At 32.5% G+C, this 200,689-nt stretch carries 186 protein-coding genes and 2 tRNA genes; 47 read left to right on the top strand and 141 right to left on the bottom strand.

Features of this window, described 5'->3' with window-relative positions:
- Positions 1-162 precede the first annotated feature (162 nt).
- The 9 genes from EG814_RS13445 to EG814_RS13405 form a co-directional block, all read right to left on the bottom strand.
- Entirely contained in the window at positions 163-1,089 is a 927-nt protein-coding gene (locus EG814_RS13445; RefSeq protein ID WP_125722423.1) for a magnesium transporter CorA family protein, read from the bottom strand.
- A 439-nt stretch (positions 1,090-1,528) separates the two neighbouring features.
- Positions 1,529-2,416: a bifunctional 5,10-methylenetetrahydrofolate dehydrogenase/5,10-methenyltetrahydrofolate cyclohydrolase gene (locus tag EG814_RS13440; protein ID WP_125722422.1), complete on the bottom strand. Its 888-nt coding sequence runs from the start codon at positions 2,414-2,416 to the stop codon at positions 1,529-1,531.
- Between the two features lie 129 nt (positions 2,417-2,545).
- Positions 2,546-3,907 (bottom strand): signal recognition particle protein, encoded by a 1,362-nt coding sequence (gene ffh / locus EG814_RS13435; protein WP_125722421.1) that lies wholly within the window; start codon positions 3,905-3,907, stop codon positions 2,546-2,548.
- A 532-nt stretch (positions 3,908-4,439) separates the two neighbouring features.
- Complete coding sequence (locus EG814_RS13430; RefSeq protein ID WP_125722420.1) at positions 4,440-6,122, bottom strand: MBOAT family O-acyltransferase; 1,683 nt, start codon at positions 6,120-6,122, stop codon at positions 4,440-4,442.
- 1 nt (position 6,123) lies between these two features.
- Complete coding sequence (locus EG814_RS13425) at positions 6,124-7,452, bottom strand: GDSL-type esterase/lipase family protein (RefSeq protein ID WP_235830973.1); 1,329 nt, start codon at positions 7,450-7,452, stop codon at positions 6,124-6,126.
- 89 nt (positions 7,453-7,541) lie between these two features.
- Positions 7,542-9,023, bottom strand: a complete 1,482-nt coding sequence (locus tag EG814_RS13420; protein ID WP_125722418.1) for an SGNH/GDSL hydrolase family protein — start codon at positions 9,021-9,023, stop codon at positions 7,542-7,544.
- Between the two features lie 224 nt (positions 9,024-9,247).
- Positions 9,248-10,906, bottom strand: coding sequence for a T9SS type A sorting domain-containing protein (locus EG814_RS13415; RefSeq protein WP_125722417.1), 1,659 nt, complete (start codon positions 10,904-10,906; stop codon positions 9,248-9,250).
- Positions 10,907-10,974: 68 nt separating this feature from the next.
- Complete coding sequence (locus EG814_RS13410; RefSeq protein WP_125722416.1) at positions 10,975-11,565, bottom strand: HmuY family protein; 591 nt, start codon at positions 11,563-11,565, stop codon at positions 10,975-10,977.
- A gap of 27 nt (positions 11,566-11,592) precedes the next feature.
- On the bottom strand, positions 11,593-13,659 hold the full coding sequence (locus EG814_RS13405) for a TonB-dependent receptor plug domain-containing protein (protein WP_125722415.1): 2,067 nt from the start codon (positions 13,657-13,659) through the stop codon (positions 11,593-11,595).
- 105 nt (positions 13,660-13,764) lie between these two features.
- On the opposite strand from EG814_RS13405, the gene EG814_RS13400 reads away from it, so the two are divergent.
- Entirely contained in the window at positions 13,765-14,667 is a 903-nt protein-coding gene (locus tag EG814_RS13400; RefSeq protein ID WP_125722414.1) for a DUF6607 family protein, read from the top strand.
- A gap of 123 nt (positions 14,668-14,790) precedes the next feature.
- Here the strand turns inward: EG814_RS13400 and EG814_RS13395 are convergent, their stop codons facing one another.
- From EG814_RS13395 to argS, 3 genes are all read right to left on the bottom strand, one after another.
- Positions 14,791-16,179 carry a SusD/RagB family nutrient-binding outer membrane lipoprotein gene (locus tag EG814_RS13395; RefSeq protein ID WP_125722413.1) on the bottom strand — a complete coding sequence of 463 codons (1,389 nt, stop codon included), beginning with the start codon at positions 16,177-16,179 and terminating at the stop codon, positions 14,791-14,793.
- A 16-nt stretch (positions 16,180-16,195) separates the two neighbouring features.
- Positions 16,196-19,264 carry a SusC/RagA family TonB-linked outer membrane protein gene (locus EG814_RS13390; protein WP_125722412.1) on the bottom strand — a complete coding sequence of 1,023 codons (3,069 nt, stop codon included), beginning with the start codon at positions 19,262-19,264 and terminating at the stop codon, positions 16,196-16,198.
- A gap of 423 nt (positions 19,265-19,687) precedes the next feature.
- On the bottom strand, positions 19,688-21,466 hold the full coding sequence (gene argS / locus EG814_RS13385) for an arginine--tRNA ligase (protein ID WP_125722411.1): 1,779 nt from the start codon (positions 21,464-21,466) through the stop codon (positions 19,688-19,690).
- 332 nt (positions 21,467-21,798) lie between these two features.
- On the opposite strand from argS, the gene EG814_RS13380 reads away from it, so the two are divergent.
- Entirely contained in the window at positions 21,799-24,219 is a 2,421-nt protein-coding gene (locus tag EG814_RS13380) for a TonB-dependent receptor domain-containing protein (RefSeq protein ID WP_125722410.1), read from the top strand.
- Positions 24,220-24,315: 96 nt separating this feature from the next.
- Here the strand turns inward: EG814_RS13380 and EG814_RS13375 are convergent, their stop codons facing one another.
- Positions 24,316-24,987 (bottom strand): copper homeostasis protein CutC, encoded by a 672-nt coding sequence (locus EG814_RS13375; RefSeq protein ID WP_125722409.1) that lies wholly within the window; start codon positions 24,985-24,987, stop codon positions 24,316-24,318.
- Positions 24,988-25,189: 202 nt separating this feature from the next.
- Entirely contained in the window at positions 25,190-26,197 is a 1,008-nt protein-coding gene (locus EG814_RS13370; protein WP_125722408.1) for a 3-oxoacyl-ACP synthase III family protein, read from the bottom strand.
- 262 nt (positions 26,198-26,459) lie between these two features.
- On the opposite strand from EG814_RS13370, the gene EG814_RS13365 reads away from it, so the two are divergent.
- Positions 26,460-28,871 (top strand): S9 family peptidase, encoded by a 2,412-nt coding sequence (locus tag EG814_RS13365; RefSeq protein WP_125722407.1) that lies wholly within the window; start codon positions 26,460-26,462, stop codon positions 28,869-28,871.
- 55 nt (positions 28,872-28,926) lie between these two features.
- Here the strand turns inward: EG814_RS13365 and EG814_RS13360 are convergent, their stop codons facing one another.
- The 3 genes from EG814_RS13360 to EG814_RS13350 all read right to left on the bottom strand — a co-directional run bounded on the left by EG814_RS13360 (position 28,927) and on the right by EG814_RS13350 (position 31,195).
- Positions 28,927-29,877, bottom strand: coding sequence for an ABC transporter ATP-binding protein (locus EG814_RS13360; RefSeq protein ID WP_125722406.1), 951 nt, complete (start codon positions 29,875-29,877; stop codon positions 28,927-28,929).
- A gap of 105 nt (positions 29,878-29,982) precedes the next feature.
- Positions 29,983-30,678 (bottom strand): OmpA family protein, encoded by a 696-nt coding sequence (locus EG814_RS13355; protein ID WP_125722405.1) that lies wholly within the window; start codon positions 30,676-30,678, stop codon positions 29,983-29,985.
- A gap of 19 nt (positions 30,679-30,697) precedes the next feature.
- Positions 30,698-31,195, bottom strand: coding sequence for a lipocalin family protein (locus EG814_RS13350; protein WP_125722404.1), 498 nt, complete (start codon positions 31,193-31,195; stop codon positions 30,698-30,700).
- Positions 31,196-31,398: 203 nt separating this feature from the next.
- Here EG814_RS13350 and htpG point away from each other — a divergent pair, with 203 nt between their 5' ends.
- From htpG to EG814_RS13330, 4 genes are all read left to right on the top strand, one after another.
- The gene (htpG, locus tag EG814_RS13345) at positions 31,399-33,279 is read left to right on the top strand and encodes a molecular chaperone HtpG (RefSeq protein WP_125722403.1); all 1,881 of its coding nucleotides are present in this window, start codon (positions 31,399-31,401) and stop codon (positions 33,277-33,279) included.
- A gap of 164 nt (positions 33,280-33,443) precedes the next feature.
- On the top strand, positions 33,444-34,709 hold the full coding sequence (locus EG814_RS13340) for a patatin-like phospholipase family protein (RefSeq protein ID WP_125722402.1): 1,266 nt from the start codon (positions 33,444-33,446) through the stop codon (positions 34,707-34,709).
- 147 nt (positions 34,710-34,856) lie between these two features.
- Entirely contained in the window at positions 34,857-35,693 is an 837-nt protein-coding gene (locus EG814_RS13335; protein WP_125722401.1) for a hypothetical protein, read from the top strand.
- Positions 35,694-35,825: 132 nt separating this feature from the next.
- Entirely contained in the window at positions 35,826-36,563 is a 738-nt protein-coding gene (locus EG814_RS13330) for a DUF4369 domain-containing protein (RefSeq protein WP_125722400.1), read from the top strand.
- 259 nt (positions 36,564-36,822) lie between these two features.
- Here the strand turns inward: EG814_RS13330 and EG814_RS13325 are convergent.
- The 7 genes from EG814_RS13325 to idi all read right to left on the bottom strand — a co-directional run bounded on the left by EG814_RS13325 (position 36,823) and on the right by idi (position 39,929).
- Positions 36,823-36,896, bottom strand: a tRNA-Thr gene (locus EG814_RS13325).
- A gap of 112 nt (positions 36,897-37,008) precedes the next feature.
- Positions 37,009-37,082, bottom strand: a tRNA-Thr gene (locus EG814_RS13320).
- Between the two features lie 76 nt (positions 37,083-37,158).
- Positions 37,159-37,425: a hypothetical protein gene (locus EG814_RS13315; RefSeq protein WP_125722399.1), complete on the bottom strand. Its 267-nt coding sequence runs from the start codon at positions 37,423-37,425 to the stop codon at positions 37,159-37,161.
- Positions 37,426-37,482: 57 nt separating this feature from the next.
- Positions 37,483-38,451 (bottom strand): type I phosphomannose isomerase catalytic subunit, encoded by a 969-nt coding sequence (locus EG814_RS13310; RefSeq protein ID WP_125722398.1) that lies wholly within the window; start codon positions 38,449-38,451, stop codon positions 37,483-37,485.
- 56 nt (positions 38,452-38,507) lie between these two features.
- Positions 38,508-38,966, bottom strand: coding sequence for a peroxiredoxin (locus EG814_RS13305; protein ID WP_125722397.1), 459 nt, complete (start codon positions 38,964-38,966; stop codon positions 38,508-38,510).
- 3 nt (positions 38,967-38,969) lie between these two features.
- Positions 38,970-39,380 carry a 6-carboxytetrahydropterin synthase gene (locus tag EG814_RS13300; protein ID WP_111285162.1) on the bottom strand — a complete coding sequence of 137 codons (411 nt, stop codon included), beginning with the start codon at positions 39,378-39,380 and terminating at the stop codon, positions 38,970-38,972.
- A gap of 21 nt (positions 39,381-39,401) precedes the next feature.
- Complete coding sequence (gene idi, locus EG814_RS13295; RefSeq protein ID WP_125722396.1) at positions 39,402-39,929, bottom strand: isopentenyl-diphosphate Delta-isomerase; 528 nt, start codon at positions 39,927-39,929, stop codon at positions 39,402-39,404.
- Between the two features lie 285 nt (positions 39,930-40,214).
- On the opposite strand from idi, the gene msrB reads away from it, so the two are divergent.
- From msrB to EG814_RS13270, 5 genes are all read left to right on the top strand, one after another.
- Positions 40,215-40,769, top strand: a complete 555-nt coding sequence (gene msrB / locus EG814_RS13290; protein ID WP_125722395.1) for a peptide-methionine (R)-S-oxide reductase MsrB — start codon at positions 40,215-40,217, stop codon at positions 40,767-40,769.
- 192 nt (positions 40,770-40,961) lie between these two features.
- On the top strand, positions 40,962-41,567 hold the full coding sequence (gene msrA, locus EG814_RS13285) for a peptide-methionine (S)-S-oxide reductase MsrA (protein WP_125722394.1): 606 nt from the start codon (positions 40,962-40,964) through the stop codon (positions 41,565-41,567).
- A gap of 170 nt (positions 41,568-41,737) precedes the next feature.
- Positions 41,738-42,190 (top strand): carboxymuconolactone decarboxylase family protein, encoded by a 453-nt coding sequence (locus EG814_RS13280; protein WP_125722393.1) that lies wholly within the window; start codon positions 41,738-41,740, stop codon positions 42,188-42,190.
- Between the two features lie 82 nt (positions 42,191-42,272).
- Positions 42,273-42,608 carry a YciI family protein gene (locus EG814_RS13275; RefSeq protein ID WP_125722392.1) on the top strand — a complete coding sequence of 112 codons (336 nt, stop codon included), beginning with the start codon at positions 42,273-42,275 and terminating at the stop codon, positions 42,606-42,608.
- Between the two features lie 61 nt (positions 42,609-42,669).
- Complete coding sequence (locus EG814_RS13270) at positions 42,670-43,914, top strand: RNA polymerase sigma factor (protein WP_125722431.1); 1,245 nt, start codon at positions 42,670-42,672, stop codon at positions 43,912-43,914.
- A gap of 53 nt (positions 43,915-43,967) precedes the next feature.
- On the opposite strand, the gene EG814_RS13265 is transcribed toward EG814_RS13270, so the two are convergent.
- Positions 43,968-44,405 carry an META domain-containing protein gene (locus EG814_RS13265; protein WP_125722391.1) on the bottom strand — a complete coding sequence of 146 codons (438 nt, stop codon included), beginning with the start codon at positions 44,403-44,405 and terminating at the stop codon, positions 43,968-43,970.
- Between the two features lie 258 nt (positions 44,406-44,663).
- On the opposite strand from EG814_RS13265, the gene EG814_RS13260 reads away from it, so the two are divergent.
- Positions 44,664-46,076, top strand: a complete 1,413-nt coding sequence (locus EG814_RS13260; protein ID WP_125722390.1) for an aminopeptidase P N-terminal domain-containing protein — start codon at positions 44,664-44,666, stop codon at positions 46,074-46,076.
- A gap of 290 nt (positions 46,077-46,366) precedes the next feature.
- Positions 46,367-47,326 carry a quinone oxidoreductase family protein gene (locus tag EG814_RS13255; protein WP_125722389.1) on the top strand — a complete coding sequence of 320 codons (960 nt, stop codon included), beginning with the start codon at positions 46,367-46,369 and terminating at the stop codon, positions 47,324-47,326.
- 115 nt (positions 47,327-47,441) lie between these two features.
- Here the strand turns inward: EG814_RS13255 and EG814_RS13250 are convergent, their stop codons facing one another.
- The 3 genes from EG814_RS13250 to EG814_RS13240 all read right to left on the bottom strand — a co-directional run bounded on the left by EG814_RS13250 (position 47,442) and on the right by EG814_RS13240 (position 50,870).
- A complete protein-coding gene (locus tag EG814_RS13250; RefSeq protein WP_125722388.1) occupies positions 47,442-48,527 on the bottom strand; it encodes a DUF6630 family protein in 1,086 nt (361 codons plus the stop codon).
- Between the two features lie 8 nt (positions 48,528-48,535).
- The gene (locus EG814_RS13245; RefSeq protein WP_125722387.1) at positions 48,536-49,237 is read right to left on the bottom strand and encodes an SMI1/KNR4 family protein; all 702 of its coding nucleotides are present in this window, start codon (positions 49,235-49,237) and stop codon (positions 48,536-48,538) included.
- Between the two features lie 73 nt (positions 49,238-49,310).
- Positions 49,311-50,870, bottom strand: a complete 1,560-nt coding sequence (locus tag EG814_RS13240; protein ID WP_125722386.1) for an NAD(P)/FAD-dependent oxidoreductase — start codon at positions 50,868-50,870, stop codon at positions 49,311-49,313.
- A 360-nt stretch (positions 50,871-51,230) separates the two neighbouring features.
- Between EG814_RS13240 and EG814_RS13235 the strand changes: the two genes are divergently transcribed.
- Positions 51,231-51,473 carry a hypothetical protein gene (locus EG814_RS13235; protein WP_125722385.1) on the top strand — a complete coding sequence of 81 codons (243 nt, stop codon included), beginning with the start codon at positions 51,231-51,233 and terminating at the stop codon, positions 51,471-51,473.
- A gap of 99 nt (positions 51,474-51,572) precedes the next feature.
- Here EG814_RS13235 and recQ read toward each other — a convergent pair whose 3' ends face one another.
- Complete coding sequence (gene recQ / locus EG814_RS13230; RefSeq protein WP_125722384.1) at positions 51,573-53,768, bottom strand: DNA helicase RecQ; 2,196 nt, start codon at positions 53,766-53,768, stop codon at positions 51,573-51,575.
- An 86-nt stretch (positions 53,769-53,854) separates the two neighbouring features.
- Here recQ and EG814_RS13225 point away from each other — a divergent pair, with 86 nt between their 5' ends.
- The 4 genes from EG814_RS13225 (at position 53,855) to lptB (ending at position 56,809) form a co-directional block, all read left to right on the top strand.
- A complete protein-coding gene (locus tag EG814_RS13225) occupies positions 53,855-54,820 on the top strand; it encodes a KpsF/GutQ family sugar-phosphate isomerase (RefSeq protein WP_164515325.1) in 966 nt (321 codons plus the stop codon).
- Positions 54,820-55,635, top strand: a complete 816-nt coding sequence (gene tatC / locus EG814_RS13220) for a twin-arginine translocase subunit TatC (RefSeq protein WP_125722383.1) — start codon at positions 54,820-54,822, stop codon at positions 55,633-55,635. The genes EG814_RS13225 and tatC overlap by 1 nt, the downstream gene beginning before the upstream one ends.
- The gene (locus EG814_RS13215; protein WP_091496500.1) at positions 55,628-55,978 is read left to right on the top strand and encodes a carboxymuconolactone decarboxylase family protein; all 351 of its coding nucleotides are present in this window, start codon (positions 55,628-55,630) and stop codon (positions 55,976-55,978) included. The genes tatC and EG814_RS13215 overlap by 8 nt, the downstream gene beginning before the upstream one ends.
- A gap of 90 nt (positions 55,979-56,068) precedes the next feature.
- Positions 56,069-56,809 (top strand): LPS export ABC transporter ATP-binding protein, encoded by a 741-nt coding sequence (gene lptB, locus EG814_RS13210; protein WP_026982881.1) that lies wholly within the window; start codon positions 56,069-56,071, stop codon positions 56,807-56,809.
- A 123-nt stretch (positions 56,810-56,932) separates the two neighbouring features.
- Here lptB and EG814_RS13205 read toward each other — a convergent pair whose 3' ends face one another.
- A complete protein-coding gene (locus EG814_RS13205) occupies positions 56,933-57,787 on the bottom strand; it encodes a glycoside hydrolase family 25 protein (RefSeq protein WP_125722382.1) in 855 nt (284 codons plus the stop codon).
- Positions 57,788-57,796: 9 nt separating this feature from the next.
- Positions 57,797-58,531, bottom strand: coding sequence for a CDP-alcohol phosphatidyltransferase family protein (locus tag EG814_RS13200; RefSeq protein WP_125722381.1), 735 nt, complete (start codon positions 58,529-58,531; stop codon positions 57,797-57,799).
- A 190-nt stretch (positions 58,532-58,721) separates the two neighbouring features.
- Here EG814_RS13200 and EG814_RS13195 point away from each other — a divergent pair, with 190 nt between their 5' ends.
- Both EG814_RS13195 and EG814_RS13190 read left to right on the top strand, forming a co-directional pair.
- Positions 58,722-59,789, top strand: coding sequence for a putative type IX sorting system protein PorV2 (locus EG814_RS13195; RefSeq protein ID WP_449404212.1), 1,068 nt, complete (start codon positions 58,722-58,724; stop codon positions 59,787-59,789).
- A 36-nt stretch (positions 59,790-59,825) separates the two neighbouring features.
- The gene (locus tag EG814_RS13190; protein ID WP_125722380.1) at positions 59,826-60,962 is read left to right on the top strand and encodes a lipoprotein N-acyltransferase Lnb domain-containing protein; all 1,137 of its coding nucleotides are present in this window, start codon (positions 59,826-59,828) and stop codon (positions 60,960-60,962) included.
- A gap of 4 nt (positions 60,963-60,966) precedes the next feature.
- Here the strand turns inward: EG814_RS13190 and EG814_RS13185 are convergent, their stop codons facing one another.
- The 59 genes from EG814_RS13185 to EG814_RS12895 all read right to left on the bottom strand — a co-directional run bounded on the left by EG814_RS13185 (position 60,967) and on the right by EG814_RS12895 (position 125,024).
- A complete protein-coding gene (locus tag EG814_RS13185; protein WP_125722379.1) occupies positions 60,967-62,361 on the bottom strand; it encodes an exopolysaccharide biosynthesis polyprenyl glycosylphosphotransferase in 1,395 nt (464 codons plus the stop codon).
- Between the two features lie 58 nt (positions 62,362-62,419).
- Positions 62,420-63,769 carry an O-antigen ligase family protein gene (locus tag EG814_RS13180; protein WP_125722378.1) on the bottom strand — a complete coding sequence of 450 codons (1,350 nt, stop codon included), beginning with the start codon at positions 63,767-63,769 and terminating at the stop codon, positions 62,420-62,422.
- A 4-nt stretch (positions 63,770-63,773) separates the two neighbouring features.
- Entirely contained in the window at positions 63,774-64,844 is a 1,071-nt protein-coding gene (locus EG814_RS13175) for a glycosyltransferase (protein WP_125722377.1), read from the bottom strand.
- Positions 64,841-65,959 carry a glycosyltransferase family 4 protein gene (locus tag EG814_RS13170; RefSeq protein WP_125722376.1) on the bottom strand — a complete coding sequence of 373 codons (1,119 nt, stop codon included), beginning with the start codon at positions 65,957-65,959 and terminating at the stop codon, positions 64,841-64,843. The genes EG814_RS13175 and EG814_RS13170 overlap by 4 nt, the downstream gene beginning before the upstream one ends.
- Positions 65,959-67,053, bottom strand: coding sequence for a glycosyltransferase family 4 protein (locus tag EG814_RS13165; RefSeq protein WP_125722375.1), 1,095 nt, complete (start codon positions 67,051-67,053; stop codon positions 65,959-65,961). The genes EG814_RS13170 and EG814_RS13165 overlap by 1 nt, the downstream gene beginning before the upstream one ends.
- A 29-nt stretch (positions 67,054-67,082) precedes the next feature.
- Positions 67,083-68,177 carry a glycosyltransferase family 4 protein gene (locus tag EG814_RS13160; protein ID WP_125722374.1) on the bottom strand — a complete coding sequence of 365 codons (1,095 nt, stop codon included), beginning with the start codon at positions 68,175-68,177 and terminating at the stop codon, positions 67,083-67,085.
- A gap of 64 nt (positions 68,178-68,241) precedes the next feature.
- Positions 68,242-69,393, bottom strand: a complete 1,152-nt coding sequence (locus EG814_RS13155; protein ID WP_125722373.1) for a glycosyltransferase family 4 protein — start codon at positions 69,391-69,393, stop codon at positions 68,242-68,244.
- Positions 69,393-70,775 (bottom strand): MGDG synthase family glycosyltransferase, encoded by a 1,383-nt coding sequence (locus EG814_RS13150; RefSeq protein ID WP_125722372.1) that lies wholly within the window; start codon positions 70,773-70,775, stop codon positions 69,393-69,395. Before EG814_RS13150 ends, EG814_RS13155 begins: the two co-directional genes overlap by 1 nt.
- Positions 70,772-71,662 (bottom strand): hypothetical protein, encoded by an 891-nt coding sequence (locus tag EG814_RS13145; RefSeq protein WP_125722371.1) that lies wholly within the window; start codon positions 71,660-71,662, stop codon positions 70,772-70,774. The genes EG814_RS13150 and EG814_RS13145 overlap by 4 nt, the downstream gene beginning before the upstream one ends.
- Positions 71,662-73,095 (bottom strand): MBOAT family O-acyltransferase, encoded by a 1,434-nt coding sequence (locus tag EG814_RS13140; protein ID WP_125722370.1) that lies wholly within the window; start codon positions 73,093-73,095, stop codon positions 71,662-71,664. The genes EG814_RS13145 and EG814_RS13140 overlap by 1 nt, the downstream gene beginning before the upstream one ends.
- 33 nt (positions 73,096-73,128) lie before the next feature.
- Positions 73,129-74,262, bottom strand: a complete 1,134-nt coding sequence (gene neuC, locus EG814_RS13135) for a UDP-N-acetylglucosamine 2-epimerase (RefSeq protein ID WP_125722369.1) — start codon at positions 74,260-74,262, stop codon at positions 73,129-73,131.
- A complete protein-coding gene (gene neuB, locus EG814_RS13130; RefSeq protein WP_125722368.1) occupies positions 74,255-75,295 on the bottom strand; it encodes an N-acetylneuraminate synthase in 1,041 nt (346 codons plus the stop codon). Before neuB ends, neuC begins: the two co-directional genes overlap by 8 nt.
- 24 nt (positions 75,296-75,319) lie before the next feature.
- The gene (locus tag EG814_RS13125) at positions 75,320-75,982 is read right to left on the bottom strand and encodes an acylneuraminate cytidylyltransferase family protein (RefSeq protein ID WP_125722367.1); all 663 of its coding nucleotides are present in this window, start codon (positions 75,980-75,982) and stop codon (positions 75,320-75,322) included.
- On the bottom strand, positions 75,979-77,088 hold the full coding sequence (locus EG814_RS13120) for a glycosyltransferase family 4 protein (RefSeq protein WP_125722366.1): 1,110 nt from the start codon (positions 77,086-77,088) through the stop codon (positions 75,979-75,981). Before EG814_RS13120 ends, EG814_RS13125 begins: the two co-directional genes overlap by 4 nt.
- Positions 77,088-78,113, bottom strand: coding sequence for a glycosyltransferase family A protein (locus EG814_RS13115; protein WP_125722365.1), 1,026 nt, complete (start codon positions 78,111-78,113; stop codon positions 77,088-77,090). Before EG814_RS13115 ends, EG814_RS13120 begins: the two co-directional genes overlap by 1 nt.
- Positions 78,114-78,183: 70 nt before the next feature.
- Positions 78,184-79,053, bottom strand: a complete 870-nt coding sequence (locus EG814_RS13110) for a glycosyltransferase family 2 protein (RefSeq protein WP_125722364.1) — start codon at positions 79,051-79,053, stop codon at positions 78,184-78,186.
- On the bottom strand, positions 79,050-79,904 hold the full coding sequence (locus EG814_RS13105; RefSeq protein ID WP_125722363.1) for a glycosyltransferase family 2 protein: 855 nt from the start codon (positions 79,902-79,904) through the stop codon (positions 79,050-79,052). The genes EG814_RS13110 and EG814_RS13105 overlap by 4 nt, the downstream gene beginning before the upstream one ends.
- 20 nt (positions 79,905-79,924) lie before the next feature.
- Entirely contained in the window at positions 79,925-80,755 is an 831-nt protein-coding gene (locus tag EG814_RS13100; protein WP_125722362.1) for a glycosyltransferase family 2 protein, read from the bottom strand.
- An 18-nt stretch (positions 80,756-80,773) separates the two neighbouring features.
- Positions 80,774-81,727, bottom strand: a complete 954-nt coding sequence (locus EG814_RS13095; RefSeq protein ID WP_125722361.1) for a hypothetical protein — start codon at positions 81,725-81,727, stop codon at positions 80,774-80,776.
- An 86-nt stretch (positions 81,728-81,813) separates the two neighbouring features.
- Entirely contained in the window at positions 81,814-82,788 is a 975-nt protein-coding gene (locus EG814_RS13090; RefSeq protein ID WP_125722360.1) for a glycosyltransferase, read from the bottom strand.
- 59 nt (positions 82,789-82,847) lie between these two features.
- Complete coding sequence (locus EG814_RS13085; RefSeq protein ID WP_125722359.1) at positions 82,848-83,651, bottom strand: glycosyltransferase family 32 protein; 804 nt, start codon at positions 83,649-83,651, stop codon at positions 82,848-82,850.
- Positions 83,641-84,585 carry a glycosyltransferase family 2 protein gene (locus tag EG814_RS13080; protein ID WP_125722358.1) on the bottom strand — a complete coding sequence of 315 codons (945 nt, stop codon included), beginning with the start codon at positions 84,583-84,585 and terminating at the stop codon, positions 83,641-83,643. The genes EG814_RS13085 and EG814_RS13080 overlap by 11 nt, the downstream gene beginning before the upstream one ends.
- Positions 84,582-85,481 (bottom strand): glycosyltransferase, encoded by a 900-nt coding sequence (locus tag EG814_RS13075; RefSeq protein ID WP_125722357.1) that lies wholly within the window; start codon positions 85,479-85,481, stop codon positions 84,582-84,584. Before EG814_RS13075 ends, EG814_RS13080 begins: the two co-directional genes overlap by 4 nt.
- Positions 85,482-86,288 carry a class I SAM-dependent methyltransferase gene (locus tag EG814_RS13070; protein WP_125722356.1) on the bottom strand — a complete coding sequence of 269 codons (807 nt, stop codon included), beginning with the start codon at positions 86,286-86,288 and terminating at the stop codon, positions 85,482-85,484.
- A gap of 15 nt (positions 86,289-86,303) precedes the next feature.
- Positions 86,304-87,593: an ABC transporter ATP-binding protein gene (locus tag EG814_RS13065; protein ID WP_125722355.1), complete on the bottom strand. Its 1,290-nt coding sequence runs from the start codon at positions 87,591-87,593 to the stop codon at positions 86,304-86,306.
- 53 nt (positions 87,594-87,646) lie between these two features.
- Complete coding sequence (locus EG814_RS13060; protein WP_125722354.1) at positions 87,647-88,510, bottom strand: ABC transporter permease; 864 nt, start codon at positions 88,508-88,510, stop codon at positions 87,647-87,649.
- A 132-nt stretch (positions 88,511-88,642) separates the two neighbouring features.
- Positions 88,643-90,610, bottom strand: coding sequence for a polysaccharide biosynthesis protein (locus EG814_RS13055; protein ID WP_125722353.1), 1,968 nt, complete (start codon positions 90,608-90,610; stop codon positions 88,643-88,645).
- An 86-nt stretch (positions 90,611-90,696) separates the two neighbouring features.
- Positions 90,697-91,581 carry a glucose-1-phosphate thymidylyltransferase RfbA gene (gene rfbA, locus EG814_RS13050; protein WP_125722352.1) on the bottom strand — a complete coding sequence of 295 codons (885 nt, stop codon included), beginning with the start codon at positions 91,579-91,581 and terminating at the stop codon, positions 90,697-90,699.
- A 47-nt stretch (positions 91,582-91,628) separates the two neighbouring features.
- Positions 91,629-92,474 carry a dTDP-4-dehydrorhamnose reductase gene (rfbD, locus tag EG814_RS13045; protein ID WP_125722351.1) on the bottom strand — a complete coding sequence of 282 codons (846 nt, stop codon included), beginning with the start codon at positions 92,472-92,474 and terminating at the stop codon, positions 91,629-91,631.
- The gene (gene rfbC / locus EG814_RS13040; RefSeq protein ID WP_125722350.1) at positions 92,474-93,022 is read right to left on the bottom strand and encodes a dTDP-4-dehydrorhamnose 3,5-epimerase; all 549 of its coding nucleotides are present in this window, start codon (positions 93,020-93,022) and stop codon (positions 92,474-92,476) included. Before rfbC ends, rfbD begins: the two co-directional genes overlap by 1 nt.
- Positions 93,019-94,164, bottom strand: coding sequence for a DegT/DnrJ/EryC1/StrS family aminotransferase (locus tag EG814_RS13035; RefSeq protein WP_125722349.1), 1,146 nt, complete (start codon positions 94,162-94,164; stop codon positions 93,019-93,021). Before EG814_RS13035 ends, rfbC begins: the two co-directional genes overlap by 4 nt.
- The gene (locus EG814_RS13030; RefSeq protein WP_125722348.1) at positions 94,157-94,582 is read right to left on the bottom strand and encodes a cupin domain-containing protein; all 426 of its coding nucleotides are present in this window, start codon (positions 94,580-94,582) and stop codon (positions 94,157-94,159) included. The genes EG814_RS13035 and EG814_RS13030 overlap by 8 nt, the downstream gene beginning before the upstream one ends.
- Positions 94,579-95,544: an MraY family glycosyltransferase gene (locus tag EG814_RS13025; protein WP_125722347.1), complete on the bottom strand. Its 966-nt coding sequence runs from the start codon at positions 95,542-95,544 to the stop codon at positions 94,579-94,581. Before EG814_RS13025 ends, EG814_RS13030 begins: the two co-directional genes overlap by 4 nt.
- Positions 95,545-95,557: 13 nt before the next feature.
- Positions 95,558-96,490 carry a GDP-L-fucose synthase family protein gene (locus EG814_RS13020; protein WP_125722346.1) on the bottom strand — a complete coding sequence of 311 codons (933 nt, stop codon included), beginning with the start codon at positions 96,488-96,490 and terminating at the stop codon, positions 95,558-95,560.
- Between the two features lie 38 nt (positions 96,491-96,528).
- Positions 96,529-97,614 carry a GDP-mannose 4,6-dehydratase gene (gmd, locus tag EG814_RS13015; protein ID WP_125722345.1) on the bottom strand — a complete coding sequence of 362 codons (1,086 nt, stop codon included), beginning with the start codon at positions 97,612-97,614 and terminating at the stop codon, positions 96,529-96,531.
- Positions 97,615-97,711: 97 nt separating this feature from the next.
- A complete protein-coding gene (locus EG814_RS13010) occupies positions 97,712-98,608 on the bottom strand; it encodes an NAD-dependent epimerase/dehydratase family protein (protein WP_206430310.1) in 897 nt (298 codons plus the stop codon).
- A gap of 2 nt (positions 98,609-98,610) precedes the next feature.
- Positions 98,611-99,456, bottom strand: coding sequence for a glycosyltransferase (locus EG814_RS13005; protein ID WP_125722343.1), 846 nt, complete (start codon positions 99,454-99,456; stop codon positions 98,611-98,613).
- The gene (locus tag EG814_RS13000; protein WP_206430309.1) at positions 99,453-100,241 is read right to left on the bottom strand and encodes a glycosyltransferase family 2 protein; all 789 of its coding nucleotides are present in this window, start codon (positions 100,239-100,241) and stop codon (positions 99,453-99,455) included. The genes EG814_RS13005 and EG814_RS13000 overlap by 4 nt, the downstream gene beginning before the upstream one ends.
- Positions 100,242-100,294: 53 nt before the next feature.
- Entirely contained in the window at positions 100,295-101,407 is a 1,113-nt protein-coding gene (locus tag EG814_RS12995) for a glycosyltransferase family protein (protein WP_125722342.1), read from the bottom strand.
- 40 nt (positions 101,408-101,447) lie between these two features.
- Positions 101,448-102,536, bottom strand: a complete 1,089-nt coding sequence (locus EG814_RS12990) for an EpsG family protein (RefSeq protein ID WP_164515323.1) — start codon at positions 102,534-102,536, stop codon at positions 101,448-101,450.
- A 167-nt stretch (positions 102,537-102,703) separates the two neighbouring features.
- Entirely contained in the window at positions 102,704-103,828 is a 1,125-nt protein-coding gene (gene wecB / locus EG814_RS12985) for a non-hydrolyzing UDP-N-acetylglucosamine 2-epimerase (protein ID WP_125722427.1), read from the bottom strand.
- The gene (locus EG814_RS12980) at positions 103,825-104,904 is read right to left on the bottom strand and encodes a glycosyltransferase WbsX family protein (protein WP_125722340.1); all 1,080 of its coding nucleotides are present in this window, start codon (positions 104,902-104,904) and stop codon (positions 103,825-103,827) included. Before EG814_RS12980 ends, wecB begins: the two co-directional genes overlap by 4 nt.
- A gap of 3 nt (positions 104,905-104,907) precedes the next feature.
- Positions 104,908-105,540, bottom strand: coding sequence for an acyltransferase (locus EG814_RS21260; protein ID WP_125722339.1), 633 nt, complete (start codon positions 105,538-105,540; stop codon positions 104,908-104,910).
- Positions 105,537-106,694 (bottom strand): glycosyltransferase family 4 protein, encoded by a 1,158-nt coding sequence (locus EG814_RS12970; protein WP_125722338.1) that lies wholly within the window; start codon positions 106,692-106,694, stop codon positions 105,537-105,539. Before EG814_RS12970 ends, EG814_RS21260 begins: the two co-directional genes overlap by 4 nt.
- Positions 106,695-106,701: 7 nt before the next feature.
- Positions 106,702-107,820 carry a polysaccharide pyruvyl transferase family protein gene (locus tag EG814_RS12965; RefSeq protein WP_125722337.1) on the bottom strand — a complete coding sequence of 373 codons (1,119 nt, stop codon included), beginning with the start codon at positions 107,818-107,820 and terminating at the stop codon, positions 106,702-106,704.
- Positions 107,821-108,828 carry a nitroreductase family protein gene (locus EG814_RS12960; protein ID WP_125722336.1) on the bottom strand — a complete coding sequence of 336 codons (1,008 nt, stop codon included), beginning with the start codon at positions 108,826-108,828 and terminating at the stop codon, positions 107,821-107,823.
- Entirely contained in the window at positions 108,825-110,369 is a 1,545-nt protein-coding gene (locus tag EG814_RS12955; RefSeq protein WP_125722335.1) for an MATE family efflux transporter, read from the bottom strand. Before EG814_RS12955 ends, EG814_RS12960 begins: the two co-directional genes overlap by 4 nt.
- 51 nt (positions 110,370-110,420) lie before the next feature.
- Complete coding sequence (locus EG814_RS12950) at positions 110,421-111,494, bottom strand: GumC domain-containing protein (RefSeq protein ID WP_317133048.1); 1,074 nt, start codon at positions 111,492-111,494, stop codon at positions 110,421-110,423.
- Positions 111,495-111,500: 6 nt separating this feature from the next.
- Positions 111,501-113,924 (bottom strand): SLBB domain-containing protein, encoded by a 2,424-nt coding sequence (locus EG814_RS12945; RefSeq protein WP_125722334.1) that lies wholly within the window; start codon positions 113,922-113,924, stop codon positions 111,501-111,503.
- Between the two features lie 35 nt (positions 113,925-113,959).
- Positions 113,960-115,006, bottom strand: a complete 1,047-nt coding sequence (gene rfbB, locus EG814_RS12940) for a dTDP-glucose 4,6-dehydratase (RefSeq protein ID WP_125722333.1) — start codon at positions 115,004-115,006, stop codon at positions 113,960-113,962.
- 15 nt (positions 115,007-115,021) lie between these two features.
- Positions 115,022-116,029, bottom strand: a complete 1,008-nt coding sequence (locus tag EG814_RS12935; RefSeq protein ID WP_125722332.1) for a mannose-1-phosphate guanylyltransferase — start codon at positions 116,027-116,029, stop codon at positions 115,022-115,024.
- Positions 116,030-116,058: 29 nt separating this feature from the next.
- Complete coding sequence (locus tag EG814_RS12930; protein WP_125722331.1) at positions 116,059-117,348, bottom strand: nucleotide sugar dehydrogenase; 1,290 nt, start codon at positions 117,346-117,348, stop codon at positions 116,059-116,061.
- Positions 117,349-117,631: 283 nt separating this feature from the next.
- Positions 117,632-118,096, bottom strand: coding sequence for a UpxY family transcription antiterminator (locus tag EG814_RS12925; RefSeq protein WP_125722330.1), 465 nt, complete (start codon positions 118,094-118,096; stop codon positions 117,632-117,634).
- A gap of 36 nt (positions 118,097-118,132) precedes the next feature.
- Complete coding sequence (locus tag EG814_RS12920; protein ID WP_125722329.1) at positions 118,133-119,524, bottom strand: UDP-glucose 6-dehydrogenase; 1,392 nt, start codon at positions 119,522-119,524, stop codon at positions 118,133-118,135.
- 27 nt (positions 119,525-119,551) lie between these two features.
- The gene (locus EG814_RS12915; RefSeq protein WP_125722328.1) at positions 119,552-120,535 is read right to left on the bottom strand and encodes an SDR family oxidoreductase; all 984 of its coding nucleotides are present in this window, start codon (positions 120,533-120,535) and stop codon (positions 119,552-119,554) included.
- Between the two features lie 10 nt (positions 120,536-120,545).
- Entirely contained in the window at positions 120,546-122,993 is a 2,448-nt protein-coding gene (locus EG814_RS12910) for a polysaccharide biosynthesis tyrosine autokinase (RefSeq protein WP_125722327.1), read from the bottom strand.
- A 13-nt stretch (positions 122,994-123,006) separates the two neighbouring features.
- Positions 123,007-123,798 carry a polysaccharide biosynthesis/export family protein gene (locus tag EG814_RS12905; RefSeq protein ID WP_125722326.1) on the bottom strand — a complete coding sequence of 264 codons (792 nt, stop codon included), beginning with the start codon at positions 123,796-123,798 and terminating at the stop codon, positions 123,007-123,009.
- A 68-nt stretch (positions 123,799-123,866) separates the two neighbouring features.
- Positions 123,867-124,487 (bottom strand): recombination mediator RecR, encoded by a 621-nt coding sequence (gene recR, locus EG814_RS12900; protein ID WP_125722325.1) that lies wholly within the window; start codon positions 124,485-124,487, stop codon positions 123,867-123,869.
- Between the two features lie 171 nt (positions 124,488-124,658).
- Positions 124,659-125,024, bottom strand: coding sequence for a CoA-binding protein (locus EG814_RS12895; RefSeq protein WP_125722324.1), 366 nt, complete (start codon positions 125,022-125,024; stop codon positions 124,659-124,661).
- Between the two features lie 151 nt (positions 125,025-125,175).
- On the opposite strand from EG814_RS12895, the gene EG814_RS12890 reads away from it, so the two are divergent.
- Positions 125,176-125,802, top strand: a complete 627-nt coding sequence (locus EG814_RS12890) for a MarC family NAAT transporter (RefSeq protein ID WP_125722323.1) — start codon at positions 125,176-125,178, stop codon at positions 125,800-125,802.
- A gap of 84 nt (positions 125,803-125,886) precedes the next feature.
- On the opposite strand, the gene ctlX is transcribed toward EG814_RS12890, so the two are convergent.
- The 37 genes from ctlX to rpsL all read right to left on the bottom strand — a co-directional run bounded on the left by ctlX (position 125,887) and on the right by rpsL (position 149,467).
- Positions 125,887-126,822, bottom strand: coding sequence for a citrulline utilization hydrolase CtlX (gene ctlX, locus EG814_RS12885; protein WP_125722322.1), 936 nt, complete (start codon positions 126,820-126,822; stop codon positions 125,887-125,889).
- Between the two features lie 72 nt (positions 126,823-126,894).
- Complete coding sequence (locus EG814_RS12880; protein WP_125722321.1) at positions 126,895-127,809, bottom strand: dimethylarginine dimethylaminohydrolase family protein; 915 nt, start codon at positions 127,807-127,809, stop codon at positions 126,895-126,897.
- 62 nt (positions 127,810-127,871) lie between these two features.
- The gene (locus EG814_RS12875) at positions 127,872-129,149 is read right to left on the bottom strand and encodes a citrate synthase (protein WP_125722320.1); all 1,278 of its coding nucleotides are present in this window, start codon (positions 129,147-129,149) and stop codon (positions 127,872-127,874) included.
- A 154-nt stretch (positions 129,150-129,303) separates the two neighbouring features.
- The gene (gene eno, locus EG814_RS12870) at positions 129,304-130,596 is read right to left on the bottom strand and encodes a phosphopyruvate hydratase (protein WP_095931491.1); all 1,293 of its coding nucleotides are present in this window, start codon (positions 130,594-130,596) and stop codon (positions 129,304-129,306) included.
- A gap of 111 nt (positions 130,597-130,707) precedes the next feature.
- Positions 130,708-131,817: a glutamine-hydrolyzing carbamoyl-phosphate synthase small subunit gene (carA, locus tag EG814_RS12865; protein ID WP_125722319.1), complete on the bottom strand. Its 1,110-nt coding sequence runs from the start codon at positions 131,815-131,817 to the stop codon at positions 130,708-130,710.
- Between the two features lie 241 nt (positions 131,818-132,058).
- Entirely contained in the window at positions 132,059-132,550 is a 492-nt protein-coding gene (gene rplQ / locus EG814_RS12860) for a 50S ribosomal protein L17 (RefSeq protein ID WP_125722318.1), read from the bottom strand.
- A 63-nt stretch (positions 132,551-132,613) separates the two neighbouring features.
- Positions 132,614-133,606, bottom strand: coding sequence for a DNA-directed RNA polymerase subunit alpha (locus EG814_RS12855; RefSeq protein WP_008464329.1), 993 nt, complete (start codon positions 133,604-133,606; stop codon positions 132,614-132,616).
- Positions 133,607-133,627: 21 nt separating this feature from the next.
- A complete protein-coding gene (gene rpsD, locus EG814_RS12850; protein ID WP_008464326.1) occupies positions 133,628-134,233 on the bottom strand; it encodes a 30S ribosomal protein S4 in 606 nt (201 codons plus the stop codon).
- Positions 134,234-134,325: 92 nt separating this feature from the next.
- A complete protein-coding gene (gene rpsK, locus EG814_RS12845; protein ID WP_026727866.1) occupies positions 134,326-134,709 on the bottom strand; it encodes a 30S ribosomal protein S11 in 384 nt (127 codons plus the stop codon).
- Positions 134,710-134,717: 8 nt separating this feature from the next.
- Positions 134,718-135,092 (bottom strand): 30S ribosomal protein S13, encoded by a 375-nt coding sequence (gene rpsM / locus EG814_RS12840; protein ID WP_008464322.1) that lies wholly within the window; start codon positions 135,090-135,092, stop codon positions 134,718-134,720.
- A 2-nt stretch (positions 135,093-135,094) separates the two neighbouring features.
- Complete coding sequence (gene ykgO, locus EG814_RS12835; RefSeq protein WP_002987490.1) at positions 135,095-135,211, bottom strand: type B 50S ribosomal protein L36; 117 nt, start codon at positions 135,209-135,211, stop codon at positions 135,095-135,097.
- A gap of 12 nt (positions 135,212-135,223) precedes the next feature.
- Complete coding sequence (gene infA, locus EG814_RS12830) at positions 135,224-135,439, bottom strand: translation initiation factor IF-1 (RefSeq protein WP_007136545.1); 216 nt, start codon at positions 135,437-135,439, stop codon at positions 135,224-135,226.
- A gap of 7 nt (positions 135,440-135,446) precedes the next feature.
- Positions 135,447-136,793 carry a preprotein translocase subunit SecY gene (gene secY, locus EG814_RS12825; protein WP_125722317.1) on the bottom strand — a complete coding sequence of 449 codons (1,347 nt, stop codon included), beginning with the start codon at positions 136,791-136,793 and terminating at the stop codon, positions 135,447-135,449.
- Positions 136,794-136,806: 13 nt separating this feature from the next.
- A complete protein-coding gene (gene rplO / locus EG814_RS12820; RefSeq protein WP_095931496.1) occupies positions 136,807-137,259 on the bottom strand; it encodes a 50S ribosomal protein L15 in 453 nt (150 codons plus the stop codon).
- 11 nt (positions 137,260-137,270) lie between these two features.
- The gene (gene rpmD / locus EG814_RS12815; protein WP_008464315.1) at positions 137,271-137,453 is read right to left on the bottom strand and encodes a 50S ribosomal protein L30; all 183 of its coding nucleotides are present in this window, start codon (positions 137,451-137,453) and stop codon (positions 137,271-137,273) included.
- A gap of 10 nt (positions 137,454-137,463) precedes the next feature.
- Positions 137,464-137,988 carry a 30S ribosomal protein S5 gene (gene rpsE / locus EG814_RS12810; protein ID WP_085949269.1) on the bottom strand — a complete coding sequence of 175 codons (525 nt, stop codon included), beginning with the start codon at positions 137,986-137,988 and terminating at the stop codon, positions 137,464-137,466.
- A gap of 3 nt (positions 137,989-137,991) precedes the next feature.
- The gene (gene rplR / locus EG814_RS12805) at positions 137,992-138,342 is read right to left on the bottom strand and encodes a 50S ribosomal protein L18 (protein WP_109190655.1); all 351 of its coding nucleotides are present in this window, start codon (positions 138,340-138,342) and stop codon (positions 137,992-137,994) included.
- Between the two features lie 11 nt (positions 138,343-138,353).
- Positions 138,354-138,896 carry a 50S ribosomal protein L6 gene (gene rplF, locus EG814_RS12800; RefSeq protein WP_125722316.1) on the bottom strand — a complete coding sequence of 181 codons (543 nt, stop codon included), beginning with the start codon at positions 138,894-138,896 and terminating at the stop codon, positions 138,354-138,356.
- Between the two features lie 19 nt (positions 138,897-138,915).
- Positions 138,916-139,314 carry a 30S ribosomal protein S8 gene (gene rpsH / locus EG814_RS12795; protein ID WP_008464306.1) on the bottom strand — a complete coding sequence of 133 codons (399 nt, stop codon included), beginning with the start codon at positions 139,312-139,314 and terminating at the stop codon, positions 138,916-138,918.
- A gap of 78 nt (positions 139,315-139,392) precedes the next feature.
- Complete coding sequence (rpsN, locus tag EG814_RS12790; RefSeq protein WP_008464305.1) at positions 139,393-139,662, bottom strand: 30S ribosomal protein S14; 270 nt, start codon at positions 139,660-139,662, stop codon at positions 139,393-139,395.
- 3 nt (positions 139,663-139,665) lie between these two features.
- Entirely contained in the window at positions 139,666-140,217 is a 552-nt protein-coding gene (gene rplE, locus EG814_RS12785) for a 50S ribosomal protein L5 (RefSeq protein WP_017495015.1), read from the bottom strand.
- A 2-nt stretch (positions 140,218-140,219) separates the two neighbouring features.
- Complete coding sequence (rplX, locus tag EG814_RS12780; RefSeq protein ID WP_026727873.1) at positions 140,220-140,534, bottom strand: 50S ribosomal protein L24; 315 nt, start codon at positions 140,532-140,534, stop codon at positions 140,220-140,222.
- Between the two features lie 12 nt (positions 140,535-140,546).
- Positions 140,547-140,915: a 50S ribosomal protein L14 gene (rplN, locus tag EG814_RS12775; protein WP_007803649.1), complete on the bottom strand. Its 369-nt coding sequence runs from the start codon at positions 140,913-140,915 to the stop codon at positions 140,547-140,549.
- A gap of 2 nt (positions 140,916-140,917) precedes the next feature.
- Positions 140,918-141,178: a 30S ribosomal protein S17 gene (gene rpsQ, locus EG814_RS12770; protein WP_007803646.1), complete on the bottom strand. Its 261-nt coding sequence runs from the start codon at positions 141,176-141,178 to the stop codon at positions 140,918-140,920.
- 17 nt (positions 141,179-141,195) lie between these two features.
- On the bottom strand, positions 141,196-141,387 hold the full coding sequence (rpmC, locus tag EG814_RS12765; RefSeq protein ID WP_008464297.1) for a 50S ribosomal protein L29: 192 nt from the start codon (positions 141,385-141,387) through the stop codon (positions 141,196-141,198).
- A gap of 12 nt (positions 141,388-141,399) precedes the next feature.
- Positions 141,400-141,825: a 50S ribosomal protein L16 gene (gene rplP, locus EG814_RS12760; protein ID WP_008464295.1), complete on the bottom strand. Its 426-nt coding sequence runs from the start codon at positions 141,823-141,825 to the stop codon at positions 141,400-141,402.
- Positions 141,826-141,844: 19 nt separating this feature from the next.
- The gene (gene rpsC / locus EG814_RS12755) at positions 141,845-142,603 is read right to left on the bottom strand and encodes a 30S ribosomal protein S3 (RefSeq protein ID WP_008464292.1); all 759 of its coding nucleotides are present in this window, start codon (positions 142,601-142,603) and stop codon (positions 141,845-141,847) included.
- A gap of 5 nt (positions 142,604-142,608) precedes the next feature.
- Positions 142,609-143,022: a 50S ribosomal protein L22 gene (rplV, locus tag EG814_RS12750; protein WP_007803631.1), complete on the bottom strand. Its 414-nt coding sequence runs from the start codon at positions 143,020-143,022 to the stop codon at positions 142,609-142,611.
- 8 nt (positions 143,023-143,030) lie between these two features.
- Complete coding sequence (gene rpsS / locus EG814_RS12745; protein ID WP_008464288.1) at positions 143,031-143,309, bottom strand: 30S ribosomal protein S19; 279 nt, start codon at positions 143,307-143,309, stop codon at positions 143,031-143,033.
- Between the two features lie 6 nt (positions 143,310-143,315).
- The gene (gene rplB / locus EG814_RS12740; RefSeq protein ID WP_008464287.1) at positions 143,316-144,140 is read right to left on the bottom strand and encodes a 50S ribosomal protein L2; all 825 of its coding nucleotides are present in this window, start codon (positions 144,138-144,140) and stop codon (positions 143,316-143,318) included.
- Between the two features lie 9 nt (positions 144,141-144,149).
- Positions 144,150-144,440, bottom strand: coding sequence for a 50S ribosomal protein L23 (gene rplW / locus EG814_RS12735; protein WP_008464286.1), 291 nt, complete (start codon positions 144,438-144,440; stop codon positions 144,150-144,152).
- 7 nt (positions 144,441-144,447) lie between these two features.
- Entirely contained in the window at positions 144,448-145,077 is a 630-nt protein-coding gene (gene rplD, locus EG814_RS12730; RefSeq protein WP_125722315.1) for a 50S ribosomal protein L4, read from the bottom strand.
- A complete protein-coding gene (gene rplC, locus EG814_RS12725) occupies positions 145,077-145,694 on the bottom strand; it encodes a 50S ribosomal protein L3 (protein WP_008464284.1) in 618 nt (205 codons plus the stop codon). The genes rplD and rplC overlap by 1 nt, the downstream gene beginning before the upstream one ends.
- Positions 145,695-146,098: 404 nt before the next feature.
- The gene (gene rpsJ, locus EG814_RS12720) at positions 146,099-146,404 is read right to left on the bottom strand and encodes a 30S ribosomal protein S10 (protein WP_007803605.1); all 306 of its coding nucleotides are present in this window, start codon (positions 146,402-146,404) and stop codon (positions 146,099-146,101) included.
- A gap of 10 nt (positions 146,405-146,414) precedes the next feature.
- Positions 146,415-148,571: an elongation factor G gene (fusA, locus tag EG814_RS12715; RefSeq protein ID WP_111364460.1), complete on the bottom strand. Its 2,157-nt coding sequence runs from the start codon at positions 148,569-148,571 to the stop codon at positions 146,415-146,417.
- Between the two features lie 11 nt (positions 148,572-148,582).
- Complete coding sequence (rpsG, locus tag EG814_RS12710) at positions 148,583-149,059, bottom strand: 30S ribosomal protein S7 (protein ID WP_026727879.1); 477 nt, start codon at positions 149,057-149,059, stop codon at positions 148,583-148,585.
- Positions 149,060-149,083: 24 nt separating this feature from the next.
- The gene (rpsL, locus tag EG814_RS12705) at positions 149,084-149,467 is read right to left on the bottom strand and encodes a 30S ribosomal protein S12 (protein ID WP_007136570.1); all 384 of its coding nucleotides are present in this window, start codon (positions 149,465-149,467) and stop codon (positions 149,084-149,086) included.
- 779 nt (positions 149,468-150,246) lie between these two features.
- Here rpsL and EG814_RS12700 point away from each other — a divergent pair.
- The 5 genes from EG814_RS12700 to EG814_RS12680 all read left to right on the top strand — a co-directional run bounded on the left by EG814_RS12700 (position 150,247) and on the right by EG814_RS12680 (position 157,819).
- Positions 150,247-151,350 carry a BamA/TamA family outer membrane protein gene (locus EG814_RS12700; RefSeq protein ID WP_235830971.1) on the top strand — a complete coding sequence of 368 codons (1,104 nt, stop codon included), beginning with the start codon at positions 150,247-150,249 and terminating at the stop codon, positions 151,348-151,350.
- An 84-nt stretch (positions 151,351-151,434) separates the two neighbouring features.
- On the top strand, positions 151,435-154,560 hold the full coding sequence (locus EG814_RS12695) for a SusC/RagA family TonB-linked outer membrane protein (protein WP_125722314.1): 3,126 nt from the start codon (positions 151,435-151,437) through the stop codon (positions 154,558-154,560).
- Between the two features lie 11 nt (positions 154,561-154,571).
- Positions 154,572-156,146 (top strand): SusD/RagB family nutrient-binding outer membrane lipoprotein, encoded by a 1,575-nt coding sequence (locus EG814_RS12690; protein ID WP_125722313.1) that lies wholly within the window; start codon positions 154,572-154,574, stop codon positions 156,144-156,146.
- 87 nt (positions 156,147-156,233) lie between these two features.
- Positions 156,234-156,968 (top strand): 23S rRNA (guanosine(2251)-2'-O)-methyltransferase RlmB, encoded by a 735-nt coding sequence (gene rlmB, locus EG814_RS12685; protein WP_125722312.1) that lies wholly within the window; start codon positions 156,234-156,236, stop codon positions 156,966-156,968.
- 47 nt (positions 156,969-157,015) lie between these two features.
- A complete protein-coding gene (locus tag EG814_RS12680; protein WP_125722311.1) occupies positions 157,016-157,819 on the top strand; it encodes a DUF2490 domain-containing protein in 804 nt (267 codons plus the stop codon).
- 1 nt (position 157,820) lies between these two features.
- Here the strand turns inward: EG814_RS12680 and EG814_RS12675 are convergent, their stop codons facing one another.
- Together EG814_RS12675 and EG814_RS12670 are read right to left on the bottom strand one after the other, a co-directional pair.
- The gene (locus EG814_RS12675; protein WP_235830970.1) at positions 157,821-158,324 is read right to left on the bottom strand and encodes a hypothetical protein; all 504 of its coding nucleotides are present in this window, start codon (positions 158,322-158,324) and stop codon (positions 157,821-157,823) included.
- A 57-nt stretch (positions 158,325-158,381) separates the two neighbouring features.
- The gene (locus EG814_RS12670) at positions 158,382-159,149 is read right to left on the bottom strand and encodes a rhomboid family intramembrane serine protease (RefSeq protein ID WP_125722310.1); all 768 of its coding nucleotides are present in this window, start codon (positions 159,147-159,149) and stop codon (positions 158,382-158,384) included.
- Between the two features lie 173 nt (positions 159,150-159,322).
- On the opposite strand from EG814_RS12670, the gene EG814_RS12665 reads away from it, so the two are divergent.
- Positions 159,323-160,600, top strand: a complete 1,278-nt coding sequence (locus EG814_RS12665) for a replication-associated recombination protein A (protein ID WP_125722309.1) — start codon at positions 159,323-159,325, stop codon at positions 160,598-160,600.
- A 14-nt stretch (positions 160,601-160,614) separates the two neighbouring features.
- On the opposite strand, the gene EG814_RS12660 is transcribed toward EG814_RS12665, so the two are convergent.
- The 3 genes from EG814_RS12660 to radC are packed head-to-tail and all read right to left on the bottom strand — an operon-like array spanning position 160,615 to position 162,791.
- On the bottom strand, positions 160,615-161,409 hold the full coding sequence (locus EG814_RS12660) for a hypothetical protein (RefSeq protein WP_125722308.1): 795 nt from the start codon (positions 161,407-161,409) through the stop codon (positions 160,615-160,617).
- Between the two features lie 2 nt (positions 161,410-161,411).
- Complete coding sequence (locus EG814_RS12655) at positions 161,412-162,098, bottom strand: YjjG family noncanonical pyrimidine nucleotidase (RefSeq protein ID WP_125722307.1); 687 nt, start codon at positions 162,096-162,098, stop codon at positions 161,412-161,414.
- A gap of 3 nt (positions 162,099-162,101) precedes the next feature.
- Positions 162,102-162,791, bottom strand: coding sequence for a RadC family protein (radC, locus tag EG814_RS12650; protein WP_125722306.1), 690 nt, complete (start codon positions 162,789-162,791; stop codon positions 162,102-162,104).
- Between the two features lie 106 nt (positions 162,792-162,897).
- Between radC and EG814_RS12645 the strand changes: the two genes are divergently transcribed.
- The gene (locus EG814_RS12645; RefSeq protein WP_125722305.1) at positions 162,898-163,524 is read left to right on the top strand and encodes a DUF1287 domain-containing protein; all 627 of its coding nucleotides are present in this window, start codon (positions 162,898-162,900) and stop codon (positions 163,522-163,524) included.
- Between the two features lie 111 nt (positions 163,525-163,635).
- On the opposite strand, the gene EG814_RS12640 is transcribed toward EG814_RS12645, so the two are convergent.
- The gene (locus tag EG814_RS12640; RefSeq protein WP_125722304.1) at positions 163,636-164,991 is read right to left on the bottom strand and encodes a UDP-N-acetylmuramate--L-alanine ligase; all 1,356 of its coding nucleotides are present in this window, start codon (positions 164,989-164,991) and stop codon (positions 163,636-163,638) included.
- Between the two features lie 71 nt (positions 164,992-165,062).
- Positions 165,063-165,749, bottom strand: a complete 687-nt coding sequence (locus EG814_RS12635; RefSeq protein WP_125722303.1) for a tetratricopeptide repeat protein — start codon at positions 165,747-165,749, stop codon at positions 165,063-165,065.
- Positions 165,750-165,891: 142 nt separating this feature from the next.
- Between EG814_RS12635 and EG814_RS12630 the strand changes: the two genes are divergently transcribed.
- The gene (locus EG814_RS12630; RefSeq protein WP_125722302.1) at positions 165,892-172,182 is read left to right on the top strand and encodes an alpha-2-macroglobulin family protein; all 6,291 of its coding nucleotides are present in this window, start codon (positions 165,892-165,894) and stop codon (positions 172,180-172,182) included.
- A gap of 676 nt (positions 172,183-172,858) precedes the next feature.
- On the opposite strand, the gene EG814_RS12625 is transcribed toward EG814_RS12630, so the two are convergent.
- Positions 172,859-175,003: a S46 family peptidase gene (locus EG814_RS12625; protein WP_125722301.1), complete on the bottom strand. Its 2,145-nt coding sequence runs from the start codon at positions 175,001-175,003 to the stop codon at positions 172,859-172,861.
- Between the two features lie 302 nt (positions 175,004-175,305).
- On the opposite strand from EG814_RS12625, the gene EG814_RS12620 reads away from it, so the two are divergent.
- Entirely contained in the window at positions 175,306-175,836 is a 531-nt protein-coding gene (locus EG814_RS12620; protein WP_125722300.1) for an outer membrane beta-barrel protein, read from the top strand.
- A 117-nt stretch (positions 175,837-175,953) separates the two neighbouring features.
- Here the strand turns inward: EG814_RS12620 and obgE are convergent, their stop codons facing one another.
- From obgE to hpt, 4 genes are all read right to left on the bottom strand, one after another.
- On the bottom strand, positions 175,954-176,955 hold the full coding sequence (obgE, locus tag EG814_RS12615; RefSeq protein ID WP_125722299.1) for a GTPase ObgE: 1,002 nt from the start codon (positions 176,953-176,955) through the stop codon (positions 175,954-175,956).
- A gap of 106 nt (positions 176,956-177,061) precedes the next feature.
- Positions 177,062-178,336, bottom strand: coding sequence for a hemolysin family protein (locus tag EG814_RS12610; protein ID WP_125722298.1), 1,275 nt, complete (start codon positions 178,334-178,336; stop codon positions 177,062-177,064).
- A gap of 98 nt (positions 178,337-178,434) precedes the next feature.
- Positions 178,435-179,007, bottom strand: a complete 573-nt coding sequence (locus EG814_RS12605) for an adenylate kinase (protein WP_057114947.1) — start codon at positions 179,005-179,007, stop codon at positions 178,435-178,437.
- Between the two features lie 64 nt (positions 179,008-179,071).
- The gene (gene hpt, locus EG814_RS12600) at positions 179,072-179,602 is read right to left on the bottom strand and encodes a hypoxanthine phosphoribosyltransferase (RefSeq protein WP_125722297.1); all 531 of its coding nucleotides are present in this window, start codon (positions 179,600-179,602) and stop codon (positions 179,072-179,074) included.
- A 186-nt stretch (positions 179,603-179,788) separates the two neighbouring features.
- On the opposite strand from hpt, the gene EG814_RS12595 reads away from it, so the two are divergent.
- The 10 genes from EG814_RS12595 to EG814_RS12550 all read left to right on the top strand — a co-directional run bounded on the left by EG814_RS12595 (position 179,789) and on the right by EG814_RS12550 (position 190,873).
- Positions 179,789-181,063 carry a PQQ-dependent sugar dehydrogenase gene (locus tag EG814_RS12595; protein ID WP_125722296.1) on the top strand — a complete coding sequence of 425 codons (1,275 nt, stop codon included), beginning with the start codon at positions 179,789-179,791 and terminating at the stop codon, positions 181,061-181,063.
- A 402-nt stretch (positions 181,064-181,465) separates the two neighbouring features.
- Entirely contained in the window at positions 181,466-183,568 is a 2,103-nt protein-coding gene (locus tag EG814_RS12590) for a TonB-dependent receptor (RefSeq protein ID WP_125722295.1), read from the top strand.
- Between the two features lie 23 nt (positions 183,569-183,591).
- Positions 183,592-184,143, top strand: a complete 552-nt coding sequence (locus EG814_RS12585) for a hypothetical protein (protein ID WP_125722294.1) — start codon at positions 183,592-183,594, stop codon at positions 184,141-184,143.
- Positions 184,144-184,427: 284 nt separating this feature from the next.
- On the top strand, positions 184,428-185,585 hold the full coding sequence (locus EG814_RS12580) for a 5-(carboxyamino)imidazole ribonucleotide synthase (RefSeq protein WP_125722293.1): 1,158 nt from the start codon (positions 184,428-184,430) through the stop codon (positions 185,583-185,585).
- 96 nt (positions 185,586-185,681) lie between these two features.
- Entirely contained in the window at positions 185,682-186,182 is a 501-nt protein-coding gene (gene purE / locus EG814_RS12575; protein WP_262700345.1) for a 5-(carboxyamino)imidazole ribonucleotide mutase, read from the top strand.
- A 152-nt stretch (positions 186,183-186,334) separates the two neighbouring features.
- Positions 186,335-186,562 (top strand): hypothetical protein, encoded by a 228-nt coding sequence (locus EG814_RS12570; RefSeq protein ID WP_125722291.1) that lies wholly within the window; start codon positions 186,335-186,337, stop codon positions 186,560-186,562.
- Positions 186,563-186,850: a type II toxin-antitoxin system RelE/ParE family toxin gene (locus EG814_RS12565; protein WP_125722290.1), complete on the top strand. Its 288-nt coding sequence runs from the start codon at positions 186,563-186,565 to the stop codon at positions 186,848-186,850. It abuts the gene before it with no gap.
- A 103-nt stretch (positions 186,851-186,953) separates the two neighbouring features.
- On the top strand, positions 186,954-188,981 hold the full coding sequence (locus tag EG814_RS12560; RefSeq protein ID WP_125722289.1) for a M3 family metallopeptidase: 2,028 nt from the start codon (positions 186,954-186,956) through the stop codon (positions 188,979-188,981).
- A gap of 153 nt (positions 188,982-189,134) precedes the next feature.
- On the top strand, positions 189,135-189,794 hold the full coding sequence (locus tag EG814_RS12555) for a SanA/YdcF family protein (protein WP_125722288.1): 660 nt from the start codon (positions 189,135-189,137) through the stop codon (positions 189,792-189,794).
- Positions 189,795-189,811: 17 nt separating this feature from the next.
- The gene (locus EG814_RS12550) at positions 189,812-190,873 is read left to right on the top strand and encodes a hypothetical protein (protein WP_125722287.1); all 1,062 of its coding nucleotides are present in this window, start codon (positions 189,812-189,814) and stop codon (positions 190,871-190,873) included.
- Positions 190,874-191,001: 128 nt separating this feature from the next.
- On the opposite strand, the gene EG814_RS12545 is transcribed toward EG814_RS12550, so the two are convergent.
- The gene (locus EG814_RS12545; RefSeq protein WP_125722286.1) at positions 191,002-192,264 is read right to left on the bottom strand and encodes a cation:proton antiporter; all 1,263 of its coding nucleotides are present in this window, start codon (positions 192,262-192,264) and stop codon (positions 191,002-191,004) included.
- 138 nt (positions 192,265-192,402) lie between these two features.
- On the opposite strand from EG814_RS12545, the gene EG814_RS12540 reads away from it, so the two are divergent.
- The 5 genes from EG814_RS12540 to EG814_RS12520 all read left to right on the top strand — a co-directional run bounded on the left by EG814_RS12540 (position 192,403) and on the right by EG814_RS12520 (position 196,310).
- Positions 192,403-192,906, top strand: a complete 504-nt coding sequence (locus EG814_RS12540) for a GbsR/MarR family transcriptional regulator (protein ID WP_125722285.1) — start codon at positions 192,403-192,405, stop codon at positions 192,904-192,906.
- 61 nt (positions 192,907-192,967) lie between these two features.
- Positions 192,968-193,705, top strand: coding sequence for a YqjF family protein (locus EG814_RS12535; RefSeq protein WP_125722284.1), 738 nt, complete (start codon positions 192,968-192,970; stop codon positions 193,703-193,705).
- 30 nt (positions 193,706-193,735) lie between these two features.
- Positions 193,736-194,554, top strand: coding sequence for a thiol-disulfide oxidoreductase DCC family protein (locus tag EG814_RS12530; protein ID WP_125722283.1), 819 nt, complete (start codon positions 193,736-193,738; stop codon positions 194,552-194,554).
- Positions 194,555-194,623: 69 nt separating this feature from the next.
- Entirely contained in the window at positions 194,624-195,529 is a 906-nt protein-coding gene (locus EG814_RS12525; protein WP_125722282.1) for a TIGR01777 family oxidoreductase, read from the top strand.
- 325 nt (positions 195,530-195,854) lie between these two features.
- Positions 195,855-196,310 (top strand): SRPBCC family protein, encoded by a 456-nt coding sequence (locus tag EG814_RS12520; RefSeq protein WP_125722281.1) that lies wholly within the window; start codon positions 195,855-195,857, stop codon positions 196,308-196,310.
- A 299-nt stretch (positions 196,311-196,609) separates the two neighbouring features.
- Here the strand turns inward: EG814_RS12520 and EG814_RS12515 are convergent, their stop codons facing one another.
- Positions 196,610-197,422 carry a UbiA prenyltransferase family protein gene (locus tag EG814_RS12515; protein WP_125722280.1) on the bottom strand — a complete coding sequence of 271 codons (813 nt, stop codon included), beginning with the start codon at positions 197,420-197,422 and terminating at the stop codon, positions 196,610-196,612.
- Positions 197,423-197,620: 198 nt separating this feature from the next.
- On the opposite strand from EG814_RS12515, the gene gcvP reads away from it, so the two are divergent.
- The gene (gene gcvP, locus EG814_RS12510) at positions 197,621-200,470 is read left to right on the top strand and encodes an aminomethyl-transferring glycine dehydrogenase (protein WP_125722279.1); all 2,850 of its coding nucleotides are present in this window, start codon (positions 197,621-197,623) and stop codon (positions 200,468-200,470) included.
- The last annotated feature ends 219 nt before the right edge of the window (positions 200,471-200,689 follow it).

Below are 200,689 nucleotides of genomic sequence, written 5' to 3'. Positions count from 1 at the left end.
TAGCTACCGAAGTAGCGCGGATAGCCCGACCCCGATGCGTTGAGAGGGCGTATAAAGACAAAGTATGTTTGCCCTCTCGACGCATCGGGGGCACGCCCAGATTATAAAAACAAAAGTCCATTTCTAGATGAACGGAATTTTTAGAATATTTTTAATTTGTATTTAAAACCATTTTCTGCGTTTGAATAACATAACGCCGCCAACGGAAAGGAATATCGAAACGAAAAGCAAAATCCAGATGCCGTATTTGCTTTCTTCTAGACCGTTTGGCACGTTCATTCCGTACAAACTGGCAATTAGGGTTGGAATCATTAAAATGATGGAAATCGAGGTCATCTGCTTCATAATATTATTCATATTATTGGAGATTACAGAGGCGTATGCGTCCATCATTCCGGTTAAGATGTTGCTATAGATATTGGCGGTGTCTTGCGCCTGATTTAATTCGATTTCGACGTCTTCTAGCAATTCTGGATCATAACTGGCTTTGTGTGCTTTTAGATTTTTGATTCTTTGGAATAAAACGTCATTGGCTTTTAATGAAGTAATGAAGAATACGAAACATTTTTCGATTTGAAGTAAGGCTTGCAATTCTTCGTTTTTGATTGATTTTTCTAAATTGTCTTCGGCAAGTTTGATCATTTGATTGATTTGTTTTAGATATTTCAAATACCAAACGCTTGAAGACAAAAGCAGTCTTAGAACTAAATTGAAATTGTCTTCGATTTCGATGTTTTTGCGTCTTGAATATTGCACAAAATCGGCTATGATTTCTGTTTTATAAAAACTGATTGTCACGCAGATATCATCTTTAAAAATGATTCCGAGCGGTGCGGTTTGAAAAGGGAGTTTGACATCACTGCTTTTTATCGGAATACGCATGATGATTAAAGTCCAGCCGTGTTCGATTTCGATACGGGGTCTTTCGTCAATATCTTCGATGTCGTTGTAAAATGCTTCAGGAATCTGAAGTTCTTCTAGTAAATATTTTTTATCTGTTTCTGTAGGCGATTCGATGTGAATCCAGCAATTTGAAATCCATTTTTGAATTTCTACCAATCCGTTATTGTTTGTGTAAAAGGCTTTCATTTCAAAATACTACGTGTTTATTGCAGCATCTTGAAATTTCAATTGCTGCTTTTAATTAAATACTAACGAATCATAATCGTCCATTGTGGAGAAGTGTTTTTTAAAGTGTTGCAAAAGTATCCTTTATTTTTAGAAGGAAAAAGTTTATGGCATTAATAATATATTAAAATGGTCTACGCAAAATTTTTAAACACATAGAAAGTATTCAGTGTTCAGCTTTTAGTGTTCAGTGTAAATAGAGATCCTTGAAAATGCGAATAATTTTAACGGCAAAGTGCGCAAAGATTTTTATTTAGGAAAGCCCCTAAAAATAGAAAGTTCGCAAAGCTTTATTGATTTAGCTTTGCGAACTTATATTTATGAAAAAACTTAAATTTAAAAATCTTTGCGAATCTTACGGTTAATTAGACTTTACAGTATATGTTTTTTATGCAAAAAATTATTGACTTCTTGCACTTCTCATTTTTCTTGCTAAAAGAGTGTTTTTCAAAAGCATTGCAATGGTCATTGGTCCTACTCCACCTGGAACTGGCGTAATGAATGCTGCTTTTTTACTAACTCCGTCAAAATCTACGTCACCTTTAATAACATATCCTTTTGGGTTTGATGCGTCGTCTACACGTGTAATTCCAACGTCGATAACGGTTACGCCATCTTTTACCATATCTGCTTTTAAGAATTCTGGAACTCCTAAAGCAGTGATAATGATATCGGCGTTTTTAGTGAATTCTGCTAAATCTTTAGTACGGCTATGAGTCAAGGTAACAGTTGAGTCTCCAGGATTTCCTTTACGGCTCATTAAAATACTCATCGGACGACCTACGATGTGGCTTCTTCCGATAACTACGGTATGTTTTCCTGCAGTTTCTACTTTGTAACGCTCTAACAATTCCATAATTCCGAATGGTGTTGCCGGAATAAAGCTTTCCATTTCAAGCGCCATTCTACCAAAATTCGTTGGGTGGAATCCATCAACGTCTTTATCTGGATCGATTGCTAATAAGATTTTTTGCTCATCGATATGTTTTGGCAAAGGCAATTGAACGATGTATCCGTCTAAGTTATCATCTTCGTTTAGCTCTTTGATTTTTGCTAAAAGCTCATCTTCTGTAATGGTTTCTGGTAAAGAAACTAAAGTTGAATCAAATCCGATTTCCTGACATGATTTTACTTTACTTCCTACGTAAGTTAAACTTGCTCCATTATTTCCCACTAAAACTGCTGCCAAATGAGGTACTTTTTCTCCGGCTGCTTTTATAGATTGAACTTCGGCTGCAATTTCGTTTTTAATGTCGTTAGATGTTTTTTTACCGTCTAGTAGCTGCATTGTTGTTTTGTTTCAAGTTTAATGTTTCATGTTTCACGTTAAATGCGAAACTTAATATTTATTGAATTAAAAAAGTTTCAAATTTCTGTTTCATAACTTGAAACCCGAAACTTGAAACTTTTATTATTTTTATTTTGGCATTCCCGGCATTCCACCTGGCATTCCTTTCATACCGCCCATCATCTTCATTAAGTTTTTTCCGCCTGGGCCTTGCATCATCTTCATCATTTTACTCATTTGGTCAAACTGCTTCATAAGCTGATTTACCTGCTCGACTTTTGTGCCCGAACCTTTTGCGATTCTGGCTTTTCTCTTTACGTCGATTAAGGCTGGTTTGCTTCTTTCTGCTGGTGTCATCGAGTAGATAATCGCTTCGATATGTTTGAAAGCATCGTCTTCGATCTCAACATCTTTCATGGCTTTTGAAGCACCTGGTATCATTCCAACCAAGTCTTTCATATTACCCATTTTCTTCACTTGCTGAATCTGAGTTAAGAAATCGTCAAAACCAAATTCGTTTTTAGCGATTTTCTTTTGAAGTTTTCTAGCTTCTTCTTCGTCAAATTGTTCTTGAGCTCTCTCAACAAGAGACACAACGTCTCCCATTCCTAAGATACGCTCAGCCATACGTTCTGGATAGAAAACATCAATTGCTTCCATTTTCTCTCCAGTACCAACAAATTTAATTGGTTTGTTTACGATTGATTTGATCGAAAGTGCTGCTCCACCACGAGTATCACCGTCTAACTTAGTTAAAATAACTCCGTCAAAGTTTAAGATATCGTTGAATGCTTTTGCTGTATTTACAGCATCTTGTCCTGTCATAGAATCGACAACGAACAATGTTTCTTGTGGCTGAATTGCTTTGTGTACGCGAGCAATTTCGTCCATCATTTCCTGATCTACTGCCAAACGTCCTGCTGTATCGACAATTACAACATTGAATCCGTTTGCTTTAGCATGTTTGATTGCGTTTTGAGCAATTTCTACAGGATTTTTATTTTCTGGTTCTGAGTAAACCTCAACACCTATTTGGTCTCCAACAACATGCAACTGATTGATCGCCGCTGGACGGTAGATATCACACGCTACAAGAAGTGGTTTTTTATTCTTCTTTGTTTTTAAGAAATTTGCTAGTTTCCCAGAGAAAGTCGTTTTACCAGAACCTTGAAGTCCAGACATTAAAATTACTGTCGGATTTCCTGAAAGATTTACTCCTGCAACATCTCCTCCCATTAATTCGGTAAGTTCGTCTTTTACTAACTTCACCAATAATTGTCCTGGCTGAAGTGTCGTTAATACATCCTGACCAATTGCTTTTTCTTTTACTTTGGCTGTAAAATCTTTAGCAATTTTAAAGTTAACGTCGGCATCAAGTAAAGCACGACGAACTTCTTTTAAGGTATCGGCTACGTTTACTTCTGTAATTTTACCGTGTCCTTTTAATATATGGAACGCTTTATCTAACTTATCACTTAAATTATCAAACATATCATTTTCTTTATATGAAGTGCAAAGATAATCTAATTAGATATTTCAGGCAATTTATTTTTTCTAAGGTTCATAGTTGCAAAGGCACAAAGGTGCGAAGTTTTTTTTTGCCACGAATTGCACTAATTTTTCGAATTATTTTTGCGTCAGATTTTTGTTTTGTCATGAAGAGGCTCAAAGTTTTTCTTCTAATACTTAAATCGCGCAAAGATGCAGAGGCGCAAAGTTTATTTCACGCAGATTTTTAAAGATTAAAGCTGATACCGCAGATTTCGATTTAAAAAATCAAAATTAAATCTGCCGAATCTGCAGGAAACTAAAAAACTTTTCTAAAATAAAAATCGCGCAAAGACGCAGAGGCGCAAAGTTTATTTCACGCAGATTTAAAATGATTTAAGCAGATAACGCAGATTTCTATTTCAAAAATCAAAAATTAATCTACTGAATCTGCTGAATCTGCGGGAAACAAAAAAGTCGCAAAGAATAGAAAAACTTTGCGACTTCGCGACTTTGCGAGATTAATTTGTTTAGCTTAGAACTGAAAATAGATAAATGGCTGTGATCCTGCAACGGCCGTTGCGTAAACTATCCAGTAAACAAATCCTAAGATTATTGCTTTTATTAGTAAAGGTGTTTTGTCAAAAACAGATTTCATTCCGTTTGTAAATGTTTCTGGTAAGAAATGCCAAACGTAACCGAAAAGCATTAAGCCGAATACATTTTTATATCCTAAAACAATTGTTTTCCAAAGTTCTGGTTCGAATGTTAACTGACCAATATTGTTGATTACTTGCAATGCTGTTTCGAAATCTCTTGCGCGGAAAAATATCCAACAGAAAACCACAAAATGGAATGTGATTAGGATAGAAAAAAATCGCCACAAGAAGTTTGGTCTTTTGTCTTTTTTTGATGTAAAAAATTCCATAAAAATTTTATGAACTGCCAAAGCTAATCCGTGCAATGCACCCCAAACTATAAACTGCGCTCCTGCTCCGTGCCATAAACCGCCCAAAAGCATTGTAGTAAACAAGTTGAAATTGGTTACCAAAGTTTGTTTTATTTTGCTTGAAAGCAAAAATGACAAAGAGAAAACTAAAATACTGCTTCCTGCAATGATAAGCGGAATTATACTTTCATTGTAACAAGACATTCCCCAAAGTAATAATCCGAAAAAGAATAAACTTGGAAATAAATATCCTGCGAAAGATCCCGATCTGTTTCCTCCAATCGAAATGTATAAAAAGTCTTTTAACCAAGTCGAAAGTGAAATATGCCATCTTCTCCAGAAATCGGTTATCGAAGTTGATTTATACGGCGTTCTAAAGTTGGCTGGTAATTTAAAACCTAACAATAATGCAATACCAATTGCCATATCTGAATATCCAGAAAAATCGCAATAAATCTGAATGGCATATCCGTAAGAAGCCATTAAGTTTTCAAAGGAAGTATAGCTCAGCGGCGTATCAAAAACACGATCAACGAAGTTTACTGAAATATAATTTGAGATTACAGTTTTCTTAATTAATCCGCCAATAATCAAAAACAAAGCATTGTTTACATCTTGCTTCGTCAGGTTTAATTTTTGATAAATCTGTGGCAGGAAATCTTTTGCACGAACAATTGGTCCAGCAACTAACTGCGGGAAAAAGGAAACGAAAAACAAATACTCTATATAATTTTTTGTTGGTTTAATTTCTTCTCTATAAATCTCAATAATATAACTCATTGATTGGAACGTATAGAACGAAATTCCAACAGGCAAGAAAACATTATGAAGTGCAAAATTTCCACTAAACATATCATTGTATGTCACAATCAGGAAATTCATGTATTTGAAATAGCCCAAAAGCGCCAAATTCAAAATCACACTTATCACCAGATATAGTTTTTTTACTCCATCCCGGCTTTCTTTATAAATAATCTGGCTCAATCCGTAATCTACTACCGATGAAAGCAATAGCAGCAAAAAGTAAATTCCGCTTGATTTATAATAAAAGAAAAGGGAGAAGAGAATAACATACGTTAATCTCAAATAAAATGTTTTGCGTAAAAAACCATACACAAAATAGAACACTAAAAATAAACCTAAGAATAGACCGGTATTAAATAAAAGCTTTTCGTCGGGATCGTAAACAAACCAACTCTTAACTTGTTCTATTGTAATGGCACCAAAGTTTTGAATAAACCAATTATTAATGCTCTCTATTGTTGTCAACTTAATTCTTTAATTTAAAATTATCATATGATTTTAAAACCGCCTGAGCAAACAATTTCCCTTGTTTCTCATATCCTTTTTTGGAATAATGAACCCAATCCGGGCCTATTAATCCCTGCACTTTTAATTGTTTGATTCCACTCATTCCGCCAAACTCTTCGTACAAATCCCAAACCGAAAAATCATCTTTTTGAGCAATATCAATAATTTGTCTTGAGTACTGGTTAATATAAATATTTGGTTTTCTTCTCAGCAAAGATGGTGGAGGGGTCATTACAATTATCGGTGCATTTATTTTTTGCGCTCTTATATTGCTAATAAATTCTCGCAATTCATTAATATATTTTTCTGCGTTTAAGTGATCGTAGCTTTCATTTGTTCCTAATGAAAAGACCAGCAAATCTGGGTGCAATGACTTTAGTTGTTCAAAGAATAATGGATACTTGTTATAATCAGAATATTTTGCGCCGTTTACTCCAATGCCACTATAAATAACTCCTGGTGCATCTTTTTCTAAAACAATTCCGCTTAGTTCGTAATCCTCCGCTTCTTTATTCGGAATCAAGAAAATTCGGCTTAAAGCATTATCCGAATTATAATAATGAGAATACGAGTCGGACTCTATCGCTAACGGAACAAATTCTGACATTGAAACAGTCTTTGCTCTGGTTTCGTTTGTTGCTATTTTTAATGTTCGCCCTGCTCTAATATTGTTAGATTTTAAGCGATTATCTCTTTTAATTTCGGCAATCGAAACATTGTATTTGTCTGCAATTGTACCTAGAACTTCGCCTTTTTTAATTTTGTGTATTATAACTCTTCTTTCTGTTGTCTGAATAGAATTGATTTTTGACGAAACGGCCAAATCGAACATTTTCTGATTTTGAGGCGTAATAATTTTAATGGTATTGAATTTATAAGCCGGATCTTTTACATTCATCTCTACTACAAATCCGCCAGTATCTCTCCAAAGCCCAATTCCGCATAAACCAACCGGATTATTTTTAACGGGAAGAATGTTTCTATAGCTTTCCCAAGTTCTGTTAGATTTAAAACGTTCATTGTAAGAGCCGTTTGTTCTAGCCAATTGATACGGAAATACTAAACCGCGTCCTGCATTTCCAAATTTTTGCTGCAGTTTTTTTCTGACTTCATTGGTCATTAAATCTCCTTGGATATGCGAATCTCCAATATGTACTATATTGATTTTTTGATTTTTATGATCTTCATTTTCTTCTAGCTTCTCAAAAAAATCGCTCAGTACTTTTGCATTATAAAGCTGTCCATCAGAAGGAGCTTCAATTGCTACAGAATCTGCTTTTTGAATCATACTTTTGGGTATTGGATGTTCGTCTGTTTTTGGCGTTTTTTCATTTGTTGCAAAAAAAAGACAACAAAAGAAAAAAATAAGTTTATTTATCATACACTGTCTTTTGTTACCGAAACGGAATCGGGTCTGGCTTTTTTAACTGGTTTTGGCTTAGTCCCTTCAGCATCTCTTTTTTGTCTGAGCACTTTATATTCTTCGTAACCTTTATTTAATTGTCCGTAAAGCAAATTACCAATTGCTTTTGCGCCGCGCTGATTAAAGTGCGTGTAATCCTTATTTGCTTTTGCAGGAGTTTCGTCAACCCATTTAATCATAGAACCGTCTCCTCCCATCAAAGTATATAAATTCACAAAACCAGCGTGCGTTTCAAGTGCATAGTGTTTTTGTGCTTTCATTAACGGTACCACGGCAGAATCGGTTTTCATTTCCAAATCATATTTTGTCGATTTATCTGCAGTTGAAACAATTAAAATTGAAACTCCAGGGAAAGATTCTTTGATTTTATTTACGGTCTTGGTCATTCCTTTTTCATACCAAGAATAATTTTTTGTTCCGTAATTTAAAACGTTGGTTCCATAGTGCAGGATAATCAGGTCATATTTCAAAGAATTATTAAAAGCTCTCATCACATCTGCATTGAACATAGAAATCGGAAGTCCCGAGTTTCCTCTCTGCGAGAAATTATCGACGTGAACTCCTGATCCGTTATCAAAATTAAATCCGTAGATCGGAATAGAATCGGCTTGCACAAAATTTGCTTTAAAGGCTTTTACACTTCCAGATGAAACCTTTAAGGTGTTGACTAAATTATTTGGGGAAAGACTTTTCTTAAGAGTATCTTTTCCTATAATGAAATTCACTTTTCCAACTTTAGATGAACGTCCATAAAATAAGGTTGCATTGTCTAAAGAGGTAGAGTATTTGCTAAGTCCTGCTTCGTACTGAACCCAAGTTAAATTGGCTTTATCATTTGCAAAAAACACATGTCCGTTAATCCCAAAAGGACTTGTTGGTTTTTTTACATTTAAGTAAGACTGCGTTTTCCAGTTTTTAGAATAAGTTGATTTTACAGAACCCCTTGAGGCTGCAGATTCTGAAGTGATAGGAACAAAGCCAACACCTTTCCCTCCAAAACGTTCTTGATAATTGGTACGAACGTCCTGAACGATTAAATCTCCATCGGTCATAGAATCTCCGTAATAAGCGATTCTAACCTTGCTTTGAGGATTTTTTTCTAGCTGATACAATTTCTCATAGAAAGAAATCAGGTATTGATATCCTTTGTAATTTTCGAATGTTTCGGCAGGAAACTCTATTCCTTCTTCAGTTTGATCAAAAACAATTTTCTGTTTATTAAGTGCTCTTTCGTTTGCCGCAACACTATCGTCATCTATTGCAACTGAATCTTCAGCAACAGATTCTAAAAGCAAACTGTCAATTAATATATTTTTAGAATCTAACTTACTCTCCGAAAATATTTTGTCTGGAAGGATTTGTTTAAATCCAATAAAAGCAACCAGTGCCAAAGCAACGATCGCAAAAGACTGAAAAAAATAAGATTTTGTATTCACTTAATAATTATAAAAATATGAAGGACTGCATTCAAAAATTAAACCAATTAAATAATGGTTAATTTATTGCAACAGAATTTGTGCAAAGATAGAATAACATTTTATTTCTATTTCATTTTAACAGGAAAGTAGAACAAAAAAAAGAGGTTAGAAAATCTAACCTCTTGAATCAAAAAAAAAATAAAAAAAACAAAGCTAATGATTAACTAAATTTTTAGTGTTGTTTAATTGAACATTAGTTTACCAGATTTAACTTCTTTATTCTCTGAAAGAATTTTATAGAAGTAAAGTCCTTTTTGATAGTTTGAAGGAATTTTCCAATTTACTACTTGATTTGGCGTTACTTTTCCTTTATAAACTGATTTTTCATTTCCTAACTTTTCAGAATACAATACAATTTCAATGTCTTTATCTGTAGTGAAATTGGTTGCGAAGTTTATTGATTCTGATGTTGGGTTTGGGTATACAACCAAGTCAACAATTGTGGATTCATTACTTGTTATCACTCTTTTCGCAGAAACACCATACAAACTTATAGTATTACTATTTGAAGTTTTTATTGATCTCACTTGTCTAAACAATTTTGCAAATGGATCAGTCCGTAGTATACTAATCGCTCGAGAATACGACCCCAAATTTAAATCTTTAGTAGTTTCATCAAAGAAAATAGGATCTTCTTGACTAACCAAAACCCAAGAATACCTATAATCTCCTCCCCCCCCTGTAGGTTTGCTACCAGTAACTTGATAACCATTTATTACGATAGTATTATTTTCTATATTTGATATTGGTAAAGAAAGAGTTGGTACAAAAACCTGATTACTACCTTTTGATTGCCTTCCTGAAGTCACAGATCTAGTAATAATTAAATTTGGATACCAATTTAAATAATTATATATATCTTCTGTAAGTTCCAAGTTTTGTCCAGTCTCAGGAAACACATAAGGTTCTTCTCCCCCCCATAACATCCATGAATACCTATATGAGCCAGTTCCTCCAGTTGGCAAGCTCCCTTTAACAAGAGAACCCTCTCGTGTAATAACATTATTTTTTAATTCTGGGGCAGGAATTACCGTTATAGTAACTAAATTGCTTGCTCTTGTGCCATCACTAGTAGTCACTCCATGAATATGAAGTTTATTTGTAGTAAACCTTTTAAAATATGTATTTTTATTAAGTATCCCTGGATGATAATCTTTACCTGTAGCTCCTTCAATAGGAATTAACTGAGAATCAAGCGTAGAAGTAGTACTTGATCTCCATTGATAAGCAACTAATTCATGATTTTTAAAATTCTCTCTAGCATCACCTCCAACAAGCAATTGCGCAGTACTACCTTCATTTATTGTTTGATTTTCAACTACTGTGTTCCATGCTGGCCGAGGATTTGTTGGATTTGTTGGATTTGTTGGATTTGTTGGATTTGTTGGATTTGTTGGATTTGTTGGAGAAACCGTCTTTGTAATAGTTTTATCAGAACTCTTAAATATATCATTAGAACTACTTTTATATTCCGCATACAAAAATCCTCCTGAAGCATCAAACTCACTAGCGTTTAAAGTTACTGTAATTGGTTTTGTAACTTTCAGCGCTCCTAAAAAAGAAACTACTGTAGCACTCCCTCCATTTGCAATAACTGGTGACAAAGCTACATTTCTTTTATAATAAATTGTCAAATCTCCTGTTGGTGCATTGTCACTTTGCATCACTGATGATGTGATGTCAACCGACAAAACAACACTCAATGTCGAAACATTTGCTCCAAAATTAATTGATGTAGCGAGCGCACCATTCACAGTCATATATGGAATTGATATCTTAAACTGTCCATAAGATAAAAGCGAAAAAAAACCAAGAATCAATCCAAAAATAAACTTTTTCATTTTAATATCAATTATTTGATTAAAAAAAAACCTTGAATAAAATTTATCCAAGGCTAATAATTTTGCTATTAAAAAGTAGTAGTGCTGTTTGCTTGATATGCGAAATTAAAAGTATAAAACGAAGATGCTGATTCTAAACTTGGAGTTGCTGGCGCATCTTTATAATAGCTTAAGATTTCAAATTTTGCATATTTACCATCATGTGTTTTTACAACAAATACTTTTCCTGCAATTGGAGATATAATATGAGTTGTCATATTATAACTATACCATCCATTTCCGCTTCCCGTAGGAATTGCATAAGCAGCAGTTCCATCCTGAGCAAAGGTAGATGCTGCAGGGAATAACGTTACGTTAGCAAACGTGCTCGAAACAATACTAACTGCACCAGAACCCGTTCTGTTTGGTTCTGTGTCAGCTTTTTTAACTCCACCATTTACCAGAATAGTAGTTTTACTAAAAGCAATATCCCAATTATCGTTTGTTACTACTTTATTTTCTGAAAAGCTAAACTTTGTAAATGTTGTTGCCGATGCATCAAGATTAGAAACTTTTGTAGTCACAACTGGAATTACTTCATTATTATCATCGTCACTGCTACAAGAAGCTGTAAAAATAAATAATGCTAAAAGAGAAAGTTTTAAGAATTTTGTTTTCATTTTTGTAAAGGTTTAAATAAATATTGATTAAAAAGTATATTGAATTCGTCCAAAAAATTGTCTACCGGCCAGATTACTAATTTGACTAGGATCTGTAAAATCAAACAAATTATTTGCTCCTGCTTGCAGCATAAATTTGTCTCCGATATATTTTGAAATTGATAGATTTGTTAAGAAATAATCATCTACAAATGTGTCATATTTGTCAAGTATTTGGTTACCGTTGGTATCAAATAATCCGTATTTACTTCTGTAAAAAACACGTAGATTAATGTCGGTTTTTATTTTAGGAATTGTGTACGCAAACTTAACATTTGCGGTATGTTTTGATCTGTTATATAGTCCAAAGTAGTCCGATTTTTTAATTTGAATTGTTTGTAAATCAGAGCTTCTGATGTATTGATAATCTTCGAAATTATCCAAAACAGATTTATCTTTTGCTGTTAAATACTGATAACCAAATGAAACTGAGAATTCTTTTGTAAAATCATAAGTTGAGTTAAACTCTAAACCATAAGTAAAAATTTTACTTATATTAAAATAACTGAAGACATTCTGACCATTACTTTTTTGAGCCACAACACGAGTATCTATTAAATTCTCTATTGAATTATAGAAAGCATTTACATCTAATCTTAGTTTGTTTTTTTTATAAAAAGTTCCAAGATTAATGTTTATTGAACTTTCTGGCTTCAGCGGTTCAATAAAATTCACTCCATCTACTCTTGACAAAAGTTGTCCTTGTTCTTCAAGTTGATTTAAACGGTCTTCGGCAACATTGTATCCCATGACAGTATATCCAACTGAAGGATTTGTAAAATCAAAATACAACTGGCGAAAATCTGGTGCTTTATATCCATAACCTACAGAAGATTTCAGCGAAAAATTTTCATTAACTTTATAGTTTACAGCTAATTTTGGACTAAACTGCGAAGCGTATTCACTATGATTATCATATCTAAATCCAGCAAGCAAATTCCATTTTTCTGTAGGATTATAATCATATTGGAGGTAAATATATTGTGAATTAAAATTGACACTTTTTTCAAAATAAGTTCTGTCTAAAGTCTCATAATTTAATCCTACTCCTCCTGTTAGTTTATCATTTCCCAATGAGAGTGTTGTTCTAATCTCTGGTCTAATTAACCACTGATTATAATAGGCGCTTTCAAAAAGAATATTATTTTGATCATTTAAAAACGAATCGTTTTTATAATTTGTAGTGTAAAATTCATATTCAGAATACAGTTTTGAATTCCATTTATGTTCAAATTTAATCTGCGAATTCCATTCTTTCTCCTTTGCATCACCTTTATAATTTTCAGAATTAATAATTGCGACGTTATCCATTTTCATATCATAAAAACGGTTATTCACAATTAGCTTTAGATTCTCCGAAAAATCATAATAGATCTTAGGCTGAATAGTAAAATTATAAAATGGCTCTACATTTTTTAATGCTATACTTTTATCTAAATCATAACCATCTGTAGAATAAAAATTAGCAAAAAGATTCGCGGCGAATTTCTTCTTTTTCCACAATAAATTAGTATTTGCGTCACTAGTATTAAAAGTTGCATAACGATAAGAAAGGCTTCCTGAAAACATATCCTTTTTCGGTCTTTTCGTGATTACATTTATTACTCCTCCCATTGCTTCAGAGCCGTACAATGCAGAAGAAGCTCCTTTAACAATTTCGATTCTTTCAATATTTCCCACAGAAACCCTTGACAAGTCCAACACACCCGCACTTCTTCCTACAAGAGGTACTCCATCAATCAAAATCATGGTATAAGCAGCATCCAATCCCTGCATCTGAATTCCTTCAAAACCACTTTCATCTGGAATTAAAATAATACCGGTTTGTTCACTTAAAATCTCATTTAATCTTGTAACCCCAGACTTCATAATAGCTTCAGATGTTATAACTGTCATAGGCAAAGGCAATGACGAAAGAACTCTTTCTGTTCTAGTTGCAGTAGTTACTTTAACTTCCGATAATTCATTTGTTTTAACACTATCTTTTTTAACCTCCTGAGAAAAAGAGATTTGAAAAAACAATGCAACAGTAAAAAAAGTAATTTTAAAATTCATTATTTTTATTCAATCTTAATAATCGGTGCAAATATATGATTATTTTTAATTGTTCTAAATTAAATTTATATATTTGCGAAAAATTTAAAAACAAAACATTAAGTTATGATTTCAAAAAGCCTTTTTATGTCAGCCGCTTTGGCTTTAATATGTGGTCTTGGATTTAGTCAGGACAAAAAACAACAAGACATTAAATCAATTAAATCGATGTGTGGTTGTTACGAGGTAAAGTTTAATTTCACAGAAACTTTTTCTTATCCAAAAGATACTCTTACTTACAAACCTTCTCTGACAAAACATGAATCTGCTTTAGAATGGGTAGAATTAATAGAAGACACTCCTAACAAAATATCAATGCAGCATTTACTAATTGTAAGTGATGATATGATTATCAAGCACTGGAGACAAGATTGGCTATACGAAAACACAGATTTATATAGTTTCGATAAAGGAAATTCTTGGAAATATAAAAAATTAGATAAAAAAGCCGTAAAAGGCCAGTGGACTCAAAAAGTATATCAGGTAGATGATAGTCCGAGATATGAAGGTTCTTCGACTTGGGTACATGTTGATGGAAAAGATTACTGGGCAAACGTAGCAGATGCACCACTTCCAAGAAGAGAACAAACTAAACGTAACGATTACAATGTTTTGAAAAGAAGAAACATCCACGAAATAACTTCTACAGGATGGAATCATGAGCAAGACAATGACAAATTGGTTCGTGACGATGCTGGAAAAGATGTATTGTTGGCTCAAGAAAAAGGATTCGATGTTTATACTAAAGTTCCAGACATTAAATGTCAGGCTGCTCAAAAATGGTGGGTTGCGAACAATGCTTTATGGAAAAATGTTCGTGACAAATGGCAGACTCTTTTTGACAGACATAAAGATTTAAACCTAGAAGCTAAAGTTGAAAGAAAAGCACTTTACTCTTTATTATTTGATTTAAAACCAGATACTGCAAAAGCAGAAACAGATAAAATCATTGACAAATTTGTTAAATAATTAGAATTAGTTGTTATGAAAAAGCCGGAAGTTTTGAAACTTCCGGCTTTTTTGTTTATTTAATTACTGAGGCACAGACAAAACTGTAAACAATTTACTTATTAATTAAAATTGTTACAATCATTATTTATCCCACCATAAATGAGTCGTTACATTACTAACAACAGTAGCATTCGGGTTATATTGCCTTTCATCTGATGGTATAGGAAGTCTTACTGGAATAAGTTTCGTATTAGAATTTTGATTTGGAACTAACGCAGGAAATCCAGTTCTTCTATAATCATTGTAAGGCTCCATAGTTAAGAAGAGAGCAATATATTTTTGCTTAATAATTGACTCTAAGCTAACTAATGAAGTTGTTAAACTTAAGAAATTTGGTGATGCAGCATTTCCTGTAATTTTTAGAACTGAAGCCGCTACAGCATCCCCAAATGCTTGCTTTGCATCTTGCCCTAATCTAAACCTAGCTTCTGCTTCAATAAATTTAGCTTCTGCGTACGTCACTATTCCAATAGCCGATGCAGGACTTGCAAAAGCAGAACCAATGTAAGAAGAAGATACCGTATCAATATCCTCAGGCTCATTACCAACATAAGTTGGCAATAAAGGAGATTTTGGAGTACTAAGCGCAATTGTAAAAGGCAGTCTCGGATCGTTATCATCTTTTAAAGAGTTTACAAAATAAGCGCCAGTTTTTAAATAGTTTTGACGACTTTTACCAAAAGCATACCATTGATTAAGCCCGTTTGAAGTTCCTGTAAAAAAAGTATTTGCATCATCTGCATTGGAACTTATTCCAGATTTACTAATAAAATCTAATGCTTTTTGAGCAGAATTTGAGTCCACTTCAGTTAATCTCAATGCAAATCGTGCTTTTAAAACGTATGCAATCTGAATCCATTTTTTAGTATCACCATTAAAAATATAATCATCATTTCCTGGAACTGAATTATTACTTAAAACTGGTTTTTCTAGATTTACAATAGCATCATCTAAAATCATCTGCAGCCTTGAATAAATCTCCTGTTGCGTATTATATTTTGGATTTTTAACTCCCTCATTTGCTCTGAAAGCTTCATCATAAGGAACATCCCCCCATAAATCTGTTGCATAACTTAAATTAACAGCTGTTAATATTTGGCCAATACCATTGTAATAAGGGTGTGAAGTTGCAAAATCACGGTTTAACAAATAACCGTTCATTAAAGTTGTGCTATACAAAGTATTCCATTCATTGTTTACATCCTGTTCAGAAACTATGTAACGTTGAATATCTCCTAACTGACCAACACTGGTACCAGCAAGATGCTGATCAAAAATATTTGATATTCTAATTAATCCTGTTGTATGTGTCGAAAAAGTAGAAACTTCCATTCCTGCCAATAATAAACTAGGAGTAGTTACTATAGGTGAATTAGGATTTTCATTAAAGTTGTCTAATTCAGATTGGCAGCCCACCAGCATACCAAAACCTATGGCTACCAGAACTACACTTTTAATATATTTTTTCATTTCTGTTATTTTAAATTTAAAAACCTACTTTAAGACTCATTATAAATGATTTACTTCCCGGATTATTAAAATAATCTAATCCATTAATTCTTGAACCCGCACCAGTCAAACTAGTCTCTGGATCAACACCTTTATAATTTGTATTTAGCCATAAATTTCTTCCTGTAAAAGATAATTGTGCAGAGTTAAAAACACTTAGTTTCTTCACATTAAAATCATAGCTTAAGGTTACGTCACGCAGTCTAATCCAATTAACATCTGTTATTGCTTCTTCTGCAGCACCTCCACCGTCACCTAAATATTTTTGGTAATAATTTTTTGCAGTAATAGCAATATCATTTGGAGTACCATCTTGTTTAACACCTTCAACAATATAAGTGTGTTCTCTATCTGCAGAGGCTTGAGATACACCAAAATTATGTAATCTTGCCAATGTTCCATTGTAAACAGCTCCTCCATGTCTAAAATCTAAAAGACCTGATACTGTAACTCTCTTATATGAAAAGGTATTTCTTATTCCGCCTGTCCAATTAGGTGCAGAATTACCGAGATTTCCAATTTCGCTTTGCAATAATGGCAAACCATCTGTTCCAATTATTTTCTGTCCATTGGCATTTCGTTGCCATTTTGTACCATAAAAACTTCCCAATGGCTGTCCTTTAACAGCATAATAACCAATTGATCCAAAAGCTGTCTCAATACTAATTTCATCTAGATTTCCAGAAATATCTGTGACTTTGTTCTCATTTTTAGCCCAATTCAAATTAATATTCCATTGAAAAGGATTGCGCTTTTCAAAAACATTGTAACCTAATTCTACTTCAATCCCTTTATTTACAAGCTCTGCTGCATTTTGGTAAACAACAGCAAAACCACTTGATTGTGGCAATGGCACATCTATTAATAAATCTTTAGAGGTTTTATAGTATAGATTAATATCAAATGTCAGACGGTTTTCAAAAAATTTAGTATTTAAACCAACTTCATGACCTAAAACCCTTTCCGGTTTTAATTGTTGATTCCCTAATCGCCCAGAAACTGCCATTCCATTAATTCCATTATACGGAAAACTTAATCCATCCGTAAATCCATCCGTCATAAAGGGCTGAGAATATGTGCTAATTGTTCTATAAGGAGCTGGTGCAATACCCACTTCACCATACGCATAAGTTACTTTAGCAAAAGTAGTCCATTCTGGCAAGGTAAAAGAATTTGATAACACCCAAGAAGCAGATGCAGCTGGGAATATAGCACTGTTTGCATCTGTACCATAAGTTGAAGACCATTCTTTTCTAACAGAACCTGTTATAAATAACTGATTTTTAATATCAAATTCTAATTGTCCAAAAATTGCTCTCGACATAATATTACTTTCTTCATTCGAAGTATATAGCTGAGTTGCGTTTGATAAATTATAAACTCCTCTTACAGCAAGTTCTTTACCTCTTGAAAAAACATCTGAATTTTGCGATGAACGTAAATTAAGACCTGCAGTATAATTTATCTTCAACCATTCCGATTTTAATGGCAACAAACCATTTGCTAAAAGATCACCATAAAATTGCTTATTGTTAATATTGTTGAAAGCCACTTCTCCTATTCCTGCTAGATTATCACCATTAGAAGAAATAGCATAGATCTGCTTGCGGTAGTCCGAGTATGCGTCTATTCCTCCTTTTACTGTCAAAGACAACCATGTAGCAGGGGTGTAGGTTAGAAACATATTTCCAAAAACTCTATTCACATCGCTCGTTGCAGGGTTTTCATTTACAGTAAAATATGGGTTATCATATGAAGAAATGTAGTTTAAATTATTTCCTTCACTATCCATATAATTCCTTAAATCATAATTTCCTACAGAACGCATTAAGCTTAGCATAACACCCGAAGAATTACTTCCGTTCTGAGCTAAGGTATTAGTGGTGTGCGTATATTGTAAACTTCCTCCTGTTTTCCATTCGTTACTTAACTTTAGATCTCCTACTACTCTAAGTGTATTTCGTTTCAATCCTGTTTCTGGAATCATTCCCGTTTGAGTAACATTTCCATAGGAAGCTCTATAAGTAGCTTTCTCATCTCCGCCATAAAAAGACAAGTTGTTTGTAAAAGTTAATCCTTCTTTAAAAAAGTTGCCAACATTATCATACATTGGTACTCCTAACTGTTCAGCGGAAGGCCCCCAACTTTGCGGTGTGTTTGAATTAATTGATGTTGCAGTATTACTTGTACCTTGAACATATTTCGATTGTCTTGCTGGCAGCTGACTTACTTTATCAATAGCAAGTGAAGTGGTATAATCTATACCAAGTCCTTTTCCAGCTTTACCCTTTTTAGTTGTATAAATTATAACCCCATTTCCAGCACGTTCTCCATAAAGAGCTGCAGCAGCAGGCCCTTTAAGAACAGATACATTTTCAATGTCTTCTGGATTAATATCTAGAGCTCTATTAGAATTATTAATACCTGAAAGATTTGCATTAAACGGATTATCACCTGCTGATGTTTGGCTAGTACTATTATCAATAGGAACTCCATCTACAACAATTAAAGGATCTGAGCTTCCTAGTATTGTATTTACCCCTCTAATAATAATTTTACTTGATGCACCTGGAGTACCGCCTGTACCAATAACCTGAACTCCGGCTGCTTTTCCTGCTAATGCTTGAAGAACATTCTGTTCTCCCGATTTTGTTATTTCATCAGAATTAATTTTTGAAACTGCATATCCCAAAGATTTTTCAGATCGTTTAATCCCTAATGCAGTAACCACAACACTTTCCAGTTCTTGTGCTCCAGCATCTGTCATTTTTACGTTAATTACAGATGAATTTGCTGCAATTTCTTTAGTATTCATTCCTATATAAGTAAACACTAGCACTTGATTTGATGATGCTTTAATTACATATTTTCCATCAAAATCGGTTTGTGTCCCCAATTTAGTTCCTTTAACTAATACACTGACACCCGGCAAAGGTATTCCCGCATTATCTGAAACCACTCCTGCAATTATTTTCTCCTGAGCAATACTTGACTGTAAAATCAGAACAAAAAAAAGCATCATAAATCCTTTTAATTTTTGTTTCATTATTTTTTGTTTTTAATTTGAGGGCGAACTTAAAAAATTTAAATAATTTTAACAAGAATACATTTACTTTTAACATAAATATATGAAATATTTATACTACAAATAAAATGATGATACAATTAGTGAATAAAATTATTTTAGGAAAGAAAAAACAAATAGAATATGCAATAAGAACAAAAACCATCTATAATAGACGGTTTTTTATTCTGCTCATTTTTACTAAAAGGGTTACTAATTCAAAATAGTTAAAAACGAATAGTAGAATTGACTTAATAATCTATTACCTGCATCGTAATTTCCACAGAAGCCAAGGCAAAATTAACTGGAAATTTTATCTCAAAAAGATCACTAAAGCCAAAAAAACAATAAAAAAAGCCAATAGTTTTACAACTATTGGCTTCTGTTTCTTTATGAATTAAATTCTTACATTCTCTCTGGAACTTCAATTCCTAATAAATCCAATGCAGATTTTATAACTTCGGCAACTTTTTGAGAAAGCTGCACTCTGAATATTTTTTTGGTCAAATCAACTTCACCCAAAATATGTACTGACTGGTAAAAAGAGTTGTATTCTTTTACTAAATCGTAGGTATAATTGGCAATTAATGCTGGACTATGATTGTGAGCGGCATTTTGAATTATTTCTGGAAAAAGTTCGATTTGTTTTACCAGTTCTTTTTCTTTTTCATGCAATTCTTCTATTTCAATTTTAGTACTAAAATCAAAATCTGCTTTTCTTATGATCGATCTAATTCTGGCATACGTATACTGAATAAATGGTCCTGTATTTCCAGCAAAATCTACAGATTCTTCGGGATTGAATAAAATACGCTTCTTAGGATCTACTTTTAAGATATAATATTTTAAAGCTCCAAGACCAATTGTTTTATACAATTTTGCTTTTTCTTCAGCAGAATAACTATCTAGTTTTCCTAAATCTTCTGAAATTTGTTTTGCTGTTGCAGTCATATCGTGCATTAAATCATCTGCATCTACAACAGTTCCTTCACGGCTTTTCATTTTTCCTGACGGTAGATCTACCATTCCGTATGATAAATGATACAGATTTGAAGCCCAATCAAAACCTAATTTTTTTAGAATTAGAAACAAAACTTTAAAGTGATAATCCTGCTCATTTCCAACAGTATAAACCATACCGCCAACATCTGGCATATCCTTAACACGCTGAATTGCTGTCCCGATATCCTGTGTCATATAAACTGCTGTTCCATCTGAACGTAATACGATTTTACGATCAAGGCCTTCATCAGTTAAATCAATCCAAACAGAACCGTCTGGATCTTTTTCAAAAACACCTTTATCTAGACCAACCTGAACAACATCTTTCCCTAATAAATAAGTGTTGCTTTCGTAATAGTATTTATCAAAATTAACTCCCAGATTAGTGTAAGTCGTTGCAAAACCTTCATAAACCCATTCGTTCATTTTTTTCCAAAGCGAAATCACTTCTTCATCTCCTGCTTCCCATTTCTTAAGCATATCCTGAGCTTCGATAATAATCGGAGCCTGTTTTTTTGCTTCTTCTTCAGTTTTACCAGATTCAATCAATCCGTTAATTTCGTTTTTGTATGCTTTATCAAATTCTACATAATATTTACCAACTAGTTTATCTCCTTTTAAACCAGAAGTTTCAGGCGTTTCTCCGTTTCCGAATTTCTCCCAAGCTAACATCGATTTACAAATATGGATTCCTCTATCGTTGATAATTTGTGTTTTGTATACTTTTTTACCAGAAGCCTTTAAAATTTCAGCAACAGAATAACCTAACAAATTGTTACGAACGTGGCCTAAGTGCAAAGGTTTATTTGTGTTTGGAGAAGAGTATTCCACCATTACTGCCTTTTCAGCAGGATTAGGCTCTACAAATCCAAATTGTTTTTGATCTCTTATTCCATTAAAGAAATTCACATAATAACTGTCTGATATAACAATATTCAAGAAACCAGAAACTACATTAAAGCGAGCCACTTCTGAAACATTTTCAACCAGATAAGTTCCAATTTTATTTCCCAGTTCTGCTGGATTACTTTTAATCACTTTCAGTAAAGGAAAAATCACCATTGTGATATCGCCTTCAAACTCTTTTCTAGTAGTTTGAAACTCGATTTTATCAACAGTAACATCAAATAATGCTTGTAATGCTTTTTGTATAGAAGGTGTAAGAATTTGTTGTAATGACATGTAAACTTATTTTAAAGTGAGCAAAGATACTGCTTATTCATCAATTAGAGAAAATCAAAAACATATTAAATTCAAGAAATGAATTTTGATTTGACAAAAAAGCACCTTTTTTAATTGTTAAAATTATCAAAAAACCAAAAGCCTAATCTCTTACAAAACAGCTAATGAGAAAAAATTTTCTTTTTTTTATTTAATTTCTTGTAACATATCAAATGTAAAAGAGTCTTACATAGTGACTTCAATTTTTGTTGATGTCACGAAAAAAGAAAAAAAAGAAAACTAACAAAACGAAATCATCATCAATCAAATCAAAAATAATCAGTAAAAAAATCATGAAATTAAAATTCTTTCTGTTTGCATTATTGGGGATAATCGCAACAGCACAAGCTCAGAATACTGGTAGTATTTCTGGAAAAATTACAGAAAAGTCTAATAATGCGCCGATTTCTTATGCCACAGTTTCGCTAAAAGAAAATGGAAAAGTAATTTCTGGAGTAAATACAGACGACAATGGAGACTTTTCTTTTAAAAATATTACTTTAAAAAGCTACACTATCGAAATTCAATACATTGGATTTCGAAAATATATTGGTTCTGTACTTTTGAGCGATAACAAAAAAACGGCAACTGTTAATGTTTCTCTAGAAGAAGAAGCAACGCAACTAAAAGGTGTAAATATAGTTGCAGAACGCTCGACAATTGAACAAAAAATTGATAGAAAAGTAGTAAACGTTGGAAAAGATTTAACTACCGCTGGGGCTTCGGCATCGGATATTATGAACAATATTCCGTCTGTAAATGTAGATCAGGATGGAAAACTTTCGCTGCGCGGAAATGATAACGTTCGTGTATTAATTGACGGACGCCCTACAAACATTGACCCTGCTCAGTTGCTGAAACAGATTCCATCAACTTCTATTAAAAAAATTGAGCTTATTACCAATCCTAGTGCGAAGTATAATCCAGAAGGAATGTCTGGAATCATCAACATTATTTTGCATAAAAATGCCAATACAGGTTTTAACGGATCTTACAGCGGAGGTATTACTTTTGGTAAAACAGCAAAATACAATCAGTCTTTAGATTTAAACTATAAAACCGGAAAAGTAAATTTCTTTGGTAATGTAGGACAGAATTTTGGAACCTATCAAAATGATGGTTTTATTCAAAGATTTGATCAAGATATTACTCAAAAAATTGATGTCTTGAATGACAATGAATCGTACTTATATAAAATTGGAATGGATTATTTAATTGATGATCATAACACTTTATCTATTTATACCAACCAAAACAGATCTGATGGTAAAGGTTTTGTAGATACTGATATTGATTACAATAATGTAACTAATTCTGATATTTCTAATATTTTTCAAAAATCAAAATATTGGGGACCAGATCAAGTTGGAACCTACAATTTGGCCTACAAGCACATTTTCAAAAAAGAAGGCCATACTTTAGATTTTGAAGCCAATTATAGTGATAATAAAGAAACGCAACATGCTTCTTTTGATACTCAAACGACCAATACTGATAACACTTCTTCAGATATTGCATACAATGATTTTCTAAAAGGAACTAGAAAATTAAGCACTATAAATGTTGATTATGTTAATCCGTTAAACGAAAAAACAACTCTTGAAGCTGGAGCAGAAGCCAGAATTACAAGAACAGGCAACGATTATACAACAGGAAACCCTTTACTTCCTGCTGAAGACCAAACGTCTCATTATACTTATGATACAGACATTTACTCTGCTTATGTAACATTTGGACAAAAATTCAAAAAATTCAGTTATCAAGTAGGTGCTCGTTTTGAAAGTTATAAAGCTAAAGCTAACTTAAATTACGGACAAACTACATTTGATGATGATTATATTACCTTATATCCATCTGCTTATCTAACGTACAACTTAAACGAGAAAAATACTTTACAATTAAGTTATAGCCGTCGTGTAGACCGTCCGAGTTTAGAGCAGACAAAACCTATTCGTGAATTTGCCACTCCGTTGGTTACTTCATTAGGAAATCCAGAATTAAGACCTCAGTTTACAAATTCTGTAGAACTAAATTATACTAAAACTCTTGAAAAAGGAAGTTTTACAGCTGGCGTTTTTGTGAGAAGTATCAACGATCAGATCAGTAGAATCTTATATCCTGATCCTGCAGACCCTAATAAAGAAAAACAGATTATGACGTTTACAAACTACGATCATAATACGGCTTACGGATTTGAACTTTCGTTCAATTATAAAATTACAAAATGGTGGGATATTCAGCCTTCTATTGATTTCTCAAGTATTAATCAGCAAGGTATTGTGTTCTTATACGACCCAGCGACTAATACAAGTAACCCAATCGATCGTAAAATTACAGTTGCTGCTTTCAACGGACGTATGAACTCTAATTTTAAAGTAAATAAACGTTTAAGTTTCTTAGCATTCGGATTCTATAGAGGTGCTACAAACGGACTTCAAAACAATAGTCACGAAATGTATAAAATGGATATTGGTACACGTTATACATTGTTAGATAACAAAATGAATTTAAGTGTTCGTTTTAATGATGTCTTCAATACTATGAAATATGCCTTTGACACGATGTATCCTTATCCGCAAGCGGGTCAGTTTAAATGGGAAAGCCAAACGGTATATGTTGGTCTGACTTACAACTTTGGAGGCGGAAAAATCAAAAATTTACAGCGTAAACAAAGAGATGATAACACTAATAAAGGTGGCGGTGGAATGTTTTAATTCTCTTTTTAAAAGATTTTTTAATATTTTGAATAATTTCTTGTAGAAAAAAAGTCTGGAGTATGCCAACTCCAGACTTTTTTTATTTTTATGCAATTATAAAAAATTACGCAATTCTTTTATTTCTTCCGGATTTGCCGTTTCAGAATCGTCTGTCACTGCAGATGAATGGTAAAAAGTCAAATCTAATTTTTCTTGCAGCAATTTGATATTAGAAGATCGAAGACCTCCGCCGGGCATAATTTCTATTCGATCTCCCGCCAATTCTTGAAGTCTTGCTAAAGCTAAAATTCCTTCTTCGACATTTACTCCTTGACCAGAAGTCAAAATTGTTTTGAAACCGCAGTCGATAACTGATTCAAGAGATTTTTCTGGATTTTTAACTATATCAAAAGCGCGATGAAATGTACAAGAAAGCGGATGCGCCAAATGCACTAATTCTTTATTCTGCTTTTTATTTATTTTTCCATCATCTTTTAAGATTCCAAAAACAAAACCGTCAACACCTAATTTTTTATATTGCTTGATATCTTGTTTCATTTCTGTTAGCTCTTCATCAGAATAAACAAAATCGCCACCTCGAGGCCTAATAATAACATGCATTTTTATATTTAGACTTTCGCGAACTTTTAATACCAAAATCGAGTTTGGCGTAGTTCCTCCCAATTTCATGTTTTCACAAAGTTCAATTCTGTCCGCGCCATTTTCTTGAGCGATTAATGCCGATTCGTAGTTAAAACAAGCTATTTCGAGTTGATTTTTTTTCATTTAATAATTTAATTTCTTTGATTTGTCATTCTGAGGAACGAAGAATCTCACTAGAAATTCGACAATGTTATAGAACTTGTGTGATTCTTCGTTCCTCAGAATGACAAAAATTTTGCAATTTAATTTCCAACACTAAATTATAAAAAAACCTGCTCCAAATAAGAAACAGGTTTTAAAAAAAATATAATGTAAGATGATTATTTTACCATTTAATAATTGCACTTGCCCAAGTAAATCCACTTCCGAAGGCTGCTAGAACTACAGTATCTCCAGATTTGATTTTTCCTTGTTCCCAAGCTTCAGTTAAAGCAATCGGAATAGACGCTGCTGTTGTATTTCCGTATTTCTGAATATTGTTATGAACTTGGTCATCCGTCAATTTAAATTTATTTTGAATGAATTGCGAAATTCTCAAATTTGCCTGATGCGGAATCAGCATATCAATATCCGAAACTTGCAATCCATTTGCTTCCAAACCTTCATTGATTACTTCTGCAAAACGAACTACAGCATTTTTAAATACAAATTGTCCATTCATATAAGGATAATAACTTTCATCGTTCGGATCATTATCTGCAATAATGTCTGTTACCCAACGCGCTCCCATTCCTGGTGCTTGTAGAGCCAATTCTTCTGCGTGTTCTCCTTCTGAATGCAAATGTGTAGATAAAATTCCCTTTGTTACATCTTCTTCACGACTTAAAACTGCTGCTCCTGCTCCATCTCCGAAAATTACAGAAACCCCACGTCCACGTGTTGTCATATCCAATCCAGTTGAGTGAACTTCAGAACCAATCACCAAAATGTTTTTATACATTCCGGTTTTAATATATTGGTCTGCAACAGAAATTGCATAAACAAAACCAGAACATTGATTTCTTACGTCTAATGCTCCAACTGTCCTTAAACCTAAATCTCTTTGAACCAAAACACCTGGTCCTGGAAAATAATAATCTGGACTTAATGTAGCAAAAACTACAAAATCAATATCTTCTTTGGCAACGCCAGAACGCTCGATTGCAATTTTAGCTGCTTTTACTCCCATTGAAGTAGTAGTGTCTTCTCCACGAATAATGTGTCTTCTTTCCTGAATTCCAGTTCTTTCCTGAATCCATTCATCATTCGTATCCATTATCTTAGACAAATCATCGTTAGTCACCACATTAGAAGGAACATAATATCCTAAACCAGCTATTTTTGAATGATACATAATCTATTATTATTTATTAAAAAATTGGATTGCAAATTTACGCATACTTTAAAATATACGTACACAAAATACTATTTTTTTCGTAATTGGCAATTTATTATATTTTAATTATACAGCTTATAAGAATCATTTACTTTCTGAAAAGGCAATTTTATACTGTAATTACTGAAAAAAGTTAAAAATTAAAGATTGAGATGTAACAAGACAAAAGTAAATTAGACAAACATTTGAATACCATTTACAAACCAAAAAAATTCAAACTATGAAATTAAAGGTTACGCTTTTCTTACTTTTAAATATAAGTTTCTGCTCTTTTGCTCAGGAGAACTTAACTTATCAAAAACCGTCTAAATCTATTTTAGATCTTGCAGATTATCAAAGAGCTCCTTCGGTATCTATGGATACAAAAAAAGAAAACATGCTCTTACTTTATCGAAATACTTATAAAACCTTAGACGACCTAAATCAGGAAGAAGTTCGTTTAGCGGGTTTACGAATAAATCCCATTACTAATATTTCGAGCACAGTAACGTATGTAACGAATCTCAAATTACGAAAAATAAACGGAAAAGAAGAAATTCAAGTAAAAGGTCTTCCGGAAAATCCGAAAATTACAAATATTCTCTGGTCGCCAAATGACAAAAAAATTCTGTTTTCTCACACTACAAATTCGGGAGTACAACTTTGGGTTTTAGATGTAGCAACAGCAGGGGCGGTAAAACTTACAGAAGCAACAGTAAATGCTAATCTGGGAAATCCATTTAACTGGTTTTCTGACAGTGAAACGATTTTGGTAAAAATGCTTCCTAAAAACAGACCTGCACTTTTAGATTCAAAAAAAGATTTACCTACAGGCCCAATTATTTCAAACACTTCAGGAGAAAAATCGCAAAATAGAACTTATCCTGACATGTTGAAAAACAAAAATGATGAAGCTAATTTTGAAACCAGCATAACTTCTGAATTGTATAAAGTCAAATTAAATGGTGACGCAGTATTATTTAAAGACGCCGCTATGTTTGCCGGAGAAAGAATATCTCCTGATGGCAATTATATTATGTTAACCACTATTCACAAACCATTTTCTTATGTAGTTCCTTTAAACAGATTTCCTTCTAAAACTATTGTTTATGATTTAAACGGAAGAGAAATCAAAACCGTAAATGACGTTTCTCTTAACGAGATTATGCCAAAAGGTTTTATGGCTGTTCGCAAAGGGAAAAGAGAAATGGCCTGGAGAAATGACAAACCTGCAACATTATCTTACGTGGTTGCTCTAGACGAAGGAGATCCTGCAAATAAAGTTGAATTTAGAGACGAAATCTTTCTTTGGGATGCGCCTTTTGATAAAGAAGCTTCTTCTTTAGTTAAAACACCTCAACGTTTCAGCGACATTATTTGGGGAACTGAAGAAGTTGCAGTTCTTTCAGACGAATGGTACGACACGAGAAATAGTAAAACTTATTTAATAAATCCGTCAAAAACCGGTCAGCAACTTAAATTAATTACCGACAGAAATTCTCAGGATGTTTATTCAGATCCAGGAATTTTTGAAACAAGAAAAAATGCTTATAACAAATATGTTTTGGCTATTGAAAAAAATAATCTTTACAGAATTGGCGATGGCTACACCAAAGAAGGCCAATTTCCTTTTGTGGATGAATTTAATCTGGAAACTTTAAAATCAAAACGCATTTATACTTCTTCTTATAAAGATAAAAAAGAGGATATTATAGAAATTGAAGATTTTAAAACAGGAAAAGTTCTGGTTCAGATTCAGTCTAAAACAGAATATCCTAATTATTATTTCAGAAACATTAAAAAACAAAACAGCTTAATTCCGATAACCTATTTTAAAAATCCATTTGAAAGTATAAAAGATGTGAGCAAAGAAGTTATCAAATACAAACGTAAAGATGGCTTGGAACTTTCTGGAACTTTATATCTTCCTGCTGGTTATGATAAAACGAAAAAAGAAAAATTGCCACTATTGATCTGGGCTTATCCTGCAGAATATAAAGATAGAAACAGCGCTTCTCAATCGACTCAAAACTCAAACGAATTTACATTTCCATATTACGGATCGTTTGTATATTGGGTTACAAAAGGCTATGTGGTTTTAGACGATGCTGCATTTCCAATTATTGGTGAAGGAACTACAGAACCAAACGACAACTTCGTTTCGCAATTAGTTGATAATGCCGCTGCGGCGATTGATGCCGTTGATGCTTTAGGTTATATTAATCGTAAAAAGGTTGCTGTTGGAGGACATTCGTATGGAGCCTTTATGACGGCTAACTTATTAACGCATTCTAATCTTTTTGCGTGCGGAATTGCAAGAAGCGGTGCTTACAACAGAACTCTTACTCCATTCGGATTTCAGTCTGAACAAAGAAACTATTGGGAAGCTCCAGAGGTGTACAATACCATGTCACCTTTTATGAATGCAGAAAAAATGAAAACCCCAATGCTATTAGTTCACGGAGAAGCAGATAACAATCCTGGAACTTTTACTTTGCAGACAGAACGTTATTTTCAGGCTTTAAAAGGATTGGGAGCACCTGCCAGAATGGTCATTCTGCCAAAAGAATCCCATGGCTATGTAGCCAAAGAAAATATTCTTCATTTACTTTGGGAACAGGATCAGTTTTTAGAAAAATATCTAAAAAATTAATTTTCAATAATTCCAAAAAAGAAACCCGATAAAATTAATTATCGGGTTTCTTTTTTTATAAATAATTTAATGCCAAAAACACTTCTTGCTCAATCGGTAAATCGATCTCGCTTTCAAAGAAAATCAGTTGCCTCTTATAAACTGTTTCAATCAGATAATGGCTTCCTCTAAAATAGGTTCTTCTAATTTTTACCATTAGTTTTGATTCCGAAACCATTTTAAATTGATGCGGATAAACTAGTGTTTTATGAGTTTCATCTGCATACGATAGTAATAAATGAGTAGGTATTTCATTAACTTCTCCAAACAAAGAAGCCACATATTTAATTTTTGGATCCTCATATATTTTTGATGGATCGTCTTTTATCAGTACTTCTCCATGCCTCATTACGATGGCTTGATCTGCAAAAGACAAGGCATCTGTACTATCATGTGTTGCAATAATACAAGTAATACCTTTTTGTTTTAAGTAACGGAATAAATTACGGCGCAGTGCATTTTTTCTGAAAGCATCAATTTGACTGAATGGCTCATCCAATAAAATCACTTCAGGTTCTAAAGCCAAAACTCTTACCAAAGCTACTCTCTGCTGCTGCCCTCCACTTAAAAATTTTGTCTTAACATTAGAGAACTGATCCATTTCTACCATTTCTAATAATTCCTGAACACGCAGCTTTTTCATGTTTGCAAAACCATTTGATAGAAACTTACCTACATTCTCTGCAACGGTTTCATAAGGAGACAAATCAAAATCTTGAGCCAAGTATTTCATATATGGCATTCCGGGAATCAAATTAAATTTTGGCCCCAAAACTGGTTTATCTTCATAAAAAATTTTCCCTTCGTCCAGATCATATAATCCATATATAAGCTTGAGAAGCGTACTTTTTCCGCAGCCACTCTCTCCAATAATGGCAATATTCTGGCCTTTTTCAATAGAAAAAGAAATGTTTTTTATAACGGGGTTTTCGGTGTACGAAAAAGATATATTTTGTATGTCGAGCATGAGTTGTAATATGAGACGTCAAATTTACAATGTTTAATTTCTAAAGTCAAAAAAAAGCTGCTTCAATTATGAAACAGCTTTTTTTATATTTTATTTTATCTGAAATTATTTTCCAGCTTCCGCTTTTGCGTCATTTACCATTTTATCGTTTGCTGTAATTGAGAATTCAACACGACGGTTTTGCGCTCTTCCTTCTGGAGTATCATTTGTTGCAATTGGATCTGCAATTCCTAAACCTGAAGTTTTGAAACGGCTTGATTTTAATCCTTTTGAAACCAAATAAGCTTGCACAGAAGCAGCTCTTTGTCCAGAAAGTGTCAAGTTATATTCTGGTTTTCCAGTATTATCTGTGTAACCAAAAATTTGAATATCTGTATCTCCGTAGTCATTAAATACAGGAACTAATTTATCTAAATTTGCTTTTGCTTGAGAAGTCAAAGTTGACTTATTGGTATCAAAACGCACCGCATTTTCATTTAATGTCAAGTGAATTCCTTCTCCAACTCTTTCTACAGAAGCGCCTGGTAATGCCTGATCGATTTCACGGGCTTGCTTATCCATTTTGTTTCCAATTAAAGCTCCAGTTCCACCACCTACAGCAGCTCCGATTGCAGCTCCTAAAGCAGCGTTTCCGCCTTTTCCTAAATTGTTACCCAAAATACCACCAATTACACCACCAGCAACTACACCAATTCCGGCTCCTTTTTGTGTATTATTTGCGTTTTTCACTGAATCACAGCTAGCAAAAAAACTAGCAATAACCATTAAACTACTTAAACCTAAAACCGTTATCTTTCTCATTTTTTATATCTTTAAAATATTAATTAGCTCTTTGAAATTGATAAGTCACATCTTTTACTTGACCTCCAACATTGATATTATCGATTAACTGAAATGAACTTTCAGTTACACCTGAAACTTTAAGCAAATAGCCATCTCTTACTTTTTTTGCTTTTTCGCCTGCATCAAGAATTTTTAACACAAATAAACCTTGATTGTTGATACTCCATACAATTGGAGAAGAAAATGCAGTACAGCTAGGAGAAGTTAAAGCCATTGTTCCTTTGTTATTATTAGAAACAAAGCTCCAAGTACTTCCAATAAAACATTTTGAATCTGCCAAATCAAAAGAATTTACTTTAATATAATCAGAACCTGGATAAGAAACATTGGTAAGCACCCAATTTCCTTTTAACGCCACTTGAGTCGATTTGTCAAGTTTGGTAGAAAGCGTTGTGTCTGTTGAAGCTGTCGACGAAGCTGATTTACACGCGAAAAACATCACGGCAATCAAACATATAAAAATACTCTTCTTCATTTTTACAATTTTTTATAGATTAATATTTTGCTTTTTAACAATTATTGTACCACAAATATACGACTGGTTGTGTTATTTTTTGTTTTACAATCTATTTATTTTCTTTCAAAATTAACATTTCAGACATTTTGTCACCCATAATAAAATTGGTATTTTATTTGAACAAGTGAAAATCATCAAATTAAATCAAAAAATTAAAAAATATGGCAACAGGTAAAATTAATGTTTCAGTAGAAAACATTTTTCCCTTAATTAAAAAGTTCTTATACAGCGACCACGAAATTTTCTTGCGCGAGCTTGTTTCTAATGGTACTGATGCTACTTTAAAATTAAAACATCTTATTAGTATTGGCGAAGCTAAAGTAGAATACGGCAACCCGATTATTGAGGTAAAAGTGGACAAAGAAGGTAAAAAAATCCACATTATAGATCAAGGTTTAGGTATGACTGCTGATGAAGTTGAAAAATACATTAATCAGGTCGCTTTTTCTGGTGCTGAGGAATTTTTGGACAAATACAAAGATTCTGCAAAAGATTCTGGAATTATCGGGCATTTTGGTCTTGGTTTCTATTCTGCTTTTATGGTAGCTGAAAAAGTTGAAATCATTACAAAATCATACAAAGATGAGCCAGCTGCACATTGGACATGTGACGGAAGTCCAGAGTTTACGTTAGAACCTGCTGACAAAACTTCACGCGGAACTGAAATCATTCTTCACATTGCAGAAGACTCTCTTGAGTTCTTAGACGATTCTAAAATTAGCGGTTTATTGAATAAGTATAACAAGTTTATGCCTATTCCAATTAAATTTGGAACAAGAACTGAAACGCTTCCAAAACCAGAAGATGCTCCAGAAGATTACGTTAATGAAACTGTTGAAACTGACAATATCATTAACAACCCAAATCCAGCATGGACCAAACAGCCTTCTGAATTGTCTGATGAAGATTACAAAAACTTCTACAGAGAATTGTATCCAATGCAATTTGAAGATCCGTTATTCAACATTCATTTAAATGTAGATTATCCGTTTAACTTAACTGGTATTTTGTATTTCCCTAAATTGGGTTCAGACATGCAGATCCAGAAAGACAAAATTCAGCTGTATCAAAACCAAGTTTACGTTACCGATAACGTGGAAGGAATTGTTCCTGAATTCTTGACAATGCTTAAAGGTGTAATTGATTCTCCGGATATTCCACTAAATGTTTCTCGTTCTGGTTTACAGGCAGATGGAGCAGTTAAGAAAATCTCAAACTACATTACTCGTAAAGTAGCAGATAAATTAAAAGCTTTATTTAACGAAAACCGTGCAGATTTTGAAGCAAAATGGAACGATATTAAAATCGTTTTAGAATACGGAATGCTTTCTGAAGATAAATTCTACGAAAAAGCAGGCGCATTTGTTTTATACCCAACGGTAGATGACAAATACTATACTTTAGAAGAATTAAAAGAGAATTTAAAAGAAAAACAAACCGACAAAGACGGTAAACTGGTTGTTCTTTATGCAGGAAACAAAGACGCACAGCACTCATACATTGAGGCAGCAAAAGATAAAGGTTACGAAGTATTGCTTTTAGATTCTCCGATTATCTCACATTTAATTCAGAAAATCGAAAATGACAACACCGACCTAACTTTTGTACGTGTTGACTCTGACCATATTGACAACTTAATTAAAAAAGAAGAAAATGCTATTTCTAAATTATCTGATGACGAAAAAGCAGCTTTAAAAACTTCTTTAGAGGCTTATATTCCAAAAGCATACTCTGTTCAATTGGAAGCTATGGACTCTCAGGCAGCCCCATTTATTATTACGCAACCAGAATTTATGCGTAGAATGAAAGAAATGAGCCAAACTGGCGGCGGAATGTTCGGAATGGGCAACATGCCAGAAATGTACAATTTGGTTGTGAATACAAATTCTGATTTGGCTTCAAGCATTTTAAACACTGAAGACAAAACGCACCAAGAACATTTAGTAAAACAAGCTTTAGATTTAGCTAAATTGTCTCAAAACCTATTGAAAGGTGAAGCGCTTACTGCTTTTGTAAAAAGAAGTTTTGAAATGATTAAATAAGCATTCGAAAATATATTTTTAAAATCCTGCAAATTAAGTTTTGCAGGATTTTTTTTTAGCCTAAAATCACCCTTCAAAAAAGGGGCATTCTCCCCTTTTCTCCAACACATTCTTTAGATAATTTTGATTACCAACAAATTAACTCAATCAAAATTCTAGAAATCATGGATAAAAGAAAGTTTACAGAAAATGGAGAAATTCTAGCAATTATTAAAGATTTAAAAGAACAGATAAAAGACAAAAAATTCTCTGACATAATAGACAACAATAATTGCCAATATGTCGATCTTGTACAGGAAGGTGGCGGTGTGCTCGGAATTGCTTTGGTCGGTTATGTTTATGTTTTAGAAAAAATGGGAATTCGTTTTTTAAGTCTGGCAGGAACCTCAGCGGGAAGTATTAACACGATGCTGATGGCGGCCGCAGGAACATGCGACATAGAAAAATCGGAATGGATTCTGGACTGTTTATGCAACAAAAATTTATATGATTTTGTTGATGGCGATCATGATGCCCGCGAATTTATTGATGCTTTGCTCAGTGATGCCGGAAATCTAAAATTAATAATGAAAGGCTGTCAGGTAGTGGATAATTTTAAAGATGATTTAGGGTTAAATCCTGGAAATAATTTCCATCAATGGATGACCAATCTACTTTCGCAAAAAGGAATAAAAAATTATGCCGATTTGAAAGCTTTAAGAGAAAAAGGAATTTCGGATAAAAACAAATTATATCGAGTAAATCGTTTAAACCAAGGCGACAAAGAAGAATATACGCGAGTAGACCATTGGAGCCAAATGGCCATAATTACAGCAGATATTACTACCGAAAGCAAAATTGTTTTCCCAAAAATGATTGACTTATTTTACTCTAACCCAGACGTTCAGAATCCAGCTGATTTTGTTCGAGCTTCGATGTCGATTCCGTTATTCTTTACACCTTTTAAAATAAAAAACATCCCAACAGGAGTCGATGCTTGGAATAAATGGAATGATGCAACCTGCCTGAGAACATCTGTACCATCAGAAGTTATGTTTATGGATGGCGGCATTATCTCAAACTTTCCAATTGACATTTTTCACGAGAATATGAATGTACCCGCATCTCCCACTTTTGGCATCAAACTGGGTTACGACAAAAGTGAAATCAATAAAAATGAAAAATTCTCTAACTTAATTAGCTCTTTGTTTGACACTGCCCGTTATGGCTACGATTCTGAATTTCTGCAAAAAAATCCAGACTTTAAAAACTTAATTGGATACATTGACACCGGAAGCCATAATTGGCTCAACTTTAATCTGACAGACGATGCAAAAATTGACCTTTTTATTAGAGGCGCTCAAAATGCTGCCGATTTCTTAAACCGATTTAATTGGGAAGAATATAAAAAAATTAGAAAAGCCAAAAGCAATTATTACAAATCGGTTTAAATCTTTTCTTAGAATCCCTATCATAATTTTTACTTCAAAAAAACGTTATATATCCTGTAAAATACCATTACAGGATTTTTTAATTGTAATTCGTTTTTTTTATTACATTTGACTGCCTTATTAATCTAATCCAAAACAAAGAACCTTATGAAAAAAACCACCATTTTACTAACAACTATTTGTGCTACAGCACTTTTGTATGTTTCTTGTTCAAGCGACAATAACGAACAAACCGTTTCGACAGACTTAACAAGCATTGGAGCTTCAGTTGCGATCGATGCTTCTAACGGAATGGATCTTAACACCGGCCTTTTAATCAGCACAAATACCTCAACTACCGGAAAAACTACAGAAACACCACCTCCTTTAATTTGCGCAACTGTTACAGTTTCTACTCCAAGCGGTGAAGATTATCCTAAAGTCTTTTTAGCAGATTTTGGAACAGCAGGATGCAAAGACGGAAACAACCTTACAAGAAAAGGACAATTAAAAGTAACGCTTTCTGGACCCATTACTGAAACAGGAAGCAAAATGACAATTGAAAGAATTAATTATTCCATAAACGACCTCAAACTAGAAGGAACTATTGAATACACTAACACAACAACTACTCCTACTGTACCGCAATGGACTAGAAAAGTGAGCAACGGAAAACTAACCGATTTGCAAGGAGGGGTTTATACCAATTCTGGAACTTATACTACTAAACAAATTGCAGGCGTGGACACTCCATTTGTTTTAACTGACAATGTTTACGAAATAACAGAAGGTACACATACAGTAACAACATCAACTGACGGAACACTTACTTTGACTGTAAAAGAACCTATAACTAAAAAATATTCTTGTTTGTTTGCTTCTAAAGGCCAATTGAAAGTTCAAGGTGGCATTTTAAACGGCGGAATAGATTATGGAAACAACGAATGCGACGAAACCTATACTTATACACATGAGAATGGCTCTACTTTCATTTTGAGAATGTAAGACCTTTTCCTGCACTACTTTAAAATCCCAATTTAGAAATAGATTGGGATTTATTTTTTTTATAAAAATAAAACATCCACCTCTATACATTTAAACTATTTTCTTTATTTTGCACCAAAATCTCAAAAACCAATGAAAAAAACATTAATTGCTTTTGTTACTCTTGCAGTCTTAGCATCTTGCGGCAAAAAAGAAGCTGCTGCTGATAATTTACACATCACAGGAAACATTAAAGGCTTAAAAACCGGAACATTATATATCCAACGATTTGTTGACACTTCTCTTGTTGCTATTGACAGCATTAAAATTGACGGAAATCCAACTTTTGAAAGAGACATCAAATTAGAATCTCCTGAAATGCTTTATTTATTTCTAGATCGAGGTGTGACAAATTCTTTAGATAACAACATTTTGTTTTTTGCTGAACCAGGAAACATCAATATAGAAACCAATCTAGACAACTTTATTGCAAACGCAAAAATTACGGGTTCCAAAAATCAGGAATTATACGAAGAATACAAAAAAGTAAATTCTCGTTTTATTGACGAAAATCTGTCAATGGTCGAAGCAAGATTTAAAGCTTTAAAAAGACAAGACCAAAAAGCTGTAGATAGTATTGAAGCGAAACAACAAACAAACATCAAAAGAAGATATTTATACGCTACAAACTTTGCTATAAACAATAAAGATCACGAAGTAGCACCTTATATTGCTCTAGCCGAAATTTACGATATCAACACTAAATTTTTAGATACGATTCAAAAATCGATGACTCCAAAAGTAGCAAAATCACTTTACGGAAAGAAACTAACAAAATATGTAGCTGATATTAAAAAAGAAGAACAAAAAGCTCCAGCAGCCGCAGAATAAATCAAGAAACGTCCTGAAAATTCAGGGCGTTTTTTTATAATTTTTTAAAAGAAAATAAGGCTTATATAGCAATAAAAAACGAAGAAGAACACAAAAGCTCATCAACACCATGTTCTTTTCAAAAACTGCTTATTTAAGCCAATTAAAAAACCTTTCAAAAACTTATTTAAGCCTGAAACTTCTACAAAGAGATCAGTTGGAATTTGGAATTTACTTTTTAGGCATAAAAAAAACCACCACATTTCTGTGATGGTTTTTGAGCCGATAGAGGGACTCGAACCCACGACCTGCTGATTACAAATCAGCTGCTCTAGCCAGCTGAGCTACATCGGCCTATTTTGCGAGTGCAAAGATAGAAATGTTTTTTAATATTCCAAAAAAAAATTTCGCACCACTCTCTATTTAAACAAAAAAACCATTCGCCGACGCGAATGGTTTCCGTTTGAGCCGATAGAGGGACTCGAACCCACGACCTGCTGATTACAAATCAGCTGCTCTAGCCAGCTGAGCTACATCGGCCTCATTACGGGTGCAAATATAAAGCGGATTTTCAATTCTCCAAAATAAAATTGCACTTTTTTACACTTTTTTTCGCTTATAGTGCGTTGATTTTTTCAATCAATTGATTAGCAGTTTGTTCTAATTCAACATTGATTTGTTTAAAATGTGCTTTTTTATTTTCAACGTTTTTAGCGTTCACTTTTGTAATCAAAGTATCAAATGCAGCAATAGCTTCATCGACTAAAGCATTCGTTTCTGGAGTTGGATTTCCTGTTGTTGACATCTCAAACAAATAAACTGCCTCAATAATATCTCCTAATACGAAGTTGATGTCTTTCTTTAAATTCTTAACGTTTGCCATTTTTCTTTTTATTTTAATTTGCGTCTGCAAAAGTACATATTATCTTTAAATTTAATGCTAAGAAATGTAAATTTCTAAAATTGAAGCGTTTCCGCTTAAGCTAAATGCATTTATCGCAGCTGGAACCAAAACGGTATCACCTTTTTTATAAGCTTGTTTGAATCCGTCATATTCAATTTCGAAATTACCTTCAATACACATATATACTGTAAATGTTTCTCCAGTTTTAGCCACTTCTAATTTATTTTCTAACGGAAGGAAATTAGTTGTAAAATAAGGACAATCTACTATTGTATTTGACGTATTAGTTTTTGTCTCATATTTTTTCTGTGTATCTACTTTATTATAGTTAATGGCATCTAATGCAAGATCTACGTGCAATTCTCTTTTATTTCCTTGTGCGTCTACACGATCAAAATCGTATAATCTATAGGTAATATCAGAAGTTTGTTGAATTTCTGCAACCACCAAACCTGCACCAATGGCATGAACAGTTCCTGTTTCTAAAAAGAAAACATCTCCAGGTTTTGCTTTTACATCATCTAGAATAGAAACCAAAGTATTATCGTGCAAATGTTTTAAATATTCTTCTTTATTTGAATCTTCTTTAAAACCCACAATAATTCTAGAGTCTGCATCGGCTTGTGTTACGTACCACATTTCGGTTTTCCCGAATGAATTATGACGTTCCTTTGCTAATTTATCATTTGGGTGAACTTGAATAGAAAGATCTTCTCTTGCATCAAGATATTTAAAAAGCAACGGAAATTGTTTTCCAAATCTTTCATAAACCTTAGTTCCTAAAATAGCATCTGGTGTTTCATCAATCAGATCCATTAAAGATTTTCCTTTCAGAATTCCATTTGCAACCACACTTACATCGCCTTGTACAGTAGACAATTCCCAGCTTTCGCCAGTGATATTAGAAGCGATTGGCTTGTTCAGAATTGTTTTTAGTTTTTCTCCTCCCCAGATTCTTTCTTTCAAAATCGGTTCAAATTGCAAAGGGTATAAATTTTTACTCATGTTTTTAGGCTAATATATTTGTTTAATTAATTCTAATCTGATACTATTTTGGTAATTTACAATACTAATTCTTTAACAATATCTAAGGCTCTCGGTATGTGTTTTGCCGCATTTGCGCTGTCAAATATCGAAATCACCAAACCATTTTTATCAATTATATAAGTAACGCGTCCAGGCAAAAGTCCTAAAAGGCTATTGCGAACACCAAAAAGTTTTCTTAACCTTTTATCTTGATCAGAAAGCAAAATAAAAGGTAATTTATGTTTAGCAGCAAATTTATGATGTGACTTTACACTATCGCTGCTAATACCAATTACCTCAGCTCCCAGATCTTTAAAATCTTCATATTGGTCCCGAAAACTGCAAGCTTCAGTTGTACAGCCTGGCGTATTATCTTTTGGATAAAAGTAAATCACCAAGGGCTTTCTTCCTAAAACGCTTTGGCTTTCAAAAAGTTCTCCATTGTTGTCTTTCGCAGTAAAATTCGGAACTATATCTCCTATTTTTAATGACATTTTTTATTCTCCTTTATAAGTTACAAAATTTCGGTCCGTTTCATTCAGCACAACTTCAAGATCAAAGTCAGTGTGAATTCGCTGTCTAATTTTATTCCATATCACAACTGCAATATTTTCTGCAGTTGGATTCAAATCTGCAAATTCTGGAACATCCAGATTCAGATTTTTGTGATCAAACGGAATTTCTACTTCTTCTCGTATAATGTCCGCTAATACTTTCACATCTAAAACAAAACCAGTTTCGGGGTCAATCTTTCCTGTAACACTTACTGTTAAACCATAATTATGACCATGAAAGTTAGGATTATTGCATTTTCCAAAAACGGCGTCGTTTTTTTCAAATGACCAATCCTTTCGATGTAGTCGATGCGCAGCATTAAAATGTGCTTTTCTTGATATGGTTACTCTCATTTATGCTTCTGGTTAGTTTGGCTATAATTTATGGTCTTCGAGATAATGATCAAATTCATCAAAAATGATCTTAAACCACACGGTATAAATTTCGGGCTGTTTTTCAATATCTGCTTTAACCTCTTCAATACTCATCCATTTCCAGTCTTCTACTTCATCAGGATTTATATTGGGTTCATCACTATAATAACCAATCATAACATGATCCAGTTCATGCTCTGTTAAGCCGTTATCAAAAGGCGCTTTGTAAATAAAATGAAACAGCTCTTTTAATTCTGCTTTAAAACCCATTTCTTCAAATAAACGTCGGCTTCCTGCTTCGATATTGGTTTCACCCTCACGCTGATGACTGCAGCAAGTGTTTGTCCAAAGCAAAGGAGAATGGTATTTATGATGAGCACGCTGCTGCAGCATAATTTCGTTTTTACTATTTAAAATAAAAACCGAAAATGCACGGTGCAAAAGCGCTTTTTCATGTGCTTCTAATTTTGGCATTAAGCCAATCTGTTCATCGTTTTGATTAACTAGGATTACGTTTTCTTCTGTCATAAGGAAACAAAAATACGAAAAAAGAAATGGCTTAAAAATGCTAATTAAGATTGTCAAAAGCTAAGCTTCAGACTAAATTTCTATTTTACTGATTTACAATACTCTATTTTACGCTAAAAATTAAAAGCTGTTAAAATTAAGACATAAAAACTACATTGTGCTCTTTTACGTAACTAATAAAAAGTTAAAACACACTTAAAAAAATCTCAATAATAACTCGGACTGTAATTTGAAGCTAAATCTCGACGTATCTTTGAAATTCAGACTACTAGCACCCAAGAATTTATGAAATCTAAAAATTTAATTTTCAGTCTTTGTTTTTTAATTCCGCTTTTTGTTTTACAAGCCTGCGGACAAAACACCAAAAAACAGCCTGCAAAAACTACCGTTATGGAAAACAAAATCAGTAAACCCGAAAATCCTTATTATTCTAATACAGATACCACAAAACTAAACGTAAGCAATGTCGAATGGAAGAAGGTTTTACCCGCAGATGTTTATGCGGTAATGCGTGAAGCTGACACCGAAAGACCTTTTACAGGAAAATATTGGAATACGGACGAAAAAGGAACTTATTACTGCGCTTCGTGCGGAAACTTGCTGTTTAGATCGACAGCTAAATTTTCGAGCAGCTGCGGATGGCCAAGTTTTTTTGAACAGGAAAACAAAAAAAGCATTGTTTTTAAAGAAGATAATTCTATTGGAATGGAAAGAATCGAAACACTTTGCGGCCGCTGCGGCGGACATTTAGGTCACATTTTTGACGATGGCCCAGAACCAACAGGAAAACGATACTGCATGAACTCTATTGCTCTTGATTTTATTCCTGATTCTAAATAAATATTTACTGTTAAGCTTGTCAAGTTTAAAAATTTTAAAACACATAGAAACATAGAATTATAAAATCCTTAATAGAAAAACCTAAAGAAACTCGTTTCTCACACATAGAACTATGTGAATTTAGTCAAGTGAAACGCCTTTATCAAGATTCCAAAAAGCTATGTCTCTATGTGTTTAAACAAAAATCTCATTATGAAAAATATACTTTTAATATTCTTTTTTGCGCTTTCGCTGAATGGATTTTCACAAAGCAAGAAATCAAATCTTGAAACGATTACGCTTGGCGGAGGCTGTTATTGGTGCGTTGAAGCTGTTTACGAACAACTAGACGGTGTAAAATCTGTAGTTTCTGGGTTTTCTGGAGGAAAAATTGCTAATCCAACTTACGAACAAGTCTGCACAGGAACAACCGGTCATGCTGAAGTGGTTCAGATTATTTACGACAAAACCGTAACAAATATTAACGAAATCTTCAAAGTCTTTTTTACCGTTCACGATCCGACAACTTTAAATCGTCAGGGTGCAGATGTCGGAACGCAATACCGTTCGGTAATTTTCTACAAAAACGAAGAACAGAAAAAAGCTGTACAAAGCATTATTGCCGAACTAAACAAAGCCAAAGTTTACAACAACCCAATTGTGACAAAAGTGGAACCTTTTAAAGTTTTTTACAAAGCCGAAGATTATCATCAGAATTATTATGCGAATAATAAAAACCAGCCGTATTGTAAAATGGTAATTCAGCCGAAACTGGAAAAATTCGAAAAGGTTTTTAAAGACAAAATGAAAAAGAAATAATAAATAGTAATGCATCACTATAAACCGTCCACAAAAAATGGGCGGTTTTTTTATTCGCTAAAGGCTTATAAACATTGAGATCTTAAAATTATTTTATTTTTTTCAGATTTTTGTCCAATACTCAAAGTTCGATTGTTATTAGAGTATAAATATTTAAAAAATTATACATCATGGAAGCTAGATTAAATTTATTCGAACAAGGTCAAAAAGCAGTTAGTACATTATTTGGAATTACTGGTTATTTGAAAAAAGCAACAATCGAAAAATCTCTTATTGAATTGGTAGATTTCAGAGTTTCTCAAATAAACAGTTGCGCTTATTGTTTAGACATGCATTCTAAAGAAGCAATTGCAAATGGCGAAACTACACAGCGTTTATTCGGATTAAGTGCTTGGAGAGAAACTCCTTATTTTACACAGAGAGAAAGAGTCGCTCTTGCTTTCGCGGAAGCAGTAAATGCCTGCGAAGTTTCTGACGAAATTTATGAAATTGCAAAAGCTGAATTTACAGAACAGGAATTAGTAGATCTTACTCTTGCTATTGCAACAATCAATGCTTGGAATCGTCTTAATATTACTTTTGCTAATACTCCAGGAACTTACAGAGTGGGTCAGTTTGGATAAATGATAATTGGTTTTTATTTTCTAAAAACAATTAACTTTATATAACATAAAAAGCAAATTAATCTTTATAAAACATATCGAAATGAATGAGTTTTTATTGATTTTCAGAAGAGATTTTATAACTAAAGAAGAACAGCCGTCTCCAGAAGAATTGCAACAGCATTTGCAGCAATGGCAAAACTGGTTCGGAAGCCTTGCTGCTCAGGATAAACTGGCAAGACCTTTACAGCGTTGGGACGGTCAAGGAAAACTGGTAAACTCGAAAGGAGTTACAAACGGACCTTTTGTCGAAATTAAAGAATCTATCGGCGGATTAATCATTATCAAAGCAAAAGATTATGACGAAGCTGCCGAAATTGCACAAGGATGTCCAGTTTTGAATTTTGGCGGAAATGTCGAAATCAGAATGGCTGTTTAATTTTGAAGTAATTAATATCAAAATGCCTTTGTATCTTTACTTAGGCATTTTGCTTTATAGTATGGAGAACAAAGAAATTATCCCTAATTTATTTAGAACAGAATATCAAAAAATAGTTTCGGTACTCTGCAGCTTATTTGGCATTCAGTATATCGAAATTGCCGAAGATATTGTTAGCGATACTTTTCTCACTGCTGCCGAAACTTGGTCTATAAAAGGCACTCCAGAAAACCCAACTGCCTGGCTGTATACGGTTGCCAAAAACAAAACTAAAAATTACCTGAAAAGAAACACTATTTTTGAAACCAAAATAGTTAGCGAAATCAAACACAATGCACCGCTCCAAAACCCTGAAGTTGACATCGATTTATCGGATCAAAATATTGCAGATAGCCAGCTCGCGATGATTTTTACGGTTTGTAATCCGAGTAATTCTGAAGAAGCTCAAATTGCATTGGCTCTTAATTTATTGTGCGGTTTTGGAATAAGCGAAATTGCCGATGCTTTTTTATCTAATAAGGAGGTTATTTATAAAAGAATTAACCGCGCCAAAGAGAAACTGAAAGAAGAAAACATTAAGATCCAAAACCCGAATCTTTCTGAAATACAAGACCGAATGTCTACGGTTTTAAAAACTATTTATCTACTCTTTTCTGAAGGTTATTATTCTATTTCTCAAAATACGACTTTACGAAAAGATTTTTGTACAGAAGCCATGCGCCTTACCTATTTGCTGATTCAAAATAAAAACACGAATCTACCTGAAACCAATGCTTTAATGGCATTAATGTGTTTTCATTCTTCAAGATTCGAAGCTAGAACCGGCTTAAACGGAGAAATTATTTTATACGAAGACCAAAATGAATCACTTTGGAATCAGGAATTGATAGACCGAGGAACTTATTTCTTAAGTAAATCATCAACTGGAAATACGCTTTCAAAATATCATCTCGAAGCTGGAATTGCTTATTGGCATACCAATAAAAATGATACAATTGAAAAATGGCAAAACATTCTCGAATTGTACAATAATCTAATTATTTTAGAATATTCTCCAATTGTAGCTTTAAATAGAACGTATGCTTTATCTAAAGTAGAAGGCAATGAAGAAGCCATTCGCGAAGCCGAAAAATTAAACCTGACCGATAATCATTTTTACTATTCCTTACTTGGAAATCTCTACCTACAAGTTGATTCTAAAAAGGCATTAAATCATTTTGAAAATGCTTTAAATCTTGCTAAAACAGATTCTGATAAAAATATCATTAGCAAAAACATGCAAAAAATAAATAATCTTACCGAATAAAAAAAGCAGATGAAACCAATCATCTGCTTTTGTTTTTTTTTCTTATTACAAAACTATTGTTTAGCTACTTTTTTAAATCTCATCATTGGCACATCGCCTTGAATTAAGTTTAATTTTCCGTCTTTGTCAATTTCATAGCTAGTAATTTTTTTCATCTGTTGTAAAAACTGCTGCTCTCCGCCACCATCACAAAACATGAGTGTTGCAGGGCCCGGCTCTCCAAAAGTCAATAAATTTGAATTTAAAGTGTAAGGAGCTCTGTAACCATTACAACCGTTATTACCATATACTTGTTTTTCTTTCTGGTCAAAAGTAATTTGCGGTTTTTTATTCGGATACAATCCTTCAAAAGCAATTCTTGGTCCAGAAATGTATTCTAATTCCCAAGTTGTGCCAAATAGATCGTCAGCATTCCCAGCACTTTTTGATGCTTTGCATGAAGCAAAAAATAATGCTAAAATTGAAAGAACTGCAAGTGTGTATTTTTTCATAAAAATATATTTTTAAAGATTTATAATTTGTTTTTGAAGATTAAAATAATTCTATAAAAATTCTTTTCTCAATATTCATGCCTAGTTAGCCGTCTTATACAAATTTAGATTCCTCCCTAAATCTATATTGCTGTCTCTAAGTTACTGTATTTTTATTAAACTTTTCGAAATCAAAGATTTAATTTCAAGCACATGATTTCATTTTTTTTGTAATTTGCATCAATCAAAAAACCAAAATCATCAACAAAAAACCAAAAAATGAAACAATTCCTATTTTTGTTTGTATTTGCATTGACAGCACCGTTTGTTCATTCGCAAGAAAACCTTCCAACAGATTATCTACCAAAAGAATTCCACCAAGGACGCCGTGAAGCATTTAGAGCTTTAATGCCTGCCAATTCGGTTGCTGTTGTTTTCTCCTATCCAGAAAGAGTGTTTTCTAGAGACATCGATTACATTTATCACGCAAATCCTGATATGTATTATCTAACCGGATATAAAGAGCCAGATGCTGTATTATTGATTTTTAAAGAAGCGCAGGGAACTGAAAAATACAATGAAGTTCTTTTTGTTAGAGAAAAAAACGCAGCTCACGAAATGTGGACAGGAAGACGCTTAGGAATTGAAGGCGCTAAAGCTAAACTTGGGTTTACAACAGTTTATAACGGAAAAGATTTTAAAGATTTTGCTATCGATTTCAAAAAATTCGACAAACTAATCTATGACAAAATTCCAACAGATGTTCGTAATGATCAAAGCGGATTTGATCTTTTTGGATTACTTGAGACTTTCAAAAAAAAGGCATCAATAAACACAGACGACAAAGCACCGCTTGAATCTTTTATGGATATTACGAGCTCGCTTAGAGAAATCAAAACTCCAGAAGAACTGGTTTTGATGCGTAAATCAGTCAAACTTTCTTGTGTCGCCCATAACGAAGTTATGAAAGCGGTAGGCCCAGATATGAGTGAAAACGAAGCTGACGGAATCCATAGTTATATCCACAAACATTATGGAGCTGAAGCTGAAGGTTACGCACCAATTATAGGCGCTGGAGCAAACGGATGCATATTGCATTACTGGGAAAATAACGCCACAAAAATTGACAATCAATTATTATTAATGGATGTTGGATCTGAATATCACGGCTATTCTGCAGATGTGACCAGAACAATTCCGGCCAACGGAAAATTTACCGAAGAGCAAAAAGCCATTTATCAAATTGTTTACGACGCGCAGGAAGCTGTTTTTAAAATCTGCAAAGCAGGAACTCCCCTTATCGCTCTTAATGAAACCGCTAAAGATGTTATAGCAAAAGGTTTAATCAAATTAGGAATTATTACAGATCCGAAAGATGTAAAATTGTATTATCCTCATGGATGTTCACACTTTCTGGGCCTGGATGTTCATGACAAAGGAACTTTTAAAGGACCAAACACTCTTATAAAAGAAAATATGATTCTAACTGTTGAGCCTGGAATTTACATTCCGGCAAACAGCAAATGTGATAAAAAATGGTGGAATATCGGGGTTCGTATCGAAGACGATATTTTAATGCTTAAAGATTCTTATGAAAACCTTTCTATAGATTCTCCTAGAAAATGGCAGGATATTGAAGCTTTAGCCAAACAAAAAAGCACTTTTAATGACATGAAGTTTCCTAAAATATAGGTTTTTATTAAAGGTTCAAAGGTTCAGAGTGACAGAGGTACAAAGTCTATTGCTAAAAAAACGTTCTGAGGTTTTGAGTTTTTTCTGTACAGGCGCACTGCAGTGCGTCTACGCAACGAATTTCTGCAATAGATTAGACGGCACTGCAATGCGTCTCCACGATAATCTGCATGTAAAAGAAATCTCTTTAATCCAAATAATCTGTGGCGAAAAAAAACACAAAGCCTCTATTAAAATTTGATAGAGGCTTTTACTTTTTACCGAACTTTACATTTTAAAATTATTAAAAAATGAAAGCACTTACTTTTTCCACTTTTGGAAATTCTGATGTTTTAGAATATATAGAAATACCAAACCCTGTTTTAAAAAATGACGAAATTTTAATCGAAATGAAAGCCATCGGATTAAATTTTGCTGATGTTTACCGACGAAAAGGAAATTATCATTTAAAAGGAAATCCGCCTTTTATTGCGGGTTATGAAGGCGCAGGAATTGTGGTTGATGCCAATAATCACTCAGAATATAAAGTTGGCGATCGTGTGGCTTTTGCCGACGCTCCGTTTGCCAATGCAGAATTGGTAGCGGTAAATGTAAATCACATTATTCCGTTGTCTGAAAGTATTTCTTTTGAAACTGCTGCTTCTGTTTTGCTTCAAGGTTTAACCGCTCATTATCTCGCTACAGACAGTCACAAAACTGCAAAAGGAGAAACTGTTTTAATACACGCAGTTGCTGGCGGCGTTGGACAAATACTTACGCAGATCAGCAAACTTTTGGGCGCCACTGTTATTGGCTTAACCTCATCGCCAGAAAAAGCAAAAATCGGATTCGAACAAGGCGCAGATCATGTTTTTCTTTATAATGACGATTGGAAATCGGAAGTTTTTAAGATTCTTCCCAATGGTGTTGATGTGATTTATGATAGTATTGGAAGTACTTTAAAAGAAAGCTTTGAAGTAACAAAAGAATGCGGACAAGTGGTTTTCTTCGGAATGGCAGGCGGCGATCCTGAACCTGTAGACCCGAGAATGTTGATGGACGGTTCTAAAACTTTAACTGGAGGAGATTTGTGGAGTTATTTGAATTCTAAAGAAGAAAGAATTAAAAGAGCAACGCAATTGTTCAGTTGGATCACAGAAGGAAAAATCAAACTTTCAGAACCGACTTCATTCAAATTATCAGAAGGAAAACTGGCGCATGATTATCTGGAAAGCAGAAAAAGCACTGGAAAAATCATATTGATTCCTTAAAAATCTTTTCGCCACGACTCGAGCGATAGCGAACAGGCGAAGCAATTCACGAATTTTTATTTTCAAATCTATACGCAAAGTTTTTTAAATAAATTCGTGAATTCGTGGCTAACTCTCACAATTGGTTAATTTCAATTTTAGTCAATTCTGATAATTCTAAGATTCTTTCTACTTCATCTTTGTTGGCGACAAAAAACAAATAATTATCTCCAAACGTTTCATAGGTCAATAATTCCAGATTTGATTTTTCTAACTCTGACTGAATGTACGGAAACAAATCATGACTATAGGTTTCTTCGGGATAATCGAAAGTAAAATCTTGGCCAATTAATTCAGAAATAAAATATTCGGCATCTTCTGGATCAAATTTCCAATCGCTGTTCCAAGCATTAATACTTTCGAAAAAAGCAAAATGACCTTCAACAGTATCGTGATATTCTTCAGCTTGTTTTTGATAGTTTTTAAAAAGCTTTTGAGCTTCTTTTTTCAGTTCTTTATCTTCTATATTTCCTCTTGAAACCAGTTTTATAAATTCCTGAAAAGTTTCTTCTGTCGCTTCTTCGTTCCCTAATAAATCTTCATTTGAAGGAAGTTCGACCGTTTTTGGAATTTCAATATTTAAATACTGGCAAATTCCCTGCAAAACCAATTTGAAATCTCGAACTCCGATTGCTTCGCTTTCATTCTTCGGATTATTTACATCTATAACTTCACTCTCCAATAATCCTTTCGTATAATCGAAAAAATGTCTTCCAGAATACAGCATTTTAAAATCGTTTATTTCTAAACTATTGGTACAGCAAAAAAAGATAACGAAGTTTTTTATCGAACGTTTAAAGAACTTTTTCTCTTCTGGAGTTGGCTCAGAATAAAACTGAATATGTATAAAATCATATTCTAAACCTTCTTGCATCATTTCATCAGTCAAAACTCCAATATTCATTTTTTTATAAAGCTCATTTAAGACTTCATAAGCGTTATTAAAGCCTGCTTTTTTAATTTCTGCATTTCCTTCTTCATGATCCAACGAACCCGGAAAGTAATATAAATTTACGAGTACATCTTCTTGAATTCCTTTCATTTTAAATTCAATACTTGACTGTTCCTTATATAAATACGAGTAAATAGGTTCAATAATATCAAAGGAAATTATCGATTTTGGATTGTTGTTTCTATTAAATAAATTGGAGAAAAAGCTCATGAGAAATATTAATCATTAGAATATTTAAAACTCTGATTCATTTTATCAAAAGGAATAACTTCGTTGACAATCGATTCCAGTTCATGATCTGTCAATAATCCTCTCGCCGATTCTACTATTTTTGGAGAAACGTTGATTTCATAATCTACAATTTCTCGTTTTAGAATAGCCGATAAAATTTCGTTTTGGCGATCGGTAAGATATTTTTTGTGCGATTTAAATACCGATTCGATATCGTTTCTAAATTCTTCATCGGTCAGTTCATTGTATACATCTTGTTTTGACATATCAATCAACAAAACTTTGAAGATAAAATCCTGAAGGTTTTTAGCCAGATAATTAACCTCATTCATATCATGCCAAACGTATACAATTGGTACATCTCCATTATTTTCTTCGTTTAAGAAAAAACAATAATGATCGCCGCCGCCACTTTTAGCAAACGGAATAAACTTAAATTCTGGATTAATATTTCGATAATCTTCGGGATCTTGAAGTTCTTCGATTTCTTCTGCAACAGATTTTAAATTCAGCGATTCAAAATCATACGAATGCAAAAGCAAAGGCGGATTGTCTTTTAAAGTAGGATAGATATCCGTATACCAATTTGGTCCATATTCTCCAACATCTAGCATACCATCGGCATCTAATTGTTTGTATAGGAGAGGATATTCAAATTGGTATTTTTTTTCGATTTCTTGTATGGTCATCTTTGGGGAATATTCTATTAAAATCAGAATACTAAGATAACAATCTTTACTGGACCAAAAAACCTGAAGCCAATTATTTCAAGGATTCCGCAATCATCAAGGCACATTTTTCGCCATCAATTGCAGCAGAAATAATTCCGCCGGCATAACCTGCACCTTCTCCGCAAGGATACAAACCTTTGATTTGTAAATGTTCGTAAGTCATCGGATCTCTCGGAATTCTAACTGGCGATGAAGTTCTACTTTCTGGCGCATGCAAAATCGCTTCGTTGGTTAAATAACCGCGCATAGATTTTCCAAAATCCTGAAATCCCTGACGCATAATCTGAGTTAAAAAACCTGGAAAAACCTGTCCTAATTCAACCGAAGTTGTTCCGGGAACATAAGAAGTTTTCGGAATATCTGCTGAAACTTTGCTTTTTGTAAAATCGATCATTCGTTGAGCTGGAACTTTTTGAGTCTCTCCCGCCAAATGCCACGCTTTTTGTTCGATGCTTTTTTGAAATTCCATTCCTGCCAAAGCTCCGAATTTAGCAAAAGGCTTAAAATCTTCTAATTTCAATTCGACTACAATTCCAGAATTTGCTGTTGACTGATCACGTTTTGAAGGCGACCAACCGTTGGTAACCACTTCTCCCGGACTTGTAGCACAAGGCGCAATTACACCTCCCGGACACATACAGAACGAATACATTCCGCGTCCGTTGACTTGTTTTACAATTGAATAGGGCGCTGGCGGCAAATGTTCTCCGCGGAAATCACAGCTATATTGAATGCTGTCAATTAATTCCTGAGCATGTTCTGCACGAACTCCCAAAGCAAAAGGTTTTGCTTCTATTAAAATTTTCTTTTTATCTAATAATTCAAAAATATCACGCGCCGAATGTCCTGTTGCTAAAATCAGTTTGTTGGCGTGAATTTTATCTCCGTTCTGCGTTACGATTCCCTCAACTTCATTATTCTTAATTAAAATATCATCTACACGGGTTTCGAATAAAACCTGACCTCCAAATTCCCTAATTTTATTTCTGATGTCTTCAATAATTTTAGGAAGTTTATTGGTACCAATATGCGGATGTGCTTCTACCAAAATATCTTCTGAAGCTCCAAAAGCCACTAAAAGCTCTAAAATTCTCGTAACGTCTCCACGTTTTTTAGAACGCGTATATAACTTTCCGTCAGAATACGTTCCTGCTCCTCCTTCGCCAAAACAATAATTCGAATCTTCGTTTACAATATGCTCACGATTGATTGCTTTTAAATCACGGCGGCGGCCACGAACGTCTTTTCCTCGTTCTAAAACAATCGGTTTTAGACCTAATTCGATTAATTGCAAAGCAGCAAAAAGTCCGGCTGGACCTGCTCCAACCACAATTACTTCTTGCGAATTGGAAACATCCTTATATATAGGTAGATCAATTTTGGTTTCTTGGAAAGGTTCGTCTTTTAAATAAATAAGAACTTTCAAATTGATTTTAATCGCTTTTTGACGTGCGTCGATAGAGCGTTTTAAAATCGAAACGTGCTGAATTTCTTGTACAGAAACTTTGATTTGCTTAGACAAATGGTCTTTTAGCAATGATTCGTTTGCAGCAATTTCTGGTGTAACTTGAAGTAAAAGTTCTTTAGGCATTTTTGTTTTTTTATTCTATTAGCTTTTCTTTCTATGAAAAGAACATGCAAAAGTACTATTTTGAAATGAGATTTTATATTCAGTCTAAAATTTGCACCTTGATTTTATCATTTTAAAATCTTTATTATTTATTTTTTAGCCACAGATTATTTGGATTAAAAAGATTTATTTTACATAAAGCATATCGTAGAGACGCACCGAAGTGCGTCTACACAACGATTATTCGTAATACATTAACGCAACGAATATTTACAGTACGTTAGACGCACTGCGGTGCGTCTCTACATAGAACCTCCGCACCTTTTTTCAAATAGTCTTTGTACCTTTGCAACTTAGAACCTTAGCACCTTAAAAAAAAAAATGTCTAGAAAAATAAAACTAATTTGGGATTTCCGCGGGCCGGCTTCTGCTAAAACAGCCGAACATCACGAAATTCATTTGAAAGAATATATTGTTATCGAAAAACTTCCTTTAAATATTACGGGTTTTAATATTGTAAACGATATGCATGCAACAGCATTTATGGTAGTAACCGATGAAAATATGATTCAAGTAAGAGATGCTTTGAAACCGCATCGAGGGGAAGTTTATAGTGGTCAGTAATCAGTTTTTTAGTGTTCAGTAAAACTCCTAAATAAAATAGTCAGTTTTTTAGTTTGCAGAGAATACTGAACACTAAAAAACTGACCACTGAATACTTTATTAATTCGCGACCTCGCTAATAAACTTAATACGCATTAAACGCAATTCGTCAATATCGTAATCGCCATCAAATTCTTTAAGGGCATCTTCGATTTTATCCGATTCTGATTCCATGAAGTAATCGTGAATTTCTTCCTGCTGATCGTCATCTAAAATATCGTCTAGCCAGTATTTGATATTTAGTTTTGTACCAGAATACACAATCTGTTCCATTTCTTTGATCAGCGCATCCATCGTTAGTCCTTTGGCGGAGGCGATATCATTCAACGAAAGTTTTCTGTCAATATTCTGAATGATATATAATTTGTTGGCAGAATTTACTCCCGTAGATTTTACTACTAAATCGTCTGGACGAATAATATCATTATCTTCTACATAACGGCTAATTAACGCAACAAATTCGCTTCCGTATTTTTTAGCCTTTCCTTCACCAACACCATGAATATTATATAATTCTTGTATCGTTATCGGATATTTTAAAGCCATATCTTCAATCGACGGATCTTGAAAAACTACGAATGGCGGAACTCCTAATTTTTTAGCCACCTTTTTACGAAGTTCACGAAGCATTCCTGTCAAGACTTCGTCTGCAGTTCCAGAAGATTTTCCACCAGTTACAATTGTTTCGTCGTCTGCTTCTGTGTATTCATGATCTTCAGACATCATAAACGAAACTGGATTTTTGATAAAATCTAATCCTTCTTGAGTAATTTTAATAATACCGTATGTCTCAATATCTTTTGACAATAGTCCAGTTACTAAAACCTGTCTTAACAATGCCATCCAATATTTTTCGTCGTGGTCTGAACCAGAACCAAAATAAGGCTGCGTATCGGTTTTATGTGCTTTAATCACAGCATTAATTCGCCCAATTAAAGTAAAGACAATTTCTTTTGATTTGTAAATGTGTTTGGTATCGCGAACAATTTCAAGCAGTTTAACCACTTGCTCTTTCGCTTCCACTTTATGTTTCGGGTTGCGAACGTTGTCGTCCATATCGGCACCTTCTCCGTTTTCGCTGTCAAATTCTTCACCAAAATAATGCAACAAGAATTTTCTACGCGACATCGAAGTTTCGGCGTAAGCCACAACTTCCTGTAAAAGTGCAAAACCAATTTCTTGTTCGGCAACTGGTTTTCCAGACATAAATTTCTCTAGCTTTTCTACATCCTTATAAGAGTAGTAAGCCAAACAATGCCCTTCTCCTCCGTCACGTCCTGCACGACCTGTTTCTTGATAATAGCTTTCTAGTGATTTTGGAATATCGTGGTGAATTACAAAACGAACGTCTGGTTTATCAATTCCCATTCCGAATGCGATTGTTGCCACCACCACATCTACGTCTTCCATCAAGAACATATCTTGATGTTTGGCACGAGTTTTAGCATCTAAACCTGCATGATACGGAACAGCACTAATTCCATTTACTTGTAAAACTTCGGCAATCGATTCTACTTTTTTACGGCTTAAGCAGTAAATAATTCCAGATTTGCCTTTATGCTGTTTGATAAATCGAATAATATCCGACTCAATATTTTTCGTTTTTGTGCGAACTTCATAATATAAGTTCGGCCTGTTGAATGATGCTTTAAAAGTATTGGCATCAGACATATCAAGGTTTTTCAGGATGTCTTCCTGAACTTTTGGGGTTGCTGTCGCGGTAAGACCAATAATTGGCACTTTACCCAATTGCTTAATTATATTTCTCAGATTTCTGTACTCTGGCCTAAAGTCATGACCCCATTCAGAGATACAGTGCGCTTCATCAATGGCTACAAAAGAAATTGGAACACTTTGTAAAAAAGCCACATATTCTTCCTTTGTTAATGATTCTGGGGCGACATACAAAAGTTTGGTCAATCCAGAAGTGATATCTTTCTTAACCTGAGCAATTTCCGTTTTAGTTAAAGAGGAATTTAATACATGTGCAATTCCATTTTCAGACGAAAGGCTTCTAATTGCATCAACCTGATTTTTCATCAAAGCAATTAAAGGAGAAACAACTATTGCTGTTCCTTCTTGAATTAAAGCCGGTAATTGGTAACAAAGAGACTTTCCACCACCGGTCGGCATAATTACGAATGTATTGGTTTTACCTAAAATACTCGTAATGACTTGCTCCTGCAAGCCTTTAAATTGGCTAAAGCCGAAATACTTCTTTAATTCTTTATGTATTTCAATTTCATTTGAATTCATTCTCTATATTAACTGTATTTTGTATAAATTTGCAACACATAAAGATACAACTTTCTTTTATACATACAAATTTTAAATATTCTGTTTTGATCACAAAAGAAAATATATTGGCGATTGCCAAGAAAACAATACTCTCTGAAAGTGAAGCAATTACAAAACTAATTGATTTTTTGGACGAAAATTTTTACGAAGCTGTCCAACACATATACAAAACTAAAGGCCGTTTAATCGTAACTGGAATTGGAAAAAGTGCGATCATTGCGCAAAAAATGGTGGCAACCTTTAACTCAACCGGAACTCCTTCTATGTTTTTGCATGCGGCAGAAGCAATCCATGGCGATTTAGGAATGATACAAAATGATGATGTCATTATCTGTATTTCTAAAAGCGGAAACAGTCCTGAAATTAAAGTTTTGGTTCCTTTATTAAAAAGATTCGGAAACACTTTAATTGCGATTACAGGAAATGTAACTTCTTTTTTAGCAAAAGGTTCAGATTATATTTTAAACACTACCGTTACTGTAGAAGCTTGCCCAATTAATCTAGCACCAACAAACAGCACTACAGCACAACTTGTTATGGGAGACGCTCTTGCGGTTTGTTTAATGGAAATGCGCGATTTTAAACCTGAGGATTTTGCCGTATATCATCCAGGCGGCGCATTAGGCAAAAAACTATTGTTACGTGTGAAAGACATGATCGAGCATTCCTTAAAACCAAGTGTTACGCCAGATACATCAATTAAAAAAGCAATTTTCGAAATTTCCGAAAAACGATTGGGTGTAACGGCAGTTATCGAAGACAATAAAATTATCGGAATTATTACGGATGGAGACATCCGAAGAATGCTAAACGACGTAGATACTATTGCAGACTTAACTGCGCGGGATATTATGTCTAAAAATCCTAAAGTAGTTTCTTCAGAAACTATGGCGGTTGACGCATTAAATATTTTAGAAGATTTCTCTATTACACAGCTTATCGTTGCAGATAATGGAGAATACAAAGGAGTTTTACATTTACATGACATTTTAAAAGAAGGAATCGTATAATGGCAAAGAAAAATCTTGGCGAGATGTCATTTTTGGATCATCTTGAAGAACTTAGATGGTTATTAGTTAGAAGCACAATTGCAGTTATCATAATGGGAATTGTGACTTATTTTTTTAGTGATTATTTATTTGACGAAATAATACTAGCACCTACAAAACCTTCATTTTTTACCTATGTATGGTTTTGCGACCTATCTCATCAATTAGGATTTGCCGACAGCATTTGTATTACAGAATTGAATTTTATAATTCAAAATACAGAAATGGAAGGTCAGGTCAATATCTTTGTTTGGATGTGTATTTTAGTCGGATTTATCACGAGTTTCCCTTATATTCTTTATGAAGTATGGAAATTTATAAGTCCTGCGCTGTATGAGAAAGAGCGTAAAAATGCTAAGCTTTTTATTTTCTCTTCTTCATTGCTTTTCTTTTTAGGAGTAATATTTGGCTACTATGTTGTAATTCCAATGTCTGTAAACTTTGTCGCTACTTTCTCTGTGAGTAAAGTAGTGGTCAATCAGTTTACCATAGAGTCTTATATGGGAATGGTTAAAACGAGCGTTCTGGCAAGCGGATTGTTCTTTGAGCTTCCAATTATTATCTACTTCTTAACCAAATTAGGACTTGTAACTCCTGAATTTTTAAGAAAATATTGGAAATATGCTGTTGTAATTATTCTAATTGTTGCCGCAATCGTAACACCACCAGATGTTGTAAGTCAGACTATTGTAGCTATACCAATGCTTATTATCTACGAGGTAAGTATTCTGATTTCGAAAATTGTTTATAGAAATAAATTGAAAGAAAATGTCTGATATAGTTCAAGAATTTAACGACTATCGTTCTAAAATGAACGAAAAACTGCTTGCTGACAATAATAAAATTGTAAAGCGAATTTTTAATCTTGACACCAATGCTTATGCAGAAGGCGCTCTTGATGTAAAGACAAAAGAACTTTTAGGTCTTGTTGCTTCGACTGTTTTAAGATGTGACGACTGTGTAAAATACCATTTAGAAACGAGTTATAAAGAAGGTGTTTCTAAAGAAGAAATGATGGAAGCAATGGGAATCGCAACTCTTGTTGGCGGAACAATTGTAATTCCTCATTTACGAAGAGCTTACGAATTCTGGGAAGCTCTTGAAGAAGCCGGGAAATAAATAATTGTTAATACGTTTAACTGTTGAATCGTTTATTTGTTAATTTGCAACGAATAAACGATTTATCGATTAAACGATTAAACTTAAAAAATGAAGCTAAGAGCCGATAATTTAATAAAAACATACAAAGGACGAAGTGTTGTAAAAGGAATTTCTGTTGAAGTAAATCAAGGAGAAATCGTAGGGCTTTTGGGTCCAAATGGAGCTGGAAAAACAACGTCTTTTTACATGATTGTAGGATTGGTAAAACCAAATCAAGGAAACATTTATCTTGACGATTTGAATATTACCGATTACCCAATGTACAAACGTGCACAGCAAGGAATTGGTTATTTGGCCCAAGAAGCTTCTGTTTTTAGAAAATTAAGCATCGAAGACAATATTTTAAGCGTTCTGCAATTGACTAAACTTTCTAAAGAAGAGCAAATCGCTAAAATGGAAAGTTTAATTGAAGAATTCAGTTTGGAGCATATTCGTACCAACCGAGGCGATTTACTTTCTGGAGGTGAGCGCCGTCGTACAGAGATTGCGCGCGCATTGGCAACCGATCCAAAATTTATTTTATTGGATGAGCCTTTTGCGGGAGTTGACCCTGTTGCGGTTGAGGATATTCAAAGAATTGTGGCGCAGTTAAAAAATAAAAACATCGGAATCTTAATTACCGATCACAACGTTCAGGAAACATTAGCGATTACCGATAAAACCTACTTAATGTTCGAAGGAGGAATCCTTAAAGCAGGAATTCCAGAAGAATTGGTAGAAGACGAAATGGTTCGTCGCGTTTACCTTGGACAAAACTTCGAGCTTCGTAAGAAGAAATTAGAGTTCTAATTTTAGTGAGCAGTGGTCAGTTTTTTAGTATTCAGTTTAAAACTAATTGAGAATTAAAAAACTGAATGCTGTCAACTTTCAAACAGTCAATAAAACTGATCACTAAAAAACTGACCACTGACCTTACTCTACAGTTATAAAATGCAATTGTTCTAAATCGCCGTTATAAATATTAACATCAACGCGATGTTCGATTCCTGGTAAAGAAGCTTTTTCTGTAAACTGCCAAAACAGCCAATCGTCTTCAATTTTTTCTCTGTAGAAATTATAATTGGCAATCCAGAAAAGATAATCGCTAAATTCTTCTTTCAAAAAATCCGAATAATATCTTTCTCCAGAATAAATAATCGGACGAACTTGATAATGTTTTTCTACTTTATTTAACCAGCGTTTTAATCCCACTTTAAGACTATCTAAAGACTGATTTTTAGGCAATTTTTCGATATCTAAAACCGGAGGCAAATCTCCTTTTTGCAGTTTTACTGTTTTGATAAAAAGATCGGCTTGTTCGATCGAATTTTCGTTTGGACGATAATAGTGGTAAGCGCCACGCATGATTTTATTTTCTTTTGCGCCTTCCCAGTTTCTTTTAAATTGTCTGTCAACACGATCATTCCCCGCTGTTGCACGAATAAAAACAAATTGAACAGGGTATTTTTCATCCAAGATTTCGACTTCTTCCCAGTCGACTTTACCTTGAAATTCAGAAACGTCAATTCCTATTACTTTTCCTTTATGATTTTCAAGAACCCGAATATTTCGTACATCAGAAAGATGCTTATCAACCTCATCTTCCTCTAGAACTTTTTCTGTTCTAAAACCTAAATAATAGGCAAGTCCTTTGCGATAATGATAAATGATCCCAATGAATAGAAGTCCGAAAAAAATCAATAAAATTGAACGAAAAACTTTGCTCAAGAAAGATCTCCCAGCGGGTTTTCTTGAATATGTTTTACGATAAGTGGTCTTTCTTGCCATTAAACAAAATTACTTTTTCAGAAACAGATTATTGATAATTGACAACAACACGTAAAAAGTAATAATCAACGGAATCGCAGTGTATTGAAGCAAAATAACCATTAGCACCGAAATAATCAAAAACACAATTTGAAGTGCATTTTCTTTAAAACTGAACTTTTTAATTTTTAAAGAAAATAATGGAATTTCAGCATTTAAAATATAAGCACTGCACAATGTTATAATCAACAAAACCCATTGGTTGGTTAAAATTTCCAGAATCATCAAAGAATCTGAAAACGAAATTACCAAAGGAAGGCTTAAAATAAATAAGGCATTTGCCGGTGTTGGCAGTCCAATAAAAGAATCTGTCTGGCGCGTATCAATATTGAAATTAGCCAAACGATAGCACGATCCTAAAGTAATGATAAACCCTAAAAAAGGAATTGCTGAATGTGTTCCTAATTCATGCGCGCTATTGGTAAACATGCTGTACATAACATATCCAGGAGTTACTCCACTTGTTACCATATCTGCCAAAGAATCCAACTGCAATCCAAGTGGACTTGAAACTTTAAATAATCTGGCAAAAAAGCCATCGAAGAAATCAAAAAAGATTCCCAAGCAAACCATATAAAAAGCCATTTCATAATATTTTGTTGGGTCAGAAGAGTTGATAGCTTTAGACACATAAACAATTGCAACGCAACCGCAAAAAAGATTGATTAATGTAATTAGGTTTGGAATGTGCTTTTTGATATTCATAGCTTAAAATTTTGATATGGCAGAGAACAAATTTAGTATAATAACTCTATGGATTACGAGTTTTTTCAATAGTTTTTTATTTCTAAATTCGACTTTCGGAATATTTAGGCAAAGGGACTTATTAGATGAGTAAAATATTATATTTTTGATAAAAATTTAAAACAGGCCTCGATCTGCAAAAACATACACGTTGAAGAAATATTTAGTGTTTTTATTCTTTTGGAGTTGTACTTTTCAGTATGCACAAACCGTTCGAAAATATTCGAATGAATTTATGAATATTGGAGTCGATGCCGCCGCTCTTGGAATGGCGAGTGCCGTTACTGCTTCTACAACTGATGTAAATTCTGTTTACTGGAATCCCGCAGGCTTGACGCATCTAGAAGATCATCAAATTTCTTTAATGCACGCCAGTTACTTTGCCAATATTGCGCAATACGATTATATTGGCTACGCAAGCCCGATTGACGAGAGAAGTGCTTGGGGAATTTCGATGATTCGTTTCGGAGTAGACGATATTATGGACACCACGCAATTAATCGACAGTCAAGGAAACATTGATTACAATAGAATCAGGCTGTTTTCTACAGCAGATTATGGTTTTACATTTTCTTATGCTAGAGAACTTCCCATCGAAGGATTTCAATATGGCGTTAATGCAAAAGTGATTCGAAGAGTAATTGGAAAATTTGCCAATTCGTGGGGATTTGGATTTGATGTCGGACTTCAGTTTGAAAGAAATGACTGGAAATTCGGTTTAATGCTTCGCGATATTACCACAACTTATAATGTTTGGAATATTGATGAAGAAGAATACGAAAAAATCGCCAATGCAATTCCGGGAGAGAATAATGAATTGCCAGAAAGCACAGAAATAACGCTGCCAAAAGCGCAATTGGGAGTTTCAAAAAGATTTGATTTTCATAATGAATGCAGTCTTGTAACTGCCGCAAATTTGAATATGCGTTTTGAACAGACAAACGATATCATTTCATCAAAAGTAGTAAGTATAGACCCAGCTCTAGGGTTTGAATTTGGCTATACCGATTTGGTTTTCGTTAGAGCTGGCGCAGGAAATTTTCAGAATGTGATGCAGTTGGATAATACCGAAAAAATAAATTTTCAACCTAATATTGGTTTAGGCTTTAGGTATAAAGGCATACAAATTGATTACGCTCTAACCGATTTAGGAAATCAAAGCACAGCATTGTATTCTAATATTTTTTCCTTGAAAGTAGATTTAGGTATCTTTAGATAATAATTTAAAACCATAAAGCATTTAAAATTTTAAATCATGAAAACTGTCATGTTCAAAAAAGCACTTTTTATTTTACTATTCTTATCCAGTTTTATTGGTTTCAGTCAAAGTTTGGCTTTATCTAAAGATGCTAGAATAAGTATTTTGACCTGCGGATTGGGCAACGAAACTTATTCTTATTTTGGACATACCGCTGTTCGAGTTTCTGACCCTGTGAATGCTATTGATCTAGTTTACAATTATGGCGCTTTTGACTTTAGAACTCCCAATTTTGTAGCAAAATTTGCAAAAGGAGATTTACAGTATTTTATCATTACACATCCATTTTCTGATTTTATAAATGATTATACAACCGAGAAAAGAAGTGTTTACGAACAAGAACTTCAAATTCCGCTAGCTACAAAACAAAAAATATTTGACAACTTAAACAAAGCTCTTTTTTCTGAAGAACGCTACTACACCTACAAATTTATAGATAGAAATTGCACTTCGATGGTTGTAGATGTAATCAACAAATCGATCGGTGAAAATGTGATTACGAAAAAAGGCGACACTACCATTTCTTACCGCTCTGTTTTGTTTCCTTACTTTAATGGACATTTTTATGACCAGTTAGGCACTAGCATTATTTTTGGCACTAAAGTAGATCAATCGGCAGATAGAATTTTTCTGCCATTTGAGTTAAAAGACAGTGTAGAGAAAATTAAATTTCACAATCAGCCTTTGGTCTCGTCTACTAAAACTTTGATCGAATTTGCCAAAGAAACCCCTAAATCATGGTGGAATAATATTTACAGCTATATTATTATTTTACTGCTTGTAATTTTTGCCAAAAATAAAATTGTTGACAATATTTATTTTTTAATTCTAGGATTAATGGGGATCTTTTTTGTTACAATGGGATTTTATTCCTTCCACCAAGAATTGGCAATGAATTATAATGTTCTATTATTCAGTCCGCTTTTATTGGTTTTAATTTTGTTTTCCATCTTTAAAAACAAATTATGGACTTATAGATTTTCGCTAATCAACTTTGTACTTTTAGTAATTTACTTTTTATTTTTGATTAACAAAGCGCATTTTTTTATCACTTTACCATTAATCATTACAAGCGGAGTGGTTTTAGTACGAACAGCAATTCGTAACAAAAAACCAATCCCGATTATAATCTAAAATATTATTGTCCTCTGTAAAATAGAACCGTAGTAATGGTTTTGAAAGTAATACTCAAGTCAAGAAAAACACTTCTGTGTTTGATGTAGTAGAGATCGTATTGAAGTTTAATCAAACTTTCGTCTATTGATTCTCCGTACGAATAATTGACTTGCGCCCAGCCCGTAAGTCCAGGTTTAATTACATGACGCGTTTCGTAAAAAGGCATTACGGCTGCAATTTCTTCAACAAAAAAAGGACGTTCGGGTCTTGGACCGATTATGCCCATATCTCCCTTTAAAACATTAATAAACTGAGGAAATTCGTCAATTCTAGTTTTCCTCATAAATTTTCCAAAGGGAGTAATTCTTTTATCATTCTGAGCAGCAAAAACAGCACCATTGCTTTCTGAATTCTCTGTCATTGTTCTAAACTTATAAATTTCGAAAATCACTCCGTTTTTCCCTACTCTTTCCTGCGTATAAAAAAGACTTCCTTTGTTTGCGAAAATATTACACAGAAAAATTATTGGAATAAAAACTAGTGAAATTAAGAGACCTACAATTGAAAGTAAGATTTCTATAAGTCTGGTAAAAAACAAATAGAGTTTATTGTTATTGCTTCTGCTAAAAGGGAAAAACCTATAAAAGTCTCTTTCTATATAATGAACAGGAATTCGCTGTGTTTTACTTTCATAAACTTGTGTGTATTCACGTATAATATTTCCTGTTTCTAACAAATGAAGCAATTGCTGATATAAATCGGGAGTAATACCATCTGTTTTTTGTGAAGCGATAATAATTTCTGAAACATTATGTGCAGATACAAAATGCTCTAAATCTTCCTTTTTTACTTCGTTTACATAATGAAAATCTAAGTTTTCATCTATCACAGAGTCAGAGTTTACAAAACCAATAATTTTGTAATGCGGATCAACGTTTTCGAGCCCTAAAACTAATTCTTCAACTTCGTTTTGATTACAAATTAACACCACATTTTGCGAAAAACGATGAGAAGCCAGAAAATAACAGTAAAACAAACGCCATAATAACAGTGTAATTAATATTGTAAAATAAAATATTAATATGATTAACCTTTGTTTTGGAAGTACTGGCGATAATATTGGTGTAAATAAATAAGCTAAAACAGTTGCTGTAGCAGTAAAAACAACATTCTGCAGAATCTGAAGATGGTTACTTGCAACCTGCAAATTATAGATCTCGAAAATTACTCCAAAAATGTAAAGATAGCTTAATAGTACAAGAATGCTTAATGAGCTATTGACATCAAAATCAAAATAATTATAGTCGAATAGTAAGCTTAATAAATATAAAGCAGATAAAATAAAAACGGCATCGAAAGAAAGAAGCAATATTCTTCTTTCTGAAATTTCGAAATGCATTTTCTTTTTTGATGACATTATTTTTCAGTTTGTTAGGGGCTTAAACTTGAGGGCAAATGTATTATAAAAAATGAATCTAGTTAATAGCGTCTTCTGTTTTTTCTGGAATTTTAATTTGGATAGACAGCAAGCATAGTGCATACACAAAAGCAGGTGCCGCAATTCTTAGTGCCGCATGATTGATTGTAAGAAGCCAAAAGAGAAAAAAAGAGAAAAAATAAAGGTGCTGTCTATTATTTATATAGAGAGTGAATGGCACTAAAAGTAAAATAAGAAAACTAAATATACCAAACAAACCATGCTCACTGAGTAAACGAGAAATTTCGTTATGAGCGGCTACAGCTTGCCCTAAAGTTTCTTTTCTATTCTCTTTTCCCATCCCTACTCCAATACCCAAAACAGGGTTGTCTAAAAACAATTTCAAGTCTGTATCAATAACAGCTTCTCTACCCCCTAGCCGATCTTTTTTCTCTCTTCCTCTACCATCTTGATTCGCATATCTTTTTTCAATCATTCCATTGGTTTGTAATGATGTATATGAAAATATACCTGCTCCAAGAATGCCTGCAAATAAAAATACTAAAAGAATTTTCCTTTTACCCCTATTGTTTGAAAAAGAAAAAAGCATAAGAAAAAAGAAAAAAATCATTAAAACTCCAGTAATTACACCTCCCCGTGAAAAAGTTGCAATAGCACGATAACTTACAAATACAAGTATTCCAAAATTTATAATTATTTCTTTCTTTGATTTTGAAAAAAGAATCAATTGTGAAAAAAAAATGAACATCCCAAGTCCCAAAATCGTTGATACTTGGTTAGGTCCAAATCCTCCTGAAGTTTCAAAATTAGACTGAGTACCTGTAACCACATCTTTTACACTAGGATTATATAAAAACAAATATATAACCGTTGAGATAATCGGCATACCTAGTGCTAGCAAGACATTCTGTAGTTGCGAAAACAGCAATCTCTTTTTATACATATAGATAGAGGCAATTGCTAGACATAATGATCCCGACAAGTTAAAGACTATCGCTTTTTTAATATCAAAATTGACATCTTCAACAGAAGATACAACTAGAGCTCCAGGAATTAATAAAAACAAAAAAACAACATATAAGAATGATCTCATTGAAAAATTGCTATAGAACATTCCTATAATCATAAAAAATATAACGAGAAATTTTACATACTCGTTATTAAAATTTCCCCCTGTCATTCTCAGAAAAACCTCAGCTCCTACTAAATATGCGGATACAAAAATTACTTCATTATTTTTATTCTGATTTCGAATAACAATTGAAAGACCTAAGACAGGTATTAAGAGTGCATAAATTTTAGATAAAAAAGGAGCAACAAAAATAACCAGCCCTATGACTACATGCAACAAAACAAGGACTAGATATGATAATGATTTTTTTTGCATCTTTTTATTTTCTATATAACCTTACTAATTTTTCAATCACCATTTCTTCTGAATAATTTTTATTAACATTTTGCATTAAATTTTCTGCAAGTCTGTTTCTAAACGGTTTGTTTTCTATGATCTTAGTTAATTTCTTTTTAATTTCTGATTCCTTTAAAGGATCAAATAATACCCCACTTACCTCATCATCAATAATTTCTGAACAATAACCCGCATTCGTTGATGCAACAGGCAACCTTGCTAAAGCATATTCAAGCAGAGTAACTGGAAACCCTTCATCTGTAGAAGCCAAAACACCTATAGAAGCTTGCGATAAAATATATTGAATATCATTTCTATTTCCGTACAAATGTATATGATTTTCTAAAGAATTTGCCTTTATAAAATCCTTTAAAATTTGAGAATAATTATCTAGATAATCTTTACCTATTAAATGCAAAGTCCAGTCTAAATCTTTTAATTTCAAATCATAAAAAGCGTTAAGAATAGCAATATGATTTTTAGGTTTTTTAAGATTGGCTAAAAAAACTATACGCTTATTTTCTGTTCCTTTTAAAACTGTTACTTTTTGAATTTTGTCTTTAAACAATGCAAAATTTGGAATAAAAAAGATTTTTTTACACAACAGATTTTTTTCACTCCACTCTTTCAATTGCATATTGACCACAAAAATGGAAGAAAAAAAGAAGGAGCAAAAAATTAAAGCTAGGTTTTCTTTTCTTGATTGCGTGGATCTCGGTCCATAATGATCATGCCAAATAATCTTAATTTTTGGCAGAATCAATTTTGTTAAAACTGCAGTAAAAAAAGAAGAGCTGTGAGCATGGACAATGCTAACTTTATTTTTTACTATGAAATTTCGTAATCTAAAAATAGCGCCAAAATCAATTGTCTTTTTTTTATCTAAAAATAGATAAGAAACATTGCTATTTAATTGATTACGTAGTTGACCTTCCTTTCTGGTTGCTATTAGAGCTGAAAATTCTATTTTGTTTACTAAAGCGTTTGCATAACTTATGGCTATTCTTTCGGCTCCTCCTGCCTCTAGAGAATCTATTAATTGGAGAATTCTCATTTTACAATCATTTTTTCAATCTCACGTTCAAATTGATCGACTGTAAAGTTCTGTGACCATTCTAAAGCTTGTTCGCTCATTTGTGTAAATAAGTTTTGATCAGAAAAAACACCATCAATTTGGGCTAAATCTTTCTCTAATTCCATTTCTAATAAAATCCCTCTTTTTCCATAATCTATCATAAAAGGAACACATGAAACTTTAGTCACAATCGGAACACATCCCCAAAACATTCCTTCAGCCACAGCTTTTGGCCAACCTTCACTTCTAGAAGGCAAAATAACAAAATGACTTTCTTTGTAAAATTGCTTTACTGTTTCTTTATTTTGATTACCATGCAAGCAAACCAAACTTTCAAGCTGGTTATTTTTTATATAAGTTTCTAAATTTGTTCGTTCAATTCCTTCACCGAAAATATGAAGCAAAGCATTTTTTCCATTTTTCTTTAATTGCTCAATAATTCTTACCGCATACATTGGATTTTTTCCAGAAACTAAACTTCCCACAAAAATAAAAGTCGCTTCTAACTTTATGCAGCTTTTTGAAAGATTTTCTTTTTCATATTCAGAATAAGTCGCCGTAAAAAAAGGCTTAATATTTTTGGATTGATTTTCCCATTCTCCATAAACCAGAACCTGCATATTTCTAGATAAAAATGTATTATTCAGAATCCATTTTTGTAAACGATATGTCAAAGGTTGTTTACTTTTTGGATCCCAATTTCCAGCATACTTGGCTGTCTTTTTCTTAGAAGGAAATAATATTTGAACCATACACCCAAGCAGTCCCATATTTCCTGGACATCTTAAATGGATATGATCCGCTTTTCTCATCGCTTGAAAAATGTTCCAAAAGATACTAGGCAATTTAAAAAGTGCCTTAAAACTATTTCCTGCATTTACAAAATTGAAATCTGGAACTTTATAAAAATTAATTTTATGAAATTTATATGGTGATTGTAATGAATTAATTTTTGATTCTGAAAGTGGAGCAACTATAATTACCTCGTCGACATATTGCAACCAAATATTCATCTCGAGAATGTAGGGACTATAACCGAAATACTGGTTTTCTTCTTTAATATGAATAACATTAGTGATAATGGCGAACTTCATTATAAAATTTTTGAAATGGATTTGTAATAACTTTCCAAACTAAATAACTCTAAATAAGTTGCTCTTGCACTGTTACTCATTTCTTCATAATTGAATTCTTTCTTTTCTATTTGATTAAACAGTGAAATCATTGAATTTATCGTTGAATCAAATTTAAAACACTCTCTTCCATCTAATAAATAATTAGATAAGCCTGTGGTATTAGAAATCAATAATGGAGTACCATTCATCATCGCTTCTATGCCTACCATATTAAAGGCATCAAATTTTGAAGGAATTATAGCAAAATGACTCTTATTCAAATATCCATCAATTTCATTATATGGTAAATTTCCCAAAAAACTGATTGACTCTAAACCAGATATTAACTGGGCCACTTCCTTAGACTTAGACCCACTTCCAGCAATATTCAAAACGATTTTACTTCTACAGTTTTTAGATTTATATTCAATAAATGCGTTAATCATATCTAAAACACCTTTAGAATTCTCTAATCTTCCTAAATATGAAATGACAATAGTGTTTTCTATATTTTTATCTTTTGTTACAAATCTATCCATCATAGGATTTAGAACAACTATACCTTTATTAACGTTATGAAAAGACTTTAAATCCATTTTTGCAAATTCAGATGGACATACTATTAAATCGCAAAATAATTTATAGAACAATCTCTTCCTAAAAAACAGTAAGCTTTGAATGCTTTTTTTTTTATTGCTATCTATTAAAATTTGATTTGTTAAAGTATGATAATAAGCCAAAGTTTTTACTTTTCCAACTGACAATAATTTAGAAAACAAAATAGAAATATTATTTCCTACAAAATGCCCAATTACGATTTCAGGTTTATATCTTAGATAAATTTTAGCAAACCAAAAGATGTCAGCAAATGAAGTAGGCCTTCTTTCTGTAGCCCACGAACAAATAATTATTTCTCCTTTTTTCTTTTTTATTATTTGAGTTTCTTTAAAAAATGGTCTATGCGATATAAAAACAACTCTATTACCTACATCTGCTAAATGATGAGCTAAATGATAACTCATAGCCGCAAAAGAATTTTCGGTATAATTATGTGCAATTAAAATTGTTCTCACTTCTTAGATTTTTTATTAAAATTTTAAAGTCATTTCTTTTTACTCAAAACTTCCAAAACTAAATCGTTCCACTGAGTCATAACCCTTTTTTTGGAAAAAACAGCCAATTTAATTTTCTGGTTTTCAATAAAGTTTTCTCTAAGCAACTCATCATTAATAAGCAATTCTAATTTTTCGGCAAAAGCTGTTTTATCATTCAATGGCACAATAAAACCATCTTTCCCATCAGTTATAATGCTTTTCGGTCCATGTGGCGAATCATAAGAAACAATAGGTAACTTTGCATTTATAGCTTCCAACAAAACCATCGGAAAAGCTTCGGTAGCAGAAACCAAGGCAAATATGCTCGCTTCTTGCATTTTACTTATTATCTCTGTTGTTGATGGAAATATTTTGAAGCTTTGTTGCAAACCCATTGCATGAATCTTTTCTTCCAAAGCTTTTGTTATCCCAGCTCCATAAAAATGAACCTCCCATTGATCATATTTTGAAGCAATTATAGACCAGATATCTACTAAATGATCAAACTGCTTTTCTTTTGATATTCTGCCAGCCGTAATTATAATATTTTTTTTATCTTGTCTAGAATAATTGTAATCTGAACTGTAAATAAAATTAGGTATTACTGCGATATTATTCAGCGGATAATAATCGATTTCGTTTTCATTTAGCACTACAAATTTTTCGTATCTGTTAACAATTAGGCTTTTCCAAATCCAAGCTTTTTTATTATGCACAAAACCAGATCCATGAATCTCATGGATTTTGGGAACTCCAGTCTTAACAAAAGGAACTGCTAACATATCTACTCCTATCATATTTGTAAATAGAACATCAATCTTTTCTGATTCTATTATTTTTTTGAGTTTAAGAAAAAACTTAAATCCTTGAGGTATGTTTTTTATGTATTGCTTGACCCCTCCGCTTAATTTGGCAGGCATACTAAGATTGTAACGTTTACATTTCGGATTTATGTCGTAAAAAAAAGGACCCTCTATTTCATTTTTAGTTATCAAAACAACTTCATAACCAAACATTTCAATCCATGAATTAATTTTTTCAGCTGTAATTCTTTGAACTCCTCCAACATTTGACATTCTATAAACTAGTATTCCGATTTTCATTTTAAGATTATTTCCTATTTAAAATTAATTTTTGTTCTCAAAAAAGCATTTCAGATAATGATAATTATTTAAAAAACTTATTTTTATAGACACTGATGTTTTGATAGACAATTTCTTCAAGCTTATACTTTTTTAGTACAAATTCTCTAGCATTGCAACACATTTTTTTTACTTCTTGCTTATTAGAAAATACCCAAATAATTTTCTCTGCAATATTTTTCGGATTGTGCGGATCACACAATAGTCCCGTAATAAAATCTTCGATTGCTTCAGGTCCAGGGCCGTATTTTGTAAAAATAACTGCTTTCTCCATGGCCATGGCTTCTGGCGCTACCAAACCTTGCGTTTCCATATGTGACGGAAAAACGCATACAGAAGCTTCTGAATATACTTTCGGAATATCGCTGTAAGAAACTGCTCCATTAAAATGAATATCTTCTCCTAGCTTACCTAATTGCGATATTTCGTCTTCTTTTAACATCTCGATATAAGAACTTCCATCTGGAAAAAACCAATCTCTACCATAAATTTCAAGAGTTGCATCTGGAAATTCTTTTTTTACATATGGAAAAGATTGAATCAATTGGCGCACACCTTTCTTTTCGCAAACTGTACCAGCAAAAACAATTCTATGTTTATATTCTTTTTCGGTTACTTTGGGTTTAAAAAACTCCGTATCTATAGGATTACTTATATAAGCTATAGGTTTATTATTAAAACTTAGATATTTCTCCGTATGATTTTTTACATAATGCGAAACAGCAATAAACGCATCACTTTTCTTAAATGACCTTTTTTCCTGAAATCCCTTCCATTCATTAATCTTTCTTTTTTCACTTTCGGCAAAAAAGTGATGTCCTCCGTGAAGTCTAATAATATATTTTATGCCTTTTATTTTAGAAACAAACGCAAGCCCAAGTTCTGAAGATTCAACAATCTGAATAGGATTCTCTTGGTGAATTTCTCGAAGTTTTGAATTGATCGCCTCAGAATTGAAATACCAAGATAATCCTTTTGTTTTATTTGGTTTTAATCGATAAACATTTACACCTTCAATATTTTGAGTTTCTGTTTCTGGAGTATAATTAATTCCGACAACTGAAACTTTAATTCCATTTCTGACCAATGCAACAGAAAGTGTTTTAACAAAACTACCAATCCCGCCATGCGGGAATCCTTCTTTTGGAAATTCATTTGTTAAGAAACAGATGTGCATTATAAATTGATATTAATAACATTTTGAATTTTCTTGGAAGAATTCTTATAGTCTTCCAATATAAGGTCTTTCCATTCTAGCATACTTTCACTGCATTTTTTTTGCAAAGTAATTTTATTAACTATTTCCTCTTTACTATTTAACCAAATAACAGCTTTTGCATCTTGCATACTTCTAAAATGTTGATAGTTATAAATTGTTTTTACAGACCAATCATTTACTGTTTTATTTTCTTGATCATAGTTAATAAATATACACGGTTTATTAAACATCGCAAAATCGAACGCCATTGTTGAGCCAACATTAACTACTATATCTGAATAAAAAGCAGTACTAACTAATAATTTGACATCATCAATTGATGGATATACTAAATTCCATTCTTTTGATTTGGTGAAATACCACAGTGGGGGAGCTTCCTTGATTAAATCCTTATATTGTTTTAATACTTTATCAAATCTGCCCGAAAAATCTACGGGACATCTTCTTAATAAGATTTGATATTCATGTTGCAAATCCGCTTTGGTAATTTCCTCCGCAATATCTTTTAAATAATATGGATCATCAGGAGATGTTTTAGTATCATCTCCTGAGAAACATATAATTTTTTTATTAGGATCTAAATCATATCTTTTATAAAAAACTTCTTTATTAATTATATTATCCGAGTCTTGATAAAATTCAAACTGAGGAGTTCCTGTTACATAAATTTGCTGTGGAGCTATTTCTGGATAATAGAGATTCAGTTCATTTTTCATGTAATCTGACCAAACCAAATAGTTGTCTGCTCGTAAAGCCATACGTGCTTTTGGTAAATTATCCCACGAATAAATAACGGTTGCTGTCGGAATATTCAAATCAGCAGCGGCACTAAATACTGTTGCTGCTTTTAATGCTCTTTGATGTGAACAAAAAACAATTGAAGGTTTCGTTTCGCTTAAAATATCTTTAACCTCACTGTAAAAAATATTTTGGCGAATAGCTTTTTGATATTTTTTCTCGAGTTTTAAAATACTAGAATAATTTTTAAAATGAGGAGCTAAAAACTGAATAAATTTGTAAAAACTCTTTTTAGCAAATGACTTTTGATTCCAATTCCAATTGGTTAATAATGTTGGATTACCAACTTTGGAATCATTATAGTACAATCTTGAAAGGCATATTAATTCGCGTAGAAATTTTTCCTTAAAAGATTCTCTATAATCTGGAATTACAATGTCTTTATTAATTAAAGTATTTTCTTCAATTCCCTTGATAGTTTCTGAATCGAAATTATGAAAAAGAACTAGCTCTCCTTTAAAATCTTTAAATACATCTGAATAAAGATAATTCCTAATACCAACACCGTCTGGAAACAATAATAAAACTTTACCTCTTTTCATTCTATTTTCTTGCAAAAAAAATCTTTTAATATTCTTGTAGTAAAAATTTTAGCCCCAGCATCGTTCATATGTCCGCAAGATGAAAAATATTTATTTTCTACAACTACACCCTCGTAATTATGAATCTCCGGATAAGCTTTTTTTACTTTATCAAAATAGTTCATTCCTTCGACATTCTCACACATTGGAGTCATAACTGCAATAAAATTAATGTTGTGACTTTTGCAAAGGCTTTTTATTTCTTCGTAATATTTATTGTGTGGCAACGGATTTAAATTGACAATATTATTTTTCATATTGCCGTTTTTATGTTTTTGTAGCGGATAATATCCTAAATTATCTATAGTATTTGTTTTTTCGTTTGAAGCAATTTTATAGACTTCTCGAAAACCAATTTTACCATCATATTTTATGTATCTATAAAATGGGATATAGTACAACTCGTTAAAATTTTTCTGCGAGGCAAAATGTTGCTTTATTACTTCAGAATTATGAATAAATGGTAAAAATTTTGCAGAAACTCCATCCGATTCTTGATCATTAGAAAGATTTAAATCGGCTTCAAGAATGATGTTTTTTATTTCGTATTTTCTCTCCAGCATTAATTTCAGCATCAACGATGCTTCAAATAAATGTCCTCCGCTCATTCCGTAATTAAATGTTTTTAATCCTTTGTCTTCAAACATTTGAGCCACAAAATGATTATTTGCTCTTGAAGATCCTAGAATAACAACATCGTATTGCTGCGATTTTGAATTAAAAACTTTCTCGATTTTTCCTCTTTCGTTAGATTGCATAAAGACATACGTGTAGATTCCGTCTAAAAGAAACGCTATGAGCATTGTTATTAAAACAATCGTTGCTGTATAGATTAAAAATTTCTTCATTAAAATTGAAAGTATATAAATTCTTTATAATCTGAAAAAGTTCCAAAAGCAATTATTACTAAAATAGCTAAGGCAGTTTTTAAAATGCTCATTTTTCCTGAAATGGGTTCTATTTTTGAACGACTGTTCCACTCTATCAAAACAAATACGCCAATCATCAATAACAATTCATAACTATAACGTTCGTTATCGAGATACTGAAAACTAAAATCCTTGCTTGTTATAATTCGCTTAAGATATAAAACCGCATCTGTTATTGTTCTTGCCCTAAAAAAGACCCATGCGATACAAGTCAATAAGAATGTGTATAATATGCTGGCAAATACCTTGACCGAATCAAAATTGAGTTTCAATTGAATGGCATCCATATTATTACGATTACTGTTTGATAAAAGTAACGGCAAGAAATAAACCGCATTTATGAATCCCCAAGCTATATAAGTCCAGTTTGCTCCGTGCCAAAAACCACTAACTACAAAAATTATAAATGTGTTTCTGATTTTCATCCAAAGTCCGCCTTTGCTTCCGCCCAGAGGAATATACAAATAATCTCTAAACCACGAAGAAAGGGAAATATGCCAACGGCGCCAAAACTCAGCTATATCTCGCGAAAAATAGGGATAATTGAAGTTTCGCAATAAGTCCAAACCAAATAGTTTTGAAACTCCTAAAGCAATATCTGAATATCCCGAAAAATCTCCATAAATCTGAAAAGCAAAATAAATAGCCCCCACGATAAGTGAGAATGAGTTCATTGAAGTATAATTATCAAAAATAGCATTTGCATAAGGCGCACACGTATCTGCAATAACTACTTTTTTGACTAATCCCCAAATAATTTGGTAGACGCCTTCTTTGCCTGTTTGATAATTGAATTCTCTTTTAACTTTTACCTGTGGCAATAAATGAGTCGCGCGCTCTATTGGTCCGGCTACTAAAAGGGGAAAGTAACTTACAAATAAGGAATAATCCACAAAATTATATTCGGCTTTTATTCTCTTAAAATAAATATCAATTACATATGAAAGTCCGTGAAAAGTATAAAATGAAATTCCGACTGGGAGAATAACATTCAGTAAAATTGGACTTGCTTTAAAACCTGAAGAAGTGAATAGCTCAGCAAATGAAGAGGCAAAGAAATTATAATATTTAAATACTCCTAAAAATCCTAGATTAACTATAATGCTGAGCCAAAACCAAAAGTTTCGGCTTTTTTGAGATTTCCCTTTTTCAATTTGAATTCCAGTATAATAATCTAAGAAAGTCGAAAAAACCAGTAGGAATAAAAATCTCCAATCCCAACAAGAGTAAAAATAATAACTCGCAACAATTAGCAATGCATTTTGTGTGCTTTTGTTTTTGTTAAAAACAAACCAATACAGAAAGAAAACGATTGGTAGAAAAATAGCAAATGCTATAGAATTAAAAAACATAAATATTTTTAGGTGGTATTGATAAAGTCAGAATTATATATCTCTAAATTGTTTTTGATGATTGAGCTGCCAAATATCGTTTTTCTTTAATGATTGCAAAAATAATTCGTTACTGTTTCCTGATCCAAAATCATTATTTGAAACATTAATTTTATGAAAATCAATTTTTGAAAGTGCATCATTTATACTTTCTTTCGAATAATCAACATTCATAATATCTGCATGAATAGCTCTATTTTGCTGGCGCGTTCCTATATTTATAATTGGAATTCCGTAATAGGGAGCTTCGCGAATTCCGGCACTGCTATTTCCTATTATAAACTGACTATTTTTTAATAATGTCAAAAAATATTCAAATCTAAGTGAAGGAAAAACCCTAAATCTGTTATTTTTTTCTAATCTTTCAAATTCATCCAAAATATATTGACTTCCTAAATCATTATTTGGAAAAATAACAACATAATTATGATCGTCATTTAATAAACAATCCACAAAATCGATCGCATATTTTTTCATCGAAGCAAACTCTGTCGTTACGGGATGAAACATTACAATTGCGTATTGATCAAATTGAATTTCATAATATTTTTTTGCCGTTTCTAAAGAAGGTAGATTTCCCGAAAACATAATATCGATATCTGGAGAACCTATTGTAAATATAGATTCTTTTACCTCTCCCATTTGAATCAGCCTTTTTGCTGCTTCTTTATTAGAAACAAAATGGATATGGCTCAACTTACTTACGCTATGACGAATGAGCTCATCAACTGTTCCAGAAATTTCACCTCCTTCAATATGAGCTACTAGAATATTATTTAAAGAACCGACTATTGCACCCGCCAAAGTTTCAACTCGGTCACCATGTACAACAATCATATCTGGGTTTATTTCTTTACAATAATTAGAAAGTCCTTCAATGGTTTTTGCCAGCGTCAAATCCATTGTGCTTTCATGGGTATGATTTTCGAAGGTAAATACATTTTTAAAGTTGCAACGCTCAATTTCTATCAGAGTATATCCATATACTTCCTGAAGATGCATTCCGGTTACGAAAATAAAAACCTCAAATTCATTCTCTCTTTCAAGTGTTTGAATTAATGATTTTATTTTTCCAAAATCTGCACGCGTTCCAGTTAGAAAAAGGATTTTTCTAGAAAAGTTACTCAAAATCAGTAAAATCTAATTGTTCGTCATTTTCAATATCTCTTAATGCTGTTTTACCAATCAATGCATTAAAATTTTCTGCAAAAATCTTACCTGTGCCTGGTCTTTTTACCCAAATATTTTCTTTTGATAAAACTTCTCCTTTTTTAATTGGAGTAATAGAGCAAACTGTTGCAAAAGCGAAATCAATAGTTACTTGCTCTTCGTCGGCTGGTTTTTTTGTACCGCCTCTCATTAAGGCAATTTCTGCACTTGAAACTATTAATTCTTTACAGGCTTTCTCATCCATACTGCAAACAATATCTGGTCCTTGTCTCTGCATATGATCTGTAAAATGTCTTTCTAAAATGCTAGCACCAAGAGCAACTGCACCTAAACAAGCATTATTATTTAAAGTATGATCACTTAATCCAAACACTTTATCAGGAAAAGCTTGGTGCAGTTCCGTCATTGCTCCAAAACGCACTAAGTGAATCGGGGTTGGATAAAGATTAGTTGTATGTAATAACGCAACAGGAACATTATGTTTATCAAAAATAGCAACTGCTTTTTGAACGCTCTCAATAGTATTCATACCTGTACTAAGAATTACAGGTTTTCCAAAAGAGGCAATGTGTTCCAATAAAGGATAATTATTACACTCCCCTGAACCAATTTTATAAGCTGGAATATCAAACTTTTTTAATCTTTCTGCTGCTGCTCTAGAAAAAGGAGTAGAAATAAAAATCATTCCTTTACTCTCAACATAATTCTTTAATTCAAATTCTTCCTCTTCATTTAAAGAACATCTTTCCATAATTTCATAGATCGAAACATCTGCATTTCCAGGAATAACTTTTTTAGCTGCTCCAGACATTTCATCTTCTACAATATGGGTTTGGTGCTTTACAATCTCAACTCCTGCTCTTTGAGCTGCATCGACCATTTCTTTGGCTACTTGTAAAGATCCTTCGTGATTAATTCCGATTTCGGCGATTACTAATGGTGGAAAATCTGGTCCTACTTTTCGGCCCGCAATTTCTATATATGGATTCATCAATTTATTAGATTTGGGATTTTATTATTTCTTTTGATATAGATATCTCGCATAATCTAAATCGTCTAGAGTATCAATATCAACTTGTGCAAAAATATGATTTACTTCGAATGGTAATGCATTTTCTGAAATAATTATACTATTCAATATCAGAGTCTTTTTTGTAATATAAAGAAGTCCGTTCTCAAAGTAAAGTGGCTCTAAATCTTGACTTCTCTGCCCAAAAGAATAATTGAATGGTGTAAATTTATCATCGTTAATTTTTCCAAACTTTTGGTGATTTCTTGAAACTGTGAATAAACTGTCTTTGTTTTCTATTTGAAATTTTTCAAAAGCTTCCTGCAATAAATTTTCAGGACGTAGCGGATTTGTCGGTTGCAATAAAACTACATTTTCAATCTCATCAGAATCTATATTTTCTAAAACATGTTTTAAAGCTGAAACAGTTGGCTCCAAATCTCCCGAAATAGATTCTGGCCGATCTATAACTTTTGCTCCAAATTGTAATGCAATTTGTTTGATTTCGTTATTATCTGTCGAAACATACACCTCATCAATTATCTCTTTATTTTCTTTTGTATAAATAATTGAATGTGCAATTAGTGGCAAATCGTCCAATAACTGAATGTTTTTTTTGGGTATCCTTTTAGAACCTCCTCTTGCAGGAATTATGGCAATTGTTTTCATTGATTGAGCCTGTTTTTTGCATTAATTATAATCTCATTGATCCCTAAATTCCATTTTTCTTTAGTATATAAATATTCTGGAATAGAATCAAACTTTAATGGCTTTTCTATAAATTCAACGATGGCTTCTTCCCAAATTAACGGGAAATTTGGAGCTTCGATCAATTTGCCAAATCTTCCATTCCCCATAACTTCAGATACCCCACCTACATTTGAAGCAATGCAATAACAACCCGAATGAAGTGCTTCAGTTAAGCTTAGCGGAAAACCTTCTTGACATAAAGAAGAGAATAAATAGCAATCTGCACATTGAAGGTATATTGCCAGATCATCATTCTTAATTTTACCTAAGAACTTAACTCCTTCTTGTTCCGGTTTAGATTCGCAGCCTATAATCCATAATTCAATATTTTTATATTTCATTGCTACACTTTTCCATGCTTCGAGTATGATGTGCAATCCCTTTTTTGGTCGATCTTGCGAGCACCACACAAAAATCTTTTTATTCTTTACGCCAAATTTTTCTTTTAACTCATCTTTTGTTGAGTTATCAACTTTAAAGAATTTCTTATTATCGATTCCGTTATGTAAAATCGAAACTTTAACTGGGAAAGATGTATAGTATTCTTTGTGAGCTAAGTACGATTTATAAGTTAAAAGAATCATCTCATCTATTGATTCAAAAAAAGTATTAGCTCTTTGATTGTCAAAAAAAGGCGGATAACTATGGTAAAAAAACTGGATATAACAATTATCGCGAATTTTTCTCTTCTTCAAAAAATGCACAATATGTTCAACTATATAAAAATTATCTACAATTTGAATAATAAACTTTTCTTCATTGTTTACAATTTTATCCAAAGCAATTGTATAGGATAGATATCTTTTTTTTGTGAACTTTCTAAACAATTTTGTTATGAAGTTATTTTTCACAAAACTATATTCTACATTACTAAAAATACTTTTGGGTGGCTCGCAAATAATGTAGTCAATCTGATTGTATTGCGAGTCAATATAGTTTTTATATAAAGTTGTCCAGCTACCTATATATGAATAAGGCAAGGCTACTTGAGAAATCAAAATTACTTTTACATTTTTATAATTCATTACAAAGAATATTTTTTTACTTCCTCATTTGAAAGTCCCTTAAGTTTTAAAGCAAAACGCCATATTCTCTTTTGCAAAATAATTCTGGAGAATAATTGATATTTTAAAAGAAAGGAAATTCTTGAAGATTGAATTGGGCGTAAAAAATTACTTTCAAGACAATCAGTCTCATCTGGCTGTATAGTTTCTAGCGTAGTTTTCATCCAGCTTTCTTCAACATTTCCTAAATGATATGCGAAATTATCTGCTGTAGAAAGTCTCCACATTCCTTTCTTTACCACTGGATAATCTAATATATCTGTTTCACTGCCTCCGCCTAGCATGAAATGTGAATACTTTAAATTGTTTTCTTCAAATACTTCTTTACGATACGTTGTAACAAAATGTCCTGCTCCCACAACAGCTTTAAAATTCTTATTGATAACTGTAAGATATTTACTTAAATGTATATCATTATACATTTCATTATTACCTATACTTTTTGCAAACATCTCTAATGCTTGTGGATTTTTAACTTTTGAAAAATAAAGCGATTTTGAAAAAAATAAATCAAACCAAATATTTGCAGTAAAATTTTTCAAAGATTTCGAAGAAGGTGTTGGACAAACTGCACCGGTTTTTGGGAATTTTTCAAAAACTTTATATGTCTCATTTTGCCAATTATTTAAAAATAAAACATCACAATCTGCAACGGTAACAAAAGAAAAATCGTGACCAGAAATACCTTTTAAAACTGCATTAAGTTTACCTATATTATCTGTATGAATTATTTCTTGGATCGTTCCTTTTCGGTGCAATTCAGCTAGGTAGTCAACTACATCAGCTCCGCTCCCATTGTTAACTAAAGTTATAAATGTTTTGGAATGGGATGTCCTTAACAACGATTCCAAGCAATATTTTAGAATCTGAAAACTATCCTTAAAATATCCTTCCTTATTTGGAATGTAAACAGGAATAATTACCTGATGAAAAAAATCAATTGGTTGCTGAGCTCTATCTTTATTTGGGTTATAACCTACTCGCATAGTATTAGAATTTTGATCAGGTTTTAAATGAAATTTAAAATTTTAATTAGTGTCATTATAAACAAAATGGTCATTCCTTCAACATATTTTGCAAACAATAAACTGGTCGAAAATAAAACTTGAATTTATTAATAATGAAAGGTTTTGATGGATATAGATTATTGTGTTTATTTTTAGCAGTGTTGAGCAATTTCATAGCTATAAGATGCAGTGTAATAGGATTTTTGATAGACATGTTCTTAAAATTTAAAAACATTTTTTTTTCAATTCCTATATATTTTTCGTGCTGTGTAGATAATCTGCCATTATGTTTATATTCTCTATAAAATGCCAATGGTTCATTAATATAATGCACTTTATGCCTGAAAAACATACGTTGATAAAAATCAACATCTTCACCAACTTTAATTCGTTCATCAAACAGTAAATCGGGTTGAAAAACTTCTTTTCTAATTAATGGTGTTGGTGATTTAACTACCCAAACTCCAAGCGCATTCCAAAAAACATATCCTGAACGTTTATGTATTTTATTGTCAGATGCTCCATAATATTTTCCATTGGCTTTTCCATTTTCATCAACTACTGCCACCGAACTATGAACACAATCTACGAAAGGTTTTTCTAGTAATATTTTCACTTGCTTTTCTATTTTTGAAGTTTCCCAAAAATCATCATCATCAAGAAAAGCAATATATTCTCCTTTAGCAAGCTTGATTCCATAATTTCTTGCAGAAGACAAACCTCCATTTTCCTTGTAATAGTATTTACAATTCGAAAAATTGGTGCAAATTGATTCTGCGTAATTGATATTGGAGCCATCATCTACTACTATTATTTCAATATTTGCATAAGATTGTTCAGCTACTGACCTAATCGCAGTTTCAATATAATCTTTACGGTTAAAAGTTGGTATTACAACTGTGACCAAAGGAGCAATCATTTTATTTTAAATATTCGTTTAATCATTCTTACCGGAAACAAAATTACCATTCCAATTTTATACTCTAATGATTTTTTATATTTGATTTCATTACGTTTATGACGTTGAGCTAGGTCTGTCCAAAAATCAATCACTTCACTAAAATGACTCCTATATAAATCCTGATGTTTTTTATAGATATAACTTAGGTTAGATTCTCTATAGTACAATTTAGATTTTAAATCAACTGAATTTCTAGTTTTTTTTCTATAGTTAAATAACAATTCCGGAATCACATATATGTCCCATTGCTTTTTTGTCATCCTAATCCAAAACTCCCAATCTTCAAATCCATTGGTCATTTCTTCGTCATAGCCATCAATATCTTGCCACGCTTCTTTTCGGATTAAAGCAAATGAAACACTATTGTTATCAAATAAAAAATCTTTTAAGTTTCCTCCTTTGGGATAATGATGATAAATCACTTCGTGATTTTCTATAAACATATTACAATAACTTGAAACAGCTCCAATAACAGAATTTTCATTTAAAATCTTAACTGCTTTTTGTAAAAAAGATATTTCGAACGTATCATCAGCATCAATCATTAATACATAATTTCCCTTAGCTGCCGCAAAGCCAGCATTTCTAGCAGAGCTCGGACCTTTATTATTTTGCGTTATTACTTTAATCCTATCATTAATTAAAGTCGATAAAAGTTGTTTTGTAGATTCATTAGAACCATCGTCAACAATTACAATTTCAAAATTTTGAAAAGTCTGGCATAATACAGATTGAATTGTTTCTTGTATATAATCTTCGTCATTAAAACAAGGGATTACTACACTAACAATAGGCCTTTCATCGATCATTTTATTTTAAGAAATTTAATTTAGCTCAATATTTTTTTTAGCTTTTCTTTAGAAAACAGCATAATATATGTTCGTAAAACCAACGACATTAGCTTTTTCCCTAAGATCGATTTCTCTATCTCTTTTAACATTTTAAAACGATTTGAATTTACGAATTCCCTACTTTGAATTAAATCTTCATAATCCCTAACAAACCCATTAAAATATTCTTTCATTACTAAATTTCGCTCTTCAGAATAATCTTCTATTGAACTTATTCCATCTAAATAGAATGTCGAAAGAGTCTCCTCAACCTTTAAGTAGGTACAATCAAACTTAAATAAGGCTAAGAGAAAAAATTTCCAATCAGAAACTATTCTTAGATTTTCATCATAGAGCCCTACTACATTAAATAATTCTTTCTTTATAAAAGTTGATGGGTGCGGTAATGAACTTATGTATAGATGGGAAAAAGGCAAATTTGATGGTGCCTTAGCAATTTTAGAAACACCATTATTGACCATTTGCAAATTGAAACAAATTAAATCTTTTTCAACTAAATAAATATTATTTAATTCGAGAATCCTTTCATTGAAGAAATGATCCCCACTATTTAAGAAAAGTAAATATTCACCTTTGGCGACACTGATCCCTTTATTCATGGCATTGTAAATTCCAGAATCTTTTTCACTTAACCAGAAATCTATAAATTCACTTTCTGATTCCAAAAAATCTTTACTTCCGTCAGTGCTTCCTCCATCAATAACTATATATTCAAACTCTTGCCAAGTTTGTTTTTTTACACTTGTTACTGTTGCCATTAGGCCTCCCAAATTGTTATAGTTAATTGTAATAATAGAAATTTTGTACATCACATTTTTTTTAACATTCTACCAATAGCAGCCTCCTTCGACATGTTTAAAATTTTCCGGTCTTTCCTCAGGCGATGGTCTAATCCAATAATCATTAAAAGACTCATGCTCCCATCTTTTTCCTTTAATGCCAAATAAAATCTGTGTTGCTCCTCCTAAATGCACACTCTTCTTTCCTATCTTCTTAATATAACTAGCTAATGGAAACCCGTAAGCACCACAGCCTATTATAGCAACTTCAAAATCAATTTTTTCAATTTCCCTTTTCATAAATTCCAAGGCTTCAAACCAACTTTCAAATCCAGTAACCAAACTATTACCTGCAAAAGATACCACTGGCTTATATGTTATCAATTTAAAATCTGGTAATACATCTATATTATCAAATAAAAATTCCCGACGACTATATTGTGATTTTATACTAACTTCAAAAGGATGTATCACCAAAACTTTTTTCCCTTTCAAAACCTTACTCCATGGATTTTCATGGTGATACGGCTCCAAATCACCTAATCCTACTGTTCTAACATGTGCAAGTTCTTTTTCAAATATTTTCTCCTTATGCAACCAAGATCCTAAAATATCCAAATCCTTCATGCTGTCTAACATTAATTTGGAAAATTTTTTTAAACTAGCTTCATCAGTAGGAAAAAAACCTGCATTATTTTGCATACAATATTCTACATTCGTTTCTCTTCCTATTAAATCAATATCTCCCTTAATATATTCAAAACTTCTACTGATCAAAGATTTTTCTAGTTTCCTAATATACTCTAAACAATCAAGTTCAACACTTCCAAACCTAGCAATCATACAAGGTTTATCAAACTCCAAAGATTCTCTTATAATATCTGAAGCTTGTTGATAAGAATATTGTGGAAGAATTTGAAAAACTTTCAATTGCTTTCCAAAAATTTTGATTTTTAATTTCCTTATAAAAGTTAGTGCCTGTAATACAAACTTTTTTTCCATGACTATAGCATTATCTTAACAACCTTAAGCTTTAACAAAATCATTGTTTTTTTGGGCCATTAATTATTAGTTCCTAATGAACTTTATTAATTCTGTTTTTCATTTTGAAGAAAAGCTTTTCTTGAATTTAAAATCTCTTTAGTTGGTTTATGAAATGTTATAGAGGTTTTATTTAAAATTTCTAAAAGACAAGCAATTTTTACACGGTTTTTTTCCAATAAAAATATCATCAAAAAAGATACTATTTTCAAGAAAGACATTCTTTTTCTTTTCAATACATTTATTATAAAATTATACTGATTTAAAGTAGTATGCGATTGCGAAAAACCTTGATTTAATTTTTTATTGTATTCAACTGTTAAACGAAATGCTTCAATAAAGTGCTTAAAAATTAAATGCTCATTATAATATAAAGATTTACTCACTATTAAATACCATTTACATATTTCAGAATCATCGCCAGCTTGAATATCTGGTCCCTTTCTCCCCGTTAAAGATCCTTTAAAACCTGCATTATATAATGACAGGATTTCATCTTTTCTAACTACCATTCCAGAACCCCATACATAACCCCTGTTACTTACGTCGCTACTTTCTATAGCTTGTACTCCTACAGCATAATCTCCCTGATAAGTTGTAAACCAATCAGGAAATTCCACAGAACTAACAGCGATACCTTTACCTCCCAAAACCCCAACTTCCGTATGCTCTTGCATAAAATCAAAAGCAATTTGCAGATAATTTTCTTCTAGCCAATTGTCATCATCACAAAAGACAATTAGCCCTCCTTTTGCACAATTAACCCCTTTTTTTCGTGCATGAGATAAACCGGCCACTGGTTCTGAAATTGCATTCAATTCAGCCTTTGAATTCAGATCTTTCCAAATTTTTAGAGCAGTTTCAGATGTATTATCACTAGAATTATTATCTATAAGTAAAATTTCGTAATTAATATCTTGCCTCAGTTTTTGCTTAGCTAAATGTTCTAAAGTTGGCTGTAATCGATTAGCACTATTATAGCAACATAATAAAACGGTAATATGATATTTTGCAGGTTCCATTTAATGAAATGATAATCTTAATATTTTAATTTCTGTAATTTAAAATTTAGTTCAGAATATTATTTTGCTAATGACTCTTTAATCGCCGACAAAGCTTTTCTAAAATATTTGAAATTTAAGTTTTTAAAAATCCCTTTTTTATAGATAATTTTGAAGCCTTCTCTGTACTCTCCATTTCTTAAAAACTTAAATTCATTGTATACAATCCAGGATCCAACCCATAAATGAACGCCACAGCTTTCTTCTTGAATATACATTTTATAATTTAAAACATCTTTTTTTTCTGCAAAAGGAAATGGATAAAATGTACTTATGGGATAAACAACAATAGCGTTATATGAGATTTTTTTGACAAAAGAATCGCTAAAGCCAAATCTAGATTTAAACAATTTAGTAACCATAATTGTATTCACATTTTCATGCCAATCTACTCCTTCATCTATATTAATAAAATCGTAACAATGAAGAAATTCTTTTATAAATTCATTATTTCTCAAGGCTCCTATGATTGCCGTACCAATAATTACTTTATCTTCTGCACCAAAAAAACATTCATTATTAAGAAAATCATTAAGAGAACTTAATAGCATCATGTCTGTGTCTAAATAAATTCCCCCATTATCATAGAGTACCTTTAGTCTAATATAATCTGCTATAAAAGCCCATTTTTCTAATCGATATGCCTCTTTTACAAAAGGATGACTTAAATCAGAATTTTTCTCGTTCCATTCTATAATTTCATAATCTGGTAAATGTTTTTTCCAAGATTTAATACAATCCCTCACCAATTTTGGTTTTCTTTTTTTACCATACCAACAGTAGTGAATGATCTTAGGAATTACATTTATTTTTTCAGTTTCCATCAGTTATGATTTTTACTAAATGTTTTCTAAAAATGTAATTCACGAGTGTATTAAATAGATCTTTAAATTTCTTAAATCTGAATTGCAATGAGATTAGTTTTATTAAGAACCATAGCCTGTTTTTATCTTCTTTTACTGTTGCTTCTTTCAAAAATACTTTATGTCTTTCTAAAACAAAGTTTCTAACTTGAACATTCCTTGTTAAAGATTTTGAAAGTAGTTTTAATTGTTTATTTCGGGCTAAACATTCCGATTTAAATTCTTCAATATTGAAATGCTCAATTTGTTTCGATAAAGAATGGCTATGAAATCTATATCCAAAAACTGGTAAATCCAAAAATTTAATATTTATATTTTGGGAAATCATTCTTAGATTAAAATCCCAATCGTCCAAATATCTAATTCGCTCATCAAACAATTCTTTTTGTTTTTCTAAAAAACTTCTTCTCCAAATTGGGCCGGAAACATAAAATGTAATATTTCCTATGAAATAATCCTTTAAAACATTTCCTGATGATAATATTGTATTTTCAAATAGTTTTAATCCAGATAAAGAATCAAATATTTCACATTTTGCAATAACACAATCAACACCATCATTAAAATTTTTAAGTCTTAAATCTACAGCGTTTTCAAATAAGATATCATCGCTGTCAAACCAGTTTATAAAAGCTCCTTTGCTTTTTTCAAATCCATAATTTCTACATGAATTGGGGCCTTTCGTTTTATCTTGTGGTCTAACATAATATCGAAATCGATTGTCTGATTCAAGAAATTTTTGCAAAACTTCTTTTGTATTATCACTTGAACTATCATCAACTATTATACATTCCCAGTTTTGATAAGTTTGGGCAATTATAGAGTTTAATGTTTCGCTAATTAAGTGTGCTCTATTGTAAGTTGGAATTATTATTGAAACTAAAGGATTTGTCATTTCTTAATTGAAATTAAAATTCTCCTAACAAGTTTAAAAAAAGAAACTGTTTTAAAATTAACGCTGTATTTGCGTGATAAAAGGAACCATTCCCCTGCAGTTAATTTTCTCTTTTTCTTTATAAGAATCTCATATTCCATTAATAATTCTAATGCTTGGTGTCTAGAAAACGTACCAAGTTTCTCTTTGATGAGTTTTTTATAAAACTGTATTGTTGCAAGATCTTTTAACTCCTGATTACTGTTCATTCCTGACAAACTAAATTGTGAAAAACCAATACCTATTACACTTTCATTAATTGTAAATATTGGTTTCCCTTCAGAAAATTCTAGCCAAGCCCAATCATCACTATGCCAAGCTAGAGGGAAATCATAAAAGCTTTTCCTATTATAGCTTGATCTTTTAAATACATATTCAGACAAAGAACTTCTTGTTAAGCCTTTAAATCTTCTAAAATAAGAATGTGACGCTTTTTCCCAAATAGGATGTGAGTAAACTTCTGAAACTTCCATTTTTTTATAATTTTGAGAAACTGTTGCAAATCGAATTACATTGCTACTTTCTTTGAACTTATTGAAGTTCTTATAGAATTCTTCTACAACATTATTGCCTAATACATCATCATCTCCTAAAATCATAATCCATTCCTCATTTGATGATAATTCGATGCAACGTTTCCACTGTTTTGTCAATGAATCTTTTCCAAAATTGGTCTCAAACTTATGATAATCATAGTCAAACTGTCCTTTAAATTTTTCTAATACTCCAATTGGATCTTCAATACTATTATCATTTCCGATATAGACTTTAAATCTCTTATCAGTTTGATTAGCTAAAGATTGTAATGTTTGTTCAAAAAATGATAACTTATAAAATGGGATAATTATAGCCAACATTTATTTAAATCTCCTCTTTAAAGCTTTAAATGGAATTAATATAAAGTGTCCTAACTTATACGAGTTACTATTTCTCATCTTAGATATTATATCTATTTCATGTATCTTATCGCCATTAAAAATAGTTTTTTTTTGTTCTACAAAATTTGTATCGGAAGCAATTATTATAAGATAAAGCGGTTTAATAAATTCGTTTTTTATTGTTGAATAATTTCCTGAAAACACATTCACTTCCATTTGATTACTTTCATCTTGAATACTAGATATACCTCCACAATACACTTGTGTCAATAATTGCATCTTATGAAAATGCCTTAATACTAATTCCTTAAAATCATTTTTATATAATTCTTTTATATGAAATTTGTTATTAAAGTTTCTGTCATCAGAATAATGCAATTTATCAGGAGTTGAAATAATTAGTATTCCATCTTTTCTTAAAACTCTTTTCACTTCTAACATCATTTCTTCGTGTTTATCATGATGCTCTAAGGTTTCAAAACTTACAACAACATCAACACTGTTGCTTTCAAGAGGTATTTTATCTGCACTACCAACTCTAAACTCTAAATTCTCTTCGTTATATTTTAGTTTTGCTTTACCTATTGTGTCATCATCTATATCAACACCGTAAACAAATGAGGCATCTTTACTCATTAAATTAGAGCCATATCCTTCTCCACAGGCTATATCTAGAACTACTTTATTCGTTATGTAATCACTTACGATCGCATATCTATGCAAATGTTCAATTGCATCTCTTGTTAATATAAAGGTTTCTAATCTTTCCCCAGTCCAATTTTTCATCTTTAATTTATCTCTTTATTTCCAATTTAATAGTGGACGAACAATACCTGGAAATCCTCCTGAATAGTTTCCTCTAACAGTATTAGTACTAACCTCATCAATAATATTAAAACTAACTACTTCTAATTCATGAAATTCAACATGAAAGGGATTATATCTCATTATTGCAAAGCTGCATGAGTAACTTCCTTCTGCTAAAAGGTTGCCAGGAATAACTACTGCCTTTTTATATATTCCTTCCAAAAGAGGTTTTTTTAATGTCTCTGACTCTTTATCATGCGAACTTAATATGTGAATATTTTCTACATTGAATAAATTAAATCCGTGTGTAAACAATTCTCCTTTTTTTAAAATTTCATATGTGAACTCGATAGTTATATCTTCAAAAATACTATGATTTAAAGAGACCTGCCCTTTCTTATCGAGAACTTTTACTTCAATTAATTGTATGAAATCTGCTTTTGGAATTTTCACATTTGCTTTCTCCCAAATTCGATGTGCTGTTGAATTCTCATTTTCAAGATATTTCTGCATACAATTATCGATACTTCCTTCAAAAACAACCTTTCCATATTCCAAAACAATTCCTCTTGTACATAGACTTTTTACAGCTGCCATATTATGACTTACAAAAAGAACAGTCCTCCCCTCACCTTTAGAAATATCCTGCATCTTCCCAATAGCTTTTTTCTGAAACTCAGCATCTCCAACAGCTAGCACTTCATCGATAACCAAAATTTCAGGCTCTAAAAATGCCGCAACTGCAAAAGCCAATCGAACTGTCATTCCAGAACTATATCTTTTTACTGGCGTATCTATATAACGTTCACAGCCGGAAAATTCTATAATTTCATTAAGCTTGGAGGAAATTTCTTTTTTGGTCATACCGAGAATTGCCCCATTCAAAAAAATATTCTCACGCCCCGTCATTTCACCATTAAAACCTGTACCAACTTCGAGAAGGGACGCAATACGCCCTCGAGATTTTATACTTCCAGTTGTTGGTGCAGTAACTTTAGACAATATTTTCAAAAGTGTTGATTTTCCTGCTCCATTTTTGCCAATAATGCCAAGAACTTCTCCCCTTTTCACTTCGAAGCTTATATCTTTTATGGCCCAAACATATTCTGATGTCCCTTTTGTGGAACGATCATTAGTATCTCCAATTTTTAAATAAGGGTTTTCTTTTCCGCGTATTTCGTGCCACCATCTGTTTAAATCATGACTTAATGTACCAGTTCCAACTTTCCCTAAACGATATTGTTTAGAGATATTCTCAACTTTTAAAATGATATCTTTTTCCAACTATAATATAAATTATAAACTTTAAAATAAACCCTAATTATAATTATTTAGAGTTAAACTGTATCGATAAAACTTTTCTCAGTTTTATTAAAGACCAAAACACCAATAAAAAAGACTAACATTGTTATTGCAAATGTGTATACCAACCCTAGAATTGATATTTCACCAATACCTAAGAGCAAGAAACGGGCTGTCTCAATGATATATGCTAAGGGGTTAAATTCAACTATCCATCCATATTCTGGCAGTTTTGCTTTAATTAATTGCATTGGATACATAACAGCTGATAAATACATCAGTAATTGAATACCAAAACCAACCAAATAACTAAAATCCCTATATTTTGTAACCATCGAAGAAATCAACATTCCTAATCCAAGTCCTAGAATTCCCATAATAGCAATTAAAAATGGAAAAAAAATGACATAAGCACTAAAGCTCAAGTCATAACCTTTTAAATAATAAAAAATATAAAATGAAATAAAAATAATGAATTGAATTCCGAACTTTAATAAATTAGAAAATACTACTGAAAGTGGAGTGATAATACGTGGAAAATAAACTTTACCAAATATTCCTGCATTAGCTTTAAAAGTATCTGAAGTGCCATTTAAACAAGCTGTAAAATAGTTCCAAACAGTAATTCCAGCTAGATTAAATAAAAATGGAGGAATTGTTCCTGTTTCAATTCCTGCCATATTATTGAATACGATTGTAAATGTAATTGCTGTAAATAAAGGCTGTATTAAATACCAAAGAGGGCCTAAAACAGTTTGCTTATAAACTGTAACTATATCTCTTTTTACAAAGAGCATTAATAAATCTCTATATTGCCAAATTTCTTTAAAATTAAGCGATAAAAATTTATTCTTGGGTGTTATTTCAAACAGCCAGTCATTTGTGTTTTTAGAATCCATTTTAAAAGAGCTTAAAAATCTTAATTTAAAATATTAACAAGATTTTTAACATTTTATAATTTGTGTAAAAAATGTAAAAAGGCGTTTAAAAAACACCTTTTTATTATATATTAAATATAGAAATATCGTACATTATTTATCTAAAACTTCAAACGTTGAATTCATACTTTTGAATTCTGGAACAATTTTTTTCATTTTAGCAACAATATCATCATTTTCATAAAAATCAGCGATACCAATTAATTCATCAACATCAATATGAAGATTCTCATACTCATCTTGAATTTCTTGCGCAATCATAATTTTATTATGGTATGTTGGAAGAGTCTTTGATGTATCATTTAGCAATTCTTCGTAAAGTTTTTCTCCAGGTCTTAAACCAACAATTTTAATTTTAATCTCTTTATCTGGTATAAAGCCTGCAAGTTTAATCATTTTTCGAGCTAAATCAATAATTCGAACCGGTTTTCCCATGTCGAATATATAAATTTCACCACCATTGCCCATTGCTCCAGCTTCTAATACAAGCTGACAAGCTTCTGGAATTGTCATGAAATAACGGATAATGTCTTGGTGCGTAATTGTTACTGGTCCGCCCTCTGCAATTTGCTTTGTAAATAATGGAACAACAGATCCGTTTGAACCTAAAACATTTCCAAAACGCGTAGTTATAAATTTCGTACCACCTTCTACGTTTTCTTTTTGATTTTTTAAAAATAAAGACTGTACATACTTTTCTGCAATACGCTTACTGGCACCCATTACATTACTTGGATTTACCGCCTTATCTGTAGAAACCATTACAAATTTCTTTACATGATATTTACAGGCTAAATCGGCAAGATTTTTAGTTCCTTTAATATTGGTTTGAATCGCTTGTGAAGGATTCTCTTCCATCAAAGGAACATGCTTATAAGCAGCTGCATGAAAAACAACATGCGGATTGTAATTTTTAAAAACTTTCTCAAGTGCTTTTTTACTTCGTACATCTGCGATCACTGCTACAATTTTGGTGCTAGAATTCAAAGCTTGAGTCTCTAAGCATAAATTATGCAAAGGAGTTTCTGCGTGATCTAAAACAATAACATTTTTAGGATTAAAGTTTAAAACTTGTCTAACAATTTCACTTCCAATTGATCCTGCAGCTCCTGTAATTAAAATTGTCTTATCTTTTAATTGCTTCGAAATTGACCTACTATCTAGGACTATAGGCTTTCTTTCTAATAAATCCTCAATTTGAATATTCTTTACTTTCTGGGAAATCTCTTTTTGATTTTCCCAATCTGAAATTAACGGTACAGTATATACTCTGTAATTAAACTCCAAGCATTGATCAACAATAATAAGTTGTTCTTCTTTAGTTAAACTTTTATCTGCAATAATAACGCCTTCAGCGGCAACTGATCGCATTAGTGCTGGGAGTTTTTTTCTCAAAATCAAAATTGGCAAATCTAACATACGTTTAGACGCATTTTGATTATTCTTATCAACAAAACCAACTATCTTAAAACGAGAGGGGCTTTCAAATTTTAATGCATTTGCTACAGAAATTGCATTGGCATCTGTTCCATAAATTACTGTTCTAATTAATTTGCTAGTCGCTTTTTCCGAAAAATACATTTCAAATGTCTGTTTTACAACGACACGATACAGAAATAATCCACAAAAGGACAAAACCAAATTAATAAAAAGAGCCGTATTCAAAAAAGCCTTATGCCCAGTATATAGCTCATATACTAAATTTATAAATAAGAAAAACACTAGCACAGACATCTGAGAGAACAATAATTTTATTGCATCTATATATGATGAATGCCTAATGATACCTGAATATGTTCTAAAAAGCCAGAAAAAAAACACATTGGCCATAATTAACCCTGTAACAAAGTAAAAATTATGAGAGGTAATAACATATCCTATTGCCGTACCTTCAAATAGCAAATAGGTAAGACAAAACGAAAAGACCAAAACCATTACATCTATAGCTACAATAATCCATCTAGGCAAATAACTTAGATTATTGATATTTGCCCGAAGATTTCTTGGCGAAAAAGTCTTATATAACAGAGAGGTTATATTATTTGGCTTGTCTGTATTCAATTTTGTTTTTTTTATGTACCTGTAATTGTTTTTTTTTATACAAAAATACAAATTAAAGGTTTTATATAATTAGTTAAAGATACAAATTAAATTTTAACACTTTTTTTCTTTTGTTTTAAAAAGTCAATTAAGTATGTCCCATATCCCGATTTTAAAAGAGGTTGCGCTAATATCTCCAGCTGTTCATCATCAATAAAACCTTGTCTCCATGCAATTTCTTCAATACAGCCAACCTTTAGTCCTTGTCTTTCTTCTATTACCTGAACAAATTGTCCTGCTTGCATTAAACTATTAAATGTTCCTGTATCCAACCAGGCAGTACCTCTACTTAATATTCCAACCTTCAATTTTCCTTTTTCAAGATAGACTTTATTAACATCTGTAATTTCGTATTCGCCTCTCGCACTTGGCTTAATATTTTTTGCAATTTCTACAACAGAATTGTCATAAAAATACAAGCCTGGAACGGCATAATTAGATTTTGGCTCTACAGGTTTTTCTTCAATTGAAATTGCATTTTTGTTTTCATCAAATTCAACAACTCCATATCTTTCCGGATCTGAAACATGATAAGCAAAAACAACACCTCCATCAGGATTGGCATTATCTTTTAAAAGTTGTTGCATGTTTGTTCCAAAAAAGATGTTATCTCCTAGTACCAATGCTACTTTATCTTTGCCTATAAAATCTTCACCAATTACAAAAGCTTGAGCTAATCCGTTTGGATTTGGTTGCTCTGCATAACTAAATTTACAGCCTACTGCACTTCCATCTCCTAAAAGTTTTTTGAAATGAGGCAAATCATGAGGAGTTGAGATTATCAAAATTTCATTAATACCTGCCATCATCAGAGTTGACAATGGGTAATAAATCATTGGTTTATCATAAACAGGCATTAATTGCTTGCTTACTGCTAACGTTAACGGATGCAATCTTGTGCCTGAACCTCCAGCTAAAACAATTCCTTTCATAATCTTATTTTTAGGTTTCTAATTTCAAAAATTCTGATCTTAGATTTTTAAATGAACATTTTTTTTAAACTTTCCTTGTAATATGGAACATTTAAATTATATATTTTTTTTACTTTCGACTTACTTAATAATGAATAACTGGGACGTTTTGCCGGAGTTGGATATGCAGATGATGGAATTCCTCCTACTTTACAACTGTAATTCCCAAGTTCTTTAATACTTATTGCAAATTCGTACCAGCTAATTTCGCCTTCATTCGAATAATTATAAATTCCAGGAATCCAATTTGAAGAATTAACAATATCAATCATTGCTTGTGCTAAATCAGCTGCATAAGTTGGGGAGCCAATCTGATCATTTACAACGTTTATTTCTTCTCTTTCTTGCATTAAACGCTGCATTGTTTTTACAAAATTATTTCCAAATTTACTATAAACCCAAGAAGTTCTTATAATAATCGAATCAGGATTTTGCTCCATGCATACAGCTTCTCCTGCCAATTTACTTTCACCATAAACATTTATAGGATTTGTTAATGCTTCTTCATCTAATGCAACAGAAGAAGTCCCATCAAAAACGTAATCTGTAGAAATATGGATTAACTTAATATTATTTTCTGAAGCAAATTTTGCAATTATTTCTACTGCCAAAGAATTGACTGTAAAAGCCAAATCTTTTTCTGTCTCAGCTTTATCAACCGCAGTGTATGCGCCACAGTTTAAAATCACGTCTGCTTGTGTTTCATTTAATTGAATAGGTAATTGATCTAAGTTATCTAAAGTAATTTTTGATCTATCAGCAAAAACCCATTCATATTGTGGGTAGTTTGATGACAAAACTGAAAGTTCTGATCCTAATTGCCCATTTGACCCTGTTACAAGAATTTTTTTCATTAAAATAAACTATTACAATTTTCAATAAAAGGCAGAATCTGATCTTTTTCTGACACAATTGCATCCTCTAAATTCATACCCCAGTCAATATTCAGAGACGGATCGTCATATTTTACACCTCCCTCAGAAGATTTATTATAAAACTGATCACATTTATACATTACTGAAGCCGTTTCACTTATAACCGAAAACCCATGAGCAAAACCTTGGGGAACAAGTAGCTGCTTTTTATTTTCTGCCGATAATAAAATACTAAATGCTTTCCCATAAGTTGGTGAATCTTTTCTTAAATCTACGGCAACATCTATAATTTCGCCCTCTAAAACACGTACTAATTTCGTTTGTGCAAAAGGAGGATTTTGATAATGTAAGCCCCTCAAGGTTCCATACTTGGAAAATGACTGATTGTCCTGAACAAAATCAATATTAATTCCTAATTCTTCAAATTTAGCTTTGCTATAAGATTCGAAAAAATAGCCTCTTTCATCTCCAAAGACTGTTGGCTCTACTATTACTAAATCTTTTATAAATGTTTTTTCAATTTTCATTTTACAATAATTCTTTTATTTTTATTAAAAAAAGTTGTTACAACGTTTTTTATTTTGTCCCTATCTTCTTCTGTAAGATTTGAACCAGATGGCAAACAAAGTCCTTTTTCAAACTTCTCTTCTGCTATATTATTTCCATAGTAAGGATAGCTCTCAAAAATTGGCTGCAAGTGCATCGGTTTCCAAACTGGTCTAGTTTCAATGTTTGCATCTTCAAAAGCTTGCAACAAATTATTTTTGACTTCGTTAGATTTCAATAATATTATATTTAACCAATAATTTGAAAAATAATCTTCGCTATTTACTTCAAAAAGTTCAACTTCTTCAATAGTTGAAAATAGTTCTCGATAAAATAAATGATTATTTATTCTTGAATCGATTTTCTCTCTAAGTATTTTCATTTGTCCTAAACCAATGCCTGCACAAATATTACTCATTCTATAGTTATAACCAATTTCACTATGCTGATAATGAATTGCATCATCTTTAGACTGTGTCGAATAGAAAATTGCTTTTTCTTTTAAAGCTTTTGAATTAGAAATTAAAGCTCCACCGCTTGAAGTAGTAATTATTTTATTCCCATTGAATGACAATATTCCAAATTCGCCAAATCCACCACATTTTTTTCCTTTGTAACAACTTCCCAACGCTTCAGCGCTATCTTCAACAACTGGAATATCGTAACGATCAGCAATGGCATGAATCTCATCTACTTTATAAGGCATGCCATACAAGTGAACTGCTATTATTGCCTTTGGTTTTCGCCCTTTTTTAATTCTATCTTTTATTGCAATTTCAAGATTATCAGGACATATGTTCCAAGTATCGGGCTCACTATCAATAAAAACAGGTATTGCTCCTTGATATAAAATTGGATTAGCTGATGCCGAAAATGTTAAGCTCTGACAGATTACCTCGTCACCGTGCTGAACTCCCAATAGAACTAATGAAAGATGAATAGCAGATGTACCAGAATTTAATGCCGCAACAAAGGAATTATTCTCAAAATAATTCTCAAGTTTTTCTTCAAACTCATTTACATTTGGCCCTCCTGAAGTAATCCAGTTAGATTTTAATGCTTTCTCGATATATTCTCCCTCGAGACCACTTTGCTGCGATAAGGATAAATAAATCCTACCCATTTAATTTCCAATAATCAGCGGGATATCTCGCATCATCTTCTTTTACATTTGATAATGGTAAAGTAGAAAATGATATTAATTTCGAGTTTTTCTCTAATGACTCTACTGCATTTGCATAACCTGCAGGAATATGAACTATCTTACTATCGAATTCATTAACCAATACTGTTTCAATATTTAAATCTTTTGAAGGATTTTCCCAGTTATCAATTTTTATAAAATGAATTTTAAAAGAACCGCTTACACAATAAAAATTCTTTGCGTCCAATTTGTGTCCTTGCCACGCTCTAACAGGATTTTCTTCTGAATTTGTTATGATATAAAATCTTTCGATAACATCAAAATTAAAATCATTAACATATGAAATAGTACCGCGATGATCTGAAAAATTTCCTCCTTGAATTACCTCTGGACTCATATTTCTAGTTTTAATTTACTTTTATTTATTAAGTAAAATTTTAATGAATAAACTAAAAGTAACGGAAAAATTATTATAGCAAATAATAAGTAATCATTTACTTTTTGATAAAGCAATATTACTAAAATAGAAATTCCAATCTGTGCTAATGCGTAATACAGTGAAACTAATCTATGCTGTATTTTGTATTCGTTGCTTAAGATCTGATAAAAATGTAAACGATGTGCTTCAAAAATATTTTGCCTTAAATAGAGCCTATGTAAAATCGTGCAAACGGCATCAACACCGTAAATAGCCAAAAATAAAAGCCAAATAATCGAATTTGTATTTAAAATTAATTTTAGAACTAAATAAATAATCCAGAAAGCAATCGCAATACTGCCCACATCGCCTGCAAAACATTTGGCTTTTTTTCTATAATTAAAAAATAAAAAGACAAGACTTGCAATCATTCCATATTTTATGAAGCTTCCATCTGTAAACAATTGAATTTTGGCATTAACATATAATAAAGATCCAAGCACAACTAAAGTATAAAGTCCAGTTATCCCATTAATACCGTCCATGAAATTATAAGCGTTTATTAATCCTATTGCAAGTACATAAGATATAATAACTCCCCAAATTGGCATAAGTGTAAACAAGTTGAGATCTAAGAAAATTAATGTTATTGCAAGAAAATGAATCGAAATTCTAATCTTGTTAGAAAGACTTTGAATATCATCCCAAAAACTTACTAAACTAACTAATGTAATTCCTGTAAAGAAAAAATAATTAGATTCTATATTTTGCATAAAATATAATAAAGAAGAAAACCAAAAAATAATTCCTCCTCCTCGTAAAGTCACTTCAGTATGAGAACTTCTTTGATTCGGTTTGTCGATAATGTTAAAACGATCTGCTACTTTGAAGTAAAGAAGCATTAAGATCATTAAAATTAACAGTAGTACTGTATATTGCATTCTTATTTAAATTTTAATCCCAATTAGAGTATTTGATTTCATCGTAAACTTTTTGAATTCCTTCTTCTAAAGTTATCCTTGCTTTCCAACCAAGAGCAATTAATTTAGACACATCCATCAACTTGCGTGGAGTTCCATCTGGCTTAGAAGCATCGTTTAAAATTTCACCTTCAAATCCCACAATTTTTTTCACTAAAATTGCTAAATCCAAAATCGAAATATCTTGACCAACGCCAATATTTATAAAACCTGAATCATCATAATTTTCCATCAAAAACAAACAGGCCTCAGCTAAATCATCTACATGCAAAAATTCTCTTTTAGGCCTTCCGGTTCCCCAAATAGTTATTGAAGTATCTCCGTTATGTTTAGCGGTAATAAATTTTCGAAGCATTGCTGGAAGGACATGCGAGTTATTCAAATCATAGTTATCATTAGACCCATACAAATTAGTAGGCATTACTGATATAAAATTACATCCAAATTGATCTCTATAAGCATCACACATTTTGATTCCTGCAATTTTGGCAATTGCATAAGGTTCATTAGTAGGTTCCAATTCTCCTGTAAGCATGTATTCTTCTTTTAAAGGCTGAGGCGCCAATTTAGGATAAATGCATGAAGATCCAAGAAACATAAGCTTCTTAACTTTATTTAAATAAGAATGGTGAATTACATTATTTTGTATCATCAAATTCTCATAAATAAAATCTCCTCTAAAAGCATTATTTGCAATGATACCACCAACTTTTGCCGCAGCTAGAAAAACATAATCTGGTTTTTCCTTTTCGAAAAAATCTGCAACCGCTTGTTGGTTCTTTAAATCAAGTTCTGAGGAAGTTTTTAAAATAAAATTGGTAAATCCTTGGGCTTTTAATCTTCTTAAAATAGCTGATCCTACCATACCCCGATGACCAGCTACAAATATTTTATCATTTAACTGCATAAATATAATTTCTCGATTACCATGACAAATACCTTTATCTAATTCTCTCTTTGTACATATTTTAGATCACTTGTAACCATTTCACGAACCAAATCAGCTAAACTATATTTTGGGATCCAACCCAATTTTGTTCTTGCTTTTGTTGAATCTCCAACTAACAAATCAACTTCTGTTGGACGGAAGTATTGTGGGTCAACGGCAATAATCTGTTTACCCAGTTCAATTTGATATGCAGGATTATTACATGCAATCAAATATCCCTTTTCATTTACTCCTTCTCCTCTAAATTCAATATCAATTCCTACCTCTGCAAATGCCATTATAATAAAATCACGAACATAAGTCGTTTGTCCCATAGCAATTACATAATCTTCAGGAGAACCTTGCTGTAAAATAAGCCACATTGCTTCTACATAATCTTTAGCATGTCCCCAATCTCTTTGGGCATCTAAATTTCCTAAATATAAACAATCTTGTTTTCCTAATGCAATAGCTGCTACGGCCATAGTTATTTTGCGAGTTACAAAAGTTTCTCCTCTACGTGGTGATTCATGATTGAATAAAATTCCATTACAAGCATACATATCATATGCCTCCCTATAGTTTTTTAAAATCCAAAAACTATAAATTTTAGCTACTCCGTAGGGCGAACGAGGGTAAAAAGGTGAGTGTTCGTCATAAAAACCATTTTCGTTTTTATTTTCTGGTAACCCGCCATATAGTTCAGATGTTGAGGCTTGATAGACTCGGGTTTTCTTTACTAAACCCAATATACGTATTGCTTCTAAAATTCTTAATGTCCCTATACCATCTACATTTGCGACATACTCTGGCGAATCGAAGGAAACCTTTACATGGCTCATCGCACCCAAATTATAGATTTCGTGAGGCTGAACTTCTTGAATGATCCTAATAATATTTGTTGAGTCCGTAAGATCGCCATAGTGTAGCTTAAAGTTTACATGTGTTTCATGTTGATCTTGATAGATATGATCTATTCTTTGTGTATTGAAAGAAGATGCTCTTCTTTTTACACCATGAACCATATATCCTTTTTCTAATAATAATTCTGCCAAATATGATCCATCTTGACCTGTAATTCCTGTTATTAGTGCTATTTTCATAAATTATTAAAAGAGTACCTTACTTAATATTTACTTGAAAATTTGATTTGACAATATATTATTGAAATTGAATACTTTTTAGCTTGCTATAAATTGATTATTTGACAAAGCTTTTGATTGTCTTTTCAAGTCCATCTTTTGTTGTAGTAGGCAATTTTTCGATTCCAATTGCCATTTTTATCTTCTGATTTGAAACTCTATAATTCTCAGTTAATTTTTGAATAGTTTCAGAATTTAATGGTAGCTTAATAATATCACCAATTTTTGCAATCCCATTTATCAAAGGTTTAGGAATAGAAATATTTAAATTGGTTTTATTCAAAACTACTGATATAATCTTTACAAGCTCATTTGTAGAAAGTACATCATCGTCCGAAAAATTATACACTCCTGATTTTATCTCTTTATTTTGAAGAATTTCCTTAATCATAAAATTAAGATTATCAATTCCTAGAAATGATCTTTCATTTTGAAATGCACCTAATGGATAAGGAACTCTTTTTTTTACGACATTATAAAGCAAATTTAAGTTTCCTTTATTTCCAGGGCCATGAATCATACAAGGTCTAATAATAAAAACTCTTTTGCCCTCCGGAATTTTATTTGATAAAATATATTCTTCTGCCTTAAGTTTAGATTGTCCATAAGGAGTCTTAGGATTAGCCATAACATCTTCCACTAAGATATTTTCAACTGTATCAGCGACTGCTTTCACACTACTAAAATAAATGAAATCCCTAATATCACTCTCTAAGAAGGTTTCAAATAATTCTTTTGTTAAATCTGTGTTAATCTCAAAATACTCAGACGCATTACTTATATTTTTTGTGTCATGTGCTTTTCCTGCAAGGTGAATAATTGCATCACCATTAAAATTTCTTTTCCAAGTTGAATTACGCAATGTTATGCTAACAATATCAAAAGAATTATAAGATAGATAATTCGCTAAGTTTTTACCTACAAAACCTGAAGCACCAGTTATGAGAATTTTCATAATTAATTATTATTTCTTAAAACTTTAAAATAAATTAATTTATAAAGGCTAAATGGTAAAACTCGTAGAGGAATCTTAAAACAAACAACTTTAAAGAATTCAGAATAACTGAAAAATCCCAAATTTAGAAACTTCCTATACAATTTCATTTCATTTTTTGCATAATCAAGTCCCCATCTTCTTTTAATTGCTTTTGAACGGTCAGCACCTAATCTAAACCATAAAAGACTGTCATTGACATTTCCAAATTTAAACCCTTCTAAATATGCACGAACGAAAAAATCATAATCCTCTGGGAAAATTTGAACATCATAACCATTTAAAACAGAATAAACCTCTTTACGGAATAAAATTGTTGGATGCGAGAATGGGCTTCTTAATTTCATAAAATTGACCATTTCATTATGTTCAAGAGGAACTTTTCTTATAGAAACTATATCATTAATATCATTTCCAAATTCAATTATTTGAGAACCTACTATATCCAAATTTTCTTTTACAATAAATTCAATTTGTTTCTCAAACCTGTTTTTAAAACATATATCATCAGAATCCATTCTTGCAACAAACTCATATGAAGCTTGACAAATACCAATATTTAAAGCATTTGCCAACCCTTTATTTTGTTGTAATCTAATAATCTTAAAAATTTCATTAGTTTCATATTGGCGTAATAAATTTTCAATCTCTATACTAACAGCCCCGTCAACAACAACTATAATTTCCGATGGAAGATAACTTTGTTCTAAAAGACTGTCAATTGCATCTTCAAAAAATGAAACATTATCATTTTTATAAACAGACATTACAACGCTAATTTTATGTTGTTTTATCACTTTTAAATTCAATTTAAATATTTATGCTCCATATTATTAATAAATTTTCTTTTAATTTTAATCGAAATTATTCTTTTTAATACTTGCGAAAAAAGCTCTAGTCGATATCTAATTTTGAAAATTATTGTGTTTTTGCTTTTCCCTTGAGAAAAGGACGAGTTTTCATAATGCCTTCTATATTTAACTAATTTATCATCTATAAATTTTACAGTTCCAAATCTTTCCGATAAAATTCCTATCCAATTGTCATGTAATATCATTTTTTTTGGAAATGGCAATGCTAAATCTAAGACAGCTTTGTTAAAAGCCATACAGCAACCATGATAAAGAGGTTTACTGATATTTAAAAATAGACCTCGGGGCAAATTAATATTATTATTAAAAAAGGAGTCTGAAATCATTACATTCTTTTCATCAAATATTGAACAGTCACTCATTACAGTCGAATATTGTTTTAAATAAGGCAACATTATATCAAGCTTATTTTCGACCCAAATATCATCTTGATCTGCCAAAAAGATAAAATCTCCCGAAGAAGATTTTAATGCATTTTCAAAATTTGATGAAACTAGGTAATGTGCATATATATTTTTTCTGGAATCTTTATTTTGTTTATGATTTAATAAAATAATTCTTTCATCATTAAAAGACTCTATAATATTTATAGTCTGATCTGACGAACCATCGTCAGATATTATTAATTCATCATTATTTCCTAACTGATCTAAAATAGATGAAATCTGACTTTTTATATACTTTTCTCCATTGTAAGAAGCCATACAAACGCTTACTTTCATATTCATATTTTTTAAAGGTGTCCTAGTTTTTTTTAATTTAAAAAATACTTTAATTATGTCATACTATCTTTTATTAGATTATAACGCACCTCCCAGGTATTATTAAGAGCAAATTCTTTATTCTCTGAATCAGTTTTTTTCACTGTTAACTTGTTGTTAATTATCTGGTTAATACAATTATAAAGTTCTTCCTTACCATTATATAGATAAATATATTCCGTAAACAATTCTGATTCAGAATATCTAGTTGCAATAACAGGCTTAGACATATAGATATACTCATAAATTTTAACAGGATTAACCGATCTTATCAATTCATTTAATTTAAAAGGCATTATTAATCCTGAGACATTTTCCATTAATTTAAACATATCGGCTCTGTCCACGGTTCCAAAATAATGTAAACGATCATGTTTTGGTATTTGCACATCACTTGGTCCTAATAATAAAAATGAAACCTCCCCATTCTTTTTTAACACATGAAGAATTGACTCAAAATCAAACCAAGATGAAATAGCCCCAACATACATAAAGGAATTATTGATAGAACTAATTGCATCAAAAATATCTTTTCGCTTTATTTCTGTAGAATGATTAGGGATTCCAATTGCATTATTTACTACAATAACATTTCTATTAATTCCTGTTCTTTTTAAAACCTTATTTTTTAAATATTCTGAAGAACAAAATACAATGTCAGCTCTTTGCATAATATTTTTTTCCATATGCATTGCTTCTTTAAAAATAACTGGATTGTTCTTAACATCAGCAAATTCTAATTCGTCATCCATACAATCGTAAATCAGTCTAACATTTGAAGGCAAAATTTTATAAATCAAATTATACATTGCCCAACTGGTTACCCACACAGAGTCGTACCTTTTTAATGAAGGCAATTGCATTCTAATAAGAATATCATTTATTTTTATTAAAAACTTAAGGTGTTTTAAAACTGGTATTCTTTGAAAAGGAAAAATAAAAAAAGAGGAAATCGACATTCCATTATTTTTTTCATTTATTAGATTACTTTTTGATACTTTCAATGGTTTTTTATAAACAACATTTAAATCAAAATCTTTATTTAAATATTCTGCAAAAAAATGAGGCCTTTGTTTTATCCATCCCCATGGAACATGCATTATATACAATATTCTAGGTTTTTCCATTAATTTTTAATACTACAATTACTAAATTTATATTAAATTTTTACTCAAGACTCTTAAAATCTGAATTTTTATTATTATAACTTTCTCGTTGTTCTAATGTTAAATTAGTATCTAAAAAAAACATATAGTTTGTATATGGTATATATCTTGAATCTTTAATTAAATAACTTACACAAGGAATAATACTTATAATTGATACGAATAAGAGGTAAAAAACTCTGGAACGAAGATCAAAAGCATAATAAATAATTCCAATAGCAGCTACATAAAATACTGTTATATATAATTGAAATCTTCCAAACACCGTAATTGTTAAACCTAATCTAAATAGGATTGCTGATAATATAGAAAACATAAAAATTAATTTTCCATTCTCCTGAATTTCGATTCTTTTCCTCCCTAAAATAATCAAAATAAATATGAGAGTATGCACAATTAATCCCATTGACAATAATTTCCCTTCTGCATTAACGTTATCTGCCGCGTACCCTTCAATCTTAGCGCCAACAATTGGTACTGATGAAAACAAAAAATTCACAATTGAAAAAATCAAATCTTTACTTAGCAGTATAATGTTTGTAACAATATAAAAAAAAACAATATTATTAGTTTTATAGCTTTTATTTGCAAAATAATAAAGTATCAGCATTATTACAGCTGAGACATGAAATGACATAGCTAACAAAGTCATAAATAAATATGGAATAAATCTTCGCTCTCTTAAATATTTTAAAGAGCGTAAAAAAATTGCAATTGCAATAAAATTTCTTAGTGGATTATCTATAAACAAAAAAAATGCATACCATGATATATAAAACAATAATGATAAATAAAATGTATTTTTGGGACAATAAAATTTTAGAGAACTTATAACTACAATATAAACTAAAATTTTTGTAAAAATTAGAAACGGAAAAAAAGCAATTCCAAGGCTTTTAAACAGCTTTATATAGAAAACAAATCCAGGTTCAAAAAACAAGAATAAATAGGATTTATCTTCATCTGTACTTGCTTCGTATAAGTTTTCATATGTGGGCCAATCAGAACCTGTTGTATAGCCAAAACATAAAAAAAAACATAAAAGAAGCAGAAAGAATACTGTTAGCTTCTGCTCTTTTTCTTTAATCACAAATAAAAAGATACAACAAAATAAAAAAAAAAGGTAATAAAACATTAAAATAATTTGATAAACATATTATAAAATCGAAGCAATATTAAGTTAAACTAAAATATTATTAACCTATAATTTTATTATTTTGTAATAAAGTACAAATAAATTTTCTAGAATTAAAAAAATCAATTAGAACTTAGTTTGAGTAAAATTTCAAAGACTTCTCTAGATGTTTCCCCATTCCCATATGGGTTGTGCGCGGTACTCATTTGATTATATAAATCCTTATTCATTAGCAATTTTTTCGTATGATGAATAATTTCCGCTGTATCAGTTCCTACTAATATTACTGTTCCTGCATTTAGTGCCTCTGGACGCTCCGTTGTATTTCTCATAACTAATACTGGTTTTCCTAAACTTGGTGCCTCTTCTTGAACTCCACCACTATCAGTAATAATCAATTTTGATTTTTTCATCAACCAAACGAAAGCTGGATAATTTAAAGGAGATATTAATTTAACATTTTCAATGTCCTTCAGCACATTATTAACTGGTTTTTGAACATTTGGATTAAGATGAACTGGGTAAAAAATTTGGACATCTTGTTCCAATGCTATTTGTTTAATTGCGTTACATATATTAATAAATCCTTCTCCAAAATTTTCTCTTCTATGTCCCGTAACCAATATTAAATCTTTAGTAGGATCAACAATAGATTTCAGGAATTCTATTTGTTCATCATTAATTTCTTCTACTTTGTCTTTAGCATAAAGGAGAGCGTCTATGACAGTATTTCCTGTTACAAAAATAAAATCAGGATCAACATTTTCTTTTAAAAGGTTTAACTTCGATTGTTCTGTTGGTGCAAAATGTATATCCGCCAAGCGTCCTGTAATCTGGCGATTCATTTCTTCAGGAAACGGTGACAATCTATTATTCGTTCGTAAACCTGCTTCAATATGACAAACTTTCGCTCCGAAATAAAAACTAGCTAAAGCCGCTGCACTTGAGGTGGTAGTATCACCATGAACTAAAACATAATCAGGAATAAAATCATCTAAAACAGGTTTCATTGAAGAAATTACATCCGCAGTAAGAGTAAATAAATTTTGTCCTGGTTTCATTAAATTTAAATCGTAATCAGGTGTAATTTCAAAAAAATCCAAAACCTGATCTAACATTTCACGATGTTGTGCCGTTACACAAACTTTAGTATCAAAAATATCTTCATACTTTTTAAATTCTTTTACTAATGGTGCCATTTTTATAGCTTCTGGTCTCGTTCCAAAAACAATTAAAACTCTTTTTATTTGCATAACACTTCTTTTAATGCTTCTAAATATTTCTTACCATACTTCAAATCAGGCTCCATATGATTTCCTTCAGCCCACTCATTCCATGATTTCAGAAATATAACCTTATTCTCTTTACTCTTTTTTCGTACTGATTCAACACTTTTAGCTACGTGTTTTTTAAAAAGTTCTGGATTAGAATTATGAAGAATTGAAGCTTCTTTATTACTTCTCGGAGAATGATCCCAATTAGGAAATATTGCAGGAAATACATTTTCTTGTACATCTTCTGGTCCATTAAAATATTTCATTGCTTCTTCATACAAATATACTCTTGGTAATCCTAAAACAATATTTAAAAGTTTTTGTTTTAATCTTTGATAAAAACCTCTACCAAATTTAGCATAATCATGAAGTCTGATAACATTAACAGAATCAAAACCCCAGCTAAAAATAGTTTCCATTTCAGAAACTTCTGTCGTATGCCCAACAAAATGAATGCCTTTCAGTCCATTTTCTAATGCTAATCGACGCCAAACATCAATAAAAGTTTTAACTTCTTCATTTCCCAATGATTTATAAATCATAAACAATGGTTTATCTTCAATAGTTATATATCTTTTATCTTTAAATGCAGGAAGCACTTCGTAGAAATGAGCAATATAGTCTTTATTACCTGGATATTGCTGTTCAATTAAAACATTTCGATTTTTTAATCCATGTGCAAATCCTTTCCACGTTTCGTTTGCCCAAGCTAAACAAAAAGGAAAATCAGGCTCGCCAGATACCACAACCTCATTAAATGGACGTTCTATTAATCTTTTACCGTTTCCAAACCAATAATGCCAATAACAAAATCCTTCAACACCATATTCTCTAGCCATATCTGCTTGAGCTTTACGTGTTTCTGGAACTCGTAAATCATAATATCCTAAATCTGCAGGTATTCGTGGTTGATAATGCCCTTTAAAAAGAGACTTTGCTTTGCCTACATTTGTCCATTCAGTAAAACCTTTACCCCACCATTCGTCATTTTCAGGAATTGGATGATACTGAGGTAAATAAAACGCTATAACTCTTGCTTCTTTAATCATTATTTATTTAATTTCTCTAATTACACGTGCAGGATTTCCTGCTGCTACACAATTTTTTGGAATTGATTTTGTTACTACTGCATTTGCACCAATAATACAATTTTCTCCTATTGTTACGTTTGGTAAAACTACCACTCCCTCGCCTAGCCAAACATTATCTTCAATAATTACCGATCCTTTACTATACAATTTTCTCTGGGCTGGGGCAAGTATTAAAGATTTTTCTGTTATTTCTCCATGAGAGTGATCTGTTATATAAACTTTGCTAGCTATTAAAACATTATCACCTATTACAATTTTATTAATAGCACCTATGTGACAATCTTTTTGAATAGAAACATTATTTCCTATTTCTATGCAAGGAGTAAATTTTTCTCCTAAGAAAGAGTCAAGCGCATCTAAACGCAACCTTTGGTCACAACCAAAATTCATCCCTACACTTATAAATTCCCCTCCTTCTAAATATAGTGGAGATGAAACAAAAAATCCTTTACCCGATTTTTTAAATTCATTTCTAATCCAAATAGAATATAATACATTATACGTGCGATTTAAACCTTTAAAAAGATTTGGAGAAAATACATAATGAAAAAAAAACAGAATCTTCTCTACAAATACTCTAATTAGTCTTTTCATTTATTATTACTTTTATTTAAAATTTCATTATAAAATTTGAAAATTTGATTTCCATTTTCTTCCTTAGAATAAAGAGATAAAGCTTTTTCTTGTGCTTTTTTAATTATTGGGAAATAACTTTCAATTCCATTAAACACAAGTGTTTTCAAAGCAATTGTTAAATCTTCAGAATCATTGTATAAAATTCCAAGATTATCATTTTTTAATATTTCTTGGGTGCCTCCAGAGTCATGTCCAATTATTAAGCAACCATTAAACATAGCTTCAACCGTTATAAATCCAAAACCCTCGAAACGAGAAGGAACTATTAAAGCAGTTGCTTTAGCCATTAGATCATTAACATCGCTTCTGAATCCCAAAAAATGAATCTTCTCAGAAAGTCCTTCTTTATTAATAATATCATCTAATTCTTTTTTATAATTCGTTGCTACATCTCCAGCAAGATAAAGATCAAAATCATAATTTAGTTTACAAAATTTTATATAAGCCTTAATTAATACACCAACTCCTTTTGCTTCTTCAACACGTCCAACAAACAAAAAATAGTTGTTTTTATTTGACTCAAACCTAAAATCATTACTTCTCATAACTCCATCGTAAATAACCTTCGCATTATTATTCATAGAATAATGTTCATAGATCTGTTTGGTAACTGCTATTGGAAAATTTTCTAATGATTGAAGTTTTCTTTTAAATCCTCTCATTGAAAAAATCGGACGCATATTAAAAAACAAATCCTGATACTCTCTAATATGCCAAACATGAGGTATGTTTAGTTTCCTTGCAACATAAAATCCTAAATGATCTGGTCCTATATTGGTGTGAATAATTACTGGATTAGTTTTTTTTACCAAAGAGCTTAATTTAAAAGCCGCTATAGCATTGATAATACAATCACGTATTAAACGAGGAAAAAAAAGCATATAATCTCTAAATGAATTCAATTCAGGATAAATTGAAAAAACATGTGGAATTATAACATAGGGGATCTTTCTAAAATCCAAATCAGAACATATCCCTCCATCAAAAGCCGTAACTACAGTAGGACAAACCCCCATCTCAATTATTTCATCAAGTACGTTTAGTAATGCCTTATTTGCTCCATACGGTACAGTATGGTTTATTAAGTATAAAACTTTAATTTTCGTCTCCATTATTAATTTAACAATTATTCAAATTTGTTAAAATATAATTTTCTGAATGCAATTTTAATCTTTGCAAGTTTAAACTAACAACCTCATAATTAATTTTATCATTAGTATTAGGCAAATTAGTATGAGATAAAAGCCTTTCGGATATATTTAAATTATCTAATAAGGTCTGAACTCGTCCAGAATTTTTACCCATTCCAAGAGCATAGAATTCTTTCTCAAATATTAATGAAAATGCGACACCATGAAAAGAAGTTGAAACTACAATCTCTGCATTAGCTATCAAATCTATAAAATCATTTGGATTAGCAGTTTGATAATATCTTTTTTCAAATAAAAGAGGCTCAACTCTTCCTCTTACTTCAATTATTTTATAACCGTAATGAGCACTTAGTTTATCTACGAATTCGATTGCTTCCTCAGACGGAGTCAATTGGTAAAAAAATATGTATTTTTCCTTTTTCTTTGGCAGCTCCGAAGAATTGTTCAAGCTTAACCATTGCTTCTTTGTCAAAAGAAAAACTGGATCCAATACTAAAGATACTTTTTCTTCAATTACTTCTTCAACCAATTCTTTTAACTCTTCTTCTCTAACAGAAATGGCATCAAAATTTTTTAGCATTTTAGCCAAATATATTTTATCCTGATCGTCTACGTTAATTATCCCCATACTTGCTGCGTAAGTTATTTTCTTACTGGCATTTATCGGATAAAATCCAAAAAAGACATCACTAAAACCTTTAAAAAGTGGATAATTTGAACGTCTCCAAATTTGATCACTACCGTATATTACTAAATCATAATTTATATCTTTCATACTGCTCTCCGTAGGATAAGCTACTTTAGATGATAAGTTAAAATTTTGTTTCATAAATTTCTTATAGCCATATGCTCTCTGTAATATTCTTCTAAGACCTATCATCAATATTACAATTGATTTGATCTTACCTAAAGAACTTATAGACTTAAAATAAGGAATTAGTTTATAATCCTGCGCATGATACTCTGGCCAATAATCTATCATGTTTACCTCATGGCCTTGTGATCTAACATAAGATTGTAGAGCATAGGCTTGAAGCAAAGCCCCATAATTGTGGGCACGTTGATACGTTAATATTCCAACTTTCATTTAAATAACTTTTATAATATTTTTGTATTTATCTTTATGAGATGTCACTAATTTAAAATTATCTGGAATTCCTCCGCATGCTATCATCAATATAACAGTTTCGGATTCTTTAATCTCGAAAATTTCTCTCAACTTTAAATCTTGTTCTGGAGAAGCACACCAATTAAGTGGGCAAGCTCCTATTTGATAGTAATGAAGGGCATAAAGCAAGTTCATTGCATAAATCCCACCATTAACATAAACATCGTTTCTTTCATTCATGCTTAAATACCCGCCTAATTCAGCCGTTAAAACAATTACCTTGTCACTCAAATGTCCAAACCCACGATTACCATTTTGGACTTCTAAAGCTTTTTTAATAAGTTCTTTTTCTTGCAACACATAGACTCTAGAAGGCTGTCTATTACATGCCGATGGTGCATTTTGCGCTAATGAAACAGCTTTTTCTATATCCTCTATTTTAACACTTCCTTCAAACATTCTAAGACTTTTTCTATTCGAAGAAAACTTTTCAAAAGAACTATAAGTATGCTCTAAATAGGATTCTTTTGTCATTGAAATCTGCTCTGAAGGTTCCAAATCTTCTTCTTTCAACAATAATTTATCTATTAGATCTATTAAATCATCTTCTAAATCAAATTTCTCATTTCTATGAACAGATTTATATTCAGCAATAACCCTAAGTGCATATTTGAATTGTTCTCTATCAGTTCCAAACAAATTTTTAAATAAAATACAATGGTTTACCAAATCAATTAACACATTTTTACCAAAACCCAATCGCATATTAGTCATAGCGAGACCTTTCTCGATAGCATGATACTCTACTATTATTTGTCCAAGTAACTTTTCTGGATTATTCCATTTAGTTAAAACGTTTGAATGCTTAAGAAATCTATCCGAATCGTACTTATAAAATCGATTACTAATCTTAGTAAATTTTAAAATTTTAACCTTGTTTAGTACTACTTCTGGCATCAACCTCTTAACAAGCTCTTTTACATTCATTTTTGATAATTTAAAATTTTATTTTTAAAAAAAGATATTACTATTTTTTTTTCCAATTTTGTAAGTCCTAATAAATAAATATTAATTAAAACACTTGTTAATGATACTAATCCAATTGTAATGAATCTAAGAAAACTTTCATTCATGTTAAGTACAATAAGTAAAGGGCTTATAATGGATATAATAGTTATTAATAAAATAACTTTAATAACATCGTTAAAAAATGTATTTACAGGAAAATCAACCATTCCTTTTAATAAATATAATCGTAAAAACAAACAAACTATAGAAATAAAAATGGAAACAAACATTGTACTTTCAGCTAAAAAACCCATTTTTAACAATACAAAAGAAATCGGTAGATTTAGTAGCATTACTCCACCAACTAATGATTGATATAATCTTATTCGTCCAGTTGCTTGTGCTAAAGTTTGTAGTGAATACGAAAAAGAATCTATCAGTGCACAAATAATAACTAACCTAGTAAAGACGACTACATTATCTGGCACTATTTTAAGCCATAATTTCAAAACAAAATTAGTTTCGAATAAAACTGGCATAGACAAAGTAAAAATAAGGAAAAATGAATATTTCGAACTTTGAAAAACTAAAGAAAGCATTTCTTTAATTTCGCCTTTTGAATAATATTTTATAATTTGTGGATTAACAGCAGTAGTAAATCCCATTACAAATTGATTTACAGAAGAACTGACTTGATAAGCTATACCTCTTGCGGTATTAACAATTGGCCCAAAGAAAATATTTAGCAAAATATTAATCCCTTGATTATTAAGAACCCCTGCAACCGCTCCAAAAAGATTCCAACTAAAATAAGATGTAAGGGTTTTAAACAAACTTTGATCCCAAAGAAGTTTAAATTTTATATTTTTATATTTTTTTTTACAAATGAAAAAATAAATTGCACTAGTAATACATGTAGTTGCAAAAACAAGAAATGCATATAATTTAAGCTTATCAATAGAAAACAAAAACAACAAATAGACTACCAATAATTTAAAAATCACTTCAACAATGCTCACATATGCATATGTGCCCATATCTTCATGAGCTATAATCAATGCATTAAACGGAACAGTAAATATTGTTACTAAAAATGATAAAATTGAAAATTGATATATCCAATTTGCTGCAATAATTCTATCAGGCGGAATGACCATTTGTGAATTTAAAAACCATAACCCAACTGTCTCTCCCAAAAATAAAATAATTAGCGCAATAATTATATAAATAATTATTGTCATACTAAATGTTATTGTTAATTGGGGTATATCATTTCTGCCTAAATCAAATGAAAAAAAACGTTGAGATGCTGTTGCCATACTATTACTCAAAAACGAAAACATCACCACAATTCCTCCAACAACATTATAAATACCATAATCCACTACACCTAAAGTATTCAATATTACTCTCACTGTATATAGTGATACAAACATTGTTAGCATCATCCTAAAATACAGCAAAAGAGTATTTTTAGCAATTCTTTTATTATTATTATTATTATTATTTAAATTTTCCATTAAAACTTACAAAGAATGCAAATTAAGATTATCATTCTTTAAACATTATTATCATTTAAACTGTTGTTTAAAAAATTCTTTAAAAAAAAGTAGAAGCATCACTAAAAAACCACCTATTACGCCACCCAAAAAAAGGCCTTTTGCTTTGCCAAAACGTTCTTTAGCTAAGGGCAATATTGGAGAGTCGATAATTTGAATTAAAGGTGTCTCTTTACGTAAAGTAACTTTTGCCAATTCACTCTGTTTAACTAATTCCGTTAAAATAGCGGTATTTGCTCTTACATCTACTTCTCTCTTTGCAGATGGAGCCCGTTTCACATTTAGTGCGGGATTCAAATTAAAAGTATCGTCATTTGCTATCGCAACGCCAGTAATCGCACCATTAAGTTCATTTCTAATAGAATCAACTTGATGTTCTAAAACTGCCATATTTGTTCTGGCTTTTTTACTTTTAGTATTTATATAAAAACTAGATACCTGCTTTACTAGTGCTTCTGTAAAATATTTAGCAAACAATTCATCAGTAGAAGACATATCAATATTGATAATTGTAGACTTTTTCTCTTTCACTCCAATCTCTAAATTATTCAAAGATAAATCCTTGTAAATTAATCCTAAAATACTATCATGAACTCTCGTGAAATATTTACGTTCACCATTTGGTAAGAACTCTATACTTTTTAATTTAGAATTTTCTTGCCAACGCTTTCTCCATTTTTTATTTTGAATATACATCTCTGCTAATGAAATAAATTTTCCCTTAACATCTACTGGAGTTAATAAAGTCTGCTCAACCATGCTACGCGACTTAAACAATTCTGTCAAATTAGCTCCAGAAAAAACACTCCCTCCACTTCCTCCGATGTCTAACCCAATACTACTAGCCAAACCCAATGCACCGCTTAAACCAGACGTTGATTTATCATCTTCTATCGCAAATGTTAAGGTCGCTGTATAAATAGGCTTTTTTATAAACGAAAATGACAATCCCAAAAGAGCACCAACAATACCTCCCAAAACAATTATTTTCCATTTTAAAAGAAAATAATTATACCACTCTCTAAATTTATTAAGCATTTCTTTTAAAGAAATTTCACCCTCAATTGAATTTTTATTATCGATCAAAATATTCTATTTAAATGCTGTAACAATTAATAATGCTAGACTCGTTATTACACTACCTATGCTAACCCACTCTCCAGTAGTCATTTTTTTTGTCTCTGGTTTTTCAGGAACAACAATCTGAGAATCAGGCTCTACCGTAGGATAAGAACGAAAAAAAAGAAAAGACTTAGTAATATCAGCCTTACCATTAGGATAGATAATATATGCTTTCTTTTTCCATCCTTTATTGTCAATTCCTCCAACAGAGTTAATATAATATTTGAATCCCTTTCCTTTTCTATAAGGTATTTCTGATGTCAATAATACATTTCCAGTAACCTTTACTCCTTCATTATACACTGCAACTTCTATTTCATCACCAGGAAATAATGTAACATTTGAGAAGTGATTTTTATCCTTTACTATTTTCTCCCAATTAATTGGAATAGTAGAGAATTTCAACTCTTCTTCTAACTTTTTTGTTAATTTTTCTTTTAAAGTATCATTTTTTGATAAATTCAAATCAACACTTTTTAATTGCTCTATTTGATCTTGCTTAATTGGTCTAAGAATTTTCATTCCTTCTAAATTAGCGACAGATGTAAGCCCACCAGCTCTCATTACAACATTATAAACAGTTTCTTTTTTATTTGCTAAAACATACTTTCCAGGATATACAACAGCACCTTTTATAACTACCATTTCTGGTTTTTCATAAACTGCAATTCTACGGATGTTAACTACATCAAAAGGTTTGAGAATAAAATTTTTAGCTTGCTCATTGTTATCTGTAGTAATTTCAAATTGAACCAACTCAATACGTTTTGGATCTGAATCATCTATTTGATCTGATTTTATCATTCTAGCAATTTCTACTCTTTTAGATGCAGAACCTGTCAAACCACCAACCTGAACAATTAAATCATTTAGAGTTAAATTTTCTAAATAATCATAAACTCCAGGATTTTTTACTTCTCCGTCAATGGTAACTTTATATTCTTCTCTAAAATCCAAAATAGAATAAACAGTTACTATATCTTCTCTTTTCAATTCAATATCTGCACTTAAATCTCCAGACAATGCATTAGTCAAATCAACATTAACAATCTCTGTAGTTAAATCAGCTTTTAAACGAACTATTCTCGCCCTTTTACTGTATGCATCTTCTTTTAACCCTTCAGCTCTTGCTATAAGATCAGATACACGCATTCCTTCCATAAAAGAGTAATAATCAGGTCTAAAAACAGCACCTTCTATTTTTATTCTATTTTCAAAGCGGTTTAAAATTTTTGTAATTCTAAAAACATCTCCCGACTGTGGAAAATAAGAATTGTACTCACTTTCATTTATATCATGAACTTTAAATTCTTTACCAGTTTTCTGTAATACATTTACAGAAGCCGTATAAGCAAATTCATTAAAACCCGATGCAAAATTTAACAAATCTGAAAAAGTCTCTCCCTTTTTCATTTCAAAAATACCTGGACGTTTTACTTCACCTTCCATGGTAACACGTTGACTATATGCTGGAATTCTAATGACATCATTTTCTTTCAAATTAACATTATCAGATTGATCTCCCTTAACTAAGAATCTATATATGTCAACATTCTTGTATACTTTATTATTTCTAATTAATTCTATGTTTCTATAGCTTCCATTCTTTCCAGGACCGCCAGCTAAATGCAAAGCATTGTAAACGGTAGCCAGAGAAGAAATTGAATAATTTCCAGGCTGTTTACCTCCAACAATTGTTACTTTGATTGTCCTTATTTGGCTTAGACTAACGCTTACCTGAGATTGCCCAGAACGAACAGTGCTATATACTTTTGCAATCGCAGCTTTTATTTTTTGATTGGCTGCTTCAATAGACATTCCAGATACCGAAATCTGTCCTACATATTCAATCGAAATTTTACCTTCAACACTTACCGGTAGGGACGCATTATATTCTTGAACACCATAAACACTTACTTGTAGTTCATCGCCAGGTCCTAGAATATAATTCATAGGTGTTGCCATCTTTAAATCTGGTTCAAAATTTAAAGTTGGATTATCAAATAATTCCGAACCAAAAATTAAAACATTTGCAGAATCTTTGACTTTTTCATTATTAATTTTGTCCTGTTTTCTTCCATATTCAGATTTGCTTTCCGTAATTTTCGGTTTATCTGCATTTTTACTCGTTTTTGAACTATATTCGTTAAGGCGAATCTTTAATTTATCATACTCCGTCTGACTCATTCCTTTCGATAGTGCCATTGGTTCAACTTGTTCTATTGTAGCATTATTACTTTTAAGCTGAGCACTAATTTTAGCCAAGTCATCATCAGATAAATAATCAACTTTAATTGTACTTAAGTCTTTACTTTTTAGAATATCTTGAGCTGTTACTTTATAAGAAAACAGAAAAGTAAAAAACAGAATAAGAACGTATATTATTTTTTTCATGTTGATTTCATTTAATCTTAATCAAATAAGTTTATTTAAGAATATTGTTTTTTGTAGTAATCTTTATAAGCTCCTGAAGTAACATTTTGTAACCATTCTTCATTATTTAGGTACCAATTAATTGTTCTTTCCAAGCCCTCTTCAAAAGTTACAGAAGGATTCCATCCAAGCTCTCTATTTATTTTAGAAGCATCAATAGCATATCTCAAATCATGACCCGGTCTATCTTTCACATAAGTAATCAATTCTTTAGAGGTCCCTTCTTCTCTACCTAATTTTTCATCCATAATCTGGCATAATAATTTTACCAAATCTATATTCTTCCATTCATTGAATCCTCCAATATTATATGTTTCATGATTTTTCCCCTCATGAAAAACTAAATCTATTGCGGCAGCGTGATCCTCAACAAATAACCAATCTCTTGTATAATTTCCATCGCCGTAAACAGGTAGAGGCTTATTATTTATAATGTTATTAATAAATAAAGGAATTAACTTTTCTGGAAAATGATAAGATCCATAATTATTAGAACAATTTGTTAATACATATGGTAACCCATAAGTTTCACCATAAGCTCTTACAAAATGGTCTGAACTGGCTTTTGATGCAGAATATGGTGAATTTGGATCATATGGAGTAGTTTCCGTAAAAAGTCCTTCACTTCCTAATGATCCATAAACTTCATCAGTACTGATATGATAAAAGCGCTTGCCTTCAAAATTATTTTTCCATTGACTCTTGACTGCATTTAACAAATTCATTGTCCCAATTACATTTGTCTTCACAAATGCTAATGGATCTTCGATCGAACGATCTACATGAGATTCTGCAGCCAAATGTAAAACTCCATCGAAATTATGCATTGAAAACAACTCATTTACAAATATTTCATCTACAATATCACCTTTAATAAAATTATAGTTAGAGTTATTTTCAATGTCTTTAATATTCTCTAAATTTCCAGCATATGTCAAGGCATCTAAATTGTAAACTTGATAATCTGGATATTTATTCACAAAACGTCTAACCACATGAGAACCAATAAATCCAGCACCGCCAGTTATTAGAATTTTTTTCATTTGAAATGCTTTATATTAATTTAATAAATTTGAATTTTGTCTTTCTAATTCGTTATATATATCTTTTACATCTTGCGAATCTTCTTTCTGTAAAATTAAATTCGCATTTTCTGTATAAACAAAAATGGTGTTTTTTAAACCTAAAAAGGTTGTATGTTTATCACATCCTATAACCATATTACCTTTAGAATCAATAGGATGCCCCTTCGATATTAAGTAATCATATACTGATTCAAATGATCCCAAATCCGACCATGAAAATGAAGCAGGTACTACCTTAATCTTTTTACTTCTTTCCATTACGGCGTAATCTATACTTATAGAAGGAATTTCCATCGATAAATCTAAATCTAAAAATCCGGCTTTATTTGCTTCCCAAACGGCTTTAGATTTTTCGTAAACATCTGGCTGAAACTTTTTTAATTCTTCTAAAAGAACATTTGCTTTAAAACAAAACATTCCGCTATTCCATAAGAAATTGCCTTTTGCAATAAATTCTTTTGCTGTTGTTTCATTAGGTTTTTCTCTGAAAGAAATAACATTGTCTCCTCTTGCTTCGATATAACCGTATCCTGTTTCGGGTTTTGTTGGTATAACACCAAATGTAACAATAAATCCTTCATTTGCTTTTTCAACAGCTTCAGATATTGCCTGATTATAATTATCCATCTGATCTATAATATGGTCTGATGGAGTAATAATTAAAATATCATCTGGATTTGAGGCAAAAGCAGCAAAAGCAATTGCAGCAGCCGTATTTCTTGGTGTTGCTTCAATAATATTTATATATGATGTATTAGTTTTATCCATTACATGACCACTCAATTGATGATTATCAACATTTCCTACCACCATTACTTTATTAGCTAAATGACTATTTCTCTCAACAGTCATTTCAAATAAAGATTTTCCATCAAATATTTCGAGATATTGTTTAGGGCGACTTTTACGAGAAAGAGGCCATAATCTACTTCCAACTCCCCCCGTTAAAATTACATGTATGATAGATTTATCTGAACTCATATATTTTAAATAAAAAATGAATTTTAAAACTAAAGCCTATTGTCTGCTAAAGATCCTAAAACTCCTTTTACATCGTAAATTAAACTTTTGTCTTTTTGTAAACTTGAAAAATTAATATTCAGAAATTCCGAATGTGCTACACCTAATACTAAAGCATCAAATTTTTCTACAGGTAAAACGTTAACTGTTTCTAATCCATATTCCTTTTTTACTTCTTCAGTACTAACTAAAGGATCAAAAACAGTTACTGTTATGCCGTAATCTTTTAGAGCTTTTATCACATCGACAATTTTAGTATTTCGCACGTCTGGGCAATTCTCTTTGAAAGTAATCCCAAGCATTAATAATTTGGCTCCATTTACAGAAATGCCTTTTTTTATCATTAACTTCACTATTTGCGAAGCAACGTATTCACCCATGCTATCGTTTAAACGTCTTCCAGCTAAAATTATTTCAGGATGGTAACCAAATTCCTGTGCTCTTTGTGCTAAATAATAAGGATCTACGCCAATACAATGTCCTCCAACAAGCCCTGGCTTAAAAGGTAAAAAATTCCATTTTGTTGCTGCTGCTGTTAAGACTTCTTGTGTATCAATATTCATTAAATTGAATATCTTCGCTAACTCATTAACAAAAGCAATGTTAATATCTCGCTGGGAATTCTCAATTACTTTAGCTGCTTCTGCAACTTTTATTGAAGGCGCAAGATGTGTTCCTGCTGTAATTACGGATTTATATAACGAATCTACTTTTAAACCAATTTCAGGAGTTGAACCTGAAGTAACTTTCAAGATTTTCTCAACTGTATGTTCTTTATCTCCAGGATTGATTCTTTCAGGAGAATACCCTGCAAAAAAATCTTCATTAAAATTTAATCCTGAAACACGTTCTAGAACTGGTACACATTGTTCTTCCGTTACCCCTGGGTATACTGTCGATTCGTAAATAACGATATCTCCTTTTTTTAAAACTTTACCAACAGTTTCACTTGATTTATATAATGGAGTTAAGTCTGGTCTGTTATTTTTATCTACTGGTGTTGGAACTGTAACAATGTAATAGTTACAATCCTCAATTTCCTTTAAAGAAGTAGTACAGAACAATCCGTTTTCTTCATTAGAATTTTCGATTAAAACTTTTTTTAAAACCTCATTTTCAACTTCTAAAGTTGTATCAATTCCTGACTTTAAGGAATTTACTCTAGATTCGTTTATATCAAATCCTACTACTGGGTATTTTGTAGCAAATAATCGAGCTAATGGCAATCCTACATAACCTAAACCAATAACTGCAATTTTCACTTTTTTTTCCAACTTCATAATTTTTTAATTTATTTCTGGTCATTAAAACTCACGGCTTCGCCGTTCTCAGTCACAAAACTCTGACTCAGATACCTAAATTAATCATTTTCGGCAAATATAGCATAATAAGTCTAGTAATTCAATACGGTTTCCCGTAATTCTTACAAAACGATTATGCTGTTTAAACACAAACTTTTACAACAACCTACTAATCAGAGTGTAAATAAATACACATTAAAAAAACAGAAGAAAAAATCTTTAAAAAAACTTTCTCTTCTGTTTTATTGCTTGATTTTTAGTCTCATTTGTACTTTATCTTCAGGACACATCCTAATGCTTCTAAGACTAGTATATAATAGTTATTTGAAACTTCCTGAACTATGGCACTCTGATTACTAAATGCACCTGAATCTAATTTAATTCTATCTCCTACTTGAATAGAAGAAACTGATATATCGCAAATATTTGCAGCGTTAAGGCTTTTCTTTATAATTTCAATTTCCTGATCTTTCACAATTGCTGGCTTTCCTAACCAAAATAGATAGCGGACAACTCCAGCAACCTGAAATACTTGATTTCGCTCTGAATCTGATAACTGAACAAAAACATAAGAATTAAAAAGAGGCATTTCAACTTTCTTTTTACGATCTGACCATTGTTTTGTCTGAGTAATTAAAGGACAATAACATTCTATTCCCAGTCCATTAAGTTTATCTGCTACTTTTTTTTCCCACTTGGGTTTTGTATATACCACGTACCAATTCATTCTCTTTCATTTATCTTTACAAATACAAAACTATCTTTATGATCCAATACCGTTATAAACGAATCCAATTGATTCTAATTGTTTAGCATCTAAAATATTTCTTCCATCAAAAATAAAGGCTGGTTTATGCATTGAATCATAGATTTTCTTCCAATCGTACGTTGTAAATTCATCCCACTCTGTTAAAATGGCAATCGCATGTGCATCTTTACATGCCTCATATGCATTCTCAAAAACGTTTAAAGATTTTAGGTTTTCCTCTTTTGTTCGCGTTTCTAAATAATCCATATCGCTTAGCATTTTATTTTTAGAAACTTTTGGATCATAAACAGAGATTTTAGCTTGTTCATTTATTAAATCATCAGCAACATAAATTGCAGCAGACTCTCTGGTATCGTTTGTATCTTTTTTAAACGCCCAACCTAAGAATGCGATTTTTTTATCTGCTACTGTATTATATAATGTTTGAACAATTTTATTCGAGAATCTTCTTTTTTGATGATCGTTCATAATAATAACCTGTTCCCAATAATCTGAAACTTCATCCAACCCATATGATTTTGCTATATACACCAAATTCAGAATATCCTTTTGAAAACAAGAACCTCCAAATCCAACAGAAGCTTTCAAGAATTTAGGTCCAATTCTACTATCCATACCAATAGCTTTAGCTACTTCATTTACATCAGCGCCTGTTTTTTCACAAAGTTCTGACATTGCATTTATTGAAGAAATACGTTGTGCCAAAAATGCATTTGCTGTAAGCTTAGACAGTTCTGATGACCAGACATTAGTTGTCAAAATTTGATTTTTACTTACCCAATTTGCATACACTTCTACTAATGAATTAATAGCCTCTTCACCTTCTGGGGTTGTATCTCCGCCAATTAATATTCTATCTGGATTTAACAAATCTGTTACCGCCGTCCCTTCTGCTAAAAACTCTGGGTTTGATAAGATTTGAAATTGAACTCCATTACCGGTGTTGTCTAAAATACTTTTAATCGCTTCGGCAGTACGAACTGGCAAAGTAGATTTTTCAACTACAATTTTATTTTGTTTTGCAACTCGTGCAATCTGCCTTGCACACAACTCGATATATTTTAAATCAGCAGCCATTCCTTTCCCTTTTCCATAAGTTTTAGTTGGCGTATTTACAGAAATAAATATCATTTGCGCTTCGTCTATTGCGTTATCAACATCTGTAGAAAAAAATAGATTTCTTCCTCTTGCTTCTGCCACAATTTCAGAAAGACCAGGCTCATAGATTGGAATTTTTTCAGGATCTGGATTATTCCAATCTGCAATTCTTTGTTCATTTAAATCAACAACTGTAACCTGAATGTGCGGACATTTTTGAGCGATAACAGCCATTGTAGGTCCTCCAACATATCCTGCACCAATGCAGCAAATTTTTGTAATTTTCATTTGATCTATATTATCTTGATCTTAATTTTATTTTAAATTATTCCAATACCATTCAACAGCTTCTTTTAATCCTTCTTTCAGAGAATATTTTGGATTATAACCTAGATTTTTCTTTGCTTTTTCTATACTTGCCAGCGAATGTGGTATATCTCCAGCCCTATTTTCTCCATATATGACTGGAACATCTTTTATTTTTGAATCAAATTCAGATAGATATTCTTTTAAATATTTAACTAAATCATTTAATGTGTTTCTATCGCCAAATGCAGTATTATAAATCGTATTAATTGCCTCAGGATTCTGGCAAGTCATTGCCAATTCATTCATCTGAATCACATTATCTATATATGTAAAATCACGAGAATAATTTCCGTCACCATTGATTATCGGACTTTCATGATTCATGAACTGCTTTACAAACTTTGGAATTACAGCTGCGTAAGCTCCATTAGGGTCTTGTTTTCTTCCAAAAACATTAAAATAACGAAGCCCAATTGTTTCTAATCCATATGTCTTACTAAAAATTTCAGCATACAGTTCATTTACATATTTAGTAATTGCATAAGGAGACAATGGTTTTCCTATAACATCTTCAACCTTTGGCAATCCTTGAGAATCTCCATAAGTCGAAGAACTTGCTGCATATACAAATCGTTTTACTTTGGCATCGCGTGCCGCTGTAAGCATATTTAAAAAACCAGAAACATTTACATCATTTGTCGTAATTGGATCTTTTATCGAACGAGGAACAGAGCCAAGGGCAGCTTGATGTAAAACATAATCCACTCCTTCAACCGCTAAATTGCAATCAACTAAATTTCGAATATCTCCTTCGATTAATTTAAAATCGGAATTGTCTAAAAAATCTTTCAAATTATGACGATGACCCGTAGAAAAATTATCAAGACAAACTACTTTATAACCTAAAGCCAAAAAATACTCAGTCAAATTTGAACCAATAAATCCAGCTCCTCCCGTAATTAAAATTGTATTTTTTATTTTACTTTCCATTTCTCAAAGTTTAGCTTTTTCTAATTCGATTTAAAAATGTCTTCCAGAATCCATCTTTAACTTCTTCTTCGTGATAACCATTCGAATATGCTCCGTAACCATATCCGTATCCGTAACCACTTCCATATTTGGCTTTATTTTCATAACCATTCAATACAATACTCACATTGCTTAACTCTCCACGCTTAAGTCTGGTATTTAACAACGTTATCATATCTTTCTTAGTATAATTTTGTCTTACAATGTACAGAGTTACATCTGCAAACTGAACCAATTCTAAGGAATCTGCCACTAAACCAACTGGTGGAGTATCTAAAATTATATAATCATATTTCTGCTTCAGTTCGTCAATCAATTCTTTCATTGCATCACTTAAAATTAACTCTGACGGATTGGGAGGAATTGGCCCTGAAAGTATTACATCCAAATTTGGAATTGGAGTCGAATTCGTAATTTCTTCTAAAGTATTTTGCCTTATTAAATAATTTACAACTCCCAATGATGATTGTATTTGAAATTCATCAGCTAATCTTGGTTTTCTTAAATCCAATCCAACAATTACTGTTTTCTTTTCGCTTAATGCAAAAACTGTAGCTATGTTTATAGAGCAGAATGTTTTCCCTTCTCCACTAATTGATGAAGTAATCATTAAGGTTTTTGAACCGCTAACTTGCTGTTTTTTATATAAAAACTGAAGTGAAGAGCGTATTCCTCTAAATGACTCAGAAAGTGCTGATTTTGGTTTTTCGAAAACCGCCATACTGCCTGAATCTTTATTAAGACCTACTACACCAAGCAATGGGATTTGAGTCAATTTACTAATATCTTCACTATTCTGAATTGAATTATTAATGAAGAAAATCACTAAGACAAACAATAACGGAATTAAAATACCTAAAAATAAAGCCATTATGTAATTTACAGAAGTCTTAGGCCCTATTAAACCATCACCGATATCTTTTGCTGGGTCAATAAAGTGGATATCTGATAAGTTAGATGCTCTAACTATTTCAGCCTCATTCCTCTTTTGAAGAAATTCTGTATAAATATTATCATTTAAATCGTATTTCCTTTTGATTTTCAACAATTCTTGCTGTTCTGCTGGTAGCTTTTTAACAGTACTTTCTGCCTGGCCAATTTTTGCATTTACCAAAGATAAGTCATACAGCAATGAAGCTTTTGCAGTTAGAATATTCTCTTGGAGAACATTTTTTACTGCTGCCATCTGATTATCAAAATCTTTAAATATTTTTTCACTCTTTACCGCATAAGCCATCTCAGATCTTTGTGTAGAAAGTGCAATAAGTTTGGAAACGCTCGCGACAATATTAGGATCCTCAATTCCTGCAACTGAAGGTGCTGGCAATCTTGAATAATCTGTACTGCTATTTAAATAAGATTTTAAAGAATTGTAGTAGGCTATTTTTCTAGTTAATTGATCTTTTTGAATATCAAAATCCATTATCTTTTCTGAAACCTTAGCTCCCCCATCTTCAATTTCGTAAATATTTTTATCTTTTTGAAAAGATTTTAATTCATTACCGGTTTGCTTAAGCTGAGATTCCATAGCCACTAGTGTACTATCAATAAATCTAATGGTATTTGTCGCAAATTGGTTTTTGCCATCCAATTGTATTTTAATAAGCATTTTTACAGTAGAATTCAAATAATCAACCATTCTTGATTTATTTGTTCCCTGCATTGATAAAGTCAGTAATGACCCGCCGCCTTTTCCTGTATCTACATTTACACCTCTATATCTAGACACAGTTCCGTCAAAATCGTTAAATTTGACAAAATACTCTTTCCCTTTGTAAAAACCCGGATTATCTGTTATTTGCAGTTTCCAATTTAAGAATGGCAAATTAACACGTTCGCCTACTTTGTACTTTTTAATAAAATTTACAGGTTGTACTGACGTATTGCTATAAGAATTATTACTGTAAGTAATGAGCGAAACAGAATTATTTTCGAATGGAATTTGAATTTGATATTCGTTTTCACTTAAAAACTTTATGCTGATTAATGTACTTACAAGCTGTCCTTTTGTCTTGTCAATATCAATATAAAATGGCACAGCTCCATAAGAATCTATCAGATTATATTTTCCTTGCTCTAAATAATCAATATAGAATTGAAGTTTATCAACAACCAACTCATTATGAGATCTAGATTGGAGAATTGTAGAAATACCATTTACCTGATCTGAAATTCCTCCCCAATTGAAGACTAAACTTGTATTAGATGTAAAAAAAGGATTGCTTTCTTCTTTTATAGAAATCATGGTCTGCATTCCGTAAATTTTTTCTTTACGAATATTAATCTGGTAAGCAATTGTAAATGCAATAATTAAACTTGCAAGAAACCATTTCCAGTAACTTGCAATTTTCAACAGAAATCCTTTAAAATCAAAATGTGAATGATTTTCAAAAATGGAAAAATCTTTAATGTCTAACATTTTTAAAATCTGTTTATTTTATAATTAGATAAACTGTTGTAGCCAATGACAGCAAAGTGATTATTGTAGATATAGACTGTATTCCTGTCTGTCCTGTTCCCCATGTTTTTTGTTTCAATGGCTTTACGTAGATATAATCATTTGGCTGTAAATAATAATAAGGTGATTTCATTACGTTGACATCAGTTAGATCAATATTGTGCATTTGAACCCCAGTAGGTGATTGACGAATTACCGTTACCTCTTTTCTATTACCAACTGTAGTAATATCCCCTGCATTTGCAACAGCTTCTAAAATGGTTACATTATCTTTAAATAATGTTTTTGTTCCAGTACTTCCAACTTCTCCATTTATAGTATATCTAAAACCAGCTAACTTGACTGTAACAAAAATATTGGCTTCACTTTTAAAATATTCTTCCAGTAGTTTTTTTTCAATTTTTACTCTAACCTCTTCAAGAGTGTATCCAATAACATTAATTTCTCCTAAAATTGGCATTCTAATATTCCCATGATCATCAACTGTAAACCCGTCAAAATACAAACCTGATTCTGATTTAGAAGTTTGACTGCCTTGACTTTCTGTTGCATTAAATATAGAAACCAATTTTGGATCGATTGCTTTTATATTAACACTAATAATGTCATTTACCTGTAGTCGATATGGCTTTGATTCTACTGCTGCAATTGATGTTTGCTCACGAGAATCATTTTTGTCCTGCAGATAAACCAAATCTTTAATCGGAATACATGAGGTAAACAATATTGAAATTAATAAGAATAGAAAAAAGCTTGTTTTCGTCATTCGTTCAAATTTATTGCAAATACAGTCTTCCTTAATATTCAGAAAACCTAAGTCTATTTGGGGTTTAGTTAATTATTTTTAAATGTTTTTTCAAAAGGCACTCTATGCAAAATACTTCGTCCTAGTGTTATTTCGTCTGCATACTCTAATTCGTCTCCAACAGATATTCCTCTCGCAATTGTTGAAATTATAATCTTCGAATCTGCAATTTGTTTATAGATATAGAAATTTGTTGTATCTCCTTCCATTGTTGAGCTTAACGCAAAAATAATTTCAGTGACATTTCCAGATTTCACTTTTGCTACCAAACTAGAAATATTCAATTGATTGGGTCCAACTCCTTCAATCGGCGAAATTTTACCTCCAAGCACATGATATATTCCTTTAAACTGCCCAGTATTTTCGATTGCCATAACATCACGAATATCTTCTACAATGCATATAGTTTCATGATTTCTTACTGGATTGGCACAGATCTCACAAATTTCAGTATCCGAAATATTATGACAACTCCCACAAAACTTAATATCCTCCCGCATATTCAACAATGCTTGAGACAAAAAACCAGTTTGTTCTTTCGGCTGTTTTAATAGATGAAGAACTAGCCGAAGTGCCGTACGCTTACCTATACCTGGCAATTGCGACATTTCGCTTACTGCTTTTTCAATTAATTTTGATGAAAATTCCATGACGACAAAAGTAATACTTTTAATGGTTTAGCCTACATTAAAGCCATTAAATTCAAGGCTTAACAATATTGAAAGAATATTATGAAATAATACTCTTTTCAATATTTAAACAATTACATCCTAAAGGCAATAGTTACAGTTAAAATCTATTTCTACAACTATAGTCAACTTTTAATATTGACTTGTAGCCAATAAAACTAATGTACAAGCCACTTCTTTTTCAATATTATTTAAATCCAACAATTGATATAATTCTGGATTTTCAGTACCAGGATTAAAAATCACCCTTTTAGGTTGCGCTTCGATTATATAATTGTAATAATCTCTTTGACGAGCTGGATTTAAATATAGAGTGATAGTATCTATATTTTTAATGGGAATAGCCTTTGTTTGAATTTTCACTCCAGCAACTTCACCTGCTTTTTGACCAATTGCCAATACAGAATGCCCTTTACCTACCAACATATTAACCGCTCTGTATGAATAACGCTCTGGATTTGTAGATGCTCCAAGAACTAATGTTTTTTTACTTTTCATAATTTTTATTTAGACTGCAAAAATAATCAAAAAGAACGATTTAGCTTTATGTCTTTGACTCATAATCAATAGCAATAAAAATATTATCATAACATAATTTAATGTAAAAGCATCAAAAAATAACTACTTTTACTTCACTAACCAATATAATATGGAATTATTTATTTACTTATTTGCCGCTTTGTTCTCAGTACTAAACCCGATTGGTACAGTACCAATCTTTGTTGGATTAACCCAGCATGACTCCCAAAAAGAAAGATCCCGAATTTCTCTTTGGACAGCAATCAATGTTTTTATCATATTACTGGTTTCTTATTTTATTGGCCAATATGTTTTAACTTTTTTTGGAATTAGCATAGATGCCTTAAGGATTGCAGGAGGAATCGTAATTGTAAATTCTGGATTTTCTTTACTTTCTGGAAAATTCAACAAGAAAAGAGGAATCAACAAAAAAATTGAAAATGAAGCGCAACACAGAAACGATATTGCACTCACCCCATTAGCAATACCAATGCTTGCAGGTCCAGGATCTATGTCGCTTTTAATTGCTTTCTATCAAGAACATCATCAAATAAACGAAATCATAATTTCTTCGTTAGCAATTCTTGCTATCGCTGTGGCTATTTTTGCCATTTTAAAAAGCGCACATTATCTGGCTAGAATTTTAGGGGCCTCTGGAATTGTTGCTATCTCAAGAATTGTCGGCTTTATCGTAATCTCAATTGGCATTCAATATATAGTGAGCGCTATTGTGAATATTATTAAAGGAAATTTTTAATTTACAAGATTAATTAGTAAAACAAAAAAGGGATGAGAATTTCAATAACTCTCATCCCTTTTCTATTTTATAGCTTTTGAAATCCTAGCTTCTTGGCAAGAAAATTTCTGCCATCATACATCTGGCACTTCCACCGCCGCAAGCTTCAATTGTATCGAGACTTGAGCTTAAAATTTCTGCATGATTTTCTAACTGGGCAATTTGTTTCGGAGTCAAACTCTGATGTGCAGATGCACTCATTACAACATATCTCTTATCATCTTTCCCACGAACTTCCAGCATATTTCCAGCAAAATTATTTACCTGATCTTCTGTAATTAAAATAATTTCTTTCTTATCTTCTTTCAGATTATCCAAAACCATTTTACGCTCTTTTTTGTCGTCAATAGAATCGGCGCAAATTACCGCAAAGGTTTCACCTAAACACATCATAACATTGGTGTGATAAATTAGTTTACGCTCACCATTTACAGTTTGAAAAGCTTCAAAAATCACAGGAGCATAATCAAAATCTTCACAGAATTCAATAAACAATTCCTCGTCTGCTCTTGGTGATAATGCGCAGTATGCTTTACCATTGGCTCTATCCAACAACAAACTTCCTGTTCCTTCTAAAAAAATTCCATCTTCTTCTGCAGAAGTATAGTCCATAATATTTGTAATCTCAAATCCTTTTTCTTCCAAAGTATCCAAAATATCTTCGCGACGTTCCTGACGACGATTTTCAGCAAACATCGGATAAAGTGCCACATCTCCATTTTCATGAAAAGAAACCCAATTATTTGGAAAAATACTATCTGGAGTATCGGTTTCCAAATTATCATCAACTACCGTTACATCAACACCGACAGCACGTAATTTTTCAACGAAAGTATCAAATTCTTGCTGCGCTTTTGCATTGACAGTACTTGGCAAAAGCCCGTCTAATACTTTTTGATAATAATTATTTACAGCCGTCTGTTCATTCATTCTGAATGCAACTGGACGAATCATTACGATAGCATTTGTTGTTTGTTTCATTTTTATTTTGTTTCAAGTTTCAAGTTTCAGGTTTCACATGCATAACTTGAAACCTGAAACTTGAAACAATTATTAATCCCTAATTAATGGCAGAGTTGAACATCTCAACAATCCTTCTTGTTTTGCGATTTCGGCGTATGGAATTTCTTCAACAGTAAAACCATTTTCACGAAGCCAGTTATTCAAACGAGTAAAATTCTTTTCAGAAACCACTACATTTTCATCAATTGAAAATACATTCGAAAACATATTATACATTTCATTTCTTTCAATATGAAATAAGTTTTCTCTTCCAAAAAGATTTACCAAATACAAATAATCTGCTTCTTCACGAAAACCTCTTTTATATATAATACCTTTATCTTTTCCTACTGGCTGAAAACAGCAGTCTAAATGTAATGCATTATCTCTTGCTTCAAGTTTAGATTTTACTAAATCAAATTCTTTTACAATTTTATTTGGGAATAACGACTTAATATAATTTACACCATGCATATTTGTTCTTGCCGTAATGTAATCTTTATAATCGCTTCCTTTATATGTTCCGATAAAAATATGATCATTCCAAAGCATTACATCTCCACCTTCGATATGCACTTCTTCTGGCGGACGAACAACCTTTAAAGGATTAATCTGATCGATTACATATTGAATTGCATCTAGCTCTCTTTCTCTGTCGGGAAGAATATTAGATTTCACAAAAGTGTCATCAATTACAAAACCTATATCTCTTGCAAAAATCTGATTGTAGTTTTCAATCATTTCCGGACGATATACAGTTACATCATATTTCTGAAAAACAGCATTAAAAGCATCCATTTCATCAACCATATCTTTTTCTACAGGATAAGTTCCTGCCTTAATATGTTCCAATGATTTAGGGTCATAAGCCTCTTCTATAGTTGGAGTTGGCCCATTATGAACAGCAGAACCAAGAACTACAGCACGAAGGCGAGACGTTTCGTTCTTTACATTTAATTGCAACATAACTTTATTATATTTTGAGCAAATATAAAAAAAGCTTCACAGTTAAGTGAAGCTTTCGTTTTTTATTTATTAGACTTAAATTCTCTAAGAGGATGTCCTGTATAAATTTGTCTTGGTCTGCCGATTGGCTCTTTATTTTCACGCATTTCTTTCCATTGTGCAATCCAACCTGGTAATCTTCCAATAGCAAACATTACAGTAAACATATCTGTTGGAATACCTAAAGCTCTATAAATGATTCCAGAATAAAAATCTACGTTTGGATATAGGTTTCTTGATTTGAAGTACTCATCTTCAAGAGCTGCTTTTTCTAATTTTCTTGCAATATCTAAAATCGGATCTTCAACACCTAAAGTTTCTAATACTTCTGTTGCTGCTTTTTTGATGATTTTAGCTCTTGGATCAAAGTTTTTATAAACTCTGTGTCCGAATCCCATTAAACGGAATGGATCATTTTTATCTTTTGCTTTCTCTAAAAATTTATCTGTATCTCCACCGTCTTTATTAATTTCTTCAAGCATTTCAAGTACCGCCTGGTTTGCCCCACCATGAAGTGGTCCCCAAAGTGCAGAAACTCCTGCAGAAACCGAAGCAAATAAACCAGCGTGAGAAGAACCTACCATTCTAACTGTAGAAGTAGAACAATTTTGCTCATGATCAGCATGAAGAATAAACAATTTATCTAGCGCATTTACAATAACAGGATTTGCAGTGTAAGGTCCTGTAGGCAATTTAAACATCAATTGCATAAAGCTTTCTACATATCCTTTTGTATTATCATAATAATTTAAAGGATAACCCATTGATTTTCTGTAAGTCCATGTAGCTATTACAAGAAATTTCGCCATTGTTTTACAAATAGCTTCGTACATTTCTTTTTCGTTATCAACATTTACTGCTTTAGGATTAAATGCTGTTAAAGCACTTGTCAAAGCAGACAAAACTCCCATTGGGTGAGCTGTTTTTGGAAAACCATCAATGATATTTTTCATTTCTTCGTTTACCAAAGAATGTTTTTTAATACCATTTTCAAAATCTTCTAATTGAGCAGCTGTAGGTAATTCTCCAAAAATCAAAAGATAAGAAACTTCTAAGAAACTAGCTTTTTCTGCTAAATCTTCAATTGAATATCCTCTGTAACGTAAAATTCCTTCTTCTCCATCTAGGAAAGTGATTTCACTGGTACAAGAACCAGAATTTTTATAACCTGGGTCAATTGTAATAACACCTGTTAAATCACGTAATTTGTTAATATCTATAGCCGATTCATTTTCACTTCCTGTGATTACCGGAAGTTCAATTTTTTTACCGTCTATTTCTAATGTAGCTATTTTTGACATAATATCTTGGAAATAATTCTTTAAATAATAATTTACCAAATCTAATGAATTTAAGACTAATTAAAAAAAGAATACTGCTATGAATTTGTTAAAACTCCAAAAAAAAACCATCTGCAATAACAGATGGCTTCTTTTTAATATATAACTCGTAAAATTATTTAATTTTAAAAGCATTTAAACCAGGGAAATAAGCAGTGCTTCCTAATTCTTCTTCAATTCTTAATAATTGATTGTATTTAGCCATACGATCTGAACGAGAAGCAGAACCAGTTTTAATTTGACCACAATTTAAAGCTACAGCTAAGTCTGCAATTGTATTATCTTCAGTTTCTCCAGAACGGTGAGACATTACAGAAGTATAACCTGCATTTTTAGCCATATTTACAGCTGCAATAGTTTCAGTTAAAGTACCAATTTGGTTAACTTTTACTAAGATTGAATTAGCGATTCCTTTTTGAATTCCTGTAGATAAACGCTCAACGTTAGTTACAAATAAATCATCTCCAACCAATTGTACTTTATCACCAATTTTTTCAGTTAAGTATTTCCATCCATTCCAATCATCTTCGTACATACCGTCTTCGATAGAAATAATTGGGTATTTAGCCGCAAGTTCAGCTAAATAATCCGCTTGCTCCTCAGAAGTTCTGATTTTTCCAGTTTCTCCTTCAAATTTAGTGTAATCGTATTTTCCGTTCACATAAAATTCAGAAGCAGCACAGTCAAGAGCAATCATAATTTCGTCACCGAAAGAATAGCCAGCTTTTTCAACTGCTAATTTAATTGTATCTAAAGCATCTTCTGTTCCTCCAGCCAAGTTTGGAGCAAAACCTCCTTCGTCACCTACAGCCGTACTTAAACCTCTGTCGTGTAACACTTTTTTCAAGCTGTGGAAGATTTCAGTTCCCATTTGCATAGAATGCGTAAAAGAAGTTGCTTTTACTGGGAAAATCATAAACTCTTGGAATGCGATAGGTGCATCAGAGTGAGAACCACCATTGATGATGTTCATCATCGGAACTGGCAATGTATTAGCAGAAACACCACCTACGTATCTGTACAATGGCAAACCAAGTTCGTTAGCAGCAGCTTTTGCAGCAGCCAAAGAAACTCCTAAAATAGCATTAGCTCCTAATTTAGATTTGTTTGGAGTTCCATCTAAATCAATCATTAATTGGTCAATTGTGTTTTGTTCGAAAACAGAAGTTCCAACTAATTCTTCAGCAATAACGGTATTTACATTATTCACTGCATTCAAAACACCTTTACCTAGATAAGCTTTACCTCCATCACGTAATTCAACAGCTTCGTGCTCTCCAGTTGAAGCTCCAGATGGAACCGCAGCCCTACCTAAAACTCCATTTTCAGTTACTACATCTACCTCAATAGTAGGATTACCTCTAGAATCAAGAATTTGTCTTGCGTGAACTTTAATTATAATACTCATTATTTTTGTTTTTTATTAATAAATTATATTTTTTTTTCGAAAGTATAAAAATATTTGATACTAAAAACCCATTTTAGTCATTAAACACCTTTATTTATTAACTACATCGTTTTAGACTTTACTAGTTTTTATATTCTCCACAAATTGATCAAACAAATAAGAAGAATCATGTGGACCAGGACTTGCCTCTGGATGGTATTGTACTGAAAAACAATTCTTATTTTTCATACGCATACCTGCAACAGTGTCATCATTTAAATGGATATGCGTAAGCTCTAATTCTGGATGACCTTCTAATGCTTCTCTTTTAACAGCGAATCCGTGATTTTGAGAAGTAATCTCACCTTTACCTGTAAGAAGATTTTTTACCGGATGATTAATTCCTCTATGCCCACCAAACATTTTATAAGTCTGAACTCCATTAGCCAAAGCTATAATTTGATGACCTAAGCAAATTCCGAATAAAGGTTTATCTTCTGCAATAATTTTTTTAGCTACATCAATTACCCCATGCAATGGATCTGGATCTCCAGGACCATTGGACAAAAAATAACCATCAGGATTAAATGCAGTCAGTTCTTCGTAAGATGTATTGTATGGAAAAACTTTGATGTAACAATCTCTCTTAGCAAAGTTTCTTAATATATTTTTCTTAATTCCTAGATCAAGTGCCGAAATTTTATAAGTAGCATTTTCATCTCCAACAAAATACGGTTCAGCTGTTGAAACTTTTGAAGCCAATTCTAAACCTTCCATATTTGGAACATTTGCCAATTCTTTTTTCAAATCTTCAATTGAAGTACCATCTGTGCAGATTACGGCATTCATTGCGCCATTATCACGAATATAACTTACTAACGCCCTTGTATCAACATCAGAAATACAGATTAAATTTTGTTTTGCAAAATAATCTTCTAAACTTCCTGAAGCGCCTTCACGCGAATAATTAAAGCTAAAATTTTTACAAACTAAACCAGCAATTTTCACGCTGTCTGATTCAACTTCTAAATCATTTATACCATAATTCCCAATATGCGGATTAGTAGTAACCATAATTTGACCAAAATACGAAGGATCTGTAAAAATTTCTTGGTATCCTGTCATTCCAGTATTAAAACAAACTTCACCAAAAGTTTTACCGCTAATACCGATAGACTTCCCATGAAAAATAGTTCCATCACTTAGTAATAAAATGGCGCTTTGTCGTGTTGTGTATTTCATTCTTTAATTTGTATTGTTTTTTTAATTGGTATGAAACTCAAAAGCTTCAATAATAATTAGATATTTTGCAAATTTACTTCTTTAAAAGAGCGCTTCCAAGATTTTTTAAAACTTTCATTCGCAAAAATAAAACCTACCATTTTAAATAAGTTACATTTTTACAGATTTAAAAAAATCAAAAAAAAAGGATAAACTAAAAATTAGTTTATCCTTTAATATTATAGAATGATTACTCTCATAATTATTCAGAAGCTTCAGTAGTCGTTTCTGTTTCAGTAGCAGGAGCTTCTGGAGCAGCAGCTTCAGCTTTTTTAGCTTTACCACCACGACGGCTTTTCGCTTTTTTAACTTCTTTTTTACCTCCGTTGTAAAGTTCATTGAAGTCAACAAGTTCGATCATCGCCATATCAGCGTTATCTCCCAAACGATTTCCAACTTTAATGATACGAGTGTATCCTCCTGGACGGTCACCTACTTTAGCAGCAACATCTCTGAACAAATCAGTTACAGCGTATTTGTTACGTAAGTAAGCAAAAACAATACGACGATTGTGAGTCGTATCTTCTTTTGACTTTGTAATTAAAGGCTCAACAAATTGTTTAAGCGCTTTAGCTTTAGCAACAGTAGTGTTAATACGCTTGTGCTCGATAAGAGAACAAGCCATATTAGCCAACATAGCTTTTCTATGTCCAGTCTGTCTGCTTAAGTGATTGAATTTTTTTCCGTGTCTCATGACGTGTTTTTTAAAACCTTCATCTTGCTTCTATCCTCTTTGGAGAGCAAAATACGAAGTGGTTTATTCTTTATCTAATTTGTATTTAGCTAAATCCATTCCGAAAGTTAAATTTTTAACTGCAACAAGTTCATCAAGTTCAGTTAAAGATTTTTTACCAAAATTACGGAATTTCATTAGGTCATTTTTATTGAACGATACTAAATCACCAAGTGTATCAACTTCAGCCGCTTTCAAGCAATTTAATGCTCTCACAGATAAATCCATATCAACAAGCTTAGTTTTAAGCAATTGTCTCATATGCAATGACTCTTCATCATACGATTCTGTTTGTGCAATTTCGTCAGCCTCAAGTGTAATTCTTTCATCAGAAAACAACATGAAATGGTGAATTAAAACTTTAGCAGCTTCAGTAAGAGCATCTTTAGGATTAATAGATCCATCAGTTTTGATCTCAAAAACTAATTTTTCGTAATCTGTTTTTTGCTCTACACGGAAATTTTCGATTGCATATTTTACATTTTTTACCGGAGTAAAAATAGAATCTGTAAAAATCGTTCCAATTGCAGCATTCTGTTTTTTGTTCTCTTCAGCAGGAACGTATCCTCTACCTTTCTCGATTGTTAAATCGAAGTTCAATTTGATTTTAGAATCTAAATTACAGATAACAAGGTCTGGGTTCAAAACTTGAAAACCTGAAATAAATTTTTGAAAATCACCTGCTGTTAATTGGTCTTTACCTGAAACAGAAATAGTAACTGATTCATTATCGATATCTTCAATCTGACGTTTGAAACGTACTTGCTTAAGATTAAGGATAATTTCTGTAACGTCCTCAACAACACCTGAAATAGTAGAAAACTCATGATCTACACCTTCGATACGAACAGATGTAATTGCATAACCTTCTAACGCTGAAAGCAAAACTCTTCTAAGTGCATTACCAACTGTCAATCCGTAACCAGGTTCTAAAGGTCTAAACTCAAATTTACCTTCAAAATCGGTTGAATCGATCATGATAACTTTATCGGGCTTTTGAAAATTAAATATTGCCATAAATTTCGACTAAGTCAATTATTATTTGTTGTACAACTCTACGATTAATTGTTCTTTAATGTTTTCTGGAATTTGAAGTCTTGCAGGTACAGAAACGAAAGTTCCTTCTTTAAGATCATTGTTCCAAGTAATCCATTCATAAACATGACTTGAATTTGATAAAGAACGTTCGATAGCTTCTAAAGATTTAGATTTTTCACGAACTGCAACTTTATCACCAGGCTTAAGGTGGTAAGAAGGAATATTAACAACCTCTCCATTTACAGTAATGTGTCTGTGAGAAACGATTTGACGCGCACCTCTTCTAGATGGAGCAATTCCCATTCTAAAAACAACATTATCTAATCTTGCTTCGCATAATTGTAATAAAACTTCACCAGTTACTCCTTTAGTCGCTGATGCTTTTTCGAATAAATTTCTGAATTGTTTTTCTAAAATTCCATAAGAATATTTAGCTTTTTGCTTTTCCATTAACTGAACAGCGTACTCAGATTTTTTTCCTCTTTTTTTAGCCATCCCGTGTTGTCCAGGTGGGTAATTTCTTTTTTCGAAAGATTTATCATCTCCGAAGATTGCCTCGCCAAATTTACGAGCGATTTTGGTTTTAGGACCAGTATATCTTGCCATTTTAAAAAAAATTTTAAGGTAGAAATTATGAATTCAGGTCTAATCCTTCGATAATCTATGTTCTACCTTGTTTATACTATAAATAAATAAAATTAAACTCTACGTCTTTTTGGAGGACGACATCCGTTGTGTGGCATTGGAGTAACATCAATAATTTCTGTAACTTCAATTCCACCGTTATGAATAGAACGGATAGCAGACTCACGTCCGTTACCTGGTCCTTTTACATAAACTTTCACTTTTTTCAATCCAGCCTCAAGTGCTACTTTAGCACAATCTTCTGCTGCCATTTGAGCTGCGTAAGGAGTGTTCTTTTTAGAACCTCTGAAACCCATTTTACCAGCTGAAGACCAAGAGATAACTTCACCTTTCTTATTAGTTAAAGAAATAATAATGTTATTAAAAGTGGCAGAAATATGAGCCTCACCCGTTGATTCAACGATAACTTTACGTTTTTTTGCAGTTGCTTTAGCCATATTACTTATTATTTAGTTGCTTTTTTCTTGTTAGCAACAGTTTTTCTTTTACCTTTTCTTGTTCTTGAGTTGTTTTTAGTTCTTTGTCCTCTTAACGGAAGACCAGATCTGTGACGAATACCTCTGTAACATCCAATATCCATTAAACGTTTAATGTTTAAAGAAATTTCAGAACGTAATTCTCCTTCAATTTTGTAAAATGAAACAGCTTCACGAATTGCTCCGATTTCGTCGTCATTCCAATCTTGAACTTTTTTATCTTGGCTTACTTGAGCTTTTTCTAAAATCTCAATAGCTCTACTTTTTCCTAATCCGAAGATATAGGTAAGTGCGATAACACCTCTTTTGTTTTTTGGGATATCTACCCCTGCTATTCTTGCCATAATTATCCTTGTCTTTGTTTAAATCTAGGATTCTTTTTGTTTATTACGTACAGTCTCCCTTTTCTACGCACGATAATGCACTCGGCACTTCTCTTTTTTACTGATGCTCTAACTTTCATAGTGAATATCCTTTAATATCGATAAGTAATTCTTGCTTTTGACAAATCATAAGGACTCATTTCTAACTTCACTTTATCACCAGGTAATAATTTGATGTAATGCATTCGCATCTTTCCAGAAATATGAGCAATTACGATATGTCCATTTTCTAACTCTACACGGAACATTGCATTAGATAATGCTTCAATAATTGATCCGTCTTGTTCTATTGCTGATTGTTTTGCCATAAATATATTAAGCTACCGCTTTTCTATTTTTACCAGTCTTCATTAAACCATCGTAATGTTTGTTTAACAAGTATGAATTGATTTGTTGAATAGTATCTATTGCAACACCAACCATAATTATTAATGAGGTACCCCCAAAAAACATAGCCCAAGATTGTTGTACATCCATAATACTTACAACAATCGCTGGGAACACAGCAATCAAAGCAAGGAATAAAGATCCTGGGAAAGTTATTAAAGACATCACTTTATCTAGGAAGTCTGAAGTTTCAGCTCCTGGACGAACGCCAGGAATAAAACCACCACTTCTTTTTAAATCATCAGCCATTTTGTTAGTAGGTACAGTGATTGCAGTATAAAAGAATGTAAATACAATAATTAATGTTGCAAATACAAAGTTATACCAGAAACCAAACATATTACTAAATGCACCAACAATAGATTGTGATGTATCTGATTTAGACAATCCAGCCACAGCTGCAGGGATAAACATAATTGCTTGAGCAAATATGATTGGCATAACTCCAGAAGCATTAAGCTTTAGAGGAATCCATTGTCTATTACCACCTGCTAAATCTTGCTCATAGTCACCTGTTGTTGTACGACGAGCGTACTGAACTGGAATTCTACGTACTGCCATTGTAAGCAGAACACAAGAAATAATAACTAACAGCCACACAATAATTTCAATAACTAATAACATTGGACCTCCATTGTTATTGGTAACTCTCGTTGTAAACTCTTGAATAAAAGCTTGCGGTAAACGAGCCAAGATACCAACCATAATTAACAATGAAATACCATTTCCAATACCTTTATCTGTAATTTTCTCACCAAGCCACATAGCAAAAATTGTACCAGTAACTAAAATGATAACTGAAGAGAACAAAAATTCAGGTGAATTAAAGCCTAGCAAAAATGCATTACTAGGCAATGTTCTGTATAAATTATAGATATAAGTTGGACCTTGAACCAATGTGATAGCGATTGTCAACCAACGAGTGATTTGATTAATCTTTTTTCTACCACTTTCCCCATCATTTTGAAGTTTTTGTAAATATGGAATCGCAATTCCCATTAACTGAACAACAATAGACGCAGAAATATAAGGCATGATACCTAAGGCAAAAACTGAAGCCTTAGAGAAAGCACCCCCGGTGAACATGTCTAGAATAGATCCTAGACCATTTTTAGTTTGTCCCGCTAAACCAGTCAATTGCGTTGCGTCAATTCCAGGAAGCGTAACGTGTGCTCCAAAACGATATACTAAAAGCAATCCTAAAGTAATTAAGATTCTATTCCTTAGTTCTTCGATTTTCCAAACATTACTTATTGATTCAATAAATTTCTTCATCTTAATAGATAAGTTATATAGTTACAGCCTCTCCACCAGCAGCTTCAATAGCAGCTTTTGCAGTAGCAGTAAATTTGTGGGCAGTTACTTTTAATTTTGCTTTCAATTCTCCTCTACCTAAAATCTTAACGATTTCATTTTTAGTAGCCAAACGATTTGCAACAAATTCTGTCATAGAAACAGAATCAGTAATTGCACCATTGTCTACCAATAATTGAAGAGTATCTAAATTAACACCTTCGTATTCTTTACGATTAATGTTTTTGAAACCAAACTTAGGTACACGTCTTTGAAGTGGCATCTGTCCTCCTTCAAAACCAATCTTTTTAGAATAACCAGAACGAGATTTAGCTCCTTTGTGTCCTCTTGCAGCGGTACCACCTTTTCCAGAGCCTTCTCCTCTACCTAATCTTTTATTCTGATTGTGCGTAGATCCTTCAGCAGGCTGTAAGTTACTTAAATTCATAACAGTATTTGTTATTTAGCTTCTTCAACAGAAACTAAGTGTTTAACTTTGTTTATCATCCCAAGGATAGCAGGATTTGACTCATGCTCCACAACTTGTCCAATTTTACGCAGACCTAAAGCTTCCAAACCTCTCTTTTGAGAAAGAGGACAGTTGATTTTGCTTCTTACTTGTTTTACTAATAATTTAGCCATAATTTCCTAATTAACCTTTAAAAACTTTCTCTAAAGAAACTCCTCTTTGTTTTGCAACAGTGTGAGCACTTCTCATTTGCAATAAAGCATCAAAAGTTGCTTTAACTACGTTATGTGGATTTGATGATCCTTGAGATTTAGACAATACATCGTGAATACCTACTGACTCAAGAACTGAACGAACAGCTCCACCAGCAATAACTCCTGTACCATGAGATGCAGGAATTAAGAATACACGAGCACCACCAAATTTACCTTTTTGTTCGTGAGGAACAGATTGTCCATTCAAAGGAATTCTAACTAAGTTTTTCTTAGCATCTTCTACTGCTTTCGCAATTGCTTCAGAAACGTCTTTAGATTTTCCTAATCCATGACCAACTACTCCGTTTTCATCACCTACAACTACAATAGCAGAAAAACCGAAAGCTCTACCTCCTTTTGTAACTTTAGTAACACGATTAACACTAACTAGACGATCTTTTAATTCAAGACCACTAGGTTTTACCAATTCTACATTTTTGTATTTAGACATAATATATTAGAATTTAAGTCCAGCGGCTCTTGCGCCTTCTGCTAATGATTTAATACGACCGTGATATAAATATCCACCTCTGTCAAAAGTGATGGTATCAATCCCAGCTTTTAACGCTTTCTCAGCAACTAGTTTTCCAACAGCTGCAGCGATTTCAACGTTTGTACCTTTTCCTATTTCTTTTTCTCTTGAAGATGCAGCTAATATAGTAACTCCATTTACATCATCAATGATTTGAGCGTAAATTTCTTTATTACTTCTAAATACAGAAAGTCTAGGTCTTGCAGCTGAACCACTAACCGATTTTCTAATTCTGAATTTAATTCTCTGTCTTCTTTCAGATTTTGTTAATGACATAATCTTATATTTTAAGCTGATTTACCTGCTTTTCTTCTTAATACTTCACCTACAAATTTAACACCTTTTCCTTTGTATGGTTCAGGCTTACGGAAACTTCTAATTTTCGCAGCAACTTGACCTAAAAGTTGTTTATCAAACGATGTTAATTTTACGATAGGATTCTTACCTTTTTCAGATATTGTTTCTAAACTTACTTCTGGAGCAATTTCTAAAACAATATTGTGTGAATATCCAAGAGCTAAATCTAATTTCTGTCCTTGGTTTGAAGCTCTATAACCAACTCCAACTAATTCAAGTTCTTTAGTAAAACCTTCAGATACACCAATAATCATGTTGTTGATTAATGATCTGTATAATCCGTGTTTTGCTCTTTGGTCTTTATAATCAGATGATCTTTCAACTATAACCTGATCACCTTCAACTTTTACAGTTACGTCCGAAAACTCCTGAGTTAGTTGACCTTTTTTTCCTTTTACTGTAATAATACCGTCTTTAACTTCTACAGTTACACCAGCAGTGATTACAATTGGGCTTTTACCTATTCTTGACATCTTTATCTAGTGTTTTAAATTAGTATACGTAGCAAATTACTTCACCACCCACATTTAATTGCTTAGCTTGTTTTCCTGTCATCAAACCTTTTGATGTAGAAACAATAGCAATTCCTAATCCGTTAAGGATTCTAGGTAATTTGGCAGCACCTGCGTACTTACGTAAACCAGGTTTACTAATTCTTTGGATATCTTTAATCACAGGCTCTTTAGTATCTTTATCATACTTCAAAGCAATTTTGATAGAACCTTGTACAGTGTTCTGCTCAAATTTGTAACTTAAGATATAACCTTGATCAAATAAGATCTTAGTTATTTCTTTTTTTAGATTAGACGCTGGAATTTCAACAACTTTGTGGTTTGCAGCCACAGCGTTACGAACTCTAGTCAAATAATCTGCAATAGGATCTGTATACATATGTATTTGATTGCGATTATGGTTTTCAGGAAGCACTCTGCTTCCTGAACCTTTAATCAATTTATAAACTTTTTTAAATTACCAGCTGGCTTTTTTTACACCTGGAATTAATCCATTGTTAGCCATTTCACGGAAAGTTACACGTGAAATACCGAATTGACGGATATAACCTCTAGGTCTACCTGTTAATTTACAACGATTGTGTAAACGAACTGGTGAAGCATTTTTAGGTAATCTTTGTAATCCTTCGTAGTCTCCAGCTTCTAATAAAGCTTTTCTCTTCTCAGCATACTTAGCTACCGTTTTCTCTCTTTTCACCTCGCGGGCTTTCATTGATTCTTTAGCCATGTCTTAATTCTTTTTAAAAGGTAATCCTAATTCAGCCAATAATGACTTTGCTTCCTTGTCTGTTTTTGCAGTAGTAACAAAAGTAATATCCATTCCTGAGATTTTATTTACTTTGTCAATATCAATTTCTGGGAAAATGATTTGCTCTAAAACTCCAAGATTGTAGTTACCTCTTCCGTCGAAACCAGTAGCTTTAATACCACTAAAATCTCTAACACGTGGCAAAGCAGAAGTAATAAGTCTATCTAAAAACTCATACATTCTTTCTCCACGTAAAGTTACTTTTGCTCCAATAGGCATCCCTTTTCTTAATTTGAAAGACGCAACGTCTTTCTTAGAAATTGTAGATACTGCTTTTTGTCCAGTGATCTTTGTTAACTCATCAACTGCATAGTCAATAAGTTTTTTATCAGATACAGCTGCACCAACTCCACGGCTCAAAACGATTTTTTCAAGTTTTGGAACTTGCATTACGTTTGTATATCCGAACTCTTCTTTAAGAGCAGAGATTACTCTACTCTTATATTCTTCTTTTAGTCTAGGTGTATATGCCATTACTATAGTACTTGATTAGATTTTTTTGAAAATCTTACTTTCTTATCTCCTTCTACTCTAATACCTACTCTAGTTGTTTCCTTAGTTTTAGGATCAATTAAAGCAATGTTAGAAATTTGAATAGAAGCCTCTTTCTTAACGATACCACCTTGAGGGTTTTTAGCACTTGGTTTAGTGTGTTTTGAAACCATGTTAACACCTTCAACGATCGCTTTGTTCTTTTCACGGTAAACACGTAAAACTTTACCTTCAGCACCTTTATGGTCTCCAGCAATAACTCTTACGATATCTCCTGATTTTATTTTTAGCTTTATCATCTTAAAAACGAATTAAAGCACTTCTGGTGCTAATGATACAATTTTCATGAATTGTTTTTCACGAAGTTCTCTTGCTACCGGACCAAAAACACGAGTTCCTCTCATTTCTCCTGCAGCATTCAAAAGAACACATGCATTGTCATCGAAACGGATATAAGAACCATCAGCTCTTCTCACTTCTTTTTTAGTACGTACAACAACTGCAGTTGAAACAGCTCCTTTTTTTACGTTTCCGTTTGGAGTTGCATCTTTGATAGAAACTACAATTTTGTCACCAACAGAGGCATATCTTCTTTTAGTACCTCCTAAAACACGAATAGTTAAAACTTCTTTAGCTCCCGTGTTATCTGCTACTTTTAGTCTTGATTCTTGTTGTACCATAATTATTTAGCTCTTTCTAAGATTTCAACTAATCTCCAACATTTTGTTTTACTTAAAGGACGCGTTTCGCTAATTCTTACAGTATCTCCAATGTTACAGTCGTTTGTTTCGTCGTGTGCAACATATTTCTTAGTTTTCAACACGAACTTACCGTATAATGGGTGTTTTACTTTTCTTACTTCAGCAATAACGATAGATTTATCCATCTTATTTGAAGTAACAACACCAATTCTTTCTTTTCTTAAATTTCTTTTTTCTTCCATCTTTCAGCAGAATACAATTATTGTAACTCTCTTTTAGTTAACTCTGTAGCCAATCTTGCAACTGTTCTTCTAACGCTTCTAATTTGAAGTGGGTTAGCAATTGGAGAGATAGCATGAGCCATTTTTAGGTCAGCATATACTTTCTTAGTTTGACTAAGCTTTTCTTGCAACTCCGCTGCAGAAAGATCTTTTATTTCTGATTGTTTCATAATAAATATAAATTATGCTTCGAAATCTCTAGCAACGACGAACTTAGTTTTTACTGGAAGTTTTTGAGCTGCAAGACGTAAAGCCTCTTTTGCAACTGACAATGGAACTCCTCCAACTTCAAACATAATTCTTCCTGGTTTAACAACAGCAGCCCAATACTCAACTGCTCCTTTACCTTTACCCATACGTACTTCAAGAGGCTTCTTAGTAATAGGTTTGTCTGGGAAAATTTTAATCCATAATTGTCCTTCTCTCTTCATGTAACGAGTTGCAGCAATACGTGCAGCTTCGATTTGACGAGATGTTAAGAACATTCCATCTTCATGTACAGATTTAATACCAAACATTCCATTTGAAAGTTCATGCCCTCTTTGAGAGTTACCCTTCATTCTACCTTTTTGTACCTTACGGTATTTTGTTCTTTTAGGCTGTAACATTTTTCTTTAGTTTAAAAATTTACTTTCTTTTACGAGCATCTGGTTTACCGCCTTTGTTAAAGTTAGATTTGCCTCTAGGAGCATCTCCACCTTTACCACCACCAGTACCAGATTGTTTTTTATCCATTCCAGCAAGTGGAGAAAGTTCTCTCTTACCGTAAACTTCACCTTTCATGATCCATACTTTAATTCCCATTCTACCGTAAGTAGTATGAGCTTCAGCAAGAGCATAATCGATATCAGCTCTGAAAGTTGATAGAGGAATTCTACCTTCTTTGAAACCCTCTGAACGCGCCATCTCAGCACCATTCAAACGACCAGAAATCAAAACTTTGATACCCTCAGCGTTCATACGCATAGAAGCAGCAATAGCCATTTTGATTGCACGTCTGTAAGAAATACGGCTTTCGATTTGTCGAGCGATGCTTGTAGCCACAAGATAAGCATCTAACTCAGGTCTTTTGATTTCAAAAATGTTAATTTGAACCTCTTTATCAGTAACTTTCTTAAGTTCCTCTTTTAACTTGTCTACCTCTTGTCCACCTTTTCCGATAATGATACCAGGTCTAGCAGTAGTGATAGTAACGGTTACAAGCTTTAAAGTTCTCTCGATGATTACTTTAGATACACTAGCTTTTGATAAACGAGCATGGATATACTTTCTGATTTTGTGATCTTCAGCTAATTTATCGCCGTAATCATTTCCACCATACCAGTTTGAGTCCCATCCTCTGATGATACCAAGTCTATTTCCAATTGGATTTGTCTTTTGTCCCATGCTGCTTAAGAATTGCTTTGTGTGTTATTGATAGCTCCAAGCACGATTGTTACGTGATTAGAACGTTTTCTTATTCTGTGTGCACGACCTTGTGGAGCTGGACGAAGTCTTTTTAACATCATTCCACCATCTACTCTGATCTCTTTAACAAATAATCCAGCTTCTTCTAAATTACCTTCACTATTTTTTTGCTCCCAGTTATTGATTGCAGATAATAATAGTTTTTCTAATTTTCTTGAAGCTTCTTTAGAACTGAATCTTAAAATGTTAAGTGCTCTTTCTACCTTCTGACCTCTTACCAAGTCCGCTACTAAGCGCATTTTTCTAGGTGAAGTAGGGCAGTTATTCAATTTTGCGAAAGCGATAGACTTATTAGCCTCTTTTCTCGCATCTGCTGTTTCTCTTTTACGAACTCCCATTGCTTCTTTTATTTTTTACCTTTATTTTTTGCTCCAGCATGACCTCTAAAAGATCTAGTTGGTGAAAACTCTCCTAATTTGTGACCTACCATGTTTTCTGTTACGTAAACTGGTACAAATTGACGACCGTTATGAACTGCGATTGTTTGCCCAACAAAATCTGGAGTAATCATAGAAGCTCTAGACCAAGTCTTAACTACTGCGTTTTTACCACTCTCTACGTTTTCTTGAACTTTCTTATCTAATTTATAATGAACGAAAGGTCCTTTTTTTAATGAACGTGCCATATCTTATTATTTCTTTCTACGTTCTACGATATACTTGTTACTCGGGTTTTTCTTAGAACGAGTTCTGTAACCTTTAGCTGGCAATCCGTTTCTTGAACGTGGGTGCCCTCCAGAAGAACGTCCTTCACCACCTCCCATAGGGTGATCAACTGGGTTCATCGCTACTGGTCTAGTTCTAGGTCTTCTTCCTAACCATCTTGTTCTACCTGCTTTCCCAGACACAACTAATTGGTGGTCAGAATTAGAAACAGCTCCAATTGTAGCCGAACATGTTAACAAGATTAATCTTGTCTCTCCAGATGGCATTTTAATTGTTGCATATTTCCCGTCTCTTGCCATTAACTGAGCAAAAGTTCCAGCTGAACGAGCAATAACAGCTCCTTGTCCTGGACGTAACTCAATACAAGATATAACAGTTCCAAGAGGAATTCTGCTTAAAGGTAATGTATTACCGATTTCAGGCTGAGATTCTGGTCCAGAAACTAATTTCTGACCAACTTTCAATCCGTTTTGAGCGATAATATAAGTTTTCTCTCCATCAGCATAAGCTAATAAAGCGATAAACGCAGTACGATTTGGATCGTATTCGATTGATTTCACTGTAGCTGGAATTCCATCTTTAGTTCTTTTGAAATCAATAATACGATATCTCTGCTTGTGACCACCACCCGTATAACGCATGGTCATCTTTCCTTGACTATTTCTACCTCCTGAGTTTTTTATCGGCGCTATCAAAGAGCGTTCCGGCTTATCAGTTGTAATAGCGTCATAACCATTCACAACTCTAAATCGCTGACCCGGGGTAATAGGTTTTAATTTTCTTACTGACATTTTTCTATCTTAGATATTGTTGTAAAAATCAATTGTTTCTCCTTCTTGTACTTGAACAATTGCTTTTTTGTATGCATTTGTCTTTCCACTGATTAAACCACTTTTAGTGTATTTAGTAGATCTATCTGGCCTCACATTCATTGTGTTAACAGAAACGATAGTTACTCCATAAGCAGCCTCAACAGCTTTCTTAATCTCAACTTTGTTTGCTTTTTTATTAACAACGAATCCGAAGCGGTTTAGAACTTCACTTTCTTTGGTTACTTTTTCCGTTACTATAGGTCTAATAATGATGCTCATATTCCTATTATTTACTTAAATTTTCTTCAATTAACTCTAAAGAACCCTCTAAAAGCACTAAATTATTAGCGTTTAATATTGCGTAAGTGCTTAATTCTGAGCTAGTTACGACATTTGAAGCCTTTAAATTACGTGACGACAAATATACGTTTTTATTTGACTCACCCAACACAAATAATGATTTTTTATTCTCTAACCCTAAAGCTTTCAAAACGTTAATGAAATTTTTAGTGTTTGGCACTTCAAAATTAAAGTCTTCTAGAACCACGATATTTGACTCTTTTGCTTTGATTGAGAAAGCTGATTTTCTAGCTAATCTCTTTAAGCCTTTATTCAATTTGAATGAATAACTTCTTGGTCTTGGTCCGAAAACTGTTCCACCACCTTTAAACAATGGACTCTTAACACTTCCTGCACGAGCAGTACCAGTTCCTTTTTGTTTTTTAATCTTACGTGTACTTCCAGTTACTTCAGCTCTTTCTTTAGCTTTGTGAGTACCTTGTCTTTGATTAGCAAGATATTGCTTAACATCAAGATATACAGCGTGATTGTTTGGTTCAATTGCGAATACTGAATCAGAAAGTTGAACTTTTCTTCCAGTATCTTTTCCGTTGAAATCTAATACTTTTACTTCCATTACTTCTGAATGATTACATAAGAGTTTTTGTGACCAGGAACACATCCTTTAACAACAAGTAGATTCTTTTCAGCAACTACTTTTAAAACTCTAAGGTTTTGAACTTTTACATTTTCTCCTCCCATTCTTCCAGCCATACGCATTCCTTTGAATACTCTAGATGGATAAGAAGAAGCTCCTACAGAACCTGGTGCTCTTAGACGGTTGTGCTGACCATGAGTAGCTTGTCCAACACCACCAAAACCGTGACGTTTAACAACACCTTGGAAACCTTTACCTTTAGATACACCTTGTACATCTACAAATTCTCCTTCTTCAAAAATAGTAACATCAATAAGATCTCCTAATTTTTGTTCAGTTGCAAAATCTTGGAATTCAACGACTTTTTTCTTAGCAACAGTTCCAGCTTTTTTAAAGTGACCTAAAGCCGCTTTAGTAGAATGTTTCTCGTTTTTGTCATCGAAACCAAGTTGCAACGCTTCATACCCGTCAACCTCGTTGGTTCTGACTTGGGTAACAACGCATGGTCCAGCTTCGATTACTGTACAAGGAATGTTTTTCCCGTTTTCGTCGAAAATACTAGTCATGCCGATTTTCTTACCAATTAACCCAGACATAAATATTAATTATTAATTACTAAAATTCCCTTCAATTTGGAAATAACAGAAATTTCCAAACAGGGAGTGCAAAAGTAGAGATTAAAATTGAATATACCAAACAGTTACAAAAATTAAATCGCTCATAATCAAAATCCAAGCTCAAAACTAACATCAAAAACAATCTTTTCAAGCAAAAATCTTAAGGCTAATTTTTCAATTTACAATCATTCCACACTTAATAATTAATTAACAAAACAACAACACAAAAGACTCGCATCGCTTTAAAACAAAGGGAATTATAAAAAATAAAAAACAAAAATGAAGAAAAAAAGCACAAACTTAAACACCAAAAAACATCTTTGAAAAAACAAAAAAAGCGAAACATTTCTGTCTCGCTTTTTATATGAAAAAATATAAAAAAATTATACTTTAATCTCTACTTCAACTCCACTTGGCAATTCAAGTTTCATTAAAGCATCAATAGTTTTAGATGAAGATGAATAAATGTCAATCAATCTCTTGTATGACATTACTTCAAATTGCTCTCTCGCTTTTTTGTTAACGTGCGGAGAACGCAATACAGTGAAAAGTTTTTTGTGAGTTGGCAACGGAATTGGACCTGTTACAACCGCTCCAGTAGTTTTTACTGTTTTTACGATCTTTTCAGCAGATTTATCTACCAACATGTGATCGTAAGATTTTAGTTTTATTCTGATTTTTTGACTCATTTTCTTAAAATTAAGCGTTACCTTTTGCTTTTTTGATTACCTCTTCTGAAATATTAGAAGGTGTTTCTGCATAGTGAGAAAACTCCATTGTTGAAGTAGCTCTACCAGAAGATAATGTTCTTAATGTAGTTACATAACCAAACATTTCTGATAAAGGCACATCAGCTTTGATAGTTTTAGCACCATTTCTATCACCCATGTCATTAACCTGACCTCTACGACGGTTCAAGTCACCTACGATATCACCCATATTTTCTTCAGGAGTAATAACTTCGATTTTCATGATTGGCTCAAGAATAACAGCTCCAGCAGCACGTCCTGATTCTTTATAACCCATTCTAGCCGCTAATTCAAAAGAAAGAGCATCAGAATCCACAGGGTGGAAAGATCCGTCTAATAAAGTTACTTTCAAACTATCAACAGCATATCCCGCTAAAGGACCTGTTTTCATAGCCTCACGGAAACCTTTTTCAACAGCAGGGATATATTCTTTAGGAACGTTACCACCTTTTACTTCATTAACAAACTGCAATCCTACAGGAACTTTACCATCAACTTCATCAGCAGGCTCGATTCTAAATACGATATCACCGAATTTACCACGACCTCCAGATTGTTTTTTGTAAGTTTCTCTATGTTGAGCAGATTTAGTAAACGCCTCTTTGTACTCAACTTGTGGCTCACCTTGGTTAACCTCCACTTTAAACTCACGTTTCATACGATCAACTAAGATATCTAAGTGAAGCTCACCCATACCAGAAATAATAGTTTGACCAGAAGCCTCGTCAGTTCTTACAGTAAACGTTGGATCTTCTTCAGCTAATTTAGCCAAAGCCATACCCATCTTATCAACGTCAGCTTTAGTTTTAGGCTCAATAGCAATACCAATTACTGGCTCTGGGAATTTCATAGATTCCAAGATAATTGGACTCTTCTCATCACACAAAGTATCTCCAGTTTTAATATCTTTAAATCCTACAGCAGCTCCAATATCTCCAGCCTCAATAAATTCGATTGGATTTTGTTTGTTAGCGTGCATTTGGTAAATACGAGAAATTCTCTCTTTGTTACCAGAACGAGTATTTAAAACATAAGAACCAGCATCTAAACGCCCAGAGTAAGCACGGAAGAAAGCTAAACGACCTACGAATGGGTCAGTAGCAATTTTAAATGCTAAAGCAGCAAACGGCTCTTTTACATCTGGTCTACGCAAGATTTTAGTTTGATCTTCTTCTAATAATTCAGCATCATCAGGATGGATACCTTCGATACCTTCTTTATCTAAAGGAGATGGTAAATATTTACAAACCGCATCTAACATGAATTGAACTCCTTTGTTTTTGAAAGAAGAACCAGCAAGCATCGGAATGATTGCCATGTCAATTGTCGCAGCTCTTAATGCATTGTTGATTTCCTCCTCTGTAATAGAGTTCTCATCTTCCATGTACTTATCTAAAAGATTCTCATCATAAGTAGCAATTTCTTCGATAAGAATAGAACGATAATGCTTAACATCATCAACCATATCAGCAGGGATGTCAACGATATCAAAAGTAGCTCCTTGAGTTTCATCATGCCATACAATAGCCTGATTCTTAACTAAGTCAACAATACCTTTAAAGTCAGCCTCATCACCAATAGGCAAAGTAATTGCAACCGCATTCGATTTCAACATATCTTTAACCTGTCCACATACAGCTAAAAAGTTAGCACCTTGACGGTCCATTTTATTTACGAATCCCATACGAGGAACTCTATACTGATCAGCAAGTCTCCAGTTAGTTTCTGACTGAGGCTCAACACCATCAACAGCACTAAATAAGAAAACCAAACCATCAAGTACACGTAAAGAACGGTTTACCTCTACAGTAAAGTCAACGTGTCCAGGAGTATCAATAATATTAAAATGGTATGGTAATGATTCTGGAATAACTTTACCTTGCACAGTTGGAAAGTTCCAAGTACAAGTTGTAGCAGCAGAAGTAATTGTAATACCTCTTTCTTGCTCTTGAGCCATCCAGTCCATTGTTGCAGCACCATCGTGCACCTCACCAATTTTGTGTGACTTTCCAGTATAAAAAAGAATACGCTCAGTTGTTGTTGTTTTACCAGCATCAATGTGAGCAGCGATTCCGATATTTCTTGTATATTTTAAATCTCTAGCCATTTCTTTACGAATTAAAATCTAAAGTGAGAGAATGCTTTATTAGCTTCTGCCATTTTGTGAGTATCCATTCTTTTCTTAACTGCAGCACCTTCTTCTTTAGCAGCTGCTAAACATTCTGAAGCTAAACGCTGTGCCATAGATTTTTCATTTCTTCTTCTTGAATAAAGTATTAGCCACTTCATTGCCATAGAAATTTTTCTGTCTGGACGAATCTGCATTGGAATTTGGAATGTAGCTCCACCAACTCTACGACTACGCACTTCTACGTGAGGCATAACGTTTGTTAAAGCATCTTTCCAGATTTCTAATGAAGTTTTCTCATCATTTTGTTTTTTAGTTTCAATGATATCAATTGCATCATAAAAAACTTTAAAAGCTGTAGATTTCTTACCATCCCACATTAAGTTATTCACAAAACGCGTTACTAATTGGTCATTAAACCTTGGATCCGGTAAAAGTGGTCTTTTCTTTGCCGCTCTTTTTCTCATGTCTTTTTCTTAAAAGTTTTTAAATTACTTTTTTGCTTCTTTTGGGCGTTTAGCACCGTACTTAGATCTTCTTTGCGTTCTTCCTGCAACACCTGACGTATCAAGCGCTCCACGAACGATGTGATATCTAACACCTGGTAAATCTTTTACCCTTCCACCTCGCACTAATACTATCGAGTGCTCTTGTAGATTATGTCCTTCTCCTGGGATGTAAGCATTCACCTCATTACCATTTGTCAAACGTACACGCGCAACTTTACGCATTGCAGAGTTTGGTTTTTTTGGTGTAGTAGTGTAAACACGCGTACAAACCCCTCTTCTTTGAGGACAAGAATCTAAAGCAACCGATTTACTCTTCTTAGTGATCTGAGTTCTTCCTGTTCTTACTAATTGTTGAATTGTTGGCATAATTAATACTAAAAATTATTATGTTTATTAAATTCCCGCTTTTTACGGGGTTGCAAATGTATAAAATATTTTTCACTATACAAACGTTAAATCATTAATTTTCAACAACATTATTTATATCTATGATTTCACAAAGAAACATTAGATATTTGCTTTAGATTTGACTAACACAAAAATAGCATTTGAAACAACTAACATATATATTGATCTTCCTCATTTCAACAAATTGTTTTGCTCAATCTTTTTTCCTTACTATTAACGGAATCAATAAAAAGCAAAATCAAACAATTGACTCAATTTCATATATCAAAAAACACCCTAATATAAAATCCTTAAACAGTGAAATTTCAACAACTTTAGACAAGCTCACAAAACAAGGCTTTATAGACTGCAAAGTACTAGAAAACAAGAAAATAAATGACAGTATTTACAATGTATTACTAGACTTAAAAACAAGGATAAAAGAAGTACATATATATATAGGTATAAATAGTTTTTTTTCCAGTTCAAAAAAAACGTCAAGTGACAGCATAATTATACCTTTCACAGAGCTTGAAAACTTTCTCCATCAAGAAACATTAAACAACGAAAAAGCCGGTTACGCATTTTCCAAAATCAAACTTGAAAATATCAAAAAAAAGAATTCGATAATTTATGCTGACTTAAATTTTGATTCCGAAAAAAAACGAACGGTAAATTCAATTATCATAAATTATACAAATCACAATTTGAAAGATTATTTTCCTAAGGGCGCATTAAAACAATTAAACAAAAAATATGTGAAAAAGACTTTCAACCAAGAAACAGTTAAAAACCTTTATGATGACATTAATAGTTTTGAATTTGTTTCTCAACCTAAATATCCCGAAATCTTATTTACTCCAGACTCTACCAAAATTTACGCCTATCTGGACAAAAGAAAAGCAAACAGTTTTGACGGCTACATAGGCTTTTCAAATGACGAAAACAAAAAACTAATTTTAAATGGTTATTTAGACATTTCATTAACCAATACAATTCGAGCTGCTGAAAAATTTTCCCTTTACTGGAAAAGCGATGGAAATCAACAGAAAACTTTCAATACCAAACTTGAAATTCCTTACTTATTTCAATCTTCTCTTGGCATAAAAGCACAATTAAACATCTTTAAACAAGACAGTACTTTTCAAAACACAAAAACAGACCTCAATCTGGCTTATCATCTAAACTATTATTCTAAACTTTATCTAGGTTATCAATCCACAGAATCAAGCGATATTCAGAACATCAACAACTCTACAATTAGCGACTTTAACAATTCATATTTTACATCGAGTTACGAGTACAAAAAAACTGATGCCAACAACAGCCTCTTGCCTGGAAAAACTTTTTTATACTCAATTCTAGGATTTGGCAAACGAGAAACAAACAACGATCCCGAAACGGCAGATCCGAGCAAACAATTTTACATAAATGTGAATGCTTCTTATAATTTTGAACTTAACGAAAGAAATTTCATTAATATAAATTCGCAAAATTTTTATTTAAACAGTAAAAATTACATTTCAAATGAATTATTTCGATTTGGCGGAATGAATTCTATAAGAGGCTTTTCCGAAAATAGTCTTCAAGCAAATTTTTACTCTGCCATTCTTACAGAATACAGATATATGTTTTCAAAAAGCGCATATATTCATTCTGTGGCCGATTATGCTATATATCAAGACTTAACCGATTTTTCAAATCCTAAAAAAATTAAGAATTTAATAGGAATCGGGATAGGTGCAGGAATACAAACAAAAAGTGGAATTTTACGAATTATCCTCACAAATGGACAACAAAATCAACAAGAAATACAATTATATAACACTATCGTAAACATATGTTATAATGTTAAATTTTAAAGTTTACCAAAAAAATATTTTTTTTTATTAGGAAAGTTAACAAATTATTAAGAGTTTTGCGATACTAATTCAAAATATTTAAAAATGAAACTAAAGTTCAATGGATTCCTAGTGCTTTTATTAGTACTAGTTGCGCAATTGACATTTGCGCAAGAAAGAGCTGTTTCTGGAACAGTTTCTGACAATGCAGGAATGCCTCTACCAGGTGTAAGTGTATTAGTTAAAGGAACTAAAACAGGAACACAAACTGACTTTGATGGTAAATTTTCTATTAAAGCCGCACCAAGCCAAATCTTGGTATTTAGCTACATTGGGATGAAAACTCAAGAAATAGCTGCAACATCTACTTCAGTAAACGTTAAATTATCTGACGCTTCTGTAGAATTAGAGAGTGTAGTAATTACAGCTGCACTTGGTATTAAAAGAGAGAAAAAATCTATTAGTTACGCTGCTCAGGATTTAAAAGGCAGCGTTATTAGCGAAGGAGGACAAACTAACGCGGTATCAGCTTTATCTGGTAACGTTGCAGGTTTACAAGTAACTTCTCCTTCTACAATGGGAGGTTCTACAAGAGTTGTACTTAGAGGTGTTGGATCTGTAACAGGTGAAAACAGACCTTTGATCGTTATTGACGGTATTCCGTTAGACAATGGTAACTACAACACTACAAATACTCAAAGAGGTGCTGGAGGTAGAGATTATGGAGATGCTTCTGCGGATATTAATCCAGATGATATCGAATCTGTAACTGTACTTAAAGGAGGTCCTGCTGCTGCTCTTTACGGAAGTAGAGCTGGTAACGGTGCTATTTTGTATACTACTAAATCTGCTAAAAAAGCTGGAGGAAAAGCTGAAATTGCTTTCAACACAGGTATTACATTCGAAAATGTTTACATCATGCCAAACTTACAGCATGAATACGGAGGAGGTAGCTCTTCAACTATGCAACAACAAGTTATTAATGGACAAACTTACAACATTGCAGACTATGCTACTGACGAAAGCTGGGGACCAAAATACGATGCAAACTTAAAGTATTTACCTTGGAATGCATTTGATCCAGAATTTTCTAATGATTACTTGAAAGAAAAATCTTGGGTAAATCCACAAAATGATGTAAGATCATTCTTTAATACTGGTATTACAAGAAACAACTCTATCTCTTTCGCAAAATCTATGCAAGATGCAGGAGTTAGATTCTCTTTTGCTAACCAAAAAACAGAAGGTATTGTTCCAAATTCATCTTTAACAAAAAATACTTTCTCTATCAATGCTAATGCTAAATTAAGTGACAAACTTAAAGTAGAAGGGATGGCAACTTACGTTCAAACAAGAGGTTTCAACAGACCTGAGGTTGGATACGGTGACAATGGTTTAGGACAAAAATTCTTCCAATGGGGTCAAAGACAATTGGATTACAATGAATTAAAAGACTATAAATTAGCAAATGGCGCTCAAAGATCTTGGAACAGAATCGCTTGGGATGACGCAACACCTAACTATTCTGACAACCCTTACTGGATCATCTACGAGAATACATCTAATGATACTAGAAACAGAATTTACGGTAACGGAAAACTTACATACAACTTCACCCCAGAATTATACGCTGTAGGTAATGTGTACGCTGACGTCTACAACTTGAATATCACAGAAAGAGTAGCAATTGGTTCACAAGCTACTTCAAGCTACACTCAAAGTTCTAGGACTTTAACAGATTTCAACTACGAGGGTCGTTTACACTACGATAAAAAATTCGATAAGTTCAGCATTAATTCATTTGTTGGAGCTAACAGAAGAAACTATAACTTTACAAGAGTTACCGGTACAACTGTTGGAGGTTTATCACTTCCAAACATCTACAACTTAGCAAATAGTGCAAGTCCTGCTCAAGCTACTAACTTGGATGATAGACTAAGAACAAATAGTTTATACGGTTTTGTTTCTTTAGGCTATGATGATTTCCTATTCTTAGAGGTTACAGACAGACAAGATTGGTTTAGTACAGTAAACAAACCTGTTAACTATGCTTCTGTTACGGGTAGTTTCATCTTCTCTGAATTAACTAACATTTCTTGGTTAAATTATGGTAAAATTAGAGGAGGTTGGGCACAAGCAGGTAATGCTGCTGCAACTTATGCATTGGCTAATTACGCTGTTATTAGTACATCTTTCCAAAATGACCCAAGATATAGCCAGCCAAATACTGCTGGAAATCCAGACTTAAAACCAGAGCTAAAAACTACTTCAGAGGTAGGTTTAGAGCTAAGCTTATTTGACAGAAGATTAGGAATAGACTTTACTTACTATGATGTTGTTACAACGGATTTGATTACACCTATTCAAGTTGATGCGTCTACTGGATATAACTTTAAAAACTTCAATGCTGGTAAATTAGAAAACAAAGGTATTGAAACTACTGTAACAATCAACCCAGTTAGAACACAAGATTTCAGATGGGATATCACTTGGAACTTTGCTCAAAACAGAAACAAATTATTAGAACTTGTTGATGGAACAAGCGAGTTAACACTTGCAAACGCACCATTCCAGGCTAGATTATTAGCTGTAGTTGGTCAGCCATACGGCCAAATCTACGGAACTGACTTTACTTATGATGCAAATGGAAACAAAGTAGTTGATGCTGACGGAGCTTATATTCCTTCAGCTCAAAAATCTTTAGGAACTGTTACTCCTAAGTACAACATGGGTCTTAGAAATAACTTTAAATACAAAAATTTAAACTTTGGTTTCTTGATTGATATGCAAGAAGGTGGAAGCTATTTCTCTACTTCACACATGTGGGGTCACTATTCTGGTATGTTAGAACCAACAGCTGCTAACGGAATTAGAGAGAATGGTATTGTAGTCGATGCTGTATACGAAGATGGAACACCAAACACTTCTGTATTACCTGGACAAGCTTGGGCTCAACAACACTACGGTCTTGATAAATTAAACGTTTTTGACGCTAGTTATATCAAGTTAAGAGAGGTTACTCTTGGGTATCAATTACCTAAAAAGATCATCGGACCATTTGCTGATATTAGATTCTCTTTATTCGCGAGAAACTTATTTGCATGGGGATTAGATTGGAAAGGAATGGATCCAGAGATGGCTTCATATGGTAGTGGTAACACACAAGGTCTAGAAGGAGGTTCTTTACCATCTACTAGAACATACGGAATGAACCTAGAATTAAAATTCTAAAAAAAAATAAGATGAAAAAAATATTCATATCGCTATTATCAGCTGCGGCATTACTTACTACTACAGTAAGTTGTGATGATAACTTAGAGCAAATCAACAAAAATCCAAATACCCCAGAAATAGATCAGGTCACAACTTTCGGGCTTTTCAATGGTGCCAATTATAACTTAATGACAGATTCAAGAGGAAGTTTCTCTTCGGGTAGAATGGCATTACCTTGGGTTCAATACTCTGCACAAAGAAATTATACTGAGGAGGATCGTTTTCAGTTTAGAGAAGTAACAAACCAAAGTTTATATGCTAACTACTATGTGACAGCATTGGACTATAAAACAATTATTGATCTAAATACCAATCCTGATACTAAGTTAGCAAATGCAGCTTATGGCAATCCAAACAATCAGATTGCGGCTGCTAGAGTAATGTTAGCCTATACTTTTTTACAATTAGTAGATGCTTACGGTGATGTTCCTTACTATTCTTATGGTAATAACGATCCTGATTTTCAAGCGTTACAAATTGAAAAATACCTTAAACCAAAATTTGCTTCACAAACAAAGATTTATGCAGATCTTTTAAAAGAACTAAAAGAAGCTGCTGCTATGGTTGTAACTAGCGAAACGACAGTTTTCACAAAAGGAGATGAACTTTTTGGAAGTCCAGCAAAACTTCTCAAATTTGCTAACTCTTTAAGATTACGTATCGCTACAAGAGTAAAAGGAGTTGTACCTGGAGCAGAAACTCATATTACTGAGGCAATTGCCGGAGGTGTTATGACTTCTAATGAAGACACTGTTGGTTTAAAATACCAAAAAGACGATATCCTTCCAAGTCCATTCTACAGAGATTTTTATCTTGACAACAGAACTGACTTTGCTATGTCTAACACATTTGTTGACCTGTTAAAAGGAAATTTAGGAAATTTTGGAGTTGACCCAAGGTTACAAAAATATGCAGCTCCTAAAACAGCAAATAAAGCTGCTGTGAAGGCTGCAAGCTACACTGAAACAGACGACTTAACTCAGTATGTTGGTATGCCTTACGGTATTACTAGTGCACAAGCTGCTGGACAAAGACCTGGTACTTCTTTCTGGAGTTCAAATGTATTGAAACAAGATTATACAGAAATCTTAATGGAGTATGCTGAAGTTGAGTTCTTGTTATCTGAGGCTAATGGATGGAGTAATACAAACTACGTAAACGGAGTAAGAGCTTCTATGGCTCGTTGGGGAGTTACTGCTGCTAAGATTAATGCTTTCATAGCGACTCTTCCAGCGGCGAACCAAGCAAACGTACTTAACCAAAAGTATATCGCTCTTTTCATGCAACCTTACGAAGCTTATGCTGAATACAGAAGAACAGGTTTCCCTAATACCATTCTTCAACCAGGTCAGTCTTACGCTTTCAATGTACCACAAGCTGGAGTAACAACATATACATTTGTTGCATTGAACAATTTAACAGCTATGCCTGCTAGATTTACTTACCCAGTTAACTTACAACAATTGAACGGTGAAAATGTAAAAGCTGCTGCTGATGCGATTGGTGGAGACGAATTAGACACTAAACTAATCTGGGCTAAATAATTCTTATTTAAACCAAGATAAATACTTAAACCGCTCTGTTAATTCAGGGCGGTTTTTTTATAGAAACATATTACCTATATTTGTCCAATGGAAAAAGAACATCAAATATTTGGCATTAGAGCCATTATAGAAGCAATTCAGGCAGGAAAAGAAGTAGACAAAGTCTTCATCCAGAAAGATATTTCTGGTGAGCTTATGAAAGATTTAATGAAAGTGATGAAACGTGCAAACGTTAACTTTTCGTATGTTCCTGTTGAAAAACTGAATCGCCTAACTCCAAACAATCACCAAGGTGCTGTAGCAACGATCTCTCCTATTGGCTTTATGGATTTAGAACATCTGGTAGAATCTACAATTGAGTCCGGTAAAAAGCCTCTTTTTCTTATTTTAGATCAGATATCAGATGCCAGAAACTTTGGTGCCATTATTAGAACAGCTGAATGTACTGGCGTAAATGGAATAATTGTACAAAAAGCTGGTTCTGCTCCTGTAAATGGAGATACCGTTAAAACTTCTGCAGGTGCCGTATTCAATGTGCCAATTTGTAAAGTGGAACATATAAAAGATGCTATTTTCTACTTGCAAGGTTCTGGAATCAAAACAGTTGCTGCTACTGAAAAAACAGATCAAAACATATACGATATATCGCTTTCAGAACCATTGGCTATCATTATGGGATCTGAAGATCGAGGAATTAATCCTTCTGTTTTAAAAATAGTTGATGAAAAGGCAAAACTGCCAATGTTTGGCTCAATTGGATCTTTAAATGTATCTGTTGCCTGCGGCGCTTTTTTATACGAAGCTGTTCGACAAAGAATCTAATAAATTGAGATTAAGATGCGAATGAAATAATTAAATACCTTTAATTAATGCTTTCAAAATCTAATTCAAAATTAAAAGTTACCATTTTCCGATGCCTGTTTGTAATTTTACTAATTACAAACAGCTACGGACAGAATACTACGTACAATCAGTTTTGGAATGAATTTCAGTTTAATCAAACTATAAACAAAAAGTGGGCAACTGAAATAGATGTAGCAGCGACTTACAGCAGCACTGCATCTTCACCAAATTTATTCGAAAATACCATTCAAAGATCTATAAGAGGTTGGGGACATTACTACTACTCTCCTAGATGGAAATTTTCTGCCTTTGGAGCTTATTACAATAATAGAGATGTTCCTGAAATTGGACAGTTCGAATCTCCCGAATGGCGTTTTGCTCTTCAAGGTATTTATTATTTTCATAAAACTGGCTATACTTTAAGCACAAGAATGCGCACTGAATTTCGCCATATGAAAAATGGAGATAATGAATATGAAAATGTCATTAGATATCGTCAGCAGGTTAAATATATGCGGCCCATTAACAGCAAATTTTTAAGAGCTGGTGTTGTATATGCAATTGCATCTGACGAGATTTATTTCAAGTCTGGAGCTAAAGTTACAGGCGAGAGCTTCTTTGATCGGAATCGACTAAATATTGGGGCTGGTTATTTGTTTTCAGATGATTTTCAGGTTGAGCTAACGTATTGTAATGAATATCTCCCAAGAAGTAAAGGAAATCAAACCACAAATGCAGCTTCTCTGTCTATTTCTTTCAATAATCTTTTTCGAAATCTTCAAAAGAAAATTCAACATCAAAGACATCCTGAAGTAAACGATAACGAATAAACTAGTTTTCGTCTTTCTTAAAAAAACACCTAAGCTGTTCTACTATAGCATTTTTATGAAGTTTAAAGTTGTAGCTTCTCACAAATTCAGTCCCCTGCATATTGATTTCCGCGCTGACAGCCTCATAATGAGAAAACGCCTCGATATCTTTATTATCTATTAAATAAAGAACTTGCATTATAGAATCGTTACGCCGATATGCTGTATCGTAATGTGTTAACTTATAAGTTTTGTTGTCTGCAAGATGAATTATTAAATCGTCTTTAATCTTTTTACCTGTTTTTTTTTCTGGAAAAGGTGTAGGTTGTAAAGCAACAAAATAATGCTCTTTGTCGGTAACAATATTAATTTTTAATGATTTTGATTTTGTTGTATAAAAAACGGCAGGCTCAAAATAGTACAACATGCTTCCATCTGCTTGCACCATATTTTTTATTTCACATTGAGCAATAACTTTTGAATTACAAATCAAACATAAGAAGAAAACTAAAAAATTTATTTTCATAATGCTCAAAATTAAATTGTTAGCATAACAAATTTACTCTTTTTATTTCAAAGAAAATCACTTGTCCGCTTCTTCATCTGAATCTGTCTTTTTGATTAAGATATACTTTACCGGATGACTTGCTGAAAAATATTCAATATGTTCTTCTTGATCTTCATACGAAATGGGAGCAAAATTTCCGTTTTCATCAAAATGCTTCATAAAAGGATCGTTGCTGGCATCAAAATCTGGTCGCTGCCAATCATAAACAATTGGTTTTGCATATTCGGGTGCTTTATAAAAAAAACTCAAAACAAAACCAGTTATAAGACCCGCCAAATGCCCTTCCCAAGAAATAGATTGATCTACATCTGGAAAAACATACCATATCATTCCGCCATAAAGCAAAATCACAGTTAAGGACAACGCTACTAATCTGTAATATTTAGTTTGAATACCTTTAAAAAAAATAAAACTTACCAAAACATAAATCAATCCGCTGGCGCCAATATGAAAATTCTCTCTTCCTACCACCCAGGTAATTAATCCTGAAAATATAATGCCGTAACCAATAACACCAAAAGTCTGTTTTGGATAAAAAAACTGCATGGCTGCCAATAGTATCAAAAGCGGAATGCTATTATTGTATAAATGATCTAAATTCTCATGAATAAATGGACTACACAAAATGCCTCGAAGTCCTAAAAGGTCTCTAGGATAAATTCCGTATTTATAAAAATCAAAATCAAAGCGAATCTGAAGCCAATATACTATCCATAAAAAAAGGACAAAAAATAACGGCAGTGCAACTACCGAATTGGAAAACTTAAAATTAGTATCGCTCATATTTTATAAAATAATATTTTATTGAACTCAAAAAACTTTCCAAAAATATTTTACTGATAATTTGTCATACACAAAGCAAAGAATTGTCTCAAATCGGAACAATCCTTGTCTCTTTGAAGTGTTTTAACTTTTGAATGGATGAAATTTAAATCTTAAAATAGTAATTTTGTAATATGGAAGCACCTTTAGCAGAGCGTATTCGTCCGCAAAAATTAGAAGATTATATAAGCCAACTGCACTTGGTTGGGCCAACTGGTTCTCTAACACAGCAAATTTCAAAAGGAATAATTCCTTCCTTGATTTTCTGGGGTCCTCCGGGAACAGGAAAAACTACATTGGCACAAATTATTGCTCAAGAATCAAAGAGACCCTTTTACATTTTGAGCGCCATAAATTCTGGTGTAAAAGATATTCGTGATGTTATTGAAAAAGCAAAACAAAGCGGCGGACTTTTTACTGCTAAAAATCCTATTCTATTTATTGATGAGATTCACAGGTTTAGTAAATCACAGCAAGATTCGCTTTTAGCGGCAGTAGAAAAAGGCTGGATAACTTTGGTTGGTGCTACAACCGAAAATCCAAGTTTTGAGGTGATTCCTGCATTATTGTCACGTTGCCAGGTTTATATCCTTAATGCTTTTACAAAAGCCGATCTAGAAGCTCTTTTAGAGCGTGCAATGAAAACCGACACCTATTTATTGACAAAAAAAATAAACCTAAAAGAAACAGAAGCTTTACTGCGTATTTCTGGTGGTGACGGAAGAAAACTCTTAAATGTGTTTGAGCTTGTTGTTAATGCTTCTGCTGGAGATGACATTACTATTACCAACGACCGTGTTTTAGAATTGGTACAGCAAAATACAGTTCTGTATGACAAAACTGGCGAACAGCACTACGATATTGTTTCTGCATTTATTAAATCTATTCGTGGCAGCGATCCAAACGGAGCTGTTTATTGGCTAGCGAGAATGATTGAGGGTGGCGAAGATGTGAAATTTATTGCTAGAAGAATGCTTATTCTTGCCAGTGAAGATATTGGCAATGCTAACCCAACTGCACTTATAATGGCCAATAATACTTTTCAGGCCGTTACCACTATCGGATATCCAGAAAGCCGTATTATATTGAGCCAATGTGCTATTTATTTGGCAACTTCTCCTAAAAGCAATGCTTCTTATATGGCTATAGGCAATGCGCAGCAATTGGTCAAACAAACAGGTGATTTGCCTGTGCCTATTCATTTGCGAAATGCACCTACCAAATTAATGAAGGAATTAGGATATGGAGATGAATATAAATATTCGCACGATTACGCCAACAATTTTGCAGAACAAGAGTTTTTGCCAGATGCCATAAAAAAAACGGTTCTTTACAATCCCGGAAACAATTCTAGAGAGAACAGTACCCGCGAATTTTTAAAAAACCGCTGGAAAGATAAATACGGTTATTAAACCATATTTTATATTTAGAATTTAACTACAATTTTTTCTGAAACTAATTTATCATTTTGATAAGACTCAAAATACCATTGTCCATCTTCTTTTAAAATTAAAGAACCTTGAACATTATCTTTACTTGCGATGTAAACATTTGGCTGAGAAGTTTTGAAAAGCTTCATTACCACTTTTGGAGTTTTATCTATTAACTGATAACCTGATTCTGTTGGTTGAGCATATAATAAATTTGGATCTTTTAAATCTGGCGAAGTAGCTGCAACTGCTGTATTTGCTGGCGCTACTTTTACTGCCGCTGCCGCAGGAGCAATAGCAGAAGACGCTGCTAAAGTTTCGGCAGTATTTTTTTGTGCAAGTGGCACCTTTGCAGCTGCTACAGGATTACCACTGTACTTATAATGTAAAGCATAAATCGATGCAAAAGCATTATCTAGAGCTTCTTTGTAAGCAACATCATATTCTTTCTCTCTACTTTTACCTACTTCAGATGTATATACAACTTGTCCGAAACAATCTTTCAATTCTACAAAGAGCTTAGTCACTAAAAATGCATTATCTCTTTTTACATCAATATATAAAACCTGACAACGGTCTGTAAGTCCGTCTGGCAATTGCTCATTTGTATAATAAGCTTCAAAACCTGCTTTTAATAAATTTGACTTCGTTAATGTAGCCAAACGGTATTGATTATCTGTTTTAATAAAATCATATCTTAAAGGCACAATTACAGCTTTGTAATCATTAACAGACTGCGCAAATCCAGCAACTGAACATAAAATGGCAGTTAATAAAAGTTTAATTCTCATCGTTATAAATATTTTTTTAGTTCTAATAAATGGTTAATCTGTTTATAATCTCCAGAAACATCCAATTTTTTCTCGTTAAAGAAAATAGCATCCAAACCTGCATTTAGCGCTCCATTTACATCAGCTTCAAAATCGTCTCCAATCATGATGCTGTTTTCTTTTGAAGTATTGGCCAATTTTAATGCATAATCAAATATAATACTATTTGGTTTTTTAACCCCGGCTAATTCTGAATTTGTTATAGTGCTAAAATAACCTCCAAGCGAAGCGTTATTAATTTTCTTGTCTTGTACCTGAGCAAATCCGTTTGTGATAATGTGAAGATTATATTTTGGTTTTAGATATTCTAAAACCTCGAGTGCTCCATCAAAAAGATAATTATTATCAGTAAGATACTCGATATAATCGTTTGCAATTGCCAAAATATTTTCTTCTGAAATTACATAATTCAAAGCATCAAAAGAAAACTTCAAACGATTATAACGTAATTCCTGATGCGTAATTTTATCATTCTGATACAAACGCCAGCATTCTTGATTGATGGGAATATATTCTTTAATAAAATCTTGAGTTATAATTTCTTGATATTTACTTTTAAAAATACGATCAAAAGCCATTTCTGAATTTTTATCAAAATCCCAAAGCGTATGATCTAAGTCAAAAAAGATGTCGGTAATATTGGTATTCATGTATTAAAAGATTCCTTCATCTACAAAACTATAATATTTTGATTCAGTTATAATCAAATGGTCTAAAATTTTAACATCTAAATTGTTGCCCGCATCACGAATTTTCTTTGTAATCTGCTTATCTGCCTCACTTGGCAACAAACTTCCTGATGGATGATTATGGCACAAAATCAATCCTGTGGCGCCATTTTCAAGTGCCAATTTAAATATTAAACGAACATCTACTGCTGTTCCCGTTATGCCGCCTTTACTTAATTGCGCTTTGGAAATTACTTTATTAGAATTATTCAGAAAAAGCACCCAAAATTCTTCATGCATTAATTCTCCAATTATAGGTTGCATGATTTGAAAAGCTTTTTTACTGGAAGTGATTTTTGTCAATTCAGGAATTTCTTCTGTCTTTCTCCTCCTTCCAAGTTCTAGCGCAGCAATAATTGTAATTGCCTTTGCTTCGCCAATTCCTTTAAATTTCATTAACTGAGCAATAGATAATTTTGCCAAAGCATTTATTCCTCCGGCACTCGCTAAAATACGTTTGCTTAAATCTACTGCCGATTCATTACGACTGCCAGAACCAATCAGAATCGCAATCAATTCGGCATCACTTAATATGCCTTTTCCTTTATGCATTAATTTTTCGCGAGGCTTATCATCTTCTGACCAGTCCCTTATCGTAAAATGCCCTACCTCCATAATCATAAAAATTTTAGAAGCGAATATATATCAAATACAAGAAAAATCTTTCAAAAAATTAATTTGCTTTCAAAAATTAGAATCTTTAAAAATAAAACTTCTGAAAATGAAACCATTACAAATCAGTTTTCTCTTTTTAATTTTCATATCATGTCAGCAAAAACAATCGAAAACTCTAGTAGTTTCAAATTATGCTGAACCAAAAACATTTGCTGAAAAGCTATCAAAAGCAGCCATTTCTATAATCGATCCGTCAATTGATTATGACCCTACTTACTATAAAAAAATCGATTATCCAAATGGCGATGTCCCAAAAGGAAAAGGGGTTTGCACAGATGTTATAATTCGATCGTATCGCATTTTAAATATTGATTTGCAAAAAGAAATTCATGAAGATATTATTGAAAATTTTTCCCTTTATCCAAATTTGAAAAAATGGGGAATGACGAAAACCGATACTAATATCGATCACAGGAGAGTTCCAAATCTTGAAGTTTTTTTTGAAAGAAAAGGAATTAAATTACCTGTAACTCAAAATGCTAAAGAATATAAAACTGGAGAATTGGTAACTTGGATGATAAATGACAAATTGCCACATATTGGAATTGTAACGAACAAAAAATCTAAAGATGGAAAAAGAAACCTAATTGTACACAATGTGGGCAACGGACAAGTTTTGGAAGATTGTCTATTTGAATATAAGATAGTTGGACATTTTAAATACGAAAAATGAATTAGAAAATGAGAAAATTTCTCAATTAGATAATTTGCCAATTAGATAATAAAAAAGTGCCAACTGCAAAGCAATTGGCACATTATCTAATTTTTTAATTAACTAATTATCTCAATTAACCAACCCTCTTACATCATCAAAATTCAAACCTCCGTAATTTCCAGAACTCATTAATAATAGTGCAGAATTTTCTAAATTCAGGTTGAATAAGTATTCTTTAAATTCAGCTGGATTGGTATAAATAATCAAATCTTTTCTATTGAATGCAGTCGCAATCTGTTCGTATGTTACTTCTTCTAATTGCTTAATTTTTACCGCATCTGGCGAATAGAAAACTACTGCAACATCGGCATATTCCAGAGCGCCTTCATATTCTTTTAAAAACGCAGCATTTAAACTACTGTAAGTATGCAATTCTAAACAAGCTACCAAAGTTCTATTTGGATATTGTTCTTTTACGGCTTTTGTTGTCGCGGCCACTTTACTCGGCGAATGTGCAAAATCTTTGTAAGCTACTTTTCCTTTTCCTTCAGCGATTTTTTCTAAACGTTTAGACGCGCCTTTAAAACTTGCAATTGCTTCGTAAAAATCTTCTTCGTCAACGCCCATGTTTTGGCAAATCCATTTAGCGCCTGCAAGATTATTCAAATTGTGTGCTCCAAAAACTTCAATTGGCATATCTCCTTCTGGAGTTTTTAGTAAAGTTACGCCGTCGCTCACTGAATATTCCGGAGTCGAATAAGCAATTTTTCTAATCGGATTTGTTGCCGCTTCTGCAACACGTTTTACCTCAGGATCATTTTCGTTGTAAACCAAAATGCCGCCATTCGTAATTTTTTCGATAAAAATCTCAAACTGCTCTACATAATTTTCATACGTTGGAAAAACATTAATATGATCCCAAGCAATTCCAGAAATTAAAGCGATGTTTGGCTGATACAAATGAAATTTAGGACGACGGTCAATTGGCGAAGATAAGTATTCATCGCCTTCTAAAACCATAAAATCATTTTCTTCCGTCAAATGTACCATCGTATCAAAACCTTCCAGCTGTGCTCCCACCATATAATCTACTGCAATATTATGGTAATTCATAACATGAAGAATCATCGATGTAATTGTTGTTTTTCCATGTGAACCTCCAATAACAACACGCGTTTTATTCTTAGACTGTTCGTACAAAAATTCAGGATACGAATAAATTTTCAAGCCCAAATCCTGTGCTTTCAACAATTCAGGATTATCCGCTTTTGCATGCATTCCTAAAATAATTGCATCAATATCAGCAGTTATTTTTTCTGGAAACCATCCCAACTCTGCCGGAAGAATTCCTTTTTTTTCTAATCTTGATTTTGAAGGCTCAAAAATAGCATCGTCGCTTCCTGTAACTTGATATCCTTTATTATGTAATGCTAATGCTAGATTGTGCATAGCGCTTCCGCCAATGGCGATGAAATGTGTTTTCATTTATAAAATTTCAATTTTTTTAAAATTGCAAATTCCAAAAATATTAGAATTTGCAATTTGAGATTTCTATTTTATGCTTCGAATTTTCGTTTTAATTCCTGTGCTTTTTTTGGATCTTTTAATTTGTTCAAATATAAATTATATAATTTTTGAAATGTGACTTTTGATTTGCCAATTTCATTTGCTTTCAAATAATTTTTTTCGGCCAATGTATATCTTTTAAAATATTCATCGATTCTTCCTTTGGATAAATATCCGTCTACAGGCGAAAATTGTGATAATTCATTAGAATAGGAAATTGCTTTAGACTCGCTTCCGCCAAAGATTCCGGGCAATTGCAAATACAATTCAATCAATGCCCACCTAGCTTGTATGTGTTTTGGATCGAGTTGAATTGTTTTTTCAAAAGCTTCTTTCATATCATCGACCAGGGTTAGTGCTTTTATTTTATTTATTTCCATTGCTCTCATGGCGAGACATCCTCCATATTTAAAAAAATAATCGGCTTCTGTTGGTTTTAATTCTTTTAGTTTTTTAAAGTATTCAGCTCCTTTTACCCACTTTTTTTGATGAGCCATAATTTCGCCCAAATATTCTATGGTTTTTATATCGGATGGTTTTGTTTTTAAGACCGTTTCAAAAAGAATTTCAGCTTCGTCATATTTTTTATTATGATAAAGTTTCTCCGCTTTATCAAAAGTAGATTGTGCCCAAAGACAAATTGGAACTAATAAAAAAAAGAGGAGCAGCTTTCTCATAACTCAAAAATAACGAAATATAGAATGCAACTTTTTGTTTTTGAGATAAATTAGTACTTTGTACGAAAATTATTTGCAAATAATTTGCTGCTATTCCCAACCTTTTTCAAAATTTAAACATCTTTAGATTAAAACTCATTTTATGAAAAAAATATTATTTGTACTACTGCTATTTTCTACAGCTCTTTTTGCACAGCAAAATGACAAAAAATGGAAAAAAGTAAATGAACTTGAAAACGAAGGCAAAATAAAATCAGCAAACGAAGCTGTTGCTAAAATTTATAAAAAAGCGGTTTCAAAAAAAGACGAAGTTCAAATGATAAAATCTTTTTTTTATCAGTCTAAGTATTTACAAGTGGTGGATGAAAATGCAAAAACTAAAATTTTAAATAATCTAAAAAAAGATATTTCCCGCGTTTCAATTCCTTCAAAAGCAATCTTAAATCTTATTTATGCTAAATGTCTAAATCATTATTCTAATTATGACGAAGCTGCTTTCATTATTGACAGTGCAGCTGCGGTGGTAGACAGTGCCGCATCGACAATAGATACTGCAGCTGTTGACGGAATCGCAGTTGTTGATACGACTTCGGCTGTTATTGACATTCCTGAAGAGGAAGAAGCTAGTATTAATTTTACTTCCGAAAAAGAAGTAATTGCTATTTTTGATAAAACGTTAGAAAATGAGGCTATTCTTAAAACAACACCTTTAGCAAATTATCAGGCTATTTTCGAATTTCTAACTTTAGAAAAAATCAAAAATGAAAACTTATATGAGTATTTACTAAAGGAAAATATCGATTTTTTTACCTCAAAAATAAAAAGATGGGAAATCGACAATAGCCAGATTGACAAGTATTCGAATGAATTATTAGGAAATTCTGACACTTTTTTAACGCTCGATCTTAATTTTATAACCGAAGAAAATTTCAGAAAGGTTTTGGCTCTTTATCAAAAGTCAGAATTAAATAATCCTTCATTAGAAAATCGATTTAATCGCATTGAGTTTATCAGTGGCTTTCTAACGAATTCAAAAGATGATCTAATGACCGTCTTGAATGAATTAGAACAAAAATCTACCGATAAGCTATTAACTCAAAAAATCTTATTCAAAAAAGCAACGATATTACACGAACAGGCTTCAAAACAATTGCATCCAACTTATAATATTGATGCTGTAAAAATATTAGACCAAATTGAAAAACTGGACAATGAGTCTAACACCGCAAAAAAAGCGCAACAGGCAAAAAGACAAATTGTATGGAAAACGATGCAAGTTCAGATGGAAAAATACATTTACAATAATGAAAACACCAGAGCTTTTATAACCTATAAAAACTTAAATCGTTTAAACATTTCTTTTTACAAAATAGATTCTAAAAAGCTACAGGAAATAACAAATGCAAGATATCTAGCTGACAGTCTTACAGATGCTTTCATAAAAAATCGAACTAAAATTGCATCAAAAGAATATGAATTTCAAAACAAAAATGACTTCTTTGAATATACTACTGAGGTTCTTTTACCAAAATTAGAAACTGGAATTTATTTAGTTTATTTTGAAAGTGATTCCGAAGTAGATGGACAGAAAGCATTTGCCTCTGAAATTATTACCGTTTCAAATCTTAGTGTATTGGCTTATAAGGAAATCGGTAAACAAATTTTTCAGGTTTTGGATCGAAAAACAGGTAAACCTCTTGAAAATGTTAACATAAAAACAAAAAATTATACTTTAAAAACAGATTCAAATGGTTTAGCTACTTACACTGGCACTAGCAATTACAGATATAACGACAAAACCGAATTTTCAATACAAAATGACACTATCATTCCAGAAGAAAATTATGTTACATATGCAGAACACTATAAAAAAGACGAGGATAAAACTTTAAATGGAAAAGTTGAGTTTTATCTAGATCGTGCCATTTATCGTCCGGGGCAAAAGGTTTATTACAAAGGTATTGCCTTTCAAAAACAGAATAATAAAACGAACGTAGTTGCTCAAACTTCTTTTAAAATAACTATAAAAGATTCCAATTATCAGAAAATCAAAGAATTTGATGTTATAACAAATGAATTTGGTTCCTTTTCAGGTGAATTCGATTTGCCTAAAAACGGATTAACTGGCTATTTTAATATAGAGGCTGAGAAACCTGATAATGCAACTAAACCAAGTTCAGTATTCTGGGATAATGTTACATTAGAAAACTCCGAAACGAGTTTTAGCGTTGAAGAATACAAACGCCCAAAATTTAAAGTAGATTTTGATGCTAAAAAAGAAAGTTATCAAGTCAATCAATCTGTTAAAGTAAAAGGAACTGCGAAAGCTTTTGCAGGAAGCAACATTTCTGATGCTAAAGTTACGTATACAGTTACGCGCTATTTAAGTTATTTTAGAAATTATTACGGTCAGGAGCAAAATGAAATTATAGCTACTGGAGAAACTACTACAGACGCTTCTGGAAAATTTGTCATTGATTTTGTGGCGCAACCTTCCACAAATGCCGTAAAAGAGCAATTGCCTGTTTTTAATTATAGAATTAATGCAACTATTACTGATATTAACGGCGAAACACATTCTTCTGAAACTATAATAAAAGTAGGCTATCATGATTTGATCCTTAATGCTGGTGTACCCAATAGCATCAATACAAAAAATAAAAATAAAATCACGCTTACGAGTACCAATTTGAACGGAGAATTTGTTGCGACAAAAGGAGAAATTAAATTGTATTTTATGAATACTTTTAAGAATAAATTCAAAAATCCAATCTTTGAAAAACCAGAAATCGAAACAATTTCAGCATCCGAATTTGAACGACTATTTCCTTATGAACAAAGGCAAAATGAGTTTGCAGAAAAAACAAATGATGTTCTAGTCTTTTCTAAAAAAATTGATACTGAAAAAGAAAAAACTCTAGCACTTGACTTTATTTCAAATTACAAATCAGGAAATTATAAAATTGTTTTTTCTTCAAAGGATTCATTTAATAATCTTATAGAAGCGGTTTCAGTTTTCCAAATTAAACAAAGTAAAGACAAATTTGATCCCGGAAAATTATTTACTGCAACACAAATAAATGCCGATCCTAAAAAAGATGGCTTTATAGAAGTCCAATTATCTTCTGTAATTCCAGAGCTTTATATTATGGCAAGCGGCAATTACGAAAATAAAAGGTATTTTGAAAACACGTATCATTTAGAAAATAACCAAATGACAATCAAAATTCCGTTACAGAAAGAATTCGAAAAATCGGTACGCCTGGGTTTTGAAAGTATTTTTGAAAATGAAATTTTTGTAGATGAAATAGAAAGCACTTTAAAAACTGACGAATCTAAACTAGAATTATTGGTAGAAAGTTTTAGAAATAAAATTGAACCTGGAAACAATGAAAAATGGTCGTTTAAATTAAAAAACACTAATGCAAACGCCGAAGCAGAAGTATTGGCCTCAATGTACGACAGCTCATTAGATCAATTTACCCAAAAAGACTGGCAAAACTTAATTATAGATCAATATCGTTACAATAGTGCAAATTTCAGATCTGGAATAGGTTTTGAGAAAAGCTACACTTCTATCAGAAATCTAAATGAATTGCAACAAGAAATTAAATTTCGAAACGAAGAAACAAAATTAAACTGGTTCGGATTTGATTTTACTAACAGTACATATGGTTATGCAGCTGTAACAATAATGGATCTAAAAGATAAAAAAGTGGGCAGTGAAATGATAAAAGGAGAGGCTGATGCGGTCATGGCTGCTAGCGCACCTCCACCAGCTGGAGCTCCAAATGAAGAAGTTCAACAAGACAACGCTGTTTACAATTATTCATCTAGTGATAAAAAAGCTAATTCAGTAAAATTTGTTAAACCAGTCATTAGAGGCTTAAGCTCAACCGTTGGCGGAACATCTATGTTGTATGTCGTCGATGGAGAAGTTTCATCAGAAAGTGCAGTAAACGTTATAAATCCAGCAGATATCCTTTCTGTTGATGTTTTAAAAGACGCTAAAGCAACTGCTCTTTATGGAAGCAAAGCCGCAAATGGCGTTGTCATCATTACAACCAAAAAATCACTCGAAGCTCTAACCCAAGTAAAAGCCAGAAAAAACCTTTCTGAAACGGCTTTCTTTTACCCTCACTTAAAAACAGATTCAAAAGGAAAAGTAAGTTTCAATTTCACTTCTCCAGAAGCTTTAACGGCTTGGAAGCTTCGTTTGCTGGCGCATAATAAAGATGCGGTTTCAGGTTATTTGGAGAAAAGTGTTGTGACCCAAAAAGAATTGATGGTTTTGCCAAATTTTCCACGTTTCTTTAGAGAAAAAGATACGATTGTAATTAGTGCTAAAATCTCAAATGTAACCGCTGAAGCGAAAACCGGAATTGCAAGTCTACAGTTTTTTGATGCTGTAACCATGCAGCCAATTGATGCGAAAATGCTCAACGCAAAAAACATTAAAAACTTTACGATTTCGGCATACGGTAACACAACTGCAAATTGGAAAATTACAATTCCAGAAGGATTGCAAGGCATTCAATATAAAATAGTAGCCAAATCTGGTAATTTTTCGGATGGAGAAGAAAGCATTCTTCCTGTTTTAACGAATAATATGCTGGTTACAGAAAGCATTCCGATTTGGGTTCGTGAGAATTCAACGAAAGAATATACGTTTGAGAATTTAAAGAATAATAATTCGTCCACTTTAAGAAATCATCAGTTTACGTTAGAATACACCTCTAATCCGACTTGGATTGCCATTCAATCATTGCCGTATTTAATGGAATACGAACATGAATGCGCCGAACAGACTTTTGCCCGTTTTTATGCCAATGCGTTGGCTTCTGAAATTATTTCGAGTAATCCGAAAATTGCCAATGTTTTTGATGATTGGAGAAAAAATGGAAAACCAATTTCTAAACTGGAAGAAAATGAAGAATTAAAATCATTGATTTTAGCCGAAACGCCTTGGTTAAAAGATGCTCAAACCGAAGACGAAAAGAAAAAAAATCTGGCGCTATTATTTGATTTAGATAAAATGAAAACTTCTCAGGAAGCGACTTTCGAAAAATTAAAACAAAAGCAAAAACCGTCTGGCGGATTTGTATGGTTCGGCGGCGATTATGAAAGTGAATATATCACGAGACATATTTTAGCAGGTTTAGGTCATTTGGAAAAACTAAGTAAAACCAGCACTGCAAAAACTGATGATATTGCCAAAACAGGAATTCCGTTCTTAGATGGCAAATTTTTAGAATATCATAAAACAAGAACCCAAAACTTAAAAGCAAGCGATAAATTAATTTGGATTAATCCGTATTCTGATTTGCATTATTTGTATACCAGAAGTTTTTATTTAGAAAAATATCCTTTGTCGGATACTTTGAAGAAAACAGCAAAAGTATATCTGGAAACCGCTAAAAAAGACTGGCTGAATTATTCTGTTTATGAAAAAGGTTTAGCTGCTTTGACTTTGAATCGTTTTGGAGAAAAAGAAAGCGCTAAAAAAATTATTGAAAGTTTAAAAGAAACTTCATCCAATAATGAAGATTGGGGAATGTATTGGATTGCCAATAAATCGGGTTGGTATTGGTATCAGGCACCAATTGAAACTCAGGCATTATTAATTGAGGCTTTCGCCGAAATTAGCAACGATAAAAAATCTGTCGATGCAATGAAAGTCTGGTTATTAAAAAACAAACAAACCAAAAACTGGCCGACAACAAAATCAACAACCGAAGCGATTTATGCATTATTGATGCAAGGTACCGATTGGCTTTCGGTAAAAGATAATACGATTATAAAATTGGGAGATGAAAAAATCATTACCAAAAAACTAGCCGAAAACGAAAAAGAAGCCGAAACAGGATACATCAAACTAAACTGGAAGGCTGATGAAGTGAAAAAAGAAATGGCTTCAATCCAAATTCAAAACAAATCGCAAGTTCCAGGTTTTGGAGGTGTTTATTGGCAGTATTTTGAAGATTTGGATAAAATAAAAACCAATAAAGGTGCTGTTCTATCGGTTTCAAAAGAATTGTATTTGAAGAAAAATACTTTAAAAGGAAATGAATTAGAAAAAATAACGCCTAAAAACCCATTAAAAACTGGAGATTTAGTAACCGTGAGATTAATTATTTCTTCTAAAGAAGATGTAGAATATATTCATTTGAAAGATATGCGCGCTTCTTGTTTTGAACCTGTAAATGTACTTTCACAATATCAATACAAAGATCGTTTAGGATATTATATCAGTACAAAAGATGCTGCAACACATTTCTTCTTTGATCAAATCAATAAAGGAACGTATGTTTTAGAATATGATATAAGAGTAAATAACAGCGGAGAATTCTCGAACGGAGTTACAACAATTGAAAGTATGTACGCACCAGAATTTACAAGTCACACAAAAGGGATTAGAGTTAAAGTGAATTAAAAAGTTCGCCACGAATTCACGAATTATTTTTAAAATCTATATGCATAGATTATATTAATTCATGAATTCGTGGCGAAAAAAATTACACCAATAAAAAACCTACTTATTTACATCAATTTCTAAAATACGTTTTTTTAGATTAGGGAAATTCGTCAATCATCTACAAAAAAATCCGCCACGAATTCACGAATTTCATTTAATTAATTCGTGAATTCGTGGCGAAAAAAATTACACTAATAAAAAACCTATTTATTTACATCAATTTCTAAAATACGTGTTTTAGATTAGGGAAATTCGTCAATCATCTACAAAAAAAATCCGCCACGAATTCACGAATTTTATTTAATTAATTCGTGAATTCGTGGCGGAAAAAATTACACTAATAAAAACCTATTTATTTACATCAATTTCTAAAATACGTGTTTTAGATTAGGGAAATTCGTCAATCATCTACAAAAAAATCCGTCACGAATTCACGAATTTCATTTAATTAATTCGTGAATTCGTGGCGAAAAAAATTACACCAATAAAAAACCTACTTATTTACATCAATTTCTAAAATACGTTTTTTAGATTAGGGAAATTCGTCAATCATCTACAAAAAAAATCCGCCACGAATTCACGAATTTTATTTAATTAATTCGTGAATTCGTGGCGGAAAATCTAAAAATTAGAATTATTTATTAATCGTCAATTCGTCGATGATGTTTTTAGCTCCAGCGTATTTGTCTATAATCCAAAGTACATAACGAATATCTACGTTGATTGTTCTTTGTAAATTAGAATCAAAAATTACGTCTCCAGCCATTGCCTCGATGTTTCCGTCAAAAGCAATTCCGATTAATTCTCCTTTTCCGTTCAAAACTGGCGAACCAGAATTTCCTCCTGTAATGTCATTATCAGTTAAAAAGTTTACTGGCATATAACCTGCTTTATCAGCATATTGACCGTAATCTTTTTTCTTGTTCAATTCTAACAAACGAGATGGTAAATCAAACTCAGCGTCTCCTGCTTTGTATTTTTTCACCATACTTTCCATTGTAGTATAGTTATTGATTTTTGCATCGTTACGAGGGTCTGTAGGTAAAGCGCGAACTTTTCCATAAGTCAATCTCAATGTAGAATTGGCATCTGGATATTGAATTGCATTCAATTTTGATTCTCTTAAACCTTCTACCAATTTACGGTAAGCAGTTGCAAAACCATCATCAGCTTTCGCTTGATCATCTGTTTTAGAACGGTATTTTGTCAATAAATCATTAGAAATAATATACAACGGATCGTGTACAATTGCCAATGGTTTTGGATCTGCTAAAAATGCTAATACTTTTTCTTTATTTGTAAAATAACTAATCTCAGTTGCTTTTGCTACGTCTGCAGTAAAATCACCATTGTTAGCCGTTTTCATTTTTGCAATTTCTGGAGCAAGTCCGTACTCTGCAGCTTTTGAAGCGTATAAATTTAATTGCGCTGTTAAAACATCTTTTTCTAATGGAGCGTAAAATTCACCATAGATAGACTCAACCATTGCATTGATTTTAGGAAGCATTTCAGCTTTTTTCGCATCATTTTCTTTGTAGTAAGCAATTAAAGCGTTCCCTAAATTAGCTGGTCCAGTTGCGTAGCTTGAAGTACGTAAAAGCTGCATCAAATAGTTATCATGACGCGCTTTTAAGTTTGTTTCTCTGTAATAATCGTTAATTGTCGGAATTACATTTTCGTATTTCTCTTTGTTAGCAGGTTTACTTGCCCACTCATAAAATTTATCTTCCTGTGCCGCTTTTGTATCAACAGTTCCTGCTTTTGTTAAAGCATCGATCATTCCTTGACGGTTTTTCCAGTAGTTTGCAGTCGAAGCATATTTAGAAGCGTACTGTAAACGAACAGTTGCATCTTTATCCATATGTTTTTTCATTGCGTCCATTCCAGTTTTTGCACCTTCAACCCACGCAGGATAAGCATATTTAATGTTTTGCTCAATTCCGCCAGCTGGCATCCAACGGTTTGTTCTACCTGGATAACCTAAAATCATAGCAAAATCATTTTCTTTAACACCTTTTAAACTTACAGGTAAGTAATGTTTTGGTTTTAAAGGCACATTGTCTTTAGAGTAAGCAGCAGGATTTCCGTCTTTGTCAGCGTAAACTCTAAACATAGAGAAATCTCCCGTTTGGCGAGGCCACTCCCAGTTATCTGTATCTCCACCAAATTTACCAACACTTTCAGGCGGTGTTCCCACTAAACGAACATCTGTATAATCTTGGTAAACAAAATAGTAATATTCATTTCCTTGAAAGAAAGGACGAACAGAAACAGTGTATTTTCCGTTTTCGCTGTTTTCTTTTTCGATCAAAGCGATTTCTTGCTGAATAACTTTGTTTCTTTCTGTTTCTGTCATAGTATCGTTTACTTTAGACAAGATTCTTTTAGAAACATCATCCATACGCACGAAGAAACGAACGTATAAAGATTTTGGTTTCATTTCGGCGCTTTTATCTTTTGCCCAGAAACCATCTTTTAAATAGTTTTGTTCTGCAGACGAAAGTTCTGCAATTGCGTTGTAACCACAGTGATGATTGGTTAAAACCAGTCCGCTGTTAGATACAATTTCTGCAGTACATCCACCATTGAATTGTACAATTGCATCTTTCAAACTATGATTATTGATACTGTAAATTTCTTCGGCTGTCAATTGCAAGCCCATTTTTTCCATATCTCTATGGTTCAATCTTTCGATAAACATCAAAAACCACATTCCTTCGTCGGCTTTTACCGGAAGAGCCACAAGGCACATGGTCAAGAATAAAATTACTTTTTTCATGTTATTTTGTTTAAGTGTTGCGAATATAGCGCATTTTAGCGTTTGTTTTAGCCAAATAATGTTAAAACAGAAATATATAAAGTAGCTTAGATGCCGATTTTACGAATTCAGCAATAATTAATCTAAAAAAACGAAATCTAGTGTTTATTAAAAATAAATAAAATCCTACAATTTTTAAATTTAATAATTTAGAATTAACAACTTTTGTATCAATATTATCGCTTCATTGTTAAAAATAAACATACACTTTTTCTTATATTTTTGACCTTATACATTTGCCGCAATATTTAAAATAATTTAAAATGAAAAAATTACTTTTACTAGTTGCTCTATTTGTAGCAACTGTATCAAATGCACAAAAAGGATCGATTTTATTGGGTGGAAATGTGGGATTTAGTTCAGAAAAAATTGGAGAAAACAAAACAGAATCTTTCGAATTTTCACCAAAAGTCGGATACCAATTTGCTGAAAAATGGACTTTAGGGGTTGAAGGTTCAATCCTTAATTTTAAAGAATCTGGAGAAGAAAGAGAAGAAGCATACCGTATTGGTGCCTTTACACGTTATTCTATCCCACTTTCTGACCTGTTTTCTTTCTATGCCGATTTAGGAGCAGGATACCAAGAAAGAAATATCGATAAAACAAAAGGTGTTTATGCTAGTTTAACACCCGCTTTATTTATTAATATGAAAAGAGGATTTGGTCTTAATTTCTCTATTGGAGGAATTGGTTATGATAATTTAAGTGGAAAAGGAACTTCTAGAGAAGAAAGATTAGGATTTAATTTTGGAAAGACCGTAAACATCGGAATCTCTAAAAACTTTGGATTATAATGATTTTGGATTTTCGTTAAAAAGTAAAAATCCAAACTACTTTTTGTATTCTGCACAAAAAGTAAAAACCCGACAATAAAATTGTCGGGTTTTATATTTTTATAGAAAAATCTTTTCTTATTCGTTAAGCATTTTCCACAGTTTATCTTTTAAATCTGTCAAACCTTGTTGTGCAACAGACGAAATAAACATATAGGGAACATCTTTAAAAGAAACATCTAATTCTGCTTTTAGTTCTGCTTTTAACTCATCATCTAGCATATCGCATTTTGAAATAACGACAAGACGTTCTTTATCCAGCATTTCAGGATTATATTTAGTCAATTCGTTAACTAAAATATCGTATTCTGCTTTAATATCTGGTGTATCAACAGGAACTAGAAACAATAGAGTCGAGTTACGCTCAATATGACGCAAGAAATAGTGCCCAAGACCTTTTCCTTCTGCAGCACCTTCAATGATTCCCGGAATATCTGCAATTACAAAAGACTGAAAATCTCTGTAGGCCACAATTCCTAAATTTGGTTTTAAAGTCGTAAACGGATAATCTGCAATTTTTGGTTTTGCAGAAGTCAATACAGATAGCAAAGTAGATTTTCCTGCATTTGGAAAACCAACCAATCCAACATCGGCAAGAACTTTAAGTTCCAGAATAACGTCCATTTCTACACCCAGCAAACCTGGCTGTGCATAACGTGGTGTTTGGTTGGTAGAACTTCTAAAATGCCAGTTTCCTAAACCTCCCTTTCCTCCTCTTGCCAGAATCTGTTTTTCTCCGTGTTCTGTAATTTCAAAAAGTGTTTCTCCGGTTTCTTTGTCTTTTACAACTGTTCCAAGAGGCACTTCGATAATTTTATCTTCTCCGTCTGCACCGGTACTGCGGTCTCCTCCACCGTCTCCACCGTGCCCTGCTTTTATATGACGAGCAAATTTTAAATGAAATAATGTCCAGAGTCCTTTATTCCCAACTAAATATACATGTCCTCCTCGACCTCCATCTCCTCCGTCTGGACCACCTTTTTCAATAAATTTCTCTCTATGTAAATGCGTAGATCCTTTCCCTCCTTTTCCGGACGAAACATATATCTTAACGTAATCTACAAAATTCCCTTCTGTCATTTTTTTTTGTTTATGTAAAAGTTTCAAGTTTCAGATTTAAAGTTTAAAGTTAAATGCCGTTACGCAAAACTTGAAACCTTAAACCTGAAACTTGAAACAAAATTCTCTACTCTTTAAGCGCTTTTACAAGCACTTTATCAATTTTAACACCGTCCATGTCGACTACTTCTAAAACGAATTTTTGCCACACTAATTTCTCACCTTCTTTTGGAATATGCGAAAGTTCGGTCATAATCATACCGCTTACGGTATTTACTTCGTAATCGTTTGTTAATTCGTCCAATTCGAAATACGTCAAGAAATCGTGCAACGAATAATGTCCATCAACAAGCCAAGTTCCGTCTTCTCTTTCTATTAACTGAAATTCGTCTTTGTAAAATTCTGAGGCATCTCCAACCAAAGCTTCCAAAATATCATTCAAGGTAATCAAACCTTGAAAAACGCCGTATTCATCTGAAACTAATGCATAATGAACACCTGTTTTCTTGAAATTTTCCAACGCTTTATAAGCTGTTGTCTGTTCCATCAAATAAGGCGCGTCTGTCGTTATTTTGGATAAATCGAAATTATCGTTTTCAATATTGGCAAAAATATTTTTCAAGGTGACAACCCCAACAATATCATCGTAGTTCTCATTGTAAACTGGATAAACAGCATGTAAATCCTGAATTACTAATTCTTTTATTTTTGCTCTATTTTCTTTTAACGGAAGCATATCTACCGATTTGCGATGCGTCATTAACGAACTCACTTTTCGGTCACCAATATGGAAAACACGCTCAACAATATCCTGCTCAATTTCTTGAACTTCTCCTACTTCTGTTCCTTCTTTAATAATGGCTTTAATTTCTTCTTCGGTCACTTTTCCGTCAGCAGTTGGTTTTATTTGAAGAACATTCAATAAAAAATCTGTTGAAGTAGTTAATAGCCAAATAAAAGGGGCTGTAATGATCGAAATCACTTTCATTGGCATCGCTACCATTTTCGCAATTGCTTCTGGATAATTTAATCCAATTCGTTTTGGAAGCAGTTCTCCTAAAACTAATGAAAAGAACGTTAAGACAACTACCACAATTCCTACTGCAATTGAATGTGCATATGGTTTTAATGCAGCAAAACCTCCGACAAAAATCTCAACATCTGCCGTGATTTTATCGCCAGAATAAATACCGGTCAAAATTCCGATTAAGGTAATTCCGATTTGTACAGTAGATAAAAATTTGTTTGGGGAATTGGCTAAATCGAGTGCTGTTTTAGCACTTTTGTTACCTTTTTTCGCCGCTGTTTCCAGCCTGTTTTTACGGGCCGAAATTAACGCGATTTCAGACATGGAGAAAACTCCGTTTAATAGTATTAGAAAAAATATTATTAGTATTTCCATTTTTAAGTTTAAAGTTAAAAGTCAAAAGTTAAATGTTTTTCAGAACTTCTTTCAAATTTTCTTCTAACATTTAACTTTTAACTTCAAACAGGTTTTTTTTACAAATTATCTATAACTGATGTTAATCGCTCTGTAATTTGTTCAATTGTTCCAATACCGTCTACGGCATGAAACTTATTTTGCTCTTTGTAATATCCAATTAACGGAGCTGTTTTTTCGTTATATTCCTGATATCTCACACGAATTTTTTCTTCGTCTTGATCATCGGCTCTTCCGCTTGTTTTTCCTCTTTCTAACAAACGAGCTACCAAAATTTCGTCATCAGCTTCTAAAGCAATTGTTGCTGTTACGCTTGACCCAATTGTTGGTAAAAATTTATCTAAAGCTTCTGCCTGATTGATTGTTCTTGGGTAGCCGTCGAACAAGAATCCTGCTGTATCTGGATGTTTTTTAACCTCATCAATTAACATTGCAGTAGTTACTTCGCATGGAACTAATTCTCCATTGTCCATAAAAACTCTTGCTTTTTTTCCTAGCTCAGTATCATTTTTTAAATTAAAACGAAAAATATCTCCAGTCGAAAGGTGTGTTAAATTGTATTTTTCTTTTAAAAATTCTGCCTGAGTTCCTTTTCCCGCACCAGGCTTTCCAAATAAAACGATGTTAATCATAATTGAAATGAGTGTTGTTACTTCTTTTTTCAGAAGTTTTTAAAATGAATATTAGTTGTGTTTGTTATTCTGCTAATTTATACACTTCGGTTAAATTTCGTCCTAAACCATCGTAGTCTAAACCATATCCTACAATAAATTTGTTCGGAATACGAATTCCGACATAGTCTATTTTAATATCTTTTTTATATGCTTCTGGTTTAAAGAATAATGTTGCAATTTTAAAATGCTTTACATTTTGTGCTTTAAACAAATGCTTCAATTCTTCGATCGTATTTCCTGTATCGATTATATCTTCAATAATTACAACCGTTCTATCAGTTAAATCCTGATTGATTCCGATTAATTGTTTTACAGATTCTGTCGATTCGGTTCCTTCATACGAAGCCATTTTAATAAAAGAAACCTCGCAATTTTTTTTGTACTTCTTTAAAAAATCTGACACTACCATAAAAGCGCCATTCAAAACCCCAATAAAAATTGGCGTATCATCTCCAAAATCATCTTCTACCTGAGCCACCATTTTAGTTAAAGCAAAATCAATTTCTTTAGCCGAAATAAACGGAACAAATTGTTTATCGTGAAGTTGTATCATTATTTTTCTTTTTAAAATAATGGACAAAGATAAAGAATTAGAACTTAACAACTTCTATCAAAATGGGCTGTATCAAGATATTTTTTCTGAATGTTAAATATCAGTTAATGTTTACAAATTATTTTTTGACACTATTTTTAATTTCAGTAAATTGTTGTTAAATAATTATTTAACTCCAAAAAATCAATGAAAAAATCCTTAACCATCATTTCTATTCCATTATTGGCCTTAATGACGGCTTGTAACGGACAAGTTAAAAAAGAAGAAAAAGAAGCTTTAGCCAAACAGCCTAGCAACATAGTAAAAACTGCTATTGGAGACATTACGCTGCCTCCGCCGTATGCAACCGAATCAAAAACCAACAATAGCAAGGTGGTTGGATGGCCAAACGGAATTACGCCAAAAGCGCCAGAAGGCTTTACGGTAACTAAATTTGCTGACGGATTCGAAAATCCGCGCTGGACATACATTGCGCCAAACCAAGATATTTTTGTTGTAGAAAGCGGAACGCGTGCTAGTAAAAATCAAATTACGGTTTTGAGAGACAAAGATAAAGATGGAAAATTTGAAACTCGTGAAGTTTTCATTTCTGGCTTAAACAAACCTTTTGGAATGTTGGTTTTAAAAGACTTTTTCTACATTGCCAATACCGACGGATTATACCGTTATCCTTATAAAAACAATCCGCTGAAACTGGAAACTAAAGGAGAAAAAATTCTTGAACTTCCTGCAGGCGGCTACAACAATCACTGGACAAGAAATTTATTAGCAAGTCCTGACGAAAGCAAAATTTATATTTCGGTGGGTTCTGGAAGTAATAATGGAGAAAATGGAATGGATAAAGAAATTCGCCGCGCCGCCATTTTAGAAATCAATCCTGACGGAACTGGCGAAAAAATCTTCGCTTCAGGGTTAAGAAATCCTGTGGGAATGGACTGGAATCCTGCCAACAAAGAGTTGTGGACCGCAGTTAATGAACGTGATGATTTGGGAGACGATTTAGTTCCGGATTATATCACCAGCGTAAAAAAAGATGGTTTCTACGGATGGCCTTATTCTTATTTTGGAAGTATTCCTGACCCAAGAATGAAAGGCGAAAGAAAAGATTTGGTAGAAAAAGCTATTGTTCCTGATGTTCCGGTTGGCTCGCACACTGCTTCTTTGGGATTGGCTTTTTACACAAAAGATAAGTTTCCGGCGAAATATAAAAATGGCGCTTTTGTTGGACAACATGGTTCATGGAATCGTTCTAAAATTTCGGGTTATAAAGTACTTTTTGTTCCGTTTAAAGATGGAAAACCTTCAGGAAAACCAGAAGACTTTTTAACTGGTTTTATTTCGGATCAGAATAAAGCAGAAGTTTACGGTCGCCCAGTTGCTGTAACCGTGATGAACGATGGATCGCTTTTGGTTAACGACGACAGCAGTAATACGATTTGGAAAGTGGATTTTAAAAAATAAATTCCAATTTTCTGAAATTCCAAATTCCAAAAAAATGCGATAATATTTAAACACATAGAGACATAGTCCCGAAGCTTCGGGATTGTTTAAAAAGAAGTTGATAAAAGAAAACTCGTTTTTCACACATGATTGTTATGTGTCTTTTAAGAATCAAACGCCTTTTTTGCCTCAATGAATGCTGTGTTTCTATGTGTTAAAATAAAATTCCAATTTTCATTCGTCTAGATAAAATTCCAAATTCCAAGAATAGAGATAAAATTTAAAACACATAAATTTTCAAAATATAGCCCACGGTTTCAACCGTGGGAACGCAACGCATATACAAACCGAGTTCCCACGGTTGAAACCGTGGGCTATGTTTAAATTCTATATCAATAGTTGTGTTTAAACACAAACCTTTTTATGATTTTTAAAAAAAATTACCTGCCTCTTTTTGCAATCATTGCTTCTCTAAACATTTTTGCACAACAAAAAGAAACCCACAATATTGACTCCACCAAAACACAAAAACTACAAGAAGTTTTAATAAGTCCGCTTCATATCAATCGTGATTTACAAAATAGTCCCGCTTCCATTGGCATTTTATCCGAAAAAGAATTGCTTCAAAATAATACCACAGATATTAGTAATGTCATCAATACCATTTCAGGTGTTTTTATGCAATCGTCAAATATTACGACAACCCGAATTTCGATTCGAGGAATTGGCGCCAGAACTCCATACGGAACCAATAAAATCAGGGCTTTTTACGGAAACATTCCGCTTACTTCGGGAAATAGCGAAACTGTAATTGACGATATAGATCTTCAAAATATCAATCAATTAGAAGTAATAAAAGGTCCGCTTTCGAGTATTTATGGCGCTGGATTGGGCGGTGCGATTTTGATTTCGCCTCAAAATTTTAATAAAGGAAATTATCAAACAGAAATAAGTTCTGTTTTTGGTTCTTTTGGATTATTAAAAAACAGAGTCAGTTTTGATTTGAACGAAAAAAAATCCTCTTTAAATCTGGGTTATCATAATTTAAAAACCGATGGCTGGCGCGAAAATAGTGCTTACAATCGCGAAGGAATTACGCTTTCGGGAGAATTATTTCGAAAAGAAAACGGCAAACTGACTTACTTTTCTAATTATACTTATTTAAAAGCCTACATTCCGAGTTCGATCAACAAAACCACTTTTGAAAATAATCCGCAGGCAGGCGCGCCGACCTGGGTTGCCTCAAAAGGATTTAAAGAATACAAATCGACTTTGGCCGGATTGGCGTATGATTTCAAAATTAATGATCATCTGAATAGTTCAGCTTCGGTTTTCATCAATTATAAAGACAGTAACGAACCTCGTCCGTTTGACATCCTGCGCCAATATACTTTTGCTTCTGGAGTAAGAACACAGTTTTCGGGTGATTTTAAAATTGGAAAAATCAATAATCAATTTATTTCTGGAATTGAATATTTCGCAGACAATTACAGCGGAAATACGTTTGAAAATTTATATCAGCAAAATAACGGAAACGGAAGTTTAGAGGGCGACCAACTTTCGGCAACCAATCAGAAAAGACATTTTTATAATGTTTTTACGCAAATTAGAACTTTACTTTCTGATCGATTTGAAATTCAGGCAGGTTTAAATTATAATAAAACCAAATTTGAACTCGAGAATGATTTTCCCGCTTCCGCGAATACTCCAAAAGAAAATTATAGTTATGATGGTATTTTTTCGCCACAAATTTCTTTTCTATTTAAGCCAAACCAAATTAGAACTTTTTACTTTTCTGTAAGCCGAGGATTTTCACTCCCTGCAACCGAAGAAACCTTGACAAGTTCAGGAAATATCAATCAAAATATAAAACCAGAAACGGGCTATAATTTTGAGTTAGGTGGAAAACTTCACTTTTTCAACAAAAGACTTTACACAGAAATTGCTGTTTACAGAATGGAAATCAAAGATTTATTGGTTGCCAAAAGAATTGGCGACGATCAATATGAAGGTGTAAATGCTGGAAAAACATTTCATGAAGGAATTGAAATTTCATTAAAACATAATTGGGCGATCAATTCATTTTTTAATTTAAATTCCTATGTCGGAGCTTCAATCGGAAATTATGAATTCAAAGATTTTGTAGACAATGGAAATGATTTTTCTGGAAATAAATTGACTGGAGTTCCCGCAAACACGGCAAGTGCTGGTTTCAATTTAAACATGAACTCTGGATTTTACTTTGCAGCCAATTTTCAATTTACAGATAAAATTCCGATGAACGATGCCAATTCGGCGTACTCAGATTCTTATTCTCTTTTGAATTTAAAAACAGGTTACGAATTTGAAATTTTATCGGGACTGAAAGCCCATTTTGATGCAGGTATAAATAATGTATGGAATGAAAAATATGCCTCTATGATTTTAACAAATGCAGTTGGCGTTGGAAATGCACAACCGAGATATTATTATCCCGGATTACCAATAAATTACTACGGAATTATCTCATTAAATTACGTATTTTAGCCTAGTGTAAAATATTTAAAACAATGACAATCGAATTGCAAAAAAAACTGGACTACGTATATCCTTGCCGAGAAAGCCGTCTTGAAGTAGCGCAGGAGATTTTAGAAAATCCGTCACTTTTCAGTGAATTGATTTTGATATGCTTTTCGCCACAAGACAAAAACAATCACAAAGCCTGCTGGATTTTAGAGTTTGTATCTTACGAAGAATTAGTTTGGTTGCAGCCACATTTGGATTTTTTCTGTTCGAATTTGAAAGTTTTAAAAAATGAAAGCTCCCTACGTCCAATTGCAAAAGTGGTTCAGCTGTTAGTAAAATCGCATTACAAGGAAAACGAAAATGGCATAAAACTATCCCAAGAAAATCTTCAGGATTGTATTGAAGCGTCTTTTGACTGGTTAATCAACGATACAAAAGTTGCTACAAAAGCCTATTCTATAAGAACTTTATATATTTTAGGCAATTATTACGATTGGATTCATCCCGAACTCAAAACTATTGTTGAAAAAGATTTTGGAGATCATTCTGCCGCCTATAAAGCCGTTGCTAAAGAGGTTTTAAAGAAAATGAAATAAAGTTTTTCGTTACTTTTTTACCACAAATTTCACAAATTTTCACAAATTTTTTCTCAAACTCTTCAAGCTTATCTAAGACTACGCTGTACAAAATTGCATAATATTAAAGTCTAATTTAGTAAAAATATAATTCGCGAAAATTTGTGAAATTTGTGGTAAAAAAATCATCTCTAATTCTTTTAATCTGTGGCAAAAAAAATTCGAGCAATTCGTGTAATTCGTGGCAGAAAAATTTTTAGGGTAAAAAAAGATTAAAAAGTATCTTTGCAAAAACACAACGCAAAATGAATTATTTTTCTTCTGATTTTAAATTAGGAATATTAGGCGGCGGACAATTAGGCAAAATGCTTTTGTTCGACACACGCAAATTTGACATCCAGACTTACGTTTTAGATCCGAGTGACGAAGCGCCAAGTAAAATTGCCTGCAACAAATTCTTCAAAGGCGATTTAATGGATTATGAAACTGTTTATAATTTCGGGAAACAAGTTGATGTTTTGACTTTCGAAATCGAATTGGTCAATCTTGAAGCTTTGACACAATTAGAAAATGAAGGCGTAAAAGTATATCCGTCTCCAAAGACTTTAAAAGGAATTCAAAATAAAGGCGTTCAAAAACAATTTTATGCTGAAAATAATATTCCAACTGCATCTTTCTTGAGATTTGACAGTCCGGCACATTTACAAAAATCGGTTGGAAACAATGAAATCACAATTCCATTTGTATGGAAATGCACCGAATTTGGTTACGACGGAAATGGCGTAAAAGTCATTCGTCAGATTTCAGATTTGGATGATTTGCCAAATGTAGAATGTATTGCAGAAACGATGGTTCCGTTCAAAAACGAATTGGCAGTAATTGTGTGCAGAAGTCCGCTAGGAGAAATTAAAACCTATCCGGTTGTCGAAATGGAATTTCACCCAGAAGCAAACCAAGTAGAATATGTAATCTGCCCAGCAAGAATCGACGATAAAGTTGCTGAAAAAGCCAGAGCAATTGCATTGAACGTTTCAGAAAAATTCAATCACGTGGGACTTTTAGCAGTTGAAATGTTCCAAACCAATGAAGATGAAATTTTAGTGAATGAAGTAGCGCCGCGTCCGCACAATTCTGGTCATTATTCTATTGAAGCGAGTTATACGTCACAATTCGAAAATCATTTACGCGCTATTTTAAGTCTTCCGTTAGGAAACACCGACAGTAAAGTTGCAGGCGTTATGGTGAATTTAGTTGGTGCAGAAGGTTATTCTGGAAATGTAGTTTATGAAAACATCGAAACCATTTTAGGATGGAACGGCGTTACACCACATATTTATGGTAAAAAAGAAACACGTCCGTTCAGAAAAATGGGACACGTTACGATTGTAAACGAAGATATGAACGAAGCAAGACGAATTGCGGAGCAGGTTAAGAATACTATTAAAGTGATTAGTGGTCAGTAAAAATTAGTGGTCAGTTTTTTAGTCGCAGTTTACAATTTTAAAAAAAAATCTATTAAGTCTCAGCAACAACTTGAAACCTGAAACTTGAAACAAAAAATAACAAAACAAAAAATGAGCAAAGTAGCCGTTATCATGGGAAGCATCTCAGACATGCCAGTTATGCAGGATGCAATTGACATGTTGAAACAATTTAATATAGAAGTTGAAGTCGATATTGTTTCGGCACACAGAACGCCGGAGAAATTAGTCGATTTTAGTAAAAACGCACACACACGCGGAATTTCAGTAATTGTTGCCGGTGCTGGCGGTGCGGCACATTTACCAGGAATGGTGGCTTCTATGTCTCCGCTTCCTGTAATTGGAGTTCCTGTAAAATCAAGCAACTCAATTGATGGATGGGATTCTGTTTTATCAATTCTGCAAATGCCGGGCGGTGTTCCTGTTGCAACTGTAGCTTTGAACGGAGCAAAGAACGCTGGAATTTTGGCAGCACAAATTATCGGAAGTTCTGATAAAACTGTTTTAGATGCTATTATTGCTTATAAAGAAGAATTGAAAGCTGCGGTTAATAAAGCGGCTGAAGGTTTGAAAAAGTAATTTCACAGAGATACACAAAAGTTACACAGAGAAGCGCAAAGATTTTGTGTATCTCTGTGTTTTTTCTTTGTGGAACTTTGCGAAATAATCTTAACGAATCATTATTATGTTTTTTTGAAAGAAAAACTTAACTTTGAGAAAAAGTAAAAAAAATGAATATTCAAACCTCTAAAATAGAATTGGCTAAGATTGTTTTAGATATCGATAATCCTGATCTTATTCAGGAAATAGCCGATTTAATTTCTTCTAAAGAAGGTCTTTCGAAACTTCAAAAACAAAAAATAGACGAAGCCATTTATTCTTTAGATCATAATGAAGGAATTCCTCATGATATGGTTATGGAAGAAACTAAAAATCGTTATTCAAAATACTTTAAATAGATGAATGTTATCTGGTCTCCACAAGCTCAAAAGGACTTTTGGAATAACATTGATTACCTTGAAGCAGAATGGTCTGAAAAAATCGTTCTAAATTTCATTGAAAAAGTAAATACCACGATCGATCTTTTAAAAAATGACAATGTGTTGTTTGTAAAAACTAATTACAGAAATGTTTACAAAGTTGTCATTACCAAACATATTTCCCTTTATTACCGAATTGAAAACAGTAAAATTGAATTACTTCGGTTTTGGAATAATTTTCAGGATTTAGAAAATTTTAAATTATAAAAACAAATAAAATAGTGGCCAGTCGTCAGTTTTTTAGTGATCAGTCTTGGTCTTAATAAAACTAAATACTAAAAAACTGAACACTGAATACTAAAAATACATCATGAGCGTACTAACACAATATTTCAATACCAAACATAATACAGCGCCTTTTTCGCAAATTAAAATTGAAGATTACGTTCCGGCTTTTCAGGAAGGAATTCAATTGGCGAAAGCCGAAATCGATGCTATTGTAAATAATCCAGACGCGCCAACTTTTGAAAACACCATTGTAGCTATGGATTTTTCGGGCAATATTTTGGATCGTCTTTCTAGTGTTTTCTTCAATTTAAATTCGGCTGAAACGAATGACGAAATGCAGAAAATTGCACAGGAAGTTTCGCCTTGGCTTTCCGAATTTGGAAATGATATTCGTCTAAATGCCGATTTGTTTGCAAAGGTAAAAGCAGTTTACGATCAAAAAGAGAGTTTGAATCTCAACCCAGAACAAACAACTTTACTTGATAAAAAATACAAAAGTTTTTCTAGAAACGGAGCCAATCTTCCAGAAGCCAAAAAAAATCAGTTAAGAGAAATTGACAAAGAATTATCAAAACTGAGTTTGCAATTTGGCGAAAATGTTTTGGCAGAAACAAACAATTTCGAACTACATTTAACAGACGAAAAAGACCTTTCAGGTTTGCCAGAAGGAACAATCGAAGCAGCAAGATTATTAGCCAAAAACCAAGAAAAAGAAGGCTGGATTTTCACTTTAGATCATCCAAGCTACGTTCCGTTTTTAACTTATGCTGATAATCGCGAATTGCGTAAAAAAATGGCAATTGCTTTTGGCGCAGAAGGTTTTCAGAAAAACGACTTTAATAATGAAGAAAACGTCTTGAAAATTGCAAAACTTCGCCACGAAAGAGCTAATCTTTTAGGTTATAAAACGCATGCGCATTTTGTTTTGGAAGAAAGAATGGCTGAAAGTCCAGAGAAAGTCTTTTCTTTTTTAAATGATTTATTAGCGAAAGCAAAACCTGCAGCTCAAAAAGAATTTGCCGAATTAACCGCTTTCGCGAAAGAGCTGGACGGAATCGAGCAATTGGAAAAATGGGATGGTGCTTATTATTCTGAAAAATTAAAACAACAGCTTTTCAACTTAGACGATGAAAAACTAAAACCATATTTTCAATTAGAAAAAGTTTTAGAAGGCGCTTTTACCGTTGCCAAAAAATTATACGGACTAACTTTTACGGAAGTTTTTGATATTGATAAGTACCACGAAGAAGTTACAACTTATGAAGTTCGTGATGCAAATAATAATTTAGTTTCGATTTTCTACGCTGATTTCTTCCCAAGAAAAGGAAAAAGAAACGGCGCCTGGATGACTTCTTTCAAATCGCAATATGTAAAAGATGGCGTAAATGAAAGACCGCATATTTCGAACGTTTGCAACTTTACAAAACCAACCGAAACAAAACCTTCGTTATTGACTTTTAATGAAGTTACGACTTTATTCCACGAATTCGGTCATGGTTTACACGGAATGCTTGCCGATACGGTTTATCCAAGTTTATCTGGAACTTCTGTTTACTGGGATTTCGTAGAATTACCAAGTCAGATTATGGAAAACTGGTGTTACGAACCAGAAGCTTTGGCATTATTTGCGAATCATTACGAAACGGGAGAAATTATTCCGATCGAATATGTGCAGAAAATTAAAGAAAGTGCAAGTTTCCAAGAAGGTTTAGCGACTTTGCGTCAGTTAAGTTTTGGGCTTTTAGACATGGCTTGGCACGGACAAGATCCAACTAATATTACCGATCTTAAAACTTTCGAAACAGAACAATTTGCAAATACGCAATTGTATCCAGATGTAAAAGAAAACGCAATGAGTACCGCTTTTTCACATATTTTCCAAGGCGGCTATTCTTCTGGATATTACAGTTACAAATGGGCCGAAGTTCTGGATGCAGATGCTTTTGAATATTTCCAAGAAAACGGAATTTTCAATGCTGAAGTGGCAAAGAAATTTAAAGACAATGTACTTTCAAAAGGAGGAACTGAACATCCGATGACTTTGTACAAACGTTTTAGAGGTCAGGAACCAAAACCTGAGGCGTTGTTGAAACGTGCTGGATTGTTATAGAGCTCCTAAGATACTAAGTCTCTAAGGTGCTAAGCTTCTTTGAGATTCAAATACTAGAACCGAAGTTTTCCGCTTCGGTTTTTTTATTGTATTTTGTCAAAAGCAAATTTAGCTATCTTCGCATTTTTAAATCTTAATCTTACAAAATAAGCCGTGAAAAAATATTTCAAAATCTTTCTTTACCTCGCCATTATCGGAATAATTACAATCGTATCTGTAAACTATCACATCACCTCATCAACCAAAAAATATATCCATTACTCAATAAAGAAATTTCCAAAAAATGATGTCGGAATTATATTTGGCGCCGGAATTAACGGAGATCAACCTAGTAAATATTTAAAAGACCGATTAGATGCTGGAATTATGCTTTGGAAGGCAAAACGCATCAATAAGATCTTACTTTCAGGAGATAACGGTCGTGAAGAATATGATGAATTAACGGTAATGAAAAATTACTGCTACAGAAATGGTGTTGACACGACAAAGATCTTTATCGATTATGCCGGATTTGACACATATTCTACAATGTATCGCGCGAAGCATATTTTCAAAATAAAGAAGGCAACTTTAATTTCTCAAGAATATCATTTAAACCGAGCGATTTATATAGGGCAAAGTTTAGGCATAAAATCGGCTGGATATTCTGCAAACAAAGGAGAATATTTAGGTTATAAATATGTAACGTTTAGAGAATATCTTTCCAGATTTAAATCTTTTTTGGATGTTTTACGAAATCGTGAGCCACATTTTTTAGGTGGAGAAATTGATATTAACGGAGAATCTAATTATTCTAAAGAAGATAAACGATAAAAGAAAGTCCGAAAATTATGAACACAATTGAAAAACTACATCTAATTGAAAGTGTTTGGAGAAATTATATTTGGGAATATGACTTTTTTAGAGAAAAATTAAATTTTGACGATGAATCAAAAACAAATTATGTTGGTGTAATATTTGGTTATTTTCATGACACATTACCAATTATAACTAATTATATTAATGATAAATCTCCCTCTTCATTAAATAATGATTTTTTAAATTCAATTGGACTCCTACAAGTAATTTATTTACAGCAAGATTTAGTAATCGAATTAAACAAATCATTTGGCTTTAGCCATGATATAACATCAAATACAAATAGAGAATTAAGAAATGAATTAATTGGTCACCCTATTAGTAGATTTCAAAATAGGGCTTTAAAATCCTTTTGCCTTTTTGGATATGAAACTTCAAGAAGTAAAATTGTATATTTAAAATATGCTCAAAATAATAATTTTAAGTTTCAAGCAAAAGAATACCAAACAAATGAAATAATTGAAAATCATATAAAACTTCTAGATAAAAATTTTGAATTAATTTTAAACAAAATAAAAAAACTTTTTACTGAGTTTAAAAAACAGCTTAATTCAATTCTTGAAAATATAGACACTATAACATTTGAAATTTTAATTGAAGAAATAAGTAAAAACTTTAATTTTTATTTCAAATCTGATATTGTATTTAGCCGAGAAAACATACTAAAAACATATAATTTAAAAGACCAAGCATTGAGATACAATTATAACTTAAAGTTATTTTTAAGCAATCTTAAATGCAGTTTGATTGAAAACATAAATACTATAAATAACACATATCTTAGAAAAAAAGAAAATGTTATTGAATATGAATATATAGATTTACCAAGTAATTATACTTTTGGAAAACTATATAGCAATCATCCTATTTTTGGAATTAACTACTTTAAAGAAAGATTTTCATTCGATAAAGAAATCATAATAGAACTAGAAAATATGGAAAATAATATCGATAATGATTTTCAATACTATTGTTCTTATAATTATTTACAACATTTAATAAATGAAAAGCATCCCTCGTTCTTTAATGAATGATTTCACCTATTACAGTAAAAACATTTATTCCTGATTTCAAGCCAATTAAGATTGTCGAAAAAAAGAATAGAAACTTAAACAATTCTGCAAGATTTCTATTCTTTTTAAAAGATAAAAAATCCGATTCTTTATTCCTTTTCTAAAACTCTTTTTGCCAGTTTTCCAACAGTCAATCCTTGCACCAAAATCGAAAATAGAACTACAATGTAAGTTACTTCAAGCAGCAGGTTTTTATATTCTCCTTCAGGCATAGAAAGTACTAACGCAATAGATACGCCGCCACGAATACCTCCCCAGACTAAAACCATCAGAGAACCTTTATTATACGCCGATTTGATTCCGAAAAATTTAAATATGTCGAAAAATTTCCACGGTAAAACTATCGATATCAAACGAGAGAACAATACAATAAAAATAGCCACAATACCTGTTAGTAACTGCTTATTTAAATCTGGAAGCAATAATAACTCAAAACCAATAAATAAGAATAAAATTGCATTTAGTATCTCATCAATAAGTTCCCAGAATTTTCCCAAATAATCTTGAGTCACTTCGCTCATGGCCACTTTTTTACCATAATTTCCTATAATTAATCCGGCAACAACCATTGCCAGCGGACTAGAAACGTGTAAACTTTGAGCAATCAGAAATCCTCCCATTACAATAGAAAGCGTTATTAAAACCGAAACTTTATAATCATCGATTTTCTTCATAACATTTGATGCTGAAAATCCTAAAACAGCTCCTAGCAGAAGTCCGCCAATACCTTCTTTTGCAAATAACCAGGTAATGGAGCTAAAACTCATATCAAATGTCGGATCGGTTGCCATTTTTAAGACAACGGCAAACATTACTACCGCTACCCCATCATTAAACAAGGACTCACCAACGATTTTGGTTTCTATTCTCTTAGGAACTTTTGCTTCTTTTAAAACGCCTAAAACAACAATTGGATCGGTTGGAGAAATTAAGGTCCCGAAAACCAGACAAAATATATAAGGAATATTGATGCCAAAAAACGGTGCTATATAATAAAGCAGCAACGAAATAATCAAAGCCGATAAAACGACACTAACGGTAGAATAAATCATGATCGAAACTTTTTGTTCTTTCAGATCTGACATGTTAACGTGAAGGGCACCAGCGAATAACAGAAAATTCAACATCGCTCCCATTAAGATTTCATTGAAATCAAATTCTTTTATAAGATCAAAAAAATGTTTTGTTGTATCAGGAAAATAAGAATCTCCCAAAAGGCGAATTCCAACAGAAACAAGCATTGCGATAATCATGATTCCGATTGTTCCCGGAAGTTTTAAAAATCTTAAATTCAAATAGGCGAAGAAAGATGCTAGTACAATAAGCACCGAGAATGTGTAATATAATTCCATAAAATGTGATTTTTACAAAAATAGCTGTATCATTATTTAATCAAAAATTTCACGTGTTGAATTAACATAACTTTACAATTTGTTAAATAAGTTTCAATTATTTTTGAAAGTTTAAAAACTTTTACCTACATTTGAACTATGGAATTCAAAGAAGCAAAAAATAAATTCGTTCAGACTTGGGGAGCTTTAGGTTCTCAATGGGGCATTAATAAAACTATGGCACAGATTCATGCATTATTAATGGTCTCAAACGAAGCTGTTTCTATGGAAGATATTATGGAAGAATTACAGATTTCGCGAGGAAACGCCAGTATGAATCTTCGCGCTTTGATGGATTGGGGAATTGTATACAAAGAATACAAAGCCGGAGAAAGAAAAGAGTTTTTTACTGCTGAAAAAGATTTGGACGAATTAGCCGTTAAAATTTCGAGAGAGCGAAGCAAAAGAGAAATAAAACCTGCGCTTAAAATCTTAAAAGAAGTTTCTACTATTGAGGCCAAAGATTCGGCAGAGGAAAAACATTTTGTAGACCAGACTTCTAAACTCTATGATTTTGTTTTGAAAGCAGATAATATGTTAGATAAAATCACTGAATTTAATGATAATTGGTTGGGAAAACTTGTGATGAAAATCATGAAATAAAAAAATTTAATCAAAACTTTCAATTATTTCTGAAAGTTTAAAAATTTAAAAAATACTTAATATGAATTTCTTAAATGCACAATGGAAAAATTTAGCCTTATTTAATTATGAGGTTGATCGGGAAATTCTGGAAAAATATCTTCCAGCAGGAACTGAGATTGACATCTGGAACGGCAAATGTTATGTGAGCTTAGTCGGATTTCTTTTTAAAGAGACAAAAGTTTTAGGATTAAAAGTTCCGTTTCATGTCGATTTTGAAGAAGTGAATCTGAGATTTTATGTGAAACGTTCTGAAAATGACGAATGGAAGCGCGGTGTGGTTTTCATTAAAGAAATTGTTCCCAAAAAAGCCATCACATTTATTGCGAATACTTTGTATCAGGAACACTATGAAACGCAGAAAATGAAGCATGGAATCTTCGAAAATGAAAAGACAAATACTTTCGTTTATCAATGGAAAAACGGTAAAAAATGGAATACCATTCAGGTAGAAACTCAAAAAAATCCAACAGCAATTAAAGTTGATTCTGAAGCTGAATTCATTACTGAGCATTATTTTGGATATACTAAAATCAGCGATGAAACTACTTTTGAATATGAAGTTACACATCCGCGTTGGGAGCAACTGGAAGTTCTAAATCATTATGTTGATATTGATTTTGGAAAAACATACGGCGACGATTTTGCCTTTCTTCAAAACTTAAACCCAACTTCTGTTTTTCTGGCTAAAGGTTCTAAAATCGGAGTTAAGAATAAAAGAAAATTACAGATAAGACCTGTTTTAGAAGAAATGTATTAAGCTATTTACTAATCCAAAAAACCAAAAATTATGAAAACACTCGAAAATCAAACTTTACTTTATGATGAAGATTGTCCACTTTGCAGTTTGTACACAACGGGATTTGTAAAAAGCGGTATGTTAGATCAAAACGGAAGAAAATCTTATTGCGAATTATCAGCCGAAGAGCAAAATTTTGTGGACTTAAAAAGAGCTCCAAACGAAATTGCTTTAGTCGACAACAAAACCAAAACGGTAATTTACGGAATTGACAGTTTGATAAAAGTCGTTGGATTTTCTTTTCCTTTAATTGAAAAAATTTCAAACCTAAAACCAGTTCATTTCATTCTCAGAAAAATGTATTCTTTTATTTCTTACAATCGAAAAGTGATTATTCCGGGAAATGTAAAAGAAGAAAACAAATTGCAATGCACACCCGATTTCAATTATAAATATCGTTTTCTGTTTATTGGTTTTGCGTTGACTGTAACGACTTTTATTTTATTTGGGTATTCTAATTTGATATTGAATTTTCCAAAAAGCAGTATTACGAGAGAACTTATTTTAGCTTTGGGACAAATTGTTTTTCAGAGTTTATTTCTTTTTAAAGTCGATAAACAAACGATTATCAATTATGCCGGAAATTTAATGACGGTTTCTTTAATGGGAAGTTTAATCTTAAGTCCGATTCTGATTTTGAGTCAATTTGTGAATCTTCCTCAAATGATAATTTTAGGTTGGTTTGGAGTTACGGTTTTGATTATGTTTCTGGAACATTCTCCAAGAATTAAAATTTTAAAACTTCCATTTTACTTAACTTTCACTTGGATTTTGTATCGAATTATCGCGTTGTTTTTAATTTTAAATTAATTATTAGCCACGAATTCACGAATTACATATCAAAAAATTCGTGAATTCGTGGCGAAAAAAATAACACAAATGAGTAAACTTATTATAGCAGCGGGAACTGGATTTTTAGGGCAGGTTTTGGTCCGTCATTTCAAAAATAAATTTGAAGAGATTGTAATTCTGACTCGCGGAAAATCTAAAAATGCTGACGGAATTAAATACGTAAACTGGAACGCCAAATATTTTTCTGGTTGGGAAAAGGAACTAGAAAATGCTGACGTTTTAATTAATCTCGTTGGAAAATCTGTGGACTGTCGTTATACCAAAAAGAATAAACACGACATTTTATGGTCTCGAATAAAAAGCACTAAAATTCTAAATGAAGCAATTTTAAAATGTCAAAATCCGCCGAAACATTGGCTGAATTCTTCTACGGCAACTATTTATCGTTTTTCTTTGGATAAAGAAATGGATGAATTTGATGGCGAAATTGGAAATGATTTTTCTATAAATGTCGCACTTTCATGGGAAAAAGCATTCTTTAAAACCGAAACTCCAAATACTTTAAAAACCGCTTTACGAACTTCTATTGTTTTAGGAAAAAACGGCGGTGCATTGATTCCGTTAAAGAATTTAGCGAAGATTGGTTTTGGCGGAAAACAAGGAAATGGAAATCAGTTTGTGAGTTGGATTCATGAAGAAGATTTTGCGCGCGCTGTTGATTTTATTATTGAAAAAGAGCTTATCGGAAAAATTAATATTGTTTCTCCCAAACCAATTCGAAACGCAGCTTTTATGCAAAAGCTGAGAAAAGCTGTTGGTTTTACATTCGGAATTCCGTTGAGTAAAACGCTTTTAGAAATTGGTTCTTTTTTTATTCGAACAGAAACAGAATTGGTTTTGAAAAGTCGAAATGTGATTCCGAAACGACTTTTGGAAAATGGATTTGAGTTTAAATTTGGAGATATTGATAAAACATTTCGAGATTTATTGTAAACTCTATTTTGTCATTCTGAGCGATCCCGAGGCTTCGGGAGAAGAACGACAAAGATTAACCTTTGTGAAATAATACGTTTCCCACGATTTCAATCGTGGGCTATGTTTTTACATTCTTATTTTTTTTTCGCATTCAAGCATAGCCCACGGTTTCAACCGTGGGAACACAATCCAAATCCGTAACGTTTTGTCATTTCGACGAAGGAGAAATCTCCACGACATATTCCACAAAGATTGGAAATACTTTGTAGAGTCTCTTGCGGAGATCCTTCCTTCGTCAGGATGACAAACAAGACGTGATCAAATATTATAAATAACTTTTCTAATGACAACAATCCATCTTAGAACCAAAATAAAAGCACCAATAAAAAACGTCTTTGACGCCTCAAGAAATATTGATGTTCATCAACAATCTGCAAGCCAATCAAAAGAAAAAGCAGTTGCTGGAATAACTTCTGGTTTAATTAATTTAAACGAAACAGTAACCTGGCGCGGCAAACATTTTGGATTTTATTTGCAGCACAAAAGCCGAATTACTGTCATGAACTTTTATGATTATTTTGTGGATGAAATGGAAAAAGGTCATTTTAAATCTTTTAAACATGAACATTTTTTTGAAGAACAAAATGATTTTACGATTATGAAAGATCAATTGCAATATGAAACGCCTTTTGGAGTTTTCGGGAAATTATTTGATGTTTTGTTTTTGAAAAGGCATCTTATTCATTTTCTGATTGAAAGAAATAAAATTCTGAAAGAGTTTTGCGAAAACAAAATATGAATTGCCTCCAGCTTTAGCTGGAGGTGAAAATTTTATGGGTATTCAAGGCTTTAGCCAAAAGGTTAGATTTGGCTAAAGCCTCTTTGTTATCATTAATCTTCCTCCAGCTAAAGCTGTAGGCAATTGATCTGATTTTCTTTTGAAAATGAATCTTCTCGTTATACGTTTTGCGTGAAGGATAGGAGCTGGCTACCGAAGTAGCGCGGATAGCCCGACGCCTTTTTGATAAGTGGGCGAATAAGCGCAAAGTATGTTGGCCCACTTATCTAAAAGGGGGCACGCCCAAAGTATATTTACTCTTAAAAATAAACAATCATCAGCCACCAAAAAATCGGAACGGCTTCTACCCAAAAAGAAGTATAATATTTAGATCGGTTTGTGTTTGCAAAGGCAATAAAAAGCATTAGCATTATGACCATTATCAAATTTATAATGGCATCGTGATAATTGAATGTTGAAACAAAAACCTCGAGAAACCAAAACGGAATCAACAATAAAAATCCGAGAAGTTTGGTTTTTTTGACTCCGATTGTCTGCGGAACGGTTTGCAAATGCGGATCGTCATTAGCGAGATCTAAAATTTCGAAAACTAAAATCAGGACAAAAACCAAAATAAACCTTTGAATACATTTGATGAAAAAATCTACCGAAAACGGAATTTCAGCATTTATAAGAGGCAAAACCAAAGTGGCGCCGACCCAGCAAATGGCAACAATGTAAATTTTTACTCCAGCCCAGTTTCGGGCATTTCTTCGGTTTGGGAAAAAGGGTAATGTATAAAGTGCGGTTATAGCAAAAATTCCGAACGAGACAATTTGAGTAATTCGTTTTAATTGAAGAAAATAATAACCGACTAAAATCACCGAAATTAAACTCAAAACAGCGATGATTTTTAACTGTGTTGAAATTGGATTTTTCTTGACGCGAACCAGCGCGTCATATTTTACGAAATTATATCCTACAATTGTGCCGAAAAAAACAAAAAGCGCCATTGGCTCATCGTATTGAATATGAAATACATGGAAAGTAATATGCACCAAAGCGAAACACGACAAAGCCACGTGAATACTGCTGTTTAAATAAAAATTTAATATCTGTTTTAGAAGTTTCATGCCTCAAATCTAATCAATTGGTAACAAATCAACTCTTTAGTTAGAAATTTGATAAAAATTGAAGTTAAAAATACCTATTAAATTATTAATAATACTTAATTTTGCGCCACAAAAAAACAACACATTTACTTTCAAATGTTATTTGCCTCATAAAACTGAGGCTGATGGCATTGCCCTTAAAAATTTATATAGCTACAAATGAGAACAGATGCTTTTGCTTTAAGACACATTGGCCCAAGAGAAACCGATCTTCCGTACATGTTGAAGACTATTGGGGTTGACTCGATTGAACAACTGGTTTATGAAACACTTCCAGATGATATTCGTCTAAAAGCGCCGTTGAATTTAGATCCTGCAATGACAGAATTCGAATTTGCAAATCATATTCGCGAATTAGGGAAGAAAAATAAAACATTTAAATCATACATTGGTTTGGGTTATCACCCGACTATTGTTCCGGCTCCGATTCAGAGAAATATTTTTGAAAACCCGGGATGGTATACAGCTTATACTCCTTATCAGGCAGAAATTGCTCAGGGACGTTTAGAAGCTATTTTAAATTTCCAAACTACGGTTATCGAATTAACCGGAATGGAAATCGCAAATGCATCTTTATTAGATGAAGGAACTGCTGCTGCAGAAGCTATGGCGTTATTATTTGACGTTCGTACAAGAGATCAAAAGAAAAACAATACACATAAATTCTTCGTTTCTGAAGAAATTTTACCTCAAACTTTATCTGTACTTCAAACACGTTCAACACCAATCGGAATTGAATTAGTAGTTGGAAACCACGAAAACTTTGATTTTTCTACAGAGTTCTTCGGAGCAATTTTACAATATCCAGGAAAATATGGTCAAGTAAACGATTACAGCGCTTTTGTTGCCAAAGCAAAAGAAAACGAAATCAAAGTTGCCTTTGCTGCAGATATTTTATCATTGGCAACTTTAACTTCTCCGGGAGAAATGGGAGCTGCAGTTGTAGTGGGAACTACACAACGTTTTGGTGTACCAATGGGTTACGGTGGTCCTCACGCTGCTTATTTTGCAACTAAAGACGAATACAAACGTTCTATGCCGGGTCGCATCATTGGAGTTTCTGTTGATACAAACGGAAATCGTGCTTTACGTATGGCATTAGGAACTCGCGAACAGCACATTAAACGTGAAAAAGCAACTTCAAATATTTGTACAGCTCAGGTTTTATTAGCCGTTATGGCCGGAATGTACGCGGTTTACCACGGACCAAAAGGTTTGAAATACATTGCAAACAAAGTTCACGCTTCTGCGGTTACTGCTGCTGAAGCTTTAAATAAATTAGGAGTTTACCAAACTAATACGGCTTTCTTTGATACTATTTTAGTAAAAGCAGACGCTCAAAAAGTAAAAGCGGTTGCAGAGAAAAACAAAGTAAACTTCTTCTATCCTGATGCTGAAAGTGTTTCGATTTCATTTAACGAAACAACTGCAGTTGCCGACATCAACCAAATTATTGCGATTTTTGCTGAAGCTTTAGGAAAAGAAACTTTTACGGTTTCTGAATTATCAGGGGCAAGTCAATTACCGGCTTCTTTAGAAAGAACGTCGCCTTTCTTAACGCATGATGTTTTCAACAATCATCATTCAGAAAGTCAGTTGATGCGTTACATCAAAAAATTAGAGCGTAAAGATTTATCATTGAATCACTCGATGATTTCATTAGGTTCTTGTACAATGAAATTAAACGCAGCTTCAGAAATGTTGCCTTTATCTATGCCAAACTGGAACAGCATTCACCCGTTTGCTCCAGTTGACCAGGTTGAAGGTTACCTTACAATGCTTAAAAAATTAGAGCAACAATTAAATGTAATTACTGGTTTTGCTGGAACTACATTACAGCCAAACTCTGGAGCGCAAGGAGAATATGCTGGTTTAATGGCAATTCGTGCTTACCACATGTCAAGAAACGAAGGTCACCGCAATGTATGTTTGATTCCTTCATCTGCTCACGGAACAAACCCTGCTTCTGCAGCGATGGCCGGAATGAAAATCATTGTGACTAAAACAACTCCGGAAGGAAATATTGACGTAGAAGATTTAAGAGAAAAAGCGATTGAACACAAAGATGATTTATCTTGTTTAATGGTAACGTATCCTTCTACTCACGGAGTTTTTGAATCTTCAATTATCGAAATCACAAAATTAATCCACGACAACGGCGGATTAGTATATATGGACGGTGCCAACATGAACGCACAAGTTGGATTAACAAATCCTGCTACAATTGGCGCTGACGTTTGTCACTTAAACTTACACAAAACTTTCGCTATTCCTCACGGTGGTGGTGGACCTGGTGTTGGACCAATCTGCGTGAACGAAAAATTAGTTCCGTTTTTGCCAACAAACCCAATTTTGAATGTTGGTGGCGAACAAGCGATTACTGCTATTTCATCTGCACCTTACGGATCTGCTTTGGTTTGTTTAATTTCTTACGGTTACATCACAATGATGGGAGCTGAAGGATTAAAAAGTGCTACAGAACACGCAATTTTGAATGCAAACTATATGAAAGCGCGTTTCGAAGGTCACTATCCAATTCTTTATACCGGAGAATGCGGAAGAGCGGCGCACGAAATGATTTTAGATTGCCGTTCTTTCAAAGAAAACGGAATCGAAGTGGGTGATATCGCAAAACGTTTAATGGATTATGGTTTCCACGCTCCAACGGTTTCTTTCCCAGTTGCGGGAACTTTAATGATCGAGCCTACAGAATCTGAAGATTTAGCAGAATTAGATCGTTTTTGTGATGCATTAATCTCAATCAGAAAAGAGATTGAAGAAGCAACTGCTGATGATAAAAACAATGTATTGAAAAATGCACCGCATACTTTAGCAATGTTAACTACTGATAACTGGGATTTCCCTTATACAAGAGAAAAAGCGGCTTACCCATTAGATTATATTGCCGAAAATAAATTCTGGCCATCTGTTCGTCGTGTAGACGATGCGTATGGTGATAGAAATTTAGTTTGTAGCTGTGCTCCTATTGAAGCTTATATGGAAAACTAAGAATTTAGTTTTTATTAATATCCAGACCCGACAAGTTTTAAAATTTGTCGGGTTTTTTATGGTTTAAATTTTTGTTTCACGTTCCAACGAAACTTGAAACCTGAAACAAAAATAATAATCTAGGCGTGCCCACATCCCGATAAAAGGGCTATTTCACTTTACGCTTATTCGCCCTTTTATCGGGACGCGGTCGGGCTATCCGCGCTACTTCGGTAGCTT

It is taken from the genome of Flavobacterium ustbae (genome assembly GCF_003946915.1).
GTDB lineage: Bacteria > Bacteroidota > Bacteroidia > Flavobacteriales > Flavobacteriaceae > Flavobacterium > Flavobacterium ustbae.
Note: the sequence above shows the minus strand (reverse complement) of the source record. Positions and strands in the feature narration are given on the sequence as shown.

Coding starts and splice junctions, on each gene's coding strand:
- EG814_RS13445 (WP_125722423.1), bottom strand. CDS start 1,089: ATGAAAGCCTTTTACACAAACAATAACGGATTGGTAGAAATTCAAAAA.
- EG814_RS13440 (WP_125722422.1), bottom strand. CDS start 2,416: ATGCAGCTACTAGACGGTAAAAAAACATCTAACGACATTAAAAACGAA.
- ffh (WP_125722421.1), bottom strand. CDS start 3,907: ATGTTTGATAATTTAAGTGATAAGTTAGATAAAGCGTTCCATATATTA.
- EG814_RS13425 (WP_235830973.1), bottom strand. CDS start 7,452: ATGATTCAAAAAGCAGATTCTGTAGCAATTGAAGCTCCTTCTGATGGA.
- EG814_RS13415 (WP_125722417.1), bottom strand. CDS start 10,906: ATGAAAAAGTTTATTTTTGGATTGATTCTTGGTTTTTTTTCGCTTTTA.
- EG814_RS13410 (WP_125722416.1), bottom strand. CDS start 11,565: ATGAAAACAAAATTCTTAAAACTTTCTCTTTTAGCATTATTTATTTTT.
- EG814_RS13405 (WP_125722415.1), bottom strand. CDS start 13,659: ATGAATTTTAAAATTACTTTTTTTACTGTTGCATTGTTTTTTCAAATC.
- EG814_RS13400 (WP_125722414.1), top strand. CDS start 13,765: ATGATTTCAAAAAGCCTTTTTATGTCAGCCGCTTTGGCTTTAATATGT.
- EG814_RS13395 (WP_125722413.1), bottom strand. CDS start 16,179: ATGAAAAAATATATTAAAAGTGTAGTTCTGGTAGCCATAGGTTTTGGT.
- EG814_RS13390 (WP_125722412.1), bottom strand. CDS start 19,264: ATGAAACAAAAATTAAAAGGATTTATGATGCTTTTTTTTGTTCTGATT.
- argS (WP_125722411.1), bottom strand. CDS start 21,466: ATGTCATTACAACAAATTCTTACACCTTCTATACAAAAAGCATTACAA.
- EG814_RS13380 (WP_125722410.1), top strand. CDS start 21,799: ATGAAATTAAAATTCTTTCTGTTTGCATTATTGGGGATAATCGCAACA.
- EG814_RS13375 (WP_125722409.1), bottom strand. CDS start 24,987: ATGAAAAAAAATCAACTCGAAATAGCTTGTTTTAACTACGAATCGGCA.
- EG814_RS13370 (WP_125722408.1), bottom strand. CDS start 26,197: ATGTATCATTCAAAAATAGCTGGTTTAGGATATTATGTTCCTTCTAAT.
- EG814_RS13365 (WP_125722407.1), top strand. CDS start 26,460: ATGAAATTAAAGGTTACGCTTTTCTTACTTTTAAATATAAGTTTCTGC.
- EG814_RS13360 (WP_125722406.1), bottom strand. CDS start 29,877: ATGCTCGACATACAAAATATATCTTTTTCGTACACCGAAAACCCCGTT.
- EG814_RS13355 (WP_125722405.1), bottom strand. CDS start 30,678: ATGAGAAAGATAACGGTTTTAGGTTTAAGTAGTTTAATGGTTATTGCT.
- EG814_RS13350 (WP_125722404.1), bottom strand. CDS start 31,195: ATGAAGAAGAGTATTTTTATATGTTTGATTGCCGTGATGTTTTTCGCG.
- htpG (WP_125722403.1), top strand. CDS start 31,399: ATGGCAACAGGTAAAATTAATGTTTCAGTAGAAAACATTTTTCCCTTA.
- EG814_RS13340 (WP_125722402.1), top strand. CDS start 33,444: ATGGATAAAAGAAAGTTTACAGAAAATGGAGAAATTCTAGCAATTATT.
- EG814_RS13335 (WP_125722401.1), top strand. CDS start 34,857: ATGAAAAAAACCACCATTTTACTAACAACTATTTGTGCTACAGCACTT.
- EG814_RS13330 (WP_125722400.1), top strand. CDS start 35,826: ATGAAAAAAACATTAATTGCTTTTGTTACTCTTGCAGTCTTAGCATCT.
- EG814_RS13315 (WP_125722399.1), bottom strand. CDS start 37,425: ATGGCAAACGTTAAGAATTTAAAGAAAGACATCAACTTCGTATTAGGA.
- EG814_RS13310 (WP_125722398.1), bottom strand. CDS start 38,451: ATGAGTAAAAATTTATACCCTTTGCAATTTGAACCGATTTTGAAAGAA.
- EG814_RS13305 (WP_125722397.1), bottom strand. CDS start 38,966: ATGTCATTAAAAATAGGAGATATAGTTCCGAATTTTACTGCGAAAGAC.
- EG814_RS13300 (WP_111285162.1), bottom strand. CDS start 39,380: ATGAGAGTAACCATATCAAGAAAAGCACATTTTAATGCTGCGCATCGA.
- idi (WP_125722396.1), bottom strand. CDS start 39,929: ATGACAGAAGAAAACGTAATCCTAGTTAATCAAAACGATGAACAGATT.
- msrB (WP_125722395.1), top strand. CDS start 40,215: ATGAAATCTAAAAATTTAATTTTCAGTCTTTGTTTTTTAATTCCGCTT.
- msrA (WP_125722394.1), top strand. CDS start 40,962: ATGAAAAATATACTTTTAATATTCTTTTTTGCGCTTTCGCTGAATGGA.
- EG814_RS13280 (WP_125722393.1), top strand. CDS start 41,738: ATGGAAGCTAGATTAAATTTATTCGAACAAGGTCAAAAAGCAGTTAGT.
- EG814_RS13275 (WP_125722392.1), top strand. CDS start 42,273: ATGAATGAGTTTTTATTGATTTTCAGAAGAGATTTTATAACTAAAGAA.
- EG814_RS13270 (WP_125722431.1), top strand. CDS start 42,670: ATGGAGAACAAAGAAATTATCCCTAATTTATTTAGAACAGAATATCAA.
- EG814_RS13265 (WP_125722391.1), bottom strand. CDS start 44,405: ATGAAAAAATACACACTTGCAGTTCTTTCAATTTTAGCATTATTTTTT.
- EG814_RS13260 (WP_125722390.1), top strand. CDS start 44,664: ATGAAACAATTCCTATTTTTGTTTGTATTTGCATTGACAGCACCGTTT.
- EG814_RS13255 (WP_125722389.1), top strand. CDS start 46,367: ATGAAAGCACTTACTTTTTCCACTTTTGGAAATTCTGATGTTTTAGAA.
- EG814_RS13250 (WP_125722388.1), bottom strand. CDS start 48,527: ATGAGCTTTTTCTCCAATTTATTTAATAGAAACAACAATCCAAAATCG.
- EG814_RS13245 (WP_125722387.1), bottom strand. CDS start 49,237: ATGACCATACAAGAAATCGAAAAAAAATACCAATTTGAATATCCTCTC.
- EG814_RS13240 (WP_125722386.1), bottom strand. CDS start 50,870: ATGCCTAAAGAACTTTTACTTCAAGTTACACCAGAAATTGCTGCAAAC.
- EG814_RS13235 (WP_125722385.1), top strand. CDS start 51,231: ATGTCTAGAAAAATAAAACTAATTTGGGATTTCCGCGGGCCGGCTTCT.
- recQ (WP_125722384.1), bottom strand. CDS start 53,768: ATGAATTCAAATGAAATTGAAATACATAAAGAATTAAAGAAGTATTTC.
- tatC (WP_125722383.1), top strand. CDS start 54,820: ATGGCAAAGAAAAATCTTGGCGAGATGTCATTTTTGGATCATCTTGAA.
- EG814_RS13215 (WP_091496500.1), top strand. CDS start 55,628: ATGTCTGATATAGTTCAAGAATTTAACGACTATCGTTCTAAAATGAAC.
- lptB (WP_026982881.1), top strand. CDS start 56,069: ATGAAGCTAAGAGCCGATAATTTAATAAAAACATACAAAGGACGAAGT.
- EG814_RS13205 (WP_125722382.1), bottom strand. CDS start 57,787: ATGGCAAGAAAGACCACTTATCGTAAAACATATTCAAGAAAACCCGCT.
- EG814_RS13200 (WP_125722381.1), bottom strand. CDS start 58,531: ATGAATATCAAAAAGCACATTCCAAACCTAATTACATTAATCAATCTT.
- EG814_RS13190 (WP_125722380.1), top strand. CDS start 59,826: ATGAAAACTGTCATGTTCAAAAAAGCACTTTTTATTTTACTATTCTTA.
- EG814_RS13185 (WP_125722379.1), bottom strand. CDS start 62,361: ATGTCATCAAAAAAGAAAATGCATTTCGAAATTTCAGAAAGAAGAATA.
- EG814_RS13180 (WP_125722378.1), bottom strand. CDS start 63,769: ATGCAAAAAAAATCATTATCATATCTAGTCCTTGTTTTGTTGCATGTA.
- EG814_RS13175 (WP_125722377.1), bottom strand. CDS start 64,844: ATGAGAATTCTCCAATTAATAGATTCTCTAGAGGCAGGAGGAGCCGAA.
- EG814_RS13170 (WP_125722376.1), bottom strand. CDS start 65,959: ATGAAGTTCGCCATTATCACTAATGTTATTCATATTAAAGAAGAAAAC.
- EG814_RS13160 (WP_125722374.1), bottom strand. CDS start 68,177: ATGAAAATCGGAATACTAGTTTATAGAATGTCAAATGTTGGAGGAGTT.
- EG814_RS13155 (WP_125722373.1), bottom strand. CDS start 69,393: ATGCACATCTGTTTCTTAACAAATGAATTTCCAAAAGAAGGATTCCCG.
- EG814_RS13150 (WP_125722372.1), bottom strand. CDS start 70,775: ATGAAAAGAGGTAAAGTTTTATTATTGTTTCCAGACGGTGTTGGTATT.
- EG814_RS13145 (WP_125722371.1), bottom strand. CDS start 71,662: ATGAAGAAATTTTTAATCTATACAGCAACGATTGTTTTAATAACAATG.
- EG814_RS13140 (WP_125722370.1), bottom strand. CDS start 73,095: ATGTTTTTTAATTCTATAGCATTTGCTATTTTTCTACCAATCGTTTTC.
- neuB (WP_125722368.1), bottom strand. CDS start 75,295: ATGAATCCATATATAGAAATTGCGGGCCGAAAAGTAGGACCAGATTTT.
- EG814_RS13125 (WP_125722367.1), bottom strand. CDS start 75,982: ATGAAAACAATTGCCATAATTCCTGCAAGAGGAGGTTCTAAAAGGATA.
- EG814_RS13120 (WP_125722366.1), bottom strand. CDS start 77,088: ATGAATTATAAAAATGTAAAAGTAATTTTGATTTCTCAAGTAGCCTTG.
- EG814_RS13115 (WP_125722365.1), bottom strand. CDS start 78,113: ATGCGAGTAGGTTATAACCCAAATAAAGATAGAGCTCAGCAACCAATT.
- EG814_RS13110 (WP_125722364.1), bottom strand. CDS start 79,053: ATGATTGCTCCTTTGGTCACAGTTGTAATACCAACTTTTAACCGTAAA.
- EG814_RS13105 (WP_125722363.1), bottom strand. CDS start 79,904: ATGATCGATGAAAGGCCTATTGTTAGTGTAGTAATCCCTTGTTTTAAT.
- EG814_RS13100 (WP_125722362.1), bottom strand. CDS start 80,755: ATGTACAAAATTTCTATTATTACAATTAACTATAACAATTTGGGAGGC.
- EG814_RS13095 (WP_125722361.1), bottom strand. CDS start 81,727: ATGGAAAAAAAGTTTGTATTACAGGCACTAACTTTTATAAGGAAATTA.
- EG814_RS13090 (WP_125722360.1), bottom strand. CDS start 82,788: ATGGAACCTGCAAAATATCATATTACCGTTTTATTATGTTGCTATAAT.
- EG814_RS13085 (WP_125722359.1), bottom strand. CDS start 83,651: ATGGAAACTGAAAAAATAAATGTAATTCCTAAGATCATTCACTACTGT.
- EG814_RS13080 (WP_125722358.1), bottom strand. CDS start 84,585: ATGACAAATCCTTTAGTTTCAATAATAATTCCAACTTACAATAGAGCA.
- EG814_RS13075 (WP_125722357.1), bottom strand. CDS start 85,481: ATGTTGGCTATAATTATCCCATTTTATAAGTTATCATTTTTTGAACAA.
- EG814_RS13070 (WP_125722356.1), bottom strand. CDS start 86,288: ATGAAAAATTGGACTGGGGAAAGATTAGAAACCTTTATATTAACAAGA.
- EG814_RS13060 (WP_125722354.1), bottom strand. CDS start 88,510: ATGGATTCTAAAAACACAAATGACTGGCTGTTTGAAATAACACCCAAG.
- rfbA (WP_125722352.1), bottom strand. CDS start 91,581: ATGAAAGGAATTGTTTTAGCTGGAGGTTCAGGCACAAGATTGCATCCG.
- rfbD (WP_125722351.1), bottom strand. CDS start 92,474: ATGAAAAAAATTCTTGTAACAGGGTCAAATGGGCAATTAGGATCAGAA.
- rfbC (WP_125722350.1), bottom strand. CDS start 93,022: ATGAAAATTGAAAAAACATTTATAAAAGATTTAGTAATAGTAGAGCCA.
- EG814_RS13035 (WP_125722349.1), bottom strand. CDS start 94,164: ATGGGTAGGATTTATTTATCCTTATCGCAGCAAAGTGGTCTCGAGGGA.
- EG814_RS13030 (WP_125722348.1), bottom strand. CDS start 94,582: ATGAGTCCAGAGGTAATTCAAGGAGGAAATTTTTCAGATCATCGCGGT.
- EG814_RS13025 (WP_125722347.1), bottom strand. CDS start 95,544: ATGCAATATACAGTACTACTGTTAATTTTAATGATCTTAATGCTTCTT.
- EG814_RS13020 (WP_125722346.1), bottom strand. CDS start 96,490: ATGCAGTTAAATGATAAAATATTTGTAGCTGGTCATCGGGGTATGGTA.
- gmd (WP_125722345.1), bottom strand. CDS start 97,614: ATGAAAATAGCACTAATAACAGGAATTACAGGTCAAGATGGATCATAT.
- EG814_RS13010 (WP_206430310.1), bottom strand. CDS start 98,608: ATGAAAATTCTCATAACTGGTGCTTCAGGTTTTGTAGGTAAAAACTTA.
- EG814_RS13000 (WP_206430309.1), bottom strand. CDS start 100,241: ATGAAAGTAAGCGTTTGTATGGCTTCTTACAATGGAGAAAAGTATATA.
- EG814_RS12995 (WP_125722342.1), bottom strand. CDS start 101,407: ATGGAAAAACCTAGAATATTGTATATAATGCATGTTCCATGGGGATGG.
- EG814_RS12980 (WP_125722340.1), bottom strand. CDS start 104,904: ATGATTAAAGAAGCAAGAGTTATAGCGTTTTATTTACCTCAGTATCAT.
- EG814_RS21260 (WP_125722339.1), bottom strand. CDS start 105,540: ATGAAAAGACTAATTAGAGTATTTGTAGAGAAGATTCTGTTTTTTTTT.
- EG814_RS12970 (WP_125722338.1), bottom strand. CDS start 106,694: ATGGAGACGAAAATTAAAGTTTTATACTTAATAAACCATACTGTACCG.
- EG814_RS12965 (WP_125722337.1), bottom strand. CDS start 107,820: ATGAAAGTTGGAATATTAACGTATCAACGTGCCCACAATTATGGGGCT.
- EG814_RS12960 (WP_125722336.1), bottom strand. CDS start 108,828: ATGAATGTAAAAGAGCTTGTTAAGAGGTTGATGCCAGAAGTAGTACTA.
- EG814_RS12955 (WP_125722335.1), bottom strand. CDS start 110,369: ATGGAAAATTTAAATAATAATAATAATAATAATAAAAGAATTGCTAAA.
- EG814_RS12945 (WP_125722334.1), bottom strand. CDS start 113,924: ATGAAAAAAATAATATACGTTCTTATTCTGTTTTTTACTTTTCTGTTT.
- rfbB (WP_125722333.1), bottom strand. CDS start 115,006: ATGAAAAAAATTCTAATAACTGGCGGTGCTGGATTTATTGGTTCTCAT.
- EG814_RS12935 (WP_125722332.1), bottom strand. CDS start 116,029: ATGAGTTCAGATAAATCTATCATACATGTAATTTTAACGGGGGGAGTT.
- EG814_RS12930 (WP_125722331.1), bottom strand. CDS start 117,348: ATGAAGTTGGAAAAAAAAGTGAAAATTGCAGTTATTGGTTTAGGTTAT.
- EG814_RS12925 (WP_125722330.1), bottom strand. CDS start 118,096: ATGAATTGGTACGTGGTATATACAAAACCCAAGTGGGAAAAAAAAGTA.
- EG814_RS12920 (WP_125722329.1), bottom strand. CDS start 119,524: ATGAAAATTACAAAAATTTGCTGCATTGGTGCAGGATATGTTGGAGGA.
- EG814_RS12915 (WP_125722328.1), bottom strand. CDS start 120,535: ATGGAAAGTAAAATAAAAAATACAATTTTAATTACGGGAGGAGCTGGA.
- EG814_RS12910 (WP_125722327.1), bottom strand. CDS start 122,993: ATGTTAGACATTAAAGATTTTTCCATTTTTGAAAATCATTCACATTTT.
- EG814_RS12905 (WP_125722326.1), bottom strand. CDS start 123,798: ATGACGAAAACAAGCTTTTTTCTATTCTTATTAATTTCAATATTGTTT.
- recR (WP_125722325.1), bottom strand. CDS start 124,487: ATGGAATTTTCATCAAAATTAATTGAAAAAGCAGTAAGCGAAATGTCG.
- EG814_RS12895 (WP_125722324.1), bottom strand. CDS start 125,024: ATGAAAAGTAAAAAAACATTAGTTCTTGGAGCATCTACAAATCCAGAG.
- EG814_RS12890 (WP_125722323.1), top strand. CDS start 125,176: ATGGAATTATTTATTTACTTATTTGCCGCTTTGTTCTCAGTACTAAAC.
- ctlX (WP_125722322.1), bottom strand. CDS start 126,822: ATGAAACAAACAACAAATGCTATCGTAATGATTCGTCCAGTTGCATTC.
- EG814_RS12880 (WP_125722321.1), bottom strand. CDS start 127,809: ATGTTGCAATTAAATGTAAAGAACGAAACGTCTCGCCTTCGTGCTGTA.
- EG814_RS12875 (WP_125722320.1), bottom strand. CDS start 129,149: ATGTCAAAAATAGCTACATTAGAAATAGACGGTAAAAAAATTGAACTT.
- eno (WP_095931491.1), bottom strand. CDS start 130,596: ATGAGTATTATAATTAAAGTTCACGCAAGACAAATTCTTGATTCTAGA.
- carA (WP_125722319.1), bottom strand. CDS start 131,817: ATGAAATACACAACACGACAAAGCGCCATTTTATTACTAAGTGATGGA.
- rplQ (WP_125722318.1), bottom strand. CDS start 132,550: ATGAGACACGGAAAAAAATTCAATCACTTAAGCAGACAGACTGGACAT.
- EG814_RS12855 (WP_008464329.1), bottom strand. CDS start 133,606: ATGGCAATATTTAATTTTCAAAAGCCCGATAAAGTTATCATGATCGAT.
- rpsD (WP_008464326.1), bottom strand. CDS start 134,233: ATGGCAAGATATACTGGTCCTAAAACCAAAATCGCTCGTAAATTTGGC.
- rpsK (WP_026727866.1), bottom strand. CDS start 134,709: ATGGCTAAAGCAACTGCAAAAAAACGTAAAGTTATCGTTGAATCAACG.
- rpsM (WP_008464322.1), bottom strand. CDS start 135,092: ATGGCAAGAATAGCAGGGGTAGATATCCCAAAAAACAAAAGAGGTGTT.
- ykgO (WP_002987490.1), bottom strand. CDS start 135,211: ATGAAAGTTAGAGCATCAGTAAAAAAGAGAAGTGCCGAGTGCATTATC.
- infA (WP_007136545.1), bottom strand. CDS start 135,439: ATGGCAAAACAATCAGCAATAGAACAAGACGGATCAATTATTGAAGCA.
- secY (WP_125722317.1), bottom strand. CDS start 136,793: ATGAAGAAATTTATTGAATCAATAAGTAATGTTTGGAAAATCGAAGAA.
- rplO (WP_095931496.1), bottom strand. CDS start 137,259: ATGAATTTAAGTAACTTACAGCCTGCTGAAGGATCTACGCACAATCAG.
- rpmD (WP_008464315.1), bottom strand. CDS start 137,453: ATGGCTAAATTATTAGTAAAACAAGTAAGAAGCAAAATCAACTGTCCT.
- rplR (WP_109190655.1), bottom strand. CDS start 138,342: ATGTCATTAACAAAATCTGAAAGAAGACAGAGAATTAAATTCAGAATT.
- rplF (WP_125722316.1), bottom strand. CDS start 138,896: ATGTCAAGAATAGGTAAAAGCCCAATTGTAATCACTGCTGGTGTAACT.
- rpsH (WP_008464306.1), bottom strand. CDS start 139,314: ATGTATACAGATCCTATTGCAGATTATTTGACTAGAGTTCGTAACGCT.
- rpsN (WP_008464305.1), bottom strand. CDS start 139,662: ATGGCTAAAGAATCAATGAAAGCCCGCGAGGTGAAAAGAGAGAAAACG.
- rplE (WP_017495015.1), bottom strand. CDS start 140,217: ATGGCATATACACCTAGACTAAAAGAAGAATATAAGAGTAGAGTAATC.
- rplX (WP_026727873.1), bottom strand. CDS start 140,534: ATGATAAAGCTAAAAATAAAATCAGGAGATATCGTAAGAGTTATTGCT.
- rplN (WP_007803649.1), bottom strand. CDS start 140,915: ATGGTACAACAAGAATCAAGACTAAAAGTAGCAGATAACACGGGAGCT.
- rpsQ (WP_007803646.1), bottom strand. CDS start 141,178: ATGGAAGAAAAAAGAAATTTAAGAAAAGAAAGAATTGGTGTTGTTACT.
- rpmC (WP_008464297.1), bottom strand. CDS start 141,387: ATGAAACAATCAGAAATAAAAGATCTTTCTGCAGCGGAGTTGCAAGAA.
- rplP (WP_008464295.1), bottom strand. CDS start 141,825: ATGTTACAGCCTAAAAGAACAAAATACCGTAAGGTACAAAAAGGTAGA.
- rpsC (WP_008464292.1), bottom strand. CDS start 142,603: ATGGGACAAAAGACAAATCCAATTGGAAATAGACTTGGTATCATCAGA.
- rplV (WP_007803631.1), bottom strand. CDS start 143,022: ATGGGAGTTCGTAAAAGAGAAACAGCAGATGCGAGAAAAGAGGCTAAT.
- rpsS (WP_008464288.1), bottom strand. CDS start 143,309: ATGGCACGTTCATTAAAAAAAGGACCTTTCGTTCATTATAAATTAGAT.
- rplB (WP_008464287.1), bottom strand. CDS start 144,140: ATGTCAGTAAGAAAATTAAAACCTATTACCCCGGGTCAGCGATTTAGA.
- rplW (WP_008464286.1), bottom strand. CDS start 144,440: ATGAGCATCATTATTAGACCTATAGTAACGGAAAAAGTAACCAAAGAA.
- rplD (WP_125722315.1), bottom strand. CDS start 145,077: ATGGAAGTAAAAGTATTAGATTTCAACGGAAAAGATACTGGAAGAAAA.
- rplC (WP_008464284.1), bottom strand. CDS start 145,694: ATGTCTGGGTTAATTGGTAAGAAAATCGGCATGACTAGTATTTTCGAC.
- rpsJ (WP_007803605.1), bottom strand. CDS start 146,404: ATGAGTCAAAAAATCAGAATAAAACTAAAATCTTACGATCACATGTTG.
- fusA (WP_111364460.1), bottom strand. CDS start 148,571: ATGGCTAGAGATTTAAAATATACAAGAAATATCGGAATCGCTGCTCAC.
- rpsG (WP_026727879.1), bottom strand. CDS start 149,059: ATGAGAAAAAGAGCGGCAAAGAAAAGACCACTTTTACCGGATCCAAGG.
- rpsL (WP_007136570.1), bottom strand. CDS start 149,467: ATGCCAACAATTCAACAATTAGTAAGAACAGGAAGAACTCAGATCACT.
- EG814_RS12695 (WP_125722314.1), top strand. CDS start 151,435: ATGAAACTAAAGTTCAATGGATTCCTAGTGCTTTTATTAGTACTAGTT.
- EG814_RS12690 (WP_125722313.1), top strand. CDS start 154,572: ATGAAAAAAATATTCATATCGCTATTATCAGCTGCGGCATTACTTACT.
- rlmB (WP_125722312.1), top strand. CDS start 156,234: ATGGAAAAAGAACATCAAATATTTGGCATTAGAGCCATTATAGAAGCA.
- EG814_RS12680 (WP_125722311.1), top strand. CDS start 157,016: ATGCTTTCAAAATCTAATTCAAAATTAAAAGTTACCATTTTCCGATGC.
- EG814_RS12675 (WP_235830970.1), bottom strand. CDS start 158,324: ATGAAAATAAATTTTTTAGTTTTCTTCTTATGTTTGATTTGTAATTCA.
- EG814_RS12670 (WP_125722310.1), bottom strand. CDS start 159,149: ATGAGCGATACTAATTTTAAGTTTTCCAATTCGGTAGTTGCACTGCCG.
- EG814_RS12665 (WP_125722309.1), top strand. CDS start 159,323: ATGGAAGCACCTTTAGCAGAGCGTATTCGTCCGCAAAAATTAGAAGAT.
- EG814_RS12660 (WP_125722308.1), bottom strand. CDS start 161,409: ATGAGAATTAAACTTTTATTAACTGCCATTTTATGTTCAGTTGCTGGA.
- EG814_RS12655 (WP_125722307.1), bottom strand. CDS start 162,098: ATGAATACCAATATTACCGACATCTTTTTTGACTTAGATCATACGCTT.
- radC (WP_125722306.1), bottom strand. CDS start 162,791: ATGGAGGTAGGGCATTTTACGATAAGGGACTGGTCAGAAGATGATAAG.
- EG814_RS12645 (WP_125722305.1), top strand. CDS start 162,898: ATGAAACCATTACAAATCAGTTTTCTCTTTTTAATTTTCATATCATGT.
- EG814_RS12640 (WP_125722304.1), bottom strand. CDS start 164,991: ATGAAAACACATTTCATCGCCATTGGCGGAAGCGCTATGCACAATCTA.
- EG814_RS12635 (WP_125722303.1), bottom strand. CDS start 165,749: ATGAGAAAGCTGCTCCTCTTTTTTTTATTAGTTCCAATTTGTCTTTGG.
- EG814_RS12630 (WP_125722302.1), top strand. CDS start 165,892: ATGAAAAAAATATTATTTGTACTACTGCTATTTTCTACAGCTCTTTTT.
- EG814_RS12625 (WP_125722301.1), bottom strand. CDS start 175,003: ATGAAAAAAGTAATTTTATTCTTGACCATGTGCCTTGTGGCTCTTCCG.
- EG814_RS12620 (WP_125722300.1), top strand. CDS start 175,306: ATGAAAAAATTACTTTTACTAGTTGCTCTATTTGTAGCAACTGTATCA.
- obgE (WP_125722299.1), bottom strand. CDS start 176,955: ATGACAGAAGGGAATTTTGTAGATTACGTTAAGATATATGTTTCGTCC.
- EG814_RS12610 (WP_125722298.1), bottom strand. CDS start 178,336: ATGGAAATACTAATAATATTTTTTCTAATACTATTAAACGGAGTTTTC.
- EG814_RS12605 (WP_057114947.1), bottom strand. CDS start 179,007: ATGATTAACATCGTTTTATTTGGAAAGCCTGGTGCGGGAAAAGGAACT.
- hpt (WP_125722297.1), bottom strand. CDS start 179,602: ATGATACAACTTCACGATAAACAATTTGTTCCGTTTATTTCGGCTAAA.
- EG814_RS12595 (WP_125722296.1), top strand. CDS start 179,789: ATGAAAAAATCCTTAACCATCATTTCTATTCCATTATTGGCCTTAATG.
- EG814_RS12590 (WP_125722295.1), top strand. CDS start 181,466: ATGATTTTTAAAAAAAATTACCTGCCTCTTTTTGCAATCATTGCTTCT.
- EG814_RS12585 (WP_125722294.1), top strand. CDS start 183,592: ATGACAATCGAATTGCAAAAAAAACTGGACTACGTATATCCTTGCCGA.
- EG814_RS12580 (WP_125722293.1), top strand. CDS start 184,428: ATGAATTATTTTTCTTCTGATTTTAAATTAGGAATATTAGGCGGCGGA.
- EG814_RS12570 (WP_125722291.1), top strand. CDS start 186,335: ATGAATATTCAAACCTCTAAAATAGAATTGGCTAAGATTGTTTTAGAT.
- EG814_RS12565 (WP_125722290.1), top strand. CDS start 186,563: ATGAATGTTATCTGGTCTCCACAAGCTCAAAAGGACTTTTGGAATAAC.
- EG814_RS12560 (WP_125722289.1), top strand. CDS start 186,954: ATGAGCGTACTAACACAATATTTCAATACCAAACATAATACAGCGCCT.
- EG814_RS12550 (WP_125722287.1), top strand. CDS start 189,812: ATGAACACAATTGAAAAACTACATCTAATTGAAAGTGTTTGGAGAAAT.
- EG814_RS12545 (WP_125722286.1), bottom strand. CDS start 192,264: ATGGAATTATATTACACATTCTCGGTGCTTATTGTACTAGCATCTTTC.
- EG814_RS12540 (WP_125722285.1), top strand. CDS start 192,403: ATGGAATTCAAAGAAGCAAAAAATAAATTCGTTCAGACTTGGGGAGCT.
- EG814_RS12535 (WP_125722284.1), top strand. CDS start 192,968: ATGAATTTCTTAAATGCACAATGGAAAAATTTAGCCTTATTTAATTAT.
- EG814_RS12530 (WP_125722283.1), top strand. CDS start 193,736: ATGAAAACACTCGAAAATCAAACTTTACTTTATGATGAAGATTGTCCA.
- EG814_RS12525 (WP_125722282.1), top strand. CDS start 194,624: ATGAGTAAACTTATTATAGCAGCGGGAACTGGATTTTTAGGGCAGGTT.
- EG814_RS12520 (WP_125722281.1), top strand. CDS start 195,855: ATGACAACAATCCATCTTAGAACCAAAATAAAAGCACCAATAAAAAAC.
- EG814_RS12515 (WP_125722280.1), bottom strand. CDS start 197,422: ATGAAACTTCTAAAACAGATATTAAATTTTTATTTAAACAGCAGTATT.
- gcvP (WP_125722279.1), top strand. CDS start 197,621: ATGAGAACAGATGCTTTTGCTTTAAGACACATTGGCCCAAGAGAAACC.